This window comes from Streptomyces sp. NBC_00045 (genome assembly GCF_045041095.1).
Classification (GTDB): Bacteria; Actinomycetota; Actinomycetes; order Streptomycetales; family Streptomycetaceae; genus Streptomyces.
Genome location: NZ_CP108271.1, coordinates 7,576,134 through 7,804,299 on the forward strand (window position 1 = coordinate 7,576,134; position 228,166 = coordinate 7,804,299).

At 72.5% G+C, this 228,166-nt stretch carries 193 protein-coding genes and 12 pseudogenes (2 of these 205 only partly in view); 101 read left to right on the top strand and 104 right to left on the bottom strand.

All coding sequences use genetic code 11. The features are described from left to right. From OHA65_RS34965 to OHA65_RS34985, 5 genes are all read left to right on the top strand, one after another. Positions 1-47, top strand: partial view of a hypothetical protein gene (locus OHA65_RS34965; RefSeq protein WP_329315537.1) — the 3' portion only. The gene continues 172 nt to the left of window position 1, outside the view; only the last 47 of its 219 coding nucleotides appear in the window; the start codon falls outside the window, past its left edge; its stop codon occupies positions 45-47. A 65-nt stretch (positions 48-112) separates the two neighbouring features. Further along, positions 113-1,186 (top strand): GNAT family N-acetyltransferase, encoded by a 1,074-nt coding sequence (locus tag OHA65_RS34970; RefSeq protein WP_329315539.1) that lies wholly within the window; start codon positions 113-115, stop codon positions 1,184-1,186. Positions 1,187-1,696: 510 nt separating this feature from the next. After that, complete coding sequence (locus tag OHA65_RS34975; RefSeq protein WP_405758442.1) at positions 1,697-2,641, top strand: isopenicillin N synthase family dioxygenase; 945 nt, start codon at positions 1,697-1,699, stop codon at positions 2,639-2,641. A 115-nt stretch (positions 2,642-2,756) separates the two neighbouring features. Then, complete coding sequence (locus OHA65_RS34980; RefSeq protein WP_329315541.1) at positions 2,757-3,938, top strand: alpha/beta hydrolase; 1,182 nt, start codon at positions 2,757-2,759, stop codon at positions 3,936-3,938. A 46-nt stretch (positions 3,939-3,984) separates the two neighbouring features. Beyond that, complete coding sequence (locus tag OHA65_RS34985) at positions 3,985-4,518, top strand: GNAT family N-acetyltransferase (RefSeq protein WP_327280138.1); 534 nt, start codon at positions 3,985-3,987, stop codon at positions 4,516-4,518. Between the two features lie 98 nt (positions 4,519-4,616). Here OHA65_RS34985 and OHA65_RS34990 read toward each other — a convergent pair whose 3' ends face one another. Next, the gene (locus OHA65_RS34990) at positions 4,617-4,907 is read right to left on the bottom strand and encodes a hypothetical protein (RefSeq protein WP_329316505.1); all 291 of its coding nucleotides are present in this window, start codon (positions 4,905-4,907) and stop codon (positions 4,617-4,619) included. After that, positions 4,904-5,638, bottom strand: a complete 735-nt coding sequence (locus OHA65_RS34995; RefSeq protein WP_327280139.1) for an HNH endonuclease family protein — start codon at positions 5,636-5,638, stop codon at positions 4,904-4,906. Before OHA65_RS34995 ends, OHA65_RS34990 begins: the two co-directional genes overlap by 4 nt. 242 nt (positions 5,639-5,880) lie before the next feature. Between OHA65_RS34995 and OHA65_RS35000 the strand changes: the two genes are divergently transcribed. The 6 genes from OHA65_RS35000 to OHA65_RS35025 all read left to right on the top strand — a co-directional run bounded on the left by OHA65_RS35000 (position 5,881) and on the right by OHA65_RS35025 (position 19,358). Then, positions 5,881-6,750 (top strand): DUF4132 domain-containing protein, encoded by an 870-nt coding sequence (locus tag OHA65_RS35000; RefSeq protein ID WP_327285899.1) that lies wholly within the window; start codon positions 5,881-5,883, stop codon positions 6,748-6,750. Next, positions 6,747-11,690 (top strand): DNA-binding protein, encoded by a 4,944-nt coding sequence (locus OHA65_RS35005; RefSeq protein WP_329315543.1) that lies wholly within the window; start codon positions 6,747-6,749, stop codon positions 11,688-11,690. Before OHA65_RS35000 ends, OHA65_RS35005 begins: the two co-directional genes overlap by 4 nt. Before the next feature lie 112 nt (positions 11,691-11,802). After that, the gene (locus OHA65_RS35010; protein ID WP_327280141.1) at positions 11,803-12,969 is read left to right on the top strand and encodes an AAA family ATPase; all 1,167 of its coding nucleotides are present in this window, start codon (positions 11,803-11,805) and stop codon (positions 12,967-12,969) included. Next, positions 12,966-16,868: a DUF5682 family protein gene (locus tag OHA65_RS35015; protein ID WP_405763232.1), complete on the top strand. Its 3,903-nt coding sequence runs from the start codon at positions 12,966-12,968 to the stop codon at positions 16,866-16,868. The genes OHA65_RS35010 and OHA65_RS35015 overlap by 4 nt, the downstream gene beginning before the upstream one ends. Beyond that, the gene (locus OHA65_RS35020; RefSeq protein WP_405758452.1) at positions 16,865-18,754 is read left to right on the top strand and encodes a hypothetical protein; all 1,890 of its coding nucleotides are present in this window, start codon (positions 16,865-16,867) and stop codon (positions 18,752-18,754) included. Before OHA65_RS35015 ends, OHA65_RS35020 begins: the two co-directional genes overlap by 4 nt. A 52-nt stretch (positions 18,755-18,806) precedes the next feature. After that, positions 18,807-19,358, top strand: coding sequence for a GNAT family protein (locus OHA65_RS35025; RefSeq protein ID WP_327280144.1), 552 nt, complete (start codon positions 18,807-18,809; stop codon positions 19,356-19,358). A gap of 10 nt (positions 19,359-19,368) precedes the next feature. Here the strand turns inward: OHA65_RS35025 and OHA65_RS35030 are convergent, their stop codons facing one another. Further along, a complete protein-coding gene (locus OHA65_RS35030) occupies positions 19,369-19,755 on the bottom strand; it encodes a hypothetical protein (RefSeq protein ID WP_328764668.1) in 387 nt (128 codons plus the stop codon). A 270-nt stretch (positions 19,756-20,025) separates the two neighbouring features. Here OHA65_RS35030 and OHA65_RS35035 point away from each other — a divergent pair, with 270 nt between their 5' ends. Then, positions 20,026-21,252 carry a helix-turn-helix transcriptional regulator gene (locus OHA65_RS35035; protein ID WP_328764669.1) on the top strand — a complete coding sequence of 409 codons (1,227 nt, stop codon included), beginning with the start codon at positions 20,026-20,028 and terminating at the stop codon, positions 21,250-21,252. Between the two features lie 108 nt (positions 21,253-21,360). Here the strand turns inward: OHA65_RS35035 and OHA65_RS35040 are convergent, their stop codons facing one another. Beyond that, on the bottom strand, positions 21,361-21,915 hold the full coding sequence (locus OHA65_RS35040) for a hypothetical protein (protein WP_327280147.1): 555 nt from the start codon (positions 21,913-21,915) through the stop codon (positions 21,361-21,363). Between the two features lie 80 nt (positions 21,916-21,995). Here OHA65_RS35040 and OHA65_RS35045 point away from each other — a divergent pair, with 80 nt between their 5' ends. Continuing rightward, positions 21,996-22,688 (top strand): hypothetical protein, encoded by a 693-nt coding sequence (locus OHA65_RS35045; protein ID WP_327280148.1) that lies wholly within the window; start codon positions 21,996-21,998, stop codon positions 22,686-22,688. Between the two features lie 21 nt (positions 22,689-22,709). Here the strand turns inward: OHA65_RS35045 and OHA65_RS35050 are convergent, their stop codons facing one another. The 3 genes from OHA65_RS35050 to OHA65_RS35060 all read right to left on the bottom strand — a co-directional run bounded on the left by OHA65_RS35050 (position 22,710) and on the right by OHA65_RS35060 (position 25,206). After that, a complete protein-coding gene (locus OHA65_RS35050) occupies positions 22,710-24,341 on the bottom strand; it encodes a carboxylesterase family protein (RefSeq protein ID WP_327280149.1) in 1,632 nt (543 codons plus the stop codon). 42 nt (positions 24,342-24,383) lie between these two features. Then, positions 24,384-24,893 carry a mycothiol transferase gene (locus OHA65_RS35055; RefSeq protein WP_327280150.1) on the bottom strand — a complete coding sequence of 170 codons (510 nt, stop codon included), beginning with the start codon at positions 24,891-24,893 and terminating at the stop codon, positions 24,384-24,386. A gap of 127 nt (positions 24,894-25,020) precedes the next feature. Beyond that, positions 25,021-25,206, bottom strand: a complete 186-nt coding sequence (locus tag OHA65_RS35060; protein WP_327280151.1) for a DUF6381 family protein — start codon at positions 25,204-25,206, stop codon at positions 25,021-25,023. A gap of 237 nt (positions 25,207-25,443) precedes the next feature. Here OHA65_RS35060 and OHA65_RS35065 point away from each other — a divergent pair, with 237 nt between their 5' ends. Then, entirely contained in the window at positions 25,444-26,592 is a 1,149-nt protein-coding gene (locus tag OHA65_RS35065; RefSeq protein ID WP_405763234.1) for a hypothetical protein, read from the top strand. 63 nt (positions 26,593-26,655) lie between these two features. Here the strand turns inward: OHA65_RS35065 and OHA65_RS35070 are convergent, their stop codons facing one another. The 3 genes from OHA65_RS35070 to OHA65_RS35080 all read right to left on the bottom strand — a co-directional run bounded on the left by OHA65_RS35070 (position 26,656) and on the right by OHA65_RS35080 (position 29,376). Then, positions 26,656-27,681, bottom strand: coding sequence for an NAD(P)/FAD-dependent oxidoreductase (locus OHA65_RS35070; RefSeq protein ID WP_327280153.1), 1,026 nt, complete (start codon positions 27,679-27,681; stop codon positions 26,656-26,658). Next, entirely contained in the window at positions 27,678-28,250 is a 573-nt protein-coding gene (locus tag OHA65_RS35075; RefSeq protein WP_328765299.1) for an isoprenylcysteine carboxyl methyltransferase family protein, read from the bottom strand. Before OHA65_RS35075 ends, OHA65_RS35070 begins: the two co-directional genes overlap by 4 nt. A gap of 64 nt (positions 28,251-28,314) precedes the next feature. Then, positions 28,315-29,376: a 3-oxoacyl-[acyl-carrier-protein] synthase III C-terminal domain-containing protein gene (locus tag OHA65_RS35080; RefSeq protein ID WP_327280154.1), complete on the bottom strand. Its 1,062-nt coding sequence runs from the start codon at positions 29,374-29,376 to the stop codon at positions 28,315-28,317. Positions 29,377-29,452: 76 nt separating this feature from the next. Between OHA65_RS35080 and OHA65_RS35085 the strand changes: the two genes are divergently transcribed. Next, a complete protein-coding gene (locus OHA65_RS35085; RefSeq protein ID WP_327280155.1) occupies positions 29,453-30,367 on the top strand; it encodes a UbiA family prenyltransferase in 915 nt (304 codons plus the stop codon). 48 nt (positions 30,368-30,415) lie between these two features. Here the strand turns inward: OHA65_RS35085 and OHA65_RS35090 are convergent, their stop codons facing one another. Further along, positions 30,416-31,465, bottom strand: coding sequence for a PHP domain-containing protein (locus tag OHA65_RS35090; protein ID WP_327280156.1), 1,050 nt, complete (start codon positions 31,463-31,465; stop codon positions 30,416-30,418). 214 nt (positions 31,466-31,679) lie between these two features. On the opposite strand from OHA65_RS35090, the gene OHA65_RS35095 reads away from it, so the two are divergent. The 5 genes from OHA65_RS35095 to OHA65_RS35115 all read left to right on the top strand — a co-directional run bounded on the left by OHA65_RS35095 (position 31,680) and on the right by OHA65_RS35115 (position 38,219). Beyond that, positions 31,680-33,041, top strand: coding sequence for an FAD-dependent oxidoreductase (locus tag OHA65_RS35095; protein WP_327280157.1), 1,362 nt, complete (start codon positions 31,680-31,682; stop codon positions 33,039-33,041). A gap of 674 nt (positions 33,042-33,715) precedes the next feature. Beyond that, the gene (locus OHA65_RS35100; protein WP_327280158.1) at positions 33,716-34,378 is read left to right on the top strand and encodes an NAD(P)-binding domain-containing protein; all 663 of its coding nucleotides are present in this window, start codon (positions 33,716-33,718) and stop codon (positions 34,376-34,378) included. A gap of 548 nt (positions 34,379-34,926) precedes the next feature. After that, positions 34,927-35,676: a hypothetical protein gene (locus OHA65_RS35105; RefSeq protein WP_405763236.1), complete on the top strand. Its 750-nt coding sequence runs from the start codon at positions 34,927-34,929 to the stop codon at positions 35,674-35,676. A 110-nt stretch (positions 35,677-35,786) separates the two neighbouring features. Continuing rightward, complete coding sequence (locus OHA65_RS35110; RefSeq protein WP_405763238.1) at positions 35,787-37,535, top strand: glycosyl hydrolase family 18 protein; 1,749 nt, start codon at positions 35,787-35,789, stop codon at positions 37,533-37,535. A 75-nt stretch (positions 37,536-37,610) separates the two neighbouring features. Beyond that, complete coding sequence (locus tag OHA65_RS35115) at positions 37,611-38,219, top strand: HutD family protein (protein ID WP_327280161.1); 609 nt, start codon at positions 37,611-37,613, stop codon at positions 38,217-38,219. Here the strand turns inward: OHA65_RS35115 and OHA65_RS35120 are convergent. The 11 genes from OHA65_RS35120 to OHA65_RS35170 form a co-directional block, all read right to left on the bottom strand. Further along, positions 38,191-39,621 carry a GH1 family beta-glucosidase gene (locus OHA65_RS35120; protein ID WP_405763242.1) on the bottom strand — a complete coding sequence of 477 codons (1,431 nt, stop codon included), beginning with the start codon at positions 39,619-39,621 and terminating at the stop codon, positions 38,191-38,193. The genes OHA65_RS35115 and OHA65_RS35120 overlap by 29 nt on opposite strands. 44 nt (positions 39,622-39,665) lie before the next feature. Beyond that, entirely contained in the window at positions 39,666-40,499 is an 834-nt protein-coding gene (locus OHA65_RS35125) for a carbohydrate ABC transporter permease (protein WP_327280163.1), read from the bottom strand. Then, positions 40,496-41,434: a sugar ABC transporter permease gene (locus OHA65_RS35130; protein ID WP_328764677.1), complete on the bottom strand. Its 939-nt coding sequence runs from the start codon at positions 41,432-41,434 to the stop codon at positions 40,496-40,498. The genes OHA65_RS35125 and OHA65_RS35130 overlap by 4 nt, the downstream gene beginning before the upstream one ends. Continuing rightward, positions 41,421-42,725, bottom strand: a complete 1,305-nt coding sequence (locus OHA65_RS35135) for an extracellular solute-binding protein (RefSeq protein WP_328764678.1) — start codon at positions 42,723-42,725, stop codon at positions 41,421-41,423. Before OHA65_RS35135 ends, OHA65_RS35130 begins: the two co-directional genes overlap by 14 nt. 196 nt (positions 42,726-42,921) lie before the next feature. Next, positions 42,922-43,965: a LacI family DNA-binding transcriptional regulator gene (locus OHA65_RS35140; protein WP_327280166.1), complete on the bottom strand. Its 1,044-nt coding sequence runs from the start codon at positions 43,963-43,965 to the stop codon at positions 42,922-42,924. Between the two features lie 100 nt (positions 43,966-44,065). Next, positions 44,066-45,289: a glycoside hydrolase family 64 protein gene (locus OHA65_RS35145; protein ID WP_327280167.1), complete on the bottom strand. Its 1,224-nt coding sequence runs from the start codon at positions 45,287-45,289 to the stop codon at positions 44,066-44,068. A gap of 23 nt (positions 45,290-45,312) precedes the next feature. Continuing rightward, on the bottom strand, positions 45,313-46,728 hold the full coding sequence (locus tag OHA65_RS35150) for a glycoside hydrolase family 16 protein (protein WP_328764679.1): 1,416 nt from the start codon (positions 46,726-46,728) through the stop codon (positions 45,313-45,315). Positions 46,729-46,963: 235 nt separating this feature from the next. Then, positions 46,964-48,121 (bottom strand): ABC transporter permease, encoded by a 1,158-nt coding sequence (locus OHA65_RS35155; RefSeq protein ID WP_329315568.1) that lies wholly within the window; start codon positions 48,119-48,121, stop codon positions 46,964-46,966. Further along, positions 48,118-49,656, bottom strand: coding sequence for a sugar ABC transporter ATP-binding protein (locus OHA65_RS35160; protein WP_405763246.1), 1,539 nt, complete (start codon positions 49,654-49,656; stop codon positions 48,118-48,120). The genes OHA65_RS35155 and OHA65_RS35160 overlap by 4 nt, the downstream gene beginning before the upstream one ends. Beyond that, the gene (locus OHA65_RS35165; protein WP_327280171.1) at positions 49,653-50,708 is read right to left on the bottom strand and encodes a substrate-binding domain-containing protein; all 1,056 of its coding nucleotides are present in this window, start codon (positions 50,706-50,708) and stop codon (positions 49,653-49,655) included. Before OHA65_RS35165 ends, OHA65_RS35160 begins: the two co-directional genes overlap by 4 nt. A 32-nt stretch (positions 50,709-50,740) precedes the next feature. Further along, complete coding sequence (locus OHA65_RS35170; protein WP_327285901.1) at positions 50,741-52,267, bottom strand: NPCBM/NEW2 domain-containing protein; 1,527 nt, start codon at positions 52,265-52,267, stop codon at positions 50,741-50,743. A gap of 462 nt (positions 52,268-52,729) precedes the next feature. Between OHA65_RS35170 and OHA65_RS35175 the strand changes: the two are divergent. Both OHA65_RS35175 and galT read left to right on the top strand, forming a co-directional pair. Next, positions 52,730-53,545 (top strand): annotated as a pseudogene (locus OHA65_RS35175) (DeoR/GlpR family DNA-binding transcription regulator); the annotation flags it as partial. Between the two features lie 158 nt (positions 53,546-53,703). Next, complete coding sequence (gene galT / locus OHA65_RS35180; protein WP_328764684.1) at positions 53,704-54,738, top strand: galactose-1-phosphate uridylyltransferase; 1,035 nt, start codon at positions 53,704-53,706, stop codon at positions 54,736-54,738. Between the two features lie 24 nt (positions 54,739-54,762). On the opposite strand, the gene OHA65_RS35185 is transcribed toward galT, so the two are convergent. Then, on the bottom strand, positions 54,763-55,203 hold the full coding sequence (locus tag OHA65_RS35185) for a MarR family transcriptional regulator (RefSeq protein WP_328764685.1): 441 nt from the start codon (positions 55,201-55,203) through the stop codon (positions 54,763-54,765). Positions 55,204-55,341: 138 nt separating this feature from the next. Here OHA65_RS35185 and OHA65_RS35190 point away from each other — a divergent pair, with 138 nt between their 5' ends. Next, positions 55,342-56,844, top strand: coding sequence for an MFS transporter (locus OHA65_RS35190; RefSeq protein ID WP_405763249.1), 1,503 nt, complete (start codon positions 55,342-55,344; stop codon positions 56,842-56,844). Positions 56,845-56,971: 127 nt separating this feature from the next. Next, on the top strand, positions 56,972-57,262 hold the full coding sequence (locus OHA65_RS35195) for a hypothetical protein (RefSeq protein WP_327280175.1): 291 nt from the start codon (positions 56,972-56,974) through the stop codon (positions 57,260-57,262). Positions 57,263-57,271: 9 nt separating this feature from the next. On the opposite strand, the gene OHA65_RS35200 is transcribed toward OHA65_RS35195, so the two are convergent. Further along, positions 57,272-57,490 carry a hypothetical protein gene (locus OHA65_RS35200; RefSeq protein WP_328764687.1) on the bottom strand — a complete coding sequence of 73 codons (219 nt, stop codon included), beginning with the start codon at positions 57,488-57,490 and terminating at the stop codon, positions 57,272-57,274. Further along, positions 57,487-57,897, bottom strand: coding sequence for a hypothetical protein (locus tag OHA65_RS35205; RefSeq protein ID WP_327280177.1), 411 nt, complete (start codon positions 57,895-57,897; stop codon positions 57,487-57,489). The genes OHA65_RS35200 and OHA65_RS35205 overlap by 4 nt, the downstream gene beginning before the upstream one ends. Before the next feature lie 862 nt (positions 57,898-58,759). Between OHA65_RS35205 and OHA65_RS35210 the strand changes: the two genes are divergently transcribed. Together OHA65_RS35210 and OHA65_RS35215 are read left to right on the top strand one after the other, a co-directional pair. Beyond that, positions 58,760-59,839 carry a hypothetical protein gene (locus OHA65_RS35210; RefSeq protein ID WP_327280178.1) on the top strand — a complete coding sequence of 360 codons (1,080 nt, stop codon included), beginning with the start codon at positions 58,760-58,762 and terminating at the stop codon, positions 59,837-59,839. Positions 59,840-59,955: 116 nt separating this feature from the next. Continuing rightward, a complete protein-coding gene (locus tag OHA65_RS35215) occupies positions 59,956-61,707 on the top strand; it encodes an Ig-like domain-containing protein (RefSeq protein ID WP_405763254.1) in 1,752 nt (583 codons plus the stop codon). Positions 61,708-61,772: 65 nt separating this feature from the next. On the opposite strand, the gene OHA65_RS35220 is transcribed toward OHA65_RS35215, so the two are convergent. From OHA65_RS35220 to OHA65_RS35235, 4 genes are all read right to left on the bottom strand, one after another. Continuing rightward, positions 61,773-62,654: a pirin family protein gene (locus OHA65_RS35220; protein ID WP_328764689.1), complete on the bottom strand. Its 882-nt coding sequence runs from the start codon at positions 62,652-62,654 to the stop codon at positions 61,773-61,775. Positions 62,655-62,757: 103 nt separating this feature from the next. Next, on the bottom strand, positions 62,758-63,420 hold the full coding sequence (locus tag OHA65_RS35225; RefSeq protein WP_327280181.1) for a hypothetical protein: 663 nt from the start codon (positions 63,418-63,420) through the stop codon (positions 62,758-62,760). Positions 63,421-63,539: 119 nt separating this feature from the next. Beyond that, positions 63,540-65,600, bottom strand: coding sequence for an RICIN domain-containing protein (locus OHA65_RS35230; RefSeq protein WP_327280182.1), 2,061 nt, complete (start codon positions 65,598-65,600; stop codon positions 63,540-63,542). Positions 65,601-65,862: 262 nt separating this feature from the next. Then, on the bottom strand, positions 65,863-66,750 hold the full coding sequence (locus OHA65_RS35235) for an EamA family transporter (protein WP_327280183.1): 888 nt from the start codon (positions 66,748-66,750) through the stop codon (positions 65,863-65,865). A gap of 39 nt (positions 66,751-66,789) precedes the next feature. Between OHA65_RS35235 and OHA65_RS35240 the strand changes: the two genes are divergently transcribed. Then, positions 66,790-67,338: a MarR family transcriptional regulator gene (locus OHA65_RS35240; protein WP_327280184.1), complete on the top strand. Its 549-nt coding sequence runs from the start codon at positions 66,790-66,792 to the stop codon at positions 67,336-67,338. Positions 67,339-67,356: 18 nt separating this feature from the next. On the opposite strand, the gene OHA65_RS35245 is transcribed toward OHA65_RS35240, so the two are convergent. Continuing rightward, positions 67,357-69,234 (bottom strand): galactose oxidase-like domain-containing protein, encoded by a 1,878-nt coding sequence (locus OHA65_RS35245; RefSeq protein ID WP_327280185.1) that lies wholly within the window; start codon positions 69,232-69,234, stop codon positions 67,357-67,359. Between the two features lie 218 nt (positions 69,235-69,452). Between OHA65_RS35245 and OHA65_RS35250 the strand changes: the two genes are divergently transcribed. Beyond that, positions 69,453-70,124 (top strand): DUF4360 domain-containing protein, encoded by a 672-nt coding sequence (locus OHA65_RS35250; protein ID WP_327280186.1) that lies wholly within the window; start codon positions 69,453-69,455, stop codon positions 70,122-70,124. Positions 70,125-70,197: 73 nt separating this feature from the next. On the opposite strand, the gene OHA65_RS35255 is transcribed toward OHA65_RS35250, so the two are convergent. Continuing rightward, positions 70,198-71,124 (bottom strand): AraC family transcriptional regulator, encoded by a 927-nt coding sequence (locus tag OHA65_RS35255; RefSeq protein ID WP_327280187.1) that lies wholly within the window; start codon positions 71,122-71,124, stop codon positions 70,198-70,200. Between the two features lie 101 nt (positions 71,125-71,225). Here OHA65_RS35255 and OHA65_RS35260 point away from each other — a divergent pair, with 101 nt between their 5' ends. After that, positions 71,226-72,143 (top strand): MBL fold metallo-hydrolase, encoded by a 918-nt coding sequence (locus OHA65_RS35260; protein ID WP_327280188.1) that lies wholly within the window; start codon positions 71,226-71,228, stop codon positions 72,141-72,143. On the opposite strand, the gene OHA65_RS35265 is transcribed toward OHA65_RS35260, so the two are convergent. Together OHA65_RS35265 and OHA65_RS35270 are read right to left on the bottom strand one after the other, a co-directional pair. Further along, on the bottom strand, positions 72,125-74,083 hold the full coding sequence (locus tag OHA65_RS35265; protein WP_327280189.1) for a helix-turn-helix domain-containing protein: 1,959 nt from the start codon (positions 74,081-74,083) through the stop codon (positions 72,125-72,127). The two genes, OHA65_RS35260 and OHA65_RS35265, sit on opposite strands and share 19 nt — an antisense overlap. Before the next feature lie 32 nt (positions 74,084-74,115). Further along, entirely contained in the window at positions 74,116-75,483 is a 1,368-nt protein-coding gene (locus OHA65_RS35270) for an MFS transporter (protein WP_327285903.1), read from the bottom strand. Positions 75,484-76,370: 887 nt separating this feature from the next. On the opposite strand from OHA65_RS35270, the gene OHA65_RS35275 reads away from it, so the two are divergent. The 7 genes from OHA65_RS35275 to OHA65_RS35305 all read left to right on the top strand — a co-directional run bounded on the left by OHA65_RS35275 (position 76,371) and on the right by OHA65_RS35305 (position 80,489). Further along, positions 76,371-76,712, top strand: a complete 342-nt coding sequence (locus OHA65_RS35275; RefSeq protein ID WP_327280190.1) for a metalloregulator ArsR/SmtB family transcription factor — start codon at positions 76,371-76,373, stop codon at positions 76,710-76,712. Positions 76,713-76,714: 2 nt separating this feature from the next. Then, entirely contained in the window at positions 76,715-78,442 is a 1,728-nt protein-coding gene (locus OHA65_RS35280; RefSeq protein ID WP_405759334.1) for a SulP family inorganic anion transporter, read from the top strand. After that, the gene (locus tag OHA65_RS35285) at positions 78,439-78,861 is read left to right on the top strand and encodes a pyridoxamine 5'-phosphate oxidase family protein (protein ID WP_405758503.1); all 423 of its coding nucleotides are present in this window, start codon (positions 78,439-78,441) and stop codon (positions 78,859-78,861) included. Before OHA65_RS35280 ends, OHA65_RS35285 begins: the two co-directional genes overlap by 4 nt. 17 nt (positions 78,862-78,878) lie before the next feature. Further along, positions 78,879-79,283, top strand: coding sequence for an ATP-binding protein (locus OHA65_RS35290; RefSeq protein ID WP_405759336.1), 405 nt, complete (start codon positions 78,879-78,881; stop codon positions 79,281-79,283). A 16-nt stretch (positions 79,284-79,299) separates the two neighbouring features. Next, positions 79,300-79,710 carry an STAS domain-containing protein gene (locus tag OHA65_RS35295; RefSeq protein ID WP_328764697.1) on the top strand — a complete coding sequence of 137 codons (411 nt, stop codon included), beginning with the start codon at positions 79,300-79,302 and terminating at the stop codon, positions 79,708-79,710. Between the two features lie 46 nt (positions 79,711-79,756). Further along, positions 79,757-79,978 carry an alkylphosphonate utilization protein gene (locus OHA65_RS35300; protein ID WP_327280194.1) on the top strand — a complete coding sequence of 74 codons (222 nt, stop codon included), beginning with the start codon at positions 79,757-79,759 and terminating at the stop codon, positions 79,976-79,978. 175 nt (positions 79,979-80,153) lie between these two features. Further along, entirely contained in the window at positions 80,154-80,489 is a 336-nt protein-coding gene (locus tag OHA65_RS35305; RefSeq protein WP_327280195.1) for a metalloregulator ArsR/SmtB family transcription factor, read from the top strand. Between the two features lie 159 nt (positions 80,490-80,648). Here OHA65_RS35305 and OHA65_RS35310 read toward each other — a convergent pair whose 3' ends face one another. The 3 genes from OHA65_RS35310 to OHA65_RS35320 are packed head-to-tail and all read right to left on the bottom strand — an operon-like array spanning position 80,649 to position 81,468. Next, positions 80,649-80,807, bottom strand: a complete 159-nt coding sequence (locus OHA65_RS35310; RefSeq protein ID WP_327280196.1) for a DUF6126 family protein — start codon at positions 80,805-80,807, stop codon at positions 80,649-80,651. Then, on the bottom strand, positions 80,804-81,007 hold the full coding sequence (locus tag OHA65_RS35315; RefSeq protein ID WP_327280197.1) for a hypothetical protein: 204 nt from the start codon (positions 81,005-81,007) through the stop codon (positions 80,804-80,806). The genes OHA65_RS35310 and OHA65_RS35315 overlap by 4 nt, the downstream gene beginning before the upstream one ends. Beyond that, positions 81,004-81,468, bottom strand: coding sequence for an ATP-binding protein (locus OHA65_RS35320; RefSeq protein ID WP_405758508.1), 465 nt, complete (start codon positions 81,466-81,468; stop codon positions 81,004-81,006). Before OHA65_RS35320 ends, OHA65_RS35315 begins: the two co-directional genes overlap by 4 nt. Before the next feature lie 52 nt (positions 81,469-81,520). Between OHA65_RS35320 and OHA65_RS35325 the strand changes: the two genes are divergently transcribed. Beyond that, the gene (locus OHA65_RS35325; protein WP_405763258.1) at positions 81,521-81,697 is read left to right on the top strand and encodes a hypothetical protein; all 177 of its coding nucleotides are present in this window, start codon (positions 81,521-81,523) and stop codon (positions 81,695-81,697) included. 66 nt (positions 81,698-81,763) lie between these two features. On the opposite strand, the gene OHA65_RS35330 is transcribed toward OHA65_RS35325, so the two are convergent. Further along, the gene (locus OHA65_RS35330) at positions 81,764-82,384 is read right to left on the bottom strand and encodes a carbonic anhydrase (RefSeq protein ID WP_405759337.1); all 621 of its coding nucleotides are present in this window, start codon (positions 82,382-82,384) and stop codon (positions 81,764-81,766) included. 386 nt (positions 82,385-82,770) lie between these two features. On the opposite strand from OHA65_RS35330, the gene OHA65_RS35335 reads away from it, so the two are divergent. The 9 genes from OHA65_RS35335 to OHA65_RS35375 all read left to right on the top strand — a co-directional run bounded on the left by OHA65_RS35335 (position 82,771) and on the right by OHA65_RS35375 (position 91,163). Continuing rightward, positions 82,771-83,352 (top strand): hydrogenase maturation protease, encoded by a 582-nt coding sequence (locus OHA65_RS35335; RefSeq protein ID WP_405758513.1) that lies wholly within the window; start codon positions 82,771-82,773, stop codon positions 83,350-83,352. Then, positions 83,349-84,518 (top strand): 4Fe-4S dicluster domain-containing protein, encoded by a 1,170-nt coding sequence (locus OHA65_RS35340; RefSeq protein WP_405763261.1) that lies wholly within the window; start codon positions 83,349-83,351, stop codon positions 84,516-84,518. Before OHA65_RS35335 ends, OHA65_RS35340 begins: the two co-directional genes overlap by 4 nt. Positions 84,519-84,589: 71 nt before the next feature. Then, on the top strand, positions 84,590-85,000 hold the full coding sequence (locus tag OHA65_RS35345) for a cyclic nucleotide-binding domain-containing protein (protein WP_405763264.1): 411 nt from the start codon (positions 84,590-84,592) through the stop codon (positions 84,998-85,000). Beyond that, positions 84,997-85,803, top strand: coding sequence for an FAD/NAD(P)-binding protein (locus OHA65_RS35350; protein ID WP_405758517.1), 807 nt, complete (start codon positions 84,997-84,999; stop codon positions 85,801-85,803). The genes OHA65_RS35345 and OHA65_RS35350 overlap by 4 nt, the downstream gene beginning before the upstream one ends. 1 nt (position 85,804) lies before the next feature. After that, entirely contained in the window at positions 85,805-86,623 is an 819-nt protein-coding gene (locus tag OHA65_RS35355) for an oxidoreductase (protein WP_327280204.1), read from the top strand. Then, positions 86,620-87,993, top strand: coding sequence for a nickel-dependent hydrogenase large subunit (locus OHA65_RS35360; RefSeq protein ID WP_327280205.1), 1,374 nt, complete (start codon positions 86,620-86,622; stop codon positions 87,991-87,993). Before OHA65_RS35355 ends, OHA65_RS35360 begins: the two co-directional genes overlap by 4 nt. A 222-nt stretch (positions 87,994-88,215) precedes the next feature. After that, on the top strand, positions 88,216-89,085 hold the full coding sequence (locus tag OHA65_RS35365) for a universal stress protein (RefSeq protein WP_327280206.1): 870 nt from the start codon (positions 88,216-88,218) through the stop codon (positions 89,083-89,085). Between the two features lie 103 nt (positions 89,086-89,188). Continuing rightward, complete coding sequence (locus tag OHA65_RS35370; protein ID WP_405763484.1) at positions 89,189-90,664, top strand: AAA family ATPase; 1,476 nt, start codon at positions 89,189-89,191, stop codon at positions 90,662-90,664. 334 nt (positions 90,665-90,998) lie between these two features. Further along, positions 90,999-91,163, top strand: coding sequence for a hypothetical protein (locus tag OHA65_RS35375; RefSeq protein ID WP_327280207.1), 165 nt, complete (start codon positions 90,999-91,001; stop codon positions 91,161-91,163). A 225-nt stretch (positions 91,164-91,388) separates the two neighbouring features. Here OHA65_RS35375 and OHA65_RS35380 read toward each other — a convergent pair whose 3' ends face one another. The 9 genes and pseudogenes from OHA65_RS35380 to OHA65_RS35420 form a co-directional block, all read right to left on the bottom strand. After that, positions 91,389-92,045 carry a CBS domain-containing protein gene (locus tag OHA65_RS35380; protein ID WP_328764701.1) on the bottom strand — a complete coding sequence of 219 codons (657 nt, stop codon included), beginning with the start codon at positions 92,043-92,045 and terminating at the stop codon, positions 91,389-91,391. Between the two features lie 71 nt (positions 92,046-92,116). Further along, a pseudogene (locus tag OHA65_RS35385) lies at positions 92,117-92,368 on the bottom strand (CBS domain-containing protein); the annotation flags it as partial. Between the two features lie 12 nt (positions 92,369-92,380). Then, positions 92,381-92,986 (bottom strand): CBS domain-containing protein, encoded by a 606-nt coding sequence (locus tag OHA65_RS35390; RefSeq protein ID WP_405763267.1) that lies wholly within the window; start codon positions 92,984-92,986, stop codon positions 92,381-92,383. A gap of 257 nt (positions 92,987-93,243) precedes the next feature. Then, positions 93,244-93,669, bottom strand: coding sequence for a CBS domain-containing protein (locus tag OHA65_RS35395; RefSeq protein WP_405763269.1), 426 nt, complete (start codon positions 93,667-93,669; stop codon positions 93,244-93,246). 145 nt (positions 93,670-93,814) lie between these two features. Then, positions 93,815-93,916, bottom strand: a pseudogene (locus OHA65_RS35400) (hypothetical protein); the annotation flags it as partial. A 33-nt stretch (positions 93,917-93,949) separates the two neighbouring features. After that, entirely contained in the window at positions 93,950-94,819 is an 870-nt protein-coding gene (locus tag OHA65_RS35405; RefSeq protein WP_329315724.1) for a universal stress protein, read from the bottom strand. A 111-nt stretch (positions 94,820-94,930) separates the two neighbouring features. After that, positions 94,931-95,083 carry a hypothetical protein gene (locus OHA65_RS35410; RefSeq protein ID WP_327280213.1) on the bottom strand — a complete coding sequence of 51 codons (153 nt, stop codon included), beginning with the start codon at positions 95,081-95,083 and terminating at the stop codon, positions 94,931-94,933. A gap of 80 nt (positions 95,084-95,163) precedes the next feature. After that, positions 95,164-95,598 (bottom strand): CBS domain-containing protein, encoded by a 435-nt coding sequence (locus OHA65_RS35415; protein WP_327280214.1) that lies wholly within the window; start codon positions 95,596-95,598, stop codon positions 95,164-95,166. A gap of 53 nt (positions 95,599-95,651) precedes the next feature. Next, positions 95,652-95,876 (bottom strand): hypothetical protein, encoded by a 225-nt coding sequence (locus OHA65_RS35420; RefSeq protein ID WP_327280215.1) that lies wholly within the window; start codon positions 95,874-95,876, stop codon positions 95,652-95,654. A 574-nt stretch (positions 95,877-96,450) separates the two neighbouring features. On the opposite strand from OHA65_RS35420, the gene OHA65_RS35425 reads away from it, so the two are divergent. The 4 genes from OHA65_RS35425 to OHA65_RS35440 all read left to right on the top strand — a co-directional run bounded on the left by OHA65_RS35425 (position 96,451) and on the right by OHA65_RS35440 (position 100,446). Beyond that, complete coding sequence (locus OHA65_RS35425) at positions 96,451-96,870, top strand: CBS domain-containing protein (protein ID WP_229334671.1); 420 nt, start codon at positions 96,451-96,453, stop codon at positions 96,868-96,870. A gap of 107 nt (positions 96,871-96,977) precedes the next feature. Beyond that, positions 96,978-97,451, top strand: a complete 474-nt coding sequence (locus tag OHA65_RS35430; protein WP_327280216.1) for a hypothetical protein — start codon at positions 96,978-96,980, stop codon at positions 97,449-97,451. After that, positions 97,444-100,122 (top strand): cation-translocating P-type ATPase, encoded by a 2,679-nt coding sequence (locus tag OHA65_RS35435; protein WP_405763273.1) that lies wholly within the window; start codon positions 97,444-97,446, stop codon positions 100,120-100,122. Before OHA65_RS35430 ends, OHA65_RS35435 begins: the two co-directional genes overlap by 8 nt. Positions 100,123-100,143: 21 nt before the next feature. After that, on the top strand, positions 100,144-100,446 hold the full coding sequence (locus tag OHA65_RS35440) for a DUF1876 domain-containing protein (protein ID WP_327280218.1): 303 nt from the start codon (positions 100,144-100,146) through the stop codon (positions 100,444-100,446). Positions 100,447-100,599: 153 nt separating this feature from the next. On the opposite strand, the gene OHA65_RS35445 is transcribed toward OHA65_RS35440, so the two are convergent. Then, positions 100,600-100,758 carry a hypothetical protein gene (locus tag OHA65_RS35445; RefSeq protein ID WP_405758533.1) on the bottom strand — a complete coding sequence of 53 codons (159 nt, stop codon included), beginning with the start codon at positions 100,756-100,758 and terminating at the stop codon, positions 100,600-100,602. A gap of 229 nt (positions 100,759-100,987) precedes the next feature. Between OHA65_RS35445 and OHA65_RS35450 the strand changes: the two genes are divergently transcribed. Together OHA65_RS35450 and OHA65_RS35455 are read left to right on the top strand one after the other, a co-directional pair. Then, positions 100,988-101,173, top strand: coding sequence for a hypothetical protein (locus OHA65_RS35450; protein ID WP_327280219.1), 186 nt, complete (start codon positions 100,988-100,990; stop codon positions 101,171-101,173). A gap of 28 nt (positions 101,174-101,201) precedes the next feature. After that, positions 101,202-101,477 carry a DUF1918 domain-containing protein gene (locus OHA65_RS35455; RefSeq protein ID WP_405758536.1) on the top strand — a complete coding sequence of 92 codons (276 nt, stop codon included), beginning with the start codon at positions 101,202-101,204 and terminating at the stop codon, positions 101,475-101,477. 409 nt (positions 101,478-101,886) lie between these two features. Here the strand turns inward: OHA65_RS35455 and OHA65_RS35460 are convergent. The 3 pseudogenes from OHA65_RS35460 to OHA65_RS35470 form a co-directional block, all read right to left on the bottom strand. After that, positions 101,887-102,547, bottom strand: a pseudogene (locus tag OHA65_RS35460) (response regulator); the annotation flags it as partial. A 97-nt stretch (positions 102,548-102,644) separates the two neighbouring features. Continuing rightward, positions 102,645-103,220 (bottom strand): annotated as a pseudogene (locus OHA65_RS35465) (CBS domain-containing protein); the annotation flags it as partial. A 7-nt stretch (positions 103,221-103,227) separates the two neighbouring features. Beyond that, positions 103,228-103,693, bottom strand: a pseudogene (locus tag OHA65_RS35470) (cyclic nucleotide-binding domain-containing protein). A gap of 181 nt (positions 103,694-103,874) precedes the next feature. On the opposite strand from OHA65_RS35470, the gene OHA65_RS35475 reads away from it, so the two are divergent. From OHA65_RS35475 to OHA65_RS35485, 3 genes and pseudogenes are all read left to right on the top strand, one after another. After that, on the top strand, positions 103,875-104,159 hold the full coding sequence (locus OHA65_RS35475) for an SHOCT domain-containing protein (RefSeq protein ID WP_327280221.1): 285 nt from the start codon (positions 103,875-103,877) through the stop codon (positions 104,157-104,159). 104 nt (positions 104,160-104,263) lie between these two features. Further along, positions 104,264-104,668, top strand: coding sequence for a pyridoxamine 5'-phosphate oxidase family protein (locus OHA65_RS35480; RefSeq protein WP_327280222.1), 405 nt, complete (start codon positions 104,264-104,266; stop codon positions 104,666-104,668). Positions 104,669-104,711: 43 nt separating this feature from the next. After that, a pseudogene (locus OHA65_RS35485) lies at positions 104,712-106,207 on the top strand (SulP family inorganic anion transporter); the annotation flags it as partial. Positions 106,208-106,800: 593 nt separating this feature from the next. On the opposite strand, the gene OHA65_RS35490 reads toward OHA65_RS35485, so the two are convergent. The 4 genes from OHA65_RS35490 to OHA65_RS35505 all read right to left on the bottom strand — a co-directional run bounded on the left by OHA65_RS35490 (position 106,801) and on the right by OHA65_RS35505 (position 109,985). Then, on the bottom strand, positions 106,801-107,076 hold the full coding sequence (locus tag OHA65_RS35490; protein ID WP_405763276.1) for an isoamylase early set domain-containing protein: 276 nt from the start codon (positions 107,074-107,076) through the stop codon (positions 106,801-106,803). Positions 107,077-107,262: 186 nt separating this feature from the next. Continuing rightward, positions 107,263-108,120, bottom strand: coding sequence for a slipin family protein (locus OHA65_RS35495; protein WP_327280226.1), 858 nt, complete (start codon positions 108,118-108,120; stop codon positions 107,263-107,265). A 488-nt stretch (positions 108,121-108,608) separates the two neighbouring features. Beyond that, positions 108,609-108,809: a DUF5988 family protein gene (locus OHA65_RS35500; protein ID WP_327280227.1), complete on the bottom strand. Its 201-nt coding sequence runs from the start codon at positions 108,807-108,809 to the stop codon at positions 108,609-108,611. 132 nt (positions 108,810-108,941) lie between these two features. Next, positions 108,942-109,985 carry a 1-phosphofructokinase family hexose kinase gene (locus OHA65_RS35505; protein ID WP_405763279.1) on the bottom strand — a complete coding sequence of 348 codons (1,044 nt, stop codon included), beginning with the start codon at positions 109,983-109,985 and terminating at the stop codon, positions 108,942-108,944. A 391-nt stretch (positions 109,986-110,376) separates the two neighbouring features. Here OHA65_RS35505 and OHA65_RS35510 point away from each other — a divergent pair, with 391 nt between their 5' ends. Then, complete coding sequence (locus OHA65_RS35510) at positions 110,377-110,625, top strand: hypothetical protein (RefSeq protein WP_327280228.1); 249 nt, start codon at positions 110,377-110,379, stop codon at positions 110,623-110,625. Further along, positions 110,622-111,125, top strand: a complete 504-nt coding sequence (locus OHA65_RS35515; RefSeq protein WP_405758544.1) for a DUF6325 family protein — start codon at positions 110,622-110,624, stop codon at positions 111,123-111,125. The genes OHA65_RS35510 and OHA65_RS35515 overlap by 4 nt, the downstream gene beginning before the upstream one ends. Before the next feature lie 148 nt (positions 111,126-111,273). Here the strand turns inward: OHA65_RS35515 and OHA65_RS35520 are convergent, their stop codons facing one another. Next, complete coding sequence (locus OHA65_RS35520; protein ID WP_405758547.1) at positions 111,274-112,368, bottom strand: glutamate--cysteine ligase; 1,095 nt, start codon at positions 112,366-112,368, stop codon at positions 111,274-111,276. A 160-nt stretch (positions 112,369-112,528) separates the two neighbouring features. After that, positions 112,529-112,708, bottom strand: coding sequence for an SHOCT domain-containing protein (locus tag OHA65_RS35525; protein ID WP_327280231.1), 180 nt, complete (start codon positions 112,706-112,708; stop codon positions 112,529-112,531). A gap of 38 nt (positions 112,709-112,746) precedes the next feature. Here OHA65_RS35525 and OHA65_RS35530 point away from each other — a divergent pair, with 38 nt between their 5' ends. After that, positions 112,747-112,983, top strand: a complete 237-nt coding sequence (locus OHA65_RS35530) for a hypothetical protein (protein WP_405763281.1) — start codon at positions 112,747-112,749, stop codon at positions 112,981-112,983. Positions 112,984-113,032: 49 nt separating this feature from the next. Here OHA65_RS35530 and OHA65_RS35535 read toward each other — a convergent pair whose 3' ends face one another. Then, complete coding sequence (locus OHA65_RS35535) at positions 113,033-114,505, bottom strand: HAMP domain-containing sensor histidine kinase (RefSeq protein ID WP_328765304.1); 1,473 nt, start codon at positions 114,503-114,505, stop codon at positions 113,033-113,035. A 5-nt stretch (positions 114,506-114,510) separates the two neighbouring features. Then, entirely contained in the window at positions 114,511-115,245 is a 735-nt protein-coding gene (locus tag OHA65_RS35540) for a response regulator transcription factor (protein WP_327280233.1), read from the bottom strand. Positions 115,246-115,429: 184 nt separating this feature from the next. Between OHA65_RS35540 and OHA65_RS35545 the strand changes: the two genes are divergently transcribed. The 5 genes from OHA65_RS35545 to infA all read left to right on the top strand — a co-directional run bounded on the left by OHA65_RS35545 (position 115,430) and on the right by infA (position 119,446). Beyond that, positions 115,430-116,803: a ferredoxin reductase family protein gene (locus OHA65_RS35545; RefSeq protein ID WP_329315739.1), complete on the top strand. Its 1,374-nt coding sequence runs from the start codon at positions 115,430-115,432 to the stop codon at positions 116,801-116,803. Positions 116,804-116,862: 59 nt separating this feature from the next. Next, complete coding sequence (locus OHA65_RS35550) at positions 116,863-117,288, top strand: FMN-binding protein (RefSeq protein ID WP_327280235.1); 426 nt, start codon at positions 116,863-116,865, stop codon at positions 117,286-117,288. Between the two features lie 46 nt (positions 117,289-117,334). After that, positions 117,335-118,084: an FAD:protein FMN transferase gene (locus OHA65_RS35555; protein WP_327280236.1), complete on the top strand. Its 750-nt coding sequence runs from the start codon at positions 117,335-117,337 to the stop codon at positions 118,082-118,084. Between the two features lie 316 nt (positions 118,085-118,400). Further along, entirely contained in the window at positions 118,401-119,165 is a 765-nt protein-coding gene (locus OHA65_RS35560) for a GNAT family N-acetyltransferase (protein WP_327280237.1), read from the top strand. Positions 119,166-119,221: 56 nt separating this feature from the next. Then, positions 119,222-119,446, top strand: coding sequence for a translation initiation factor IF-1 (gene infA, locus OHA65_RS35565; RefSeq protein ID WP_327280238.1), 225 nt, complete (start codon positions 119,222-119,224; stop codon positions 119,444-119,446). Positions 119,447-119,591: 145 nt separating this feature from the next. Here infA and OHA65_RS35570 read toward each other — a convergent pair whose 3' ends face one another. After that, the gene (locus OHA65_RS35570) at positions 119,592-120,317 is read right to left on the bottom strand and encodes a helix-turn-helix domain-containing protein (protein WP_327280239.1); all 726 of its coding nucleotides are present in this window, start codon (positions 120,315-120,317) and stop codon (positions 119,592-119,594) included. A 293-nt stretch (positions 120,318-120,610) separates the two neighbouring features. Here OHA65_RS35570 and OHA65_RS35575 point away from each other — a divergent pair, with 293 nt between their 5' ends. Further along, entirely contained in the window at positions 120,611-121,840 is a 1,230-nt protein-coding gene (locus tag OHA65_RS35575; RefSeq protein WP_329315743.1) for a serine hydrolase domain-containing protein, read from the top strand. Here the strand turns inward: OHA65_RS35575 and OHA65_RS35580 are convergent. The 3 genes and pseudogenes from OHA65_RS35580 to OHA65_RS35590 form a co-directional block, all read right to left on the bottom strand. Then, the gene (locus tag OHA65_RS35580; RefSeq protein ID WP_405763500.1) at positions 121,794-122,414 is read right to left on the bottom strand and encodes a hypothetical protein; all 621 of its coding nucleotides are present in this window, start codon (positions 122,412-122,414) and stop codon (positions 121,794-121,796) included. The two genes, OHA65_RS35575 and OHA65_RS35580, sit on opposite strands and share 47 nt — an antisense overlap. A 380-nt stretch (positions 122,415-122,794) precedes the next feature. Continuing rightward, positions 122,795-122,926 (bottom strand): annotated as a pseudogene (locus OHA65_RS35585) (anti-sigma B factor antagonist); the annotation flags it as partial. Between the two features lie 200 nt (positions 122,927-123,126). Then, positions 123,127-123,879: a tRNA-dependent cyclodipeptide synthase gene (locus OHA65_RS35590; RefSeq protein WP_405758559.1), complete on the bottom strand. Its 753-nt coding sequence runs from the start codon at positions 123,877-123,879 to the stop codon at positions 123,127-123,129. 837 nt (positions 123,880-124,716) lie between these two features. On the opposite strand from OHA65_RS35590, the gene OHA65_RS35595 reads away from it, so the two are divergent. Further along, on the top strand, positions 124,717-126,036 hold the full coding sequence (locus tag OHA65_RS35595; protein WP_405763285.1) for a hypothetical protein: 1,320 nt from the start codon (positions 124,717-124,719) through the stop codon (positions 126,034-126,036). 93 nt (positions 126,037-126,129) lie between these two features. On the opposite strand, the gene OHA65_RS35600 is transcribed toward OHA65_RS35595, so the two are convergent. Continuing rightward, a complete protein-coding gene (locus tag OHA65_RS35600) occupies positions 126,130-128,277 on the bottom strand; it encodes a transglycosylase domain-containing protein (protein WP_327280243.1) in 2,148 nt (715 codons plus the stop codon). Between the two features lie 257 nt (positions 128,278-128,534). Between OHA65_RS35600 and OHA65_RS35605 the strand changes: the two genes are divergently transcribed. The 4 genes from OHA65_RS35605 (at position 128,535) to OHA65_RS35620 (ending at position 132,958) form a co-directional block, all read left to right on the top strand. Beyond that, positions 128,535-129,674, top strand: a complete 1,140-nt coding sequence (locus tag OHA65_RS35605) for an amidase domain-containing protein (RefSeq protein WP_327280244.1) — start codon at positions 128,535-128,537, stop codon at positions 129,672-129,674. 126 nt (positions 129,675-129,800) lie between these two features. Further along, positions 129,801-130,865: an FUSC family protein gene (locus OHA65_RS35610; RefSeq protein ID WP_327280245.1), complete on the top strand. Its 1,065-nt coding sequence runs from the start codon at positions 129,801-129,803 to the stop codon at positions 130,863-130,865. A gap of 114 nt (positions 130,866-130,979) precedes the next feature. Beyond that, positions 130,980-132,206, top strand: a complete 1,227-nt coding sequence (locus OHA65_RS35615) for a cytochrome P450 (RefSeq protein WP_328764712.1) — start codon at positions 130,980-130,982, stop codon at positions 132,204-132,206. A gap of 161 nt (positions 132,207-132,367) precedes the next feature. Continuing rightward, positions 132,368-132,958, top strand: a complete 591-nt coding sequence (locus OHA65_RS35620; protein ID WP_327280247.1) for a hypothetical protein — start codon at positions 132,368-132,370, stop codon at positions 132,956-132,958. Between the two features lie 9 nt (positions 132,959-132,967). Here the strand turns inward: OHA65_RS35620 and OHA65_RS35625 are convergent, their stop codons facing one another. Beyond that, positions 132,968-133,798 carry an alcohol dehydrogenase catalytic domain-containing protein gene (locus tag OHA65_RS35625; RefSeq protein ID WP_405758568.1) on the bottom strand — a complete coding sequence of 277 codons (831 nt, stop codon included), beginning with the start codon at positions 133,796-133,798 and terminating at the stop codon, positions 132,968-132,970. Between the two features lie 353 nt (positions 133,799-134,151). Between OHA65_RS35625 and OHA65_RS35630 the strand changes: the two genes are divergently transcribed. Together OHA65_RS35630 and OHA65_RS35635 are read left to right on the top strand one after the other, a co-directional pair. After that, positions 134,152-136,260 (top strand): PIG-L family deacetylase, encoded by a 2,109-nt coding sequence (locus OHA65_RS35630; protein WP_405763288.1) that lies wholly within the window; start codon positions 134,152-134,154, stop codon positions 136,258-136,260. A gap of 319 nt (positions 136,261-136,579) precedes the next feature. Then, the gene (locus tag OHA65_RS35635; protein WP_327280250.1) at positions 136,580-137,014 is read left to right on the top strand and encodes a hypothetical protein; all 435 of its coding nucleotides are present in this window, start codon (positions 136,580-136,582) and stop codon (positions 137,012-137,014) included. 33 nt (positions 137,015-137,047) lie between these two features. Here the strand turns inward: OHA65_RS35635 and OHA65_RS35640 are convergent, their stop codons facing one another. Beyond that, on the bottom strand, positions 137,048-138,541 hold the full coding sequence (locus OHA65_RS35640; RefSeq protein ID WP_327280251.1) for a hypothetical protein: 1,494 nt from the start codon (positions 138,539-138,541) through the stop codon (positions 137,048-137,050). A 245-nt stretch (positions 138,542-138,786) separates the two neighbouring features. Between OHA65_RS35640 and OHA65_RS35645 the strand changes: the two genes are divergently transcribed. The 5 genes from OHA65_RS35645 to OHA65_RS35665 all read left to right on the top strand — a co-directional run bounded on the left by OHA65_RS35645 (position 138,787) and on the right by OHA65_RS35665 (position 142,572). Beyond that, positions 138,787-140,340 carry a DUF6056 family protein gene (locus OHA65_RS35645; RefSeq protein ID WP_329315749.1) on the top strand — a complete coding sequence of 518 codons (1,554 nt, stop codon included), beginning with the start codon at positions 138,787-138,789 and terminating at the stop codon, positions 140,338-140,340. Between the two features lie 96 nt (positions 140,341-140,436). Continuing rightward, entirely contained in the window at positions 140,437-141,000 is a 564-nt protein-coding gene (locus OHA65_RS35650) for a hypothetical protein (RefSeq protein WP_327280253.1), read from the top strand. Between the two features lie 79 nt (positions 141,001-141,079). Then, a complete protein-coding gene (locus OHA65_RS35655; protein ID WP_327280254.1) occupies positions 141,080-141,361 on the top strand; it encodes a hypothetical protein in 282 nt (93 codons plus the stop codon). Between the two features lie 94 nt (positions 141,362-141,455). After that, complete coding sequence (locus OHA65_RS35660; protein ID WP_327280255.1) at positions 141,456-142,340, top strand: AraC family transcriptional regulator; 885 nt, start codon at positions 141,456-141,458, stop codon at positions 142,338-142,340. 109 nt (positions 142,341-142,449) lie between these two features. Beyond that, complete coding sequence (locus OHA65_RS35665; RefSeq protein ID WP_327280256.1) at positions 142,450-142,572, top strand: hypothetical protein; 123 nt, start codon at positions 142,450-142,452, stop codon at positions 142,570-142,572. 55 nt (positions 142,573-142,627) lie between these two features. Here the strand turns inward: OHA65_RS35665 and OHA65_RS35670 are convergent, their stop codons facing one another. Together OHA65_RS35670 and OHA65_RS35675 are read right to left on the bottom strand one after the other, a co-directional pair. After that, the gene (locus OHA65_RS35670; protein WP_405763292.1) at positions 142,628-143,878 is read right to left on the bottom strand and encodes a methyltransferase domain-containing protein; all 1,251 of its coding nucleotides are present in this window, start codon (positions 143,876-143,878) and stop codon (positions 142,628-142,630) included. Positions 143,879-144,196: 318 nt separating this feature from the next. Then, the gene (locus tag OHA65_RS35675; protein ID WP_405763294.1) at positions 144,197-145,684 is read right to left on the bottom strand and encodes a SulP family inorganic anion transporter; all 1,488 of its coding nucleotides are present in this window, start codon (positions 145,682-145,684) and stop codon (positions 144,197-144,199) included. 256 nt (positions 145,685-145,940) lie between these two features. Between OHA65_RS35675 and OHA65_RS35680 the strand changes: the two genes are divergently transcribed. Next, positions 145,941-148,340 carry a SpoIIE family protein phosphatase gene (locus tag OHA65_RS35680; protein ID WP_405763296.1) on the top strand — a complete coding sequence of 800 codons (2,400 nt, stop codon included), beginning with the start codon at positions 145,941-145,943 and terminating at the stop codon, positions 148,338-148,340. An 81-nt stretch (positions 148,341-148,421) separates the two neighbouring features. Here OHA65_RS35680 and katG read toward each other — a convergent pair. Beyond that, positions 148,422-150,592 (bottom strand): annotated as a pseudogene (katG, locus tag OHA65_RS35685) (catalase/peroxidase HPI). Between the two features lie 260 nt (positions 150,593-150,852). Between katG and OHA65_RS35690 the strand changes: the two are divergent. Then, a complete protein-coding gene (locus OHA65_RS35690) occupies positions 150,853-152,523 on the top strand; it encodes a ubiquinol-cytochrome c reductase cytochrome b subunit (RefSeq protein ID WP_327280261.1) in 1,671 nt (556 codons plus the stop codon). Between the two features lie 14 nt (positions 152,524-152,537). Here OHA65_RS35690 and OHA65_RS35695 read toward each other — a convergent pair whose 3' ends face one another. From OHA65_RS35695 to OHA65_RS35705, 3 genes are all read right to left on the bottom strand, one after another. Continuing rightward, a complete protein-coding gene (locus OHA65_RS35695) occupies positions 152,538-152,924 on the bottom strand; it encodes a cytochrome c oxidase subunit 4 (protein WP_327280262.1) in 387 nt (128 codons plus the stop codon). Further along, positions 152,921-154,519: a cytochrome c oxidase subunit I gene (gene ctaD / locus OHA65_RS35700; protein ID WP_328765306.1), complete on the bottom strand. Its 1,599-nt coding sequence runs from the start codon at positions 154,517-154,519 to the stop codon at positions 152,921-152,923. The genes OHA65_RS35695 and ctaD overlap by 4 nt, the downstream gene beginning before the upstream one ends. Before the next feature lie 183 nt (positions 154,520-154,702). Further along, positions 154,703-155,683, bottom strand: coding sequence for a cation diffusion facilitator family transporter (locus OHA65_RS35705; RefSeq protein ID WP_327285910.1), 981 nt, complete (start codon positions 155,681-155,683; stop codon positions 154,703-154,705). Between the two features lie 60 nt (positions 155,684-155,743). On the opposite strand from OHA65_RS35705, the pseudogene OHA65_RS35710 reads away from it, so the two are divergent. Next, positions 155,744-156,346 (top strand): annotated as a pseudogene (locus tag OHA65_RS35710) (acetate--CoA ligase family protein); the annotation flags it as partial. A 120-nt stretch (positions 156,347-156,466) separates the two neighbouring features. On the opposite strand, the gene OHA65_RS35715 reads toward OHA65_RS35710, so the two are convergent. Genes OHA65_RS35715 through OHA65_RS35725 form a run of 3 tightly spaced genes read right to left on the bottom strand, consistent with a single transcriptional unit; the run spans position 156,467 to position 158,120 of the window. Continuing rightward, entirely contained in the window at positions 156,467-156,952 is a 486-nt protein-coding gene (locus OHA65_RS35715) for a hypothetical protein (RefSeq protein ID WP_327280263.1), read from the bottom strand. Position 156,953: 1 nt separating this feature from the next. Further along, positions 156,954-157,496 (bottom strand): hypothetical protein, encoded by a 543-nt coding sequence (locus OHA65_RS35720; protein ID WP_327280264.1) that lies wholly within the window; start codon positions 157,494-157,496, stop codon positions 156,954-156,956. Between the two features lie 60 nt (positions 157,497-157,556). After that, a complete protein-coding gene (locus OHA65_RS35725; RefSeq protein ID WP_327280265.1) occupies positions 157,557-158,120 on the bottom strand; it encodes a type 1 glutamine amidotransferase domain-containing protein in 564 nt (187 codons plus the stop codon). A gap of 337 nt (positions 158,121-158,457) precedes the next feature. Between OHA65_RS35725 and OHA65_RS35730 the strand changes: the two genes are divergently transcribed. From OHA65_RS35730 to OHA65_RS35740, 3 genes are all read left to right on the top strand, one after another. Beyond that, positions 158,458-158,931, top strand: coding sequence for a DUF6328 family protein (locus OHA65_RS35730; RefSeq protein ID WP_327280266.1), 474 nt, complete (start codon positions 158,458-158,460; stop codon positions 158,929-158,931). Between the two features lie 91 nt (positions 158,932-159,022). Then, positions 159,023-159,256: a hypothetical protein gene (locus OHA65_RS35735; RefSeq protein ID WP_327280267.1), complete on the top strand. Its 234-nt coding sequence runs from the start codon at positions 159,023-159,025 to the stop codon at positions 159,254-159,256. Beyond that, complete coding sequence (locus tag OHA65_RS35740) at positions 159,253-160,500, top strand: cytochrome P450 (RefSeq protein ID WP_327280268.1); 1,248 nt, start codon at positions 159,253-159,255, stop codon at positions 160,498-160,500. The genes OHA65_RS35735 and OHA65_RS35740 overlap by 4 nt, the downstream gene beginning before the upstream one ends. 42 nt (positions 160,501-160,542) lie before the next feature. Here the strand turns inward: OHA65_RS35740 and OHA65_RS35745 are convergent, their stop codons facing one another. The 4 genes and pseudogenes from OHA65_RS35745 to OHA65_RS35760 all read right to left on the bottom strand — a co-directional run bounded on the left by OHA65_RS35745 (position 160,543) and on the right by OHA65_RS35760 (position 162,840). Further along, positions 160,543-160,818: an isoamylase early set domain-containing protein gene (locus OHA65_RS35745; protein WP_054224298.1), complete on the bottom strand. Its 276-nt coding sequence runs from the start codon at positions 160,816-160,818 to the stop codon at positions 160,543-160,545. Between the two features lie 147 nt (positions 160,819-160,965). Next, positions 160,966-161,709: a DUF72 domain-containing protein gene (locus OHA65_RS35750; RefSeq protein WP_405763301.1), complete on the bottom strand. Its 744-nt coding sequence runs from the start codon at positions 161,707-161,709 to the stop codon at positions 160,966-160,968. Positions 161,710-161,737: 28 nt separating this feature from the next. Further along, positions 161,738-162,265, bottom strand: a pseudogene (locus tag OHA65_RS35755) (glutathione S-transferase C-terminal domain-containing protein); the annotation flags it as partial. A 104-nt stretch (positions 162,266-162,369) separates the two neighbouring features. Next, complete coding sequence (locus OHA65_RS35760; RefSeq protein ID WP_327280270.1) at positions 162,370-162,840, bottom strand: hypothetical protein; 471 nt, start codon at positions 162,838-162,840, stop codon at positions 162,370-162,372. A gap of 226 nt (positions 162,841-163,066) precedes the next feature. Here OHA65_RS35760 and OHA65_RS35765 point away from each other — a divergent pair, with 226 nt between their 5' ends. Further along, positions 163,067-163,783 carry a tRNA-dependent cyclodipeptide synthase gene (locus OHA65_RS35765; RefSeq protein WP_327280271.1) on the top strand — a complete coding sequence of 239 codons (717 nt, stop codon included), beginning with the start codon at positions 163,067-163,069 and terminating at the stop codon, positions 163,781-163,783. Beyond that, positions 163,780-164,997 carry a cytochrome P450 gene (locus tag OHA65_RS35770; RefSeq protein WP_327280272.1) on the top strand — a complete coding sequence of 406 codons (1,218 nt, stop codon included), beginning with the start codon at positions 163,780-163,782 and terminating at the stop codon, positions 164,995-164,997. Before OHA65_RS35765 ends, OHA65_RS35770 begins: the two co-directional genes overlap by 4 nt. Positions 164,998-165,049: 52 nt before the next feature. Here the strand turns inward: OHA65_RS35770 and OHA65_RS35775 are convergent, their stop codons facing one another. From OHA65_RS35775 to cseB, 4 genes are all read right to left on the bottom strand, one after another. Next, on the bottom strand, positions 165,050-167,611 hold the full coding sequence (locus tag OHA65_RS35775) for an FtsX-like permease family protein (protein ID WP_328764718.1): 2,562 nt from the start codon (positions 167,609-167,611) through the stop codon (positions 165,050-165,052). A gap of 61 nt (positions 167,612-167,672) precedes the next feature. After that, positions 167,673-168,416, bottom strand: coding sequence for an ABC transporter ATP-binding protein (locus OHA65_RS35780; protein ID WP_327285911.1), 744 nt, complete (start codon positions 168,414-168,416; stop codon positions 167,673-167,675). A 218-nt stretch (positions 168,417-168,634) separates the two neighbouring features. After that, positions 168,635-169,909 carry a sensor histidine kinase gene (locus tag OHA65_RS35785; protein WP_405763303.1) on the bottom strand — a complete coding sequence of 425 codons (1,275 nt, stop codon included), beginning with the start codon at positions 169,907-169,909 and terminating at the stop codon, positions 168,635-168,637. Between the two features lie 4 nt (positions 169,910-169,913). Beyond that, on the bottom strand, positions 169,914-170,648 hold the full coding sequence (cseB, locus tag OHA65_RS35790; RefSeq protein WP_329315769.1) for a two-component system response regulator CseB: 735 nt from the start codon (positions 170,646-170,648) through the stop codon (positions 169,914-169,916). A gap of 239 nt (positions 170,649-170,887) precedes the next feature. On the opposite strand from cseB, the gene OHA65_RS35795 reads away from it, so the two are divergent. Further along, the gene (locus tag OHA65_RS35795; protein WP_329315771.1) at positions 170,888-172,351 is read left to right on the top strand and encodes a carotenoid oxygenase family protein; all 1,464 of its coding nucleotides are present in this window, start codon (positions 170,888-170,890) and stop codon (positions 172,349-172,351) included. A gap of 157 nt (positions 172,352-172,508) precedes the next feature. On the opposite strand, the gene OHA65_RS35800 is transcribed toward OHA65_RS35795, so the two are convergent. Then, positions 172,509-173,777 (bottom strand): DUF3533 domain-containing protein, encoded by a 1,269-nt coding sequence (locus OHA65_RS35800; protein ID WP_327280277.1) that lies wholly within the window; start codon positions 173,775-173,777, stop codon positions 172,509-172,511. A gap of 171 nt (positions 173,778-173,948) precedes the next feature. Here OHA65_RS35800 and OHA65_RS35805 point away from each other — a divergent pair, with 171 nt between their 5' ends. The 3 genes and pseudogenes from OHA65_RS35805 (at position 173,949) to OHA65_RS35815 (ending at position 175,330) form a co-directional block, all read left to right on the top strand. Beyond that, positions 173,949-174,359: a VOC family protein gene (locus OHA65_RS35805; protein ID WP_327280278.1), complete on the top strand. Its 411-nt coding sequence runs from the start codon at positions 173,949-173,951 to the stop codon at positions 174,357-174,359. Positions 174,360-174,391: 32 nt separating this feature from the next. Continuing rightward, positions 174,392-174,646 (top strand): annotated as a pseudogene (locus OHA65_RS35810) (AraC family transcriptional regulator); the annotation flags it as partial. Between the two features lie 57 nt (positions 174,647-174,703). Then, complete coding sequence (locus tag OHA65_RS35815; protein ID WP_327285912.1) at positions 174,704-175,330, top strand: glyoxalase; 627 nt, start codon at positions 174,704-174,706, stop codon at positions 175,328-175,330. 130 nt (positions 175,331-175,460) lie between these two features. On the opposite strand, the gene OHA65_RS35820 is transcribed toward OHA65_RS35815, so the two are convergent. Continuing rightward, the gene (locus OHA65_RS35820) at positions 175,461-176,225 is read right to left on the bottom strand and encodes a CAP domain-containing protein (RefSeq protein WP_327280279.1); all 765 of its coding nucleotides are present in this window, start codon (positions 176,223-176,225) and stop codon (positions 175,461-175,463) included. A 670-nt stretch (positions 176,226-176,895) separates the two neighbouring features. Here OHA65_RS35820 and OHA65_RS35825 point away from each other — a divergent pair. Beyond that, the gene (locus OHA65_RS35825; RefSeq protein WP_327280280.1) at positions 176,896-177,663 is read left to right on the top strand and encodes an NPP1 family protein; all 768 of its coding nucleotides are present in this window, start codon (positions 176,896-176,898) and stop codon (positions 177,661-177,663) included. Between the two features lie 42 nt (positions 177,664-177,705). Here the strand turns inward: OHA65_RS35825 and OHA65_RS35830 are convergent, their stop codons facing one another. Genes OHA65_RS35830 through OHA65_RS35865 form a run of 8 tightly spaced genes read right to left on the bottom strand, consistent with a single transcriptional unit; the run spans position 177,706 to position 196,059 of the window. Beyond that, a complete protein-coding gene (locus OHA65_RS35830) occupies positions 177,706-178,950 on the bottom strand; it encodes an alkaline phosphatase family protein (RefSeq protein WP_405763307.1) in 1,245 nt (414 codons plus the stop codon). A gap of 27 nt (positions 178,951-178,977) precedes the next feature. Next, complete coding sequence (locus tag OHA65_RS35835; RefSeq protein ID WP_405763309.1) at positions 178,978-179,958, bottom strand: galactokinase; 981 nt, start codon at positions 179,956-179,958, stop codon at positions 178,978-178,980. Continuing rightward, complete coding sequence (locus OHA65_RS35840) at positions 179,955-181,889, bottom strand: methyltransferase domain-containing protein (RefSeq protein WP_405763310.1); 1,935 nt, start codon at positions 181,887-181,889, stop codon at positions 179,955-179,957. Before OHA65_RS35840 ends, OHA65_RS35835 begins: the two co-directional genes overlap by 4 nt. Continuing rightward, complete coding sequence (locus OHA65_RS35845) at positions 181,886-183,064, bottom strand: glycosyltransferase (protein WP_405763311.1); 1,179 nt, start codon at positions 183,062-183,064, stop codon at positions 181,886-181,888. Before OHA65_RS35845 ends, OHA65_RS35840 begins: the two co-directional genes overlap by 4 nt. Next, entirely contained in the window at positions 183,061-183,909 is an 849-nt protein-coding gene (locus tag OHA65_RS35850) for an alpha/beta fold hydrolase (protein WP_405758637.1), read from the bottom strand. The genes OHA65_RS35845 and OHA65_RS35850 overlap by 4 nt, the downstream gene beginning before the upstream one ends. A 7-nt stretch (positions 183,910-183,916) precedes the next feature. Then, positions 183,917-184,291 (bottom strand): acyl carrier protein, encoded by a 375-nt coding sequence (locus tag OHA65_RS35855; protein ID WP_405758639.1) that lies wholly within the window; start codon positions 184,289-184,291, stop codon positions 183,917-183,919. Next, the gene (locus tag OHA65_RS35860) at positions 184,281-188,966 is read right to left on the bottom strand and encodes a beta-ketoacyl synthase N-terminal-like domain-containing protein (protein WP_405763313.1); all 4,686 of its coding nucleotides are present in this window, start codon (positions 188,964-188,966) and stop codon (positions 184,281-184,283) included. The genes OHA65_RS35855 and OHA65_RS35860 overlap by 11 nt, the downstream gene beginning before the upstream one ends. Next, positions 188,959-196,059 carry an SDR family NAD(P)-dependent oxidoreductase gene (locus OHA65_RS35865; RefSeq protein WP_405763314.1) on the bottom strand — a complete coding sequence of 2,367 codons (7,101 nt, stop codon included), beginning with the start codon at positions 196,057-196,059 and terminating at the stop codon, positions 188,959-188,961. The genes OHA65_RS35860 and OHA65_RS35865 overlap by 8 nt, the downstream gene beginning before the upstream one ends. 608 nt (positions 196,060-196,667) lie before the next feature. On the opposite strand from OHA65_RS35865, the gene OHA65_RS35870 reads away from it, so the two are divergent. Further along, a complete protein-coding gene (locus tag OHA65_RS35870; protein ID WP_327280289.1) occupies positions 196,668-197,561 on the top strand; it encodes a LysR family transcriptional regulator in 894 nt (297 codons plus the stop codon). A gap of 110 nt (positions 197,562-197,671) precedes the next feature. Then, positions 197,672-198,934 (top strand): putative Ig domain-containing protein, encoded by a 1,263-nt coding sequence (locus OHA65_RS35875; protein WP_405763316.1) that lies wholly within the window; start codon positions 197,672-197,674, stop codon positions 198,932-198,934. A gap of 29 nt (positions 198,935-198,963) precedes the next feature. Here OHA65_RS35875 and OHA65_RS35880 read toward each other — a convergent pair whose 3' ends face one another. The 6 genes from OHA65_RS35880 to OHA65_RS35905 form a co-directional block, all read right to left on the bottom strand. Then, positions 198,964-203,211, bottom strand: coding sequence for a molybdopterin-dependent oxidoreductase (locus tag OHA65_RS35880; RefSeq protein ID WP_405763317.1), 4,248 nt, complete (start codon positions 203,209-203,211; stop codon positions 198,964-198,966). 232 nt (positions 203,212-203,443) lie between these two features. Further along, positions 203,444-204,577 carry a substrate-binding domain-containing protein gene (locus OHA65_RS35885; RefSeq protein ID WP_405758651.1) on the bottom strand — a complete coding sequence of 378 codons (1,134 nt, stop codon included), beginning with the start codon at positions 204,575-204,577 and terminating at the stop codon, positions 203,444-203,446. Positions 204,578-204,611: 34 nt separating this feature from the next. Continuing rightward, entirely contained in the window at positions 204,612-205,727 is a 1,116-nt protein-coding gene (locus OHA65_RS35890) for an ABC transporter permease (RefSeq protein WP_405763319.1), read from the bottom strand. Next, complete coding sequence (locus OHA65_RS35895) at positions 205,724-207,286, bottom strand: sugar ABC transporter ATP-binding protein (protein ID WP_405763321.1); 1,563 nt, start codon at positions 207,284-207,286, stop codon at positions 205,724-205,726. Before OHA65_RS35895 ends, OHA65_RS35890 begins: the two co-directional genes overlap by 4 nt. A gap of 165 nt (positions 207,287-207,451) precedes the next feature. Next, positions 207,452-210,238, bottom strand: a complete 2,787-nt coding sequence (locus OHA65_RS35900) for a SpoIIE family protein phosphatase (protein ID WP_329315789.1) — start codon at positions 210,236-210,238, stop codon at positions 207,452-207,454. A gap of 115 nt (positions 210,239-210,353) precedes the next feature. Beyond that, positions 210,354-211,283: a cyclase family protein gene (locus OHA65_RS35905; protein ID WP_327280293.1), complete on the bottom strand. Its 930-nt coding sequence runs from the start codon at positions 211,281-211,283 to the stop codon at positions 210,354-210,356. A 387-nt stretch (positions 211,284-211,670) separates the two neighbouring features. On the opposite strand from OHA65_RS35905, the gene OHA65_RS35910 reads away from it, so the two are divergent. From OHA65_RS35910 to OHA65_RS35920, 3 genes are all read left to right on the top strand, one after another. Continuing rightward, entirely contained in the window at positions 211,671-213,083 is a 1,413-nt protein-coding gene (locus OHA65_RS35910; RefSeq protein ID WP_327280294.1) for a family 2B encapsulin nanocompartment shell protein, read from the top strand. Positions 213,084-213,206: 123 nt separating this feature from the next. Further along, positions 213,207-214,526: a family 2 encapsulin nanocompartment cargo protein terpene cyclase gene (locus tag OHA65_RS35915; protein ID WP_327280295.1), complete on the top strand. Its 1,320-nt coding sequence runs from the start codon at positions 213,207-213,209 to the stop codon at positions 214,524-214,526. A 15-nt stretch (positions 214,527-214,541) separates the two neighbouring features. Next, entirely contained in the window at positions 214,542-215,438 is an 897-nt protein-coding gene (locus tag OHA65_RS35920; protein WP_327280296.1) for a geranyl diphosphate 2-C-methyltransferase, read from the top strand. A 54-nt stretch (positions 215,439-215,492) separates the two neighbouring features. On the opposite strand, the gene OHA65_RS35925 is transcribed toward OHA65_RS35920, so the two are convergent. Next, complete coding sequence (locus tag OHA65_RS35925) at positions 215,493-215,708, bottom strand: hypothetical protein (protein ID WP_327280297.1); 216 nt, start codon at positions 215,706-215,708, stop codon at positions 215,493-215,495. Positions 215,709-216,001: 293 nt separating this feature from the next. Here OHA65_RS35925 and OHA65_RS35930 point away from each other — a divergent pair, with 293 nt between their 5' ends. Together OHA65_RS35930 and OHA65_RS35935 are read left to right on the top strand one after the other, a co-directional pair. Continuing rightward, positions 216,002-216,784: a peptidoglycan recognition family protein gene (locus tag OHA65_RS35930; RefSeq protein ID WP_327280298.1), complete on the top strand. Its 783-nt coding sequence runs from the start codon at positions 216,002-216,004 to the stop codon at positions 216,782-216,784. A gap of 161 nt (positions 216,785-216,945) precedes the next feature. Further along, entirely contained in the window at positions 216,946-217,116 is a 171-nt protein-coding gene (locus OHA65_RS35935) for a hypothetical protein (RefSeq protein ID WP_327280299.1), read from the top strand. A gap of 14 nt (positions 217,117-217,130) precedes the next feature. Here the strand turns inward: OHA65_RS35935 and OHA65_RS35940 are convergent, their stop codons facing one another. The 4 genes from OHA65_RS35940 to OHA65_RS35955 are packed head-to-tail and all read right to left on the bottom strand — an operon-like array spanning position 217,131 to position 221,848. Continuing rightward, positions 217,131-217,940, bottom strand: coding sequence for a class I SAM-dependent methyltransferase (locus OHA65_RS35940; RefSeq protein WP_327280300.1), 810 nt, complete (start codon positions 217,938-217,940; stop codon positions 217,131-217,133). Then, positions 217,937-218,302, bottom strand: a complete 366-nt coding sequence (locus OHA65_RS35945) for a hypothetical protein (protein WP_328764730.1) — start codon at positions 218,300-218,302, stop codon at positions 217,937-217,939. Before OHA65_RS35945 ends, OHA65_RS35940 begins: the two co-directional genes overlap by 4 nt. Positions 218,303-218,306: 4 nt before the next feature. Then, positions 218,307-221,024 (bottom strand): molybdopterin-dependent oxidoreductase, encoded by a 2,718-nt coding sequence (locus OHA65_RS35950; protein ID WP_328764731.1) that lies wholly within the window; start codon positions 221,022-221,024, stop codon positions 218,307-218,309. After that, on the bottom strand, positions 221,021-221,848 hold the full coding sequence (locus OHA65_RS35955; RefSeq protein ID WP_328764732.1) for an FAD binding domain-containing protein: 828 nt from the start codon (positions 221,846-221,848) through the stop codon (positions 221,021-221,023). Before OHA65_RS35955 ends, OHA65_RS35950 begins: the two co-directional genes overlap by 4 nt. Positions 221,849-222,078: 230 nt before the next feature. On the opposite strand from OHA65_RS35955, the gene OHA65_RS35960 reads away from it, so the two are divergent. From OHA65_RS35960 to OHA65_RS35980, 5 genes are all read left to right on the top strand, one after another. After that, the gene (locus tag OHA65_RS35960; RefSeq protein WP_405763323.1) at positions 222,079-223,389 is read left to right on the top strand and encodes a serine/threonine-protein kinase; all 1,311 of its coding nucleotides are present in this window, start codon (positions 222,079-222,081) and stop codon (positions 223,387-223,389) included. Beyond that, positions 223,290-224,570, top strand: a complete 1,281-nt coding sequence (locus OHA65_RS35965) for an MFS transporter (RefSeq protein ID WP_405763486.1) — start codon at positions 223,290-223,292, stop codon at positions 224,568-224,570. Before OHA65_RS35960 ends, OHA65_RS35965 begins: the two co-directional genes overlap by 100 nt. Before the next feature lie 16 nt (positions 224,571-224,586). Next, the gene (locus OHA65_RS35970; protein WP_405763325.1) at positions 224,587-225,798 is read left to right on the top strand and encodes an MFS transporter; all 1,212 of its coding nucleotides are present in this window, start codon (positions 224,587-224,589) and stop codon (positions 225,796-225,798) included. A 96-nt stretch (positions 225,799-225,894) separates the two neighbouring features. Further along, the gene (locus OHA65_RS35975) at positions 225,895-226,575 is read left to right on the top strand and encodes a DUF6338 family protein (protein ID WP_405763326.1); all 681 of its coding nucleotides are present in this window, start codon (positions 225,895-225,897) and stop codon (positions 226,573-226,575) included. Then, positions 226,559-226,738 (top strand): hypothetical protein, encoded by a 180-nt coding sequence (locus OHA65_RS35980; RefSeq protein ID WP_327280306.1) that lies wholly within the window; start codon positions 226,559-226,561, stop codon positions 226,736-226,738. Before OHA65_RS35975 ends, OHA65_RS35980 begins: the two co-directional genes overlap by 17 nt. 23 nt (positions 226,739-226,761) lie before the next feature. Here OHA65_RS35980 and OHA65_RS35985 read toward each other — a convergent pair whose 3' ends face one another. Then, on the bottom strand, positions 226,762-228,166 hold the 3' portion of the coding sequence (locus OHA65_RS35985; protein WP_405763328.1) for a CHAT domain-containing protein. It continues 3,548 nt past the right edge of the window; 1,405 of the gene's 4,953 nt are visible here — the last part of the coding sequence; its start codon lies beyond the right edge, outside the window; the stop codon is at positions 226,762-226,764.

A 228,166-nucleotide genomic window follows, 5' to 3' on the forward strand; every position in this document is an offset into this window, starting at 1 on the left:
GGTCCTGCGCCCACTGCGGCGGCCCGCTCCCGGCCGCCGGCCTCTGACCGCTCCGCTGACGCGGCCGATATCCGGTGGTCCGGGCGCGGGATGCGGACCTAGGGTGCCGCGCATGACGATCATGGGCTCCGACGCCGTAGAACGATCCGTATCCCTCACCGCACGGGCGCTGCGGGACGTGGCGCACCTCGACTGGTCCGCCCCCGCCGCCGACCTGGAGTGGAGCTGTTACGACACCGCCGTCCACGTGGCGGGTGACTTCACCGCGTACGCCGCCCAGCTCACCGGGCGCGCGACCGGCGCATACGTCCCGTTCGAGATCAGCGCCGACCCCGGCACCGACCCCTCCGGCCTGATCGAGGTCATCGAGGCCACCGGAGGACTGCTGTGCGCCGCCGTGGCCGTGGCCCGCCCCGGAGTGCGGGCCTGGCATCCGTGCGGCATGGCCGGCCCGGACGGATTCGCGGCGATGGGCGTCGTCGAGACGCTGTTGCACACCCACGACATCCTGGGCGGCCTCGGCGTCCACGGCTGGGAACCCGACGCGGACCTCTGCGAGCAGGTCCTCGACCGGCTCTTCCCGCACGCCCCGCGCGCCGCCGCCCCCTGGCAGTCCCTGCTGTGGGTGTCCGGCCGGACCGAACTCCCGGGTCTGCCCCGCCGCCGGGCCTGGCGCTGGTACAACGAACCCCCGGCCGCCGACCGCGTCGTGCTCTGCGAGATCTCCCCGAACCTCGCCGCCGATCTCCAGGCGGGCGGCACCGGAGGCTTCGCCTGGGCCGAGGACGGCCCCGGCGAGGGCACCCGGGCCGCCGCCGCAATGGTGGCCGAGGCACGGGAGGAGGGCACGCACCGCCCGGGGTGGGGCGCGTACGCCATCGTCCGTACGCAGGACCGGCGCGCGATCGGCGGCATAGGATTCCACGGCGCGCCCGACGCCGACGGGCACGCCGAGGTCGGATACGACCTCGTGCCGTCGGCCCGCGGCAACGGCTACGCCACCGACGCGCTGAACGGACTGACGGCCTGGGCCTTCGGGCAGCCCGGCGTGACCGCGCTGCACGCCTCGGTCGACGAGGACAACGCGCCCTCCCACGGCGTCGTCGGCCGGGCCGGATTCGTGCGGACGGGCTCGACCGAAGGCGGCCTGGCCCGCTACACCCTGCCGGCCCCGGCCCGGGCCTGACGGCACCCGGGAGGCCCGGGCCGGGGCGCCGGCAGTAGCCGCCCCGGCCTGCTCGCCACGCTCACCGGCCACCTCACCGCCGTCAGCTCGGTCGCCTAGAGCCCCGGCGGCGCGGTACTGGCCTCGGGCGGCTTCGACACCACCGTCCGGCTGGCGGGGACCGACCGGGTGCGAGCGTCAGCTCCGGGGCGTGCGCGCACACCGGCCCCCGGATCACCCGCGCCCAGTGGTCCGCGCACCTCCCGTACGTCGCGTACTCGCCACCGTGCAGCGGGCTGGAGCCGGTGCGTCCACGGGGCCCGGCGGGAGCGCGGGGCGATAGCCTCGGGAGCGGAAGCCCGACACCGGCGTGGAAGGCAGGTCCCGATGGCGAGTTCCACTGATCCCCCGAGCTCTGCTCGTCCCCCGGGTTCCACCGCTTCGCCGGGCCGTGACGGTTCGCCGCGCTCCGCGGATTCCCCGGCCGCAGCCGGTCCCGCGGACTCCGCTCCCGCCCGCTCCCGGGTCCCCGTGATCGACCTCGGGCCGTGGCGCTCCGGCGACCCCGACACGCGGGAGCGGACCGCCGCCCGCGTCGACGAGGCCCTTCGGGCCGCCGGGTTCCTGCTGGTCACCGGGCACGGCGTGGACCCGCGGCTGCCCGCGCGGATCCGGGAGGCCGCCAAGGAGCTCTTCCGGCTGCCGGCGAAGGCCAAGCAGCCGTACGCGGTCGCGGTCGGCGGCCGCGGCTGGCTCGGCCCCGGCGCCGAGGCCAACAGCTACGCGGAGGGGGCCGCATCGCCGCCCGACCTCAAGGAGTCCTGGTCCTTCGCCGCGGACGTCCCCACCGGGGACCCGGCCGTGGACGCCGAATGGTTCCGCCCGAACACCTGGCCGGCCGAGGTGCCCGCGCTGCGGCCGCTGGTCGTCGAGTACCTCGCCCGGATGCGGGCCCTGTCCGACGAGCTGCTGGAACTCCTCGCCACCGCCCTCGGCCTCGCCGCGGACCACTTCACCCGCCACACCGGACACCCCACCTGGGGGTTCAACCTCAACTGGTACCCGGGCACCGAAGTGCTCGGCGAGCCCCTGCCCGGCCAGTTCCGCATCGGCGCGCACACGGACTTCGGCACGGTCACGGTCCTCGACCGCCAGCAGGGCTCGGGCGGGCTCCAGATCCACACCGACGCCGACGGCTGGCAGGACGCCCCGTACGATCCGGCCGCGCTCACCGTCAACATCGGCGACCTGATGGCCCGCTGGACGGGGGACCGCTGGCGCGCGGGCCGCCACCGGGTGCTGCCGCCGCCCGCCGACGCTCCGGGCGAGGAACTCGTCTCGCTCGTCTACTTCTACGAGTGCGACGCGCACACCCGGGTCGAGTCGCTGCCGGCGCCGGTCGGCCGGGTGGTGCACGAGCCCGTGGACTCCCACACGTACCTGCGGGCGAAACTGGACGCGATCACCGTGTCCTGAGACGGCCATCTCCTTCCGGAGGGCGACGCGGCCACGGCCGACCTCCCTCCGGAGGAGGGCCGCTTCCTCCTGCGAGGTGATGATCACCCCTCGGCGCCCGCTTAGGTTCGACCACATGAACCGAATGCGAGCCACTGCCTCCGTCGCCTTACTCGCCCTGCTACTGCCCCTGCCGCTCGCCGTCGCCGGCACTGCCGCGGCCGCCCCGCCGCCCGCCGTCTCCGCCGCGGACACCGGCGTGGTGCTGCCGGAACTCCCGCGCCCCACGGGAAGGTTCTCGGTCGGCCAAGAGACCCTGCACCTGGTGGACCGCAGCCGGACCGACCCGTGGGCGGGGTCCGGTCCGCGCGAGCTGATGGTGACCATGCGCTACCCGGCCCAGCGTGGCACCGGCGGCCCGGTGCGCCCCTGGCTCACGGCCGAGGAGGCCCGGCTGCTGCTCGCCGACCGGGGGCTGGAGCAGGCCGTCGCGGTCGAGAGCCTGACCGGCACCAAGGCCTACGCCCGCTCCGACGCCCGTCCGGTGGCCGGCCGGTACCCGCTGATCGTCATGTCGCCCGGATTCACCGTCCCGCGCGCCACCCTGACCTCCCTCGCCGAGGATCTCGCCTCCCGCGGCTACGTGGTCGCCGCCGTGGACCACGCGTACGAGACCTCCGGGACGGCTTTCCCCGGCGGCCGCGTGCTGACCTGCCTGGCGTGCGAGAAGGCCGGCAGCCCGGAGGGCCGCACCCAGGTCACCGACAACCGGGCCCGTGACGTGTCCTTCCTGCTGGACCGGCTCACCGGCCGCCACCCGGCCTGGCGCAACGCCGACCTCATCGACCCGAAGCGGATCGCGATGGCCGGGCACTCCATCGGCGGCTCGGCCGCGGTCGCCGCCATGGCGGCCGACCCGCGGATCCGCGCCGGGATCGACATGGACGGCGGGTTGTTCTCGCCGGTGCCGGCGGGTGGGCTCGGCGGCCGGCCCGTCATGCTGCTCGGTTCGCAGGAATCCCGCCCCGGCAACACCGGCACCGACGAGTACGGCTGGGACCCCAACTGGAAGCGGCTCGACGGCTGGAAGCGCTGGATCACCTTCGACGACTCGAACCACTTCACCTTCACCGACTGGCCCACCATGAGCGACCAGCTGGGGCTGCCGAGGTCGTCGCCGCTGCCGGGTGCGCGTTCGGTCGACCTGACCCGGCGCTACGTCGGCGCCTTCTTCGACCAGCACCTGAAGGGCGTGCCGCAGCCGCTGCTGGACGGCCCGGGCCGCGACGCGCCGGAGGTCCGCTTCCACACCCCGTGACCCGGCCCGATTACCCCTGGTCGGCGGTGTTCGGCAGGATGGGGGCATGACCGAGATCCGCACGCCCCGACTCCTCCTCCGCCGCTGGACCGACGACGACCTCGTCCCCCTGTCGGAGATCAACGCCGACCCGGACGTGATGCGCTGGATCGGTGACGGCTCGACCCTCGACATCGACGGTGCCGCCGAGGAGATCGAGCGCTGGGAGGAGGAGTGGGACGACGAGGGCTTCGGCGTCTTCGCCGTCGAGCTGCTCGCGTCGGGCGAGCTGATCGGGGCGGTCGGGCTGACCGTGGCGCAGTCCCCGCAGGAAGTGCGGGATTTCGTGGCGATCAGCTGGCGGCTCGGTCGGCAGTACTGGGGCCAGGGCTACGCCTCCGAGGCCGCGCAGGCCACCTTGGAGTTCGCCCTCCAGGACCGCGGACTCGACCGGGTGATCGCGGTCAACCGGTCGGGCCACGAGGAGTCCGAGAACGTGATCCGCAAGCTCGGCATGGTGGCGGACCTCGACACGACGGACCCGGAGCACGGCCACCTGCTCCAGGTGTACAGCATCGACCTGACGGAGTACGAGGCCTGACCTCGGCCCGTACTCACGCTTGCCCGGCCACCGGCCACCGGCCACCGGCCACCGGCCACCGGCCACCGGTTCCCGGTCTCCGGCTCCCGGTCTCCGGCTCAGCCGGGGCCGGGGGCCGTACCCGGGGCCCGTGCGGCGTGGCCCGCGCGGACCGCGGCGAGCGCGGCGGCGTGGACGGCCGCCGGGTCGCCGTGGTGCGGGACCGGGCTGCCGGTCAGCACGTACCACTCCTCCGCGTCCTTGTACTGGACCTCGATCCAGACCGAGTGGCCGCCCGCGGCCACCTTCGTCCGGACGGTCAGCGGGCCCGTGACGACGCCGACTTCGTCGGTCATCGCCCCGCCGGGCCCGGCGAGTACGTCGTCCTGCCACTGCTGGCGTCCGGTCATGTCGTGCACGTGTCCAGCATCGTCCCGAGCATCTTCTTCTCCGGTTCGGTGACGGTCAGGCCGTAGGTGGACTTCACGGTGGTCCAGGCCCGCCCGTACTGGCACCAGCTCGCCTTGTCCGGCGGCTGCCACAGGTCGGGGCTCTGGTCGCCCTTGGACCGGTTCGTGGCCGCCGTCACCGACAGCAGCTGGGGGTGGGTGAGGTCGTTGGCGAAGGCCTTGCGCCGCGCGGCGTCCCAGTCGGCCGCACCCGAGCGCCAGCCCTCCGCGAGGGGCACGATGTGGTCGATGTCCATCTTCGAGGCGTCGGTGACCACCGCGCCGTCGTACAGGCTCTTCCAGGTGCCGGAGACCGCCTTGCACTCGGAGTCCTGGGCGACGTCCTTCCCGTCACGCTTGAGGACGACCTCGCGGGTGTCGCACTTGGCGCCCTGCTCGGCCCAGTGCGTGAACTTGGCCCGGCTGTAACCGGCCATGGTGCCGGGCTGTGCGACCTTCAGTGCGGCCAGCTGGGTACGGGCCGCCTGGACGGTCACCATGCCGGGCAGCACGTCCCCGGCAGCCGGTTTGGCGTCCCCGCCCCCGGGAGCGGAGTGCGACGCGCCGGCCGGGCCCGGTGGCGCCGACGGCTTCGCGTCCTTGCCGGCCGTACCGGTTCCCGAGCACCCGGCCACGGCCAGCAGCAGCGAGGCCGCCAGGACCGCACCGCGTACACGTATCTGACGTCCCATGAACCCACCCCGCGCCGGCTCCGCACATTGTCGCGGAAAGACTACCCAGAACCGGACATTCAACCGGACGTCACATCGGACACCCAACCGGCCGCGCCCCCCACCGGTGTCGAGGCGGGCCCCCTCGTGGGGCGTTGTCAGTGGCTCTCGCTAGTCTCCCCGCATACCGCAGCTCAGGGGGTCTTCACCCCTTGGTCGATGCTGCGCGCAACCGGATCGGGCAGGCGGAGGGGCACGTACTGATGGCATGGCTGGCGGCGGGCGAGGGGTACGAGATCGCCCTGGTGGAAGGGAAGGTGGCGGCGCGGTCCGCGACCGGCCGTACGGCGGGACGGCAGTTGAAGACGCTGCCCAAGGCGCTGCGCGACCGTCCCGAGGTGGACCGGCTGCGCCGGCTGGCCGAGTGGCTCGACCGGCACGAGGCCGCCTGCATCGCGCAGGTGGACGGCTGGATGGTGTCCTCGCTGCCCGTGCCGACGGCGCTGCTCGCGCAGGTCTGGCCGGACGAGGCTTGGCAGAGCGCGCTGCGCGACATGGCCGTCGTCGGCGAGGACCCCGACGAGGTGGGCTTCCTGCGGGACGCCACCGCATCCGGTGAGCTGAAGGTGGTCAACCTCGACGGCGAGACCGTACGGCTCTCCCCGCGCACGGTGACCCTGCCGCACCCGGTGCTGCTGCCCGACCTGGACGACGTACGGGACTTCGCGTCCGAACTCGGCATCGTCCAGCGCGTCGAGCAGATCCACCGGCCCACCTGGCAGAAGCCCGAGGGGCTCGCTGCCACCGCCACCGAGGTACGGGACTACGCGGGCGGGGTCTTCGCGAACCGCTTCGGCCTGGCCGCCCGGGCGACCGGTCTCGGCTACCGGGTCTCCGGCGGCTACGCGACCTGCAAGGTCCGCGACACCGGCCGGAGCACGGAGGCGGCCGTCTGGATAGGCGAGCCCTACTACGAGGACGAGACGACGACCGGCGCCCTGAGCTGGCACGACGAAGACGGCCGGGCGGTGCTTTTGACCGAGGTCGGACCGGTCGCCTGGTCCGAGGGAATGCGAATGGCCGCGGCGCTGTACGCCGGGCGCAAGATCGAAGAGGGCGGGGACGCGCGATGAGCACCACCACGACCACCACGAAGGCCACCGACACCGCGCACGAGGCCGAGTTGCTGCTCAAGGCCGGTGCCGTGCTGCCCGCCGGCACGCAGGGCGCGGGCCCCGCCGCCGTCGACCTGACCGCCCGCACCTACCGTCACCCCGCCCTCGACGACGACCGCGTCGTCGTCCGGCTGGCCGCCGCCGAACTGGGTCCGGCAGAGGACCTCGCCGCAGGCTTCCTGGGACTCGTGCGCGACGAGGGCGAGCCGCCCGTCGTGGGCCTCGGCCAGCGCCAGGCGCTCGGCTTCCCCGAATGGGTCCTCGTGCACCACCCGCAGGACGGACACCACGCCCTCGCCGTCGTCCCCGAACTCGACCGGCTCGCCCGCCAGGCCAAGACCAAGCCCAAGGCCGCCCTCGACGCCTGCCTCGAACTGGCCGGCCGGCTCGCCGCCTCCGTCCCGCACTTCCTGCCCGTCTTCCACGAGCAGGCCGCCCGCATCTTCCTCGCCGTCGAGAACACCACGTACGCCGCCCAGCTGTTCGGCCGGGCCCGGACCAGCGAGGCCCAGCACGGCCTCGCCGTCGACGAGGACCGCCTCGACGCCGTGTTCCTCGAATTCGCCCTGGTCGGCGCCCTCCCGGTGAAGGTCCTCACCGGCTACGCCAAGGAACTGTCCACCCGTGTCAGCCCCGCCGAGGCCCACGAGCGCTTCCGCCGCCTGTGCGTACGCCGCACCGCCGGCGGGCTGCCGCCCTCCGCGCAGGCCGCGACCGAGCTGCGCCGCCTCGCCCGCGCCGCCGGCCTGACCGGCAGCGAGGCCGAACAGGACTACCTCGCCGAGCTGCTCCCGCTGCCCGCCACCCTGCGCGCCGCGTTCGGCTGGTGGAAGGCCCACCGCAGCGCCCTGATCGCACTGGCCCGCCGGGTCCCCGAAGTACGGGGCACCCTGCTCGGCCTGATGCCGCCCGGCGGCGACGGCGAACTCACCGCCCTCTGGCTGGGCGTCCTGGAGGAATCCGGCGCCACCGCCGGACTCGTCGACGCCGGCCTGCCCGCCGAGCAGCGCTGCTCCGACGGCACCGCCGGATGGCTGGAACGCTTCCACGCCGCCCGGCACAGCGGCTGGGGCTCGCGCCCCACCCTGCCCGCCCTGCTCGACCTGGTCACCCGCGCGGCCGACCGGCTGCGTGCCGAACTCGCGGAGCCCGGCCGCGAAGCGGGCCTGAAGGTGGGCGTCGAGGACGCCGACCTGCTGGACCTGCTGCTCTCCCTCGGCGTCCCCGTCACCGACCCCGAGCCCGACCCCCGGTCCCGCCGGCGCCACGACCAGCTGAACCTGGCCGACTGGGCGCGCTCCGACCAGCGGCGGGACCTGCTCGCCATCGCGGCCGACCAGCGCTTCCGGCCCGCCTTCCGGCGCGCCGCGTACGGCCTCGGCGGTGACGGCGACTCGGTGGACACCGTGCGCCTGCTCGCCGCCTCACCCGGCGGGCGCCCGATGCTCACCGAGTGGATGCACGACGTGGCCGGCGCCTCCACCGCCGCAGGCCTGCCCGGCCTGCCCGACGCCATCCGCCGGCTGACCTGGCTGCCCGCCGAGGCCCTCGAACTCGCCCGCGACGAGGTGGCCGCGGCGGCCGCCGCCGACCTCGGCGAAACCCTCGCCCGCACCCTGCGCACCGGCCTCTTCGAGGAGTACGCCTGGCCCGCGTTCGAAGACGCCCTCGTCGAACTCGCGGACCGCAAGGCCCTGCGCCGCGGGAACCTGACCCTCGTCGAGGCCTGGCCGTACCTCATCGTCGCCAACTCGGTCCAGGTCCGCGTCATCGACGCCGACTCCACCGTGCTCACCCACGACCTGCGGGTGCCGACCGGCGGCTCGTACCGGTACGGGTTCCACTACGTCGACGGCGCCCTCCTCGTCTTCTGGACCTCCTGGAACACCGGCGACGTCCAGGGCTACTGGCACACCGCGCCGGACCACGTCTTCTCCCTCGGCTCGGACCGCACCTACTGGTCCCTGCGGTCCGACCACATCAGCCTCCCCCTGCCCGACGGCGGCCGCGCCACCGGCGGCGGCGTCCTGCACGCCGGGGACACGGCCCTGCCCGCCGAGCAGGACCTGCTGTCCGACGGCACCTCGTACTGGGTGTGGCAGCACCGCGACCAGGACCACGACGGCGGCTGGCGCGAATACGCCCCGGCCGACGGCGCGCGCGGCCGGTACTCCCAGCCCGCCTTCCTCGCCGACGCCCTGCGCGCACACCCCTCCGACGCGGTCCTGTCCGCGCAGTCCGCCTGGCTCCGGCCCGCCCCCGCCGTCGAAGGCTCGGCCCTCGGCACGCCCGCCGGCGGGCTCCTCGGCTGGCACGCCGTACGCCTCCCCGGCCAGGGCTGGCAGGGCTGCGACGCCGCCGGACGCACCGTCCGGACGCCCGAAGGCGGCGACATGCCCGTCGCGGCACTCGCCTTCCCCGGCGACGAACGGCCGCGCGGGCTGACCGTCCGCTGGCGCGAGCTCAGCATCGCCGACCCCGACGGCACCGTCACCGCGACGACCCGCAGCGACCGCGGCGAGGGCTTCGCCACCGGCAGCGTCAGCCTCCCGCCGCTCGCCTTCTGGTACGCCCTGCGCCCCCGCGACCCGGAGGGCTCCGCCGTCCTGCGCACGGCCGACCGCGACACCGTCGGCACCCTGTTGAAGGCGGCCGCCCAGGCCGAGAAGGCCTCCGACCTGCCCGGCCTGGTCACCGCGGCCCTGCCGCAGGTCACGCAGGAGCAGCTGATCGGCGGCATCGTCGAAGTGCTGCGCTTCGCCGTCACCCAGCAGAAGGAGCTGGACGCGGTCGCCGCCCGGCTGGACCCGGACACGGGCGCGGCGGCCGACCGGCCCGAAGGCCCCACCGACGAACTGATCGCCGAAGCGCTGCACGGCCTCGTCGGAACCGGGTACCACCGCTGGGGCGCCCAGACCGACGCCACCCACCGCTACCTGGACGAGCTGGCCCGGGCGTCCGCCGACACTGACGCCGCCGCGGTCCCCGGCCGGCTCCACTTCGACCTGCCCGCCCTGCCGTACTCCGCCCTCCCGTTCACGCCGATGCTGGACCAGCCCGCGGCGATCGCCTACCGGGCCGTCGCCGTCGGTACCACCGACGAGCAGCGGACCGCCCTGTGTACCCTGCTCGCCCAGGTGGACGCCCTCGGGCTGGCCTGCACCGAGGACTCCGCCGACCGCTGGCGCCGCGTGTTGGTCCACCTCGACCAGCGACACCTGAGCACCCCCGACGGCATCGACCGCAACACCTCGTACCGCAGCCTGCTCCCGCTCGGCGGCGGAGCCGTCCTCGCGCTCACCGGGCACGGCACGTCCGTGCCCGACGGCCACGAGTTCGGGGCGCTGCTCCACGACCCCGCCGGCCGCTTCGCCGTCCCCGGCCCCTACACCCTGCGCGGCGACGCCCCGCTCGGCGACCGGGAGCGCGGCCCAGGCTGGCTCACGGCCTTCCTGACCGAGGCCGCCGACCGCGGCCCGGCGCCACTGCGCCCCGAAGCCGCCGACGAGTTCGCCCGCCTCACCGGCGTCTCCGGCACCCTCGCACGGCTGCTGCTGGCCGGTCTGCCGCACATCGACAGCTGGCAGCACCACTTCCTGCCCGCCGAACTGCGCACCGCCCTCGGCGTCAAGGCGGCCGACGCGAAGCACGCCCGGACCGAGCTCAAGAGCCTCGACGCCGAGGTGCGCCGCGCGGTCGTCGCCGCGCTGCTGCCCGCCGACCCGGCGCGACTGTGGACCGACGGCCCGGACGTGGCCGCCGCGGCAGAGGAGTGGAACGGCCGCGTGGGCCGTCGCACGCCCGTGCCCGAGTGGCTGCTCGCCGAGGCCACCCGCGCCGCCGGCACCGGCTGGTCCACGCACAGCGCCCTCGCCGCGGTCCTCGACCCGGCCGCATCCCGGCCGCTCGGCACTGACGTCGCCTGGGAGGTGAAGGGGGACCACGCCGAGCCCCGGGAACCGGCCACCGAGCCGTTCACCTCGGCCGTCCTGACCGGCGCGCTGACCCTGACGGCCTGGATGGCCCACCGGCTGCCCGCCGGGGACCCACTGAGGGCCGCCCTGCCGCCCGCCCTGACCGCCGTACGGCAGCGGCTCGCCGCACCGGAACTGCTCCTCACCATCGGGCACTACACCAGCCTCCCCGACTTCCGGAAGGCCGCGGGCACACCGACCGAGACGGGCGAGGGCTACGAGCGGTACGGCGCGGTCGTCATGGCGACCCACGACGACCGGCCCAAGCCCGCGCTGAAGACGGCCCTGCTCGACTCCACCGGCTCCGACCCGTACCTGCCGGCGCTGCGCGGCGACGACCAGCAGCCGTCCGCAGTGGAGACGGCGCTGCGGGCCGTCCACGACCCGCGTTTCGCCGCCCTGCTCGCCGACCCGGGAGCCCCGGCCACCGCCGCCGTGGACGCGGACGGTACGTGGTGGCCACAGGACCCCGGCCGCTCGGTGCCCGAGCTGGTGGCGGAGGTCCGCGAGGCCCACGGCCTGGGCGCGGACGCCGCCACCGTGTACCTGGCCCTGCTCGCCATGCCCGACCCCACCGACCGCAACGTGGCGCGCTGGACGGGCTGGAAGCCGGCCCGTCTGAAGGCGGCCCGCGCCGAACTGGCCGCCACCGACCTCGTGGTGACCGCCTCCCGGACCCGCGCAGGACGCTCCCTGTTCCTGCCCGGCGGCTGGGCCGACATGCCCTCGCCGGTACTGCCGGTGGAACGGTGGAAGCTGCCGATGTACGGGCTGGCCCCCGGCGGGCGGCCGGTCCTGGGCGTCCTGGTGCCGGACGAGCCGGCCGCGGACCTCTACCGGCGGGCCTGGCAGCGGGTCCGCGAGGGCGACGTACCGCGCTTCGAGGCACTGAAGGTCAAGCGCACCCGCCCGCGCCGCCGCTGAGTGCAGGGCGCGGATCTCCTGGGCGGGGCGGCGCGCTGCGCCGCCCCGCCCGGCCCGGCCCCCGCGCCCACATCCCACTGACTTCGCACGTCTTCCGAAGGACACGAACGCCATGACCGCGACCGAAACGACCGCCCCGGCCCCCGCCCCGCGGCAGGTCCTGCCCGCCGAGGAGCGGTACGCCGCCGAACTCGCCTTCCTCGCCGCCCAGGACACGGGCCCCCGCCCGCCCGGCTGGGCGCTCACCCCGCGCGCCGTCGTCACCTTCGTGTGCGGCAGCGACGGCGCCGAACTGGCCCTGCCGGGACGCCGGCGCGCCGGACTCCCGGCCAAGCTCGTCATCGCCCCGAAGTTCGTCGGCGAACGCGCCCTGGTCGAACGCTGCGTGGTCACCCTCGCCGGCGAACGCGGCCTGCTGCTCACCGGCGAGCCAGGCACCGCGAAGTCGATGCTGTCCGAACTGCTGGCCGCCGCCGTCTGCGGCACCAGCGCGCTCACCGTGCAGGGCACCGCCGGCACCACCGAGGACGCCTTCCGCTACGGCTGGAACTACGCGCTGCTGCTCGCCCAGGGCCCCACCTCCCAGGCGCTCGTCGACTCCCCGGTGCTCTCCGCCATGCGGACCGGACGCGTGGTCCGGGTCGAGGAGATCACCCGCTGCCTGCCCGAAGTACAGGACGCACTCGTGTCGATCCTGTCCGACCGGCGGGTCAGCGTGCCCGAACTGACCGCCACCGAGGACGCGGTGGTCTGCGCAGCCCCCGGGTTCACCGTCATCGCCACCGCCAACCTGCGGGACCGCGGAGTCTCCGAGATGTCCGCCGCCCTCAAGCGGCGCTTCAACTTCGAGACGGTCGCACCGATCGCGGACGCCGACGCCGAAGCCACCCTGATCCGCCGCCAGGCGGTCGCAGCCGTGCAACGGGCGGGCGCGGCGTTCGGAGTCGACGACGCGGTGCTCGACGCGCTGGTCACGGTCTTCCGGGACCTGCGCTCGGGCCGTTCGGCCGAGGGCTGGGACGTGGAACGCCCCGGCACGGTCATGTCCACTGCCGAGGCGGTCCAGGTGGCGGCCTCGCTGGGCGTCGCTGCGGCGTACCTGCCCGGCGGCGACGTCCTGGACCTGCTGCCCGGACACCTGCTGGGCGTGGTCCGCAAGGACGACCCGGCCGACCACGGCCGCCTGCTGGGCTACTGGGACGGCCCGGTCCGCCGCCGGGCCGAAGACGGCTCCGCGATGTGGCGCCGCCTCTGGGACCTCCGCGGGAGCCTGCGATGACCGCACCGGGCCGATCCGCCACCCCCGCGGACCGCCTTTCGCCCGTACCGGCCGATCCGGTCCCGGAGACCGGCGGGAACACCGATCCGGCTGCGGCCGCGGCTGCCGATCCGCGGGACGCCGTGGGCGCGCTCGCCGCGTCCCGCGCGCCGTACCTGCTGGGCGTACGCCACCACAGCCCCGCCCTGGCGGCAGTGGTGCCGGCGCTGCTGGACGCCTCGGAGGCGGACGTGGTGTGCGTCGAGCTGCCGACCGACTTCCAGTCGTGGCTGGAGCACTTGGCGGACCCCGAGACCGTGGCCCCCGTCGCCCTGGCGGGCACGGGCCGGGAGGGCGGGCCGGCGTTCTACCCGTTCGCGGACTTCTCCCCGGAGCTGGCTGCGGTCCGCTGGGCGCGCGCCCGCGGTGTGGAGGTCCGCTGCTGCGACCTCCCCCTGACCGACCCCGCCTGGACCTCCGGGCTTCCGGACCGGCCCGCACCGGGCGACCCGGGCACGGAGTCGGACCGGGCCTCGCTCGGGACGCCCGCAGCGGGTGCGGCGCCGGGGCGGCGGCTCTTCGCGCAGGCGTTGACCGCCGCCGGGACCGGACGGGACGGCGATGACCTGTGGGACCGGGCCGTGGAGGTACTGGCCCCGGGCTGCGCGCCCGAGGCCGTCCGCCGGGCCGCCCTCGCCGTGGGCTGGGCCCTGCGTCAGGACGGGCCCGTCCCCGCGACCGACCTGGCCCGCGAGGCCCACATGCGCAGCGTCATCGACGCAGCCGCCTCCGGGGGCAGGAAGGTCGCCGCACTCATCGGCGCCTTCCACGCCCCGGCCCTCCTCGACGCCGTAACCCCCCTGGGCGACGACGTCTCCACCGAGGCCGCGGACGCGGCCCCGGGCGGGGACACCGTGGCCGACATTTCGGCCCCGGCAACGGCCGGGGCGCCGACCCGGCCCGACCCGGTGGCGGGGAGCCGCGCAGCGGCGGTCGTGGGCTCCGGTCCTGCAGCGGCAGGGGCAGGGGCAGGGGCAGGGGCAGGGGCAGGGGTACGGTCGGGCACCGAGGTGCCCGGACCGGCAACGGTCCGTACGCCCGGTACGGGCGCACCTGCCGACCCCGCCCCCGGGCCGGGAGGCGGCGAGCGGGTCGTGACCTCGCTCGTGCCGTATTCCTTCGACCTGCTCGACTCCCGCTCCGGTTACCCCGCCGGCATTCGGGATCCGCTCTGGCAGCAGGCCGTGCTGGAGGCCGGCGGCGATGCGCTGCGCGTGCGTGACGCCGCCTCCATCGCCGTCACCGGCGTCTGCCGGGAGCTGCGCCGTGCCGGGCACACCGCCGGGACCGGCGAGGCCGCCGAGACGCTGCGGCTCGCCTGCGACCTGGCCGTTCTGCGCGGGCTGCCCGCCCCCGGCCGGGGCGAACTCCTGGAGGCCGTCACCACCGTGCTCGGCCAGGGCGAACTGTTCGGCCGGGGAAGGGCTTTGGCCCGGGCGTTGGAGACCGTGCTCGTCGGCACCGCCCGCGGCCGGATCACCCCGCACGCCCCCCGCTCCGGACTCGGCCCCTCCGTCGAGGCGGAGTTGGCGCAGCTGCGGCTGCCGGGCCCCGACGACCCCGCCCCGCGCGAGGTCCGCCTCGACCCGCTCCGCTCCCCGCTCGACCGCCACCGCGAGGTCCTGCTCCAGCGACTGGCCGTCTGCGGGGCCTCGTACGGGGAGCCCCTCGACGTGGCCGCGACCGGCGACGGCACCGCCCTCGGCACCAAGTGGCGGCTGACCTGGACGCCTTCCGTCCCGGCCCGCCTCGACCTGGCCGGCGTCCGCGGCGTCACCGCCGCCCAGGCCGCCGCCGGGACGCTGCGCGAGAGCGCCCGCCGCGACGCCGCCGAGGGCGGGCCGACCCCGGCCCAGATCCTCGCCGGCCTGGCCGCCGCCGCGCGCTGCGATCTGCCCGCGCTGGTCGACGTACGGCTCGACGAGGCCGCGCACACCCTCCCGCAGACCGCGACCCTGCCCGAACTCCTCGCCGCACTCGACCTGCTGGAGGGACTGTCCCGCGGGCACTTCCCCGGCGCCACCGAGGCCTCCCGCACCGCCGCGGCTGCGCTCACCGGCCTCCTGCTCGAAGCCGCCGTACGGTCCCTGCCCGGCCTCGCCGGCAGCGAGGACCACGCCGACGCGCGCGCCCTCGTGGCCCTGGCCGACCGGGCCGCGACCCTGCACCTTGGCCTGCGGCTCGACTCCGCCCTGGCCGAACTGGCCGCCACCGCTTCCCCGTTGATGCAGGGCGCGGCACTGGCCGTACGGGTCCTCCTCGATCTGGATCCGGCCGACGCCCTCGGCGACCGCGCCGCCGGCTGGATCGACGGCGCCGGCACGCCCGACGGCCGGCGCTCCCTCGCCCGCCGCCTCGGCGGCGTCCTGGCCGCCGCCGGTCCGCTGCTCCAGTCCTCCATGGCCGCCCTCGCCCCGGTCCTCGACCGGATCGACGGCCTCGCCGACCAGGAGTTCCTGGACCGTCTCCCGGCCCTGCGCGCAGGCTTCGACGTACTGACCCCGGCGGCCCGCGACCGGCTGCTGGACACCATCACCGAGCGGCTCGGCGACCGGCTCGACCTGTCCCTCGACGCACCGCCCGCCCTGCTCGCCCTGTGGGCCGCCGCGGACGCCGCCGGCGCCGCAGCGCTCAAGGCCCTGCCGTTGCCGGCCCGGGAAGAGACCCCGCAGAGCCCGGCCACCGGCCCCGGTGCTGACACGGCCGTACCGCCCGTACCCGCACCCCTGCGCCCGGACCGGAGGCTGGCCCCCGCCGACCGCTGGCGCCTGCTGCTCGGCCGCGAGCGCGACCGGCTCCCCGCCGGCGCCCGCCGCTACGCCCGGGCCCTCGACGAGCTGTACGGCGGCGGCCGCGGCGAGGGCGCCGCCGACCTCGAAGGCGGATGGGGCAACGGCGGCGGCCAGGAGCCCTCGTTCCCCTCGGCCCGCGAATGGTCGCAGGAGCTGGAAGCGCTCTTCGGTACCGACGTGCGCGAAGAAGTGCTCGCCGATGCGGCCGACGCGGGCCGCTCCGACGTACTGAGCCAGCTCGACCCGTCGACCGTCCGCCCCTCCGTCGAACTGCTCGGCTCCGTCCTGGCGCTCGCCGGCGGCATGCCGGAAACCCAACTCGCCCGACTGCGCCCCCTGGTCAGGCGGCTGGTCGACGAACTCGCCAAGGAGCTGGCCACCCGGCTGCGCCCGGCACTCTCCGGACTCGCCACCCCGCGCCCCACCCGCCGCCCCGGCGGCAGGCTCGACCTGGCCCGCACCCTGCGGGCCAACCTCGCGCACACCCGCCGCCTCGACGACGGCCGGGTGGTCGTCGTCCCCGAACGGCCCGTGTTCGGCACCCGGGCCCACCGCGAGGCCGACTGGCGGCTGATCCTGGTCGTGGACGTCTCCGGGTCCATGGAAGCATCGGTCATCTGGTCGGCGCTCACCGCCGCCGTCCTCGGCGGCGTACCCACCCTGTCCACCCACTTCCTGGCCTTCTCCACCCAGGTCGTCGACCTCACCGACCGGGTCGATGACCCGCTCTCGCTGCTCCTGGAGGTCCGCGTCGGCGGTGGTACGCACATCGCTGCGGGACTGGCCCACGCACGCTCCCTGATCACCGTGCCGAGCCGCACCCTCGTCGTCGTGGTCAGCGACTTCGAGGAGGGCGCGCCGATCGGCGGACTCCTCGGTGAGGTCCGGGCGCTGGCCGCGTCCGGGGCCCACCTGCTGGGCTGCGCCGCGCTCGACGACGCCGGGGCGCCCCGGTACTCGGTCCCGGTCGCCCGGCAACTCGTCGCGGCCGGCATGCCGGTGGCCGCCCTCAGTCCGCTCGCCCTCGCCCGCTGGGTGGGCGACCGCCTCCGTGGAGAATCCCGTTGAGTACCGACCTGTTTCCGCCCGTCGCCCCCGAGGTCCTCGCCGAGGCCGTCGAGAGCCTGACCGCCCGGCTGCGCAAGAAGCTCGACGCCGCCATCGAGGGGTGCGCCGCGGGCGCCGTCCGGGCCGACGGCGGGGACGTGACCGTCCGCTTCGGCGAAGACGCGCTCGTCACCCTCCGGCCGGGCCCGACCGGTACCGTCACCACCGCGGAACAGGCCCTCTGCACCTGCCTGTTGGCGCCGCGATGCCTGCACCGGGCCGCGGTGCTCGGTGCGGCGCCGCTCGCCGATGCGGCGCCCTTGCCGGATCCGCAGCCGGATCCGCAGCCGCGGCCGGATCCGCAGGCGCGATCGCAGCCGGATCCGCAGGCCCAATCGCCGGCCGACCCGGCGGTAGCACCCACCGCGGAGCAGGACGCCGCGTCCGACGCTGCGCCCGCCGACGTCCCGCACGTCCTCACCGCCGCCCAGCTCGACGCGGCGGCCGCGCTCTGGCAGGCCGCCGCCGAAGCCCTCGCAGCCGGTGTCACGGCCGCCGGCGCGGTGGTCCAGGCCGAACTGCTGCGGGCCGCCCATACCGCGCGCCTCGCCCGGCTGCCCCGGGCCGAGGCCGCCACCCTGCGCGTCGTACGAGGCCTGCGCGCCGCCCGGGAGCGCAGCGGCTCCCACCGGCTCGCCGACCTCACCGGAGCGTTCCGCGAACTCCTGCACACCGCTGGACTGCTGGCCTCCGGTACGGCCGGCCCGGCACTGACCGGCACCGCACGCCGCGCCTACCAGCCGGGCGGCAGCCTGCGCGTGTACGGCCTGTGCCGGGAGCCGGTCCTCTCGGCCACCGGATACGGGGGAGTGGTCACCCACCTGCTCGCTGCGGACGGCTCCCGCCACTCCGTCTCCGACGTCCGCCCCGGTGGCCCGGCCCGCGCCCGCGGCGCCGGCTCCGCCTCCGTAGCCCTCGGCGGAGCCGTCCTCGACCACGCGGGACTCGCGCGCGGGGGATTCCTCATCGCCGGGGCCACCGTCTCCGCCGACGGCCGTCTCGGCGCCGGCAGCGGGGTCCGGGCGACCCCGCTGCGCGGAATCCCGTGGACCGCGGAACCCGCCGCGGCGCTCTTCGCCCGCCCGGCGGCCGAGGCCGTGGCCGGCCAACTCGCCGACCGGGACACCGACCCGGACGGCGCCGACGCCGCGCTCCTCGGCTGCGAGGTCACGGTCGTCGGCGCGGCCGGTGAAGACCTCCTGGTCCGCGAGGTACGACCGGACGCGCCCCTGCTGCGGCTGCGCGCCGCCCACCCCCACCCCGAACTGCCCCACACGGCCAACCTGCGCCGGATCGCCGCCCATCCGGGCCTGGTGCTGCGCGTCCTGGGCCGCCCCGACCTGGATCGCGCCGCCACCCTGCGCCCCCTCGCCGTCGGACCGGTCGCCGGCGCGGAGTACACGCTGCGCCTGCCCGAGGAGTGGCTGGGCCGCGCCGACCTCGGCTACGACCTCCTCCAGGGCAGCCACTTCCCGCCCCGGACCGCCGCAGCCCCGGAGCCGGCCCCGGCCGCTGTCGCCGTCGACGCTCCGGACCCGCTGACCGACTCGCCGCTGTGGCGGGTGCGCCGACTGCTCGAAGCCGGGGTCGCGGGCGGCCGGCGCGCCGTCGCCGAGGCGGCACGCACCACCGAGCCGATCACTTCGTACGGGCCGCTGCGCCGGGCCGGCTTCACGGCGGCGGCGGAGCTGGCCACGGCCCTCGCCGCCGAGGCGGACCGACGCCCCCGCGACGCCTTCGGCCGTCTGACGAACCCCTCGCCCGACGCCTACGCCTGGGCCTGGCTGGCTGCATCCACCCACCTGGCCGCAGCGGAACGCTCCTTGGTGGCCGCGTCCTGGTCCTGAGGCGTGTCTTATTGGTTTGCGGCCGGTCGGACCGGTCGGATAGGAAGCTCGCATGCTAAAGGGCAGCAAGGTCGGGCTCAGGGCCCGGCACGAGGAAGACATTCCGATCCTGCGGGCCGAGCTCTACGACGACGTGGTCAACGGGTCGCGGGCCGAAAGCGGGCCGTGGCGGCCGATCTCGCCCGGCTCGAAGGATCCGCGGCTCTTCGTGGACGACAAGGAGCAGGGGCACGTCCCGTTCTCCGTGGTGGAGTTGGACGGCGGCACGCTCGTCGGCACCGCGACGCTCTGGGGCATCGACAACCACAACCGGGCCGCGCACATCGGGTTGGGGCTGCTGCCGTCCTCCCGCGGCAAGGGCTACGGCACCGACGTGGTCGGGGTGTTGTGCCACTACGGTTTCGTCGTGCGCGGCCTGCAGCGGCTGCAGATCGAGACGCTGGCGGACAACGCCGCGATGCTGCACTCCGCCGAGCGCAACGGCTTCGTCCGCGAGGGCGTGCTGCGCTCTTCGGCCTGGGTGCTGGGCGAGTTCCTGGACGAGGTGCTGCTCGGGCTCCTCGCCCAGGACTGGAAGCCGAACTCGACGGCCCAGGACGGTTGAGGCGGCCGGCTCAGCCGAAATTGCACTCGGCGAGGCCCGTGCGCCATGCGTTGGAGTCGTCCACGTAGGGCGCGTACACCCAGCCGGCGCTGTTGCCGTACCAGCCGGCGGCGTGCCACTCGTTGTCGACGTAGTACCAGACGTTGCCCTGGTTGGCGATGTTGTCGCCGCGCTTCCAACACAGGACGTCGACGTAGTCCCCGTTGAAGACGTCCGAGAGGGTGACCTTGCCGGATCCCGCGGAGTGGTAGGCGTAGATTCCCGCCCCGTGCGCGGTGGTCAGGCGGGTCCACCCGCTGGTGGCGGAGGCGGTGGTGATCCCCGTGGCCAGCGCGCCGACCGTCAGGGCCGCGACCGTCGCGGCCATGGCGCCGCGGCGCCCGAGCATGAACTTCATGGCTGTCTCCTGTCGGAAGTGGACTGCCGGGCCCGTCCACCGGGTCCGGCGATGGGGCCAACCATCGGCAGCGGCGCCGGTGTCCGACAAGGCCCTTCGACGTGCCGGGACAAGCCCGGACAGCTTCGGACGGGACGGTCTCCAGGTCACTGCGGAGTTGGCCGGTCGAGCCGTTCCGGGGCCGGGCGGGACCCTCGTAGGATCCGGCCACCCGGCCGCCGTGGGACACCTTCGGACAGGCCGGTCCAGGGGGACGGAGCGGGGGAAGCCATGACGGGGCAAGAGCGGCAGGGGCCGCGGCGGCCGGAGTCGGTCGCGGAGTTCATCGGGGAACTACGGGCGCTCAAGGTGGTGGAGGGGCTGTCGCTGCGGGAGTTGCAGCGGCGCACGGGGCTGCCCCGGTCCACCATCGCGTACGCGCTGCGGACGGACAGGCCGGCGCTGCCGCCTTGGGACCGGGTGGCGGGGCTGCTGCGCGCGCTGGGCGTGGCGGAGGAGGCACTGCCGGGGTGGAAAGCGGACTGGACCCGGCTCCGGCTGGCCCCTCAGGACGGGCGGCCGGAGCCCCTGCCGGGTGAGCCGGACGCTCCGGGTGGTGCTGTAGGGGCTCCCGCTCCCGCTCCCGGCCCCGGCCCCGGGGAGCCGGGCGAGCGGTCGAGACCCCCGCGCGGGGTGTCACGGCAGCGGATCGCCGCGCACGCGGTGACCCTCGTGCTCGGCGCCTGCCTCGGCGCCGGTGCGGTACTGGCGCTGAGCGGGGGCGCCCCGGCCGGGGTCAAGGCCGGGTTCCCGGTGGAGGAGCAGCCCTGCCCGCCGCCCACCGCGAACCCGCGCCCCTCCCTGCGGGCGCCGGCGGCGGGGGCGGCCCGTACGGCGAAGGAACCGCCCGCCTGGGTGGGTCGGGTCACCTCCGGGCAGGAGATCCTCTCCGGTACCGATGTGGCGCTGCCCGTCCTGTCCCCGGTGACCGAGGGGGACGCGCTGGTCGTCAGCATCATGCTGACCAGCTCCTGCCCCGGCCCGGTCACGGTCACCGACACGCAGGGGGACACGTTCCGCATCGTCGGCGACGAGACCGACGCCGCCCGGCACCGGACGCTGATCCTGGCCGCCTTCGGGGCGCACCCGCTCGGCACGGCCGACTCGCTCCGCGCTACGTACCCGCACGCGAGCAAGTACCACATCGCCGTCGACGAGTTCCGCGGCATCGGCGCGGCCGTCGGACATGCGCAGGCCCACGGGGAGACCGGCGGGACGGCCTTCAGTACCGGCTCGACCCGGCTGGAGTGCGCCGCCGGGGACCTGATGGTGGGTGCGGTCGGCACCAACACCGGCTCCGCGCCCGTGTTCACCGCCGAGTGGACGGCGATGCCCATGCTCCATCTCTCGTCCTACCGGCTCACCACCGCCTATCGGGTCGTCCCGGCGGCCCAGACCTGCGCCGCCACGGGCACCACCACGGCCCAGTGGGCCGCGGCGGCGGTGGTGTTCCGCTGAGTGCGCTCCGGCCCGCCGGCCCGGTGTCCTTCGGCCGGGCCGCCCGGCGGACGACACGGGCACCCGCGTCATGCCGGGCGAACCGCGCGGGCAGGGCGGGGGTCGGCCTCATGCCAGGGCTTTGGGAGGACGGGTGCGCGGTGGTCGGGGCCCGCTCAGCCAGGCGGCCAGCGTCGCGAAGTCCGCGGGCCCGAGTCCGAAGCGGGGGTCCACGCGGTGCAGCAGGGCACGGCCCGGGTGGTGCGCGGCCACCCAGGTCCGGTCGTAGGCGCTGATCTCGTCGTCGACCCAGACGAACGGCCGGCCGGCGGCGTGGTCGACGAGGGCGCCGGTCTTCCAGTGGATCCGCTCCCGTTCGCCGTCCTCGGACGGGTCGGGCCAGGCCACCACCGGCAGTTGCGGCAGTCCGATCCGCGGCGCGACCCACGCGTTCGCGTCGGCCGTCCAGGTCGTGGCCCACACCAGTTCGCACGGCAGTGCCAGGAGGGAGGGCCCGAGGGCGGGATCGAGCCGGGCGAGCAGCGGATTCGCGTCGATCCGCGTCCCGTACGTGGGATAGCCGTCCGGCAGCTCTTCGGCGGTGGCCCCGAACGGGATGAGCGGCCCGTCGACGTCGAGGAACAGCAGGGGGAGGGGGCTGGAGCGCTGCGCCGGGCTGCTCATGGCGGCACGATAGCCGCCGCCCTCCCGGGCGTGGAACCGCGGGCGGTGCGATCCCCTCTCCAAGGACGAGGGGGACGACCATGACGAGGGAAGCTGTGACCGTGGCGCGCAGAGCGGCGGTGGCGGGGCTGCTGTGCGCCGTGCTCGCGGCCTGTGGCACGCGGCACGCGGGGGAGGCGGCCGCGCCGCCCGCGCCGGTGAAGGAGACGTGCGGCCTCGACCGGACGACGGGCGGCGGCACGGGTCTGCCGGACCCGCCGACGGAGGAGCAGGGCGGCGCCAACGCCGGTCCGCCGACGGATGAGGAGACGGGTGGGTATGCCGGTCCGCCGACGGATCAGGAGACGGGTGGGTATGCCGGTCCGCCGACGGATGAGGAGACGGGCGGGTACGCCGGACCGCCCACCGATCAGGACACCGGGGCTCCGGATCCGCCGACCGACGGGGACATCACCAATGGGGCGGGTCCCTGCGGCGGTGCCGGATGGTTCGACATGACCCGGGACTTCAACGCCTACTACGCCCGCCAGCGCACCGACTCGGACCAGTTCCTGCCCGAGCAGGCCGTACGGGAGGCCCGCGTCCGCAAGGGGCGGGACGCCGGCGAGGCGCTCGTGACCTTCACGACCCGGTCCGTCGGCAAGGGCCTCGGGGAGGACGCCCGCCGGGTGGCGCAGGTGTTCGTGGCGTGGCGGCAGCAGGTGTACGGGGACCGGGGCACGGTGTCGGTCCGGACCCCGGAGGGAGAGGTGGTCGCGAGCGCGGCCTGGTGAGGCGGCGTCAGGGCCTCCCCGTCACGGCCACTGCGCGTCCCAGAACGCGCAGTGGTGCTCGGCGGCCCCGTCCACCACGCGGGTCCCGTCCGACCCCGGCGCGAAGGAGAGTACGGAACCTGCGGAGCCGAGCGGCGGCCACGCGGCGGGGGGCCTGCCGGTGCGGGCGAACGCCGTCCAGTAGCCGGTCATCCGCTCGGACAGCGCGCGCTGGGGCCCGGTGAGGGCGGCATCCATGGTGAACAGGTAGGGGAGTTCGAAGCCGTGCGAGGCGCCGTACGGGAGGCCCTCCACCTCGGGCAGGCCGGTGAAATTGGGCGCGTCGCGGTCGCTGAACCGGTAGGCGTGGACCGGCACGTGCCGGGCCAGTGCCCGGCCGTCCCGCAGCGCCGGGCAGATGAACGAGGCGTCGGACAGTACGGCGGCCCAGGCCAGCGCGGGCGTCGGGTACGCGGCCACCGAGTACCGGGACGTGACGGCCGGGACGGCCGCGGCGCCGAACGACTGCTCCACCCGGGCCCGGTAGGCAGCCCCGTCGGGGATGGGGAAGGCGGCCAGGCCCTGCGCCAGGAAGATCCTCATCTCGTCCCGGTTGACGCCCTCGATCACCGGCACCCGGTGGAATCGGCCGCCCTCCAGGGCCGCCCGGGGTTCCTCGGGCAGCAGGTGGTTGCCGTAGGAGACGAGCGAGAACCGCTGCATCAGTTCCGGGGTCGTGAGCGTCGCCGCGTCCTTCCCGCGCAGGCAGTCCAGGACGGCGCTCGGCTCGGGCCGGTCGCAGCCGAGCCCGGTCGCCGTCGCGACCCCGTCCGCGACGGTGCGCTGCTCGGGCACGAAGGGCTCGTACCGGCCCAGGGTGGGCAGCAGCGAACGGGGCGGCATGGTGGTCGAGCAGGAGCCGCTCTGCAGGAGCGCCCGCTGGAACAGGCCGCCCGAGGCCGGTGAGGTCAGGTGCGCGCAGACGCTGAGCCCGCCCGCGGACTCGCCGAACAGTGTCACGTCGGAGGGGTTGCCGCCGAAGCGCGCGGCGTTGGACCGTACCCAGCGCAGTGCCGCCTGTTGGTCGGCGATGGCGAAGTCGGGGGCTCCGCCGAGGGCCGGGTGCCCGAAGAGGCCGAAGATCCCGAGCCGGTAGTTGACGGTGACGACGACGGCGTCGCCCTGGACGGCCAGCCGCTGCGGCCGGTACAGGTCGCCGGCCCCGTTGGCGAAACCACCGCCGTGGAACCAGACCATGACGGGCCGCCGCTGTCCGCCCCGGCCCGCGTCCGTGGCTGCGGTCGGGCCCGTCGGCGCGGTGACGTTCAGGTACAGGCAGTCCTCGGAGCCGCCGGGTCCGCCCGGCCCGATCGGCGGCAGCTGCATGCAGCGCGCCCCCGGAGCCCCGGCGTCGCGCACACCGGTCCAGCGGGCGGCGGGTTGCGGCAGCCGCCAGCGCAGCGGGCCGGTCGGCGGCGCGGCGTACGGGATGCCCTCGAAGGTGCGGTACGTGCCGTGCGCCGTGCCGCGGACCGGCCCCCGGTCGGTGTCCACCACGGGCCGGTCCCCGGCGCGCGCGCCCGCCGCGGCGGACACTGGTCCGGCCGCGGTGGCGAGCAGGAGCAGGGCGCAGCACACGGCGCTCAGCCGTCGTGCGAAGCGGGCACGGGACACGTTCGGCCGCCTTTCGTCGCTTTCTCCGTACCCCGCAAGCCGCTATCGACGCCGGAGCGCGCCGCGTACGTAGGCCGCCTGGCCGGCGTGCTGGAGGTCGTCGGAGAGGATGCTGACCAGCCGTACCCCCAGGGTGACCGGCGGGTCCCAGCCCGCGTCGACCACCCGGTCCAGATCGGCGGCGGCGAGCCCGCGGACGAACTCGGTGCTCCGCTCGTGGACGGCGTCGAAGTACCCGAGCAGCAGCTCGTCCGATGCGACGCGGACCCTCCCGACCTGCTGGGCGGTGTGCCCGTAGCCGGTGGCCTCGGCGGGCAGCGGCAGGGAGAACCGGGTGAACCAGCCCTGGGCCGTCCAGACCTGCTCCAGACCCGAGGCGTCCGCCACGTGGTCGTCCTGCACCCGGGTCAGGTGCCACACCAGCCACGCGATCGAGTTCGCCCCCGGGTCGAGGCGGGCGTTCAACTCCTCGGCAGAGAGGCCCTCGACGACGTCGTGCACCACCTCGCGGATGCGCCCGTACGCATCGGCCAGTACGTCCGTAGCCTTCATGAACCGTCCCCAGACCTGTCCGTGACACTCCTGACATGACGTCGCGCGACGCCATCCGGCGGCGTCTGCGACGTACGGCATCGGCCGGTGCCCGTGGCGACCGGCCGATGGGCGAACCGGTACGCGGCTACATCGGATCCATGCCCCGATCGTCGATCTTGCCCTCCTGCTCGCTCTGTTCCTGGAGCCGGCGGGCCTTGTCCTGGAGCCTTCGGCGCTCTTCCGGATCGGTGGAGCGTTCGGCGGCCTTGCTCAGCTCCTGCGCCTTCTCGCGCAATTGCCGGACCCGGCCTTGGGATTCGCCTGCGCTCATGACCACTCCTCGGGTGTGGGGGTAAGGAGGCCGGATTCAGCGAACCAGCAGCGCCGCGCGGACGCATCTCGAACCGTCGCCTCCGGTGGCCGGTCGGGGAGCGGCTCCCCCGTTTGCCCGCCCCGTATGGCGCAGCGGAGCGGGGTGCCGCTGAATGTGACCAAGCGTGCGCTTCCCATGACGCACGTTGACCGGCGTGCGATGTGTAGACCCGCGCATCGGCGAACGGAGCTTTCCATGAATGACCGCATCACGCTCGCGGCGTCGCAGGACGACGATCCCCGCGAGCTCCCCGACACCACCGGCGCGCCGACCCCGACGAGTGCCGAACCGATACGCACCCTGCTGGAGACGGCCGGCACCTGCCGCCCGCTTGAGGAAGTGGCCGAACGGGTGAGCCTCCTCAAGGACGAGGGTCGGGGCCCCAACCCCGGCCACCAGGCGCTGCGGGCGGCTGCCGTCGGACGCCCGATCCGGGACGTGGCGCTGCTGGTCGGCATCCTCGGGACGGACGAGGACGAGGACGACGGGCCCGCGGCACCCGGGCGGACCGCCCGGCCCGCCGAGTCCGCCGTCCCGCCACGGCCCACCGAGCCGCCACGGCCCACCGAGCCGCCACGGCCCACCGAGCCGCCACGGCCCCCCGAGACGGCACGGCCCTCCGAGACGGCCCAGCCCTCCGAGACGTCCGAGCCGGCTCGGACGGCCGGGCCCACGACCGCCGGCCCGACCACGACCACCGCGCCCCCCGCGCCCGCCGGACCCACCTGGGCCGTGCGGTCCGCCCCGGTGGCGCCGCCCGTCCGGCCCGTCCGGTCCGCGCATCCCGCCGGGGAGCGCCCCGCCGCGCCACGGGCACGGCACGAGCCGCCCTACGAGGATCCGGACTCGTACGACGAGCCCTACGACGAGCCGTACGAATCCCCGAACCGGTACCGGCGCCCGTACGGGCGCACCGCGAAGGGCGTCCCGGACCCCGGCGCCCGATCGGGAGCGCTGCGGCACGTGCTGCGCTGGCCGGTGGCCGCGGCCCTGTTGGTCTGCGGCGTCCTGCACCTGCCGAGTGATGTGTCGGCCCTCCCGTCGCAGACCCCGGTCGCCTTCCTTCCGCTGCTGGCCACCGTGCTGTGCCTCGGGCTCGGCGCGCTGCTCGCGGTGCGCGACACGCCCGGGGCGTGGCGGGCCGGTGCCGTGGCGGCCGTCGGCGTCGTCACCCTGCACGTGGTCGGCGGAGTCACGGGGTTCGACCCGTTGGAGGGGGCGGTGAGCGCCTCCCTCGCCTGGGCGGGTGCCACGGCGGTGCTCTGCGCCGCGGCCGCCGCGGTCCTGGCCGGCATGGCCCTCGTGAACCGGTCGCCGCAGGCCCGGGCGGGCGCCGACGGCTGACCGCGCGACGGGAGCGGGGCCGGCATCCGCCGGTTCCGCCCCCGTGGCATGCGTACCGCGGTGCTACGCCAGCAGGTTGACCCCGTGGGTGAACACCCGGGGGAGCCGCGCGGCCAAGGGCACGATCCGCCCCGCGAGCCGGGGCTGTTGGCGTGCCCAGAGCAAGGACGCGGTCAGTGTGCGGTAGCTGCGCGACAGCTCCCGCCAGGCCCGCTCGTACGCCTGCGGCCGGCCCTCCCGTACGCAGCGGACGAGTTCGGCGGCGGCGGTCACGGCCAGGGTCAGCCCCTCGCCGGTCAAGGCGTCGACGTACCCCGCCGCGTCCCCGACGAACAGCACCCGCCCCGCCACCCGTACCCGGGCCCGCTGGCGGAGCGGCCCGGCGCCGCGCACCTGCGAACCGGTGCTTCCGGCCAGCCGTGAGCACAGCAGCGGGAACCGGGCCAGCTGTACGTCGAAGGGGGTGCGCTCGGTGGTGAGGACCGCCACGCCGACCCGGTCGGGCCCCAGCGGGGTCACGTACGCCTCGCAGTGCGCCGACCAGTGGACCTCGACCAGGTCGCTCCAGGGCTCCACCGCGTAGTGGCGGCGCAGTCCGTACCGGGGTGATCGGCCGGGGGCGGGCGGCGCCACCAGGCCCAGGCCGCGCCGGACGGGGGAGTGGAGGCCGTCCGCCGCCACCAGGTGGCGGGCCGTCAGGCCGGCCGCGCCGACGCGGTCGTCGTCCTGACGGACCTCGCCGACCCGCCGCGCGAGCACCCGTACGCCCAGCCGGTCGGCCCGGTCCGCCAGCGCGGCTTGGAGGACGGTCCGGCGGGTGCCGAGACCCGGTCCGGCGCGGAACCGCCCTTCCGCGTGCAGACCACTGGTCCCGTCCAGGTAGCGGATCCCGTGGAACGGCCGGCCCGGCACGGACACCCCCAGGTCCCGCAACCGCCGTACGGCCCCCGGCATCAGGCCCTCGCCGCAGGCCTTGTCGATCGGGGTGGGGCGCGGCTCCAGCACCACGACCTCCATCCCGGCCAGCGCCCCGTGGATGGCCGTGGCCAGCCCGGCCGGGCCGCCACCCGCGACGAGCAGGTCGATCACCGGGCCCTGCCCTCCGCCGGTACGGCGCTGCGGTAGACCGGTGCGGCGTACGCCAAGGCGTCCTCCTCGCAGCGGATGCGTACGGCCAGCAGGAGGAGGTTGAGCACGGTGAAGCCGGCCGCCGTCACCCACGCGGTGTGCACCAGGGGCAGCGCGGCGCCCTCCACGACGACCGCGACGTAGTTCGGATGGCGCAGCAGGCGGTACGGCCCGGCCGCCACGAGCGGCAGCCCCGGGACCACGAGGACGCGGGTGTTCCAGCGCGCCCCGAGAGTGGCGATGCACCACCAGCGCAGGAACTGGGAGGCCAGCACGAGGGTGAGCGCGGACCACCCCAGTGCGGGCAGGAACGGTCGGTCGGCGACGAGCGGTTCCACGACACAGCCCAGGAGCAGGGCGGTGTGCAGCGCCACCATGGCGGGATAGTGGCCGCGGCCGTACTCGACGGCGCCGCGGGAAAGGCTCCAGCGGGCGTTGCGGCGCGCGATGGCGAGTTCGACGAGCCGCTCGGCCGCGACGAGGCCGATGAGCAGCAGGTACAGGTCCGTCGGGCCGTTGATGAGGCCCATCGGGTCCGTCGGGTTCATGGGGTCCATGAGGTTCATCGGGTTCATCAGGTTCATCGACATGGGGTCACCAGCGCAGGAGGACGAGTTCGGAGGCGAAGCCCGGGCCGAAGGCGATCATCAGCCCTACGGAGCCCGGGGCCGGCGGCCCGGCGGCCTGGATCGTGTCCAGGATGTGCAGGACCGACGCCGAGGAGAGGTTGCCCACCTCCGCGAGCGAGCGCCGGCTCGCCGCGAACGCGGAGTCGGGCAGCGCCAGCGCGTCCGCCAGCACGTCGAGGACCTTCGGGCCGCCGGGGTGGACGATCCACCGGTCGACGTCCGGCGGTTTGAGGTCGTGCCGGGCGAGGAAGCTCTCGACCTCCTCGGCCACGTGCAGCCTGACCAGGGCGGGCAGTTCACGGCCCAGCACCATCCGGAACCCCCAGTGGCCGATGTCCCAGCCGAGGAGCCCCTCGGTACCGGGGTACAGGCGGCTGCGCGCGGCCACCACCGACGGCCCGGGCCGGGTGCCGTGCAGCGGATGGCCACGGCCCACCGCGAGCAGGGCTCCGGCTCCGTCGCCGAACAGGGCGCCGGCCACCAGGTTCGCCGTCGAGGTGTCCGAGGGCTGGAGGGTGAGCGAGCAGAGCTCGGTGGACAGCAGCAGGGCCGCGTGGTCGGGGTGGCCCGCCAGATGGTCGTGGAGGTGGCCGAGTCCCGCGGCGCCGGCCGCGCAGCCGAGGCCGAAGAGCGGCAGCCGCTTCACGTCGGGACGCAGACCGGTACGGGTGGCGATGCGGGCTTCCAGCGAGGGCGTCGCGAGCCCGGTCACCGTGGTCGACATGACCAGGTCGACCTCGCGGGCCTCCAGGTGGGCGGCGGCGAGGGCGGCTTCGACGGCGCGCATGCCGAGTTCCTCGGCGGTCTCCACGAAGAGGGCGTTCGCGGCGCCGAAGTCGTTCGCCGGACCGTAACGTTCCAACGGGAGCGAGAGGTGACGGGACTCGACGCCCACCGCGGCGTGCAGCCGGTGGAGCAGGGCGGTGTCCGCCCCCGCGGGCAGGAATCGGGCGAGCGCCGTCGCGATCTCGGACTGGCGATAGCGGTGGGGCGGGAACACACTGCTCACTGCCAGAACACGCGTCATTGATTCAACATAGGGAATAACTGACACTTCGTGATGAATGTGGCATACCGGGCGCGGCGCGGCATAGCCTGACCGGGTGTCCCCCGCAAGAGCCGCAGACGGAACCACGCCCGCCCGGGCCCCCCGGACCGCACCGCCCGCACCCGCTGCCGACCCGCCCCCACCCACCGCGTTCGCCCTGCTCGGGGCGTGCCATCCGGTGCCCGCAGCCGCCGTGACGCTGTTCACCGCCGCCCTGGCCGCGGCCGTGGGTCGCACCCTCCCCGGGGCGGCGCTCACCGTGGCCGCGGTGGCCTCCGGGCAGTTGTCGGTGGGCTGGAGCAACGACCGCGTCGACCTCGGTCGAGACCTGGCGACCGGCCGCCGCGACAAACCCCTGGCCTCCGGCGCGGTCCGGCCCGCCGCGGTGACGGCCGCGACCCTCACCGCCCTGCTGCTCTGCGTCCCCCTGTCGCTCGCCACCGGATGGCTCGCCGGCTGCGCGCACCTGTGCGGGGTGGCGGCCGCCTGGGCGTACAACCTGCGGCTGAAGAGCACCGCCGTCTCGTGGCTCCCGTACGCCCTCGCCTTCGGGCTGCTCCCCGCCTTCGTCACCCTCGGCCTTCCCGGCGCCCCCTGGCCGCCGTGGTGGCTGACGGCCGCGGCGGCCCTGCTGGGCACGGGCGCGCACTTCGCCAACGTCCTCCCCGACATCGAGGACGACCTGGCCACGGGCGTGGTGGGGCTGCCGCACCGGATCGGCGCACGGCGCTCGGCGGCCGTCGGGGGGCTGCTGGTCCTCGGCTCGGCCGTGGCCCTGGTCGCCGGACCACCGGGGAGGGTGCCCGCGTACGGGTGGGGGCTGCTCGCTGCGACGGCCGCGGTGGTGCTCGTGGGGGCCGGGCGGCGGACCGGGCGGAGCCGGATCCCGTTCCTGGTCACGATGGCGGTCGCCGCGGGCGACGTCGTCCTGCTGCTGGTGCGGGGAGCCGCGCTGACCGGAATGCGGTGACCGGACACCGTTCAGCGGTTGCGGGCTGCGGGCTGTGGGCTGCGGGTTTCAGGCGGCGGCCGCAGTGGGCGGGCGGCGGGTCCGGGTCCACTCCAGCAGCTGTTCCCGCGGCCATGTGTTCACGACCCGTTCGGCCGGCACCCCGCACTCCACGGCCCTCTCGCAGCCGGACAGTTGCCAGTCCAACTGGCCCGGCGCGTGGGCGTCCGTGTCGATCGCGAACAGCGTCCCGGACTCCACGGCCAGCCGCAGCAGCCTGCGCGGCGGGTCCAGCCGCTCGGGCCGGCTGTTGATCTCCACGGCGGTCCCGGACCCCGCGCAGGCGGCGAAGACCGCCGCGGCGTCGAACTGCGACTCGGGGCGGGTCCGGCCGGTCACCAGCCGGCCCGTGCAGTGGCCCAGGACGTCCATCAGGGGGTTGCGCACGGCCGCCAGCAGCCGACGGGTCATTGCGGGCGCTTCCATCCGCAGCTTCGAATGGACCGATCCGACGACGACGTCCAGCTGGTCCAGCAGTTCCGGCTCCTGGTCGAGGGAGCCGTCGGGCAGGATGTCGCACTCGATGCCGGTGAGCAGCCGGAAGGGTGCCCACGCCGCGTTCAGCTCCGCCACCACCTCCAGCTGCTCGCGCAGCCGCTCCGGCGGGAGCCCCCGGGCTACGGTCAGGCTCGGCGAGTGGTCGGTGAGCACGGCCCATTCGTGGCCCAGACCGGCCGCGGCACGGCCCATGGCTTCGATCGGGCTGCCCCCGTCGGACCACTCCGAGTGCAGGTGGCAGTCCCCGCGCAGGGCCGCCCGCAGCGCGCGGGCGGCGCGGCTCGCCGGCGGCCCCTCGGGGTGCGCGGCGATCTCGTCCTCCAGTTTCTGCAGGTAGGCGGGGATCGCCCCGCCGACCGCCTCCCGCACCACCTGGGCGGTTTTCGGCCCGATGCCCTTGACCGCTTCGAGGGTTCCGGCCTCGACGCGCTCCCGCACCTCGGTCTCGCCCAGGTGTACGAGCGCGGCCGCGGCCTTCCGGAAGGCCTGCACCCGGTAGGTCGGCTCCTGTCGGCGCTCCAGTAGGAAGGCGATCCGCTCCAGCGCCGCGACCGGATCCATGGAGGTACCTCCTGGTTGCTCGTCCCCCCGCCCGGGTCCCCCTGATGCCGGGGTCTGCCCCTGAGCCCAGTGTGACCGGCAACCCCAAGGATGTCTTGGGAAGGTCATAAGTTTTGTTTATGGGGTCATAAAGGAGGGGTGGGTGCAGAGTTAGGGTGCCCTTAGCTTAGGGTTCCTTTGATCCAGTATTTTTGTCGGTCGAAGGGAACCAGTCATGCCTCGCCCCCTGCGGGTAGCAATCGTCGGTGCCGGCCCCGCCGGAATCTACGCCGCCGATGCGCTGCTGAAGTCCGAGGCGGCCGTCGAGCCGGGTGTCTCCATCGACCTGTTCGAGCGGATGCCCGCCCCCTTCGGTCTGATCCGGTACGGCGTCGCCCCCGACCACCCGCGGATCAAGGGCATCATCACCGCCCTCCACCAGGTGCTCGACAAGCCGCAGGTCCGGCTGTTCGGCAACGTGGACTACCCGAACGACATCAGCCTCGACGAACTCCACTCGTTCTACGACGCCGTGATCTTCTCCACCGGCGCCACCGCTGACCGCGCGCTCGACATACCGGGCATCGAGCTCGACGGCTCCTACGGCGCCGCCGACTTCGTGTCCTGGTACGACGGCCACCCCGACGTCCCGCGCACCTGGCCGCTGGAGGCCGAGAAGGTCGCCGTACTCGGTGTCGGCAACGTGGCGCTCGACGTGGCGCGCATCCTCGCGAAGACCGCCGACGAGCTGCTGCCGACCGAGATCCCGGCGAACGTCCACGCCGGTCTCCAGGCCAACAAGGCGCTTGAGGTGCACGTCTTCGGCCGCCGCGGCCCGGCCCAGGCCAAGTTCAGCCCGATGGAGCTGCGCGAGCTCGACCACTCGCCCAACATCGAGGTCATCGTCAACCCCGAGGACATCGACTACGACGAGGGCTCGATCGCCGAGCGGCGGCGGAACAAGCAGACCGACATGGTCGCCAAGACCCTGGAGAACTGGGCGATCCGCGACATCGGCGAGCGTCCGCACAAGCTGTTCCTCCACTTCTTCGAGTCGCCCGCCGAGATCCTCGGCGAGGACGGCAAGGTCGTCGCGCTGCGCACCGAGCGCACCGAGCTCGACGGCACGGGCAACGTCAAGGGCACCGGCGAGTTCACCGACTGGGACGTCCAGTCGGTCTACCGCGCCGTGGGCTACCTCTCCGACGAACTGCCCAAGCTGCCGTGGGACATCGACAGCGGCACGGTCCCGGACGAGGGCGGTCGCGTGATCGAAGCCGGCGAACACCTGAAGTCGACGTACGTCACCGGCTGGATCCGGCGCGGACCGATCGGACTCATCGGCCACACCAAGGGTGATGCGAACGAGACGGTCGCGAACCTCCTGGCGGACCACGGGGACGGTCGCCTGCGGACGCCCGCCGCGCCCGCGCCGGAGGCCGTCGAGGCCTTCCTGGCCGAGCGGAACGTCCGCTTCACGACCTGGGAGGGCTGGCACCGCCTCGACGCGGCCGAGAAGGCGCTGGGCGAGCCCCAGGGTCGTGAGCGAGTGAAGATCGTCGAGCGCGAAGACATGCTGAAGGCGAGCGGGGCCTAACCGCTGCGCAGTGCACGGGTGGGGGGTCGCCGGCGGCGGCCCCCCCACCCGCGTGTCCGGCCCGTCGGCCGAGGCCGTCCGTCCTTGACGGACGCGATCTTCCGCCGGTCTGCCCGCGAGCCGTCGTTGTCGCAGTGCCGTGCGGGTGCCTGCGGGTGCCTGCGGGTTCCGGTGCGGTCAGGGCGCTGAACCCATCGACGACGCCATCGCCGCGGACGGTTCTCGGATCGTATGAAATGGCCTGAATGCGACGCGGGTGGCGTACATGCGTCTATCGGGGCGAACCCGTCCGGCGAACCCGCGTACGGGCGCGGGGGTCGGCCGCTTGGGGCCGGTCGGGGGAGCCCCGCGCCACCCGCTGTCCGCCGCGGGCCCGGTGTGCGTCGTCGGCGGCCCCAAGAGCCGGAACCCCATGCTGGTCCCTCGTGTCGGGTCACGTGTTGCGCGAACGAGCAGGACGGGGGCGGTGGTCGGCCACGGGCCCGCTGGCCGCCCCGGTGGGCGGCGAATGAATGAAACCCCACGCGAGCGATCTTGTGAAAGTCGGATGGCTCGGAACCGGCCACTCGTACGGGGGGATCGGGGGCGGAGCCGCCGTACGCGGAATGCCCGGCGGCTTCCGGCGGTTCGGACTCCACGCAATACCCGACCACCCTGCACGCACTGGAGAGCTCATGAAGATCGGCATCATCGGCGCAGGCAACATCGGCGGCAACCTCACCCGCCGGCTCACCGCCCTCGGGCACGAGGTGTCCGTGGCGAACTCCCGCGGCCCCGAGACCCTGGCCGACCTCGCGAAGGAGACCGGGGCCACGCCCGTCACCGTCACCGAGGCGGCCCGCGGCGCCGAGGTCGTCGTGGTCACCATCCCCCTGAAGAACGTGGCGGAGCTGCCCGTCGGCCTCTTCGACGGGGCGGCGAAGGACTTCGTCCTCATCGAGACCGGGAACTACTACCCGAAGCGGCGCGACGGCCGCATCGCCGAGATCGAGGACGAGGGCCTGACCGAGAGCCGTTGGAGCGAGCGCCACCTCGGGCACCCGGTGGTCAAGGCCTTCAACGGGACGTACGCCCAGGACATCTTGGACCGGCACCGCCCGGCCGGGGCCCCCGACCGGATGGCCCTCCCGATCGCCGGTGACGACGAGGCCGCCAAGCAGGCCGTACGGGCGCTCGTCGACGAACTCGGCTTCGACACGGTCGACGCGGGCGGCCTCGACGACTCCTGGCGCCAGCAGCCCGGCACCCCCGTGTACGGGCTCCGGGCGGGCGCCGGCGCCGTCGAGAAGGCCCTCGCCGAGGCCTCCCCGGTGCGCCAGGAGGAGTTCAAGGGCTGACCGCCCCCGACGGGCGCGGGCCGTGCCGCGCGCCCGGGGCCGCGGCCTCCGGCGACGACTGAGCGCCGGGGCCCCGCCCCCGGGCCGTTCCCCAGGCCTCGGCCAGGGCCCGGGGAACGCCCGGCCAGGGCTCAGCACGGCCGACCCAGCCTCCGGCCCAGGCCGCCGGCTCAGGCCCGGCCTCCGGCCCGGGCTCAGGCTCAGGCGCCCGGCTGCTTCCGCGCCCCGGGGGCCGCGGCCTTCGGCGGCGACTGAGGGCTGGGGCCCCCGACCCCCGGCCCCACGTCGTTCCCCAGGCCTCGGCCAGGGCCCCGGGGTACGCCCCGGATAGGGCTCAGCACGGCTGGCCCGGGCTCCGGCCCGGGCTCCGGCCCGGCCTTCGGCTCAGGCCCGGGCTCGGCCGGGCGCGGCGCGTGGTGTTGGGGCCGGCCTTCCGTCAGGCGCGGCCTCGCCGGAACCGTGACCGAAGCGTCATCGGACGTGGCTCTGCCCCGGTGGGCGGCCCTTGTTACGGTCCTGGCCTCACGGGAGCCGTAGGAGGGCCAACCATGCACGTCAGACCCCGTCTGCTGATCGCCTCGGTGGTACTGGTGGCCCTGTCGGCCGCCCTGACGGCCTGCACCGGACACGCGGACCACCCGGACGGTCCCTCCCGGTCGGCAGGCGCCCAGCCCTCCGGTTCCCCGGCGCCGGCGGTCGGCGAGTCGGTCGCTCCCAGCGCGTCCGCCCCGTCGGCCACGCCCGCCCCCGCCCCCGCCACCACGTCTTCGGCCGCGCCCGTGAAGACGGCGGCCGCGCCGCTTTCCGTCCCCGTCCCCGTTCCCGCGACGCGGCTGTCGCTGGCCGCGGCCGCCGCGGGCGGCGGGCTGAACCTCGTCCGCGGAGGCCCCGCCAAGGAGTTCACGGTCACCGTCCACAACGGCAACTCCCAGGCGTACCGGCATCTGCTGATCGCCTTCCAGATGGAGCCCCTGACCGGCGAACCCGGCGACCTCCCCGGGCCCGCCACCCCCTTCGTCCTGGAACACCGTGATCCGGCCACCGGCACCTGGCGCGCCGTGGACCTGCGCATGGCCACCGACGTCAAGCCGGCCCACCTCTACGAGGGCGGCACGGCCCTCGCCCGCGAGGCCGTCCGCACGGAGCGCTACCGGCTGCGCGCCACCGCCACGGGTCCCACCGGCAGCAGCCCGCTGATGGTGTACGCGATCGACGCGGACGCCGCCGAGGGCACCCCGGCCGACTTCGCCCCGCCCGGGTACGGCTCGCTGCCCTTCACCACCCGGCGTCTCCTGTAACTGCCGTGTCTCCCGAGGGCAATTGAAGAGGTCTGGACCCTTGACCCACAGTTGGTCCAGACCAATCATGAGGCGTCCGCCCGTTCGCTCACGCCCCACCGGGAGCATCGATGAGACGTCCCAGGCCCCTGCACGCCTTATCCGCGGCGCTGGCCACGGTCCTCGCGTCCGCCGGCCTCGTCCTCGGGACCGGCGGCGCCGCCCACGCCGCGACCCCGCTGCCCGCGCACGTCTTCGCCCCGTACTTCGAGGCGTACTCCTCCGACAACCCCGCCGACCTCGCCCAGAAGTCCGGCGCCAAGTACCTGACCATGGCGTTCGTGCAGACCGAGGCCAAGGGCTCCTGCACCCCGTACTGGAACGGAGACGAGGGACGGCCCGTCTCCGCCTCCGTCTTCGGCGCCGACTTCGCCACGATCCGCGCCCGCGGCGGCGACGTGATCCCCTCCTTCGGCGGGTACGCGGCTGACAACGGCGGCACCGAGATCGCCGACAGCTGCACCAGCGTGGACGCGATCGCCGCCGCGTACGAGAAGGTGATCACCACCTACGAGGTCTCCCGCCTCGACATGGACATCGAGGACAACTCGCTGACCAACAAGGCCGGTGTCGACCGCCGCAACCAGGCCATCAAGAAGGTCCAGGACTGGGCCGCTGCCAACGGCCGCCCGCTCCAGGTCTCGTACACCCTGCCGACCACCACGAGCGGCCTCGCGGGCAGCGGCCTGGCCGTCCTCAAGAGCGCCAAGGCGGCGGGCGCCCGGGTCGACGTCGTGAACCTGATGACCTTCGACTACTACGACGGCGCCGCCCACGACATGGCGAACGACACCCGGACCGCCGCCACCGGGCTCTACGACCAGCTCGCCGGCCTGTACCCGGCCAAGACCCCCGCCCAGCTCTGGGGCGTGATCGGCGTCACCGAGATGCCGGGCATCGACGACTACGGCCCTGCCGAGATCTTCACCACCGCCGACGCCACCGCCGTCTACGCATGGGCCACCGGCAAGGGCATCAACACCCTGTCCTTCTGGGCGCTCCAGCGCGACAACGGCGGCTGCCCGGGCACCGGCGGCTCCGACACCTGTTCGGGCATCGCCCAGGACCCCTGGTACTTCAGCCACGCCTTCGGGCCGTTCACCGGCGGCGGGGGCCCCGTCGCCGACGACTTCTCGCTCGCCGTCACGCCCGGGTCGGCCTCCGTCGCCCCCGGCGGCTCCACCTCCGCGACCGTCGGCACCGCGGTCGTCTCCGGCACGGCGCACACCGTCGAGCTGACCGCATCCGGCGCGCCCGCCGGTGTGACCGCCGTCCTCGACCCGGGCTCGGTCACGGCGGGAGGCTCGGCCCGGCTCACGGTCGCCGCCTCCGCCTCCGCCGCGCCGGGCACGTACCCGATCACCGTCACCGGCACCGGGGGCGGGATCACGCACACCGCCGCGTTCACCCTCACGGTTTCCGGACCGGGCGGCGGGAGCGGCGCCCTGGTCAACGGCGGCTTCGAGAGCGGCGCCCTCGCCCCGTGGACGTGCGAGAGCGGCGGCGCGGTGGTGGGCAACCCGGCGCACGGGGGCTCGTACGCGCTGAAGACCGCACCCACCTCCGCGCAGACGGGGGAGTGCACCCAGACCCTGGCCCTCGCCCCGAACACGAAGTACACGCTCGCCGGCTGGGTACAGGGCAGCTACGCCTACCTCGGAGTCCGGGGCGGCGCGAGCGCCAGTGCGTGGTCCAGCTCGGCCGGCTGGTCCCGGCTGACGGTGCCCTTCACGACCGGCGCCTCGGGCACGGTCACCGTCTACCTGCACGGCTGGTACGGGCAGGGCGCGGTGTACGGGGACGACCTCTCCGTCGGGTAGATAGGCTCGCCCCGGCCGCCCGGGTACGCACCGCCCCGCACAGGGCGGTGCGTACCCGACGGAAGGAACAGCGCCATGACCGGCGGCAACGAGGTCCGGATCCTGCGTGCGGGCGACCGCGCGGCGGTCGCCTGGAAGAACGGCGGCGGGGTGACCCGGGAGATCGCGGCCTGGCCGGAGGACGCCGGCACGGCCGACTTCGAGTGGCGGGCCAGCCTCGCCGAAGTCGCCGCCGACGGACCGTTCTCGTCCTTCCCCGGTGTCGACCGCACCCTGACCCTGGCCGAGGGCGCCGGCATGGACCTCACCGTGTCCGAAGCCCGCCGCACCGTCGACGAGCGATACGCGCCGCAGGACTTCCCCGGCGACGCCCCCACCGATTGCCGGCTCCTCGACGGCCCCGTCGTGAACTTCAACGTGATGTACCGCCGGGACGTCGTACGGGCGCACACCGCGGTCGTGCGGGGCGCCCTCGCGCTCGCCGCCGCACCGGGGGAGACCCTGCTGGTGGTCGCGCTCCAGGGCCCGGCGGAACTCGAAGCGCAAGCCGGAGCCGCAGACGCCGGTGGCCCCGTCCTCCTCGGCCCGTACGACGCGGTCCGCATCGGTGGCCCCGCCACCTGCACCCTGCGCACCCGCGGGCACGCGGCGGTGGTCAGGCTGGCAGCCCGCCCCGGGCGATGACGTCGGCGTACCAGCGGGCGCTGTCCTTCGGCGTGCGCCGCTGCGTCGCGAAGTCGACGTGGACGAGGCCGAACCGCTTGCTGTAGCCGTACGCCCACTCGAAGTTGTCCAACAGCGACCACACGAAGTAGCCGCGCACGTCCGCCCCGTCGGCGATCGCCCGGTGTACCGCGGCCAGATGGCCGTGCAGGTAGCCGATCCGCTCCGGGTCGTGCACCAGGCCCTCCGGGTCGGCGCGGTCGGCGTACGCCGCGCCGTTCTCCGTGATCAGCAGGGGTACGCCCGGCAGTTCGTCGCGCAGCCGGAGCAGCAGCTCGTGCAGTCCGTCCGCGTCCACGGGCCAGTCCATCGCCGTCCGCGGCCCCGGCGCGGGTACGAAGCGCACGTGCTCCTCGGCGCCCACCCACGGTGAGGGCCCGGCGTCCGGGACGCCGGCGCCGGGCCCGGGCCGGGGCCCGGCGGCCGCGACCACCGTCGGGGAGTAGTAGTTGATGCCCAGCCAGTCGATCGGCGCCGCGGCGGCGGCCAGGTCGCCGTCCCGGACGAAGGACCAGTCCGTCACTCCGGCCGTGTCGTGGACCAGGTCCTCGGGGAGGCGCCCGTGGAAGACCGGATCGAGGAAGATCCTGTTGCCCACCGCGTCGATGCGGCGCACGGCGTCCAGATCGGCGGCGGAACGCGTCAGGGGCCGCAGCGCGTGCAGGTTCAGCGTCAGCGAGACCTCCGCCGACCGGGGGAGGGCCGCGCGCAGAGCGGCCGTGCCCAGGCCGTGCGCCAGGTTGAAGTGGTGCGCGGCGCGCAGCGCGGACTCCGGCTCGGTGCGGCCCGGGGCGTGTACCCCGCAGGCGTAGCCGAGGAAGGCGGCGCACCAGGGCTCGTTGAAGGTGGTCCAGGAGGCCACGCGGTCGCCGAGCGCCCCGGCCACGAGTCCCGCGTACTCGGCGAACCGCTCGGCGGTCTCCCGCCGCGGCCAGCCGCCCAGGTCTTCGAGGTCCTGCGGCAGGTCCCAGTGGTAGAGGGTGGCGACCGGCCGGATGCCGGCGGCCAGCAGTGCGTCGGTGAGCCGCCGGTAGAAGTCCAGGCCCTGCTGGACTGCCGGCCCCCGGCCGGTGGGCTGGACCCTCGGCCAGGCCACCGAGAAGCGGTAGTCGCTCACGCCGAGCCGGGCGAGCAGGGCCACGTCCTCGGCCATGCGGTGGTAGTGGTCGGCGGCGGTGTCCCCGGTGTCGCCGCCGAGGACCTTGCCGGGGGTGTGGCTGAAGGTGTCCCAGATGGAGGGCGTCCGGCCGTGCAGGGCCGCCGCGCCCTCGATCTGGTAGGCGGCGGTGGCCGTGCCCCAGCGGAAGCCGGCGGGGAAGGCGAGGCCCGTCTCGGTGACGGGGGACGAGTCGAGCGTGGTCATGGGAGGACTCCAGGAAAGGTGATGGGAAGGCCGGGCGGGCTGGGTCAGCCCTTGACCGCGCCCTGCATGATGCCGCCGACGATCTGCCGGCCGAGCAGTCCGAAGACCAGCAGTACGGGCAGCGTGCCGAGCAGGGTGCCGGCCATGATCACGGACTGGTCGTGGACGTAGCCGCCGCCCAGCTGGCGCAGCGCGACCTGGACGGTCGGCTCCTGCGAGGACAGTGCGACGATCGGCCAGAAGAAGTCGTTCCAGGCCGTCATGAAGGTGAGCAGGCCCAGGACCGCCATGGCGGGGCGGGCGATCGGCACGACGACCGACCAGAAGATCCGGGCGTGCGACGCCCCGTCCACCCGGGCCGCCTCGACCAGCTCGTCCGGCAGCGATTGGGTGAGGAACTGCCGCATGAAGAACACCCCGAAGGCCGAGACGAGCCCGGGCAGGATCACGGCCTGGAGCTGGTTCACCCAGTGCAGTTTGACGATCAGCATGAAGAGCGGGATCACCCCGAGCTGCGGCGGGATCATCATCGAGGCGACGACGGCGCCGAGCAGTGCCCCGCGGCCGCGGAAGCGCAGTTTGGCGAAGGCGAACCCGGCCAGCGTCGAGCACAGCACCGTGCCCACGGTGATCGCCCCCGAGACGACGAGCGAGTTGAGCAGCGCCTTGCCGATCGCCGCCTCGTCCAGCACTGCCTGAAGGTTGTCCAGGAGCTTCGGACCGGGCAGCAACGCGGGCACCGGGCGGGCCAGTTCGGCGTTGGAGCGGCTCGCCGCGACGAGGGTCCAGTACAGCGGGAAGGCCGAGACCAGCACCGCGCAGATCAGGACCGCGTACGTGAGCCTTCCGCCCCGCCGGGCGGATCCACTCGCGCTCATCGGACCGCCTCCTTGCGCGAACGGTGCTGCGCGGCCAGGGCGTTGGCCCCGACCAGCACCACGATCAGCAGGAACATCACCCAGGCGATGGCCGCCGCCCGGCCCAGGTGGAAGAAGCCCCAGCCCTGCTCGTACATGTACAGGCCGAGCGTCTGGTATTGGTGCGAGATGCCCCCGGACACGGAGCCCTCGAACAGCAGCGGCTCGCCGAACAGTTGGGTGGCGCCGATCGTCGAGACGATCGAGGTGAACACGATCGTGGGACGCAGCCCGGGTAGGGTCACATGGACGAACTGCCGCCAGCGGGAGGCCCCGTCGACCTCGGCCGCCTCGTACAGCTCGGCCGGGATCGTCTGCATGCCGGCCAGGTAGATCAGCGCGTTGTAGCCGGTCCACCGCCATACGACGATCGACGAGACGGCGATCTGGGAGGCGGCCGTACCGGTCTGCCAGTCGACGGGGTGGACGCCCGCGAGGGAGAGCAGCTGGTTGACGAGACCGAAATCGCGTCCGAAGAGCTGGGCGAAGATCAGCGAAGCGGCGGCGACCGAGGTCGCGTACGGCAGCAACAGTGCCGTGCGGAAGAACGTCCGCGCTCGCAGCCGGTAGTTGAGGAGGTGGGCCAGACCCAGCGCCATCAGCAGCTGGGGCACCGTGGACAGGACGCCGATGGCGAAGGTGTTGCGCAGCGCCGTCCAGAAGAACGGGTCGGTGAACAGCGCCGTGTAGTTGCCGAGGCCGCGCCACTCCAGCTCGCCGGGGGTCTGCAGTTCGGCGCGGTAGAGGGAGACGTACGCCGTGTAGAGCAGCGGGAAGATCCCGAACGCGGCGAACAGGGTGAAGAAGGGGGCGAGGAAGGAGTACGGGGCCAGCGCGGCCGGCAGCCCGCGCCGCCGGGGCGGCGGCGCGGGCGACGTCTGCTCAGCCGAGGGCATTCTTGACGGCCTTCTTCGCGTTCGACCAGGCCGCGTCGGGTGCCGTGCCCTTCCGTTCGACCTCGCTCAGCGCGTTGTTGATCTGATCGGCGATGTCCTTGTCGTGCAGGCCGAGCACCTGGACGGGGGCCTGCTCGGCGGCGTCGCCGAAGATCTTGCCGATCGGCGCATCGGAGAAGTACGGGTCCTTGGCGTCCGCTATCTGCGTGATCGACTTGGTGGCCGACGGGAAGTTGCCCTGCTTGCGGAACACCTTGGTCTGCTGCTCCGGCGCGGTCAGCCACTTGATCAGCTCGTACGCCTCCTTCTTGTGCCGGGCCGCGCTCGGGACGGCCAGGTAGGAGCCGCCCCAGTTGCCCGCGCCGCCGGGCAGCTTCGCCACGTCCCACTTGCCCTTGCCCGCGTCCCCGGCCTGGCCCTTGATGTAGCCGAGCATCCAGGCGGGGCAGGGCAGGGTGGCGAAGGAGCCCGAGGAGAACGCCTGGTTCCACGGCGGCGACCACTGGTCCAGCTTGGCGCTGAGGCCCTCGCCCGCGGCCTTGACCGAGGCGTCCCAGGCGGACTTCACGGCGGGGCTGTTTTCGTAGACCAGCGCGCCCGAGGCGTCGTAGTACCGCTCCTTCTGCTGGCCGACCATGATCGCGTTCAGGCTGCCGACACTGTCGAGCCAGGCGCTGCCGGCCGGCGCCTTCTCCTTGTACTGGCGGCCGAGTTCGAGGTAGCCGTCCCAAGTGGCCCACCGCGCCGCCAGTTCGGTGCGGTCGGTGGGCAGGCCGGCGGCCCGCAGCAGGTCGCTGCGGTAGCACATCGCCTCGGGACCGACGTCGGTGCCCAGGCCCAGCACCTTGCCGTCCTTGGTGGTCGCGGCGGACCACTTGGCGGGGGCGAACCCCTCTTTGAGCGCCCCGGCCCCGAACTGGTTCAGGTCCACGAACTTGCCGGCCTGCTGCTGGGAGACCGAGGCGATCCGACCCACCTCGATGCCCTGGACGTCGGCCAGGCCGCCGCCGCCCGCGAGGCGCGTCTGGAGGGACTTCCAGTAGTCCTGCTCGTCCTCGGTGTCCGTCTGCTTGATCTTGATGCCCGGGTGGAGCTGCTCGTACTCGGTGTAGAGGCCGGCCTCCTGGTAGCCGAACGAGCCGAACAGGTCGACGGTGAGCGTGACGGCGCCGCCCGCGGCATCCGACGAGGCGCCGCCCGACCCGGATCCGCAGGCGGCCAGGAGCATTCCGGTGAGGGCGACGGCGCCGAGGCGGACCCCGGCTCTCAGGGCGGTTCGGGGGACGGACATGGGGCGGCCTCCTTGGCTTGGACGGGCAGGGTGCAGGGGTGGGACTTGCGCCGGCTTGAGAGCGCTCTCAGAACGCGACTGGAGCCTGCACCCGCAGCCAGGGCCCCGTCAAGAGTCGTACGCACACCAGCGAGCATTCGTCCGCAATCACCCCTCCGCTGCGACGAGTTCACGCCGTGCGGGCCCGGCCGGACGATCAACTGGAGGCGCGCCGCACCAAGGCCGTCGCGGTGACCACCGAGGCGGGCACGGCACGTTCGCCCGGGGCGGTGTTCAGGGTCCGCAGCAGCAGCCGCGCCATCAGCCGCCCCATGCCCTCGATGTCCTGGCGCACGGTCGTCAGCGGCGGATCGGCGGTCTCCGCCACCAGTTCGGCATCGTCGAAGCCGACGAGCGCCACGTCCCCCGGCACGGCGAGGCCGCGCTCCCGCAGCACCCGCAGCGCGCCCGTCGCCATCAGGTCGTTCGCCGCGAACACCGCGTCCAGGTCCGGGCAGCGCTCCAGCAGCGCGGCCATTGCCAGGGCCCCGCCCGCCGCGGTGAAGTCCGCCTCCTCGATCAGCGCGGGATCGGCGTCGAGCAGCACGTCCCGGTAGCCGTCGAGCCGGTCCACCGCCGAAGTCTGGTCCAGCGGCCCGGCGATGTGCGCGATCCGCCGCCGTCCCCGTTCCAGCAGGTGTCGCACGGCCTCGCGGGCGCCGCCGCGGTTGTCCGCGTCGACGTACGCGACGCCGCCGTGCTCCCCGGGCCCGGAGGTCCAGCCCGGCCGGCCGCCGTAGACCGTGGGCATGCCGATGCGGCGGGTGATCGCCGGCAGCGGATCGTCGGTGTGCAGCGAGAAGGCGAGCGCCCCGTCGACGTGCCCGCCGGCCAGGTAGCGCTCGATGCGGTCGTAGTCCCCCCGGTCCTCCACCAGCAGCAGGACCAACTGCGTGTCGTGCGCGGTCAGCTCCTTGCTGATGCCGCGGACCTGCCGGGAGAAGAACGGGTCGGAGAAGATCCGGATCTCCGGCTCGGCGATGATCACCGCGACGGCGCCCGTGCGCCGCGTGACCAGCGTGCGGGCCGCCGGATTCGGTACGTACCCGAGCTCACGGACGGCTTCGCGCACCTTCTCCACCAGATGCGCGCGCACGCCCTCGCCGCCGTTGACGACGCGGGACGCGGTGGCCCGGGACACCCCGGCGCGCTCCGCCACGGCCTCCAGCGTGGGGCGGTGACCGGGAAGCTGTTCGGGCACGGGCGCTCCTTCTGCGTCTCCGGGGGCTGTTGGCTCGCCGGACAGCAGGGTAACCCGTGCCTCCGGGAGACTGAGAGCGCTCCCGGAGACACGGGCGGGGTCACCAGCCGATGCCGAGGGTCAGCTCGGTCGGAGGCTCGGCGTTTCCGAGGATCTGCACGGACGACTGGTCGTTGACGTCGTCGTAGGGGAAGCCGTAGGCCCGCCCGTTCAGGCCGACGGTGTGGAAGTAGCCGGCGTAGTCGTTCTTCGCCGCCCCGCCGTAGTACGCGGCCGGGGTGTACCAGGCGCCCGTGTCGAGGGCGACGCCCCGGTTGAACGCGGCGCAGAACTCCGCACCGAGCTGCTTCTCGGTGTCGTTGCCGGAGGCCAGCGCCCCCGCGCAGGCCATGACGTCCGGTGAGGTCGGCTTGCGGAGGGTGAAGGGGCCCGCGCCGTTCTTGCTGAAGGTGAGCGTCGAACCCGAGACCCGCCCCGAGAAGGTCTCGCCGTGCCGGGTCAGGACGAACGGGTGGGTGGTGTAGAACGCCCAGGCCCGGTCGATGGCGGCGGTGAGGTGGTTCTGCTGCGCGCCGCCCGCGAGGAACAGCTCCGAGGAGCGCGGTGCCACGATCCGGTAGGCGTTCTGCAGCGGCTTGAAGGCGCTCCCCACGGAGGCCGCGTACTGCTGCATGACCTCGGCGCGGGTCCGGCTGATGCCCCGCGTGGTGTCGTGGCCGCTGGAGGTCTGGCGCAGCCGCGAGGTCATCGGGAAGCCGAACTGGTCGACCTGGGTGGTGTTCCCGCCGAAGGCGACCTCACCCTTCACGTACGTGTACTCGTACCAGTCGAGGTATACGTCGCTGTTCGGGTCATGGGGATTGCGCAGGTCGGGGCCACCCCAGCCCTGGTCGTCGGGGGAGACCGGGAAGAAGACGGGCGAGCCGAGGGAGACGTAGATCCGGCCTCCGCGGATCGATGGTGGGGAGGGCACCGTGCCCCCCACCCGGGCCAGCGTGAAGGACATGTTGGGGTAGGCAACGCCGTTCTTGACCAGGTGGCCGGGTGCGGTGGCGTCGAGGTGGTTGATGTGGGCCATGGATCCGTCGGGCTTCATGTACGACCACTGGCCGGGGGTCACCTGGCCGAGCACCGTGATGAAGACCTGTGCATCGGTGTAGGCGCCGCGGGTGTCGTTCCGGAAGGTGATCGGGAAGCTGCCCGGCCCGCCCTGCGCGAGGCCCGCGACGGCCCGGGCCGGGGCCCAGAGCAAGGCCGCCACCAGGGCGATCAGCGCGGCCAGCAGCACCGGCACGGTGAGCGGGAGCGTTCTGCGTGTGGTCATCGGGGTCTCCTGGGTCCGGCCGGTCAGTGGCCGAAGCCGAACCAGTTGACGTTCACGTAGTCGGCGCCCTGACCGCTGGTGAAGGTCAGGTACACGTCGTGCGTGCCGGTGACGGCGCTGATGTTCGCCGGGACGGTCTTCCAGCTCTGCCAGCCACCGGTGTTGGCGACCGAGAAGCTGCCGATCGGCGGTCCGGTGCGGCTGTCCAGCCGGACCTCGACGAGTCCGCTGACCCCGCCGGCCGCGCCGCTCGCGACCCGGCCGAGGAACTGGTGAGCGGCGGTGGAGCCGAAGTCGACCCCCTTGTAGAGGGCCCAGTCGCCGTTGGCGATCGTACTCAGGTTCCGGCCGCCGCCGGAGTCCGTGGTGGTCTCCGTGGCCAGCCCGGCCTGGGCCTCGTACGACTCGGCCTCGATGGTGCCGTACGCGTCGCGGCCGCCGGCCGGCGGCGTGGTGGGCGGAGTGGTCGGCGGGGTCGAGCCGCCGGCTGAGCTGAGCACGGACACGTAGTCGACGACCATCGAGTAGCCGGGCTGGGTGCCGGCGTCGGGTCCGCCGCCGAAGGCGTCCGGGAAGCCGCCGCCCATGGCGACGTTCAGGATGATGAAGTAGCCGTGGTTCGTGGCGTTGGCCCAGGTGGCGGCGTCCACCTGAGTCGCCTTCACCGTGTGGAAGTTGACCCCGTCCAGGTAGAAGCGCATCTCCTCCACCGCGGTGGACCGGTCCCACTCCACCGCGTACGTGTGGAATCCGCCCTGACAGGTGGTGCCGGAGCAGACGCGCTGGCCGCCGATGCCGGACGTCTCGTTGCACGGGCCGCCGGGGCTGGTGCCGCAGTGCATCGTGGCCCACTCGTTGTTGATGCCCTGGACGTTCTCCATGATGTCGAGCTCACCTATGCCGGGCCAGTTCCACCAGTTGCCGCGGTAGGGCGCGCCGAGCATCCAGAACGCCGGCCAGTAGCCCTTCGCCGCCGCACCGGCGACGTTCGGCATCTGGATCCGGGCCTCGGTGCGGAGCTTGCCGCCCGCCGGGGGCTGGAAGTCGGAGCGCCGCGTTTCGACGCGGCCGGAGGTCCAGTGGCCGGCGGCGTCCCTGCGCGGGGTGATCCGTAGGTTTCCGGCGCCGTCGAGAGAGACGTTCGAGGGGTCCGCGGTCATCGTCTCGACCTCGCCGGTACCGAAGTTGGCGGGACCGCCGGGGTAGCCCGTTCCGGTGGTGTACTGCCAGTCGGCGGAGTTCACACCGGATCCGGCGGCCCCGTTGAAATCGTCCAGGAACACCTGGGACCAGCCCGACGGGGTGGGGGGAGCGACCGCGCCCGCGGGCGCCGTGACCATAGCGGCGGCCGCCGCGGCCACGGCCATCGTGCCGACTGCGGCGATGACGGCCCGCCGGACGGAGAACCGCTTTCTGCTTCTGCCGGATGTCTGACGCATGGGTGCCCTCTCTGAGGCGCCGGTGAGGCGCGGTGCGGGGGGAGGCGGCTCTCTGAGAGCGCTCTCAAAGAGTGCCGCTGACACTGTGCTCCCCGCCTCCTAGGGCGTCAAGTCTTTGAGCCGCCAAAGCCACTGCGGGCCAAGGGAGTTCATTGGTTGAAGGGCGGGCACACGAGGTGCGGAGGCCGCGCGCCGCCACCCTCCGCTCGGACCCGTCGGGACGGGGCCCCTCCGGTCAGGTGGGCAGCCCCACCGCCCGCTCCCCGGCCCGCCGCTTCTGGATCACCACGGCCACCACCAGCAGGGCCCCCTGGGCGACGTTCTGCCAGAACGGGTTGACGCCCTGCACGGTCAGGCCGTTGTCCAGCGCCCCGAGCAGGGTGATGGCCAACAGGGTGCCGCCGACCCCGCCCTTCCCGCCCGCCAGCAGGCAGCCGCCGAGGGCGGCGGCCGTGATCGCCTTCAGTTCGAGGCCCTCGCTGCCGGAGACGGGGTGGCCGAATCCGGTCCGGGCGGTCAGCAGGACCCCGGCGCCCGCGGCGACCACCCCGGCCAGGCCGTAGACGGCGATCAGGTACTTGTTGATGTCGATCCCGGCCAGCCGGGCGGCGGTGTCGTTGCCACCGATCGCGTAGATGTTGCGGCCGATGTCGGTCGACTTGAGCAGCAGGTGGATGGCGAGGGTGACCGCGGCGAGCACCCACAGCAGGACGGGGATCCCGGCGATCGAACCGTTCGCGAGGAACACGAAGACGTCGTCGTTGCTGACGTACCCCTGGGCCGCGCCCTTGGACAGCAACTGGGCGACCCCCTTGTACGCGGCGAGGGTGGCCAGCGTCGCGATGACCGGGTTGACCCGGCCGAAGACGATGACCGCACCGTTGAGGAGCCCGGCGAGCAGGCCCGCAACGAGCGCCGCGGCGATGCCGAGCAGGGCGTTCCCGCCGGTGGAGGTGAAGACCATGGCGGAGACGACCGACGCCACGCCGACCTGGGAGCCGACGGAGATGTCCAGTGCGCCGCAGATGATCACCACGGTCTGGACGAGGGCGAGCAGCCCGGAGATGGTCACCGCGTCGCCGATGACCTTGATGTTGGCCCACGTCAGATAGGCGGGGTTGAGCCAGCCGAAGAGGGTCAGCACCAGGACCAGGGCGCCGGTCAGGCCGAGGTTCTGGCCGCCGACGGAGCGCAGGAGCAGCCAGATCCGCTCCCCGCGCCCCGCCGCCGCCCCGACCTGGTCGGCGCCGGCCGGGATGCCGCTCGTACCGGACGCCCCGGCGGACTTCCCGCCGGTTGTGGCTCCTTCCGTTGCGCTGCCGGTCCCGCCGGTCGTGTCACCGGCCGCGCCCTCGGGCACGCCGCCTCCCGCGGTCGCCGTGTTCGCGTTCACCTGGCTCCTCCGCTCCCCGTCGTCGTGGTCAGGTCCTCGGCCATCGCCAGGGCGAGGACAGCCTCCTCGGTGGCCTCGGCGCGGTCCAGTTCGCCGGTGATCCGGCCGCCCTGCATCACCAGCACCCGGTCGGCCAGCCCGAGCACCTCCGGCAGTTCGGAGGAGATGACCAGAAGCGCCACCCCCGCCTCGGCGAGGTCCGCGATGATCTGGTGGATCTCGGCCTTCGCGCCGACGTCGATGCCGCGGGTCGGCTCGTCGAGTATCAGCACCTTGGGCCTGCGGGCCAGCCAGCGGGCGAGCACCACCTTCTGCTGGTTGCCGCCCGACAGCGTGCGCACCTCCCGCTCCACCGACGGGGTCCGCACGCGCAACAGGCCGGTGTACTTCCGGGCGAGTTCCTTCTCGGCCGCCCGGCGCACGAAGCGCAGGCGGCTCAGCCGGTCCAGCACGGCCAGCGCGATGTTGTCGCGGACCGACCGGTCGAGGAACAGCGCCTGCGCCTTGCGCTCCTCGGGCGCGAGGCCGATGCCCGCACGGATGGCGTCGGAGGGCCGGCGCAGCCGCAGCTCCTCGCCCAGCACCGAGACCGTGCCGCCGCGCAGCGGGAGGTCGCCGATCAGCGCCCGGGCCAGCTCGGAGCGCCCGGCGCCGACGAGCCCGGCCAGGGCCACGACCTCGCCCGCCCGGACCTGGAAGGTGATGGCGCGCACGTCGTCGGTGGTGACCTCGCGGACGTCCAGGACGACGCCCCGGTCGCCGGCCGCGTGCGTACGTGCGGGACCCCTCCGGGCGACGGACAGGTCCCGGCCGACCATCATCCGTACGATGGCGCCCTCGTCCGTGGCGGCGGCGTCCTCGACGCCGACCAGCACCCCGTCGCGCAGGACGGCCACCCGGTCGGCGAGCCGGAAGATCTCCTGCATGCGGTGGGACACGTACACGACCGCGAGCCCCTGTTCGCGCAGTCTGCGGATCAGCGCGAACAGGGCCTCCACCTCGTGCTCGGAGAGGGAGGAGGTGGGCTCGTCGAAGGCGACCACCTTCGCCTCGCCCGTCAACGCGCGCAGGATCTCCACGAGTTGGCGCTGGGCCGGGGTGAGGAGGATGCCGGGGGTGTCCGCGTCGAGGACGTGCCCGAAGCCGATCCGGTCCAGGTCCTCCCGGAGCCGGCGGCGCAGGGCCGCCCGGTCGAAGCGGCGGCCGCCCCGCGTGGGCAGGGCGCCGAGGTAGACGTTCTCGGCGACCGTGAGGTGCGGGACGATCTCCGGTTCCTGGGGGATGAGCCGGATCCCGGCCGCCCGGGCGTCGGCCGGGGAGCGCAGCCGCACCTCGGCGCCGTCCACGTGGACCGTGCCGCAATCCGCGGGGTGGTCACCGCAGACGATCTTCAACAGGGTGGACTTCCCGGCGCCGTTCTCACCCATCAGCGCGGTGACCGAACCTGCCGGGAAGTCCAGGCTGATGTCGCGCAGCGCCAGGACCCCGGCGAAGCTCTTGGCGACGCCGGCCACGCGCAGTCCGGTCGCCGTCATTTGCAGCCGAATCCGGCGTCCCGCCACGTGCCCGAGTCGACCATTCTGGTCGGGGCGAAGGCCTCGGGCGTGAACTCCGTACCGTTCTTGAGCTTGTCGTACATCGCCTGGACGGCCAGCTTGCCGACCTCGTCGCCGGGGATGTAGAGCGCGGCCTTCATCCCGTTGTCGGCGCCCGCCTGCCAGTCCTTGCAGGCCAGATAGGCTCCGAGGCCGACGCCGACGATGTCCGCGCCCTTGACGCCCGCGTTGTTCAGGCCCTTGACCCCGCCGGAGACGTTCTCGTCGTTGCAGCCCATGACCACCCAGTGCCTGACGCCCTGGTTGGCCGTCACCGTCGCCTCGACCTTGGCCTGCGCGCCCGCCGGGGTGTTGTCCGTACCGAGCTCGATCGTCTGGACCTCGGGGGCCCCGGCCTCCTTCCACGCGGCCTTGGCCCCGTTGATCCGGTCGGTGCACACGGTCGTGTCCTGCTTCCACGCGTAGACGATCCGGGTGTCCGCCGGGCTCCAGCCCGCCTTCGTGAACTCGGCCGCGGCTCGCTTGCCGACCTCGCCGCCCATCTGGACCCCCGAGAAGCCCACGCGCGCCACCAGATCGGCCTTGCCGCACGCCGCGGGCTTCGGTCCGCTGACGCACACCTGGTCGTCGGAGGTGAGCAGCGGGATCCCCGCCTTCTTGGCCTCGGCGGCGACCTGGGGGCCGACCGCCGACTCCGGCACGACGATGATGATGCCGGAGTTCTTCTGTGCGATCGCCGACTTGACCTCGGTGATCGTCTTCGAGGCGTCGTTGCCGAGGTTGACGACGGTCAGCTTGACGCCCAGCTCGTCGGCCTTCTTCTTGGCGCCGGCGGCCTCGGAGACGAAGTACTCCTGGTCGCCCTGCTTCTGCAGGTAGGCGATGGACATCGGGCCGCCCGCGTTCCGGCCGGCGTCCGTTCCTGTTCCCATGCCGGGGGCGGATCTGCCGGAGGAGCAGGCCCCCAGGGTGAGCGCCAGCGCGAGGGCGCCGGTCAGTGCGGCGCCGCGGCGGTGCCGGTTCATGGACATGTACGAGTGCTCCCTCATCGGGCCGGGGTGGGTCAGGCGCAGGTGAGCCGGGGCGCTGCCCAGTCCGCGTGGTCGTAGTCGATGCCGTTGCCGCCGTCGGTGACGACGAGCCGCAGGGTCTGGCCGCCGGTGAGATCGGCGGTGAGCTTCCTGGCCGCGTCGGCCGTGGTGACGGTGCCGCTGTCGGCGACCTTGGTGGTGTCGCGGTAGATCTGGAAGGCGACGGCGCCGGTGAAGGCGCTCTCGTCGTCGACGCCGACGTCCACCGTCAGTGCGGTGCACCTGCCGCCGAGGTGGTAGGTCACGGTGCTGGGCGCGTGCACGCCCAGGCCCTTGGCGTACGTGGCGCCGCCCACGGTCAGCGTCCTGCCGTCGCCGGCCGCCCGCTCCCCGTTGCTCCGGTCCTTCTCCACCGGGCCCCAGCCGCTGCTCACCCCGGTCCAGGGCAGGTCGGAGAGGTGGGAGGTGCCGGCGGGCGGGAGCGGCGCCGGGCCCGGGGTGATCCGGTACACGACGGTGGCGTGGGGGGCGACCGAGGCGCTGATGGTGCCGCTGGTTTGGGTCGAGGCGGCCTTGGTCCACAGCTCCTTGAGGGCGTAGGGGCCGCGGTTGCCGATGCCGAGGGCGTCCGTCGTGGCGGAGATCGTGGCCGTGGATCCGGTTTCGTTGGTCAGGGAGAGCGCCCGGTCGCCGTTCGCCAGTTCCTTGGCCATCACCACCAGGCCGCCCGCGTTGGAGACCACCGTGCCCTGCTTGCCGAGGACGTCCTGGTCCAGGGCGATCACGTCGGGGTTCGAGAGGATGTCGAACGTCTCGGCCGTCGCCTTGCGCAGGTCGCTGCCGATCAGCAGCGGCGCCGACATCATCGACCAGAGGGTGAAGTGGGTGCGGTATTCGGCGGGGGTCATTCCGCCGTTGCCGACCTCCAGCATGTCGGGGTCGTTCCACTGGCCGGGGCCCGCGTACGGCGCGAGCGGCTGGTTCTTGTGCGCGATGGAGATCATCGAGGACCAGCTGTCGCCGATGTCCCCGGTGGTGCGCCACAGGTGGCCGACGCCGGACGCCCAGGTCCACGGCTGGTTCTGGCCCCACTCGCACAGCGAGAAGACGATGGGCCGGCCCGTGTTCTTCAGCGCGGCGGCCATGTCGGTGTACCGCTTCTTCGCGTCCACGCCCTGGTTGTTGCAGTTGTCGTACTTGAGGTAATCGACGCCGAAGGAGGCGAACAGGTCGGCGTCCTGGCGCTCGTGGCCGAGGCCGCCGGGGAAGCCCGCGGTGTCGCAGGTCTTGGTGCCGGCGCTGGTGTAGATGCCGAACTTCAGGCCCTTGGCGTGCACGTAGTCGGCGAGCGCCTTGATCCCGCCGGGGAAGCGGACGGGGTCGGCTACCAGGTTGCCCGAGGCGTCGCGGTTCGGCAGGGCCCAGCAGTCGTCGAGGTTGACGTACTGGTAGCCGGCGGCCTTGAGGCCCTTGGCGACGAAGAGGTCGGCGATGCCCTTGACCATCGTCTCGTTGAACTCGGCCCGGCAGTGGGTGGAGTTCCAGTTGTTGAACCCCATGGGCGGGGTCAGCGCCTGGCCGTCGGCGACGGCGGCGGCGGGGGCGGCGCCCGCGATCACCGCGGTCCCGGCCAGCGCAGCGGCCCCCGCCGCCGGGGCCAGTAACGGCAGGGCCGCGAGGGCCGCCGCCAGACGGCGCCCGACGGCGCTTCGTAACGTGTGCACAGACGGCTCCTGGGGGAGTGGGGCCCGGAATTCCGGGAGAGCGTGTGCGGAATTGCGTCCTGACGGTGTGTCGGTTCCCGCAGAAGTCCTCAGGAACGAACGGACTCCAACGGGAAGGCCCACATCACACTGCCGCAGCAGGGACATGTCAAGAGAGCGGACTGCGTCGATCCGCCGCCGCACTGCCGGTCGCCGCCCCCCAACTGCGGTTTCTTCGTGCTCTGTTGACTTCTGTTGGTTCCGTCAGGATGCTTCACTCGACCGGGGACGCCGGTGCCCCAGGAGAGGAACCGCCGCATGGCCGATCCCGGCAGCCTGCTGGCCCATCAGCGCCGCGCCCTCATCCTCGAAGAGGTCCGCCGGCGCGGCGGGGTGCGGGTGAACGAGCTGACCCGCTCCCTGAACGTCTCCGACATGACCGTCCGCCGGGACCTGGACGCCCTCGCCCGTGAGGGCCTGCTCCGCAAGGTGCACGGCGGCGCGGTCCTCGGCGACGAAGCCAGCAGTCACGAACCCGGGTTCGAGGCCAAGTCGGAATGGGAGACGGTGGCGAAGCAGGCCATCGCCAAGGCGGCGGCCGCCCTCGTCGCGCCGGGCTCGGCCATCGCCCTGTCCGCCGGGACCACGACCCATGCGCTGGCCCGGGAGCTCACCGAGGTCACCGGTCTCACGGTGGTCACCAACTCGGTCCGCACCGCCGAGGTCTTCGAGGCCGCCCGCCGGACCGCGAGCGCCGGCAACACCGCGACCGTCATCCTCACCGGCGGCATCCGCACCCCCTCCGACGCGCTCGTCGGACCCATCGCCGATCAGGCCATCCGCTCCCTGCACGTCGACCTGCTCTTCCTCGGCTGCCACGGCCTGGGCACCGCCACCGGGCTGACCACACCGAACCTCGCCGAGGCGGAGACCAACCGGGCCTTCCTGCGCTCCGCCCGGCGTACCGCACTGCTCGCCGACCACACCAAGTGGTCGACCGTGGGGCTCACCACCTTCGCCGCCCTGGAGGAGGTCGACGTACTGGTCACCGACTTCCTCCCCGCGGAGGAGGCCGTCGCGGTCACCGAGCGGGTCGGTGAAGTGCTGTCGGCCGCGCCGCCTGCGCCGCCTGCGCCGCCTGCGCCGCCTGCGCCGCCTGCGCCGCCTGCGCCGCCTGCGCCGCCTGCGCCGCCTGCGCCGCCTGCGCCGCCTGCGCCGCCTGCGCCGCCTGCGCCGCCTGCGCCGCCTGCGCCTCCCGTGCCGCCCGCGCCTCCCGTGCAGGAGCGCCGGTGGTGAGGAAGACCCGTACGACCCTGTCCGACGGACGGGCGCTGATCTACTACGACGACGGGCCCGCCGCGGGGGAGGCGGTGCGCGACCGCCCCGACTCCCGCCGGCTGCCGCCCACGGCGACGCGCTCCGAGCGGCGCCACGACCGGCTGCTCGACGAGTGGGTGGTGATCGCCTCGCACCGCCAGGGCCGCACCCATCTGCCGCCCGCGGACCAGTGCCCGCTGTGCCCGTCGGCCCCGGGCCGGCCCACCGAGATCCCGGCCCCCGACTACCAGGTCGCCGTCTTCGAGAACCGGTTCCCCGCCCTGTCCGGACCGCAGGGAGGTCGCTGCGAAGTCGTCTGTTTCAGTCCCGACCACGAGGTCTCGTACGCCGACCTCGGCCCGGCCCAGGTCCGTACCGTCCTCGCGGCCCTGGCCGACCGCACCGCCGAGCTCGCCGGAGTCCCGGGCGTGGAGCAGGTGTACTGCTTCGAGAACCGGGGCCCCGAGATCGGCGTGACGCTCACCCACCCGCACGGGCAGGTCTACGCGCTGCCCGTCCTCACCCCGCGCACCCGGCGCATGCTGGACACCGTCTCCCGCCACCACCGGGCCACCGGCCGCAACCTCTTCGACGAGGTCCGCGACGAGGCCCTGGCCGACGGCCGCCGGGTCGTGGTCGCGGGGGAGCACTGGAGCGCGTTCGTACCGGAGGCCGCGCGCTGGCCGTACGAGGTACACCTCTACCCGCACCGGCGCGTCCCCGACCTGCCCGCCCTGACGGAACCCGAGCGGGAGGAACTGGCCGTCCTCCACCTGGATCTGCTCGGCCGCTTCGACCGGCTCTTCCCCACGCCGGCCCCGTACATCTCGGCATGGCACCAGGCCCCCGTGCGCACCGGCCGGGAGCTCTACGCCCTCCACCTGGAGCTGTTCACCACCCGGCGGGCCGCCGACAAGCTCAAGTACCCGGCCGGAACCGAGTCCGGGATGGGTCAGTTCATCAACGACATCGCGCCCGAGAGGGCGGCGGCAGTGCTGCGGGCGGCCTGAGGGCCGCCGCCCGCGCCCGGTGCCTCAGGCGTCCTTCTCCATGGTCGGGCGCAGCCGCTCCAGCAGGGCGTAGAGCGTCGCGCTCTCGGTCGCATCGAGGGTGTCGAGCGCGCCGTGCGTGGCCTGCATCTCCTCGCGCACGCGCCGGATGGTCTCGCGGCCGGCCTCGGTCGCGACGACGTTCTTGACGCGGCGGTCCGCGGGGTCGGGCTCGCGGCGCACCAGCTCACGGGCTTCCAGACGGTCCACGATCCCGGTGACGTTCGATGCATCACACACCAGGAGGGTGGCGAGGCCGCGCATCGGGAGCGGGCCGTTGAGCTGGGCGAGGACCCGGGCCTGGGTGGAGGTGAGGCCGTAGTGGGCCGCCGCAGCCGCGAAATCGCGCCACTGCGCGGTTCCGATGGCGGCGAGCAGCTCCAGCAGCTGGAGCTTGGTGGGGGTGTGGGGGGTGGTCGCGCTCATGCTTCGAAGCGTACTCAGGTTGGTTGACATTATCAATTGTTTACTTGACCACTTTAACTATTGACGTCTACCGTCTACGGAGTTACTTGATGACATCAAACATCTGCGATCTGAAGCACTAAGAAGGTCCTGCCAGCCATGAGCACCGCCGCCCCCACTCCCGCCGAGGCCAAGGACAGGAACGAGACGGTCATCGTCTTCGCCCTGAGCCTTGCCGCCATGGTCGTGTCGATGATGCAGACCCTGCCGGTCCCGATCCTGGGCCTCATCCGCACCGACCTGGGCACCTCGACCGCCAACGTGAGCTGGGTGACCACCGCCACGCTGCTGTCCGCCGCCGTCTTCACCCCGCTGCTCGGCCGCTTCGGCGACCAGCACGGCAAGAAGCCCACGCTGGTGGCCGTCCTCGGCGTCATGGTCGCCGGCTCCGTCATCGCCGCCCTCGCGACCTCGCTGCCGCTGCTGATCCTGGGCCGCGTCCTCCAGGGCGCCGCCACCGCGATCTTCCCGCTCGCTCTCTCGGTGCTGCGCGAGGAAGTCCGCCCGCAGAAGCTCCCCGGCGCGATGGCACTGGTCAGCGGCACCCTCGCCTTCGGCAGCGGCCTGGCGCTCGTCGCCACCGGCCTGCTCACGTCCGGCTCCGGCGCCGACTACCGCAACGCCTTCTGGATGGCGACCGGCTTCGCGACCCTCGCCCTGCTCGCCGTCGCCTTCCTGGTCCCCGCCACTCGGCACAAGACCGGCGGCCGCACCGACTTCCTCGGCGCGCTGACCCTCGGCATCGCCCTGCTGCTCCTCCTGCTGCCCATCTCGCAGGGCCACGAGTGGGGCTGGACCTCCGGCCGCACGCTGGGCAGCTTCGCCGGCGCCGCCGTGATGGCCGCCGTCTGGGTGCTGGTCGAGCGCAAGGTGAGCGAACCGCTCGTCGACATGAAGATGTTCGTCCACCGCCCGGTGCTCATGGCCAACCTGGCCGGCATCCTCGTCGGCTTCGGCATGTTCGCGAACTTCCTGGGCGTCTCGTACCTCGTCCAGATGCCGCAGAAGCTCACCGGCTACGGCTTCGACGCCTCCATCCTGCGCGCCTCCGTCCAGTTCCTGCTGCCCGGCGCGATCGTCTCGCTGCTCGCCTCGCCCGTCGGCGGCCAGCTGGTTCGCCACCGCGGCCCGCGCGTGGCCCTCGGCCTCGCCGCCGCGCTCGGCGCCGTCGGCTTCGGCTGGCTCGCGCTCGACCACGGCCACACCTTCTCGGTGATCGGCGCCGGCCTCATCGTCGGTGCGGCCGTCAGCTTCGGCTACGCGGCCATGCCCGCCGTCATCATGGCGAGCGTCCCGCACCACCAGAGCGGCATCGCCAACGGCATCAACTCGATCTCCCGCTCCACCGGCAGCGCGATCGGCAGCGCCATCGTCACCACGATCCTGGCGTCGAAGACCATCGAGCACCTGCCCGCCGGCGTCCCGGCGCTGCCCGCCGAGTCCGGGTTCACCCTCACCTTCTGGATCGGGGCCGTCGCCTTCGCCCTGGTCGCGGTGATCAGCTGGGTCGGCCTGCGCGGAGCGCACGGACCGCGCACCGTCGAGGCGAGCGTTCCCGCCGCCGCGAAGGTGACGGAGCCGGAGCCGGCCGAGACGGTCTGACCCGGCACTTCGAAGGGACGGCGCCGTTCGCGGATGCCGTCCCTTCGCATGCGTGCTGTCCTGTTCATGGGCGGGACCGCCACCGGGCGGCGGGGGCCCGACCCCGGCACGCGAGGAGTGACCTGTCATGGCGATCCTGATGCACGCTGCTGTACCGGGCATCACGGCCGACCAGTACGACGCCCTCCATGCGAAACTCCGGGACATCCCTGGAATTTTCGACGGCTGCATCTCCCACGTCTGCGTCGCGACCCCCGCCGGTCTGGACATCTACGACGTCTGGGAGAGCGAGCAGCACATGGACGCGTTCTCCGAGAAGCTGATGCCCGTCGTGCAGGAGCAAGGATGGGAGGCCCCCGCCGCCCGCCCCGCGGTGTTCCCCGTGCACAACTACGGGTTCCCCGGGGGCGAGGGGTAGCGGCCGGTCCTACGAAGCCGGGGCCGGGGCCGGGGCCGGGGCCGAAGGCGGAGACGGGTGCGGAGCCGCCAAGCCCGTCGCGAACTTCTCCCACTGCCCGGTGACGATCTCCTGCGGCACCCCGCCGAAGTCCTCGGTGTCGATGGCGTCCGACCGGAACGCGAGCGTGACGGACCCCGAGCGGACCAGCGTCAGGTACTGGTGGAGCGCGATGCCCCGGTCATTCACGTCCTGCGTCCCGATCCGGTACGCGCGCCTCGTAGCCCAGTGCCGGAGCCCGGACCGGCTCCACCCCGAGGACCTCCGCCCCGGCGAGTGCACGCTCCTCGGCACAGCCGCCCGCGCGCCGGTCGGCCCGCGTCTGCCAGCGACTCCACGGCGGCGGCCGCGGCGCCGGCGTCCCGGTACGTGCGCAGCACGATCTCGGTGCCCACCGCCTGGAGCTCGCCCGGGACGCTCACCCTGGCGTAGGCCCGGGCGGTGTGACCCGCCGTGCCGACATTCGTCAGCGGGCCGCAGACCGCGGGCCGCGCTTCGTAGAGCTCGCTCATGGGCTCGTCGAGAAGCGGCTCCCGGACCTCGTACGGGCCCAACTCCTCGCCCTCCGCGACGCCCAGCGCCTTGAGCCGCTCCATGCCCGGCCCCGGCGTACCGCTCGGGCTCGCGGCGGCGCTCCCGGTCGGCGCTGCACAGGCCGGCTTCCCGGAACCACTGCATCCGGCCGTACCCGCGAGCAGTGCGGCTGCGCCGACGGCGACGCCCGCTGCCCTCGCCCGCCGCAGCCGCCTCCCGCTCCCCGCCCCGTACGTCTGCCGCCGTCCCCCGAGATCGCGTCGAAAACCCGAGTGTCGCGGGCGGGGCGGCCGCCGCCGCCCCGGGCGATGCGCGCGGTCCTCGTTGAGCCGGTCGGCGTGCGTCGCGAACGGGCCGCGCCCGGCGTGAACGCTGGTGCGCGCGCCCGTCCCGCGCTCCTGCGCGCCCCGGCAGACGCCGCAACGGCCCGGCCCGTCATCGCGCAAGGCATTCCGCTTGGCTGCCGCGAGGAGGTCGTACGGCCGTGACCCGGGTGTGCTGCATGCCGCACGAGGGCGGTCATCGCCCGCCCGCGGGGCTACTGGACGGTCACATCGACGGTCACCCCGATGGTCGCGCCCCATGTGCCGGGCTGCGAACCTCATGATTCCGCATCTGCTAGTTCATCGGGTCAGCAACCTATGTAGATGCGGCGCTGCAACCCTGTTAGAGTCCGCATGCGCGACTCCGAGACGAGGGTGGCGATATGGCCGATCCGCACCCCTGATCTGCCCCTGAGCGGCGTACATCCGCGAAGCAGGCAGCAGTTGTGATGCCGTGGCACTTCCGCACCGACGACGTCGGCGCCCCCGTCACCCCGGGGCGCATCCGTCGTGGAAACCAGCAAACCCGTCAGTCCGGTTCTCAGCGGCCGGATATCGAGCCATGCCGCCTTCGTCGCCTATTGAGATGGGGAGAACACAAGTGAACACGGGACTTCTGCGACGTCACGTCGCAGGCAAGGCGCTGGTCATGAGTGCCGTACTGGCCCTGGCCCTGCCGGGCACCGCATACGCCAACACCGTGAGCGTCACCGTGAAGACCCCCGGGGCCACCTCCGGGCCCGGGACGACCTTCTCCGAGATATCCACCCACGCGGACTGCAGCAGCGGCCTGATCTCCGGAGGCGGGATCAACCAGGCCATCGGAACCGGTACTTCATCGAACGGCAACAAGATCAACGGCACCTCGCCGAGCCCTGACGGCAGCACCGAGTACACCGGTTCGACCGGCGTCGTCGGCACGGACGTGACCCACTGGCTCGGCATCGGCGGCAGCGGCGGGGCGGTCAACGCCTCCTTCTCCAGCACCCCGTACGCGATGTGCTTCACGAGCAACCTGATCAACCACACCCAAGTGGTCATGAACAAGATCGCCGGACCCACCGGCAGCGGGACGGTGGGCCTGGTCGTCGCGACCTGCCCGGCCAACACGCGACTGCTCGGCGGCGGTGCCCGGATCACTCCTGCCAGCGTCGGCAGCCTGAAGCCGATCGCCAGTTTCCCGACCTTCAACGACTCCGGACACGCCTTCGGCCAGAAGGCAGCGGCCGACGGTGAGACCAACCCCGACTCCTGGGCCGCGGTCGGCTGGAACGGCGGCGGAGGCGACAGCGGCAACACCACCTACGCGTACGCCATCTGCAGCGGCAACAACATCGACATCAGCGGCGCCACCGTGAAGGTGCGCTTCAGCGAGGTGAGCGGCCCGACCTCGGCCACCGCCGGACAGACGCTGACGGTCGGCTGCGGCCAGAACGACGGCAAGCTGGTCAGCGGGGGCGCAGCCATCAGCGGCGGCAGCGTGACGACCACCAACTTCACCGGCCCGGGTTCCGTCGGCGACCACCTCAACGGCAGCTACCCCAGCAACTCCGGCGGCACGCCCGTCAGTGACGGGACCACCACCGCGGCCTACTGGTCCGCGTTCACCCACACCGGGGGAAGCAGCTCGCCGAGCACCTACTCCGACGCCTGGGCCCTCTGCGTCAACGACGGCGTCTGACACGGCTCCTGACTCCTGCCGGTGGGCAGGCGCGGCACGGACCGCGCCCGCCCACCGGTCACCCCAACCCACCTCGGTCACCCTTCAAAGGGTCCGGAGAGGCAGCGTCACTTCCCATGAACCGCCGTTCGACCCCTCGCTCCACCCTGCGCGCCGTCCCTCGGACGCGCACCTCGACATCGAAGACGGCGATCGTGCTCAGCGCGACCGGCCTGCTCGCCGCCGTCCTCGCACCCCTAGCCGCCGCTGACCCGGCGGCCGTACCCTCGCCCTGTGGCGCCGGCGGGATCTTCACCGCCTCCCCGCCCACGTGTACGTACGCCACCGCCGGGACGGACACCTTCACGGTGCCGGACGGCGTCGGCGCGATCGGCGTCGACCTGTTCGGCGCCGAAGGCGGCAGTGCGGCCGGGTTCGTCGACCCGAGCCCGCGCAACGACGGATCCCCCGGCGGACTCGGCGGCGAGACCCGCGCCACCCTCACCGTGAGCCCCCGACAGAGCATCCAGATCACCGTGGGCGCCGTCGGAAGCTCCGGCACGTCCCGGCACGGCGAGTACGCCCGGCCCGGCGGCACCGGACACGGCGCCGGCGGCGGTGGCGCGCACGGCGGCGGTGGTTCCGGCGGCGGTGGTTCCGACGTACGGGTCGGCGCCTTCGGCGCGGCGGACCGGATCCTGGTCGCGGGCGGCGGCGGGGGCGCGGGCAACGGCGGCCCCCTGCTGCACGGTGGCAACGGCGGCGGCCTCGAAGGGGAGCGCGGCGGCGAGGGCGGCGGTCCCGTCGGCTCCGGCGTCTCCGGCGGCGGTGGCACGCAGAGCGCCCACGGCGTCGGCAGCCCCAACTCCGCCCAGGGCGGCCCGGGCATCGCCGGCAGCGACATCGACCCCAACACCGGCCTGCCCAATCCCGGGAGCGGCGGCCCGGGCGGCAACGGCGGACAGGGCGGCAACGGGGGCGGCGGTGGTGGCGGCGGCTACTTCGCCGGAGCCGGCGGCTCGGGCGGCGGGAGGATCGGGAACCTCTACGGCGCCGGCGGCGGCGGGGGCAGCGGCTTCGCGGTGCCCTCTGCGACCGGCGTCTCCCTCCTGCAGGGCGTGAACCACGGCAACGGCAAGGCCGTCGTGTCCTTCCGGTACGGGACCACGCTCTCGCTCACCGCGGACACGGCCACCCCGCTGTTCGGGCATGCGGTCACGCTCACCGCGGCTGTCGCCACGGCGAACCCCGCCGCCGGACCCCCGCACGGCACGGTCACCTTCTCCGACGGGCCGAAGCAGCTGGCGACGGTGCCGCTGACCGACGGCCTGGCCGAGTTCAAGACCGACTCCCTGCGCCCCGGCGCCCATTCGGTCACCGCCGCCTACAGCGGTGACCAGGCCTTCATGCCGAGCGCCGTGGCGGGAGCCACCGACATCACCGTCGGGTTCAGCCGCCCGTGCATCACGACGGCCCACCAAGGACCGCTGACCGTGGCCTCCGGCGAGTCGCTCTGCATCGCACCCGGCGGCAGCCAGACCGGCCCGTTGACGGTCCGCTCCGGCGGTGCGCTGGCCGTGACCGGAGCCGAGGTCACCGGTCCCGTCTCCAGCGACGGCGCGCTCGCCGTCGCGGTCTGCGGATCGCAGCTCACCGGCCCGGTCACCGTCAGCCGCACCAGCGGTTCCGTGCTGATCGGCTCTGACGACGCCGCCACCGGCTGCCCGGGTAACACGGTCCGCGGCCCGGTGAGCGTGAACGGCAACACCGGAGGCGTCGAGATCTCGGCCGACACGGTCGTCGGTCCGCTGCGCTGCGACGCCAACCTCCCCGCCCCGCGGCAGAGCGGCAACACGGTGGAAGGCCCGCGCTCAGGCCAGTGCCGATGACCGCGAGCTGCTGAACACGGCAGGGCCGCCCCGGGCCAGGGGCGGCCCTGCCGCGGCAACCCGTCTCAGATGTCGATGTGGCCCATCAGCCCGCGCTGGTAGTCGACCTGGGCCTGGCGGATCTCGGCGGCGGTGTTCATGACGAACGGGCCGCTGCGCGCCACGGGCTCGCCGATCGGCTCGCCGGCCAGGACCAGCACCTCGGCCGCGTCGCCGGGGGCCTCGACCGCGAACCGTTCCGCGTCGCGGCCGAGGATCGCGAGGTGCCCGTCGGGGAGCTGGGCGTCGGGGGTGGCGGCGGTCCCGGACAGCACGTACAGCATGACGTTGTGCCCGGCCGGGACGGTGAACTCGGCGCGGCCGCCGGCCGCGAGGCGGGCGTGCACGACGAGCACCGGGGTGTGCGTCTCGAACGGTCCGCGTACCCCGTGCGTGCTGCCCGTGATCACGGTGAGCTCGGCGCCGCCGTCCTCGGCGACCACCGTGGGGATGTCGCCGGGGGCCGAGCCGTACTGGACGCGCGGCGGCGTCGCCTTGAGCCGGGCCGGCAGGTTCACCCAGATCTGGAGCAGGTGCTGCGGACCGCCGTCGGCGAGCAGTTCGGGGGTGGGACGGGCGAGGTGGACGAGCCCCGATCCGGCGGTGAGCCACTGCACCTCACCGGGGTTCATGACGCGCTTGTGCCCCTCGGAGTCGATGTCCTCCATCGCGCCTTCGATGACGTACTGGATGGTCTCGAACCCGCGGTGCGGGTGCGGCGGCGCACCCTTGGCCTCGCCGGGGCCGAGTACGTGGGGGCCTACCTGGTCGACCATCAGGAACGGGTCGACCAGGGGAAGTTCCGGCTGCGGAAAGGGACGGCGGACCGGAAAGCCCTCGCCCTCGAAGGTGTGGAAGGGGCGGACGACGCGGGTGGTGGAGCGCACGGCGGCGGTGGTGATGTCCATGTACCGAATGAACGGCACGGCGAATTCCACTGTCAACGCGCGCCCGTTTGGTTGTCAGGTCCCACCGACGGCTCCGGCCACCGCGCCACCCGCCCCTGCGGGGTCAGCGCCTGCGGGCCCGGGCGCGGCGCAGCAGCACACCGGCGGCGGCGCCGGCCAGGGCGATCACGACCACACCCGCCGTGGTCCACCACATGGTGCGGTCGTCGTCCTCGCCGGCCGGAGCCGCGGACGGCTCGCTCGCGGGCGACGGGCCCTGCGCCTGCGCGGGAGCCGGCGACGCGGACGACACCGGTGCGCCCGACGCACCCGGTGCGGCGGACGGCCCGCCCGGGGCGGCCGCGCTCGGCGTGGCGGCGGACGGCGCAGGGTCGACCACCGGAACGGCGATCTCCTTCTCACCGTGCCCGAGGGACGGGAACCCCACGTCGACGGTGACCTTCCAGGTGCCGGGCGGCAGCACCTCGGCCGTGCTCCAGCCGGTGCGCGTCCCGGCGTCGCGGACCAACCGCCAGGGCCCCATCGTGCGGGAGCCGTCGGGGCTGGCCGAGTTCACCGTGGCGGCAACCGCCTCCTCGATGGCGTCCCCGTCGTTCTCCCAGGTGATCTCGGTGGTGACGTGGCCTTCCCGCTGCCCGGTGACCACGACCTTCACGGTGTCGCCGTGGGCGTGGGCGGCTGTGGGGACGGCCAGGGCCTGGGCGAGGAACAGGAACAGGAAGCCGAGTCCGGTGCGGACGGGGAGGGCGTGTCGTCGTGTACGCATCGTTGGGTGCTCCTGGTGCGGTGGGATGCGATGTGCTGTGGTGCGGGAGATGAGGGGGCCGGTGGACGGCCGCGCGGGGCGGCCGTCCACCGGCGGAAGGCGGGTCGGGCTCGGGCAGGTCAGCCGGCCTTCTGGACCGTCCACACCTGGGTCGCGCGGCCGTCCGCGCGCTGGAGGTCGAGCAGCCAGTCGCCGTAGTACGGGCGGCTGCTCACGGTCAGGGCGTAGTTGCCGCTGCCGTCGGTGACGGTCATGCCGCCGCCGCGGGCCGACAGCTTCCACTGCTGCGCGGAGCTGTTGCCGCACGGCTGCTGCGCGATCCACATCCCTGCGGCAGGGGCGCCGCCCGTCTGGAGGCACTTGCCGGAGACCGCGGACTTGATGCGGACGAGCCCGCCGCCCGCGTCGTCGAAGAGCCACTGCTGCTGGGCGTAGCCGTTGGCACGGCCTCCGACCAGCACGGTGCCGTCGGCGCTGCGGCCGCCCCACACCTCGGCGGCCATGCCGGTGCTGCCGTTGCCGAGCGTGTAGCGGGTGCCGGGGGTGGTGGTGCCGCCGGCGCCGGTCGTGCGGAACGTGACGGTCGGGCCCGCTCCGCTGTCACGGCCGGAGCCGTCGCGGACCGAGACGGCGACCTTGTACTCGGTGCCCGGCTGGAGGTTGTAGATGCGCAGGGCCTGGGACTGGACCCAGGTCAGGTGCTTGCCGTTCAGGAGGACCTGGTACCAGGCGGCGCCGTCGACCTTCGGCCAGCTCACCACGACGGAGTTCGACTGGATCTGAGCCGCCGTCACCTTGGGTCCGCCCGTGGGCTTCTTGGTCGGCGTCGGGGTGGGCTTCGGCGTGGGCTGCGGGTTGGGGTCGGGGTTCGGGTTGCCGCCCTTGCCCTTCATCAGGAACTGGTTGTCGGCGATGTTCCAGTGCGTGGCCAGGTAGCTTCCGGCCTTGGGGTTGGTGTGGAAGTAGTCGTCGTGGTTGCAGTCCAGGATGTTCTCGGCTGCCTGGTTGGTGCACACGTTGCGCATCTGCGGGTAGTACGGGGTGTCCGAGTAGCACATGACGTCCCACTCGTCCGTGCAGTGGGCGCCGCGGCTGGTGTTGGGGGCGCTGTTGTTGACCGCGCCGAGGTTGTGGCCGAGTTCGTGCGCCGCGGTGTGGCCGCCCCAGCAGCCGGAGTCCGTACGGCCGTAGGAGGGGCCGAAGTTGCTCTGGTTGTCCTGGCCGGGGCGCTCGTCGCCCGCGAAGGTGCCGATGCCGCAGTAGACCTGGGTGTCGGAGAAGATCATGTACTTGCGGTCGCGCCGGTTGAGGCCCTTGTCGGCGAGCGCGTTGTTGGTGGCGCTGAACTCGGAGAGCGCGGAGGCGGGGAGCTCGATGTTGAGCACGGTCGGCGTGCAGTCCGCGGCCGTCACGAAGCGGATGTGGCGGATGCCGCCGGTCTCCTGGGCGCTCGTCGAGTAGATGAGGTCGGCGTCGGCCGCCCACTTGCGGAACGAGGCGAAGTACTCGGAGTAGCGGTCGCGGTCGGAGCCGTGGACGTACACGACCTGGACGCGGTTGCCGCTGCTGCCGTCGCCGTCGCACTGGACGGTCTGGCCGGCCGGGCCGGCGGCGACGGCCTGGTTGCCGCCGGACGCGGCGGGCTTCGGCGCCGCGGAGGGCGCTGCCTTGGCGGACTGGGCGTCGGCGGCGGGCGCGTCCTGAGGACGCCCGCTGCCTTCCGCCGCTGCGGCCGCGTCGCCGGCCTCGGGCTTCGCCGGGTCGGCGGCCGCGGCCTTCGTCTTCACGACGGGCGCGACATCGGCCTTGATGTCCACGTCCTTCGGCGGGGCGTCGGGGCCGTGGGTGCAGAGACCGGCCTCCGTGCGGTAGACGCCGACGCAACGGTCGCCCTTCGGCGCGGCCTTGAGCCCGTCGAAGACCATGCCCTTGGCGGTCTCGTTGGCGGGTTCGCCCACGATGGGCGCCGGCTCCGCGTCATGGGCCGGTGCGGCGGCGGCCTGTACGACGGTTTCTGCTGCCGCTTCGGCCTCGGCGGTCCCCGCTTGGGCGTTGTCGCCGAGCCCGGAGTAGGCGAGTCCGCCCGCTATCACCGCCGCCGTGGCCATGGCGGCGGTGAGGAGTATCAACCGGCGCGGCTTGCGTCGGTGTTCGCGCTGCTTCCTGCGATGTCTAGTCATGCGCACCTCAAATCCTTGGTCGGAGGAGTGGGTGCGCCGCAGCCTGCCAGACGGGCGCCGTGGAGAATTCGGACAAACTGGAATGGCGTCCGAGATATCAGACTGTTACCTGCTGGTTAGATTTGATGAACAGTCAATTTGCTTGAAAATCAAGCCCGTTACGCGCGTAGGCCGCTAATGGTCCAGGCCACATCGAAGATCTCGTTACCAAATCGAGATATGGGGCGAACCCTTGTTGACGGTAATTCAGTCAGGGATTCACCTAATTACTACCTGCCGAATTCCCCTCGTTACGAGCGGTGAGGAATCCTCCCCTCCGCCCCAGCAGGATGCCCGTCAGGGTCAGCAGGAGTCCGCAGATCTGTCGCAATGTGAGTGACTCTCCGGCGATCGCCGTGCCCAACAGGACGCCCGTGACCGGGTTCAGCAGCCCCAGTAGGCCGACGTTCGCGGCCGGCAGCCGCCGCAGCCCCGCGAACCAGGCGGCGAAGGCCAGCGCCGTCGCGACGACCGTGACGTAGCCGAACGCCAGCAGTGCGCGGACGTCGAGGTCCGGGGGCGGTCCCTCGATGGCGACGGCGAACGGCAGCAGCATGAGGCCGCCGCCGAGCAGCTGCCACGCCGTCGAAGCGAGCACCTCCACGTCCGCGCTCCACCGCTTGGCGAGGACGTAGCCGAGCGAGGACATCGCCACGGCGGCCACGGAAGCCAGCACGCCCAGGGTGTCCATCGGGACGGCCCCGGTGAGGAGCATCGAGGAGACCCCGGCCACGCCGAGTCCGGCGCCGGTCAACTGTCGGGGTCCCGGCCGCTCGGCGATCAGCGCCCAGGCGAACAGCATCATCGCCAGCGGGGCGGTGGCCATCACGGTCGAGGCGGCGCTCGTCGGCAGCCGCTGCGCGGCGACGTAGACCAGTGCGAAGAAGCCGCCCATGTTGAGGAAGCCAAGCAGCAGGGACTTCCACCACCAGGACCCGCGGGGCGCCTTCCGGCAGGCGGCCAGGAGCAGGACGCCTGCGGGCAGGGCCCGGAAGGCCCCTCCGTACAGCGGGTGGCCGGCGGGCAGGAACTCCCGGGTGACGTAGTAGTTCGTGCCCCACGCGATCGGCGCGACCGCCGTCACCAGCGACCACCGAAGATTGGCTTCCATGGAAGACATAATACCTTCCATGGAAGCTATACTGGCGGGGTGAGCCGAGAAGCCGATGGAACGCATGTGCACACCCGCGCGGGAACGCCCCCCGACCACGTCGCCCGCATCCAGGCCGAGTGGGCCCGCGAGCGTCCGGACGTCGACGTCGCCCCACAGGGCGTGATCGGGCGGCTGCACCGCCTCGGGCTGCTCCTGACGGACCGCCTGACCCTCGTCTACCGCCGCTACGGCCTGAGCGAGGGGGAGTTCGACGTACTGGCAGCCCTGCGCCGCGCGGGCACGCCCTACGAACGCGCCCCCGGCGAGCTGGCGGTGCACACCATGGTGACCACGGGCGCCATGACCAAGCGGATCGACCGGCTCGAACGGGACGGCCTCGTCGCGCGCCGCCGCTGCGCCGCCGACGGCCGGGGGCGCGTGGTCGCCCTCACCCCGGCCGGGTGCGAGCTGATCGACCGGGCGTTCACCGAGCACATGGAGAACGAACGGAGCCTGCTCGAAGACCTGACCCCGCAGCAGGCCGCACAACTGGAAACCCTGCTCACCGCCTGGCTGGCCCGGTTCGAGTCGCCGCCCGGGCCCTGAGGTCCGCGTCCGCCCCTGCTACCGGCGGCCGCCGAGCTTGACCCACTTCGCCGTGCTCGGGACCCCTTTGGCGTCGAGCAGGAACAGCATGTAGTACCCGGGCGGGGCGTCGGCCGCGCTCGGCGGCGTCCGCAGCCCGATCGCGGTGCCCCGTACGCCCGTGACCGTCAGTTCCAGATGGCGCTGACTGGTGTTCACCGCATGGGTGACCGTCGTCGGCGCCAGGAGTACGGCGCGCGTGACCCGGGCGGCGGTGGAACTGCGCACCTCGAAGCCGGCCCCGTAGCCCAGTTCGCCCCCGGGCACCCGGTCCAGCGCCGGCCGACCGCCCCGGTGCAGGTACGCGGGCTCGTAGAGCTCGATGCTGCCGTCCATCTCGTCCCCGATGTCGGGGTCGTTGGCGATCTGCTGGAGCTCGTCGCCGGTCACCATCATCCGGCCGTCCGGCAGCACCAGGGCATTGGAGTGGTAGCCGCGGGGCAGCCGCTGTACCGGCCCCGGCCCCCAGCGGCCCTGCGCATCGCGAAGTTCGATCTGCCGGTACTTGAGATCGGCCTGCGGATTGAAGGGCCCGTGCCCGTAGTCCCGGGTGTCCAGGGCTCCGTTGACCGTGAGCAGCGTCCCGTCCGGCAGGATCAGCGTGTCGTCCTGGGTCCGACCGAAGGCCCGCGGCTGCTCCGTGGTCCACCGCCCGCCGGACAACCGGTAGGTGTTCGGATCGTGCGGATCGCCGCCGAGCACCAGCACCGAGTCGGGGCCGCGGAACCCGGCCGGGAGCGGCACGGCCGACCCGTAGCCGCGGAAGTCGGCGGGCCGCCGGGGCAGATCGGTCCGGGTCTCCTTGACCGGGTCGAACAGCCACTGCTGATCGGCGTCCCGGCCCAGGCCGTAGACCATGCCGTCGCGCAGCGAGAACAGGTGCGGATAGTCGTTGCGGAACGGGGCGTCCGCCCGGAGCCGCTCGGCGGCCAGGCCGACCGGGATGTCGTACGTCCGCCAGGGCACGGGATGGCGCAGCGCGGGGAAGCGCTCCACGACCGGCGTGGGCGTGCCCGTACCCCGCTCGGACTGGCCGGACATGATGATCTGGCGCCCGTCCGCGCCCGTCACGACCGAGGGGTACCAGCGGCCGACGGACATGTCCTGGTTGCGGAACCAGGTCTCGGTCCACGGGTCGAACACGAAGGACAGTTTGGCGCCGCTGCCGCCCTTGCCGCCGTTGTTGCCGCCGAACACCCCGACCATCCCGTTGGGCAGGAAGGCGTGGCCCGCGCAGAAGAACGGGGCCGGGCGGGGCGTGTACGTACCGTCGGGCATCAGGACGGTCGGGGGCTCCACCTTCTTGAACGCCCGCGCCCCGGTGCCGCGGGACGGGTCCCACAGGAAGGCGCGGCCCGCGTTCGTCCGGCCGATGCGGTCGGTGGGGCCGGTCTCCTTGGTGGGGTCGACCTCCACGCGCTCGAAGGAGAAGAGCAGCACCTTGCCGGTCGGCAGCAGCGCGGTGTGGACACCGAAGTCGGGGGAGGGGAAGAACTCCGTGAACCGCCCGGACCGCGCCGCGGTGAACGCGGCATTGGCCTGCTGCTGCGAGGCCTTGAGGGCCGCCAGGCTCGCGGTGCGCTTCGACTGCGGGTATTCCTCGGGGCCCTTGAGCGCGCTCCGCCGCTGCGCGTGCGCCCGGGCGTGCTCCTCGCCGATGACGGCGGCCTCGTCGGCGTCGGCCTCGGCCTCGGCCCGGAGCGCGCCGTCGTCCGGCTGGTGGTGGCTCGGCGGGGATACCTGCCCGACCGGCACGGCGGAGGCGGGTGGAGCTGCTGCGGTGATTGAGGCGAGGGCGGCGGCGACGGCCACGCATGCGGACAGCACGGCGGACCGCCGTGCGAGCGGACCGGGCATGGACTCTCCTCCGTCGGCGGGATGTCCATAATATGAGAAATAGAACTATTGGTGCGGAATGACGCGGGTGGGGGTGGGTGAAGGTGGGTGGCGTGGGCCGTTCGGCCGTCATCCCGGGCCTGCTGAATCGTTTCTTCGGTGAACCGGGCCGTCCGACCGGGTGAGGCGGCGCACCCGGTGCGGCCCGGCGACCACCCGCGGTGGCTATCCATGGCGGTGTGATCAAGTCACTTCGCACCGCTCGCACCGCACTGACCGCCGTCGCCGTGACCGGATGTCTCGTCACGCTCTCCCCCTCGGCCGGTGCCACCGACACCGCCGCCGCCGCACCTCCCGGCCGGATCGGCGTCGACGTCGCCTCGGTCAACGGATCGGGCTGCCGCCCCGGCAGCGCCGCCGTCGCCGTGGCACCCGACAATTCGGCCTTCACCGTCACCTACAGCGAGTACATCGCCTCCGCCGGCGGGGGAGCCTCCGCCACCGAGGGCCGCAAGAACTGCCTGCTCTCCCTCCTCGTACACGTCCCGCAGGGGTACACGTACGCGGTGTCCCACGTCGACTACCGGGGCTACGGAAAGCTGGAGGAAGGAGCGACCGGAACCCAGAAGGCCAGCTACTACTTCCAGGGCATGAGCCAGACCGCCAACCGCACCCACCAGTTCCACGGCGCGCTCGACGACAACTGGCAGGTGACCGACACCACCGGCATCGAAGCCCTCGTCTTCGCCCCCTGCGGCGAGCAGCGCAACTTCAACATCAACACCGAGCTGCGCGCGGACGTCGGCACCTCCGACACGACCAAGACCAGCTACATGGCCGTCGACTCCACGGACGGCAGCATCAGCACCGTGTACCACTTCTCCTGGAAGCAGTGCCCGGCCCGCCGCTGAGCCGGCCGGCCCAGGGAGAGCCCGAGCGGCGGTGGCGGCGATCCGCCCCCGCCGCTCGCGGGCGCCCCGCCGTCTACGCAGCCTCCGCCGCCCCTGCCCGGTAGCGGCCCGGTGTGGTCCCGAACTCCCGGCTGAAAGCATGGGAGAAGGCGTACGGCGTGCCGTACCCGACCCGGCGGGCGATCGAGGCCAGCGGGTCCTGCGTGTCCCGGAGCAGGGTGGCGCCGTACGTCAGTCGCCACCACGTGAGGTACGCCATCGGCGGGCGGCCGACCAGCGCGGTGAACCGGCGCGCCAGCGTGGGCCGGGAGACGCCCGCCTCCGCCGCCAGCCGGTCGTTGGTCCAGGGTGCGGCCGGATCCGAGTGGAGCGCCCGCAGCGCGGCGGCCGCGACCGGGTCGCCCAGCACCGCAGACCAGGTTCCGCCCGAGCCCTCGGCCATCCAGGAACGGATCATGTAGACGAGCAGGAGATCGAGCAGGCTGGGCACCGCCATGCAGGCTCCCGGTCGCCGCTCGCCGCTCAGTTCGCCGCCCAACAGGGAGATCGCCGCCCGCAGTTCGAGGTGTGCGCCGACCCGGTTCGGCAGATGGACCACCTTCGGCAGCTCCAGCATCAGCGGGTGGACGCGACTGCGGTCGAGCCGGTACTTGCCGCACAGCATTTCCACCCTGCCGGGATCCTGCGAGGTGCTTCCCCGGAGCGCTCCCGCGGGCAGGAGGTCGAACGGCGCCGCGCGGGCCAAGGTCGCCGCGTCGGCAGGTGAGTCGGCGATCACGTGCCCCGTCCCGTGCGGCAGCAGCACCGCGTCGCCGGGGCCGAGGGAGACGGGCGCGCCGCCCCCGTCGGGCAGCAGCCAGCAGCTGCCCTCCAGCACCACGTGGAAGCCCGCGCCGTCGTACGGGGCGAAACGCGCGCACCAACTCCCGTTCACCGTGATTCGGTTGGAGGAAGGCCGCCCGATCCGGACGGCCGCGATGGCGTCGCTCACCACATCCATCGGGCCAGAGTACCCGTGGCGTCAAGGGTGAGACGATCGCGTATTCGTATGAGCCGGGCAGGCATTGAGGGGCTCATCCGGCTTTTCCTAGACTTGGCGGCATGAAGATCGAGAGCAGGAAGAGCATCGTCCTGGGTGACGTAGAGGTCACCCGTGTCATCGAGTGGCAGGGGCCGTTGGGGCCCACATCCGATCTGGTGCCGGGCGTCGGGGCCGAGGTGTGGAAGGGCAACGAGGACTGGCTGGCGCCGGACCACTGGGAGCCCGTCGAGGACCGGCCGGTCCTGGCCCTCCAGACCTGGGTCCTGCGCAGCGCCGGGAAGACCGTCCTGATCGACACGGGCGTGGGCAACGGGCGCGAGCGGCCCGGTTCGCCGCTCTTCCACCAGCGGCAGGGCGACTTCCTCGGGGAGCTGGCGCGGGTGGGAGTCCGGCCGCAGGACGTCGACGTCGTCGTCAACACCCACGTCCACGGCGACCACGTCGGCTGGAACACCGTTGCGGAGAACGGGGGTTGGGTGCCCGCCTTCCCCAACGCCCAGTACCTCGTCCCGGCCGCGGACGACCACCACTTCGGTCCCGCGAACGGGTACGCGGGCGGCGTGCGGGAGGACGACCGGCTGATCTACGAGGACAGCATCGCGCCCGTCCACCGCGCAGGACAGGTCGTGCTCTGGGAAGGGGCCCACCGCATCGACGAGCACCTCACCCTGGAGGCCGCGCCCGGGCACACCCCCGGATCCTCCGTGGTGCGCCTCGCGTCCGGGACCGACCGGGCGGTCTTCGTCGGAGACCTGCTGCACAGCCCCGTACAGATCCTGGAACCCGCCTGCAACAGCTGCTTCTGCCTGGACGCCGCGCAGGCCGCCGCCAGTCGGCGCCGGATCCTCGAACGTGCCGCGGACGAGGCGGAACTGCTCGTACCCGCCCACTTCGGCGGAACGGGGGCCGTCGAAGTCCGCCGCCAGGGACAGGGGTTCACCGTCGGAGCGTGGGCGGCCTACGAAGAGGTCGGGTAAGGGGACGCGGGAGAGCGCGGGTTCGGCGGGGACGGCGCCCGGCGGGGCCCGGCCGGCGCCAACCGCAGGATCCGCAGGGCGAGCTGCACCTCCAGCGCCCCGGCCGGGGTGTTCCAGTCCTCGCCCAGGATCTGCCGGACCCGGTCCAGGCGCTGGACCACGGTGTTGACGTGCACGTGGAGGGCGTCCTTGGTACGGGCCAGGCTGGCCCCGTACGCGAAGTAGGCCTCCAGGGTGCCCACCAGTTCGGTCCCGCGCTGCGCGTCGTACGCGATGACCGGTCCCAGTACCCTCTCGACGTACGCGCCGACGTCCGCCCGGTCCCCGAGGAGCACCCCGAGGAAGCCGAGGTCGGGCAGACCGGCTCCGCCGCCGCTGTGACCGAGGGCGTGCAGGGCCTCAAGGCAGCGCAGCGCCTCCGCGTACACGCCCGGCAGGCCGTCCGGGTCGGCGGCGGGTCCGGCGGAGCCCGCGGTGACCGGGCTGCCCAGCGTCTGTCCGAGTTCGGCGGCGAGCGAGCGGGCGAGCGGGCCCGGGCTGTCCGTCGGGGCGAGGAGCACGACGCGGCCCTGGTGCAGCCCGGCCAGGCCGTCACGGGCGCGTGCGTGGCGGGCGGCCTCCACCGCCAGCCGGGACCGCAGCGCGGGATCGCAGTGCAGCACCACCAGGGCGTGCGGGCGGGCGAGGTCGACCCCGAGCTTGCGGGCCCGCAGGGTCTGGCTGCCGGTGTCCCGGACCCGGCCGGGCGCCACCGGGGCCAGCAGGTCGCCGAGCAGTTCGCCGCGGACCCGGTCCTCGGCGTGTGCGATGGAACGCCGCAGCAGGAGCAGCAGCGCCGTCACCAGGCCGGCCCGCTCGAACAGCCGCCGCTCCGCGTCGGGGAGGTCGCCGCGTCCGCCGAGCGTGATGCTCCCCAGGAGCTCCGGCCCGGCGAGGACCGCGCAGACCCACACGCCGCCCACGGCGACGGCCCGCCCGCCGGAACGCGAGGCGGCCAGGGCGTGCTCCGGCGGCCCGACCGGGTCCGGGCCGACCCGCGCGAGCTCGGCGCCGTCGGAGTCCCGGACCACAAGGCTGCCGCCCAGCAGGGCGGCGACCTCCCGGGCGACGTCGGCCACGTCACCGCCGCGCAGGACGAGGCGGGTGAGGCGGTCGTGGGTCTCGGCGGCGAGCCGCACCGCCTCGCTCTGGGCGCGGGCGGTCTCGGTGGCGACCCCGAGCTCCACGAGGGCGGCCCGGGTCTCTTCGAGCAGGCGCGCGCTGTCGATGGCGACGGCCGCGTGATCGGCGAGGGAGGAGAGCAGCGCGACCGCGTCGGGTGCGAAGTCGCGGACCGCCCGGTCGGCGGCGTACAGCACCCCGATCACGCGGGTCCCCACGCGCAGCGGGACACCGAGGATGCCGCGCAGGCCCTCCTCACGGACCCCGTTGTCGATGGTGTCGGTATGCCGGAAGCGGTCGTCCGTACGGTAGTCGGCGCTGGCGTACGGGCGGGCGGTCTGGGCCACGAGGCCGCCGAGCCCCTCGCCCATGCCGAGCCGCAGCTGCTGGAAGGCGGCCGACACCGAGCCGTCGGTGACCCGCATGAACGTATCTCCCGCCACCGGGTCGTTGAGGGTCATGTACGAGACGTCGCTGCCCAGCAGCATCCGGGCCCGGTGGACGATGGCACGCAGCACCGCGTCGAGGTCGCGCAGGGCGGCGAGGTCACCGGCCGTGTCGAACAGGGCCGTCAACTCGGCCTCGCGCCGCCGGTGCTGATCGAGCGTGCGCCGGATGTCGAGAGCCACCCGGGTGGCCCGTTCCACGAAGGCCTGCTCGGCGGGGCCCGCCCCGGCGGTACGGGCGTCCGCGGCGGGCCGGGCGAACTCCTCGGGCGGCGCGCCGCGGCGCAGCAGTTGGAGCAGTTCGAGCAGGGCGGTATCCCTCGCGGAGGCCATGGCGGCATTCTCCCGTGGCCGGCCGGGCCGGATCAGGCCGGGTCCGCGACGGCCGGGAGAGGGGCCGCGCGGTCGGCGGAGTCCGTACCGCCCCCAGCCCGGGTCAGGTCACGGCCGCGGGTCTCCCGGGCGAAGGCGACGGTGAGCGTGGTCACCACGGCGGCGGCGCAAAGGTAGAGGGAGACGGGGACCGAGGAGCCGTAGTCCTTGAGGAGCTCGACGGCGATGAGCGGAGCCAGCGCTCCGGCCACGATCGAGGCGAGCTGCGAGCCCATCGAGGCGCCGGAGTAGCGGACTTCCGTGTCGAACATCTCGGAGATGAAGGCGGCTTGGGGCCCGTACATGGCGCCGTGCAGGAGCAGCCCGGCGGTGACGGCGGCCGTGATGACGGCGAAGGACTTCGAATCGACCAGCGCGAAGAACCCGAACGCCCACACGGCCATGCCGGCGGAGCCGATCAGCGTCACCGGGCGCCGGCCGATCCGGTCCGAGAGCGCACCCCAGGCCGGGATGGTGACGAAGTGGACGGCCGACCCGATCAGGACGGCGTTCAGCGCGGTGCTCTTGGGCAGACCCAGGTGCGCCGTGACGTACACCAGGAGGAAGGAGGTCAGCACGTAGTAGGAGATGTTCTCGCCGAAGCGGGTGCCGATGGCGGTCAGCACCTGGCGCATGCTACGACGCAACACCCGGACGACGGGAGCCTCGCCCTCGCGCCCCTGTCGGGCGGCCTGCGCGGCGAGGAACACGGGGGACTCGGAGACGGACAGGCGGATCCACAGTCCGACGATCACCAGGACACCGGAGAGCAGGAACGGGACGCGCCAGCCCCAGGCCAGGAACGCCGCATCGGACTGCACCCCGGCGAGCAGTGCGAGCACCCCGGTGGCCAGCAGGTTTCCGCCCGGCGCACCGGACTGCGGCCAGGACGCCCAGAACCCCCGGTGCTCGGCCCCGCCGTGCTCGGAAACGATCAGCACCGCCCCGCCCCACTCACCGCCGAGGGCGAAGCCCTGCACCAGCCGCAGCACGGTGAGCAGCACGGGAGCCCCGACACCGAAGCTCGCGTACGTGGGGAGCAGCCCCATCGCGAAGGTGGCCCCGCCCATCATGAGCAGGCTGAGCACCAACAGCTTCTTGCGCCCGACCTTGTCCCCGAAGTGCCCGAACACGACCCCGCCGAGCGGCCGGGCCAGGAACCCGATGGCGTAGGTGATGAAGGCGATCAGGGTGCCGGTCAGCGGATCGCTGGTGGGGAAGAACAGTTTGTTGAACACGAGCGCGGCGGCGGTGCCGTAGAGGAAGAAGTCGTACCACTCGATGGTGGTCCCGACGAGACTGGCGGCAACGACTCTCTTGATGGATCCGGCGGTCGGGGGGGCGGTCTCGGGGGAGGCCATGAACACCACTTCCAGGAGGTCTGCGGGGACGATCGGTGTCGCCACAACGTAGAAGTCCCCAGGTAAGCGGCATATGTGCCGGCCCATCACAATGAGGCGCTGTTCTATGTGTCCCACGCCCACACCACCGACGGAGCCGCCTCCCACGACCCCGGCCGCGATGGCGACGGCCTCTGCCGGAATTGCAGAGTTGCGCCCGTTTTGGAGGACTGGTGCTGACTCCCGTGCTGGTTTGGTGCTGGTTACGCTGCGTTGAGCGCGCCCCGTTTATGGTCAAGGCGGCACAGAACGGAACACGCAGGAGACGTGATGTCGCTTCGACTCCCCGGCCTGCTTCGTGCCACCGCATGCCGTCATCGACTGACCGATGCAGCCGTCGTGTCCGATCGGAGAGTGCGCCCCGAGGTCTCCGCTGTGGGGACCGGTGACGAGCGGAGCGGAGCAACCGCCATGAGCCGCGGGGGTGCCACTCGGGCTGGGGGGACGAGCTCGATGCGCCGGATGCCACCGCGGAACGGAGCGGGCGAATCCCGCTTCGTGATCAGCTCCGGGGGGAACGCGGTCGTTGCGCAGCCGCGGCACCGTCGTATCCCGCGCCATCTCCTGGCCGTCCGTCTGTCGGGCGTCCAGACGCCCGCTCGTCGGGCCGCCGCATCCCTGGCCTGAATCTCACGGGCGTGTCTGCCGGTGCCGGAAGGGACCTCGCCGCCGGGCGGTGCGGCGAGTTCCCTTCCTACAGTGCGCCCGCGGCGGGCGGCGGATCGCAGGATCTGTGAATTGCAGAAGTCTGCAATTTCATAGATGCTGTTATTGCTGTGTCCGTAGGTAGCCGCGGGCGCAGCACCAGGCGTTTGCCCCGTTCGGGGTGGTGAGAAGGGTGCGAGACCGTGCCGGTTCCGCTGTATCAGGCGAAGGCCGAGTTCTTCCGGATGCTCGGGCACCCGGTGCGGATAAGAGTTCTGGAGCTGCTGCAGGACGGGCCGATGCCGGTGCGGGAACTGCTGGCCGCGATCGAGGTCGAGCCCTCCGCCTTGTCCCAGCAGCTCGCGGTCCTGCGTCGCTCGGGGATCGTCACCTCGACCCGCGATGGATCAACCGTGGTCTACGCACTGGCGGGCGGGGACGTCGCGCAGCTGATGCTGGCCGCGCGGCGGATCCTGACCGAGGTCCTGACCGGGCAGAGCGAGCTGCTGGAGGAACTGCGCGAGTCCGAGGTTGCGGCCTCGTGAGCATGAACACCGCCCTGGCGGCCGTGCTCGGCCGGATCCGTTCCGTCCTGCCCGCCCGGGCCGACTACGCGGTCATGGCCCGCAACCCCCGCCGGGACCTCCTGGCCGGCCTCACGGTGGCGATCGTCGCCCTTCCCCTCGCCCTCGGGTTCGGGGTCTCCTCCGGGCTGGGCGCGGAGGCGGGGCTGGCCACCGCCGTGGTCGCGGGCGCGCTCGCCGCCCTCTTCGGCGGCTCGAACCTCCAGGTGTCCGGCCCGACCGGCGCGATGACGGTGGTCCTGGTGCCGATCGTCGCCCGGTACGGGCCCGGCGGCGTCCTGACCGTCGGGCTGATGGCCGGCGTGCTCCTGATCGGTCTCGCCCTGCTGCGGGCCGGGCAGTACATGCGGTACGTGCCGGCACCGGTGGTGGAGGGCTTCACCCTGGGGATCGCGTGCGTGATCGGCCTCCAGCAGATACCCAATGCCCTCGGGGTCGCCGAGCCGGAGGGCGAGAAGGTCCTGCTCGTGGCCTGGCGTGCGCTCACGGAGTTCGTTGACTTCCCGAACTGGACGGCGATCGGCCTCTCGGTGGGTGTCGCGGCGCTGATGCTGGCCGGGGCCCGGTGGAAGCCGACCATCCCGTTCTCCATCGTCGCGGTCATCGCCGCGACCGTGATCGCGGAGGTCTTCCGTCTTGACGAGGCGGCCCCGATCGGTGACCTTCCCTCCGGGCTCCCCGCTCCGTCCCTGGCCTTCCTCAACGCTTCCGCGTTCGGCTCGCTGCTGGCCCCGGCGGTCGCGGTCGCGGCGCTCGCCGCGCTGGAGTCCCTGCTGTCGGCGACCGTGGCGGACGGGATGACGGTGGGGCAGAAGCACGATCCGGACAAGGAGCTGTTCGGGCAGGGCATCGCCAACCTCGCGGCTCCGCTGTTCGGCGGTGTGCCGGCCACCGCCGCGATCGCCCGCACGGCGGTCAACGTCCGCACCGGCGCCTCCTCCCGGCTGGCCGCGCTCACCCACGCCGCGGTACTCGCGGTGATCGTGTTCGCCGCAGCCCCCCTCGTCTCGAAGATCCCCCTCGCCGCACTGGCCGGCGTTCTGCTGGCGACCGCGATCCGCATGGTCGAGGTCGGCTCACTAAAAGCGATGGCCAAGGCAACCCGATCGGACGCCGTCGTCCTCGTCCTGACCGCCGCCGCCACCCTGATCCTCGACCTCGTGTACGCGGTGATCCTCGGCCTCGTCGTCGCGGGAGCCCTCGCCTTGAAGGCAGTGGCGAGCCAGGCCCGGATGGAGCAGGTCGACTTCCGCCCGGACCTGCCCGGCGAGCACAGCGACGAGGAACACGCCCTGCTGGCCGAGCACATCGTGGCCTACCGCATCGACGGACCCCTCTTCTTCGCCGGCGCCCACCGCTTCCTCCTCGAACTCTCCGAGGTCGCCGACGTGAAGGTGGTCATCCTGCGCATGGCGCGGGTGACCACCCTGGACGCCACCGGCGCCCTCGTCCTCAAGGACGCCGTTCAGAAGCTGAACCGGCGCGGCATCGCCGTCATGACCTCCGGCATCCGGCCCGGCCAGCGCCAGGCCCTGGACGCCGTCGGCGCCCTGGACCTGCTGCGCCTGGAAGGCCGCGAGTACGCCACCACCCCCGAGGCGATCGTCGGCGCCCGCAAACACCTGGAGCAGGCGGGCCTGCTGCCCCGTACGCATCACCGACCGCACCGCATCCGGAAGGCCGCACGATGACCGCCCCCGCCGACCGCCGCATGATCGAGGTCTCCGGCACCGAAGTCCTGTGGCTCCTCGAAGGCTCCATCCAAGGCCGACTCGTCTACATCCAGCGGAAGGTGGCCGTCGTCCGCCCCGCCGCACACGTGATGGAGTACGGACGCCTCGTCGTCCGCGCCCCCGTACAAGCCGCCACCATCCGCGGCCGGGCGCTGTTGACCTACCAGGTCGATGAGATCCGGAGCCCGGCCGGGACCGGCTGGACGGTCAGCGCCCACGGCCCGGCCGATGTCATCGCCGACCCTGACGAGGCCGCCCACTACCGGCGCACCCTGCCCGGCTGGGCTTACGGCCCCCATGACACACTGCTGCGCCTGCACCCGCAGCAGGTGTCCGGGTTCCGCCTGGCCCGCACCGTGAACGGGGCGGGCCGGTGAGCGGCCAGGTCGAGGCGATGCCCTACCGGCACGTGTTGGACGTGCCGGCCATAGGGGCCGCCGTCCGCATCGCCCGCGAGACCACCGAGCTGGTTCTCGTCGAATGCGGGGTGGGCCTTCGCCACCCGAGCGTCGGCCCGGCGCTGCTGATCCTGGCCGAACTGGTCACCAACGCCGTCCGCCACGCCGCCGTGACGTCCCCGATCATCACGGTGACCTACGCGCACGGGCCGGGGGCGTTCGCGTTCGCCGTCCACGACCGCCACCCCTACCAGCCCGCCCTGTTCGGGGCGCTCGCCACCGCCCCGGGCAGCGGCCTGGCCATGGTGGTCGAAATGACGATGGCACTCGGCGGCACCGCCGTCGTACGGGCGGACGCGGACGGGCGTGGCAAGGCCATCTGGATCACCCTTCCCCTGTGAAGCCGAGGAGCTGACGATGACGATCGAATGGCGCTACACCACCCGCCAGGACCTGGGCGTGCTGTCCCTGGCCGGGTATCTCGGCGCGGACGCCACCGACCGGTTCACGGGCGCCATCGGCTGGGCGATCGCGCGGGGCACCGGCCCGGTCATCCTGGACCTGACCGGTCTACTGGGCTGGTCGGCCGGCGGGCAGATCGCCGTTGCCCAGGCCGCGCGCCGCCTCGCCGAGAGCGGGCGCCGACTTGAGCTCGCCGCGATACCGGCGGACGGTTCCCTCGTCCCGGACGCGACCTGTCCGCCCGTCCCGGTCCACTGCGACCTCGCCGCCGCTCTGGCCGCCCACGGAGCCCACGGGACGGTCAAGCAGTGGACCACCGATGACTGGCCCACTCCGCAGTCCCCTGAGGCACCCGCCCTCACCTGAACCCAGCACACCATCCGCAAGATCAGCGACGAAGGGCATCGGCACCATGAGCGACATCATCTTCAAGGACTCCAACGGCACCGTCCTGGAGGACGGGGACTCGGTCACCCTGACCAAGGACCTGAAGGTCAAGGGGACCTCCGAGACCCTCAAGCGCGGCACCCTGGTCAAGAACATCCGCCGTACCTCCCGCCCGGGCGAGGTCGAGTGCAACACCAAGAAGGTCAAGGGCCTGGTTCTGAAGACCGAGTTCCTCAAGAAGGCCTGACCGGCGAAGGTCCCACTGCGGGAGGCGAACGTCACGAAGGTGCCCCGCCGGGTCCCGCGAGTTGCAAGGATCTGCAATTGTGGAGGTCGCAAGGTGTGAAGAGGGGCGAATGGATGCCTCTACGAAGGAACGGTTCCGGGTGGATGAGATGGGCAGTCACGGCAGGGGTACCCAGGTGAGCACACCGCTGTACCAGCTGAAGGCGGAGTTCTTCAAAACGCTGGGGCACCCGGTCCGTATCCGCGTCCTGGAACTCTTGGCCGAGCGCGAGCACGCGGTCGCCGAGATGCTGCCCGAGGTCGGGGTGGAGGCCGCGAGTCTCTCCCAGCAGCTCGCCGTCCTGCGCAAGGCCAACCTGGTGATCACCCGCCGGGAGGGCTCGAACGTGTACTACAGCCTCACCCACCCCCAGATCGCCGAGCTCCTGCGGGTCGCCCGCGGCATCCTCTCCGGCGTCCTGGAAGGCCAGGCCGAACTCCTGGCCGACCTCAAGGCCAGCCGCCACGCCTGAACGGTGCCCCACGGTGCCGGCCCTGCGGGGCCCGCCCCCCACATGCGGCGGCCGTCTTCGTTAGTGCGGGTTCAACGCGCTTCTGACACCGGAAGACGGCCGCTCCCTCATATGCCGAACCTGCGCCGCAGGCGTGCGGGCCCCACTTCGGTCCCGGCCTCACTTCTGGGCGTGCTGCCCCAGGTAGAACAGCAACCAGATGAACCCGGCGAACACGTGCGTGCCGAAGATGTAGAAGAAGGCCCGCATCGCAACGCCCTTCTCTTTCCACTTCTCGTGCTCCGCCGCCGTGTCCTTGTCTGGCAGGTTGTCCGTCATGACGCGTCTTCCTTCCTGGTGCTCGGCTCCTCGACCGGGCGGCGGCACGGGCGGACGCGGACCTGCATGCCGTGTTCGCCGGCGTACTCGATGACGGCCGCGACTTCGCCGGCCTCGACCGTGCGAACCTCCGGTTCAGGGCCGGTTCCGAGGTAGGTGATCTCGTACAGCCTGACGGCCCTTTGGTTCCTGCTGGTCACGGTGTGCCTTCCGGCAGGATGAAGCGGACGACCACCGTTTTGCCGTGCCCGCCGGAGGAAGGCTCGATACGGACGTCGCCGCCGAACGTGCGCGCCAGGTCAGCCACCGTGCGCAGCCCCTGCCCGGAGGTCCGGCCAGCATCGGCCAGCGTCATCGGGCGCGGGTCCAGGTCCTCGACCGAGACCACGAGCAGGTGCTCGGCCATGTGGAGAGTCACCTCCGCATCCCGGGAGTCCTGAGCGTGTCGGACGGCGTTGGCCACCAGCTCGCTGACCACCAGGAGCACGGCGCCGAAGAGCGCGCAGGAGCTCTCCAGGCCGAAGAGGACCAGGGACCGTTCGCTGCGCTCGCGCGCGGCCCGCACGGAACCCGGCACCAGCGGCACCGTCCACACGTGCTTGAGCACCTCGACGGCCGGCTGTCCGCTGGGGTGCCGGGCCGTCACCGACGCCTCGGACACGCCGGTGACACTGTCTGGTTCACCGGCTGTCTCCGGCGTCGGTGGCCGCGCCGTGATCGTGGGCCACGCGCAATGCGTCCTCCAGCTCCTCCGCGGCCTGTGCCTCCGCGAAGGCATCGTCAGCTTCCTGTGCAGCCTGGAGGCGAGCCCGCGCCACACGGACCCGTTCCAGCGCCGCTTCCTCGAACTCGGCCACACCGCGACCCCCGTCCACCATATCCAGAACTAGTAAATTGCATAACTCTGCAAGTCTAGCTGGTGCGGGTCCGTTGGGAGGTTCACCTGCCGAGGCTGGTCAGGGCACCTTGCGCACCAACTGGCTGGTCAGCTCGTAGCGGGAGCCGACTCCGGCCAGGCAGCCGTCGACGACCCGGGCAGTGAGGGCCGGCTCGGCGGCAAGGCGTGCCCGGATCCGGCGGACGCTCTCGGTGACCGCCGCGTCGATCCGAGCTTCGCCCTGAAGCCGGTGGTTGATCGCCGGTCGGATCCGGTCCTCCAAGTAGCGGATGTGCGCCGAGAGTTCGCCGCCGGCCTCGGCGTGCACGGCCGCCGCGACCGCCCCGCAGCCCTGATGGCCCAGGACGACTATCAGCGGGACGCCGAGTTCCAGCACACCGTAGGCGATACTGCCCAGGACTGCTTCGTCCAGAACTTCGCCCGCCGCCCGCACGGTGAGCAGATCGCCCAGCCCTTGGTCGAAGACCAACTCCGGCGGCACCCGCGAGTCCACGCACCCGAGCACCACGGCGAACGGATGCTGCCCGCCCACCAGCGCCCGGCGCACATGCCCGGCGCGGTCCGGACGGCTCTCGTGGAACGTCCGCTCCTGGCTTCGCGAGTCGGGGCGGTTCATGACCAGCACCGGGCGTTGGTCTCGACCACCCTGTGGCGGCGGGGGATACCGGTGGGGTCGGATGGAACGGAGAGTGCCGGGAAGCCCAGCCCCGCGTTTCCCACGATCCGGCGCCCGCTGAACGGACGGCCAGTGCCGGACGGTCCCGTTCCAGAGCCGCGCGTCCCATGCTCGGCCTCAGGACCCAGAAGCGTGGTGAGGCTGCGTCCATAACGGCCGAGGGAACGCCCCAACGGGGGGAGGGATGACAAATCCGGGATGCAAGCACCTGACTACCGAACGCAACGGATCACCGATGGCCGTAACGGGCGCGGGCACCTTGGTGGGCGGCCGGGCCCCGCACATCACTCGGTGCGGTGCCATGCGCCGTTTGCCCCGTGGCACAGGACGTCATCCCGCGAGTGGGGCAGGCTGTGCCTGGAGACGCCCGAAGAAGGAAGCGGGTACGTATGAAGCCGCTCGCCGGTACGGCGGTCATTGGGATCGGCAATGAGTTCCGACGCGATGACGGGGCGGGGTGGGCCGCCATCGCGTTGCTGCGCGCACGGAAGGCGCAGCGACCTCTCCCGTCCGGCACTGAGCTCTCACAGTGCGACGGAGACCCCGGCCGGCTGATCAGCCTCTGGGAAGGCAAGGCCCTCACATTCGTCGTCGACGCCTGCTTCCCACCTGCGGCGCAGCCCGGTCGAACACACCGGTGGTGTGTGGCTCCCGGCGAGATGCCGCACCCGGCCGCCGCAGGAAGGCAGAGCACCCACGGGCTGGGGCTCGCCGAGGCCCTGTGCCTCGCCGACAGTGTCGGGCGCGGCCCCGGCCGTCTCATCGTGTACGCGGTCGAGGGGGCGGACCGCTCGCTGGGCACGGGGCTCACCCCGGCGGTGGCGGCCGCCCTGCCGCTTCTGGCCCTGCGCATCGAGGCGGACGTCCACCGGCACGGCCGGCGGACTCGCCGGAGCGGTTCGAACCCCGGGGCCCGCAGGTCTGAGATGCTGCCGCATCCAGGCACGTGGAGACCGAGAGGTGCACCGTGACCGACGTTTCGGATGTCGGAGCCGTCCCCGACCACCAGGCCGAGGCCGTTCTCGACCGCGACGGTCTGGACGCGCTCGTGCGCGTCCTGAAGCGGCGCGGCCGCACGGTGATCGGTCCGACCGTGCGCGACGGCGCGATCGTCCTCGACGAGTTGGACTCCGCAGACGCACTCCCCTACGGGTGGGGGGTCGAACTGGAGGCGGGGAGGTACCGCCTCCGTCGCCGCGAGGACGGGGCGGCCTTCGCGCACAGCGCGGGACCCCAGTCATGGAAGTCGTTCCTGCATCCGGAGCGCGTCCGTCAGTGGTTCGCGGACCGCGGCCCGGACGGTGCTCCGGTTGTCCGGGAGGAGGAGCAGGAGCGCGTCTCGTACGCGTTCCTCGGCGTGCGGCCCTGCGATCTGCGTGCCATTCAGATCCTGGACCGTGTGATGAGCGGAGGCAGGTACCGGGATCCCACCTACCTGTCCCGGCGGACGGGTGCCTTCCTGATCGCGGCCGAGTGCACCGAGCCGGGTGCCACCTGCTTCTGCGTCTCGATGGGGAGCGGGCCGGCCGCCGACGCCGGGTACGACCTCGCTCTCACCGAGGTCGTGGACGATGCGGGCCACCGCTTCCTGTGTCGGAGCGGGAGCGAGGAGGGAGCCGCGGTCCTTGCGGAACTGCCGCGTCGGAGCGCCGACGACCCCACCCGGGAGGCTGCGGCCCAGGCCGTGAGCGCCGCCGCAGAACGTATGGGCCGCTCCATGCCGCTCGTGGACCTGCGCACGCTGATGCGGGACAACCTTGAGGCGGAGCGCTGGGACGACGTCACGGCCCGGTGCCTGAGCTGCGGCAACTGCACCATGGTCTGCCCCACCTGCTTCTGCACCACCACGGAGGACGTCACCGACCTGACCGGCGACCACGCCGAGCGCTGGCGCCTTTGGGACTCCTGCTACGACCTGGACTTCTCGCTCCTCCACGGCGGTGCGGTCCGGTCCACCCCGCGGAGCCGCTACCGCCAGTGGCTCACGCACAAGCTGGGTACCTGGCACGACCAGTTCGACAGCTCCGGCTGTGTCGGATGCGGCCGGTGCATCGTGTGGTGTCCCACGGGCATCGACCTCACAGAGGAAGCCCACGCCTTGCACCAGGAGGCCACGCAGCGGGGGAACACGCCGTGAACCCGCATCCGGGTGGGCCTCCCGGCGAGGGGGTGCTCGCCGCTCTGGCGCCTGAGCACCGTGGGAGGCTGATGGCCCTCGCCCGGGACGTCGCCCTTCCGGGCGGCAAGCGGATCTTCGAGGAAGGGGAGGAGGCCGACCGCTTCTGGATCATCCGCTCGGGCTCGGTCGCGCTCGACATCCACATGCCCGGTCGGGGGCGCGCTGTCGTCGAGACCATCGGTGCGGGCAGCCTGCTCGGCTGGTCATGGCTGTGCCCACCTCGGCAGTGGCACCTGGCGGCGGAGACACGGGACCCCGTCCGTGCCTGGGAGTTCGATGCCGCCGCCGTCCATGAGCTGTGCGCCGAGGACACGGCGCTGGGCCTGTCGCTGGTCACCGCCGTCGCTGAGACCATCGGCGACCGGCTCCGAGCCACCCGCACGCGGCTGCTCGACCTCTACGGACCGCCGGGACCGCAGGGGAGTGAGGGAGCGCCATGACACCCACACCGCTTTCCTACCGCGTGGCGGACCGCCGCGACGACACGCACGACACGGTCACGCTGGTACTGGAGCCTGTCGGGGACGCCCTGAACCCCTTCGTACCCGGCCAGTTCGCGATGCTGTACGCGTTCGGTGTCGGAGAGATCCCGGTGTCCGTGTCCCGGACCACCGGGGGGAGACGGTTGACGCACACCGTCCGCGCCGTCGGGGCCGTCTCGCGCGCACTGTGCGGGCTGATGCCCGGCGCCTGGGTCGGGATCCGCGGCCCCTTCGGTACGGGATGGGACACGGCTGCCGCTCACGGCAACGACCTGCTCGTCATCGCCGGCGGCATCGGGCTCGCCCCGCTCCGTCCCCTCGTCGACTCCGTCCTGGCCGAGCCGCACGCCTTCGGGCGGCTGAACGTCCTCGCCGGTTCCCGGACACCGGCCGATCTGCTCTACCAGGACGAGTTCCCCGCCTGGGGAAAGCCGTTCGCCGCCGTCACGGTCGACCGGCCTTCCGACGGCTGGACCGGCAGGGTCGGAGTCGTCACCACCCTGCTGAGCGAGGCCCGGTTCACACCCTCGGACACGGTCGCCTTCGTCTGCGGTCCCGAGGTGATGATGCGCGCGACCGCACGGGCGCTGATCCAACAAGGGGTACGTCCCGACCGCATCCAGGTCTCCCTCGAACGCAACATGCGCTGCGCCACCGGCCACTGCGGCCACTGCCAGCTGGGGCCCCTGCTCCTCTGCCGCGACGGCCCGGTCGTCGGCTACGACCAGGCCGAGCCCCTGCTCACCGTTCGGGAACTGTGAGATGAGTGCCTCCACCACACCCCAGCCTCCTGCCCGTCCCCGCCTCGGCGTCTTCAAGCTCGCCTCCTGCGACGGCTGCCAGCTCACCCTCCTCGACTGCGAGGACGAACTGCTCTGCATCGCCGCCGAACTGGAGATCGCCCACTTCCTGGAAGCGTCCAGCGAGCCCGCGCCCGGCCCGTACGACCTCGTCCTCGTCGAGGGGTCGGTCAGCACACCCGAGCACCTGGAGCGCATCCGGAGAATCCGCGCCGATGCCCGCCACCTCGTCACCATCGGGGCCTGCGCCACGGCCGGCGGCGTGCAGGCGCTGCGGAACCACGCCGATGTCGAGGGGTACCTGGCGACCGTCTACGCCCACCCCGAATACATCGAGACCCTCGCTGCCTCCACTCCGATCTCCGCCCACGTCCCCGTCGACTTCGAACTGCGCGGCTGTCCCATCGACCGCGGCCAGCTCGTCGAGGTCATCACAGCCTTCCTCGCCGGACGCAAGCCCGCCATCCCGAACCACAGCGTCTGCTTCTCCTGCAAACGGCGCGGCAACGTCTGCGTCACCGTCGCCCATGGCACGCCCTGCCTCGGTCCCGTCACCCACGCGGGCTGCGGGGCCCTCTGCCCGACCTACGGGCGCGGCTGCTACGGCTGCTTCGGGCCGGCCGGAACCACGAACCTTCCCGCGCTGGTCCCGCTCATGCAGCGGGACGGGATGAGCGAGGAGGACATCGGCAGGTTCCTGCACACCTTCAACGTGACCGCCTTCACCGCCGTGGAGGAGCAAGGTCAGCCCGGTACGACCGACGGGGAGGGCTTCGGATGAGCGATCCCACGCCCCGGACCCAGCTCCGGACCCAGGAGCTCCGCATCCCCTCCCTCGCCCGTGTCGAGGGTGAGACCGCGCTGCACCTGAGGATCCACCACGGCACCGTCGTCGAGGCGCGACTCAAGATCTACGAGCCACCGCGGTTCTTCGAGGCCTTCCTCCGGGGAAGAGCGCACACGGAGCCTCCCGATCTCACCTCCCGCATCTGCGGGATCTGCCCCGTCGCCTACCAGATGAGCGCCTGTCGTGCCATCGAGGACGCGTGCGGCGTGATCGTCGACGGACAACTGGCTGCCCTGCGCCGCCTGCTGTACTGCGGCGAGTGGATCGAGAGCCAGACCTTGCACATCCACATGCTGCACGCACCGGACTTCCTCGGCGAAGACGACGTGATCGGTCTGTCCCGCTCGCATCTGGACCACGTCAAGCGCGGACTGCGCCTGAAGCAGACCGGCAACGCCGTGGTCGAACTGCTCGGGGGCCGGGCCATCCACCCCGTCAACGTCCGGATCGGAGGCTTCCACCGCGCCCCGACCCGCGCCGAACTCCGCCCCCTGGAAGAGCGGCTGCGCACCGCCCTCGACGACGCCTGGGACACGGTGCGCTGGGTCGCCGGCTTCGAATTCCCGGACGCCGAGTGTGAAGCCGACCTGCTCGCCCTCGCCGAGCCGGGCACCTACGCCATCGAGTCCGGCGTGCCCACCGTGCTCCCGTACGACGCGACGCCGCCGTACAGCTTCCCCCTGCGGGACTTCACCGACCACGTTGCCGAGGAGCAGGTGTCCCACTCCACGGCCCTCCACTCCCGTTTGGACGGCCGGAGACATCTCGCCGGTGCGCTTGCGCGCTGGGCGGTCAGCGGTCACCTGCTGTCCCCGTTGGCCCTGGAAGCTGCACGGGAGGCCGGGCTGGGTGGCCCTCCGTCGCAGGCAGGCGCCGGGCGGGGAGTGGTCTGCAGGAACCCGTACCGAAGCATCCTCGTCCGTGCGGTGGAAGTCCTGTACGCGGTGGAGGAGGCCCTTCGGATCATCGCGGAGTACGAGCGTCCCGCCCTTCCGTACGCAGAGGTGCCGGCCCGAGCCGGCACCGGTCACGGCGCTACGGAGGCGCCAAGAGGCTTGCTCTACCACCGCTACGCGTTCGACGGCGGGGGGCGTGTCACGGACGCATGCATCGTTCCGCCGACCGCCCAGAACCAGGGCGCCATCGAGGAGGACCTGCGCCGGCTGGTCCAAGCCGGGCTCGATCGGGGTGAGGGCTCCGAGGCCGAGCTCACCCGGCTGTGCGAGCGGGCCGTCCGCAACCACGACCCGTGCATCTCGTGTTCGGCCCACTTCCTGGAACTGGACATCGAGCGCACCCATTGATCACGCCCTGGAAGGACGGCCTCCTGCGCGCTGCGGGGAGGCTTCGGGCGCTCCTCGGATGACATGCGGCCGTAGCTCGGCGCGTTGGCACAAGTGCTTCATTGAGTACCCCTTACGGTCGCTGCACGGCTACCGGCGCGAGCGCGGGGACGACAGGGCTCCGGGCCGGCCGGACGGACACCTCACCGCCATTCCAGTCATCTACCAGACGGAGCAGTCGGCATGGAGCCAGTCGTCACCGTGGGCCTCGACGGCTCACCCGAGAGCCTCGCCGCCGCCCGTTGGGCCGCTGACGAAGCCGACCGCCGCAAACTCACGCTGCGCCTGCTGCACGCGTGGCCCCTGCTCACGCCGGAATCGACCCACGTTCCCGCCGAGATGGATCAGAACTACTGGGCGAAGCGGATCGTGCACAACGCGAAGGCCGAGCTCCAAGCGCGCCACCCGGGCCTGGTCATCGTCGGAAACCTGGTCGCCGAGGATGCCCAGGAGGCGCTGCTGAAAGCGGCGGCGGAGTCCGAGATGACCGTGCTCGGCTCGCGCGGACTGGAGTCCGTCGAGAGCTATTTCCTGGGCGACATCAGCATGCCCGTCGTCGCACGGGCCGAGCGGCCGGTGGTCCTGGTGCGCGCCGGGACAGAGGGTCCGTCGTCCGCTCCGGGTGCCTCGGGCGGCGTGGTGGTGGCACTGAAACTGCGCGGTCCGTGCGACGACCTGCTCGCGTTCTCCTTCGCCGCCGCCGCGGCGCGCGGCGTGCCCCTTCGAGCCGTCCATGGCCGGAGCGTTCCCCTGCACGCTCATGCTCCCTGGGGCACGGACCACGACGTGACCGAGAAGATCACGAAGGACGCGCAGAAGCTCCTGAGCGACGCCCTCCGCCCCTGGCGCGAGAAGTTTCCGAGTGTGGAGGTGGCCGACAGCGTCGGTCTTGAAAGCCCCACCAAGGCCGTGGTGCGGGCCGCCGAGGGCGCAGGGCTTCTGGTCGTCGGCCGTCGCATGCATCGTCCCGCCCTGGCACCCCCATTGGGCTCCGTGGCCACCGCCGCGATCCATCACGCGCGCTGCCCCGTCGCCGTCATTCCCCATGACTGAGCCGACCCACCGCGAGGAGCCGCCGGTGCCGGCGCACCGGACCGACGCGTCCGTGCTCCGGACCGGCACCGGCGTCGATGTTCCACCACTCCCGCGGGCAGAGGTGTGTGAGACGCACACGGCCGTGCTGTTCTTCGTCGGCGACCGCGCCTATAAGCTGAAGAAGCCGGTCGACCTGGAGTTCCTCGACTACACGACCACGGCGGCCCGGCGGACCGTGTGCGAACGAGAAGTCGCCCTCAACCGTCGCTTCGCTCCTGACGTCTACCTGGGCCTGGGTGAATTTCGCGGACCGGACTCCGACACGCCCGAACCTCTCGTGGTGATGCGTCGGATGCCGGCGGAACGCCGCCTGTCCCTTCTCGTGAGTCAAGGCGCCGACGTCGACGACGCCCTGCGGACCGTCGCACGCCTCCTCGCCTCCCGTCACGCGGACGCGCCTCGTGGCCCGGACATCGACGAACAGGGCAGGCGGGACGCGCTGTCCGCACGCTGGGAAGCGAGCTTCACACAGGTCAGGGAACTGACCGAAGATGTCCAGCTGCTCGACGGGGTGGAGGAGATCGAGCGCCTGGTGCGTCGCTATCTCGCCGGCCGCGAGAAACTGTTCGACACGCGTATCGAACAGGGGCGGGTGGTCGACGGCCACGGCGACCTGCTCGCCCAGGACATCTTCTGCCTCGACGACGGACCCCGCGTCCTGGACTGCCTGGAGTTCGACGACCGCCTTCGTTACGTCGACGGCCTCGACGACGCGGCCTTCCTCGCCATGGACCTCGAGCAGACGGGTGCCCCGGAGGCCGCGGCGTTCTTCCTCGCCCAGTACGGCGAGTACTCCGGCGACCCCGCACCGCCGTCCCTTTGGCACCACTACGTCGCCTACCGCGCGTTCGTCCGTGCCAAGGTCTCCCTGATCCAGGCAGCCCAAGGCGCTCGCGGCGCGCAAACGGCCGCGCGGCGACTGGTCACCACGACGCTGCGCCACCTGCGTACCTCCGCTGTCGGCCTGACCCTCGTCGGCGGCCTCCCGGGCAGTGGGAAGTCCACGCTCTCCGGCGCGCTGGCCGATCGCCTGGGCGTCACACTGCTCAGCAGCGACCGCCTCCGCAAGGAGCTGGCAGGCATGCCGGCGGAGGAATCCGCAGCCGCCGACTATGGCGAAGGGCTGTACACCCCCGAGTGGACCGCGAGGACATACGCGGCCCTGCTCGACCGGGCGTCCACCCTGCTGTCCCTGGGCGAGTCCGTCGTCCTCGACGCCACCTGGTCCGATGCCACACAGCGCGAAGCCGCCCTCCGCATGGCCGAACGCACCAGCGCCGACCTGGTGGCCCTGCACTGCCAGGCTCCGGGAGAGGTGTCAGCCGCGCGCCTGACCACCCGCGCCCCCGGAGCATCCGACGCCACCCCTGAGGTGGCCAAGGCCATGGCAGCCGCGGAGCCGCCGTGGGAGGAGGCCGTCCCCATCGACACCGGCGGCCTGTTGGAGGCCGCGGTCATCCAGGCGATGGCGGCCGTACGCCCCTACGGCTCCGGCCAGGCCCCGGTCTTCCGCCGCCCGTACATGGAGCCGGACTGATCAGCGTGGCGAGCCGGTGCGTAGTCGCCCGCTCGCCGCAACGAACGTCCTGTTCCAAAGGGCCCGGGCGGGCGGGTGATGACCGGGTGAATCAGAGTCTCTCCGGCATGACGCACGCGCAGGGGTAGGTAGTGCGGCCTCTATTGCCGGTGCCGGCCCGGCCGAGAAGAAGCGCGAAGCGGACGGCCGCGGTGGATTGATTCGCCCTGCGGCAGATCTGTCCCGACCCCGGCAAGAGCAGGTGCCGAATGCCTCCGGTGGACCCGCCCCTTGCTATGGCGCACAGTGGCACGGGACGCCGTACACCCGCTGTCTTGATCACGGAGGCTTTGTCATGACCCAGAGCACCCCTTCCGAACAGGACCGTTTGTCCCTCGTCGAAGCACAGGTGCAGACGCTTGCCCAGGCAGTGCGGGCACTGGCCGAAGGGTTGGAGGCCAACCCCTCGCAGGAGACAGAGGGATCGGCCCAAGCGGCGCGGCGCACGGCTCGCTCATGAGCTTCTCCTGGCCCGGGGCCTGTAGTGCCACTGGGAGGACCGCATGGTGGAAGGCGACGAGGGGGGTAGGGGACGTCGATCGTTCATGATGGCTTCCCAATGCACGGGGGATGACCGGGATCCACTTGACGGGCCACGTCCACCGTGAGGAGGGGATGGTTCGACCGCGCCGACGTGCTGACCGGCCGCGGGATCCGGAGGTACTCGACACGGTCGTCGGCTCGCTCAGGCTGAGGTCGTGTCGTCGATGGCGTATCCGAGACGTGAGGTGACGGAGACCACGCCGTCCACGGTCCGGCAGAGGCGTTCGATGAGTGGGATGAGGCTTTTGTAGTCGACCGTTCCTTGCAGTTCGACCCGGCCGTCGGTGACGCCCACGGTGATGGCCGAGGGGCTCTGACGCAGGCTGAGGTCGAGCACGTCACCCATGATCTCGTGACGGATGTCCTCGTCGTCCCGCAGGAAGATCCGCAGCAGGTCGCGTCGGCTGACGATTCCGATCAGTACGTCCGAGTCGTCCACGACCAGGAGCCGCTTGACTCTTTGGGCTTCCATCAACCGGGCGGCCTCGGCGACGGTCCAGTCCGGCCGGGCACACACGGGGGGCGAAGACATCAACTCCTCGGCGCACGTACCCGCTGCCTTGTCCTCCTGCCAGGCCTCCCGTTCGGGAAGTGACCTGAAGTACTCGCTTTGGCCAGCGGACTTCGGCAGCAGGTCCCGTTCGGAGATCACGCCGAGCGGTCGGCCGGCGGAGTCGACGACCGGAACGGCTGACACCTCGTGCTCCGTCAGGGTGCGGGCGATCTTCTTGAACGGAGCGTTGTTGGGGACGGTGACGACCTCGCGGGTCATCAGTTCGCGGACTTCCCGATGCTTCATGCTCTTCTCCTACCGCTCGGTGGGCGTTCGGGCGCCGACCGACACGTCGTCCTGTGCGTAGTCGAGCTGGTTGACCACGTCGACGACGCCGTCGACGCTCTGGTCATGAGATCGGCGGCCGTGTTCGTGCCGCTGCCGGAGCTGCGCTTGCGCAGCAGGTCGGCCTCGGAGACGACGCCCACGGGACGGTCGGCCTCGTCCACCACGGGCACGGCGGAGATGTCGAACTCCTTGAGGAGCCTGGCGATTTCCTTGAACGGGGTGCCCCGCTGGACGCTGACGGCTGTCGGGGTCATCAGGTCGGCGACGCTGCGGTGCCTCATCGTCGGCCTCCCTCACGTGCGGACTTCGGTGTCGAGGCGCACGGCCGTGACGTCCACGACTCCCGGTACGGTGCGTGCGACTCGGACGAGCACGTCCTTGAGGGCCGGGTTGGGGATGGAGCCGTCCAGGTGCACGATGCCGTCGGCCACGTGGACCTGCACCATGGCCGATCCGGCGGGGATGAGCTCTGCCATGATCAGTTCGCGGAGCTCCTCGGCGATATCGGCGTCGGGGCGGAGATAGATCTTGAGGAGGTCGCCCCGGCTGACCACGCCGATGAGGCGGCCGTCGCCGTCGACGACGGGGAGCCGCTTGAGGTGGCCGCGGGCCATCAGACGGGCGGCGCCGGGGATGGCGGCGTCTTTGGTCACGGTGACCGCCGGTACGGTCATCAGTTGCCCGGCGGTGACGGCGCGGGACTCGTCCGCGCCCTGGGTCTTGAGCAGCAGATCCGCTTCGGACACCACGCCGGCGACCCGTCCTTCCTCCGACAGAACGGGCAGAGCGCTGATCCGCCACTGCCGCATGGTCTCCACGATGCCCTTGAAGGGTGTTCTGCGGTCGACGGAGATGACGGCATGGGTCATCACGTCCTCGACGGTGCGAAGGTGTTTCATGATGCCTCCAGAGCGGCGTCCTGATACATCCGATCGTGGACACCTGTGCCTGCCTGACGGTAGGGCCGTCAGGGGATCACTTCGGGCTGACCAGCCCTGTTCTCCAGGTGACGGGCGTACTTCATGAACGGGCGTACCTTCATGAAAATGACGGGAAGAGTCCCTGGGAGGATGCGCAGAAGCGGCTGGCGGCCGTGCACCGCACGAGCGGGATCCGCGAGAAGCGGGCGGATTCTTTCCGCCCTGTGTCGCGGGGGTCAATGCGTGGCACGGCGAGGGTCGGCAACTGGAGACAGGTCGTCGACCGCGTAGCCGAGGGCCTGGTCCACGCTGAAGACCCCATCGACCGACTGCCACAGTCGTTCGGCAACCGGAATGGCCGACCGCTCCTCGACCTGGCCGCTCAGGGAGACGACCCCTTCGCTTACGGTCACCGCAACGCCTCCCGGGGTCATCCTGAGGGTCCGGCCCAGTACGTCGTCGACGATTTCATCGCGGCGGAGCATGGGGCGCAGCAGGTCGGTGCGGCTGACGATGCCCACCAGGGTTCCGGTCCCGTCGACCACCGGCAGACGCTTGGCACCTCGCTCGTGCAGGAAACGGGCCGTCTCGACGATGCCCCACTCCGGCCGGGCGGTCAGGACGGGGGTGGACATCAGATCGCCGGCGGTCCGGGGATCCATGGAGGCACGGTCCATCGGCGCCGTGGTGTGCAGGGGCTCGCGCCCTTCGGTATCGGGCAGCCCGGCTTGCCTGCGGAGCAGGTCGGCTTCGGGAGATGATGCCGATCGGATGGCGACGGGTGTCCACGACGGGCAGGGCCGACACCCCGTTGTCGGCAAGGCTCCGGGCGACCGTTTTGAGTGAGGCTTCGGGGCTCGCCGTGGCCACGTTCCGGGTCATGACGTCTGCGACAGTGCGATGAGACATGGTCCGATCTCCTTGTGAGTGGTTTACGGGCCGTCAGTCGTGAGCGATGACCGCGACGGGCGCCACGGCGTGGTGCAGGACCGCATGGGCCACGGACCCCAGATGTACGCCCAGAGGCGAGCGGCGCAGGTGGCGACCCACAACGACCAGGTCCGCCCTCGCCGCGGCCCGGACGAGCTGCTCGCCTGCGGGCCCCTCGAACGCCTCGTGGGCGACGCTCACGGACGGGAACTTGTGCCGCCACGGCATCAGCATGTCGTCGAGCATCACGGTGACACTCCGGCCGACCTCCCGCTCGTTCTCCGGGTCGAAGAAGGGCGCGTACTGGTACATGGAGGGCATCTTCCAGCCGTGGACCGCACGCAGGACGCAGCCGCGACGGTCGGCTTCCTCGAAGGCGAAGGTCAAAACCTTGTCCGCTGCCTCGTGGATGTCGATACCCAGGACGATCTCCCCGTACCGGATGGGCTCGGCCTCCTCGGGCGCGTCCGACACGCGTACGAGCGCCACTGGCGTCTCGGTGGCCACCAATGTCGACAAGCTCACCGAGCCGATGAGGAAGCCGACCAGGCCTCCCACCCCGCGGGAGCCGAGTACGAGCAGCCCGGCGTCGGCCGCCTCCGCGGCCAGGGCTGCAGCCGGCTTGCCGGAGAGGCTTCTCGTCGAGACCTCCAGCCCGGGATGCCGGCGTCGCACGTCTTCCAATGCGTCGGTGAGCGCCTCGTCGGCCCAACGGTCGGCTTCCTCGCTGCCCAGCCCCGGTACCGCGGGACTGATCAGCCAGTCGACAGCGTGGACGAGCCTCAGCGGCACGTCCCGCATGGCCGCCTCCTGGGCGCCCCACCGAGCCGCAGCCCGGCTCTCGCGAGAGCCGTCGACGCCGACGGTCACATGGTGCTTCATGGCGAGACCTCCTTGGGCGCCGCAGCACCGCGGCCCTCTTCCAGCGTTAGCTGCGGCACGGTGACCGAGGAGGGGCCGAGTGGCCCCATGTGGGACCGATCAGCCCCCCCGCTACTCCCCGGAGGTGCGGTCCGCGCAGCCGTCCAGGGTGTTCACCGCCGGATAGTCGGTCTCGGGCAGGGCGAGACCGGTGCGCCCGCTCAGCGCCTCGATGAAAATGAGGGGAGCGAGCTGCCGGTAACCGCCGTGCGCCGGCGCTCCCATGCCCAGGAGGGGGAGCGATCCGTCGCAGGGATCGCTCTCCGCGGCCGGGCCAAGGCGTGTGTGAGGGCGGAGGCACACGTTCAGGAGGGCGGCCCGGGTGGTTCCTCGAGGACGCTCCACGCGACGGGGCCGAGTAGGTCCGCCACCCGCTGGAAGACGTCCATCAGCAGGTCATCCACGGTCAGCATGCCCACCACCTGGTTTCCGTCCAGCACAGGCAGGCGGCGGACCCCGGTTCTCCGGAAGGTCCGGTACGCCTCGTGGATGTCGTCGGTCGCATTCAGGGTGACGACTGGGGATGTCATTACCGCGTCCACCGGCTCGCCCATATCCAGGCCCCCGGCCAGCGCGCGCAGGGCCAGGTCACGGTCGGTGACGATACCCCGAAGCGCCCCACCTTCCGTGACCACTACGGAACCGATCCCGTACTCGCCCATCTGCCGGGCCACCTCACCGACCGGCGTCCGCGGAGGAATCGTCACTGCTGGTGCGCTCATTCGATCGGATACGTTCATCGTTCAGCTGCTCCCTGAAGCCTGCGGCCCGTGGGGCAGCAGGAGGTTGGAGTTCATGCTGCGGCTTCGGTGTCGACGGGCAGTTCGGACAGCCGCCCTTCCAGCATGCCGTCGGTCAGCCGCACGGCGCGACGGCCAAGGGCGTTGAGGAGCCGAACGGCTTCGTGGGCCAGGACGCAGTAGTACTCGCCGCGGCAGTAGGCGACGACTTCGGTGCCGGGCGGCAGTCCCGCCTGACCCGACGTGGCAGCGGGCAGCCGTCCGGGTGAGAGAACCACGGCTGATCGGCGGGTGCGCAAGCGGTCACGGCACCGCTCTCCCGAAGCTGCCGCGAAGTGCAATGTAACTCGGCGTGTCATGAGGGCTTTGGCCTCGGACTTCCAGCGTCGCCACCCGGATGTTTCTCCGCTCGGACCGCGCCATCGCCGCGAAGTGCAGCGGGTGGGGCATGAGCGTTGAGTACGCGTATCCGGTTCGGAGGTCGTGGGTGGGGTGCAGTGCCGCCCGGGCCGGGCCGGCAACACGCACCGACAGGCACTACCTCGATGCCAGCCCGTGTGTCCGGCCGAGGGCGGTGCCGAAGCCACCCATGTGGCCGCAGGCTTTCACTGTTGGCCCGAGTCGACGGTGATCACTTCTCGTTTAGGCCGAATGGTCCCCTCAAAGGACCCGATGGTCTCAAGACCGTTTTCCAGGCCAGGCGCAGATTGGAGGAGTTCCTGTCGGGCGCTCGATCGAGCCCAGGGCAGATGAATCGAGGAGGGGGGAACTTAGGCGCAGCGTGTTCCCGGACCCTCAGAAGGGGCACTCGGAGTTCCGTTCTCTGTCACCACAACCAACCAGGAGGCGGCCGTGACGACCGCGCGAGAGATCATGCACGAGGGCGCGTCCTGCGTCCGCGAGGAGGAGACGCTCATGGACGCGGCACGCCGCATGAGCGAACTGGGAGTGGGAGCACTCCCGATCTGTGGGCCGGATGACCGGCTGCACGGCATCATCACCGACCGTGACATCGTGATCAAGTGCCTGGCCAAGGGCAAGGACCCGCACCACATGACGGCAGGCATGCTGGCCGAGGGCAAGCCGTTCACGGTCGCTGCGGACGCAGACAGCGGACAGGTCCTGCACATCATGCAAGAGCACCGCGTCCGACGACTGCCCGTCATCGAAGACCACCGGCTCGTCGGCATGATCAGCGAAGCCGACCTGGCACGCCATCTGTCAGAAGACCAGGTCGGGCACTTCGTCGAAGCCGTCTGCGCCGTCCCTTGAAGCCCTGCGCGGGCGGGTAAGGGATCTGGGACCCGGCCGGCTGGTCGCTCACGTGCTACGCCGGGCGGCCCACCGGCGGACCCCAGAACTGCCGATAGGAGGAGACCGTGACGGCGCATGCGACTGCACTCGAAGTCCGCGCCGCCCGTGCGGAGGCCCTGCACCTGCATCGGGTGTCGGCGAAGACGGTGGGTGAGGCCGACCGCGCCCTCCCCGCGGGAGTCAACAACGCCCAGGTGGCGACGGCGCAGGCCGCCTGGCAGTACCCCGCCTCCCAGCGGCACACCGACACGGTCCTGGTCCCGGCCGGCACAGCCGTGGGCGGGACGGTCACGGTCTGGGTCGATGACGCCGGAAGGAAGGCGCCGGCTCCTCGCCCCTACGGCGAACTCGCCTCCACCGCCGTTGCCGCCGGGGCCGCGGCCTTCGGGGTACTTGTCCTCTCCGCCGGGGGAGTCGGCTGGCTCAGGCTCCGCCGCGTCGAAGCGCGCACCCTCGCTGGGCGGGACCGCGAGTGGGATCTCGTAGAGCCACGCTGGTCCGGACGGCTGCGCCGGGAACCGGGAGCCGAAGATGACTGAGGCCACCACTCCTCTGCCCGTCGATCAGGAACCGCTCCTGAGCCCGGACCCGCTGGAGCCTCTGCCGCTGCTGCGCCGCGAACTCCATACCAGCTCTAGCGGCCTATCCGCTCGGGAAGCGGGCCGACGCCTGGCTGTCTACGGTCCGAACGAAGTCCGCCGCAAGGCCCGTACCTCCCTGGGGCGTGAACTCGTACGGCAGCTGGTCCATCCCTTGGCCCTGCTGCTGTGGGCGGCCGCCGTGCTGGCCTTCGTTGCCGGCATCCCCGTGCTCGGGTGGGCCATCATCGCCGTGGTTCTCGTCAATGCGGCGTTCGCGCTCCTCCAGGAACGGCAGGCCGAACAGGCGGTGGAGACTCTGGCGAAGTACCTGCCCGAGCACGCGCTGGTGATCCGCGATGGCCGATCCTCGGGGGTGGAGGCAAGAGAACTGGTGCCGGGCGATCTGGTCGTTCTCGAAGAGGGCGCCAAGGTTCCCGCCGACGCGCGGCTGACCGAGGGAGGCATCGAGGTCGACCTGTCGATGCTGACGGGGGAGTCCACACCCGCCGAACGCATCGTCGGCCCTGGACTCATCGGGGCACCGCTGCTGCAGGAACCCAACCTCGTGTTCAGCGGCACGGTCTGTACCGGGGGCCAGGCCCAGGCGATCGTGTTCGCCACCGGAGACCACACGGAACTCGGCCGCATCGCCGCACTGAGCCAGCGCACCCGCCGCGACCCCAGCCCCCTGGAACAGCAGGTCAAGAAGGTCGCCTGGCTCATCGCTGCCGTAGCGGTCGCCATGGGCGGCGTGTTCCTGGTGGCCGGAGTCGCCGTGGGCCTGCCGCTGACGGACACCCTCATGTTCGCGATCGGGCTCCTCGTCGCCAACGTCCCCGAGGGCCTGCTGCCGACGATCACCCTCGCACTCGCCGTCGGCGTACGCGTCCTCGCCCGCCAAGGCGCGGTGATCAAGCGCCTCAGCGCCGTCGAGACCCTCGGCTCCACCAACGTCATCTGCACCGACAAGACCGGAACCCTCACCCAGAACCGCATGCGACTCCAAGCCGTGTGGACGCCGGAACACGGAAGGCAGCCAGGCCCCTGGGACGGGGAGCTGATGCGCACCAGCGCGCTGTGCACCACGGTCACCCGCGGCGAGGAAGGCGAACTTCACGGCGACCCGACGGAGATGGCCCTGGTCGAAGGTGCCGCTGCCCGCGCCGCTCCCGTCGACCTCGACGGCCGTGACACCGGGCGTCGAGCCCTCTTCCGCTTCGACCCCCGGCTGCGTCTGATGTCCGTCGTCCAAGCCGATGGCGGGCAGGGGCTGCGCGTCATCGTCAAGGGCGCGCCGGAGAGGGTGTTGCAAACCCTTGAAGGCATTTCGCGGTCCGCGGCCGCAGCGGCGGAGGAACTCGCCCACGAAGGCATGCGCGTCCTGGCCGTCGCCGTCCGAGCACTGCCGGCCGGTGCCGAGGTACCGACCCGTCGCCAGGACGCGGAGACCGGGCTCCGCCTGCTCGGGCTCGTCGGCCTGTACGACCCGCCACGTCCCGAAGTCGCGGCCGCCGTCCGGCGCTGCCACGAGGCAGGGCTCCGCGTGCACATCGTCACCGGCGACAATGGCGCCACCGCCGCGGCCGTCGCCCGCGAAGTCGGCATCGGCCTACCTCGTCTGCAGGTGGTGGCACAGTCCGAGTCGGTCGGCGACCACGAACTCGACGCACTCCTCGGATCGGCGGACACCGAAGTCGTCTTCGCCCGCTCCTCACCCGAGACGAAACTGAAGGTGGCCGACGCCCTGCGCGCCCACGGGCAGATCGTCGCCATGACCGGTGACGGGGTCAATGACGCACCCGCCCTGCACCGGGCCCACATCGGCGTGGCGATGGGACTCTCCGGCACGGACGTGGCCCGTGAGGCGTCGACCATGGTGCTGACCGACGACAACTTCGCCACCATCGTCACCGCGATCGAATCGGGCCGCCGCGTCTACGACAACGTCCGCAAGTTCATCGTCTACATCTTCGCCCACCTCACCCCCGAGGTCGTCCCCTTCCTGGTCTTCGCGCTGTCGGCCGGCACGGTCCCGCTCCCTCTGACCGTCCTGCAGATCCTCGCGATCGACCTCGGCACCGAGACCCTCCCCGCCCTCGCCCTCGGCCGCGAACGAGCTGAGCCGGGCACCATGAGCCGCCCGCCCCGCCCGAGTTCGCAGGGCGTCATCTCCCGCGACATGCTCATCCGCAGCTGGGGCTACCTCGGTACCGTCTCCGCCACCCTGGTCATGGGCGCGTTCTTCTACGTACTGTGGCGCGCGGGCTGGCAACCAGGCGACCCCACCGGCGCGGGCAGCCCCCTCCACCACGCGTACGTCACCGCGACCACGGCCACGTTCGCCGGCATCGTCACCTGCCAGGTCGGCACAGCCTTCGCCGCCCGCACCGACCATGCGGCCCTGCGCGACATCGGCCTGTTCACCAACCCGCTGCTCCTGGCCGGCATTGCCTTCGAGCTCGCCTTCACGGCAGCCCTCGTATACGCGCCGCCCCTGCAAGGTCTGTTCGGTACCGCCGCCCTGCCGCTGGACGTCGTCGCCCTCATCGCGACCTTCCCCGTCCTCGTCTGGGGCACCGACGAACTGCGGCGCTGGGTCCGGCGCACTCACCACCACGCGAAGCCCTGACACCTTGACCGGAGGCACGCCATGTCACACACCGCTGAATGGAAGGTCCGTCTCTACCTCTTCGAGGCGGACCAGACGACGAAGGCCCGCCTCGAACTGGACACCGGCACAAACAAGCTCACCGGCCACGGCACCGCCCGCTGCGCACCCCAGGACAAGGACGTGCCGGAAATCGGCGACGAACTCGCCGTAGCACGGGCCATGGAGAACCTGGCCCAGCAGCTGAAGCGAACGGCCTATGGAGACATGCAGTCCGTCGGGGCGCCGTCGCATGAGGAATCCCCGAAGCCGCATTCGGGATGGCTTGATATGGAGGCCTCTTAGGTGTCCACTGGCGGCACCGGACGGCGGCGGGGGCAGTCGTCATCTTTCTGTGTGCAGCACCACGCTCGCGCGCGCCGGGGCTGCTCCGGTACGGCACGCGCGCTGCTGCGAACACGTCACTCCGTCGCCCAGCACCGGGCCTCCTTTGGCAACTCATCGGACGTCGAGGACTTCGGCTACGGGGCGCCGGGGCGTTGCAGGCCCCTGGGGGCCGTAGCCGAGCCGGACGACCATCTGGACGTGGCTCATCGCGGCGCCCGGGTCGCGCACCGTCCAGCGGAGTTCGGGCCACGCGAGCGGCTGCGAGGTCATGGAGGTGACCAGGCCGTCGGCAGTGGCCTGGAGCAGGACTCGCTCCAGGGCCTGTCCTGCGCGCAGCCAGTCCTCGGGCCCGTCCCCGGAGGTACCCAGCAGCGCGATCCGGGGTCGCCGTTCGAAGGCGGCCCACCCCCGGCCGGGTACGGTTTGGGAGCGGCCGAAGTCGCGTACGGCGCCGCCCCGGCCGGACTGGCCGCCAGGAAACGCGGCACTGGGGCCTGCCGTGGCAGACCGTGTCCTGTTCCTCGCCCTCCTGGCAGCCCAGCTGGGTGTCCTGCTGGGGCTGCGAACTCGTCTGCTGACCCGCCAGAACCTCTTCCTGCCGTTGTCCGTACTCGCGTCGATCCTGATGGCCGCGGCCGCGCTCTACGTGCCGTTCCTCCCGGAGGCACTGCGGCCCGACTCTTGAGAACCGCATTTCACAAGGAGACAAGACGATGAACCCTGACACCACTGGAAGCGGCATCCATGCACACCTGGGGGACCAGGTGGTCGTGGGCGGCCCCACTGTCGGCAAGCCCGGCCGGGACGGCGAAGTCGTCGGACTGCACCATGACGACGGCACTCCTCCGTACGACATCCGCTGGTCGGACACCGGCCGCGTCACGCTCTACTTTCCCGGTCCGGATGCCCACGTCAGGCATTTGGGCGACGCCGAAGGAAAGCTGGCAGACCGCCAGACACAGCGGCGGCCGCACACCTCTCCGAAATGAACCCATCCCAACGCGGGGCTACCGTGGAGGGAGACGTCAGCTTTGTTCCCGCGTGCCCTTGGAGGTGCCATGGTCGGGGAGGGTCACGACACCCCACGCGCCCAGCTGCCTCGACTCAGGCTGGATGAACTGCTCGACGAACACGCCCGTGCCCGGCACACGGAGGTCTCTATCGTGGCGATCGACGGCGTATTCACGGTCACCGTCACGGACGACGGGGTCGGGGTCCCGGAGGGTGGACGACGCAGCGGTCTGCGCAACTTGGCCGAGCGGGCGGCGAAGCTGGCCGGCCGACTGACCGTCTCGGCACGAGGCGCAACAAGACACAGCACCTGCCTCGAACGGACGGTTCCCTTGCCCAGGGCCGACGCCTGACCCCGTAGCGATTGTCAGGGCTTGCCCTCTCCGTTTGGGCGGTGATGACCGCGGCCTGGACCCGGCGTTCGACGCCCAGTTTGCCGAGCAGCCGGGAGATGGGGTTCTTGACGGTCTTCTCGGACAGGTAGAGCTGTTTGGCGATCTGCCGGTTGGTCAGGCCCTCGCCGATGAGCTCAAGGACAGCCCGCTCACGCTCGGTGAGCGTGGCGAGGCGTTCGTCCTCCGGCGGCTTGGCAGCTTCCGGAACTCGCAGTGAGTGCATGAGCCGGGCGGTGGTGGCGGGGTCGAGCATCGGCTGCCCCGTCGCGACCGTCCGCACGGCGGCGACCAGGTCGGATCCCCGATCTGTTCGAGTACGTAGCCCGCGGCGCCGGCCATGATCGCGTCGACCAAGGAGTCCTCGTCGTCGAAGGACGTCAGCATGAGGCAGGCGAGCTCCGGCATGCGCGAGCGCAGCTCGCGGCAGACGGTGATGCCGTCGCCGTCCGGCAGCCGTACGTCCAAGACCGCCACGTGCGGCCGCAGGGCCGGACCCAGGGCCAGAGCCTCTCGGCTGTGGCGGCTTTGCCCACCACTTCGATATCGGGCTCGGCGTCGAGGAGTCCGTGCAGCCCGCGGCGGACGACCTCGTGGTCGTCCAGGAGGAACACCCTGATGGGCGCCTCCGCAGAAGCAGCCGGTGTATCGGACATCCACGCCCCTGAGGTCGGTGTACGTCTCAGTCGCATTGGCGCAGGAAGGGTCGGAAGGTACCTGTGGGGAGCGGGTCAGGCAGCCGTACCGATGGGACCCTGCGAGCTCCATCCGCACGTCCACGACCCCTTCGACGGCGCGGACAGCGCGGGCGATCAGAGGTGCCAGGGCGCGGTCCCGTAGGTCGCCCCGAAGGGTGACGACGCCCTCCTCGACCGTGCAGTCGATGCCTACGGGGGGAGCCAGTTCCGCGAGGACGGCATTGCGGACCTCGTCTTCGATCTCCTCGTCGGGCCGCAGGAACACCTTGAGCAGGTCACTGCGGCTGACGACGCCCTCCAGCAGGCCGATCGCGTTGACCACCGGTAGCCGCTTCACGCCCTTCCTGGCCATGATGCGGGCGGCTTCGGCGATCGTGGCGTCCGGATGCACGGTGACGGCAGTACTGGACATGAGCTCCTCGGCGAGCACCGCTCCGGCCTTGGACGCCTCCTCCAGCTGCTCGGGCAGTCTCGGGTCGTCCTGCCGGAACTCCTCCTTGGGCAGAAGATCGGCCTCGGAGACGACGCCCACGACCCTGCCCTCTCCTTCGAGTACCGGCAGTGCGCTGACCTTCCACTGATGCATCAGTTCGACGATCTCCTTGTACGAGGCCTCGCGGCCGATGGCCACGGCGGTCTCACAGCGAGCTGCCGCTGCCGTGAGGCGCGTAGAGGTCGAGGAGCCGGACCCTGGCGGCCACGAGCCGGTGGGCGAGTACCTGCCCCACCCAGTGGTCCATGGCGGAGCCGAATCGGGGGTCGGCCTCCAACATCGAGCGCACGGCGGCCGCATCGAACTCGTGGGCGCGTACAGGGCTCGTCGCCTCCGCACCGAAGTGCCAGGTGTAGGGAGGGAACAGCCAGGACCAGCCGACCAGCTCGCCGGAACCAAGAGTCTCGATCACCGCTGCCTGTCTGCCGGGCACGTGAACGTCGAGGCCGACCGTGCCGGATCGCACGATCCAGAACCGGTCGGCGTGGCCTCCCTCATTGAAGAGGCGGGTACCTACGGGAAAAATCGACCTCACGCGCGATGTCCGTCAGACGGGCGCGGCACTCCGCCGAAAGGGCGGTGGCGATCCGGTTGGGGGAAGGTGTGCTCATCGCGGCCTCCGTTCGAGTCCGCTTTCAGTCCGGGACACGGCATGGCTGCGGGGATGGGCCGATCGGCCCTGCTCGTGACCCGACCGGCCCATCTCCTGACGCCGCAGGTCGGTGGACAGTAGGAACACGCGGACCCGCCATGTGGGCCGAGTCCCAAGCCGTTGCCCCAGGAGCGTGAACCATGTTCTGGTACGACCACGGAACGGGCGGATGGGGCTGGGCCGCCATGTCGTTCAGCATGGTCCTCCTCGTGGCTCTGGCCGTCATGGCCGTCGTTCTGCTCCTCCGTAGCGTCGACCGTTTCACCTCAGGCCCGGTAGAGCCCCGCGCTGCGCCTTCCGCCAAGCAGGTGCTCGCCGAACGGTTCGCCCGAGGGGAGATCGACGAGGAAGAGTTCGAACGGAGTCTGACCGTGCTGCGTGAGCACGGGCCTGGTCGAAGCCGGCCCGGACCGGGAGAGGGTTGAACCCGGCCCTACGAGAGGGAGCCGAGCAAGAGGCGCGAACGATGAACCACGAAGCGACGCGGCGACCAGATCCCAGCGGCCCGGATGGGGCGCCGACTCGGAGCATGAAGCCGTTGGACCGAAGCGAAGCACTGAGCCTGCTCGGCACGGTATCGCTGGGACGCATCGTCTTCACCGAGCATGCCCTTCCGGCCGTGAGGCTGGTCAACCATTTCGTGGACGGGGAGGACATCGTCGTCCGGCTCCAGGACGGTGGAGCGCTCGCTTCGCTCGTGGCGACGCCCGATGCCCCAGGGGTCGTTGTCGCCTACGAGGCAGATGTCATAGACCCCGAGACCCGCCTCGGCTGGAGCGTCGTTGTCATCGGCTACGCCTCTCTGGTCGCAGAAAAGGACGGGGCGGACCCGTACGCGGCGTTGCTCGTGCCGTGGGTGCGTCAGACGATGGCCAGGGCCCTGCGCATCAGGCCGGATCTTGTCACGGGCTTCCTGCTCGACGCGGCCGAGTAGTCGCCCCCGGACCCCTGGTCGGCGGCTTACATGTGAACCAGCTCTGGCCGGCTACCAGCGCAGCTGGCTTCGCGGCGACGTGCTCGCGGGTATCACCGTCGCCGCGTACCTCGTGCCCCAGGTCATGACCTACTCGGGCGTGGCGGGCCGCCGTTGGTAGGCCTCTGGGCCGTCCTGCCCGCGATGGTCCTCTACGCGCTGACCGGATCCTCGCGGCTACTCTCCGTCGGCTCCGAGTCGACCACAGCTTTGATGACCGCCGTGGCAGTGGCTTCGCTGGCGGCTGGGAATCCGGCCCGGTACGCCGATCCTCGCGGCAGCTCTCGCGGTGGTTGTCGGGCTGCTGTGCCCGGTGGCCTGGGGCATGCGGCTGGGGTTCCTCGCGGACCTGCTCTCGCGGCCCGTACTGGTCGGCTACGTGGCCGGCGTGGCAATGATCATGATCGTGGACCAGCTACCCCGGCTCACCGGTGTCCGGGCGAGCGGCTCAGGCTTCTTCCCGCAGCTGCTTTCAGCCGTACGGCACGCATCGGAGGCGCACTGGCCCACCGTGGTCCTGGCCGCGGCCGTGCTCGTCGTCCTCTTCGCCGCACCGTTCCTGTGGCGTACTCCCTGGCCGCTGCTCGTCCTCGTCGCCGCCACGGCTGCGGTGGCCGTCTTCGGGCTCGACGACCGGTACGGGATTACGGTGATCGGCCCGGTTCCGGTGGGCCTGCCAGCCCCGAACTGCCCAGCATTGCCGATCTGTCCCACCTGCTGCCGCCCGCCCTCGGGATCCTGCTCATCGGCTACTCGGACGTGATCCTCACGGCGCGGGCCTTCGCCGCCCACGACGACCCCCGCCCGCTCGACGCCAACCGCGAGCTGCTCGCCCTGGGCGCCGCCAACCTCGGAGCAGGCGTCCTGCACGGCTTCCCGGTCAGCAGCAGGGCCAGCCGTACAGCCCGCGCCGACTCGACGGGCGCAGGCAGCCAGGGATACCCACGGGCCGCCACCCTGGCTGTGCTGACCGTACTGCTCTTCCTGGTCCCCTCCTCGCCCACACCCAGGCCGCCGTGCTGGGCGCCATCGTGGTCGATGCCGCCGTCCGCCTCGTGCAAGTGCGAGAGTTCCGCCGCCTCGCCGCCTTCCGGCGGCGCGAACTGCTCCTGGCGCTCGGCTGCGCACTGGGCGTACTGACCCTCGGCATCCTGTACGGCGTGCTGGTGGCCGTGGCGCTGTCCGTGGTGGGACTCTTGGCACGCGTGGCCCGCCCGCACGACGCCGTCGAGGGCTGGTTCCGGGCTCGCGGACATGCACGACATCGACGACTGCCCGCAGACCCGCACCATCCCGGGCCTGCTCATCTACCACCACGACTCACCGCTCTACTTCGCCAACGCCGACAACTTCCGCCGCCACGCCCTGGCAGCAGTCGACGAACAGTGCGGTGGGGTGCGCTGGTTCGTACTCAACACCGAGGCCGACGTCGAAGTGGACATCACCGCCCTGGACGCCGTCGAATCCCTCCGCAACGAGCTGGACCGCCGCGGCGTCATCTGCTTCGGCACATGGCTGCGCGCCCTCGAACCGGTGGCCAAAGCGACGGCCGGGGCGCAGGAGCGCACCGAGCAGCGTCGCCGCCGACCGAGCGCGTCGGTGGGCATGCGTCAGTCACGCCCACCAGCAGGAGGTTCGTGGTTACGCTCCGCCTTGATCCCAAAGACGTGGATCTTGTTGGGGGCTTCACTCGGGATGTCAGTCAGATCGGCCACCACGGCACTGGTGATGTCGTGGTCCGTCTTCGGACGGAGGGCGATCTGGGTCGCGCTGAGCCGTTGCTCCGGATGAGCTACGAGGGTGCCGGAGAACGCCGACGAAGGGCGGTGTTGTTGAGCGCGGCCAGACCTTGGGGGCGGGCACTGTGATGGCCGGCTTCTCGAATCGGCGGTGTTGTCGTTCTCGCCCGGCGCGAGCCCCCGATGCGGCGACGGGTGGGTTCGGGTCCCGAGGCCCGGGGCGACGACGGCTCCGCCGCCGGGCGCGGTAGCGGGGCCGTCACACGGTGACCGGTCTGTGAGCTGGTGGGCCGGCGGGCACGTGTCGCGACGCTCAACGACTCGGGCGGTCCCGTGTCACGCCGGTTGGGCTGATCAGGTGTGCAGTTGGCTGTTGGATCCGTCGTGCTCATTGGCGCTTCCGTCGTTGAACCAGTAGTCCCCGGCGGCCAGGTATCGGAAGGAGTGGGTGCGCTCGGGGGCCAGCTCGACCGTGACGGCCCGCTTGCCGTCCTTGCACGGGCGCAGGGTGTGGATGCCGCGCTGCCAGTCGTTGAAGTTGCCCACGACGCTGACCGGTCCGGGCGGGCTGTCGGCGGGAAGGACGAAGGTGACCTTCGTCCGGTCCTTGTGCGGCATGCGTTCCAGCATGGGCTCTGCTCCTGACGGCGCGGGCGGGTGAGGTCGTGCTCATCCTCGGTCGCGGTGCCGGGGGTCGCACTGCGACGCTTCCACACCAGCCGCGGGCCTCACCCGCCTGCGCCCTGTCCGAGAATCCCTGCCGGATCGCCCTGGCGGGTCAGCTCCCGTCTCCGGTCCCGCGAGGGTGCCAGCTGGTTACGGGGACTTGGCGGATCCGTTCGTAAGCAGCGGGACGGCAGTGGCCTTGCCGAGGTCCACCGGAGCGTTGCCCTGCTGTGCGGCGGCGGCTGTCTCACGGGCGAGGAAGGTGCCAAGTTCGCCGATGGTGCTCATGAGGGGCGCCGGGAAGACGACGGTGCTGTTCTTGTCCACTCCGATTTCCACCAGGCTCTGCAGATTGCGCAGTTGCAGGGCGAGCGGGTGGGCCATCATGATGTCGGAGGCGTCACCGAGCGCTGCGGCGGCCATCGATTCGCCCTCGGCGCTGATGATCTTGGCCCTCTTCTCGCGTTCGGCTTCTGCCTGGCGGGCCATGGCGCGCTTCATGCTGTCGGGCAGCTGGATGTCCTTCAGCTCGACCAGGGTGACTTCCACGCCCCAGTCGGTGGTGGTGACGTCGAGGATTTCGCGGATGCCGATGTTGATGCGGTCGGTCTCCGAGAGGGTCTCGTCGAGGGTGTGCTGGCCGACGACCTTGCGCAGGGTGGTCTGAGCGATCTGGTTGATTGCCGCTCCGACGTTCTCGACGGCGATGACCGATTTCACCGCGTCGACGACGCGGAAGTAGGCGACCGCGGAGACGTCGACGCTGACGTTGTCCCGGGTGATGATCCCCTGGGACTGGATGGGCATGGTGACGATCCGCAGCGACACGCGGTGCAGGACGTCCACGAACGGCACGATGAGCCGCAGACCCGGTTCCCGGGTGCCGATCAGCCGGCCGAACCGGAACAGCACACCCTTCTCGTACTGCCTGACGATCTTGATGGCCATCGCCAGCCCCACCAGGGCCACCACGGCCACGACGATCAGAACGAAGATCCAAACTCCCACGGTACTGCTCCTCGGAACGAGGACCGCGTCATGCCCGCGCGAGGTCCCTGAGCGATGACGGAAAGGGGAGACTGCCCCTGCTCCGCCCGCAGGGTTGCACGGGTCTGGCTGATGCGACGGGCCCTGCCGCTTCCCAGCATTGCGCGCCTCCCATGTGCCGGGCAGGGGCCGAACGGTCCACAATCCCGCACGGCCCGTCGGCTTCGAGGCGCCGCGTGACGCACGGGAACCGAACCGCATGGCCCGGTCGGCCCCTCGACGAGGAGCATTGGACTCCAGCAGCGGGGCCGTTTCGAACTGGGGGAGTGACTGCGGACGGCAGAGGAGCGCTTGGGTGTGGCACTTGCCCTGGTTGAGCGCATCTGGGCCGGGGAGCCAAATGGTCGACGAGTTTGAGCATGACCGGGTGCGCGCTGGCGTGGCGCTGCTGGCCCGCGTATCTCGGGCGCCGTGGCCAGGTGCCGACCGAGCGTCCTTGACCGTCCGTTCTATTCGGCGATCTCTGTCCGTTCCCACCACTCGTAGACCGCCAGTCGTCCCTCCGGGCTGTCCTGGTGCCGCGATGTGATCTTGAAATGCTCGTACCCGCCACGGTGTGGAATCTTCAGGTCTTGTCCCGGGTCGGAGATCGGAACGATCCGCTCGGGCAGATCGTCCGGGCCGCCCTCAAGCACTGCCTTGGTCGCCATGCTCCCAGTCTTCCCAACCGCAAGCCCGCTCGCATCACGAGTTCGGCGCTGGCGTCGCTTCAGCACCACCGGCAGCACCCCGCCCCGACTCAGTCTGAGAGGGCTGGCCGAACGGCACGGGGCTGAGCAGGGTCAAACGCCATGGCTTCGTGCATCGGTCCGGAGCCTGGTCCTCACCTGGGAACAGAGGAATCGGGCCACGTCCAGGTCGAAGGGCTCGGTGCTGGGCGTGAGCATCGCTGCGGCGGCCACGGCCACCCCCAGCGCGCAGGCGCTGACGGGATCCTCTCCGGCGGCCAGCTGTGTGATGAGGGCGGCGACCATGCTGTCTCCCGCCCCGGCATCACTCAGAGGCTCTCCGGGCAGCGGCGGCGCGTAGAGCTCGGTGTGGCCGTGGCCGGTCGAGCACAGTGCGCCCAGCTCTCCGAGGGTGGTGACGGCGATCTCGGCGGCCCCTGAGGTGAGCAGGTGCTCGTTGAGGGCCCGGGCGTCGTCGAAGTCGCGGACCGGCCGGCCGGTCAGGCTCTCGGCCTCTGTCCGGTTGCACCTGAGCAGGAACACGCCCTCCGCGAGTGCTCCGCGAAGCGCCGGCCCGGAGGTGTCCAGGACCAGTCGGGATCCGGCTTCCCTGATACGGCGGGCGACGGCCGCGTAGAAGTCGTCGGGCAAGCCGCCGGGCAGGCTGCCGCTGGCCACGACATATGGGCAACTGCCAACGGCCTGCACCAGCGCATCCAGGGATCGCCGCCCCTCGTGGTCGTGCAGGTGCGGTCCGGGTGGCACGATGTGGTAACCGTGGCGCGATTCGGCCTCGAACAGCACGAGTGCTTCGCGGGTTTCGTCGTCGATGTCGACGGCGACGTGCTCGATGCCCTCTGCGTCCAGCAGCCGGTTCAGGCGCAGACCGACCTCGCCTCCGGCGGTGTGGACGGCGGTGGCTCGTCCTCCGAGCCGCACGACATGACGGGCGACGTTGATCCCGCCGCCGCCGGCGGCGACTGACCTGACCCGGGCACGGTTCTTCCCGATGACCTCCAGATGCTCGACCTCCCAGCAGAGATCGACCGCGGGATTCATCGTCAAGGTGAGGATCGATGGTCTTGCCGCAGTCACTGCGCCGCCTGCACCGTCCGCAGTCCTGGCGGTGTCGGGGTCCGGCGTCGCGGCCGTGCTCATCGCTGTGTCCTGCTGGCCGGACTGACCCCTGTCAGGCGCACCGCCTGCTGGGCACGGTTCCGCTCGTGGCAGCCTGAGGAGATGGAGAGCTGGGGAGCATGGCCTGGCACCCGAATCGGGCCACTGGTACGGCGCCGCGCGGGAAGCGTCATCGAACTCACCTCCGTGGACAGCGACACGTCCGACCTGACTTCCATACTGAAACAGCGTGACGTCACCTGCACACCGGCCCATGGGCTCGGCCTGCTCCTCGGAATGTGGATCCACCAGGGGCATCTTCCACCTGGTGCTACCGAAGAGGGCCGCCGCGGACGCCGCTCTAGCGGGTGATGATCCTCGACTTCGCACGCGGCCAGCTGCCGGTGGGGAAACCGGGGAAGAGGCTGGGCACATGTCGGCCGAGCTGTACGTCTACCCGCCCGACGAGTGGGGATGGCGCCGGGCGTGCTACGACGCCGTCGCCAGCGGGGTTGCGCACCGCCAGGCCCACATCCGGGTCTTCCTGGCGGCCGCCGGGCTGGCGAACGCCGAGGAGGTGGACCGCACCGACCCCGACTTCGAGGAATGGCGAGGCTGCCGGGGGCCCGAGGCGTGGAACCCCACTCGGCTGCTCATGGAGAGAACGGAAAGGCAGACATGACATCACCTGACACTGACGAACTGCGCCCGGTCGACCATCTGGCCGACGAGTTCCCGCCGGCCACCTCGCACTTCACCGGGGAGATGGCCGCAGAGCTCGACAAGCTGGTCACCTCGGGAATCATTCGGGTCCTGGACCTGGTCATCCTGACGAAGGGGGCAGACGGCGAGCTCGATGTCCTGGAGGCCAATGACCTCGAAGACGTTGGTGAATTGCGCGCCGCGGAGGCGAAGCTGGCCGGTCTGCTCGCGGAAGAGGACGTCGTCAACCTGGCCGCCGCCATGGAGCCCGGTACGACGGCCGGGGTGCTGGTCTGGGAGAACGTGTGGGCGGGGCCCTTCGCCTCCGCCGCACGCCTCTCGGAGCGATGCGCAGAAAGGCGCGGGATCATCAGCGGCCCTGTCGCTCGCACAGCGGCCGTCGCGGGCACGGCAGCGGTCGTCGCCCACGGGGTTGGCCGCCGCAGTGACCGCCGTGAGGACCGCAGGGACCGCCGCTGATCCGGAGCCGTACTGTCTGTCCGGGGCGGGTACGGTTCCTGCCCGGTTTGCCCGAGGCGGAGGCCGGCCGGGAAACGATGGTCGCGGGTTCTGGCCGGCCCCCCGAGCCGGTTCCAACGCGCTTTGATCCTCGATCCCAGCGAGTGCCTCACGCGCTCACATCTCCTGCGGTCATGAGGGCACCGACCGCCGGCAGGCCGGCTTCGGCCAGGGCACGGCGCTGACGTTCGGCGGCCGTGCCCCGCTGGAGCAGCCGGTGGACGAGCGCGGTGACCTCGCGGTGATCGCCGTTCTCTTCGAGGGCGGGGCCGATGTACCGAAGCAGCGCGCTCAGTACGTCGCCGCCGCTTTCCAGTCGGCCCGCCGGGCTTACCAGCGTGCTGCCCAGTCCGTGTCTGGCGGCATGCCACGTCGCGGCCTGTAGGAGCTCCGGTCGGCACGGCGCGAGAGCAGTTCCTGCGGTCACCTCGGCGATCGCGGTGGCGGCGAGCCCGCGGATGATACCCGCGAGCATCACCGCGTCGTCCGCCTCCAGTTGCACGTCGCAGCAGCGCACCTCAACAGTGGGGTAGCGCTCGGAGAGCCGGGCCTGCCAGTACAGCTGACCCCGGTCCGGGATCACCCCGGGCTTCACCAGCGCATCGACCCGCTCCTCGTAGTCCGCCAGTCCTGCGAAATGCGGTGGTGGGCCGCTGACCGGCCAGCGGCCGAAGACGACCGTGCGCCAGCTGGCGAACCCGGTGTCACGCCCGTCCCACAAGGGGCTGTTCGCGGACATCGCCAACAATGTCGGCAGCCAGACACGCATCCGGTTCAGGACGGCCACTGCGGTCTCTCGGTCGGGCATCCCCACATGGACGTGCATCCCGCAGATCAGCTGCTCATCGACGAGCAAACGGGCCTCTTGCCGCATCTTCACGTATCTCGCCGTGCTGGTGATGGGTACGGGTACGGCATCCCTGACCGGCGCGGTGGCAGAGATGGCGATGCAGCAGCCGTTCGCCTGGGCGGCGGAGGCCACCGCGTGGCGCAACCGCAGGAGATGGCCTCCCACCTCCTCAAGGGCCGTGCATACGGGGGTGGCGACTTCGATCTGAGCCTGCAACAGCTCGTCCTGGACCTCTCGCTCTTCCGTGAGGGGTGCCAGGCGGGCTGTGGCACGTACTTCCTGCACGAGGGGAGTGGGAAGGAACGTCTCCGGGTCGACCAGCAAGTACTCTTCTTCGACCCCAACAGTGATCATGCTCGGTGGTACCCCGGACCAGCTGTGATCAGCCACGTTAAAGGCCATTGCCGCACAATGAGGTGAAAAGGTGCGCTCCCGTGGTGGAATCGCGGAGCAGCGCCCTGAGCCGGTGCAGTCGGTGGAACTGCCGTACGCCAGCCCGCTCCGTCGCTCCGTCTCATGTCGCCAGGACCTTGGCCTTGGCTTGTTCGAACTCGGCGGCCGAGATGTGGCCCTTCTCTCTGAGTTCGGCGAGCCGGGCGAGTTCCTCCGACTGACTCGGGCCTGCGGCGTTCTGTTCGTAGGAGCGGAACTCCTCCTCGTTGCGCTGGGCCCGCTGCAGTTCGCGTTCGCCCATCCCGCGCCCCCGCGCGATCGGGCAGCCGGCGGGCCCAGGTGATCGGGGCGACGATCGCGATCGGGGCGGTGGGGTTCGCGGTCAACATCATCGCCCTCGCCTGGGCGAAGGCGGCGCCCGTGCGGTTCGTCAGCCCGTTCCACTACTACACGCCCGGCGACGCGCTGGCCCGCGGTGGTGTGCTGCGGCCGCAGCTGGGCGTGCTGGCCGGGGTGGGAGTGCTGGGGATCGTGGTGGCCCAGGTGCTGTTGAGACGGCGCGACCTCGCACCCTGAGCGACGAGGCCCGCCCTTCGGTTGACCGCAGCCGTCCGGGTACGGGCGGCTACGGCAGGTTCGGCTGAGCCGCCCCGCCGTCGGCCACCGGGTGCGGGCCGGTCGGCAGGAGCAGCCGGAATCGAGTGAGTCCAGGGCGGCTCTCGACCGTGACGGTGCCGCCGTGCGCCTGGGTGACTGCCTCGACGATGGCGAGCCCGAGGCCGGTGGATCCGGTGCGGCGGGACCGGCCGACGTCGGCCCGGGAGAAGCGGCGGAAGATGTCGGGCAGCAGGTCCTGGGGGATGCCGGGTCCGTCGTCGGTGACGGTGAGTGCAGCCTGCTGTCCGTCCGCGGACAGCGCCACGACGACGTGAGTGCCCGGCGGGGTGTGCAGGCGGGCATTGGCCAGGAGGTTGGCGACCACCTGGTGCAGCCGGTGCTCGTCCCCCGGAACGACCACGGGGTCCTCGGGAAGATCCAGCTCCCAGCGGTGGCCGGGGGACAGTGCGCGGACGTCGTCGAGTACGTCGAGGACGATGCGGGTCAGGTCGACCGGCTGCCGGTCCAGCGGGCGGCCGGCGTCGAGGCGGGCGAGCAGCAGCAGGTCGTCGACCAGGCCGCTCATCCGGTGCGACTCCGCAGCCACCCGGCCCAGGGCGTGGCGAACCTCGTCGGGAACCGGGCCGGGGTGGCGCAGCGCCAGTTCCGCGTGAGCCCGGATCGTCGCCACGGGGGTGCGCAGCTCGTGGCTGGCGTCGGCGGCGAAACCCCGCAGCCGCTCCTCGCTGATGTGGCGGCGGGTCAGCGCGTCGCCGACGTGGCCGAGCATGCGGTTCAGGGCTGTGGCGACCCGGCCGACCTCGGTGTCAGGATCCGCGTACGGAACGGGGCCCGGCATCGCCACCTCGCCGGTCGCCAGCGGCAGCCGGGTGACCGCAGTGGCGGTCCGGGACACCTGCTCCAGCGGACGCAGGGAAGACCGCACCCAGAGGGCGGCGGCGCATCCGGCGATGATCAGGGCGGCGGCGAAGACCGCCGTCTCCACCGCTTCCAGGCGGTGGACGGTCTCCTCGACCGGATGCAGGGGAAGCCCGGTGATGAGAACGTCGCCGTCGTCGCCCGGCGCGGCGACCACCCGGTACCGGCCCAAGGCGGACAGCCGCACGCTGTGGCCCTCGCGGTCGGCCCGCACCCCGTTCAGGGTGCGGAGGTCCTCCGGGCCGAGGGGAACGGAGCGCTGGCTGGCATCGTCCACGACGGCGGCCTGCGTCACCCGCCCGTCCAGCAGGCGCGCACCGAAGGTTCCCGCCGCCTGGCCCCGCGTGTCGGGGAGGTTGTCCGCGTCGGGTCTGGCCTCGTGCTCCAGGCTGGCCGCGAACCGGCCCCCGCTAGCGGTGAGCTGCTGATCGACCCGGCCGATGAGGAAGCCGTGCAGAGCGAGTACGGTCACCACTCCGACGGCCGCGCAGGCCAGGCCCAGCAGCACCACGAGCCCGACCGTCAGCCGGGCGCGCAGCGAGCGGGGCGGGCGCAGCCGCACGCGCCTCACGCCTGTTCCGGCTTGAGGACGTAGCCCACTCCGCGGACGGTGTGGATCACCGGGGTCCGGCCGGCGTCGATCTTCTTGCGGAGGTAGCTGATGTACAACTCGACCACGTGCGCGCGGCCGCCGAAGTCGTAGGACCACACCCGGTCCAGGATCTGCTCTTTCGACAGGACCCGGCGGGGGTTGCGCATCAGGAACCGAAGCAGCTCGAACTCGGTGCGTGACAGCCCGATGATCTCCCCGCCCCGGCTGACCTCATGCGCCTCCTCGTCCATGACCAGGTCGCCCACCACCAGCCGCGGGCTCTGGTCGTCGCGGGCCATCCCGGCCCGCCGCATCAGCCCGCGCAGCCGTGCCAGTACTTCCTCCAGGCTGAACGGCTTGGTCACGTAGTCGTCGCCGCCCGCCGTGATGCCCGCGATACGGTCCTCCACGGCGTCCCGCGCGGTCAGGAACAGGACGCAGACGTCCGGACAGCGCACGCGCAGCGCACGCAGTACGGACAGCCCGTCCAGATCGGGGAGCATCCAGTCCAGTACGACGAGGTCGGGCTCGAACTGCGCCGCGACCGACAGGGCCCCCGCGGCATCGCCCGAGGTACGGACGGCCCACCCTTCCGACCGCAGGGCCGCGCCCAGTACGTCGGTGAGGTCGGGTTCGTCGTCGACGACCAGGACGCGGACCGCACTGCCGTCGGGACGCAGGAGCGGGCGAGGAGACGCAGGAGAGTGCATGGTCTACCCAGCATCGCCGATCCCAGCCGGTACGTGCCCCCGCCCCACCTTTGAGTTCCCTCTGAATCCGACCGGCGGAGCACCCGTTCAAAGGATTCTCAGAGCAAGCTCCGCCACGGTGTGAACCCGCCCCACCAGCCGCTGGCGCCCACGATCCGGGTCGGCCCGAGAGACAGGAGACGTCGTGGCCGTTCATCCCGCCACCGACGCGACCCGCAGCCCCCTGCACCGGAGGGCCGCCGGACCCGCGCCCGCAGCCCGTCTCGTTCCCGCAGCCGTGCACGTGCTCGGCTGGGCCGGCGCCGCAGGGGTGCTCGGCCTGTGGTGGGCCGACACCACCTCCGTGGTCGGCCCGGCCGGCTGGCTGACCGATGCCGGCCGCATCACGGGACTGCTCGCCGGGTATGCCTGCGCCGTCATCATCGTCCTCATGGCCCGGGTCCCCTGGCTGGACCACACCGTGGGCAGCGACCGCCTGGCCCGGTGGCACGCGGCCGGCGGCCGGTACACGATCTCGCTGATCCTCGTCCACACCTTGCTGATCGTCTGGGGGTACGCGCTCACCGGCCACACCGGCCTGGTGGACCAGACCACCACGCTCGTCCTGCGCTATCCGGACATGCTCAAGGCCACGGCGGCCTGGTTCGTGTTCCTCCTCACCGCCGTCGTCTCCGCACGCGCCGCACGGCGCAGGCTCGCGTACGAGACCTGGCAGTTCCTCCACCTCGCCACCTACGCCGCGGTCTTCCTCGCCTTCGGCCACCAGCTCGCGGACGGCGCCGACTTCGTCGGCAACCGCAGCACGCAGCTCCTCTGGTACGCGATGTACCTGTCGGCCGCCGCCCTCGTCCTCTGGTTCCGGTTCCTCGCCCCGGTACGCGCTGCCCGCCGGCACCGCCTCACCGTCGCGGAGGTCCGCCGCGAAGGCCCCGGGGTGGTCTCCGTGTACGTCACCGGGGACCGTCTCGACGAGCTGGCCGCGCTCCCGGGACAGTTCTTCCGCTGGCGGTTCCTGACACAGGGCCTGTGGTGGACGGCCAGTCCGTACTCGCTGTCCGCGCCGCCGCACCCGCAGTACCTGCGCATCACGGTGAAGGGCCTCGGCGCCCAGAGCGCCGCCCTGGCACGGCTCGCTCCCGGCACCCGTGTGTGGGCCGAGGGCCCGTACGGTGCGCTCGTCGCCCGCAACACCCGGGCCGACCGCACGCTACTGCTGGCGGGAGGCATCGGCATCACCCCGCTGCGCGCCCTGTTCGAGTCGCTGCCCGGCGACCTGGTCCTCGTCTACTGGGCGCGCACACCGGCCGACCTGGTCCTGCGGGGCGAGCTCGACGCCATCGCCGCGGCGCGCGGTGCCCGGGTGTACTACTCGGTCGACGAACCGGCCGGGCACGCGCTGTCGCTCACCGCCCCCTGCCTGACCGCTCTCGTACCGGACCTCGGCCGGCGCGACGTATACCTGTGCGGGCCGCCCGGCATGACGGAAGCCTCCGTCTCCGCCCTGCGGGAGGCCGGGGTCTCCCGTCACCGGATCCACCAGGAGTCCTTCGCCCTGTGACCATCCGTCCTGCCCCGCCCGCCCGGCGCCGGCATTCGCCCCTCCTCCTAGGAGCCCCCGTGCGCCGCATGGCCCTCACCACCACGGCAACCGTGACCGGCATCGTCTCGCTGCTCGCGCTCAAGCCGCACCAGGCCGCCCATCCGGCCGTCTCCACGCACCCGCCGGCCGGGACGGACCCCGCGTCCGGGTCCTCCGGGGCGAGCCGCTCGGGCACCTTCACCGGAGACGTGGTCGACACGCGCTACGGGCCCGTGCAGGTCGCCGTCACGATGAGCGCAGGCAGGCTGACGGCCGTCGAGGTGCTCCAGGTCCCCTCGGAGAACCGCCGTGATCGTGAGATCGCCTCCTATGCCGTTCCCCGCCTCACCGACGAGGCGATCGGTGCCCAGAGCGCCGAGATCGACGCGGTCTCCGGAGCCACGTACACCAGCGAGGGATACACCCGCTCCCTCCAGAGCGCCCTGGACAATGCCCGTGCCTGACCGAGAACCCCGCCCGCCGGAGCGTCTGCGTCATGTCGTACACGTCATGGGCACGGTCTTCTCCTTCGACCTCCGACACCAACCCACGCCCGCGGCGCACGCGGCTTTGGGCGAGGCTGTCGCCTGGCTGCACCACGTGGACCGCGTCTTCTCCACCTACCGCCCCGACAGCGCCATCAGCCGCATGGGCGACGGCTCGATGAACCCCGCCGATGCCCCGCAGGAAGTCGAGCGCGTCCTGCGGATGTGCGAGCGGGCCGAAAGCGCCAGCCGGGGGTGCTTCTCGGCACGCGCCGGGACCCGCCTGGACCCGTCGGGGCTGGTCAAGGGCTGGGCCATCGAGCAGGCTTACGCCATCCTGCGCGCCGCCGACCTGCCCAACAGCCTCGTCAACGGCGGCGGCGACATCCGCCTCGGCGGCGAACCCGCCCCGGGCCGCCCCTGGCGCATCGGCATCGCCGACCCCTGCCGGCCGGGCCGGCTGCTCACCACCGTCGAGGGGAGCGACTTCGCCGTGGCCACGTCCGGCGGCGCCGAGCGCGGGCCGCACATCCTCGACCCCCGCACCGGCCGTCCCGGCCACCACCTGCGCGCCGCCACGGTCACCGGACCCGATCTGACCTGGGCCGACAGCTGGGCCACCGCTGCCGTCGTGCTCGGCCCCGATGCCCACACCTGGATCGCGTCGCAGCCCGGGTACGAGCTCCTCACGGTCGACCTTCGAGGGCAGGCCGCCCGAAGCGGAGGATTCCCGCTCACGGCAGTGGCAGGCGACCTCGGCGGGGACGAGCCTTGAACCGCACTGGGTGCTGAGGGGTCACGAAGACCGCCGGTCGGCCGACGAGCGGGGTCACGGCCGTCATCAAGGGCCAGTTCCCCGCGACACGGGTCCGTGGAGAGGGGAGCGGGCCGGCGCGGTCGGGCCGCCCGAAAATGAGTGGGGCGGGAAGCCGCCGATGGGTAGTGTGCGGGGCACCGTGACAGGACGCGAGGAGGTGGGACCCGTGAACGTTGTATCGAAGTGGGTGCTCCCTCCTTCCATCACGGTGTGCGACTGACCCAGGTGTCGTCGGGAGCGCCTCAACAAGGCACTTCTGAAAGGACGACACCCTATGAACTCTGTGATGGTCACCCGAATCGCCGAGACGCAGTGGCAGGCGGTGGCGGACGGTCGGATCGTGGGCCACGGCGACGTCTCGAACCGGCCCGACGGGCGGCTGTTCGTCAGTGTCGACGTGTGGCAGGACACGGCCTTCGACCGGCTCGCCACCGCAATGCTGGCGGACCTGCCGGCTCCGCTCCACACCCTCGTCGGTGCGGCCGACCTGGACCTGAAGTCGCGCTGGGAGCAGTTCGGCTTCACCGTCGGGCGCCGTGAGCGGGAGTACGTCGTGCCCACCGCCCCGGGCGTCACCGGCCTCGGAACCGTGTCACCGCCTCCGGAGGTGGTGATCCTTCCCGGCGCCGAGGCCGATCCGGGCCGACTGCGGGCGCTGGACCATGCGATCCGCGAAGAGGTCGACGCCGCTGTCGGCTGGCGGACCATGCCGGCCGAGGTGGTGCCGAGCCCCGGCGGTTCGATGCCGGTGGACCTGGCGAAGTACGCCGTGGCGGTGCGGAACGGCCGGTACGTGGGACTGGTGCGGGTGGCGCCCATCCGCCGACGGGCCCGAATCGGACTCATCGCCGTGCGGGCCGACCACCAGCGCCACGGCGTCGGACGGGCACTGCTGGCCCATGCGCTGGGCTCGATGCACCGCAGCGGTACCGCCTCGGCATGGGCCGAAGTGGACGAGTCCAACACCGCCGGCATCGCGCTGCTCGAAGGGGCCGGCGCCCGACGAACCGGCGGCTACCTGGAGTTGGTCCGCAGCTGACCACCCCACCGACGCCGGACCCACTCAGAATCGTGAGACGAGAGAGAAGAGAGACATTGCCAAGAACAGCCAAGGGCCTGGAAGTCGAAGGCACCGTCGTCGAATGTCTGCGCAACGCGACCTTCAAGGTCCAGCTCCAGAACGGGCACCACGCGCTCGCGCACATCAGCGGGAAGATCCGGAAGAACTACATCAGGATCCTCCCGTACGACCGGGTGCTCGTGGAACTGAGCCCGTATGACCTGACTCGCGGCCGGATCATGTACCGGTATCGGACCTGAGCGGGGAAGCGTGCGCCCGTGGCCGCCGGGCGCACGCTTCGGCTCGATTGCGCGGCCAGGTCGGCGTCGGCGTGACCGCACCCCGCCCAGGGCCTGGCGCAGGGCCGGGGAGCAAGCCGCACCGCGCTCCGGGGCGTCGGTGACCTCAAGTCCCTCCTTCCGGCCGTTCGGACATGCGCCGCCACTGCTCCAAGCCCTGCCGGAGGGACTCGCTCACCACGAGGAGGAACGCGCCGGAAGACTCGAAGCGGGCACCGGCCGGAGTCGTCACCCCGAGGATCTCCGCTCCGCGCTGTGACGCGGCCATCAGGGCGTCGTTCGTCCGCACTGCTGTGAGGGTGGACCGGAACCAGATCTCGTCGTCCACGACATAGCGTTCGCGGCGCCCGCCGACAGCTCGTTCCCGCCTGATCATTCCCTGCTCTTCGAGGAAGGTGACGGCGTGCGAGACGGACGCCGGGCTGACGCGAAGCTGCTGGGCCAGTTCGGCGGCGGTGAGCGTCCCGGAGTCCGTGACGTACAGGCGCACCAGCACTCTGGCCGCCATCCGGGGCAGTCCCTGCTGACCGAGGAGAGCCGTGAGGAACTCGGTGAAGTCCTGGACCGCCCGGGGATCGCGCCCGTGGCCGCTGTCGGAAACCGGCGGCGCGGCGGCGGGTTGGGCCTGCTTGGGCCGACGGGCGCGCTCGCGCGTGGCCTCCTGCGCCCGGTCCGCCCGGTAGCCGTCCGGCCCGCCGTTCCTGGTGACTTCCCGCATGACGGTCGAGGCGGGGCGCCCCAGTCGCTGGCCGATCTCCGTGTACCCGAGCCCCTCGGCCAGCCCTGCGGCGATCTGTTGGCGGTCCTCGTTGGTGAGCCTGCCTCCGGGCATCGGCGCTCGTCTCCCCTCGGTCGCGGGGAGACGGGCCCGGTTTGCCCGAACACCCTGGGCACAGTGTGCGTTCAGCCGAAGGTCATTGCAATCCCGTGCCTCAGCTCATTGCATTCAACGTCATGGCCATTGCAACGACAGGGCCCTATTGGCCTGGATTCATGGGTGGTTGCTGCCTCATTGGTGTTGAGGAAACAGTAAACGCAATGTACCGTCGCATGCGTTCAGTGATTCCCGAACATCAGTGGATGACGGGGCGCGTAGATCGAACACCGTACGCAAGGAGACTCGTGATGGGGCGGAACGACAGCGGCTTCTCCGAAGCCGGGCTGCGCAGGCTGCGCGACGTGCTGGCACGGCATGTCGAGTCCGGGAAAATACCCGGGCTCGTCGCGCTGGTCAGCCGGGGCGACGACGCGCACGTCGAGGCGATCGGGACGATGCGACACGAGGGCGGCCCGCCGATGCGCCGGGACACGATCTTCCGCATGGCGTCCACGTCCAAACCGGTCGCGATGGCGGCCGCGATGGTCCTGCTCGACGAGTGCAGGCTGCGACTGGACGACCTGGTGGATCCGTGGCTGCCCGAACTCGCCGACCGGCAGGTGCTCAAGCGGATCGACGGCCCTCTGGACGACACGGTGCCGGCGCGGCGACCGATCACCGTGCGGGACGTACTGACCTCTACGTTCGGTCTCGGTATGGATCTGACGGTGCTGGGCACCCCGATCATGGGCGCGATCTTCGAGCAGGGGCTCACGCCCAATCTCCCGGAGCCGATGCCCGAGCCGGACGAGTGGATGCGCCGCCTGGGCACCCTTCCGCTGATGTACCAGCCCGGTGAGCGCTGGCAGTACCACATCAGCAGCGACCTGCTCGGCGTGCTCGTGGCGAGGGTCTCGGGCCAGTCGTACGAGGCCTTCCTGCGTGACCGCATCTTCGATCCGCTGGGCATGAAGGACACCGGTTTCCACGTGCCGGCCGACGAGATCGACCGCCTCCCTCCCCTCTACGCCCCTGACCCGCGGACCGGGGAGTTCCTCGTGTGGGACGAGGCCGAGGGAGGGCGCCACAGCCGGCCGCCGGCGTTCCAGGGCGGCGGTGGCGGACTGACCTCCACCGCCGACGACTACCACGCCTACTTCCGTATGCTGCTGCGCGGCGGGATGCACGGCACCGAACGGATCCTGTCCCGCGCCGCAGTCGAGTTGATGACCACCAACCGCCTCACGCCCACGCAACTGGCCGACCGGGAAGCCCTCGCCCGCGACAACGTCCACATATCCTTCGGCCAAGGCCAGCACGGCGGCTGGGGCTTCGGGATGGCGGTGCGCACGTACCGCGGGGACTACGCGCCCATGGGCCAGTTCGGCTGGGACGGCGGCAGCGGCACCTCGACCTACGCCGACCCGGAGAACCGGCTCAGCGGCATCCTGCTCACCCAGGTGGGGACGTCCGTACCGGATCCGGTACGGCTCATGCAGGACTTCTGGACCACGCTCTACCAGGCGATCGAGGACTGACCTCGATGCTGCCAGGACGCGGCGGCAGAGCGGTGAGTACCGAGAGCAGTCCCTCCCAGGCCTCGACGCGGCCCGCGTCCACCGCGTCGCGGTAGGTGCTTCGAGCCTCGGCCGCCCGACCGGCAGCGGCCAGGAGCGCACCGAGCGCCGTCAGCGCGGCCGTGTCTCCGGACTCGACGCCCCGCCGGTACGCGCGTTCGGCGCCTTCGGTGTCGCCGCGGTCCTCGCGCACCCGGCCCAGCGCCGTCCAAGCGTCCACCGCGCCGAGCTGAGCAGCGCGGTGCACGGCCCGGCGGGATCCGGCACGGCCCCCGGCCCGTTCGCGGATCCTCGACAGGGCGGCCCAGGCCAGCGGTGAGCCGTGCTCGGCGGCCCTTTCGTACGCGGCTCCGGCGGCGGCCGGACCCGCCCCGTCCGCCCGCGCCGCGGCCAGCGCCGCCCGGGCGCGGGCGTCCAGGGCCGCGACCTCCTCGGCCGCCTCAGCTCCGTCGGTGAGTTCGGGCAGCACTGCCCGGGCCGCGCGGGCCCGCCCCGCACCGAGCTCCACCGCACGCTCGTACAGGGGGAGTGCCACGCCGTAGCGGCGGCGGTCCGCGGCGGCGGCAGCCAGCGCATGGGGGTCGTCCCCGGTCCGCGCCCACGGGCTGCCTCCCAGAACCCCGCGGGCGGCACCCGGTGTGCTGGGACCCGACGGACGTGCTGTTCGAGGTAGCCGTCGGGCCGGTAGCCGTCCGGGGCGCCGACACCGGGCCCGTGCCGTTCGGCTGCCAGCGGCGCCGGACCGGGGCCAGGCACCGAGATCAGCGAGTCCAGCGCCGTCGTGAACCAGTCGGGCCGGGCCGTGGCCCGTGCCGCGGAGTCCATGAACGCGGCCGCCGCCTCGTTGAGGAGCCGGGCCGGAACCGCGCTGGAGTGGCCCGGTCGCCACGCCGCCAGGGCCGCCGTCAGCACGGCGTGATGGCCGAGTTCGACGACGTCGTACAGTGCGCGCCTCAGAACGGGTGCCGTGTAGACGTCGATCTCGCCGCCCACATCCACCACGGCGGTGCCGTCGTCCACGGGCTCGAAGCTGACCGACAGATCCACCGCTTCACTAGACGACTCCCCGGCCCCCGTGCACTACGTCGGATCCGCACGAGCAGCCGGGTGGTTGCGGAAGGGACGGGAGGTGCCGCGTGAGGCGGTTCGGCAGTCGCACGGCGTCTCGCCGGCGGGGGAGCCGGTCCGTTGCCGCCCGGGGCGTCACCCCGGGCGGCAACGTTGCGCACGCGTGCGGCGGGGGCCTGCTACCGGCCTTGGACGCGGAGGGCGACGAGCGTCAAGTCGCGCAGTTCGTCGGGGGCTTGGGGATGGAGGCCGGCGGCTATTTCGGCGAGGGTGACGAACTGCCCGGGGTACACCATGACGGGCAGGTCGCGGCGCGTGACGCAGCAGAAGACGGCGAACTCTTCGAGGAAGTAGGCGCTGGACGTATCGATGCGCTGCTGGAGTTCCGCGGCGTTGACCTCGGGGGAGTGCTTGGCGTGGTAGGCCCGCCCGAAGGCTTCCACGGAGGCGCGGAAGACGTCGTCCTTGGTGAACAGGGTGCGCAGTGCGTAGTGGAACTCCGCGTACTCCTCGGTCGCTTGGACCTCGCTGCAGGTGACGAACGTGAAGTCGGTCAGCGCGCGGTAGGCGTCCAGTGCCGGCTGTTGGGCGTGCATGAACTGCCGGCCCAGATCGAGGGCGTGGTCGAGGGCCTGGTCGGGGTCCATGCCGCGGGTCGAAGCCAGGGTGAGGCGGTGGATGCTGTCGCCGATCAGCACGGTGCAGTGGCTGAAGCGGCGGGAGACCCACTTGAGCATGCTGTCGAACTTGCCGGGGGTGAAGCTGCTGTTGTCCAGGCTGACACCGAGGAAGCACGCCTCGTGGTCTTCGAAGGAGTTCCGACGGGCCGTGGGGGAGACCGAGTGGACCGCGGTCCTGTACTGAGTCCGGCGTCTGCCCTCCGGGCGCGCGGAGGAGGGAGTGGGGGCAGGGGGAACGGTCTGGTTGTCCACAATGGTCTTTCGTCTGAAGGGGGCGCCCGGTACGGGCAGTTGCCCTGTCTGATGGCGCCCGTCGAAGAAACGTTCCTTCAAACTCCGGGTCATACGGGAAGACAGTGACGACTCCGAGTCGCGGTCGGCCGTGCCGCAGGCGGCCCCGTCGCTCGCCGGGCGGCCGGCCGGCAGGTTGCCGCCCGGGGCCGCCGTCAGCGGGTGCGGTGGGCCCTGTGTGGGTGATCACGTCGGGCGGTCGTGCCGGGCGGTCGCCCGCAAGAGGGCCGGCCGCTCCATGATCGACTCCTCCGGGACCCGGCGGCGCTGGCCGGGTGACGACAACCGGGTTCGAGGAGCCGGTGCCCGCGCCGGGGGCGTTCGTCCCGGGTGCCAGGCCTCCGGCGTCCCGGGTGCCCGGGCTCCGGCCCCGTCCGTCGGGCTACAGTTCGGTCGCCGTCCCCGTCCCCGTCCGCGTCGAGCCGTCCAGCCGATTGCGCTCGGTGACGGTGTCGTCTCCCGGGGACGCTCGATGGGCGGGTCCAACTGTTATCCGCCATTCCTTGCCGGCCTGTCTCATTCGGTGCCGACTTCCATGCCGCAGGGCCGAAGTCGCAGGTCGTCCGCCACGCCGTGGAAACGCCCAGGTCAGCCGCATGTGTAGCAGTTCGACATACGTAGGGCCCGGCAGATGTGTGCGCCGGCCATGCCGGCACCGGGCGGTTTCGGAGGGCTGTGAGTTGCCTGTGAAGCGAGGTGCTTCAGGGGGTCGGGGTGTGGGATGAGTGCCGACAAGTTCTATATTCGTATGAACCATCCACGCGCGGCCGAGCTGCGGTGATCAGGGGGGCGGCGCCGATGGCCGATACCGAGATCGTTCCGGATGCCAGGGCGGAGTCCCGGAGCACCCGCAGCGCGCGCAGGAAGTCGCGCAACCGCCGCCGCATGGGCATGGGCGTGGCAGCGGTCGCCGTGGGCGGGGCAGCCGTGGGCGCTTACGCCTTCACTCTGGGCGGCTCCTCCGATGCCGCCCAGGGTGACGCGAAGCTGGCGGCCTCGGGCGCCGCCGGCGCGGCTTCCGCCGCGAAGGGTCCGGAGGAGGCCTGGGACGGCAAGGTCAAGGTGCTGGGGGACGGCTCCACCTCGTACACCGGGCCGCAGCCGAGACAGCTGAAGCCCGAGAAGCTCAAGCCCGGCGAGAAGCCGCCGCAGTTCGTGGTGTTCTCCTGGGACGGCGCGCTGGAGGGGGACGACCACCTCTTCTCGCACTTCCGTCAGGTGGCCAAGGAGAACAAGGCCCACATGACCTTCTTCCTCACGGGCATCTACCTGCTGCCCGACAGCAAGAAGATGCTCTACCAGCCGCCGCAGCACCCCCAGGGTTCGGCCGCCATCTCGTACCCGACCGTCCCGCACGTGAAGTCCACCCTGGACCAGCTGCGCGGCGCCTGGACCGACGGCAACGAGATCGGTTCGCACTTCAACGGGCACTTCTGCGGGCCCAAGGGCGGCGGGGACTGGAGCCCCGTCGAGTGGAAGAGCGAGATCGACCAGACGTACTCGTTCATCAAGAACTGGAAGACCAACACCGGCTTCACCAAGGAAGCACCCCTGCCCTTCGACCCGGACCGGGAAGTGGTCGGCGGACGCGCGCCCTGCCTGGAGGGTCAGAAGAGCCTCCTGACCGCGATCAAGCCGTACGGCTGGCGCTACGACGCGAGCTCCTCGGGCGAGTTCCAGCTGTGGCCGTCCAAGGCGGACGGCATATGGAACTTCCCCCTCCAGCTGGTGCCGCTCCAGGGCAAGGAGGTGCAGGTCCTCTCCATGGACTTCAACTTCCTCTTCAACCAGTCGGGCGACAGCACCCAGGGCGACCCGGCGAAGTTCGCGGCCTGGCAGGCGCAGGTCCGCTCCTCGTACATGAACGGCTTCAACCGTGTCTACAACGGCAGCCGGGCGCCCATGTTCGTCGGCAACCACTTCGAGGACTGGAACGGCGGCATCTACATGAAGGCCGTCGAGGACGTCATCAAGGACGTCTGCCCGCGCGAAGGGGTCCGCTGCGTGTCGTTCAAGGAACTGTCCGACTGGCTCGACGTCCAGGACCCGAAGGTCCTGGCCCAGCTGCGCACCCTCGACCCGGCGCAGGCGCCGGACTGGACCGATCTGATCAAGTAGCCGGCCGGGGCCCGGCCGGCCCGGCGGCCCGAGGGCCGGACCGGTCGGACCGCCCGACGACCCCGACGACCCCGGCCGTCCGGGCTCTCCGGCCTACTTCACGGCCTTGATGTAGTCGGACCACAGGCGTACCGCGCGATCGCTGCCCGGCGTGCCCGGGGCGTCGCCCCCCAGCCCGGTCAGCGGCAGCGGAACCAGGTCGGTCAGCGACATCCGGTAGACCACCACGGCCGTGGACTCCTGCTCGGTGCTGCCGACGAACCAGCCCGCAGTGTTCGCGGCGGTATTTCCGGTTTTGCCTGCCGCGCCGGGGTGCGCCTTGCCCACTGCCTTCGCCGACCCCGCGGTCACGGCGTCCTGCAGGGCGTCGGTCACCGCGCGGGCGGTCTTGGCCGTGACGGCCCGGGTCGGCTTCGGCGCGTCGAGCGGTATCGCGCCGCCGTTGCGGGTGACCGAGCGCACCGAGTAGGGGTCGGTGTGCATGCCGTCGGCGGCGAAGGTCTGGTAGGCGCCGGCCATCCGGATCGCGCTGGGTGTCGAGTTCTCCCCGAGCGCGAATCCCGGAACCCGCGGCCCGAGGCTGGATTCGAGCAGCCCCGTGCGCTGGGCGAACGACTCCACCCGGTCGAGGCCGACATCGAGGCCGAGCTGGAGCATCGGGGTGTTGACGGAGTTGGCCACGGCCTGGCGCAAGGTCACCTGCCCCCAGTTGCGTCCTCCGTCGTTGCGCCCCTTGACCACCTTGCCGCTGCGGTCCCAGTACGGGCCCTCGGGCGTCTGAACGGTCACCTGGTCGTTGCCGTCGTAAGGGGAGGAGGGGGAGACGGGCGTACGGGCCTTGCCGCGCGTGCGCGTCACCCCGTCGTCGAGCGCGGCGGCGTAGACGATCGGCGTGAACGCCGTGCCGACCGGGATCGTCGTCGCGTTCGACTGGTTGAAGCCCTGCTTCAGGTAGTCGGGGCCCCCGTAGACGGCGAGCAGCCGACCGTCCGGGGCGATGCTCGCCGCGCCGATCTTCGCGTGCTTGTCGGTGTCCGGACGCCGCTCGGCGTCGAAGTCCTTCTGCGCCCCCTGGACAGCGGCGGTCAGGGCGGTCATGCGGGCCCGGTCGAAGGTCGTGTAGATCTGGTAGCCGCCGAGGTCGAAATCGGACTCCTTGAGGTGGCTGGCCTTGATCGTGTACGCCTTGGCCATCTCGACCAGGTAGCCGGTCTCCGCCCCGGGGATGCCGACGAGGGACGCGCTGGAAGGCTCGGGGAACTTCGTGTAGGTGGCGCGCTCGGCGCGCGAGAGCTGGCCGGTCTCGACCATGCGGTCCAGGATCCAGCTCCAGCGGTCGACGGCCCGCTCGTGGTTCTCCTTGCTGAGGGTGGGGTCGAACAACCCGGCGCCCTTGAGGAGGGAGGCGAGGAAAGCGCCCTCGCTGGCGTTGAGCTGCGAGACGTCCTTGCCGTAGTACGCCTGGGAGGCGCGCTGGATGCCGTACGTGCCGCGCCCGAACCAGCTGGTGTTGAGGTAGTCCTCCAGGATCTGCTGCTTGCTCTTCTGGTTGTCCAGCTTGACGGCCAGCAGGAGCTCGGTGAACTTCCGGGACAGGGTGCGGTCCTGGCTGAGGTAGGCGTTCTTCACGTACTGCTGCGTGATGGTGGACCCGCCCTGGGTCTCGCCGCCCGTCACCGCGGCGCGCACGGCGCGCAGGACGCCGGAGGGCGAAACTCCGGGATCCGAGTAGAAGCTCGCGTTCTCGGCCGCGAGCACCGCTCCCTGGACCTTGGGGGGCACCTTGTCCAGCGGCATCTCCTGGCGGCTGACCCAGCCCGTCCGGGCCATCGTGGAGCCGTCGGCCCAGTAGTAGACATTGTCCTGTTGTTTGGCGAAAGAGTTGAGATCGTCGGGTATGTCCGTCGTCGCGTACGCGATCGTGACGAAGCCCAACACGCCCAGGAACGCGTACAGGCAGGCGCCCAGCCATTGGCGCGGCGAGGGAATCCACCGGCGCCAGCCGCTGCGCCCCGGCCTCGGGTATTCGGGGCGCATGCGGGGCAGCTGCTTGCGCGCCACGGCGAGGCCCTTGCGCAGGGCCGGTTCGAGGGCGGGCGCGAGCGCGCCGAGCTGCCCGGCCGATATTCGGGGTCCGCGGCGCGGCGTGGGCTTCGCCCGGCGGCCCGACGGAGCCTTGCCGGCGCCCAGCGAAGCCGCCAGCCGGCTCCGCGATCGCCGTCCAGCGTCCTTGTCCTGCATGCCCACTCCGGAATGCCCCCTTGCTGTGCTTCCCGCATACCCTAGATGCATTTGCTGTGAGGCCGGTGTGAGGGTGGCTGTATTCTGCGGCGGAATCGGCAGCGCTTCTCGATGATCAAGCGGAGGCGGGCGGCCGGGTGTGCGGCGGCGACTCCCGGGGGCGGCCGGGACAAAGCGGAACGCAGCGAAGCAGTCGCGTAGTTGTGCGAAGATTCCGTCCCCCGGTTCGTGCGGACCGGGTGACAAGGGGTAACAGAGTGATACCTAAGAGGTTCAGGCCCGCCGCCATTGCGGCCCTGACCGTGGTCGTGGCGTCCGGAAGCATGCTCGCGTACTCCGCGACCGCGGTTCCCGGCCCCCGCGAGGCCGATCGGGCCACCGCCGACGCCTTCGGCCGCATGGCCAGCGATGTGCTCTCCCAGCGCACGCAGGCACTGGTCGAGGATCACGCCGGGCACCGCAATTCAGGTCAGACGTCCACGAAGACGCGTTTGTCGGCCAAGCTGAAGAAGGACGAGGACGCCGCGGTGGCGTCGCTGCGGTCCCGCAAGACGCGGCTGGCCGAGCTCGGCGAGGCCTACACGGCCGCCGACACCCGCGTGGTCGTGGACAAGGCCACGGTCACCGGCGGCAAGGCGGTCGTCCAGGTCACCGAGCAGACGACGCTCACGTACAAGAAGGTCCGGGGGGACGAGCCGGCGACCACGGACATCGGGACGAAGTACCAGCTGACGCTCACCAGCAAGCCGGGGGGTGCCTGGGAGCTGAACTCGATCACCTCCCAGGACAACGGTCCCGTCGCGGTCAACGAGCCCGTGGCCGCTTCGGTGAACGTCGTCAAGGACGACGGCAACCAGTACCCGGACGGCACGCCCGCGTCCACCAAGTACCCCGCCCCGGCGAAGCCCAAGGCGAAGACCGGGGGCGCGTACGACTACGCGGCCATGGCGAAGTACGCGGAGAAGTACTGGAGCAGCTACAACCCGGCGTACCGCAAGTTCAGCGGAGCCGGCGGCGACTGCACCAACTTCATCAGCCAGGCGCTGAAGGCGGGCGGCTGGAAGCCGGTTCCGGGCTCCTCGACGGACTACCGGAACTGGTGGTACGACGGCACCCGCCAGAGCGACTCCTGGGTCGGCGCGAACGAGTGGGCGTGGTTCACGCTGTCCAACCAGCGGGCCGCCAACCTCGCCAACGTCTACCAGGCGGACGTCGGCGACATCGTGCAGGTGGACTTCAACAAGGACGGGTCCAAGGACCACTCCATGATGGTGACGTACCGCAGCAGCGCAGGAATGCCGTACCTCACCTACCACTCCACCAACACGTACCGGAAGTCGCTCGCGAGCATCATCGCGTCCTACCCGAACGCGACGTACTTCGCGTACCGCACCTGACGGTGCCCTTCGGCCCCTCCTGCCGCGAGATCCTCGTGGCAGGAGGGGCCGTTCCCGTTCCGGCTGCTACCGGCTGAGGCGGGTCCACCGGCGGTGATGATCCCCCAAGGGCATACGATATCCGTCATGTCCGGTATGGTCGCCGCCCCGTACGTACCTTCCCCCGGTCGGCGGCTGCGGTCCGCCGCACGCCTGGCCCTGTGCGCCGCGGTGTCCTGGTACCTGTGCCTGTGGTGGGGCACGAGCACGGCGCCGGTGCCCGCCGCGCTCCCGGCGGTGCTGATCCTGCGCGAGGACGTGTACGCCTGGCCGCGGCTCGGGTGGGAGCGCATCGCCGGGGTGGTGGTGGGCGTGGTGCTGAGCACGGTCCTCCTGCACTGGGTGCCGGACCCGTCGTGGTCGTTCCCGCTCGTGCTGCTGAGCGGCTGCGCCGGAATGTACCTCCTGGGGCGCCCCGGTGCGCCCAACCAGCAAGTGCTGATCACCGCGCTCATGGTGTACGCCACCGCGGTCCCCGGATATCCGCTGGCGCGCCTGGAGGAGAGCCTCGTCGGCATCGCCGTGGTCGTACTGCTCGGTCCGCTGCTGTGGCCTCCCGACCCGTACCGGTCGGCCGCGGCGGGGCTGGACGCCTACCGGAGCGGGGTACGGGAACTGCTCGCCGGGATCACCACCGCGCTGGAGCGGGGCCGGCCGGACGTCGAACCGGCCACGGCGCCGGAACGGGCGGGGCCGTGGCTGCGCCCGCAGGCCTCCCGGGACGCGTTCGACCGGGCGGCGGCCGGACGCCGCCTGCTGCGCCGCCGGGCCGGCCTGCCGTCGGAGGGGCTTCGAGGACGCCTGGTGCTCGCGACCCGGACCGCGCTGACCCTGCAGTACTTCACGCAGGAGTTGTACGAACGCGGCCGCGGCGGCAGCCCCGGCGCGCCCGCGGAACCCGGTGCGCAGGGCGCCCCCGACCCGGCCCTGTGCGACCTCGCACCATTGGTCCGGGCAACGGCCGACGCCCTGGACGCCGCGCTGCTCGGCACGGACTTCGCACGGCACCTGGACCGCGCCCGCACCCTCGACCTCGCCCAGCGCGCGGCCCACCCGGGCCGGCACGACGCGGTGCTCCGGGCCGGCCTCCACCTCACCCACGAGGCCCTCGCCGACCACCTGCGGGGCCACGGCGTCCCGGACCGCGGGTGAATCCGGCCGTCCCCCGGCGAACGTCCCGATGCGCCCTTTCGATCGGTCCGGGGGTCGGGCAGGATGCCCGGTGCACCGGGATCCTCCGGGCACCGACCACGAGACGGGGGCCGTGTGTCAGCAGGGCAGGAGCAAGCGCTGCGGGACGCGTTCTACCGCGATCCCTACCCCCGCTACGCCCGGGCCCGCCGGGCCGACGGGCTGACCTGGATACCGGAGGCCGACGCCTGGTTGGTCGCGCGCGAGGCCGACGTACGGGAAGTCCTGCGGCGCGCCGAGGACTTCTCCTCCGCGAACGCGCTGCTGCCGGACGTCCCGCTGTCGGAGGCCGCGCTCGGCGTCCTCCCGCGCGGGTTCGGGCCGCGGCCGACCGTGGTCTCCTCGGACGGCACCGCCCACAGCCGCTACCGGGCCCCGTTGAACCGGGGCCTGTCCTCCGGCCGGATCGCGGCGCTGATGCCGTACGCGCGCGAACGGGCGCGAGGTCTGGTGGACGCCTTCGCGCAGGACGGCTCGGCCGAGTTGGTGGAGGCGTACGCCCGGCGGCTGCCCGGCCTGGTCATCGGGCGGCTCATCGGACTGGATCCCGCCGATGTCCCCGCGGCGGTGTGCGGCGGCTACCGGGCCGAGGAGCTGTTCTTCCGCCCGCTGTCACCACCCGAGCAGGCGGCCGCCGCCGAGGACGTCGTGGCGCTCCAGCACCTACTGGACGGCTACGTCCGCGACCGCCGGGCCCACCCCCGCGAGGACCTGTGCTCCGATCTCGTGGCCGCCTTGGCACCCGGCGAAGGCGAGTTGACCCTCGAACAGCGTCACGAGCTGGTGGCCAACCTGCAGAACCTGCTGATCGCCGGCTTCCTGACGACGAGCGCGCTGATCTCCACCGCCCTGATGCACCTGCTCGCCGACCGGGAGCAGTGGCTCCTGCTGTGCTCCGATCCGACGGTGATCGGCGCCGCCGTGGAGGAATGCGCGCGCTTCGACACGGCCATCCAGGGCTTCCGCCGGGTCACGACGCGGCCCGTGACGCTGGGCGGGACGAAGCTGCCGGCCGGGGCCGCCGTGCTCGTGTCCTACGCCTCCGCCAACCGCGACGAGCGTCGCCATGCGCGGGCCGACCGCTTCGACATCCGCCGTCCCGAAGACCGGCGCCACCTCGCCTTCGGCCAGGGGCCGCACAACTGCCCGGGCTCCCGCCTGGCACGCGCCCAGCTCCACCTGACGCTGGAGCTGTTCTCGCACACCCTGCCCGGTCTGCGGCTGGACCCGCGCCTCCCGCCGCCGTCCATGCGCCCCACCCTCATCCACCGTTCCCCCGAGGCCCTGCACGTGACCTGGTGAGCGCGCCGCAGACGCGGTCGCGGGGTCGTCCCCGGCGGCGCCCGTTCGCCCCGGCGGCCCCTGTAGTCAACCCGGTTCACGATCCACCCCGAACGCCTGACAGGGGTTCACCGCCGTGCGAACTTGTACGTGCAACGACCGCCGAGGGGGAAGGGGGACGCATGCCCGAGTACGCAGGTTCCGACGAGGAAGCGGAGAAGGACCTCATCGCGTACTGCGAGAAGATCGGTTTCGACCCGGAATGGGTGGACCCGGACAAGTGGGCCTCGTCCATCAGGATCGCCCAGCAAAAGGAGTACGGCTTCGTACAGGCCCGCAAAACGATTTTCAGCGACCAGGAGGACCTGGTCAAAGAGGGCGCCCGCGACGCCCGCAAAGCGAAGCTGGACTCGGACGCGGTGGATCTGCTCACCCAGATCAACTACGACCGCGACCTGAAGGACTCGTTGGTCGTCACCATCCTCAAGCAGTGCGCCGCCGCCTACGTGGGCGGGGAGCGCGTCAACCTCGGCCTCGGCGGCGCCCCCATGGACCGCGGCGCCTACACCGATCTCCGCGACGAGTGGACGGCCGCCGGGGACCTCGCCGACGGCGGCGTGTTCAGCGACTTCGTCAGCCACGCACCCCAGAACAAGGCCGCGCTCGGCAAGGGCCAAGTCGGGGACACCCTCGCCAAGCGCAAGGTCCAGGGCAACCTCCTCGTACGTGTCGCCGGCGTCCGCTTCAACATGCACATCGACATCGCGAACTGACCGCTCCGATCACCCGGCACCCCGTGGCCCCGCCCGTACTCGGGCGGGGCCGCGGAGGTGTAGTGGGGTCCGCGGTTCTGGTCGGGCCGTTCGCTGGTGATGACGTGAGGTGACGAGGTCGGCGAAGCGGGACACGTGCTCGGGCGCGGCCTGGTAGAAGAAGTCGCGGCGTCGATCCCGTCGGGATGCGCCGCGGCGACTGCGGGCGGTGTCGGTGGTTCGGTGGTCGATGGTCTCGGCCGCACCCGGGTCGCGGGCGTAGGCGTGGTCCTCGCTGACGGCGGTGGCGATGCCGTGGACGCCCGCGGCGGCCGCGAGCTGGATGGCGTACGAGCCGACTCCGCCGGTCGCACCGACGATGAGGACTTCGCCCGCCCCGAGGCCCAGCCAGTCCAGCGTGGCGAACGCGGTGCCGCCGGTCATCGGCAGGGCCGCCGCGGCCACGGGGTCCAGTCCGGCGGGCTGGGGAGCCGGGGCGGTGTGCGGGGGCATGTACTCGGCGAACGATCCGTGCCGGAAGGTGTGCGGCCGGGCCGTGCCGAAGACCTCGTCACCGGCGGAGAAGGCGCCGACGACCTCGCCCACGGCGGTGACCCGGCCGACGACGTCGATGCCGAGGGTGAGGGGGAAGGCGTGCGGCGCACCGGAGCCGGCGAGCCGCCCGGCAGCGCAGCGATCGGAACGCGACGGCCCGGTCACGCGCGCTCCCGATCCCTCGGACGCGCGCCGCGCCCTGGTCACCCTCACCCGGCAGGCCAAGGCCGTCCGGGCCCCGTCCAGCAGCTGCGCGCGGACATCGAAGCGGAAACGCTCGCCGGGTTCGACCGCATGACGGCCCATCTCGACACGGTGCTGAAGAGCCGGGGCCCGGCTCCGTCGGCCACGTAGGGCTGTCTGGAATGTCACACCGGCGCAGCCCCGCAGGGGGCGCCGCCGCCGCGCCGACGCGCTCCGGGCTGGTGCGGAGCGGTCTGGCGCACCTGGAGTGAACGGCCGAGTAAGCCACAAAATGGACAAATGGAACATATCGGCTATTCAACTCGGTTCCTACCATATGCCTCTTGATGGTGTGTCAGCCGCAAACGTGCGGGGCATAATCGGGCCCGGTCGTCTCCGGGAGCAATGGGGCCATCGGGATACCGACCGAATCCCAGGCGGGCTTCCGCACCAGACCGATCCTCAAGGCGTTGTAGATGTCCCTGGCCAGCCGCACTCGCCTCGCGGCCCTGATCGCTGCGGTGTCCGTCGCCGCCGCCGGGGTGACGGGCTGGGCCTACGGTCACGGGACCGAGCGGCAGTCGGCCGTGCCCGAGGTCGCCGTCAGGGCGAGCGTGACCGAGGGCTCGGCCCTCCAGGTCGTCGCGCACCCCGATGACGACCTGTTCTTCATGAACCCCGACCTGAGCCGCTCCATATCCACCGGCATCAAGGTCACCACGGTCTACCTGACCTCCGGCGAGTCCGACGGCAGGAACGAGGCCCACAGTCCGCACTTGGACGACGCCGCGGGTCCCGCCGACCGCGCCGCCTACGCCGAAGCGCGACAGAACGGCATCCGCGGCGCCTACGCCCAGATGGCCACCGGCGACCGCACCAGCGCCTGGCAGCGGAGGTCCGTACCCACCGTCGGCGGCGGCAGTGCCGAAGTGGACGTCCTCGTCGCCAGGCCCGAGGTCAACCTGGTGTGGATGGAGCTTCGCGAGGCGCGGAGCATATCCGGGGACAATCCGGACAGCCTGCGCGGCCTGTGGGACGGCAGGATCCCCGCCCTGGGCTCCCAGCTGACCTCGGGAACGCCGGTCGAGCAGGAGTTCTCGTACACCAAGGAACAGGCGACGGCCGCCATCGCGGACGTGTTCGCGATGTACGAGCCGACCGTGATACGCACGCAGGACCCGACCCCGGGCAGGACGGCCGCAGGCACCTTCCTCGACCACCAGGACCACATGTACGGCGCCCGCTTCGTCCAGGCGGCCGCCGCGCTCTACGCCCGGACCACGGACCGGCCGCACTTCTCGGTCCAGAACTACGTGAGCTACCCGAACAGCTCGCTGCCCCCGACGCTGGACCCGCAGACCGCCGAGGAGAAGCTCGGCTACCTCAAGACGTACGCCTGGATGGACCACCAGGACTGGTGCGGCAGCCCCGCGGGCTGCGGCGACCGCAAGACCGCCACCAGGCCCACCGGCGCCGGCTGGAACCAAACCATCCGCTACAGCCGGGGTGACGGCACCACCTGGATGGCCGAGGGCGTCTCCGGGCGGCTGTGGGCCTTCGCCGCGCTGGACGGCCGGATGGCGTACTGGACCCGCAGCGGCCCGAAGGCCCCCTGGCAGGGCCCCCGCTTCCTGTCCGGCGCCGGCATGGACACCGGTGCGACGGCGACCCGGCTCCCCGACGGCAGGATCGCGGTGTTCGCCACCCGCACCACCCTCGGCGCCACCCCCGAGGACTACGGCCGGGAGATCGTGTACGCCGTCCAGACCAAGGCCGACGGCGCATTCGGCCCCTGGCAGTCCCTGGGTACCCCGGACACCACCGACAGGGCGGGCACCTCGGCGATCAGCGGTACGTCCGTCGCCGTGGATCCGGCCGGCCGGATGACGGTGTACGTGCGCGATTCCGCGCGCACGCTGCGCGCCCGGGCCCAGACGGCCCCGGGCGGCGCGTTCGGCCCATGGCAGGACCTGGGCGGCGCCGGTCTCCTGGGCGACCCGGTCACCGCGACCGACGGGTCGGGACGGCGCCACGTGTACGCGGCGACCGCCGGCTCCGTGCTGGCCTGGGTCCAGCCGACCCCGGGTGCCCCGTTCGGCGGTCCCTTCGCCACCGGGCTGCCGCAGACGACGGGCGTGCTCTCGGTGAGCACGGAGGGCGACGGGGTCCGCCTGTTCTTCCGCCGGCCCGGCTCCGGCTCCGTCGGTACGAGCCTGGCCACCGCGGACGGACCCGCGCCCCAGTTCTCCCGGGTCGCCGCGGCGGGCGGCCAGGGCGGCTACGGCGGGATCGGCGTCGCCGGGCACCTGCTCGCGGGCCGCGCGGACGCGGGCACGGTCAGCGTGACCGGCGCGGACGGCCCACAGGCCTGGCAGGAGTCCCGGATGCTGTACACGGGTGCGCCGGCGGGCGTGGCCGACCGCTCCGGTACGACCGTCGCGGCGGCCCTCGGCCTGGACGCCGATCTGCACGTCGTGACGACGGTTTCCGCGTCCGGGTCCGAGCCCTCCGACAGCCCGGCCCCCTCCCCGTGGCACCGGGCGGTCCCGCCCTCGACCCTCGCGCAGGCCGGGCACGCCGCTTAAGGCCCGTTCCCTCCGGGGCCGCCTGCCGCAGTGACCTGTGCCGCGGCCCCGCACGGCCGGCCACCGGCCCCGGAACCGCCGGGTGGCCGTACGGATCGGGCCGGGCGAGGATGGCGGGCAAGGCCGCCCCGCAGAGCGCCGGCGGGCGGATCACGCAGCCGGGCGCCGGTGGGCGGACCACCCCGCCGGCGCAACGGCGGCCGGACTCTGACACCCACGGGCGATCGGGGCTCCCATGACCCCTCATTCCACGTCTCTCGCGCCCCCGCCCTCCACGTCGCGCCGACGCGTGTGCGGGGGAGCGGGCACGATCCGCGCCGTGGCCGCCCTCGCGGCCCTCGCGGCCCTCGCCACCGGGTGCAGGAACGACACCGCGCCCGCCTGGGGGTACCCGGAACTCGGCGCGACCCTGAGCTCCCTGTCCCGCGACCTCGACGAGGGCTGTGCCGAGACGGTGCCCGCGAGCTGCGTGGCCGGCCTCGACCGGCTCGGCGTACTGGCCGAGCGGGCCTTCGCCGAGGCCCTCGACCGCGAGCTGCTGGACACCGGGTACGTGGAGGCGATCAACGCCGTCGATGCGGCGAAGCAGCTCCGAGTCGCCGCCGCGCGGGAGGCCCGGGCCCGGCGGGATCCGCACTACCTCCCGTTCCGGCATGCCGTGCTGGCGGAGAGGCTCGCGTACCGGCGCCTGCTCGCCGAGCTGGAGGGCCTGCGCACCGCTCCGCCACCGGGCGACGGGACGGATCCCGTCTGAGGCGCCGGCCCGGAACGATCCGGGAGACGGGCCCTAAGGCCGTGTCCGCAAGGGCGGAGTGGGGAGCGCCCCGCCGTCGAGTGCCACCAGGGCGAGGACGGTGATCGAACCCGTCCACGCCAGAGGCGCGACCGAGGAGTGCCTCCCCGCCCTGTCGACCTTCTCGGGCAGCTCCCCGAGCGAGTTCCGCTTCGAGAGGACCCAGTCCAGGACCTGCCCGGCCTTCGCGGTCTTCCCCGTACCGGCCCACGCGAGGGCGAAGAACGAGGTACTGGGCGTCCAGGCGTTCCCGCCCCAGGGCGCCGTCGGATCGTTGCCGGGCGTGAGACCCCCGTTGGGCAGGAGGAGGGCCTCGTACGTGGCGTCGAGGGCGCCGGGCAGGTCCGCCGGCGCCGCGTTGAAGGGCGGCGCCATGAAGGCCACGGCGCTGTCGCGGCCGTGCCGGCCGTCGATGGTGCGCTGGTATCCCAGGGGCGCGAACTTCCTGGATATCCCAGACGACAGCCGCCGGGCGGCAGCGGCCCAGCGTGCTGCGTCGTCCGGCCGCTCCACCTCCCGCGCGAGGTCCGCCGAGGCGTTGAGCCCGGCCAGCAGGGGTGCGGCCGTACCGATGTTCGCCGTGGTCGTCATCAGCTCCCAGTAGTCCGGCGAGGCCGGGGGCAGTCCGTCCGCCCCCAGGGAGGCCGCCGCGCGGTCGGCCGCCTTGCGGATCATCGGGTAGAGCGCGGCCAGCCGCGCGTGGCGGTCGCTGAGGGGCGCCGTCCGGTACCACTGCCAAGCGGACCAGGGGACCCAGCCGTTGGCGTCGAGCTGCCACCGCCTGCCGTCCGGCGGCCCGGAGCCGTCGAGTTTCGTGCGCGCCTCCCAGGTGCCGTCCCTGCGCTGGGTCGCGGCGCTGTAGCGCAGGATCCGGTACGCCTCGGCGTCGTGCCCGGTGTGCGCGAACGCGGCGGAGGCGAAGCTGGAGTCCCGCGGCCAGGAGTACATCCAGCCGGGGGTCCATCCGGCCGCCATGGCGCCGTTCGGTCGGAGCAGGGCCCGCATGGTGAGCAGGGCCCGCCCGGCCGCCGCGCGCTGGTCGGGCGAGCTGCCCGGGACGCGGCCCGCAGCCAGCCAGGCCCGGCTCTGCGCGATCTGCACCCGGGCCCTCGCATCGTCGAGGGCCACCACGGCCGACCCCGTCCTGTCCGCGGGGAGGTACTTCCACCGGCCGGACGGCAGCCGCAGGACGTTGCTCCGCTCGACGTAACGGGCGCCCTTGGCGAGGGACGGCGGGACGCCCTCGGTGAGGGTCGTGTTGGAGAGCAGACCGGCGCTGGGGGTGACGAGCATCGACAGGGGTGCGTAGCTGCCCTCGGCTTCGCCGTGGCTCTGGTGGCCGACGGGCCGGACGAACAGGACCGGCAACACCGGCCGTGCTTCGCGGGCGGGCCGGCCGACAGGGCCTCGTGCGACGCACGCGGGAAGGGCGACGCTCGCGAGGGACGCCGTGATCACCGCCCAGCGAACGAGCCGGACAGCAGGCATCACCACTCCTTCCGCCGGGCCGGCACGCGGCACGGACCTCCGGAATCCCCATCGTGGACGAGCCGTTCGGCCCCCGCCACGACAAGCCGCCGACCGGGTGACCGAAGACCGAAGACCGGGGGCGCGGTCACGGCGGCGGCGGACGGACTCTCGGATGCCGGTGCGCGACGAACCGTGCACATTGGTGTGACGGCCGTCGGTCCCGTCGAACGCCGCTGCGAAGGACTGCCGCGAAGGACTGGTGAATGAGCACTGCTTCGACCGAGCGCGAGGACCAGGAGCGCCGGACCCGTTCCCCCGGAACGGCGCGGCCGAGCGGCCGGCGCCCGTCCGCCCGCAGGCCGATGCCGGTCGTGGGCGTCGTCCTCGTGGCGGCGGCCGGGGCACTGGTCTCCGTCGGGTGCTTCCTCGGGCTCTACCTGCGGCCCACCTCTGACGACTGGTGCGCCGCCTGGAAGTCCCGCGACCTGGGAGTCCTCGGCATCACCGCCGACTTCTACCGGACCCAGAACGGCCGGATCACCAATGCCTTCCTGAGCGGCATCATCTACGGCGACGGACTCGCCGGAGTCAAGATCCTGCCGTCCGTCATCGCCGTCACCTTCACGGTGGGCCTGGTCCTGCTGGGGTGCCGTTTCGTCCGCTTCCTCGGCGCAAGACCTCCGGTGATGATCGTGGCCGCCTGCGCCCTCGCGGTCCAGGCACTGCTCTACTACGCCGGAACGCGCAGCTACCAGGTACTGCTGTGGGCTCCTGCGGCCATCTCGCACACCATTCCCAGCGTGATCGGAGTCTGGGCGCTCCTGTTGGCCTTCTGGACCGTCCGCCAACCCCGTGCGCCCGTGCGCGCCGCCGGTTTTGCCGCCGCGTTCCTCATCGGGTTCGGGCTCGGCACCCTGAGCGAGCCGTTCGCCCTCGTCAGCGGCCTGCTCGCGGCCGGCGCCGGTCTGCTGGCCCTGCCGCGCCTGAGACTGGCACGGACCTGGCACCCCTTCACCTGGTGCGCGCTCTGGTGCGGCGGACTCGTCTGCGGCCTGATCGTCCTCTACACCTCACCCGGCGCCCGGTGGCGCCGCGCCCAGCAGCCGCCCCGGGACTCCGTACTGTCCGCGGGCGAACTCAAGGGCGCCTACCAGGACTGGCTGCACATGTGGGACGCCGTCACGGGCCAGTGGGCCTACCTCGGCGCCGCCGCCGTCGGCGTGCTCCTCGGCCTGGCAGCGAACCGGCGCACGCGGTCGCCCGCAGCGGGGTGGCGTCCGGGCGTCCCACGGGCGGTGCAGACCGCCGTGCTGCTCCTGCCCGTGCCGGTGGTGGTGCTGGGATCGTTCGCCGTGGTGCTGGGCCTGCGCAGCGGATACGGGCCGACCGGCTGGACGTACGCCCGTACCTGGACGAACTACCTCGTCCCGATGGAACTGGCGCTGTGTGCGTACGGTGCGCTGCTGGGAGAGTGGGCCGGCCGCCGCCCGGACCGCCGCCCGGACCGCCGCCCGGCCGCCGCCCTGGCGGGGCCGGCCGCCGTCGTGGCCGCGGGGGGCCTGGCGCTGGCCGCGCTGGCCGTGCTCGTCCCGAACGTCCAGCAGCTCACCACGGCGACGGTCACCCGCGCGGCGGCCTGGGACGCCCAGAACTCCCGCATCCGGACCGAGGCCGCGCACGGCGCCACCGACGTCGGGTACCGGCCCCTGCACATCGGCAGCCTGGCCGAGCCGTTCTTCACCTCCGCCTACCCACGGGACTGGGTCGCCGCCTGCGTCTCGAAGTGGTACGACGTCGACCGGATCCACCGGCTCTGAGCGGCCGTCGTCCGGCGACCGCGTTGGGGAACCCGTTGGAGTGATCATCGGGGTGTCCCGGTGTCAGGGCGCAGCGCGGTCGCCAAGGATGCGGCCATGCCCCTTTCCTCCCGCTTCTCCCGCCGCGCCCTGCTCCCCTTCGCCGCCGCCGCCGCGCTGCTGACCACCGGCTCCGCCTCCTTGGCCGGCGCGGCGGAAGCCTGCGGCTCGATCATCACCGCGCCGCTCGCCCGCCCGGTCTCCGCCGACGACCCGTGCCCCAGTACCGACCCCGTCGTGTGCCGCATCCGCGTCCTGCCGATGGACGAGAAGGTCGAGGCCCAGCGGACCCGGATGCGCTACCACGGACTCCTGGAGGACATGCACCGCACGGAGGCCGACATGCGCGCGGCCGGGGCGACCGACGAGGAGATCGCCCGGGAGCTGGTCGACATGCGCAACCAGGCCAAGGAGATCACCCGGGCCGGCATGACCCCGGAGGAGGTCCGCATCCTGGAGGAGCGCAACATCGCCAAGTACGGCAACCCGCTCGGCCCCACCGCGGATCAGCTGTACGCCAAGTACGGTTCCTGGCCGCAGGTCACCGACGCCTCGATGCGCACCAGTTACGCCGTCGACCGGGAACTCAGCCTCGAATACCGCCCCTGCCCGGTCCAGTGACCGCCCCCGCGCGACGGCGCAGCCGACGCCGCCGGCGCAGCCGAGGCAGTCGAGCACACCTGCTCCGGCTGCCGCACCGGTGCTGACGCTGCGTCCGACCAGCGTCCGGGAGTACTGCGCGAACGGCGAGTGGCCGCACGCCCTGACCATCCGCAACAGCGGCGGAGGCACCCTGAGCTGGACGGTCGGCAAGCTGCCCGCCGGGGTCACCGTCAGCCAGGACGGCGGGTCCCTCGCCGCAGGTGCCTCGCAGGTGATCACGTTGGGCGGTCGGGCCGAACAGCTGCCCCCGAACGGCCGTTTCACGGTCGGCTTCTCCGGCAACGGCGGTAGCGGCCAAGTGGCCGTCGACTGCGCCTGATCAGGCCGAAGTTCCCGCCGTAGTCGCTGGAGGGGTGGCTCCAGCCGTACTGTTCGCAGGAGCCGGGACGGTCACGGCAAGGGGGAGCCGGCTCATGCGACGCACTGATTCCGTCGACCGCCCGCTCGGCGCGGCGGCGCGGGGAGTCGAGATGACTCGGGTGGGGGGCCGGTGGCGGGTGACTCGGCCGTGGCCCGTCCAGTTGCGCCCGTACGTGCACAGCTACGCCGGGTACTGGGAGGCGGCTGCTTCTTCCTACCGGGTGCGGTTGGTCCCCACGGGGCGGGCGGTCGTGCTGATCAGCCTGGGAGCGCCGTTCGTACAGGTCCGTCGGCCGGGGGAGTCGCATCCGAACGGCCAGGTGACCGGCTCGCTGGTCGCGGGTCTGGAGGACGGGCCCCGGGTGTGTGCCCATCCGGGCGGCCAGGAGGCGATCCGGATCGAGTTGACCCCCCTGGGTGCCTACCGGCTGTTCGCCGTCCCGATGAGCGAATTGACCAACCGGGTGGTCGGGCTGTGCGACGTCCTCGGCCCCGAGGCGGGGGTGCTCGCGGAGCAACTGGCGGCCACCGGTGACTGGGCGGCCCGCTTCGACCTCCTCGACCTCGCGTTGTCGGCGCGGATCGTACGCGGTCCGGAACCCGCGCCCGAGGTGAGGCACGCCTGGCGACTGCTGCGGCGTGCCGGCGGGGCGATGCCGGTCGGTCGGCTCGCGGCCGAAGTCGGCTGGAGTCAGGGACATTTGGTCCGGCGCTTCACCGAACAGGTGGGTCTGACACCCAAAACGTCCGCGCGGGTGCTGCGCTTCCACCGGGCCGCGGGGCTGCTCGCTCGCGAAGGGGTGGACCTCTCCGGGGTGTCCGCGGCGTGTGGCTTCTACGACCAGGCCCACCTCAACCGCGAGTTCCGTGCCCTGGCCGACACCACGCCCGGCGAGATGGCGACCGCCCGTGTCAGTGAGGGAGCCATCGCCCTGTGAGGGGCGAGGTCAAATTCGTCCAAGCCAGGCCGTCGGCACGTCGGTAGCGTCCCCGTTCGTAGTTGGTCAGAACCTGGTACTGGTACTGGTACGGATGAGGGAGTACTCGATGGAAAACCTGCTGCGCATCCTCGTGGCCGGCGCGCTGTCAGGCGGCTTGATCGGTTTGGTGGGAGCCCTCGGCCGACGCAACCGCAGGCGCCGGGAGAGCGGCGGAGCGGACGGTCAGTGACGGCGCGCACCGTTTCCGCTTGAGCAGCCGTCCGGTGTCCGGCGTCCGACGGTCGTCAGCCGAGCCGGACGGCGCGGGCCAGGAAGTGGCCCGCGGCGTCCTCGTACTCGTCCAGGTGCCAGCCCGTCGTCTCCAGTGCGGGGCGGAGGTTGCCCTCAGCGAGGAGGTCGCCGGGGTCGAGGGGGCGACCGTGCCGGGCGGCGCGCTCGGCACGGCCCGACGGGTGGAAGAGGAGCAGCACGCCGTCGCCCGCGCTGACGCGCGCCCATTCCCGGAGGGCGGTGTGCGGGTCCGGCAGGTGGTCGAGCAGCCCCGCCGAGAAGATGCCGTGCATGCACCGACCCGCCAGCGGGAGGCGGGTGCAGTCGGCGGCGAGGAGGCGGCCGTGGTGGTCGCGGCCGTGCCGGACGGCGGCTGCCAGCATGGCCGGGGTGACGTCGAAGCCGATCACCTGACCGCGGGTGCCGACCTGTGCCCGGAGCGCGGGCATGGCCCGGCCCGTCCCGCAGCCGAGGTCCACGGCGCGCCCGCCGGGCCGCATCCGCATCCGGGCGACAGCGGCCTCGTAGGCGGGGGTCTGGTGGGCGAACCGCTCCTCCCACACGTCGGCCCGGCGGGTGAAGAAGGCTCGGGTGGCGGTGTGCTCGGCGCGGGCGGCGACCAGGGCCGCGAACCGGCCCAGCAGCTGCTCCGCCCACGGGTCGAGGCCGGTCGCCGATGGGGCGCCATCCCCCGCGACGCCGTCCGACGCCAGGAACCGGACGCCCCAGGCGCTGACGCCGATGCGGAACGCCTGGTCCGGATATCCGTCGCAGGAGGCCAGCACGACGCTGTCGCTCGGTAGTCCCAGGGGTTCGGGGGCGGGTCGCAGGCCGGGGGAGGGTCGGGCGGCCCCGGCGAAGAGAGGGTCGGAATCCGCGGACGGCGTGAGCTCCACCGACGCGCCGTCGGCGGCGCTGGCGACCGCGGAGGCCGGTGCGGCGCCGGAAGCCCGCGCCAGCAGTCGGGTCCCGGTACCGAGCGCCAGTACGGGCACCTCCGCGGCGAGGGCCTCCCGTACGAGGGCAGGACCGGCGGGGGCGGGGACGGGGGCCTTGCCTGCCGGGGCACCTGCCCCGGCCGCGGCCGGGGCGGACCCGGGATCGCCCAGGACGATCAGGCCGTCGACACCGTTCAGGTCGGCCGGCGCGGTGGTGGCGCCGTCCACGAGGACGACCGTTCGGGAGGCCAGCCCCGCCGCTGCGAGCAACCGGTCCAAGGCGGCGGGAACGTGCCCGGTCGCCGACTGCATGACGACAACGGCCATACTCAAGTCCTCACATTCGAGCCCGCCGGGCCATTTCTGGCCGCATTCAAGCAAGCATGCCCTGCTCGGCATTGCATATGCCAGATGCGCGCCGGTCCGTGAGACGGGACGCCTTCGACGGAGGCCCGAAATGCACGGGGCCCCTGCCTGCCGAACACCGCTGATCGGCTTGCAGGGGCCTATGGCCCGGTGCTCTGGGTGGCATCTGCAAGGCTGGCTGCCGCATTTCGGCCGCTTGTGCTCATCTGGTAGCCGGGCCGGGCCGGACCGGACCGGAACGGACCGACGATTGCCCGGCGCCCCGGGTGTGTCCGTACGTCAGCCGGCCGGGGTGAGCTCGCCGCTGAGCTTCTTGTGCAGGCGGGCGCTGGGGTCGTTCAGGCCGACGATCTCGACGGTCTTGCCGCGCTGGGCGTAGCGGTGCTCGATCGCGTCGAGCGCCGCCACGGACGACGCGTCCCAGACGTGCGTCGCGGAGAGGTCGATGACGACCTGGTCGGGGTCGCCGGCGTAGTCGAAGCGGCCGACGAGCTCGTTGGCGGAGGCGAAGAAGAGCTGTCCGGTGACTGCGTAGACGACCTGGCCGCCGTCGGGGTCGGTGACCGCGGTGACGTCGGCGAGCCGGGCGACGCGCTTGGCGAAGATGATCATTGCGGTGATGGACCCCGCGATGACGCCCACGGCGAGGTTGTGGGTGGCGACCACGCAGGCCGTCGTGACGGCCAGGACGGTGATCTCGCCCGCCGGCATCCGCTTGAGCGTCTTCGGCGCGATCGAGTGCCAATCGAAGGTCGCGAAGCAGACCATGACCATGACGGCGACCAGGGCGGCCATCGGGATCTCGGAGACGACCGGCCCGAAGACGATGCACAGCACCATCAGGAACGCGCCCGCCAGGAAGGTGGAGAGCCGGGTCCGGGCGCCGGAGACCTTCACGTTGATCATGGTCTGGCCGATCATCGCGCAGCCTCCCATGCCCCCGAGGAAGCCGGTGACGATGTTCGCGATGCCCTGCCCGACGGACTCCCGCGTCTTCGAGGACCGGGTGTCGGTGATCTCGTCGACCAGCTTCGCCGTCATCAGGGACTCCATCAGCCCGACGAGCGCCATGGCGAAGGCGTACGGGGCGATGGTCGTCAGCGTGTCGAGGGTGAAGGGCACGTCGGGCAGCCCGGGAACGGGCAGTGCGGAGGGCAGCGCGCCCTTGTCGCCGACGGTGGGTACCGCGATGCCCGCGGCGACGGTGATCACCGTGAGGGCCACGATCGACACCAGCGGCGCCGGGACCGCCGCAGTGATCCTCGGGAAGGCCACCATCAGCCCCAGACCGGCCGCGAACAGCGGATACACGGCCCACGGCACGTCCGTCAGCTCCCGTACCTGGGCCATGAAGACCAGGATGGCCAGGGAGTTGACGAAGCCGACCATCACCGAGCGCGGGACGAACCGCAGCAGCTTGGCCACGCCCAGCGCGCCGAGCGCGATCTGGAACACCCCGGCCAGGATGACCGCGGCCACGAGGTACCCGAAGCCGTGCTCCCGGTTCAGCGGCGCGATGACCAGGGCCACGGCCCCCGTGGCGGCGGAGATCATCGCGGGCCGGCCGCCGACGACGGCGATGGTGACGGCCATGGTGAAGGAGGCGAACAGGCCGATCGCCGGATCCACGCCCGCGATGACCGAGAAGGAGATGGCCTCCGGGATCAGCGCCAGTGCGACCACCAGTCCGGCCAGCACCTCGGTGCGCAGCACCTTCGGCGACAGCCAGGACGGGCGGAAACCGCGCACCCGCACGGATATGGACACAGCGGAGTGAGGCAAGGGGAGCAGACCTGTCGGGCGGGCACACCGCCGGCGCAGGGCGGATGTACGGAAGGGACGGGGACGACCGACCAAGGTACCGCCCGGGGGCGGGTCCCACCGCATCCGGGCGGTCGTGAGGACAGAGGTCGTGAGGACACGGGACCGCAGCGGAAGGAGTCCGGTTCCGGAAACCGCCGCCCGACCGGAGCGTATGCGCAGCCGGCCCCCGGTCGCACCGCTGCCGTGCCATGCTCGTACGGTGCAGACGGATCCTGCGTCCTCATCAAGCGACGGTGCGTCGCCCGAGGTGCTCGCACTGGCCAAGGTCGTGGCCAGGCTGCGGGCCGAGCTGGCGGACCTGGAAGGTCTCGGCGCGTCAGCGGCGGTGCTGGAGCGGGCCACGGGCGTCCTGATGGCTCGGGACGGCCTGACCGCGGACGCCGCGTACGAGACACTGGTCCAGGGAGCCGCGCGCCGGGACAGGACCCTCATGGAGGAGTGCTGGATCACCCTCGGCGAGGTCCGATCACGGCCCGCCCGGCACCCCCTCCCGGACAGCGGCGGTCCGGACCCGGACGGTGACGCCCGGGCCCCGGCCCCGGCGCCCGCCCCCGGCCGCGACCCCGCCTCCCCGCACCTGCTCCTGGCCGACCTGGCCGCCTCACTGGCGGGCGCCCGCAGCGCCGGCGACACCGCGGAGATGCTGCAGAAGGCACTGCGCGTCCCCCTCGGGGTGGACGCCGTGATGATCTACATGCTGGGCGGGTCCGGGAAGCTGGAGCTGATCGGCCACGCGGGGATCGACGGCGCCCTGGCCGCCCAGTGGCGGGACGTGCCGCCGCTGACCGGCGTCGCCGCCATGGAGGTGATCACCTCGGGTGAGCCGCTCTGGCTGGCGGACCCGGAGCGGGACGCCGCCCGCTTCCAGCTCATCGGCCCGCCGGAGCGGTGGCCCGCCCGCGCATGGCTCCCCGTACCGGGCGGGCAGCCGGCCACCGGCGCCATCGGATTCTTCCGCACGGCCCCCGCCTCCTTCGACGCCGCCGACCGGGCGCTGCTCCGACGGGCCGTGCGGCTGTGCGGCGGGCCCCTGCGCATGTTCGGGCGCCGCGACGCCGATCCGGCGGAGGGCGAGGTGGCCGCGGTCCAGACGATCCTCGACACCCTGCCCGGCGGGGTGGTCCTCCTCTCACCGCTGCGCGCCCCGACGGGGGAGGTGGAGGACTACCTGATCGAGGCGGCGGCTCCGGAAGCGACGGACGTGGCGGGCCGCCGCGGGAAGGAGCTCGTGGGCCGGCGCGTCCTGGAGAGCTATCCGACCGTCGCGGGAACGCCCCTGTGGCAGGGCTACGGCGACGCCCTGGCCACCGGTGTCACCTACGACGGCGAGCCGTTCTCGTACCGGGAAGTGGTCGCGGGCGTCCCCGAGACGTCGGTCTACTCCGTCCGGGCGACCCGGCTGGGCGGCCGGCTGGTCGTCTCGTGGATCCGCCACGACACCGGCGCGCGCGAGTTGCGCCGCCTCACCACCATGCAGCGCATGGGCAACCTGGGCTGGGCCGACTGGAACCTGGCCACGGACACGATCAACTGGTCCGAGCAGCTGTACGCCGTCTTCGACCGGCCGCCCGAGCAGGGGCCGATCAGGGTGGGAGAGCTCCCGCAGCACCTCGTCCCGGAGGACCGGCCGGTGCTCGCCGCGGCCGTACGGCGGCTGCTGGGTGAAGGGACCCCGATCGACCAGTCCTTCCGCATCAACACCGCGGGCGGCGTCCGGCACCTGCGCATCGTCGCCGAAGCCGACACGGACGCCTACGGCACCCCCGTCGAGGTGCACGGATTCGTCCAGGACCACTCCGCCCAGCGGGACGCGGAGCTCGCCCTGCTGGAGAGCGAGCGGTCCGTACTCATCCAGGAAGGCGTGCTCCAGGCCGAACGGGCCATCGCCGCGCGCCTCCAGCACGCGCTGCTGCCCATCCCCGAGCGGTCGATGGAGCTGGTGGGGCTGCGCGTGGACATCGCCTACGTGCCCTCGGACACCGGCGTGAACGTCGGCGGCGACTGGTACAGCGCCATCGAACTCCCCGACAAGGGCGCCCTCTTCGTCGTCGGGGACGTCGCCGGTCACGGACTGGACGCCGTCGGTACCATGGCGCAGCTGAGGTTCACCGCCAAGGGCATGATCATCACCGGCTCGTCCCTGCCCGATGCCATGGGTCGGCTCAACTCGCTCCTCCTGCACACCGCCGCCGACCCGACGTCCGTCGCCACCGCCACCATGGTCATGGCCCGGTACCGGCCGGCGGACCGGCGGCTGACCTGGGCGCGGGCCGGTCACCTTCCGCCCCTGCTGGTACGCGGCGGAGAGGCGCGGTTCCTTCCCCTGCCGGAAGGCAACCTCCTCGGGGCGTCCTTCGACTCCGTGTACGTGGAGCAGACGCTCCGACTGGAGCCGGGCGATCACCTGCTCCTCTACACCGACGGGCTCATCGAGGTACCGGGGGAGTACATGGACCGCGGGCTCGACCGGCTCGCCGAGGCCGCAGCCCGGGTGATGGGCGGGGATTCCCCGGAACCGCTGTCGCGGCTCCTGTCGGCCCTGCACCCCGCCGGGCGGGACGACGTGTGCGTCGTGGACATCCACGTACCCGAGGACTGAAGCCCTCCGGGCGGCCCGAGCGGGCGGTGCCCGCAGCGCCGGCCGGCCGGGGAGCGGCCGGCCGGCGCTACGGGCCCGGGTTCAGCGCAGGTCGAACCGGTCCAGGTTCATCACCTTGTCCCAGGCGCGCACGAAGTCGCGTACGAACCGCTCCTGCGCTCCGTCGGACGCATAGACCTCCGACAGGGCCCGCAGCTGGGAGTGCGAGCCGAAGACGAGGTCGACGGCGGTGGCCGTCCACTTGACCTCGCCGGTGGTGGCGATCGCGTCCCTCGAACACGTTCTCGGCCGAAGACGACGCCTGCCACTCCGTGCCCATGTCGAGCAGGTTGGCGAAGAAGTCGTTCGTCAGCGACTCCGGAGTCGCTCGGTGAACACGCCGTGCGAGGACTGCTGGTGGTTCGCGCCGAGGACGCGGAGCCCGCCGACGAGCACCGTCATCTCGGGGGCCGTGAGCGTCAGCAGGTTGGCCCGGTCGAGGAGCAGGTACTCCGGCGACAGCCGATCTGCCCTTCGCGGAGGTAGTTGCGGAACCCGTCCGCCCGGGGTTCCAGCGCCGCGAACGACTCCACGTCGGTCTGCTCCTGCGACGCGTCCGCACGGCCCGGCGCGAAGGGGACCTGTACGTCGAAACCGGCGTTCTTGGCGGCCTGCTCCACGGCGGCGCCGCCGGCAAGCACGATCAGGTCGGCGAGCGAGACCTGCTTGCCGTCGCTCTGCGCCGAGTTGAAGGACTGCCGGATCCCGTCCAGGGTCCGCAGCACCGTCGCCAGCTGGTCGGGGTCGTTGACCTCCCAGCCGTTCTGCGGCTGGAGGCGGACCCGGGCGCCGTTGGCGCCGCCGCGCTTGTCGCTGCCGCGGAACGACGAGGCCGACGCCCACGCGGCGGAGACGAGCTGGGACACCGACAGGTCCGAGGCGAGGATCCGGCTCTTGAGGGAGGCGATGTTTTCGGCGTCGACGAGCGCGTGCGTCACCGCGGGCAGGGGGTCCTGCCACAGCAGCGTCTCGGCGGGGACCTCCGGGCCGAGGTAGCGCACGACCGGCCCCATGTCGCGGTGGGTCAGCTTGAACCACGCGCGGGCGAAGGCGTCCGCGAACGCCGAGGGGTCCGCCAGGAAGCGCCGGGAGATCTGCTCGTACGCGGGGTCCACGCGCAGCGACAGGTCGGTCGTCAGCATCGTCGGGGCGTGCGTCTTCGACGCGTCGTGGGCGTCGGGCACGGTGCCCGCCCCGGCGTTGTCCTTCGGCCGCCACTGGTTGGCACCGGCAGGGCTCTGGAACAGCTCCCACTCGTAGCCGAAGAGGATCTCGAAGAAGCTGTTGTCCCACGTCACCGGGGTGTTCGTCCAGATGCCCTCAAGGCCGCTGGTGATCGCGTCAGCGCCCTTGCCGGTGCCGAACGCGTTGCTCCAGCCGAGGCCCTGCTGCTCCAGCGGAGCGGCCTCGGGGTCCGCGCCGACGTTGTCCGCGGGGCCAGCGCCGTGCGTCTTTCCGAAGGTGTGGCCGCCCGCGATCAGGGCGACCGTCTCCTCGTCGTTCATCGCCATCCGGCGGAACGTCTCGCGGATGTCGCGGGCCGCGGCGAGCGGGTCGGGGTTGCCGTTCGGACCCTCCGGGTTGACGTATATGAGGCCCATCTGGACCGCGCCGAGCGGGCTCTCCAGCTCACGGTCGCCGGTGTAGCGCTCGTCGCCGAGCCAGGAGGTCTCGGGGCCCCAGTACACGTCCTCGTCGGGCTCCCACACGTCCGCACGTCCGCCGCCGAAGCCGAACGTCTCGAAGCCCATCGACTCCAGGGCGACGTTGCCGGTGAGGATCATGAGGTCGGCCCACGAGATGCTGCGGCCGTACTTCTTCTTGACCGGCCACAGCAGACGGCGGGCCTTGTCCAGGCTCCCGTTGTCCGGCCAGCTGTTGAGGGGGGCGAAGCGCTGCTGTCCGGCGCCGGCGCCGCCGCGGCCGTCGCTGATGCGGTACGTGCCCGCGCTGTGCCAAGCCATGCGGATGAAGAACGGGCCGTAGTTGCCGAAGTCGGCGGGCCACCAGTCCTGCGACGTCGTCAGCACCTCGAAGACGTCCCGCTTCAGCGCCTCGACGTCCAGGGCCGCGAATTCCTTCGCGTAATCGAAATCCGCGCCCATCGGATCGGACAGGGGCGAGTGCTGGTGGAGAACCTGGAGGTCCAGCTGATTCGGCCACCAGTCCCGGTTCGTTCTCGGTCGAGTCGGCGTGGGGGTCGGGGAGGGGATTGCTGGGTTCTCGCTTTCGCTGCCGGACACGTCCGCCCTTCTTCCTGTCTCGGTGTTTCCGTCTGCTGACTGCTGGCCGTCCGTTATGGTCGCGCACCGTGGACCGCGCGGCGACGAGAACACGCAGAACTCTCCCGGCCTCTGCGGAATTCGAGAAAAGGCGGGAATTCACATCATCGTGATCCGCCCGGACGGGTGACGCACCCCGCACCTCGGGCTGCCTACGGGGTCGCGGGCCGTGCGCACGCCATGCTCCTTCCGTGGTTCTCAAACGGAAGAAGGCGCGCGCGGTCCGCCTCGCCCGACGTTCGGCCAGGCGTACGGTGCGCGGCCTCGACGACCGGCTGCCCCTGCTGGAGGCCGCCAAAGCCGGTTTGCGCAAGGCCTTTCCGGACCACTGGGCGTTCCTGCTCGGTGAGATCGCCCTCTACAGTCTGGTGGTGTTGCTGCTGACGGGCACGTACCTGACCTTCTTCTTCGAACCGTCCATGCGCGAGGTCACGTACGAGGGCTCGTACGGTCCGCTGAGCGGGCTGCGCGTCTCCTCCGCCTACGCCTCCACCCTGCGCATCAGCTTCGACGTCCGCGGCGGACTGCTGATCCGGCAGATGCACCACTGGGCCGCACTCGTCTTCGTGGCCGCGATCGGCGTCCACATGCTGCGGGTGTTCCTCACCGGCGCTTTCCGCAAGCCGCGGGAGGCGAACTGGCTGGTGGGCGTCACGATGCTGCTGCTCGCGCTGGTGGAGGGCTTCGCGGGCTACTCGCTGCCCGACGACCTCCTGTCGGGCACCGGCCTGCGCACGGCCCAGGGCATCATGCTGTCGCTCCCGGTCGTCGGTACGTACGCGAGCCTGCTCGTCTTCGGGGGCGAGTTCCCCGGCCAGGACATCGTGCCCCGGCTCTATCCGGTGCACATCCTCCTGGTACCGGGGCTGCTGGTCGCCCTCGTCTCGCTGCACCTGATGCTGGTGGTGCACCTCAAGCACACCCAGTGGGCGGTGCCCGGCAGCAGCGGCCGCAACGTGCTCGGCAAACCGTTCTTCCCGCAGTACATGGCGAAGTCCGCGGGCCTGCTCTTCATGGTCGGGGGCCTGTTCGGGGTGCTCGGGGCGCTGGCACAGATCAATCCCGTGTGGGCGTACGGGCCCTACCGCCCGGACGTGGTCTCCATCGGCTCCCAGCCCGACTGGTACGTGGGGTTCCTCGAAGGAGCCCTACGGCTGATGCCGGGCTTCGAAACCCGGCTATGGGGCCACACGCTGATGTGGAACCCGCTGGTCGCGGGCATCGTCCTGCCCGGCCTGCTGTTCGCGGGGCTGTACGCCTACCCCTTCTTCGAACGCTGGATCACCCCCGGGGGCGGGGAACAGCACCTGTGTGACCGGCCGCGGCACCGGCCCGCCCGGACCGCGCTCGGGGTCGCCGTACTCGCCGGCTACGCGGTCCTGCTGCTGGCCGGCGCGCAGGACGTCATCGCCTTCGTCTTCGAGGTGCCCCTCCCGGCCCTCACCTGGGCACTGCGCTGCGCCTTGGTCGTCGGACCGCCGGCCTCCTTCTGGCTCACCCGCCGGATCTGTCTCGCCCTACAGCACCAGGACGCCGAGGAGCTGGAGAGCGGGCAGCCGACGGACGAGGTGCGGCAGTCGGTCGAGGGCGGCTACCACCCGGCGCACCGGCCGGTGGCGCGGTCGGAGCGGTACGTGCGGACCGTCCACAGCCTGCCGGCGCCCGTACGGGTGCCCCCGCCCGCCCGTGGGTGGACGGACCGGCTGAGACGGGGTCTCAGCCGGTGGTACTACCGTGACCAGCCGCAGTCCCCGCTCGACGGGGCGCAGCGCCGCCGGGTGGCCGCCGTGCTGGCCGGCCCGGACGCCGCGGGCGCCGGGGACGCCGGGGACGCCGGGGAGCGGTCGAGCACCGGGTACTGAGCACGGGGTCCCGGTCAGGCGTCCCGGTCCGGGCGGAACACGAATCCGTACAGTCCCGGGATCACGACGCCCGCGCCGATGAGGACCAGCCAGAGCCCTTGCACGGCGCCGATGCCCATCAGCGCGGTGCCGGTCGCGGCGGTCACGGGCGCGAAGCTGCTCGCGGGGAACGAGAACCGTCTGTCCCCGCCCGCCCTGATCTCCGCATCGGTGGTGTCCTCGGGCCGGCGGCCCCCGCGACCGTACTGCCGCCACAGGAAGGCGGCGACCAGCGCCGACATGAGGAACGACACCGACAGGGCGGCCACCCCCGCGGGATCGGTGGAGAACGCCGCGTAGACGCCGCCGGTGACGGCGAAGAAGACCGCCACACCGCTGAACAGCCAGGCCTCCGCCTTCATCGGGCCCTCACCTCGGGGTGGTGCAGGTCGAAGGCGGGGGAGTCCGACCGGATCCGGGGCAGTGCCTGGAAGTTGTGCCGGGGCGGAGGGCAGGACGTGGCCCATTCCAGGGACCGGCCCCACCCCCAGGGGTCGTCCACGCCCACCCGCTCGCCGTGGCGGGTGGTGTTCCACACGTTGTACGCGAACGGCAGCACGGACAGCCCCAGGAGGAAGGCTCCGATGGTCGAGAGCGTGTTGAGCGCGGTGAAGCCGTCGCCCGCCAGGTAGTCGGCGTACCGGCGCGGCATGCCCTGCTCGCCCAGCCAGTGCTGGACGAGGAAGGTCAGCTGGAAGCCGGTGAACAGGGTCCAGAAGTGCACGCGCCCCAGACGTTCGTCGAGCAGCTTGCCCGTGAACTTGGGCCACCAGAAGTAGAAGCCCGCGAAGGTGGCGAACACGATCGTGCCGAACAGCACGTAGTGCAGGTGGGCGACCACGAAGTAGCTGTCGGTGAGATGGAAGTCCATCGGGGGCGAGGCGACCAGGACGCCCGTCAGCCCGCCCAGCAGGAACGTCACCAGGAACCCGATGCACCACAGCATCGGTGTCTCGAACGACAGCGACCCGTTCCACATCGTGCCGATCCAGTTGAAGAACTTCACTCCGGTCGGCACGGCGATGAGGAACGACAACAGGGAGAAGAACGGCAGCAGCACGGCGCCGGTGGCGAACATGTGGTGCGCCCACACGGTGGCGGACAGGCCCGTGATCGCGATCGTCGCGCCGACCAGGGCGGCATAGCCGAAGATCGGCTTCCTGCTGAACACCGGGATGATCTCGCTGACGATGCCGAAGAACGGCAACGCCACGATGTAGACCTCCGGATGGCCGAAGAACCAGAACAGGTGCTGCCACAGCAGCGCGCCGCCGTAGGCCGCGTCGAACACGTGCGCTCCGAACTTCCGGTCCGCCTCCAGCACCAGCAGTGCCGCGGTGAGCACGGGGAACGCCAGCAGCGCCAGGATCGAGGTGAACAGCACGTTCCAGGTGAAGATCGGCATCCGGAACACCGTCATGCCCGGCGCGCGCAGGCAGACGATCGTCGCGATGAAGTTCACCGCGCCGAGGATCGTGCTCAGCCCCGACACCGCCAGCCCCATCACCCACAGGTCGGCGCCCACTCCGGGGGAGTACGCCGCCGCGTTCAGCGGAGCGTAGGCGAACCAGCCGAAGGCGGCTGATCCGTTCGCGGTCAGGAGCCCGCTGATCACGGTGAGGCCGCCGAAGAGGTACACCCAGTACGTGAACGCGTTCAGGCGGGGGAAGGCGACGTCCGGGGCGCCGATCTGCAACGGCATGACCGCGTTGGCGAAACCCGTGAACGTCGGGGTGGCGAACAGCAGCATCATGATCGTGCCGTGCAAGGTGAAGAGCTGGTTGTACTGCTCGGCGGAGACGATCTGCAGGCCCGGGCGGGCGAGCTCCGCCCGCATGACGAGGGCCAGCACTCCGGCGAACAGGAAGAAGCCGAACGCGGTGACCAGGTACATGTTGCCGATCACCTTGTGGTCGGTGGTCGACAGCAGGCGCAGTACGTGCGCACCCGCCCTCACCCGTCCGGCGCCGACCCGTTCGGCCTCCCCTCCCTCCCCCTCCTCCGCCACTGCCGACGTCGGGTCGGTGAGCGACACCAGGCCTCCAGGAGGGACGGCGGACCGGCCGGGCAGCGGCCTTCCGGCCAGCCTGACACCCGGGGTCACCTCCACTGACCAACCGTGACGGCGCGCCGCCGAGAGTTACGCGCATCGGGGGCGGGCAGCCGCGGCGTCCGTCACGTCGAGGAACACCCGGTCCAGCTCGGGCCAGCGCGACTTCAGCTCGGCCCTGATGCGGACCATCGCATCTTCGACGGTCTCGCTGTCGTACCCGGCCGTCAGGTCGATGCTCGCGGCCACCAGCGCCGAATCCGGGCCCAGCCGCATCGTCAGCAGGGACGTGACCGAGTCGATCTCCGGCTGCCGCCCCAGCAGCTCCCGTACCCCGCGCTGCACGGCGGGGTCGGCCGCCTCGCCGATCAGCTGCGCCCGCGCCCCCTTGCCGAGCGTGTACGCCACGTAGACCAACAGGACGCCGATCAGGATGGACGCGCACGCCTCGTACGCCACCTGCCCGGTCATCATGTGCAGGCCCATCCCCGCCATCGCGAGCAGGACGCCCGCGCACGCCGTGCTGTCCTCCGCCAGGACGGTCCGCAGCGCCGGGTCCCGGCCCTGTTGGATCTCCTCACGCGTACTGTGTCCGGCGTCCGCGGCCGCACCGCGGACCTGACGGACGGCACGCAGCAGGGAGGCCCCCTCCGCGAGCAACGCCACGAACAGCACGCCGAAGCCGATCAGATACCCCTCGTGGGTCTCGTTGCCGCCCGAGCGGAACGCCTCGATGCCCTGGAACACCGAGAAGCACCCGCCGGTGACGAAGATGCCGACGGCGGCGAGCAGGGACCAGAAGAAGCGTTCCTTGCCGTAGCCGAACGGGTGGCGCCGATCGGCCGGACGCCGACTCCGCTTGACCGAGGCCAGCAGGAACACCTCGTTGAGGCTGTCGGCCACGGAGTGCGCCGCCTCCGACAGCAGCGCCGGAGAAGCGGCGAAGACGCCGCCGACGGCCTTGGCCACGCAGATGACCAGGTTGGCCGCGAGGGCCACCCACACGGTGAAGCGGGTTTCGGTGTCCCGTTCCGCCGGGCTTCCCGTGCCCGTCCTTCCTTCGGTCCCCATATCCCTGCGCCTGCCCGCCCGACGGCCGCCCATGCCGCGCTGCTCGCCGCCTTCCGGGAGATGCACGCCCGGCTCGGCGCGCCCTCCTACTCCGTCGAGGCGATGGCCGACCTGACGGACGGCATCGAGCTGATCGTCGGTGTGAACCAGGACCCGCGGTTCGGGCCGGTCGCCCTGTTCGGGCTCGGCGGGGTCCCCACCGAGACCCTGCGCGACATCGCCTTCGCGCTCGCACCCGTGCCGGCCCGGCGGGCCGAGGAGCTGCTGCGCGTTCTGCGCACCGCCGCCCTGCTGGACGGGGTACGCGGCCGGCCCGCCGTGAACGTGGCAGCGGCGACCGCCTTCGCCCAGACCGGCACGGAGGCCGAGGTCGGCGGCGACGGGGCGCCCGCCGCCGTCGTCCTGGCCCGCATCCTGCGCAGCATGCTGCCCAGCGACGAGGAACTGCGCCAGGACTGGAAGCTGTGGCAGGAGCTGTGGGTCCGTGCCCAGCGCAACCGGACGGCCCGTCACCTCGCCGTCGACCTGTACGAACAGCTCCACGCCTGGGTCGGTGGAGCCGTCGAACGGGGCATCGCGTCGGGCGAGTTCACCGACTGCGACGTCGCCACCGTCAGCACGCTGGTACTGCCCCTGTGCGACGACCTCGGCATCCGCCTGATGCTGGAGGCCCCCCGGGTCGACCTGGCCACGGCCCGGTCGACGATCTGGCGGGCCATCGCGCCCGCCCTGGGCGTCGGCCCCGCCTTCCCGGACGTGCGACTCCCGCGGGCCGCCCCACCGTCACGTGTTCAGCAGCCGGTTGAAGAACGACCGGTAGCGCTGCAGCGCCAGCCGCAGGTCCTCCGTGGGCACCTGCTCGCCGCGGCCCCACTGGTCGACCAGCGTCTGCTTGTGGTCCGAGAACGAACGGGCGAGGGTCTGCATGACCTCCGCGACCAGGGTGTCCGCCGACCGGACCGCGTCCTGCGGGTCGTCCACGAACCGGCCCTGGATCTCGCGCCACGCGGTCCGGTACTCCTCCGCCTCCTTGCCGTCGAGCAGCGGCTCGTCCTCGCCGCGGCCGTCGGTACTGCCGTCCTGCGCGGCCTGCCCCGCGTCCTCCTGCGCGGTGCCGGGCCCCCCGTCCGCTCCCGCGGTGGCCTCGCCGGGGTACACCGCCGCTCCCTCCGAGCGGCCGGGGTCCGCCAGGTCCCGGGTGCTCAGATCGCTCTCGCCCGGGCGCTGCGCACCCTCGGTGCGGTCCGTGATGCTTTCGTCGTCATGCATGTCATCGACCTCCGTGGCCGTTCAGCAGCTCGTCGAACAGGGCCCGGTAGTGCACCATTGCCCCGCGGAGCTCTTCCGTCGTCGCCTGTCCGCCGGTGCTGCGCTCCTTGACCGAGTGCGCGGCCCGGTAGTGCTGGAGGGTGCCCGCGTGGGCCACCGAGAGGTCGCGAAGCTTGTCGTCGAATCCTCCGGTGGGGTAACCCCGCTCCGTCATCAGCCTCGACACCAGCTCGTCGGCCTGTGTCACGGATCCCTCGGGGCGGTCCACGAAGCGTTCCTGGACGCCGCTCCACTCCTGCGCGTACGCGCGGCGCCGATCGTCGGGGAGTTCCTTGATGTCGAGGTCGGCGTGCCGTTGCTCGCGGGCACGCAGTTCCCGCTCGGCGGCCATCTGGCCGCCCTCCTCCTCGACCGTGCGCTCGTACTCCGGTCCGAACCGGTTCTGCAGACGGCGTCTGCGTGAGAGCCTCCACAGGCCGACGGCGAGGGCGATCAGCACGATCGCCGCGACCACGACGATGGCGATGAGTGTCCCTGGTGACATGGTGGGCCTCCGTTCCGGGGGCTCGTCGGTGTGCTGTGCGCGTGCCCGCTGTCGCGCGGGTCAACCCCGCAGAGAGCCGGCTCGGGCGCCGGATGCCGCGAACTCCCCGATCAACGCGCTGCAGAAGGCGTCCAGGTCCGCCGGCTTGCGGCTGGTGATCAGCGTGGCCGGCGCCGCGTGGCAGACGTGCACCTTCTCGTCCACCCAGGTGCCGCCCGCGTTGCGGACGTCGGTGGCGAGGCTGGGCCAGGAGGTGAGGGTGCGGCCCCGCACGACGTCCGCCTCCACCAGCATCCAGGGGGCGTGGCAGATCGCGGCGACGGGCTTCCCCGCCTGGAAGAAGTCGCGGGTGAACCCGACGGCGAGCCGGTTCATGCGCAGGGCGTCGGGGTTGGCGACACCGCCGGGCAGCAGCAGCGCGTCGAAGTCGTCCGCCGTGTCACCGGCCAGGACGTGGTCGACGGCGTAGCTGTCGCCCATGGCGAAGTGGCGGAACGCACGGACGCGGCCGGGCTCGGTGGACACCAGCCGTGGGTTCCACCCGGCGTCCAGCACCGCTTGCCAGGGTCGGGTCAGTTCGATCTCCTCGACGCCCTGGGGCGCCATGAGGAAGGCGATACGCATGAAGTGCCACCTCGTTCGGTCGTCAGTGGCCGAGCTTTCGCTCGGGTCAGGCCTGGTTCACGGACGAGTGCCCGTGCACGTTCCGGGCGCGGGCCCGTTCCTTGTTCACGGTGCGGGCGGCAGGGCGGCCTCCTCTGCCGGTCTCTCGATTCACCGTCCACGCTGCGGCTACCCGGCCCCCGCAGGCCCATGCCTGAGTCCCTCCGGGGACACGGGTCACACGGATGACCGGCCGGCGTGCGTCCATCCGGTGGGCCGGCTGCCGCCAGGAGAATGATCAACGCCGTTGCGGGTACCCGTGACCGGGCCGTGTCCCGCTGCCGAGGAGGTCCGATCCATGCCGGACGACCGGGACGAGACCCCGGCGGAGCGCGCCGACCGCCGCTGGAACGAGACGCTCCAAGAGGTCCGCGTCGCCCAGACCGGGGCCCAGATCCTGTTCGGTTTCCTGCTCAGCGTCGCCTTCACGCCCCGTTTCGCACACCTGGGCCACTTCGACCGCGGTCTGTACGTCGTGACGGTGGCCCTGGGCGCCCTCGCGACCGGAACCCTGATCGCCCCGGTCGCCTACCACCAGCTGCTGGCCGGTCACCACCTCAAGCCGCAGCTGGTCCGGGCGGCGGGCCATCTGGTCTCGGTCGGCATCGTGTTGCTCGCACTGACCGTCACCTTCTCGGTGCTGCTCCTGCTGCGGGTCGCCACCGCGCACTGGATCGCCTGGCCGGTGACGGCCTGCGTCACGGGCTGGTTCGCGATCTGCTGGCTGGTCATGCCGAGCATGCTGCTGCGCAGCAAGTCCGGGACCCGGTGAGCGGGCCCCCGGGTTTCCCGGGGCGGCGTCCGGGCAGGCGCGCGGACGGGGAGTGACTCGGGGACGTACGACGCACGAGGAGGGACACGTCATGGAAGACCAAGGCGGCGCAGGAGGCGCCCCTCTGCACGGCCACGGAGACAAGGAGCGGCGCCGCGCCCCGCACGTCGCACCCCGCACCGGGGCGGCGGACCAGGACCGGCCGGCCGTCCGGCGCGAGGACACCGACGAGGCGAGCCGTCTGGACCGGCCGGACGAGGCGGCCGGGGAAACGACCGGACGGACAGGACCGGCCGCAGCGGGACGCAAGGACCACCGCCGGTGATCGACAGCACGGTGGCCCTGTGGGCCCAGGGCTACGCCTGGCTGCCCGACCTGCGGCGGCGCCGGGGCGGCGGCCCCGTCCGGACCCGGCTGTTCGGGAGGCCCGCCGTCGTCCTGCACGGTCCGGCGGACGTCGACTTCTTCTACGACGAGCGGCACGTGCTGCGTCACGACGCACTGCCGGGGCCGGTGCTCGACACCCTCTTCGGCCGGGGCGCCGTTCACACCCTCGACGGGGACGCGCACCGGACGCGCAAGGCCGTGTTCGTCTCCCTGCTGATGTCCCCCTACGGCGTCGCCGCTCTGGTGGACCGCGTGGAGACGCACTGGCGCGAGACCCTGGCGCAAGCCCGGGGCCGCGAGATCGTGCTCTTCGACGAGGCGGCGACCGTGCTGGCCGAGGCGGTCTGCGACTGGGCCGGCCTGGCCGTCCCCCGGGACGCGGCCCGCGAGATCGCCGAGGACTGCGTGGCGATGGTCGACGGCTTCGCCACGGCGGGTCCCCGGCACTGGAAGGCCCGCCGGGCCCGGGCCCGGCAGGAACACGGCCTGGCGCGCACCGTGACCGACGTACGGGCGGGAGTCTCGCACCTCGGCGCCTTCGCCGTCCCGGTCGGCGCGGATCCCGGCCCCGCCCGCTCCGCACTGGAGACGGTGGCACGCCACCACGACGCCGACGGCATGCTGCTCGACCCGCACACCGCCGCGGTGGAACTGCTCAACATCATCCGGCCCACGGTCGCGATCGCCTGGTTCGCCGCCTTCGCCGGGCACGCGCTCCGGCGGGACCCCGCCGTGCACGCCCGGCTGCGCACGGACGACGGCTCGTACGCCCGGGCCTTCGCCCACGAGGTCCGGCGCTTCTACCCGTTCGTCCCGTTCGTCGGGGGACTCGCCGCCCACGACCTCGAACACCGGGGCGAGCGGATCCCGGAGGGCACGCTCGTCCTGCTCGACGTGTACGGCCACCACCACGATCCCGACCTGTTCCCACAGCCCTACCGGTTCGACCCCACCCGTTTCCTGGGACGGGAGCCGGCCCCCGGCGTGCTGATCCCACAGGGCGGGGGAGACGCCCGTACCGGACACCGCTGCCCGGGCGAGGACATCGTCGTCGGCGTGCTCGCTGCGCTCGCGACCGGGCTCGGCCGCCTGGACCACGCCGTCCCCGAGCAGGACCTGACGATCCCGCTGCGCCGGGTGCCCACGCGGCCGCGCAGCGGTTTCGTCCTGCGGCCGGTCTGACACCGGCCCGAAACCGGTGTCACTGGGCGGCGGCGCCGCCGGTCAGGTGCTGAGGCGGCTGTTGTGGCCGTCGTGGCCGTCTGCGCTGTCGTCGTCGAACCAGTAGTCGCCCGCGGCCAGGTACCGGAACGCGTGCGTGCTCTCCCGCGGGAGCGCCACGGTGACCGCCCGGCTGCCGTCCTTGCGGGCCCGCAGCTCGTGGGCCCCGGGCTGCCAGTCGTTGAAGTCGCCGACGACGCTCACCGGTCCGGGCGGGACGTCCGCCGGCAGTACGAACGTGATCTCGGTACGGTCCTTGCGGCGCTTGCGTTCCAGCACGGTGGCCTCCTGTCGATGGGCGGAGCAGGCACATCCTGACGTCGGCACCGCCCCCGTGCATGTCGGCGCAACGACGACCACTCTTCCGGGTCCGCGAGCCCCCCGGAACGGCGTAGTCCCCGCCCGCTCCGCCGGCAGGCGGTCACGTCACGGGTCATCACTTCCCGCCGCGCGCACGAGCCGGGCGAACGTGCGGGCGTTGACGACGGCGGCCCCGCCGAAGTCGTTGTTGAAGTACGCGAATACGTCGGCGTCCGGGGGCCAGGCGTCGTGGATCCGGTCCGCCCAGGACCGTAGCGCCGTCCGCCCGTACCGGGGTGCCGGTGCGGCCCGCCCCTGGTGGAACCGTACGTATCCCCAGTCGGCGGTCCGCCACAGCGGGGTCACCGGGCGCGAGCCGCGGTCCGCCCAGCACAGCGCGGCGCCGTGGCCCACGAGGACGCTGCGCACGTCGGCGGTCCACCACGAGGCGTGCCGCGGTTCGACGGCGACGCGGCTTCCGGTGGGAAAACAGGCCAGACACGCGTCCAGTGCGTCCGGATCCGCCTGCAGGGTCGGTGGCAGCTGGAGCAGGACGGGCCCCAGCCGCTCGCCCAGGGCGGCCGCGTGCGTCATCAGCCGGTGGACCGGTTCCTCCGGGTCGTGCAGTCGTTTGACGTGCGTCAGGAACCGGCTGGCCTTCACCGCGATGACGAAGCCCGCGGGGGTGCGCTCGCGCCAGCGCGCGAAGACCTCCGGCGAGGGCAGCCGGTAGAACGCGTTGTTGCTCTCCACCGTGGCGAAGCGTTCCGCGTACGCTTCCAGCCACGACCGCTGGGGCAGGTCGGGCGGGTAGAGGACCCCTGACCAGTCCCGGTACTGCCACCCGGAGGTGCCGACACGCACGGTCATGTCCTGAGGCTGCCCGCGCGGGCCCTGCTCATGCGGCGGCGGGCGGGGCGTGGCGTGGCGGGGCGTGGCGGGCCGGCACGGCTTCCGCGGCCGGGACGGGTCCGGGCGGCGTGCCGTCGCCGAACGGCCGCCCGCCCAGCGCCGCCCGCCCGTGCGGTGCGAGCCAGCTTGACAGGTCCGGACCGGCCGGCACGATCCCGGTCGGGTTGATGTCGTCGTGCACCAGGAAGTAGTGCCGCTCGATGTGGTCGAAGTCGACCGTGTCCCCGAATCCGGGCGTTTGGAAGAGGTCGCGGGCGTACGCCCAGAGCACCGGCATCTCGGACAGCTTCTGCTGGTTGTACTTGAAGTGGCCGTGGTAGACGGCGTCGAAGCGCACGAGCGTGGTGAAGAGCCGTACGTCGGCCTCCGTGATCGCGGCACCGACGAGGTAGCGGGAACCCTCAAGCCGCCTGGACAGCCAGTCGAGCCGGCCGAACGGGCGCTCGTACGCGTGGGCGTAGGACTCCTGGGACCCGGCGAATCCGGCCCGGTAGACGCCGTTGTTCACGTCGCGGGAGTACTCCTTGCCGCGCGTCACGTAGCTCAGACCGGGCGCCTACCCGGGGATCGCGCCGCGAAGCACGCCACGGGACGCGCGACGCAGCTCCCCGGCGCGGCTCAGTAGCGCAGCGCGGTGCCCGTGTCGGCCTTGACGTCCCCCGTCAGGCCGCGGGTGCTGCGGGCGGTTCCCTGCCCGGTGGAGCCGGGGGCGACGTCCGAGACGGTCACGACGACCGTGTCGAGAAGGTTCCCCGCGGTGTCGCGGAAGTTGACCTGGACCGCGAACGACTTCTTGTCCGTGGCCGTGTTGGACACCGTGACCGGCACGGTGGCGTGCCCGTCGGCGTTCTTGGACGGCGTTCCGAGCCGGACGGCGTCCTTCGCGTCGGCCCCGTCCTTCACGCTGTCGAGCTTCTTCTTCGCCTCGGCCGCCGCGGCGTTCAGGTCCGCTCCCACCGAGGCCACGGCGGAGGCCGCCTTCGACGCGACGTCCGAAGGCGTGGTGTCGCCCGAGCAGGCCGTGGCCCCCAGTGCGAGGGCCGCGAGCGCGGCGGCCGCGGGCAGAGTGTGCCTCCGTGCACGGATCATGTTGTCCTCCACGCATTGGGGTGGGTTCTGGCCGAAGTGTCGCGCGGTATGCGGCATCTGTCGCATACTTAACCGGAACAGTACATTCCGTAGGTCTCAAATTCACAGAGTGACCGGCCGGTAGCTCTAGATCATCTGACGTGTTCTCGGTTAGCGTCGTGCTCGCGCCGCCACACCCAGGGCACTCGGCCCTGCTGGGACTTGCGGCGCAGGGGAATTACTCACGTTGACGACTGCCATTCAAGGCATCTTCGCCGTCCGTCCCTACACGCCTCACTGCCAGGTCATCCATGACGAGGGTGACCACGCCGTCATCGGCATCTCGTCGGGGAATTCCTACTTCACGCACGACCGCGTGCTCGAACTTGCCCGCTGGGGACTCGACCACTTCCGGCAGGTCGACCTCATCTGGACGGACATGCACGTGGCCGAGATGTTCGTGGCCCTCGGCTACCCCGAGGTCGAAGCGCAGCGCAAGGCGGTGAAGAACCTCCGCGGCGTACGCGCCAAGGTGACCGCCGCCGTTGCCGCCCTCGACCCCGAGGGCGAGAGGCTGCGCGGCCGCCCCATGTCGGCACTCCTGGAGCTCCCCGCCTACCAGCGCATCCGCTCCCGGCTCGACACCCTCATGACCGACGACCCCGAGTTCCGTGAGGTGTGCGACCAGCTCGCCGCCCGGTTCCTCGCCGACAAGCTGAACGGACAGCCGCCGACCGAGCTGCAGCGCGAGGTGTGCATCAAGTACGTGTGCGCCGAGGTGCCCCTGTTCCTCGACACACCGGAGATCCTCGGGGTCTCCTCCTCGCTCAACTGCTACCACCAGGCACTGCCGTTGGCCGAGCTGCTGTACGCACGGGGCTGGGGCCTGCGCGCCTCCCGCAATCAGGGTCACGCCGTCATCACCCCCGCCGAAGAAGCCGAAGAACAGGACCGCTCCGCATGACCACCACCATCGACCCCACCACGCCGGCCGCGGCCGACGAGCTCACCCGGTTCCCGTTCGACGCCAACGGCACGCGACTGCCCGACGAGATCGCACACCTGCTCACCAACGAGCCGGTCAAGAAGGTCCGCACCATCGCCGGCGCCGAAGCCTGGCTGGTGTCCTCGTATCCGCTGTGCAGGCAGGTGCTCGACGACGCGCGCTTCTCCCTCAAGGACACCTCCGCCCCCGGCGCACCCCGCCAGTACGCGCTGACCATCCCCCCGGAGGTGGTCAACAACATGGGGAACATCACGGGTGCCGGACTGCGCAAGGCCGTGATGAAGGCCCTCAACCCGAAGGCCCCCGGGCTGGAGGCGTGGCTGACCGGCCACGCGCACGCCCTCGTCGACCAGTTCGTCACGTCGGGCGTGCCGGCCGACCTGCGCCGCGACTTCACCGTCCCCTACTCCACGGGGCTGCACTGCCACATCCTCGGCATCCCCCAGAGCGACGGGCCCGACCTGTACCGGTCGCTGCACGTCGCGTTCATGAACAGCCCCCGCACCATCCCCGCGGCGGGCATCAACTGGGACCGCGACATGGGGCACATGATCGACCGCCTCAACGACCCCGAGACGACGGGCCTCATGGCCGAACTCGCCGCCCTGCGCAGCGACCCCGACTACGCGCACCTCACCGACGAGATGCTCGCCACCGTCGGCGTCACGATGTTCGGCGCCGGAGTCATCAGCGTCATGGGCTTCCTCACCATGGCACTCGTCTCCCTGATCCAGCACCCCGACCTCAAGGCCCGGTTGATCGCCGAGCCGGCGCTCATCCCCGCCGCCGTGGACGAGTTGCTGCGCATCAACCTGTCGATCGCCGACGGCCTGCCCCGCATCGCCACCGAGACGATGCAGCTCGGTGACGTCACCGTGCAGAAGGGGGAGCTGGTCCTCGTCCTCGTCGAGGCCGCCAACCACGACCCCGCCGAATTCGAGGACCCGCACGCCGTGCGCCTCGACCGGCCGAACCCGAACGCACACCTGTCGTTCGGCGGCGGCGGTCACTACTGCCCCGCCACCGCCCTCGGCAAGCGCCACGCACAGATCGCCATCGAGGTGCTCCTGGAGCGACTGCCCGGCCTCGACCTCGCCGTGCCGATCGAGCAACTCGTGTGGCGCACCGGCTTCATGAAGCGGATCCCGGAGCGGATGCCCGTCCTCTGGTGACGCCGCGCCGGGGGCCGGTCCCGTACGGGACCGACCCCCGGCAGCACGCACGTCACGTCTGCGCGACGGCCTCCAGCGGGCTCAGGGCGGCCGCGCGACGGGCCGGGACGGCCGCGGCGAGGGCGCCGACCACGAGGGACACCAGGCACACGAGGACCAGCGTCCCCCAGGGCAGCGCCAGGGAGTACTCCTTCATGGCCCCGTTGGCCAGCGCGCCGACGCCCCAGGCTCCGAACAGCCCGCCCGCCAGGCCGAGGACCGTGCCGAAGGCGGCGACGGACACCGACTCCAGGCGGATCATCCGCCGGACGCCGGCCCGGTCCATGCCGACGGCGCGCAGGACGCCGATCTCGCGGGTGCGTTCCGAGACGGACATGGCCAGGGTGTTGACGATGCCCAGCAGGGAGATCACGGCGCCTATGGCGAGCAGCCCGTACATCAGCGTCAGCAGGTCGCCCAGGGGGCCGGCGGCCTCGTCGACGATTTCCTGCCGGTCCTTCACCCGCACCAGCGGGCTGTTGCCGGTGGCCGCGCGCAGCCGGTCCCCGGTGGCCCGGGAGACCGCGCCGCCGTCGGTGCGGACGAGGATCCGCTGGACGGAGCCGGGCAGGTTGCTGTCGCGCTGCACCTCGGCACGGGCCCCCAGCACGTCACCGGCCGTGGGGTTGTCCTCGTACACGCCGACGACCGCGTAAGCCTTGAATTCCTGGTTGCGGCCGATGCGGGCCTTGACCTCGCCACCCGCACGCAGACCCTGTTCCCGGGCGACGGTGGCGGACACGGCGATCCGGCCCGGTCCGAGGTCCGTCAGGGAGCCGCTGGTGAAGTCGAGCTTCATGACCTCGTCGACGGCGGCCGGATCGACGCCGGCGATGCCGCGGACACTGCCGCCGGTGAAGACGGTGGAGTCCGCGACCGCGGCCGCCGTCCGCACCCCGGGGGTGTCGGCCACCCGCTTCTCGGCGGCCGGCTCGATGGCGGTCATGGTGGTGCGGCTGCTGATCACGTAGTCCGCGCCGAGGCCGGACGCGGCCTGGCGGTCGAGTGCCTGACCGGTGGAGTTCCCGATGACGGCGAGCCCGGCGACCAGGGCCGTACTGACCATCAGGGCGGCGGCGGTGGCCGCGGTGCGCCGCGGGTCGCGCAGCGCGTTCTCGGTCGCGAGGCGGCCGGTGATCCCGAAGCGGCCGGTCAGCCGTCCGCTCAGCCGGATCACGGGGACGGCGAGCAGGGGCGCCGACACGATCATGGCGACGACGAGCAGCGCGCAGCCGAACATCGCGTTGCGCAGGTTCCCCTCCGAGGCGTCCTTCGCCCCCGTGAGCGACACCAGCAGCCCGCCGCCGAGGACCAGCAGGATCAGACCCGCCACACCGCGGACCCGGGACGCGGTGGCGGTGGGGGGCTGGTCGGCGGCGCGCAGCGCCTCGATGGGCGCGACCTTGGCCGCCTTGCGGGACGGCAACCACGCGGCGAGCACGGTGACGCCCACGCCCACGCCGAGCGCCGCCACGACGGGCAGCGGGCCGATCACCAGGGGCCCGTGGGGCAGCGTGTCCTGCGGGGTGCTCAGCAGGTCGGGCAGTACGGATGCGATGCCGAGGCCGAGGAGGAAGCCCGCCGCCGACGCGGCGAGGCCGATCAGAACGGCCTCCCACAGGAGGGAGCGGACCACCTGGCGGCGCGAGGAGCCGATCGCCCGCAGCAGCCCGATCTCCCGGGTCCGCCGGGCGACGAGCATCGTGAAGGTGTTGACGATGAGGAACGAGCCGATGAACAGCGAGACCCCGGCGAAGACCATCGGCATCTTCTGGTAGCCGCGCGTCAGCGTGTCGGTGTACGTGGCCTGCTGGGTGGCCTGGGCGCTGCCCGTGACGGCCTCGGCCCGGTCGGCGGGGAGCACGGCGCTGACCCGCTCGGCGAGCGCGAACTGGTCGGTGCCGGGCGTGGCGGACACGTCGATGGACGTGTACTGGCCGGGGGACGCGAACAGTTGCTGGGCCGTCGCCTTGTCGAACAGGGCGAGGGTGCCGCCGGCGGTCACGCGCGTGTCCTCGGTGGAGACGATGCCCACGAGCCGCTTCTTCATGACCGGGCCGTCGGTGGCCAGCGTGACGGCGTCGCCGATGCGGAACCGGCCGGCGGCGGCGGTGCCGCTGTCCACGGCGAGTTCCTCACCGTTCTGCGGGGCACGGCCCTTGACCAGCGGATGGCGGCCGTCCTTGCCGTCCTTGCCCGGGACGTAGGCGGCGGCCAGGTTCGCCCACGCCTTGCCGGCCCGCAGCGGCCGGCCGTCGGCGCCGTTCAGGGTGGCTGCTCCGTCGGCCGCGGGCCGGGCGGCGGCGACACCGGGCACATCGGCCAGCTTCAGGACGAGCGTGTCGTCGAGGGCTCCGGTCCTCTCGTCCGAGGTCCCGGGCGGGGACGCCTTCGGGGTCACGGTGACCGCGATGTCCGCGAAGTTCCTCGATGCGGCGGCGCGGTACGCGGCTGCGGAGGACTCCGCGAAGACGAGGGTGCCGCAGACGAACGCGACACCCAGGCAGACCGCGAGGACGGTCATGACCAGACGGGCCTTGTTCGCAAGGACGTTGCGCAGGGCTGTTTTCAGCATGGTGGCTTTCGGGGACGTGGGGATGCGGACGTGCGGCGCGGGTGCCGGGGTGGGTACGGGATCAGCTGGTGCGGGACCGGACGTCGAAGGCCTTCATGCGGTCCAGCACCCGGTCCGGGGTGGGCCGGGCCATCTCGTCGACCAGCCGGCCGTCGGAGAGGAAGACCACGCGGTCGGCGTAGCCCGCGGCGACCGGGTCGTGCGTGACCATGACGACGGTCTGGCCGAGCTCGCGAACGGAGTCGCGCAGGAAACCGAGTACCTCGGCTCCGGCACGGGAGTCGAGGTTGCCGGTGGGCTCGTCGCCGAAGACGATCGCCGGGCGGGACACCAGGGCGCGGGCCACCGCCACGCGCTGCTGCTGCCCGCCGGACAGCTGTCCGGGCCGGTGGCCGAGCCGATCCGAGAGGCCGACCATCGAGACCACGTGGTCCAGCCACTGCCGGTCGGGGCGGCGGCCGGCGATGGACAGCGGCAGCGTGATGTTCTCCAGCGCGGTCAGCGTCGGCAGCAGGTTGAACGCCTGGAAGATGAAACCGACCCGGTCGCGGCGCAGTTCGGTCAGCTGCCGGTCGCCCAGGGTGCTCAGTTCGGTGGTGCCGATGCGGACGGAGCCGGAACTGACCGGGTCGAGCCCGGCGGCGCAGTGCATCAGCGTGGACTTGCCGCAGCCGGAGGGGCCCATGATCGCGGTGAACTCGCCCTCCCGGAAGGCGATGCTGACACGGTCCAGGGCGACGACACGGGTGTCGCCGCTGCCGTAGACCTTCGACAGGTCGCTGGTGGCCGCCGCGAACCCGGTCATCGGGTGCGGTGCGAGGGCGTCAAAGGGGGCGGGGGCGGCGGTCACGGGGGGCTCCTCTTCACGTGCCGAGGGTTGTCCTCGGGGGCACTTCGAAGGGTGTCCGGGATGTGTATCGGTGCCGGGGCCGCCGTGTATCGGCGTCCGCTTCGCTCCGTATCGGTTCTGTAGGGCCGCCATCCACCGCCCGGCCCAGCCCGGCCCCGGGCGGGGCCGCGCGGTCAGACGGGCAGGCGCAAGGTGGCCACGGCGCCGCCGTCGGGGGCGTTGTCCAGGTGCAGCTCGGCGCCGAGGACCCGGGCCTGGCCCAGGGCGATGGTCAGGCCCAGACCGTGGCCCGAGCCGCGTTCCGCCGCGCCCGTGTGGAAGCGGCGCGGACCGTCGCGCAGCAGGTCCCGGGGGAAGCCGGGGCCGTGGTCGCGTACGACGACCGTACGGCCCCGGACGGTGACCTCGACCGGGGTGCCCCCGTGCCGGTGGGCGTTGACGACGAGGTTCGCGACGATCCGTTCGAGGCGGCGCGGGTCGGTCTCCACGGTCTCCGCGGGCGCCCCCGTCGCGGCGCCCTCGGCGTGCTCCGCGTCGGTGACCCGTGCGTCGTACCCGGTGCGCGTCACGGCCTCGCGGACGACGGCGCCGAGCGGCACACGGGCGCGGACCGCGTGCTCGGCGCCCGCGTCCAGCCGGGAGATCTCCAGCAGGTCCTCGACCAGTGCACGCAGGTCGCGTACGCGGGCCCGGACCATGTCCTCCGTCTCGCCGGGCGGCAGCAGGTCGGCGGCGGCCAGCAGTCCGCCGACGGGGGTGCGCAGCTCGTGGGCCACGTCCGCGGTGAACCGGCGCTCGGTACGCAGCCGTCGGCCGAGGCTGTCCGCCATGAGGTCCACGGTGGCGGCGATGTCGGAGACCTCGTCGCGGCCCTTCACCGGACCGGTCCGGGCGTCGAGGTCCCCGGTGGAGATCCGGCCCGCGGTCTCGGAGACCCGCCGCAGCCGGCGGCCGAGCAGGCCGGCCCCGTACGCCGCGAGGGGGACGGCCGCCGCGAGTGCCACGAGCGAAGCCACGGTCATGCTCATGTCCAGTCGGCGCAGCTCGTAGAGCTCCGAGCTCATGTTGGCCCGGACGGCCAGCACCGGGCTGCCCGGTCGGCCGACGCGCTGGGCGGCCCAGAAGCTCGGGCCCACGTTGTTGTCGACGTGCCCGTCGTAGGCGGTGTGCCGGTCGCCGTCGGCCGGGTGGTGCAGTACGGCCGGTAGCCCGTCGGGATCGAGCTCGGCGCCGTCCGGCAGCGTTCCGGTGCGCCGGTAGGTGTCCATGGCCGAGTAGACCGCGTTGAACGCGCGCATCTGCGCCCGGTCACGGATGTCGTGCGCGGTCCACACGTGGACCAGTACGCCGACGACCGCCGCGACCAGGCACGCGGTGGCCGCGGCCAGCGCGGCGATCTTCCAGCGCAGCGAGACGCGGGCCGACCGCGCTCGGTGGAACGGACGCACCGCTTCAGCGCCTGAGCTTGTAGCCGAAGCCGCGGACCGTCTCGATCCGGTCCCGGCCCAGTTTTCGGCGCAGCCGCTGTACGCACAGGTCCACGACGCGGCTGTCGCCGTCCCAGCCGTACTCCCAGACGTTGCGCAGCAGGGTGTGCCGCTCCAGTACGACGCCCGGGTGGGCCGCGAACTCCAGCAGCAGCTTCAGCTCGGTCGGCGTCAGCGCCACCGGACTGCCGCAGACGGACACCTCCAAGCCGCCGGTGTCGACGGTCAGGTCGCCGAAGACCAGCACGTCCTCCCCGGACGGCGACGGCCCCGCGGGCCCGGTCGCAGGGGCGGCCGGCGCGTACGTCGCCCGCCGCAGCAGGGAGCGGATGCGTGCCACGAGTACGTAGGTGTCCACGGGCTTGACCACGTAGTCGTCGGCCCCGGCTTCCAGACCCGCGACGACATCGAGGCCGTCGCCGCGGGCGGACATCATCAGGACCGGTACCAGGCTGGTCTCCCGGACCCTGCGGCACAGGCCGATCCCGTCCAGGCCCGGCAGCATCACGTCCAGGATCAGCAGGTCGAAGCCCTCGTCGCGGAAGAGCTCCAGCCCCGCGAGGCCGTCGGCGGCGGTCGCCACCCGGTAGCCGTAGCGCTCCAGCGCGACGGCGAAGGACCGGCGCATCAGCTCGTCGTCCTCCACCAGCAGCACGCGCACGGGGGGCGGGGAGGCCGGCGCGGGGGCGGACGAGGACACGGGGGACGACTCCTGCGGGTGGGGGCGGACGGGCGGGGGCGAAAAGGAACGATACGGCAGGCATCGAGAGCGGCGACCGTGCCGCTGACCTGGTGTCCCGCTTCGATGGACAACCAAGCGCTGCCTGATACGCAGCCGATACAAATCCGGCCCTGGTTGCCGCGCAGGCGTCGGCGGGCTTGACTGAAACGTGGTGCACGGGAGCTGTCCGTCGTCCCCGGCACGCCCGGGAGGCCGGCATGAGCACGCACACGACCCCGACCTTCGACCCCACCCGGGTCGCCCACCTCAGCGGATCGTTCGCGCCGGTGACGCAGGAGGTCGACGAGGTCGGGCTGCGGGTGGAGGGCCGGCTGCCCGACGGCTTGGACGGCACCTACGTGCGCAACGGCCCGAACCCCCGCTTCACCCCGATCGGCTCGTACCTGTACCCCCTCGACGGCGACGGCATGGTGCACGGCGTCCGCATCTCCGAGGGCGCGGTCAGCTACCGCAACCGGTTCGTGCGCACGCCCGCCGTCTTGGCCGAGGAACGGGCCGGCCGGGCGCTCTGGGGAGGGCTGGAATCGATGGTCGCGCCACGGGAGCCGGACGTACCCGCGGACCTGGCCGGCACCTTCAAGGACCTGCCGGACATCAACGTGGTGCGGCACGCGGGCCGCCTGCTGGCCCTGGCGGAGTCGGGCTGCCCGTTCCGGATGTCCCCGGAGCTGGCCACCCTGGGACGGGAGACGTTCGACGGTGCACTGCCCGCCGGGATCACCGCGCACCCGAAGATCGACCCGTTCACCGGAGAGATGGTCGTCTTCTGCTACGGCGTCGAACCGCCGTTCCTGACCTGGTCGGTGATCGGGCCGACCGGCGAAGTGCGGCGCGGGCCGACACCGCTCGGCGCCGTGGACGAGCCGATGATGATCCACGACATGGCGCTGACGGCACGGTTCGTCGTTCTGGTCCTGGCCCCCGCGTTCTTCGACATCGAGGGCGCGATGGCCGGCACCGGCTCGTTCGTGACGTGGCGGCCCGAGCGTGGAACCCGGATCCTGCTGGTTCCGCGTGACGGCGGCCCGGTACGGGAGGCCGCCGACGACGCGTACTGGATGTGGCACACGGTGAACGCGTACGACATGGGCGAGGAAACGGGCGAGCCGGGCGGCGACGTCGTCCTCGACTACGTCCAGTGGGACCACCTGGCACTGGGGCCCGCGACCGGCGGACCCAACCCCGGTGGCCTGGTGCGCGCCGTGATCGACCCGGAGGCGGGCAGCATGCGCCGAGCCCCGCTCGACGATGCCGCCATCGAGCTGCCGCGGATCGACGACCGCCTGATCGGGCGCCGCCACCGCCGGCTGGCCGCGGCGTCGGGCTCGGGCACCCGAGACCTGCTCCCCGGCGAACACGATGCCATCCGCTGGTACGACGTCCAGGGCGGCGGCAGCCGGCTGTGGACCGCCGGGGACCTGTCCGTCGGGGAGCCGGTGTTCGCCCCGACGCCCGGCGGAGCCGACGGCGAGGGGCACTGGCTCACGCTCGCCACCGACCGTACGGACGGGACCAGCTGGTTCCTCGTACTCCCGGCGGACGATCCGGAGTCGGGCCCGGTGGCGCGGGTCCGCATCCCGGTGCGGGTCCCGCTGGGCCTGCACGGGGCTTGGCTGCCCACCGAGGAACCGCGCGCGACGCACACGACGGCCGGGAGGTGATCACATGCGCTTTTGGGCGGACTTGGACGAATCAGGGCGGGCCTGGGCCATGATCTGCGGCATCCTCTTCGTGATCCTCGCCGATCTGGCGGCGATCATCTTGATGAACACCGTCGGGAAATGAACCGCCCCGGTTCCCGCGTACGGGACCGGGGGCTCATACGGGCTGCGGCGCGAGCCTCTTGAGCCCCTTCCGGTCGTAGTACCTGGTCATGGCGAAGCCGAAGAGCAGGGCGAGGACGGCGCCGATCGCGATCATGGTCCAGGAGCGGCTGAGCCCCGCGTCGCCGCGGGCGTCGAAGTAGAGGATCGCCCGTACGCCGTCGCTGAGCTGCCGCATGGGCTCGAAGCGGGACAGGAAGCGGTAGAAGCCGGGGACGGCCTGGAGCGGCACCGTGGCGCCCGAGGAGGGCAGCCCCAGGACGATGAACACGAACATCGACACGAGCTGGCCGATCCCGCCGAACGCGGCGTTGATGGCCTGTACGCCGAGCCCGACGGCGAGGGCCGCGCAGTACGAGTAGACCCACAGCAGCGGCAGGTGGGACGCGTCCATGCCGAGGACGCCGACGCAGGCGACGAGGATCAATGAGGCACTGACGAGGGTGATGCCCGCGGTCATCACCATCTTCAGCAGCAGCGTCTGGGTGCGGTTGATCGGCACGGTGGGCCGGCGGGTGTGCCAGGGGCCGATCTCGTTGTCCGCGTAACCGAGTGCGGTGTCGACGCCGTTGCTGATCACGTTGCCTCCCATGAACCCCGCCAGCACCAGCAGCAGCGTGTAGTAGAAGGCGGTCAGGCCGAGGCCGCTGTCGGCACCGATCGGGTGTCCGACCTGGGTGACGACGTCCACCGGGTCGGCGAGCAGCACTTTCACGGTGGGGCTGACCTGCGGGCCCGCTGCTTTCGTGAGCTGTCCGCCGATGGCCCGGGACGCCCGATGGGCGGCCTTGGTCGTGATCTGACTGGCGAGGGAGGAGCCGAGACTGCCCTTGCCGGGGTTGGTGAGCACGGTGAGCGTCGGCTGCCGGGTGGCAGCCGGGGTGGTGAGGGCGGTGACGGTGTCCGTGAAGCCGGCCGGGACGAGGAGGGCGCCGTACACCTTGCCGGATTCGAGCTGGTCCCGCGCCTCGGCGTGGGTGAGCGTGCGCCAATCGACCTTGCCGCCGCCGGTGTCGGCCGCGATGGCGCTCGTGATCTGTGTGCCCAGGTTCTCCTTCTGACCGGGCGGCGGCTTGCCCGTGTCGTCGTTGACGAGGGCGATCGGCAGGTCGTTCAGCTCCCGGTTGGGGTTGACGATGCCGCCCATGTAGAGGAGCGACAGCAGCAGCGCGAGCAGCGCCGTGAGGATCGTGGGCACGAGCCACAACTTGGGGTGGCGCAGCAGCGCCGCGGCAGTGGCCTGGTGTGCGGCGTGCTCGGCCATGGTTCCTCCGTGCGGTACGGGCGGTACGGGTACGGGAGGTCAGGATGCGGCCCGCCCCCGCGCGCCCGGTCGCACGCCTCGCGCTGCTCCCCGCGTCACTCCCCCCGTTGCAGTACGGAGTGTCAGGAATGGAGAAGCGCGCACCGCCGTGCCGCCACTAGCGTGATGGTCATGGACATCACCATTCACACGAGCTTCCTCCCGCACGACGACCCGGAGGCCGCCCTGGCCTTCTACCGCGACGTCCTCGGGTTCGAGGTCCGCAGCGACGTCGGGCACGGCAAGATGCGCTGGATCACGGTCGGCCCCGTCGGCCGGCCGGACACGTCCCTCCTCCTGGCGCCGCCGGCCGCCGACCCCGGCATCACCGAGGCCGAGCGCCGCACCGTCGTCGAGATGATGGCCAAGGGCACCTACGGCTGGATCCTGCTGGCCACCCCGGACCTCGACGCCACCTTCGAGAAGCTCGTGGCCGGCGACGCCGAAGTCGTGCAGGAGCCGACGGAGCAGCCGTACGGCGTCCGCGACTGCGCCTTCCGCGACCCCGCCGGCAACCTGGTCCGCTTCCAGGAACTCCGCTGACCCCATCCGCACCGACCGGAAGGAGTCCTCGCATGTGCCATCCCGCCTGGGGGCGCGCACTCGCAGAGGCACAGCACCTGAAGGACCTCGCACGACTGCGCCGGGTCCGCGACCGGATCGACCGGGAGTACGCGCTGCCGCTGGACGTCGCGGCGCTCGCCCGCGACGCGGACATGCCGGCCGGGCAGCTCGGCCGGCAGTTCCACCGCGCGTACGGCCGCTCGCCGTACGCCCACCTGATGGAGCGCCGCATCGCGCGGGCGACCGCACTGTTTTGCCGGGGCGACAGGACCGGTCAGGATTCGAGAAGCGCCGGCCGCCGGGCCACAACTAGCGTGACGGACATGAACTCCATCGCCTCCATCACCCTTGAGGTGGCCGACCTGACGGCCGCCGACCGCTTCTACACCGCCTTCGGTGTGGGCACCCACGTGCGCCTGCGCGCCTCCGAGACGCCCACGGACGGCTTCCGCGGGTTCGCACTGTCGCTCACGGTGTCCCAGCCCTCCGTCGTCGACGGGTTCATCGGCGCCGCCCTCGACGCCGGCGCCACGACGCTGAAGCCCGCCGCGAAGTCCTTCTGGGGCTACGGCGGCGTCGTACGGGCGCCGGACGGGACGATCTGGAAGATCGCGACGTCGGAGAAGAAGGACAAGGGTCCGGCCGCCCCGAAGTTCGACGAGATGGTGCTCCTGCTCGGAGCCGAGGACGTCACCGCGAGCAAGCGGTTCTACGTCGAGCGGGGCCTCGCCGTGGCGAAGAGCTTCGGCAGCAAGTACGTCCAGTTCGAAGCCCCGTCGGACGGCGTCACGCTGGCGCTGTACGGGCGCCGCACCCTCGCCAAGGAGGTCGGGGTCCCCGCGGACGGCACGGGATCGCACCGCCTCGTGCTGGGCGGCGGCGACGCCTTCACCGACCCGGACGGATTCGCCTGGGAGGCCGATGACCGGTCTCCCGACCAAGCCCAGTGAGGGAGGGACCTGCCGTGCCGGACACGCATCCGCCCGCGCCCTGACCGAGCCGGGCGCGGACGACGGGCCCGGATCGGCGCACTGATCGGGTGCGCGGTGAACTGAGGCCGATCCGGGGCCGGCGGAGGGGTCAGCGGGCCGTGCCGAAGTCCTGCGTCCAGTAGGAGTTCGGCTGCGCGAGGCCGACGCCGATCTCCTTGAACGCACAGTTGAGGATGTTCTCCCGGTGCCCGGGGCTGTTCATCCAGCCGGTCATGACCTGCTCGGGCGTGCTGTACCCGTACGCGACGTTCTCGCCGTAGGTCATCCAGCTGAAGCCGCTGGCGGTGATGCGCTGGCCCGGGTCCGAACCGTCGGAGCCGGTGTGCGACATGTTGGCGTGCGCGGCCATGTCCTGGCTGTGGTTCACGGCCGCGGCCGTCAGCTTCGCGTTGACGGTGAGCGCCGAGCAGCCGACCTTGGCACGTTCTTCGTTGACCAGGGCCACCACCTCGGCCGCCGGGCCGGATGCCGTGGGGGCCGGGGCCGCCGGCTTCGCCGGGACGACCGGAGTTGACGGGCGGGCCGGGGCCGGCTGCGCGGGCTTCTTCGTCACGGGGGGCTTCGGCGCTGCGGAGGACGGCTCCGTGGTCTGCGGCGCCGTCGTGCTCTGCCCGGCCGGGGAGGCCGTCGCCGTCTCGACCGGGGTGTCCGTCGGCGCCGACAGGATCTGCACCGACTCGCTGGGGGAGGGGGCGCTGTGCGAGGGGTGGGCGCCGTGGCGGCCGGCCCGTGCCGCGCCCGGCCCGTCGTTGTGCAGGCACGCCATGGCGGCCGTGGGTATGCCCACGAGGCCGAGGGTGATGGCGGCGATCGATATCTTCTTGTAGTGCGATTTCTTGCGGTGCTTGTGCATGCGTGACCTCACGTGGTTTCTGCGATGCGTCCTGCGCCTGAGCTGCTGGAGCGCCGGGGCCGGGCCGCCATTCTTAGAAGCCCCGGAACGGGCTGGCAAGTCTCGCCCCCGCTCCGTGCGCCGGCGTCGGGCACCGGGCTTGAAAAGGGCGGGCAGTCATGCTGACCGCGCCGCCGGCAGGCCGCGCGGGACGGGGACCGGCCATCAGACACGCCTGCGACGTGGCGAGTTGCTGCGGTGAGCCGGGCCGGGCGAGATGACCATTCCGGTGAAGACGGGCATGTCGATTCCAGTGGGACAAATATCGACATGTCGGGGAGAGGCGAACGGACGTAATGCTTCCGTGACTGCTTGATCCGCAGTGATGCATGTCACTGTTTCGAACGGGAACCGGGAGCTGCCGCAGGGGCTCCGGCGCAGGTGACCGCCTCGCGCGGCCCTCAGGGCAGTCGTCGGGGTGCGATCCCGCCGCGATCCGGCCGTGGTCGGGGCTGTGCCCGAGCGGACCTCCGACACTCGCGGTCGGTTCAACTCCCCCTCGACAAAGCTGTGTTGGGCGCCACGCACCACTTGCCGCGACCCGGCTGTTCGCGAATGATGCTCCAGGCGCGCCGGCCGGCCCGGCCGGGAACCCCGCGCACCCGCGAACCGATCGGCCGGGAGGCCTGCTGTGCGGACGCGTCACCCCATCCGGAGATCAGCCCTCGTCGTCGGCGCGGCCCTCGCGCTGGTCGTCGCCGTCCCCCAGACCGCCTTCGCGGCTCCGCCCCCGGCGCTCCCCGCCAACGCCGACGCGATCGAATCGACCTTCCAGCCGGCGTACGACTACGACACGGACGGCTGCTACCCGACTCCCGCGATAGGCCCGAACGGAGTCCTGAACGGCGGCCTCAAACCCACCGGCGCCCTCGACGGGAGCTGCCGCGACGCCTCGGACCTCGCCAACACCAACGGCTACTCCCGCGCCACCTGCAACAACGGCTGGTGCGCCGTCGTGTACGCGCTGTACTTCGAGAAGGACCAGGCGGTGCCCGGCATCAGCCTCGGCGGCCACCGCCACGACTGGGAACACGTGGTGGTGTGGATCCAGGGCAACGAGGCCAAGTACGTCGCCACCTCCAACCATGGTGACTTCACCCTCCACACCCACGATCAGATCCGCTGGGACGGCACCCACCCCAAGATCGTCTATCACAAGGACGGCGTCGGCACGCACTGCTTCCGCGCGGCGAACAGCAACGACGAACCGCCGGAGAACCACCGAGGCACCTGGCAGTTCCCCGCCCTCGTCGGCTGGTCCGGCTATCCGGCGACCCTGCGGGACAAGCTCAGCCAGGCCGACTTCGGAAGTGCGCACTTCGGACTGAAGGACGGCGCCTTCTCCTCCCACCTCGCGAAGGCCGAGCCGGCGGGCATCCCCTTCGACCCGTACCTGTAGCGGCTCGGGGGCGGGCGGCAGGCGCCCGCCCCCTGCCGGGGTTCAGAACCAGTTGACGGTGAGGGGGAAGGTGGTGGTGGCGGTGGTGTGGGTGGTGTCGGTGGCGGTTGCGTTGATCTGGGTGGTGCCGTTGCTCCATGGTTTGCCGGTGATGCGGCCGGTGTTGGGGTCGATGGTGAGGCCGTAGGGGAGTGCGGTGGTGGTGTAGTGCAGGGCTGGTTTGCCTCCGGTGGCGGTGAGTTGGATGGTGCAGGGCTGGTTGAACTTGCAGGTCTGGGGGCCGGGGTTCGCGAGCTTCAGGTCACCGGGAGACGGGGTCGGCGTGGGCGTGGGCGTGGAAGTCGGCGTGGGCGTCGGCGTCGTGGACCCGTCGAACACCTCGGTGATCGGCTGGACGTTCGCCGCATTGCCCGCGTGCGACGCCGTACCGAACAAGTCCTCGAACGTGCGCAGCAGATGGTGGTGGTTGAAGGCGGCGGCGTACGTGCCGGTCTTGACCCTCGCGCCGTAGAACACCGTGGCGATCTGGTTGGAGCCGAGGTAGTTGTCCTCGTCCCACGTCAACACCAGCAGGCTGTTGTTGGCCTTCGCCCACTGCGCGTACGCGTCGAGGTTGTTCTTCGTCCACGTGTCACCCGTGTTCACCGAGCACGAGTGCATGTCGTTGCACTGGTTCGGCACGACGAACGACAGGTCCGGCAGCGCCGCGAAGTCGTTCTGCGGGAACTGCGCCCAGGTCTTCCCCGTGTTCAGCGGAACGTTCTTGAAGGCGAACCACGGGTTGTGCTTCTGCGCGTACTGGCCGTTGGTGCAGGCCGTGGACCCCTCGGCCGGCAGGTCCTCGTTGTACGAGGCGAAGGTCTTCCCGGCCGCGATCAGCTCCTGGCCGAGGTTGGCCGCGCTCATCGACTGCGGGGTGTAGCAGCCGTCCCCGGTGATGCCCTGGGTGGCGCCGGAGAACAGGTTGAAGTAGTTGGGCTGGCTGGGGTGGGTCAGGGCCTTCATGCCGGTCAGGCTCGCGCCGCCGTTCGCCAGCTGGTTCACGTACGGGGCGTTCGCGCTCCCGATGATCTCGCCGTACTGCTTGTTCTCGTAGACGGCGACCACCACGTGGTCGTACGTCGGCAGCCCCGCGGCGGCCGCCGTCGTCTGGGGCGGCTGCGCACTGCCGTCCGCCGCCTGTGAACTGGCCACGGTGAAGGCGCCCAACAGGCCGAGCGCGCCGAGCGCGGCCACGAGCGCGGACCTGCGGGCCCGGCGTCTCGTGGCGGCCAGGGGTGAGGGCATGAGCGGTTCCTCCTCGATGTCGGTTGTTCATTCCTCCCGCCGGGCCGCACCGGCCACGGCGATGTTCAAGAAGCGCGGTACCGGCCGGCCCCGGCCGCGGAAGTCCTCCGCCACCGCGGCCCGTACGGCCGTCACGCGCGACTCGGGCAGCAGCACCAGCACGCTCCGCCCCGGCCGCTGCCCGGGCGGCCAGGCGCTCAGCGCCCCGGCCCGGCGGGCGCGGGCCACCGCCCGGGCCAGCTCGGTCGGCCGGTCCGAGGGATCGCCCCGGACAGCGAGGAGCACCAGCCGGGTCCCGGACGCGGCGGGATCGAAGCCGATGTGACGCCGCTCCCGCCCGGTATCGAGCAGCAGGGACGTCCCGGGCCGGGCGAACAGCACCGCCGCGCGCAGCGCGTCGTCGCCGTCCGGTAGCTCCCGCGCCAACAGTCTGGCCAGTTCGGCCCGGTCCGGCCGCGCACCCGCCGGGGCGTGTACGTCGGCCACGGCGAGGGCGACCGCGCAGTCTGCGGGCTCTGCCGTGGCCAGCCCGGCGGCGTCCGTCAGCGAGCCCTGGACGTGCAGGTCGGTGCCGCCGCGTCCGTACCCGGCGCGGGCCAGCGCGCGCAGCAGGGCGTACGGGCGCACGGCCCAGGCGGGGGCGGACGGCGGCGGCCCGGCCGGGACCAGCGGCAGATCGCAGCTGTCTGCGGGGTGCCCGAGGGAACTGAGCCGCACCAGCCCGTCGGTACGCGGCGCCGCGGCGGCCGCCACCGGCCAGCCGGCCGCCGCGACCAGTCCGGGGGAGCCCAGGTGGAAGGCGTACGGGGCGCTCCAGACGGCGGCCGGGGGCCGGCCGTGCGAGGCCTCCAGGGCATAGGCGACGAGCCGGAAGAGCGGGTCGGCGGTCGCCCGCCGGGCCAGGTCCGTCGGCACGGGACCGACCGGCACGGCACTGGCGGGTGCAGGACCGGTGGGCGCGGGGCCGGCGTCGGGCGGGGACGTCGCGTCGGCCCGGATCCCCGTCACCGGTGCTCCCCGGGCGCCGTCGGCGGACGGTCGTCCCTGCGGGCCAGCATCCGGTAGGCGTTCCCGCCGTCCGTCTGCCGGGCCGCGACCGTGCGCAGCGCGTCGAGCACCGCCGCGCCGGCGAAGCAGGGCAGCGCCGCTGCCCGTACGGCACGCGCCAGGGCGCGCCGGCCGGGCGTGGCCGGGGGAGCCCACGGGCGGTCCGGATCCGGTGCCAGCCGGGTGGTGGTCAGGGCCACCGCGCCGAAGAAGTCATTGCCCTGGTGGGCGGGGCCGTGCTCCTCCGCCAGGACGGTGAACCCGCGGTCGGCCAGGGCCGCGCGCAGGTTCGGCGCCGGGATCAGGTGCTGGTGCTGCGGCTGGAACCACGGCAGCCACGCCGACCCCAGTAGCCGGGCCATCCGGGATTCGGGGTCGGGCAGCTCGATCGCCAGGTACCCCCCGGGGGCGAGAACGGCGGCAGCGGTGTCCAGCTCGGCGAGAGGATCCCGAGTGTGCTCCAGGTAGTGGTACATGCTGACCACCTCGTACCGGGCGGCCAGTTTCTCCGCGAACTCCGGGAACTGGCCCTGGAAACCGGTATCCACCCAGCCGCGCCGCTCGGCCCCGGCGACGCCGTCGCCCATGTCCAGGCCGTCGAACCGGGTGTCCGGCCAGAGGGCCCGCGCCACGTTGCAGAAGTGGCCGTGTCCCGTTCCGACATCCAGCCAGGAGGCCGGGGCGTGCTCCGTGTACGGCCGGAGCATCTCCGCGCGCTTGCGGTAGGAGTCGCCCAGCCGCCCGAAGACCGTGCCGGCCCCCTCGCCGCCGCGGCCGTCGTAGAAGTCCCGGTAGTAGAACTCCAGCCCCTCCAGCGTCAGGCGGGGGTTCTGGAAGACGTGCCCGCAGTCCCCGCACTGCTCCAGCGTGAACCGGCCCGGCTTGCCCTGGAGCAGATCGGGCACCCGGACGCGCACGGACAGCCGCGCGGAGCCGCACCAGGGGCAGTCCGGGCGGCGCGGCTCCAGGAACCGGGCGCTGCCGCCGGCCAGTTCGGCCCGGTACGCGGCTGCCGCCCGGTCGGCGTCGGCATTCGTCTCCGCGGGCGTACGCAGGACCGCACCGGCCGTGCGCACGGCAGCGCCGAGGGACCGCGCCGGCCGGGCGGCGGTCGCCCAGGGCAGGTCGGCGGGACGCAGCGGGGCACCGGGCCCGCCGAGCACCAGGTACGGCTGCAGCCAGTACAGCCCGGCCGCGGCCGCACCCCACCGGCCCTGCCGCGCGGCGAGCCCGGCCAGCAGCGCCACCCCGGCGAGCTGCGCGGCGGCCAGCGCCCCGGGCGGCAGCCCCTGGGCCCGCAGCTCGGCCGCCCGCACCGCACCCGCCGGGTCCCCGGTCCGGCCGACGGACAGCGCGGGCGCGATGGCCAGACCCGTGGAGCCGGCGGCGTACTCCTTCAAGCGGCGGGTCAGCGCCAGGAGTTCGGCCGGCTCCAGGCCCGCGCCGGGCGCGCCGGGGTCCGTCCCGCCCGGATTCACTGCGGCTGGATCCACCCCGGCCCGGGCCAGCACCTCCTCGGCGACCAGCACGGCGTACCCGGCCCCGCGCCCCTCGGCGAGCCGGTCCTCCCGGTACCGGCCCGGGTCGACCAGCCGCAGCAGTCCCAGCACCCGCTCGGCGGCGAGGTCCGCCGGCAGCAGGTCCAGCACCCACAGGCCCTCCCGGTCGGCGTGCGCGCAGGCGGCCAGGAACGTCGCCGGACCGGCCTCGACCCCGTGTGCGGTCAGCAGCCGCCACCCCGCGGCACGGGGCAGTCCGGCCGCCGCGGACGGCGGCGCCGGCAGTACGGGGATGGCCCGCAGCCGGCGGCGGGCCCGCACCGTACCCGCGCCGAGCGCGGCCACGGTCAGCGCGGAGGTCCACCGGACCCGGCGGAAGAGGGTTGGTGTCATGACAGCTTCTCCAACCGGTCGGCCGCGGCGGCGGCCCCGCCCGCCGCGGCGAAGGAGGCCTGGATCCGCCGGGCGGCCCGGCGGGGGCCGGGATCGTCCAGCACGGCCGTGAGCGCATCGCACAGTTCCTCGGTCCGGGTCCTGCCGAAGCGGACCCGCACCCCCGCCCCCGCCTCGACGACCTGCCGGGCCACGATCGGCTGGTCGTCGCGGATCGGCGCGACCACCAGGGGCAGCCCGTACGCGAGCGCCTCGCAGACGGTGTTGTGGCCGCCGTGGCTGACCACCGCGTCCAGATGCGGCAGCAGCTCCAGCTGCGGCACCCTCTCCCGCAGGAGGACGTTCCCCGGCACCGGCCCGGCCAGCGTGGCGGGCGCAGCCAGCACCAACTGCACATCACCCGAAAGTCGTTCGGCGGCTTCGAGCACCGTTGCGTAGAACCGGCCACCTGCCTGCTGGTTGAGGGTGCCCAGGGAGACCAACACCCGTCGGCGCTCCGGGTCCAGTCGCTGCCAAGGGAAACCGGGTACGGCCGGCCGGGCCCCGAAAGCGGGTCCGACGAACGCGAAGTGGGCGGGGAACCCCGCCCCGGCGCCCACGAGTTCGGGAGTCGAGAAGACGATCACCAGCCGCTCGGAGAACCGCGGGTCCCAGTCCGGCTCCGGCAGCCCGCACGCCGAGAGGAAACCGGCGATCTGCCCGGAGACCCACTCGCCGACCTTGGGGAAGTCCGCGAAGGGCCGGGTCAGTTCGGCCGACGTACTGGCCGAGGTGGCCCAGGGGATCCCGAGCCGGCGGGCGACCACCGGTCCGGCCAGCGCCTGCTGGTCGGCGACCAGCAGATCCGGTGCGAAGGCGTGCGCCGCCTCCGTCACCCCCCTCACCATCGCCAGGGCCAGCGGTACCAGCGCCTCGGCCCACAGGAAGCGCAGTGCCCCGACCCCGCGCAGATCGCGCCAGCGCTCGTGCAGGGCCGCGTAGCCCCCGCCCGCCTCGTCCCCGCCCGCCTCGTCCCCGGCCGGCAGGATCCGGGCGTGCGCGGGCAGCAGCCGGGACAGCGCCCCGGCCGGCCCCGTCCAGGCGACCTCATGCCCGCGGGCGGCCAGTTCGGCGCCGACCGCCACCGTAGGGTTGACGTGCCCCGCCAGCGGCGGAACGGTGAACAGCACCCTCATCGGACCAGCGCTCCCGTCCGCGGGGCCGGCGCCGCCGCCCGCCCGGTCCGCGCCGTGCGCGCCGCCGTCGCTCGGAGGTGGGCGAGCACGGTCTCCCGCAGGACCCCGCTGCTCTCCTTCAGCACGTCGTGGCCGAGGTCGGGCAGGATCTCGATCGTGGCGCGCGGTGCACGTCCGGCCAGCTCCACCGCGCCCGGCACCAGTTCGGAATGCTCCCCGCAGATGACCAGCGTCGGGCAGTCCAACCGGGCGAAGTCGGCCGCGGTGAACGTCCGGCTCGCCGCGATGTCGTCGATCAGGCTGGTGCGGTTCAGCAACTGGTCGGCGATCGAGGTCAGGTTGGCGGCCTTGCGCAGGCGCAGGGTGAGCAGCTCGGCGGGGACCGGGCTGTCCTCCAGGCTGAGCGCCGCCGCCGACAGGGTGTCCACCATGTTCTCGACCCAGGCTCCGCTGAGCGGGGGTTCGAGCAAGGTCAGCCCGGCGACGAGGTCCGGACGGGCGAGGGCGGCGTGCAGGGCCAGGGTGGCGCCGTAGCTGTTGCCGACCAGGTGCACCGGGCGGTGCCCGAGGCCCAGCGCACCCAGCAGCGACACGAGGTCCCGCACGGCGCTCCGGCTGTCGTACCCCGTGGCCGGGCGCTCGGTCCGGCCGTGGCCGCGCAGGTCGTAGAGGACGGCCTCGTGGCCCGCCCGGGCCGTCGGGACGGCCAGGGGGCAGTAGAAGGAGGACAGGTTGTCCACGACCAGCCCGTGCAGGAAGACCACCACGGGACGGTCGGGACCGGCGGCCGAGGCCGGCAGCCGCTGGACGTGGAAGCGCAGGGAACCCGCGCAGACGAAGGCCATGGCGGGCTCAGCCGGCCGTTTTCGCGCTGACCGGCGCGCCCGCACGGCCGGCCGCGGCAGTAGTGGGCCCCTCGGCCGCCGGGACCGTCGCCGACGTACGGGCCAGGGAGGCGTGGGTGATCCGGGTGATGTGGGTGACGAGATCACCGACCGACATCGCCAGGATCGAGTCCATGTCCTTCTCGGCGAGGAAGCCCATCAGGTCCACCTCGGAGCCGTAGCGCTGGTGCAGCTGTTCGGCGAGTGCGACGAACTCGATGCTCTCCAGGGCGAGATCCTCGTTGAAGCTCGTACTCATCGTGACCTCCTCCGCGAGAAGGAACTCGTCGCCGAGGATCTCCACGAGCATGCCGGTGATCTCGGCGAGGACGTCAGTGGCCATGGCTGGTCTCCGTGAGGTGGAAGGGGACGGGGGAAGGGGCCGCGGGGTGGGCGGTCCAGGCGACGAGGTACGCGTCGGCCCCGGGTTCGGGGAGGGCGGCGGTACGCACCGGGTGCGCGTGCCCTTCGGGCGACCGCACCAGCAGCCCGCCGGACTCCGGGTCGGGCGAGACCCGCCACTCCCGCGGCCGGCCGCCCAGCCCGGTGCCGCGGGCCTTGGCGGCGGCCTCCTTCGCACACCACAGGGCGGTGAGGGCGGACGGCATTCCGGAGCCGTCGCGGGCGGCCAGGTCCTCGGCCAGAAGCAGTTCGGCCGGCGTGAGCGCGACCCGGATCAGTGCGTCCGGGTCGCCGGTCACCGGCTCGACGTCGATGCCGACGGGCCGGGACGGATCGGCGAGGGCGACGGCCACCCGGTCCTTGTGCGCGATCGACAGCCGGAAGCCGCGGGCCAACGCGCCCCCGGGGACGGGCCGTCCGGCCGGGTCGTTGCCGATGGGGACCTCCACCGGGAACACCGGACCGGCGCCCCCGTCCCAGAGCAGCTGCCGCAGGGCGTCCTTCGCGGCGATCCGGCCCAGCAGCCACGGCGCCCGGGCGCGCGGCGCCAGCCGCTCGTACGCCGTGCGCTCCGCGGCGCCGAGGTAGCGGCGCATCACCAGCTCCTGCGAGGCGGGATCCGTCCAGCGCCGCCGGGCCAGACACCAGCCGGCGGGCCGGGGCTCGCCGATCCCGCACACCTCGGGGGTGAACTTCATCGGCCACACCCGCTCGTCCGCCCCGAAGCGGCGGTACGTCCAGCCGTCGATCGTGGCCCACACCCGGCCCGTGGGGTCGAGGAGTTCGAGGTCTCCGCGGACGGTGACCGCGCGGACCTCGCGGATCCGGGCCGTGGCCGTGACCAGGGCGTGCGGCGCGGGCGGGGGCCCGTAGTAGCGGATCCGCTCGATGGAGGCGGGGAACACCAGCCGGTCGACGGGGAGCCGTAGCTGCATCCAGTGCCCGAACAGCTGCCCGGCGGCGTCGAGCAGCGCACCCGGGTCGGGGAGCGCGCGCAGCACTCCCTGGATGCCGTCGGAGCCGACGGTCCGGACCTCGTGGACGCCGGCGAATCGGGGGCCGTGGAACATCCACCGGTCCCGGTACAGGGCCTCGGCGCTGACGGGGGCGGTCCCGGACTCCCGCAGCGGCGTGGTGTCGGGCTCGGGCGGCTGCCCGTGGCCCGGGCCGAACAGCACGACGACGGAGGCGTAGGGGCCCAGCCCGATCCGGATCCGTCCGGGGCCGTCGCCGTGGACGTGGACGTCGACGTCCACGGCGGGCGCGGCAGGGAGCCACCGCAGGGCGCGCACCTCGTCGTAGCCGGTGACGACGGCGCCCGGCGGGGCGTGCCGACGGGCCGCGTCGGCGGCCAGCTCCAGCATGGTCGTCATGGGGACGACCGGGAACCGGTCGGAGTCCTCGGGCCAGCCCTCGGGCTGGAGGTACACGCAGTGGTCGCGTACGTAGGGCATGGCGTCGAGGGACACCCGGAGCCGGTGCGTCCCCGTGGCCCTCCCCGAACCGGCGTGGGACGAGCTGGGTACGCCCTCGCCCGGAGGCGTCCCGGGCGCCGGTCCGTCGAGCGGAGGCCGGCCGGCACCGGCCGGACGTCGGGCGAAGTCGCCGTCGCGACGATCGGCGCCGCCGGGCTGCGGGCCGCCGGGTCCCGGCAGCGCAGCGGCAGCCGCGGGACGTGAGGGTCCCCGGACGGTGGACCAAGCCTCGGTCACCGCCCGGGCCGCCGACCGGGTGTCGTCGAGCACCGCGTCCAGCGCGGACAGCAGCACCGGCCGGTCCGTGTCCGCCGGGGAGGGCGCCGGCCGGTCCGCGGCCGCCGCGGACCGCGGTACCGGGCCGCCCGCCCCCGGTACGGGTTCCGGACCCGGCCTGGAACCGAGACCGCCCACGAGGGACGCCGCCCCCTCACCCAGGCGGACCAGCGGCGAACCGAGGTCCAGGGGGACGGCCCGGTCCGGCGCGGCCGGCGCGGGGCGGGCGGCGGGGGCGGACAGCGCGTCCCATCGTGGTGCGTGCCCCTCGGTCCACAGGGCGGCGCAGGTCCGCCGGAGGGCGGCCGGTCCCGACAGCCGGGGTGAGGACGTGGCCACCGACAGGTGGGGCCGGTCCCGCAGGGTGTCCTCGACGAAGCCCGGCAGGCTGCCCGGCCCCATCGTCACGAAGCTCCGCACTCCCGCCTCCTCGTACAGCCGGAGCGTCAACTCCCGGAACCGCACCGGCTCCAACAGGTGCCGTACGACCAACTCGCGTACCTCGGCAGGCCCTTCCGGGAACGGCGCACACGTCGTCGCCGACCACACCGGCAGCTCCGCGGAGCGCAGCGGCAGCCGCGCGAAGGCCGCCCGGACCTGCCCCAGGTACGGCTCCCACATCGGCGTGTGGAACCCCGAGCGGAAGGGCAGCTCCTGGCCCAGCACGCCCTCCCGCCGCAGCCGCTCCAGGACCTGCGCCACTTCCGCCGGCTCCCCGCACACCACCGACTGGTGCGGGCAGTTGTCGTGGCTGACCACCACCGCGTCCAAGCCGTGCAGCGCGGCCTCCGCCCGCCGCGCGCCGCAGCCCAGCGCCGCGTACACGAGATCGGGGACCTTCAGCGAGCCCGGCCGCAGCGACTCCAGGAAGGAATCGGCCGCCTCCCGCGGGTACATCCCGCCGGCCACCATCGCCGCCCACTCGCCGAGACTGTGCCCGGCCAGCACATCGGCCTCGATGCCGAGTTCCGGCAGGACCCGGGCGTAGAACCGGCCCGTGGCGATGGCGTCCAGCGCCCGTTCCATTAGCTCGGCGCCCCGGCCGAGCCGCGGTCGCTCCAGCCCCGTCAGGTCGGCCACCTCGTCCAGTGCCGGTGCGAACTCCGGTTCCAGGCCGGGGAACAGGAAGGCCGTGCGACCGCCCAGCGGCTCCGGGGTGAACCACACGTCCCCCCGCCCCCGCCAGGGCCGGCCGCGGCCCACCGCCTTCGCGGCGAGCGCGAGGCGCTGCGGCGTCGGCCCCACCACCGCCAGCCGGCACGGCCCGTCGCCGCCGGACGCCGCACCGGCGGCCAGCAGCCGCGCCAGCTCCGCCGGACCGTCCGCGCCGAGCAGCAGTACGTCCTCCCGCGCGCCCGCCCCGACCACCGGTGCGCCCGAGGCCCCCAAGGGCAGGAAGCGCCGTACCGCCTGCGCCGGCGCGGTGGAACCCGGGGCCTCCTCCAGCACGGCGTGCGCGTTGATCCCGCCGAACCCGAACGCGTTGACCCCCGCCCGGCGCGGCTGCGGCCCCCGCTCCCACGGCTCCGCCGCCGTCACCGGGCGCATCCGGGTCCGGGCCAGGTCCGGGTGCGGCTCTTCCACGTGCAGGGTGGGCGGCAGCATCCCCTCGCGCACGGCGAGCGCCGCCTTGATCAGCCCGGCCATGCCCGAGGCCTGCATGGTGTGCCCCACCATGGACTTCACCGAGCCGAAGCCGACCCCGGGTCCCGCAGCCCCGGCTGGGCCGAACACCTGTGCCAGCGTGTCCAGTTCGGCGGCGTCGCCCACCGGTGTGCCGGTCCCGTGCGCCTCCAACAGACCCAGCGCGCCCGGCGCCCGCGGGTCCAGCCCGGCCTCCCGCCAGGCCCGCTCCAGCGCCCGTACCTGGCCGGCGACCAGCGGGCTCATCAAACTGGCTGCCCTGCCGTCCCCGGCCACACCGGTGCCGCGGATCACGGCGTAGATCCGGTCGCCGTCCCGCTGCGCGTCCGCCAGCCGCTTCAGCAGCACCACACCCGTGCCCTCGGACAGCAGGGTCCCGTCGGCCCGCCGGTCGAAGGGGCGGATGCGTTCGCTCGGGCTCAGCGCCCGCAGCTGGGTGAACACGCTCCACAGCGTGGCGATGTGGCAGTGGTGCACGGCCCCCGCGACCACGGCGTCACACCGCCCACCCGCCAGCAGCGCCACCGCCTGGTCCACCGCCAGCAGGGAGGAGGCACAGGCCGCGTCCAGCGTGTACGCGGGGCCGCGGAAGTCCAGTCGGTTCGCCGTCCGGGCTGCGGTGAAGCTCGGCACCAGGCCGATCGACGCGTCGGGCCGCTCCGGACCCAGTGCCTCCTGGAACGCGGAGCGCACCGCCGCGATCCGCCGTTCGCCCAGCTCGGGCGCCAGTTCCCGCAAGGTCTGCGCCAACTGGTGGGCCGTCCGCACCCGTTGGTCGAGTCGGGCGGTCGCCACCCCCATGAACCCGCCGCGCCCCAGCACCACCCCGATCCGGGAGCGGTCGGCGGGCAGCCGGTCCTCGCCCCCCGCGTCGGAGATCGCCTCGGCCGTCGCATGCAGGGCCAGCATCTGGTCGGGTTCGGCCCCTTCCACGGCGGCCGGCATGATCCCGAACCGGGTCGGGTCGAAGGCCGCCAGACCGTCGACGAAACCGCCGCGCCGGCAGTAGAACCGGTCCCCGCGCACGGGCCCGGCCGAGCCGTCGGGGTCGTAGTACACCTCCGGGTCCCAGCGCCCGGGCGGCACTTCGGTGATGCAGTCCGTCCCGGCGAGGAGGTTGCGCCGGTAGGAGGCCAGGTCCGCGGCTCCGGGGAACACCGCACCCATCCCGACGATGGCGGCGTCGGTCGGCCGCGGGCCGCTCCGCTGTCGCTCACTCATGCTCCGCGCCCTCCTGAGCCATCAGGACCACCTGTACGTCGCTCCCGTAGGCGAGTTCGGCGAGGAACGCGGCCGTCCCGGCCTCCGGGGTGATGAGCGGGATGCCGCGCCGGGCGTACGCGCGCTCCAGCTCGGGGGTGACCATTCCGCCCGCGCCGGCCGCCCACGGGCCCCAGTCGACGGAGAGCACCCGGCCCGGGAAGGTGTCGGCCCAGGAGAGGGCGAGCCCGTCGAGGGCGTCGTTCGCTGCGGCGTAGTCGCTCTGCCCGCGGTTGCCGTACACCCCGGCGACACTGCCGAACAGGGCCAGGAAGGCGGGTGCGGGGGCGCTGCCGTGTTCGGCGGCCGCGGCCGCCAGGTGCCTGGCGCCGGCCACCTTCGTGGTGAACACCTCGGCGAACGCCGCCGGATCCTTGTCGCGCAGCAGCCCGTCGCGCAGGGTCCCGGCGCCGTGCACGATGCCGTCGAGCCGGCCGTGCCGGGCCCGTACGCCGGCCACGACGGCCCGTACGGCCTGCGCGTCGGTCACATCGGCGCAGTGGTAGCGGACGGATGCGGCGGCGGTGGCGAGGGCGCTCAAGGTCGCCCGGACCTCGCGCTCGGCCAGGATGCGGGAGGCGGCGGCCTCGATCTCGGCCGGGGTGCGCAGGCCGTTGGCGATGAGGGCCGCCCGCAGTGCCACCCGGTCGCCGGCCCGTGCGAACTCGTCCTCCTGCGCCGGTGGTTCGGGCGTCCGCCCGACCAGCTCCACGTGGCATCCCGAGGCGCGGGCCAGTGCGAGCGCGATCCGGGCGGTGATGCCCCGGGCGCCGCCGGTGAGCAGCACCACCGAGTCGGGGCCGAGGGGTGGTGTCCCTCCGGGGGCGTCGCGGAGCGGCGCGGGAACGGGTCGACGGGTCGCCCGGGCCCCGTCGGCGGTGTGACCGACCGAGGCGAGCCCTTCAGCAGCATCCGAACTCAGCTCGGCGATCAGCCGGAGGGCGGACTGCCGGGGGTCCTCCTTGGGGTCGAGGTCCACGGCGCGGACGAGGGTGGCGGGGAACTCCAGGGCGGCGCTTCGGGCGAAGCCGTGCAGCCCCGTTCCCGGGGTGGAGCCGAGGAGCAGCCGGGGCACGCCGGAGACGAGGGCGCGCTTGAGCCGCGGGAAGGCGGCGGGCAGAACGGCCTCGTGACCGGGCCGGAGCGCGCAGAGGTCGACGAGGCCGTCCAGCGCGGCCCCCGCTCCCGCCGGGGCACCCGCCTCGGTGTCCGGGTCCGCGGGGCCGTCGTCATCGGGACCGGTCCCGGTCCCGGTCCCGGCACCGACGGGCACCGTGACCGCTTCGGCCCCGTGGTCCCGCAGTGCCCGGCCGAGCGCGAGGGCGACTCCCTGGCCGTCCTCGACGACCCCGATCCGAAGGCCGCGCAGGCCACCGGGCTCCCCGGCGGCGGGGCCGAGGGCGATGGTGTCCACCCGCCACCGGCGGACGGGGCTGGGTGCGGGAGCCGGTTCGGCCGGTCCTCCGGTGTCCGCGGCCCCCGCGGGCAGGCCCGGGGGGCGTTCGGCGGGATGGGGAGCCGCGGGCGCGTGGCCCGTGCCGGGAGCGTGCGCCGTGATCCAGTCGACGATGCCGCGCAGGGTCTTGATGCGGGACAGCTCCTCGACCGCCGGCTCGGCGGATCCGCCGGGGTCCCGGGGCAGCCCGATCCGGTCGGCGAGGGCGCCGATGATCTCGACCCGCTTGATGGAGTCGATGGAGAGGTCGGCCTCCAGGTCCAACTCGGGGTCGAGCATGTCCCGCGGGTATCCGGTCCGGGTGTGGACGATCTCCAGTACGGCGTCCATCACCTCATCGGCGGACCCCACCGCGACCGGCGTCACGCGGCCGCCGTGCGCATCCGCTTCGACCGGGCCGGGCAGGACCGTGGTGCCCGTGGCGTAGTCGGGCGGCGTCGCCGGAGCCGACGGTCCGGCCGGTCCGGCAGCGGCCGTGCCGACGGCAACCGTCGGCCGGTGGCCGTTCGTAGCGGTTTCAACGGCTCCCGGCCAAGCCCGGGCACCCCTGTCCTCATGCCGGGACGGAACCGGAGCGGCCCCCAAGTAGTCCAGCAGGACGGCTCGTTGGGCTTCGACCAACTCACGGGTGACGCGCAGGTACTCCAGTACCGCCTGCTGGCGGGGGTCCTGCGCAGGATCGAACGCGGCCGCGGGGGCTGCGGCCGGGGCGGATGCCGCGGGCAGCGCCGGCGACGGCTGTGGCGCGAGCGACGGGTGCGGGGCGGCGCCGGGCGCGGCCTCGGGCACGGGGGCAGCGGGCGGCGCGGGCGGTGTGATGCGGCGCGGTGGCCGGAGGCCGCCCGGGACCGGGGTGCCCGCCGAGGTCCGGACCAGGTGGCCGTCCACCAGCCAGCCGGGGCGGCGCGGGGCCCGCTCCGGGAGGCGGGACGTGCGCCCGCGGAACAGCGCTTCCGGGCTGACCGCGACCCCGGCGGCGACGAGTTCGGCCAGCGCCGAGACCAGCCGGACCAGCCCGTGCTCGCCCGGCACGTCCAGCGGGACCACCGTGTGCGGGCGGCCGCGCAGGATCCGGCCCACCAGGCCCGAGAGGACCCGCCCCGGCCCCGCCTCCACGAAGGTGCGGACACCGGCCGCGTACATGGCCTCGACCTGGTCCGTGAACCGGACCGGCTCCGCGACCTGGCGGGCCAGGAGCCCCCGCACGGCATCCGCGCCGGCCGGATACGGGGCGGCCGTCGTGTTCGACCAGACCGGGACGGCGGCGTCGGCAACCGCCGTCCCGGCCAGCTCCGTCGCCAGGACGGCCGCCGCATCCGCGACCACCGGGCTGTGGAACGCGCAGGCCACCGTCAGCGACTGCGCCTCGAATCCCGCCGTGCGCAGCGACTCCACGGCCGCGGCGACCGCGGCCGTCGGCCCCGAGATCACGCACTGTCGCGGGGCGTTGTGGTTGGCCACCACACACCCGGCGCGCACGATGATCTGCCGGACCTCCTCCGGCGCGGCCGACACCGCCGCCATGGACCCCGGGTCGGTCCCTGCCGCGGCCACGATCGCCTCGGCCCGGCGTGCGCTGAGTCGCAGCAGGCCCTGCACGTCGTACGCCCCCGCCGCCCAGAGTGCGGTGAGCTCCCCGTACGAGTGCCCGGCCACGTGGTCCGGCCGTACGCCCAGCCGCCCCAGCAGCAGATGGGCCGCCGCACCGGCCAGCCCGAGGGCCGGCTGGGCCACCCGGGTGTCGGTGACCGCGGCCCGCTGGGCGGCCCGCTCCTGCGCCGTGAAGGCCGCCGGCGGGAACACGGCCGAGACCACCGCCTGCGGGGCCCCGTCCAGCAGCCCCCGCAATCCGGGGAACGCCGTGAACAACTCGCCGAGCATGCCGACCCGTTGACTGCCCTGGCCCGGGAACAGGAACGCCACCCGGCCCGGATCCGCCGACTCCTCCCGTACGTGCACCCCCTCGCCCGCGGTGAACCCCCGGGCCCGCTCCAGCCGGGCCGCGAGCTCGTCGAGATCGCCGGCCACGACCGCCACCCGGACCGGACCGGAGTCGGCGCACACCTCCGCAGCCAGGTCGCGCAGTGCCCACGGCCGCCCGGCGGCGTCGTTCTCCTCAAGGCGCGCCGCGAGCCGGGCCATCGCCCGCCCCACCGCCCGCCGGTCCTCGCCGCGGAAGCAGAACAGTTCGGCCGGCCAGTCCTCCCGGCCCTGCTCCGGTTCCTCGGCACCTGCGTAACCGGCCAGTACCGCGTGGTAGTTGGTGCCGCCGAAGCCGAACGCGCTCACCCCGGCGATCCGCCGCTCCGCGGGCACCGTCCACGGCCGGGCCTCGGTGTCGAAGACGAACGGGCTGGCGTCGGCCCGCCAGGCCGGGTTCGGTCGCTCGATGTGCAGGGTGGGCGGCCGGACCCCGGCGTGCACCGCCCGGGCCGCCTTGATCAGCCCGGCCAGGCCCGCCGCGCACTTGGTGTGCCCGAGCTGCGATTTCACCGAGCCCAGCGCGCAGGTGCCCACCCCGGCCCCGGCCGCCGTGAACACCTCGTTCAACACGCCGAGTTCGGTGCTGTCGCCGACCACCGTGCCCGTACCGTGCGCCTCGACCAGGCCCACCTGGCGCGGCGAGACGCCCGCCCGCGCATAGGCCCGCTCCAGGGCCCGCCGCTGCCCTTCCGGCCGCGGCGCGGTCAGCCCTAGGGAACGGCCGTCGCTGGACGCCCCCACCGCCTTGATCACCGCGTAGACGCGGTCGCCGTCCCGCTCCGCGTCCGCCAGCCGCTTCAGGACCAGCGCGCCCACCCCCTCGCCGAGCGCGATCCCGTCGGCGGCGGCGTCGAAGGGCCGGCAGCGCCCGCCCGGCGACAGGGCGCGCACCGAGGCGAACAGCAGGTAGTCGTTGATCCCGTTGTGGACGTCGGCGCCCCCGCACACCACCATGTCGCTGTCGCCGTCCCGCAGTTGGCGACAGGCCAGGTCGAGGGCGGCCAGCGAGGAGGCGCACGCGGCATCGACCGTGCAGTTCGCACCGCCGAGGTCGAGCCGGTTGGCGACCCGGCCCGCGATCACGTTGGCGAGGATCCCGGGGAAGGAGTCCTCGGTCAGCCGGGGCAGCTGCTCGTCCAGGCCGGGCGGCAGCTCCCCGAGGTAGGCGGGGTGCAGCGCCCGCAGCCCGTACGCGCCCGCCAGTTCGGTGCCGGCCTCCGCCCCGAAGACCACCGAGGTCCGCGCGCGGTCGAACTCCCGCTCCTTGCCGTACCCGGCATCGCCGAGGGCCCGCGCCGAGATCTCCAGGGCCAGCAGCTGCACCGGCTCGATCCCGGCCAGCGAGGACGGCGGGATGCCGTGCGCGAGGGCGTCGAACGGGACGGGGTCCAGGAAGCCGCCCCAGCGCGAGGGGGTCCGCTCGCCGGCCCGCGCCGGATCGGTGTCGTAGTAGAGCGCCGGATCCCAGCGATCGGCCGGAACCTCGGTCACCGCGTCGCCCCCGGCCAGGATCTGCGCCCAGTACGCGGGGAGGTCGGGTGCGCCCGGGTAGGCGCAGGCCATCCCGACGATGGCGACGTCGAGCGGGTCGGCCCGGTCCGGGGACTGCGCCCCCGGGCCGCGGGCCGCGAGTGCCGCGGCCCGCCGCTCCAACAACTCCGTCGCCCCGTCGGTCACCTGGGCGTGCAGTGCGGCGACCGTAGTGGTGGCGGTGCGCAGGGTGGCGGCCTGACCCAGCATGAACAGCCCGTCCGCGTACTGCCGTTCCTGGTCCACCGGCTCCAGCTTCGCCCCGCCCCGGCGCAGCCCCTTGCTGGCGATCCGCAGCCGCCCCAGGTTCAGCCGCTCCAGCTCCTCCCACACCTCGCGCGGCTCGGTCCCGCTCCCGGCGAGCCGTTGCCGGGTCGCCTCGAAGGCGTGGGCGTACGGCGTGTCCGCGCAGCGTGTGGCATGGCCGGGCGCGGTGTGCAGCAGAACGGTCCGCGAGCAGTCCACGGCCGCCTGCTGGAACCGGGGCGTGACCGCGCCCGCCGCCACGGCCTCCTCGGTGAACAGGTAGGCCGTGCCCATGAGTACGCCCACCCGCGCGCCCCGTTCGGCCAGCGGGGCGGCTGCCGCGACCGCCATGGCCGCGGAGCGCCCGTCGTGGATCCCGCCGGCGAACAGCACGTCGAGGGCTTCCGGTTCGGGGCTGGCGAGCAGGCGCTCGATCTGCTCCTCCCACAGCGGGAAGGAAGCGCGCGGACCGACGTGGCCGCCGCACTCCAGCCCCTCGAACACGAACCGCCGTGCTCCCTCGGCGAGGTAGCGCTCCAGGAGGCCCGGCGAAGGCACGTGCAGATGCGTCAGGGTCCCCGCGGCCTCCAGGGGGGCCGCCTGCGCCGGACTGCCCCCGGCGATGATCGCGTACGGCGGTCTGACGTCGGCCACGGCCGCCAGCTGCTCCCGCCGCAGCTCGGGCGGCGCGAAGCCGAGCAGGCCCACGCCCCAGGGCCGGTCGCCGAGCCGCTCGGCGGCCTCGGCCAGCAGTCGGCGTACGTCCGGCCCCTCCATCACCGCGAGCGCCAGGTACGGGACGCCGCCGGCGGCGGCCACCGCCTCGGCGAAGGCCGCCTGGTCGCTGACCCGGGTCATGGGGCCCTGAGCGACGGGGCGGCCCCGCAGGAGCGGCCGCGCCGACACCGCCGCGGCCAGGTGCCCCGTGATGGCCGCCCGTACGGCCCGGAGCACACCCCCCGTGGTGCGGTGGCGTGCGGCGAGCCGGGCCGCGGCGGCCCCGTCCTGGCCGACGGGCAGCAGCTGCGTGCGCAGGTCCCGGGCCCCGAGCAGGGCCGCGGCCGGGCCGTCCGGCGGGGGCAGGTCGGGCCGTGCGTACACCCGGTGGCCGTCGACCAGCCGGGTCTCGGAGCCGTCCATCGCCCGGATCGCCGCCGCCGCTTCGGCGGGCAGCCCGGCTTCGCCCTCCGCGGTCAGCGCCAGTTGTACGTCGACCAGGACGCCCGCGGCTCCGCCCGCGACGGCCGCGGCCGCCGTGTGCGGGCCGATCCCGCCCCAGGCCACGACCGGCACGTCGATGCCGGGGTCGGAGAGCAGTTGCTGGAGCAGGACGAAGGTGGTGGTCCCGCCCACCCGGCCGCCGGCCTCGTGCCCCTTGGCGAGGACCGCCGCGGCACCGGCGGCCACCGCGGCACGGGCCTCCGCCCGGCCGGTGACCTCGGCCCACACCCGGGGCCGCCCGGCTGCAGCCGCCCAGTCGGCCACCCGCTCCGGGCCGTACTCGGCGGGGTCGGCGAGCAGCACCGTGTCCACCTCGGCCGGCAGCTGCGCCGGCCCGAGCGGGCAGCCCGCGGGCACCCGCACCCCGTAGCGCCGCCGGGGGCCGATCCGGCGGGCGAGCTCCGCGAAGGCGGCCGACGCTGCGTCGGGGTCCCGGCCGAGGTCGAGCAGCCCGAGGGAGCCGGCTCGTTCGGCGGCGATCACGATGCGGGGCTGCGGCTCCTCGAAGGGGCTGAGCGCGACCACCAGGTCGCGCGGGTCGGCGGAGTGCGCGTACGGGTCGTTGGGCTGCGCGTACGGGTCGCTGGGCTGTGGGGACGGCGCGGGCTGGGGGGTCACGGGCGCTCCTCATTGAGTGCTGTGTCACGTGTCGCCGGGCTGCGCAACGGCTGGGCAGGGCGTGGCGGGGCGCCCCCGGGCACACCCCCGGGCAGGCCGGGGCACAGGAGCGAGCCGACGCACAGCGGCGGGCGGGGACACATGGGTGAGCGGGGGTACGGGGGCGAGCAGGGGCACGGGGAAGTTCGGGGCACACGGGTGAGCGGGGCAGCGGGGGAATGCGCGGGCAGCTCCCCGCCGTGCAGGTGGCCGGGCGACCCGCCTGGGTGGGGCGGGCTTGAACATTGGTCAATTCCCCTGGCGCCGGGATGCATCGTGCGGTGGCCGTGCTGCACTGTCAACGGTCATGCGGAGTAAGGTCCTTCACGTACCGGAGGGGCTCCCGGCGTCCAGGGCGTTCCCCTCGCGGGCTCCCGTCAGGCCGCCGACCTGCGGCGTTCCCCCGCCGGCCGGGGATCGCTGGAGCAGGGGCCGGCGCACGAAAGGGTCCGGGGCTCATGCCCGGCCGGTATGCCTCGACACCCTCCGGGCATGAACAGCGGCTCGAATTCGCGCAGTTGTTCACCACGACCCTTACGGGGTCAACCTCGCACGGTTACCGTCCGGTCATGACCCCCACACTCGCGCAGCTTCGTTATCTCGTCGCCGTCGCGGACTGCGGTTCCATCACCGGCGCGGCGGCCTCGGTCTTCGTTGCCCAGTCCGCCCTGTCCCGGGCCGTCCAGGCCATGGAGCGCGATCTCGGCATCGAGCTCCTCGCCCGTCGCGGCAGGGGGGTGGACCTCACCCCGGAGGGCGCCCGGGTGGTCCGGCTGGCCCGTACCGTACTGGACGCGGTGGACGCCATCGACGACATCGGGGTCCCGCACGGCAAGGGCGGACGGACCACCCTCACCCTGGTCACCACCCCCACCCTGGCCCTCGACCTGGCCTCCGAACTGGTCCCGGCCTACACCGCACGCCATCCCGGCGTGCACGTACGGCTCCACCAGCACGACGGTCGGGAGTCCCTGGTGCAGGAACTCCTGGACGGAACCTCCGAGTTGGCCCTGGTCGACCTGCCGGTGGACAAGGAGCTGACCACCCACCACATCCAGGAGCGCGAAGTGGTGCTGGTCTCGCCCCTCGGCGCCAGGCTGCCCGACCCCCTGCCGTTCCGGGTGCTCGACGGCCTGCCGATGGTGCTGCCCACCCCGGGCACCGGGCGGCGCACCGAGATGGAGGCCATGTTCAGCTGCCTCGGCGTGCGGCCCCTGCCCGCGTTCGAGGTCGACGAGCGGCTCGCCTGGGTCACCGGCGTGACCGACGGCCGGGGCTCCCTGATCTGGTACCGGGACGTGGTGCTGCGGGCCTTCGGCAGCCGCGCCGAGATCCGCTCCTTCACCCCTCCGCTCCTGCGCCCGGTGGGCATCGCGCACGCGCGCCGACCGCTGAGCCGGGCCGCCCGGGCGTTCATCGCGCACGCCCGGCACAAGGCCCCGGTCCGGGAGCCGGCGCGCTGACCGGAAGGCGCACCCTTTCGGCCAGCAATGCCGACCGGGCATTGAACGATGCTCAAACGGAGGTGGGTTGGGCCTGGCGACACCATCTGATGTGCCCTCACATGGTGCGCATGCCTCGACTCCACACACCCCCATGGGCCGCCGCCCTCGCGACCGCGGCCCTCGCCACCCTGCTGCCGGCCACCGCCTGGATGGCCACCGCCGGCGCCGCCACCGGGGGAGCCGTCCCCCGAGCGGCCGCCGTAGCTCCGGCGGCCGCTCCGGAGCGCAAGTGCACGCTGCCCGGTGGCATGGCCGAGCTGAGCGGGCTCGCGATGAGCCGCAAGCATCCGGGCGTCTTCTACGCCGTCAACGACAGCGGCAACACCAGCCAGGTCTTCGCCATCGACTGCACCGGCGCCACCGGCCGGATCAAGGCCACCTACACCCTGTCCGGCGTCGGCAACACCGACTGGGAGGGGCTCGCGATCGGCAAGGACGCGGCAGGCCTCCCGGTGATCCTGGTGGGCGACATCGGGGACAACTTCAGCGGCCGCGCCGAGATCGTCGTGCAGGCCTTCACCGAGCCCGACCAGCTCGCCGACGCCGCAGTGACCCCGGTGAGCTACAGGTTCGCCTACCCCGACGGCCGGCACGACGCCGAATCCCTGCTCGCCGATCCGGTCACCGGCCGGCTGTACGTCGCGAGCAAACTGATCGGCGCGACGGGGCGGTTGTACGGGGCCCCGCTGCCGCCGCAGACCGATCGGGTCAACACCCTCACCGCCGTCCGCTCCGGCCCGGTCTTCGCGACCGACGGAGCCTTCTCCCCGTCGGGTGCTTCGTACACCCTGCGCAGTGGCGGCCCGCTGGGTGCGAACACGGCTTCCGTGTACGACGCCGCCGGGACCAAGCTCGCTGACGTGGCCCTGCCCGCGCAGCCGCAGGGTGAGACGGTGACGTACTTCGACTGCACCAGCCTGCTCGTCGGGTCGGAGAGCGACACGCAGATCTGGCGGGTCCCGCTGCCGCCGGAGGCCACCCCGGGCTGCGACGGCACGCCGACCCCCACACCCACCCCGACTTCCACGCCCACGCCCACGCCCACGCCCACGCCGACCCCGTCTCCCGGTGACCTGAAGCTCGCGAACCCCGGCCCCCAGACCTGCAAGTTCAACCAGCCCTGCACCATCCAACTCACCGCCACCGGAGGCAAACCAGCCCTGCACTACACCGCCACCGCACTCCCCTACGGCCTCACCATCGACCCCAACACCGGCCGCATCACCGGCAAACCATGGAGCAACGGCACCACCCAGATCAACGCAACCGCCACCGACACCACCCACACCACCGCCACCACCACCTTCCCCCTCACCGTCAACTGGTTCTGAACCGCAGCCCCGCGAGGCGTCCGTCAGTATCAGTACACGTCGCGGGCGTACCGCTTCTCGGCGGAGAGCTGCTTCAGGTACGCGGCGGCCTCGTCCTCGGTCAGGCCGCCGTGGGCCATGGCCGCGTCGCGCAGTGCCCGGTCCACGTCCTTGGCCATCCGGCTCGCGTCGCCGCACACGTAGAAGTGGGCGCCGTCCTGGAGCCAGGACCACAGCTGGGCTCCGTGTTCGCGCATCCGGTCCTGGACGTACACCTTGGTCCGCTGGTCACGGGAGAAGGCCAGGTCGAGGCGGCTGAGCGTGCCGTGCCGGTGGAGTTCCTCCAGCTCCTCGCGGTAGTAGAAATCGGTGGCGCGGCGCTGTTCTCCGAAGAACAGCCAGTTGCGGCCGTGGTGGCCGAGTGCGCGGCGGTGTTCGAGGAACCCCAAGAACGGCGCGACGCCCGTGCCCGGCCCCACCATCACGGCCGGTGCGTCCGGGTCGGCGGGCGGCCGGAAGTGTGCCGCGCGCTGGACGAACAGCGGTACGGGGCAACCCGGTTCGGCATCGGCGAGGAAGGTGGAGGCCACGCCCTTGCGGTGGTGGCGCCGCGGGCCCTCGTAGCGCAGGACCGAGACGGTCAGGCTGACCTCGCGCGGGTTGACGAGGGGGCTGGAGGATATGGAGTAGAGGCGAGGCTGGAGGCGCTTGAGGCGCTCGGCCCACTCCTGGGCGCTGAGGCGGACCGGGAACTCGGCCAGGACGTCCACGGGCTGGCGCCCCCAGATCCACCGGGCGAGACCGTCCTTGTTGTCGGGGCGCGTCAGCTGCCTGAGCCGGCGGTCGCCGGTGTGCTCGGTGACGAAGCGCAGGAGGTCGGGCGTGACGCGGGTGATGTCCAGGTGCCGGTGCAGTGCACGGGCGAAGGGCATGGGGTCGTGCCCGGGCACGGCGACCTCGGCATCCGCGGCCAGACCGGTGGCGGCCAGCCATTCCGTCACCAGGTCGGGGCAGTTGACCGGCTGTACGCCGAGCGCGTCGCCCGCCTCGTACGCGGGGCCGTCCTCACCCAGGTCGAAGGTGAACCGGCGGACCTCCTTGGTGGCGCCGGGCAGGCTGAGGAGCCGGTTGCCGGACAGCCGGGCGGTGTGCGGCGAACCCTTGCCCGGTGCGGCTCGCGGCCGGGGCTCCTGCGCGGCAGCAGCCGGCTGCGGGTCGGCCGAGAGGGCGCCGCGGACCTGCTCCGGCCATCGGTCGGCCGCCTCCTCGTAGTCGGGCTCGCAGTCCACGCGGGGCAGGAGGCGCCGGGCTCCGAGTTCTTCCAGGCGCTGGTCGAGCCGGCGGCCGTGGCCGCAGAAGGCGTCGTACGAGGAGTCGCCGAGGGCGAGGACCGCGTACCGCACGTCCTGGAGCCGGGGTGCGTCGGCCGCGTCGAGGTCCTCCCAGAACGCAGCTCCGTTGTCCGGGGCGTCGCCGTCGCCGAAGGTGCTGGTGACGACCAGCAGGTCCGTGCCGGGGGTGAGGGAGGCGGGGAGGCGGTCGGCCATGCTGTGCACGGTCGCGGCAGTGCCGCCCTCGGACAGCGCGGCCGCGACGGAGGCGGCGAGCTCCTCGGCGTTGCCCGTCTGGGAAGCCCACAGGACCACGGTCTGGCGGGTCGGCGCGGCCGGTCCGGGGGGAGCGGGTGCCACGGCGGGTGCGGGTGCGAGCGCGGGTGTGGTGGCGAGGGCGGTCGCCGTACGCGAGTACGTGCCGGCGAGCACCCCGTCGACCCAGAGCGAGTGCTCGGCTTCGAAGGGTGCGCCCGCCGGGAGTAGCGGGACGTCCGTGGCGGGCGGGGTGGTGGCGAGCCCGGCGAGGAATCCGGCGAGGTACTGGCGCTCGCGGTCGGAGAAGGCGGGCGGGGTGTGCCCGTCGAGTCCGAACAGCGAGGTGAGGACGGCGACCGAGGGCGTCTTCCGGGCGGTCACGGGGTGCGCCACGGTCATCGCGGTACCGCCCGGGCCGGTCCCGTCGATCGAGGCGGCGCCAGGGCCGGCCCCCGATCCGGAACGCGTACCGGCTTCGGATGCGCCGGCCGCGGATGCGCCGGCGGGTGCGGTCACGGCGACCGGGACCCGGGTCCTGGCCAGTGTCACCGCGCACATCTTGAACTCCGGCTGGAAGGAGAGGGGGTCGACGGCGTCGTTGGTGACGGCGTTGACGCTGAGGTATTCGCCGAACAGGTCGTTCCAGTGGAACGGGGCGAAGCAGTTCCCGGGCCGGACCCGGTCGGTGACCACGGCCGGCAGCACCGCCCGGCCGCGCCGCGAAGCCACCTCCACCGCGTCGCCCTCCGCGATGCCGAGCGCTTCGGCGTCCTGCGGGTGGATCTCCACGAACGGCCCGGGGTTGAGCTTGTTCAGCTTGGCGACCTTGCCGGTCTTCGTCAGGGTGTGCCACTGGTGCTGGAGCCGGCCGGTGTTCAGGACGAACGGATAGTCGTCGTCGGGGAGTTCGGCGGCCTGGAGGTGCGGACGGGCGAAGAAGGAGGCCCGCCCGGAAGGCGTCGGGAAAACCAGCCTCGGCCGGCTGCCGTCCGGGCGCTCGACCAGGTTCTGGCTGACGCCGTCGTTGAGGTAGCGGACCGGGTTGCGGTCCGGTCCGCCCGGCGCGGCCGGCCATTGCACCGGGCCGGTGCGCAGCCGCTCGTACGTGACTCCGCGCAGGTCCCAGCCGGTCTTGGGGTTCCAAGCCCGGCGCAGCTCCTCGAACACCTCCTCGGCGCAGCCGTACGTGAAGGCCTCGGCGAATCCCATCGCGCAGGCGACGCGGGCGATGAGCTGCCAGTCGGGCAGGGCCTCGCCGGGCGGGTCGGCGGCCTCCCGGACCAGGGTGAGGTTGCGCTCGGAATTGATCAACACGCCGTCCGACTCGGCCCACAGGGTGGCGGGGAGCACGATGTCGGCGTAGGCGTTGGTCTCGGTCTCTGCGAACACGTCCTGGGTGATAACCAGTTCGGCGGTCTCCAGGGCCTTGATGACGGTACTGCGGTTGGCCACGGAGGCGACCGGGTTGGTGCAGATGATCCAGCACGCCCGTATCTCGCCGTCCGCCATCTTCTCGAACATGTCGACGGTGCCGCGTCCGACGTCGGTGCGCAGTGTGCCTTCCGCCAGGCCCCACAGCTCCTCGGTGAAGCGTCGGTCCTCGTCGACGAGGACCGAGCGCTGGCCGGGCAGTCCCGGCCCCATGTAGCCCATCTCCCGGCCGCCCATGGCGTTGGGCTGGCCGGTCAGCGAGAAGGGCCCGCTACCGGGACGGCAGATCGCCCCGGTGGCCAGGTGCAAGTTGACCAGGGCGTTGGTGTTCCAGGTGCCGTGGGTGGACTGGTTGAGGCCCATGGTCCAGCAGCTCATCCACTCGCCCGCCTCGCCGATCCAACGGGCGGCCGTACGGATGTCCGCCTCAGGGATGCCGGTGATCTCGGCGACCTTCGCGGGCGGGTAGTCCTCCAGGAAGGCGGGCATGTCCGCCCAGCCCTCGGTGTGTTCGGCGATGAAGGCCGGATCGGTCCAGCCGCCCTCGACCAGCAGGTGCAGCAGGCCGTTGAGGAGCGCCAGGTCGGTTCCCGGCCGTATCTGGAGGAACAGGTCCGCCTTGTCGGCGGTGGCGTTGCGCCGGGGGTCGACCACGATCAGCTTGGCGCCGGCGGACTTGACCCGCTCCATCATCCGCAGGAAGAGGACGGGGTGGCAGTCGGCCATGTTGGAGCCGATCACGAAGAAGGCGTCGGCCCGCTCGAAGTCCTCGTACGAGCCCGGCGGCCCGTCGGCGCCGAGCGAGAGCTTGTAACCGCTGCCGGCGCTCGCCATGCACAGCCGCGAGTTCGACTCGATCCGGTTCGTCCGCAAGAACCCCTTGGCCAGTTTGTTGGCCAGGTACTGGGCCTCCAGCGACATCTGGCCGGAGACGTAGAGGCTCAGCGCGTCGGGGCCGTGTGCGTCCAGGACGGCGCGCAGGCGCTCGGCCGTGCGGGTGATGGCCGCGTCCACGTCCACCGCGGTGGGCTCGGCGCCCCGCTCCTCCCGCACCAGGGCGGTAGCCAGCCGGCCGGGCGCGGCCAGCATGTCCGCGTGGGTGGCGCCCTTGGTGCACAGCCGCCCGGCATTGGCCGGGTGCTGCTTGTCGCCGCTGGCCTTGGTCACCGTACGGCGGCCGTCGCCGCCCCGGGCGATGTCCAGGACGATCCCGCAGCCGACGCCGCAGTACGAGCAGACCGTCCGTACGCGCCCGGTCGCCGCTTCCACCTCGGACACAGGAGACCCCCTCGGAGAACACCGGCCGACCCCCCAGATCACCGGGCGCCGCGGCCGTGTGCAGGTCGATCCCGTGCAGCCCAACGTAGAAAGTCCCTGTTGCGCACATGTGACGGGAGGTATTGCTCCGGGGTTACAAGGGGCTGCTCAGGTGCCCTCCCCGGCCGTGAGGTGAGCCTCTGCGTCTTCACGCCGTCACGCCGTCACGCCGTCACGCCGTCACGGCGCGCGGTCAGCCGTGCCAGATCTTCTCGTACGCCTGCTGGTAGCCCCGGGGGTCCCATGAGGTGTCCCCGGCGCTGTTCTCGCCCGTGGCGATGTGGACGGGGGCGACGTAGTCGCTGGCGGGCCGCCCGGCGAAGGCGCGGTTGAACTCGTCGACGATCTGCCAGCCCTGCTGCGAGAGGGGCTCCGGGACGGTGGCGGCCTGGTACTGCTTGCTGTTGATGCGTCGGAAGGCGGAGGGGTCACCGTCGCCGGCGCCGATGTTGTAGGGCGGTCCGGCGCCGGGCTTGCCGGCGGCGCGGAAGGCCGGGGCGGCATCGTCGAAGTAGAGGTCGTTGATGGCGACGGAGTACGTCCACTTCTTCCCGAGGCGGGACAGCAGCGAGGAGACCTCCTGGGGGGTGCGCCGGCTCGCGTCCGGGATCGGGATGTTCTTGTGCGCGAGGAGCTGCACGCCGGGACATGCGGCGAGCCGCTGCTCGATCAGCTTGGACTTCGTACCGGCGAACGGGATCGAGTCGTCCGTGAAGACGACGACCCCGGCGGCGCCGTCGGACCGGGCGATCACCCAGTCCGCACTGGCCTTCGCCACCTCCTCTACCTTCGTGGTGACGTTGGTGAACAGCCGCGGGTTCGTGCTCGGGCCCGGGGCGCTGACGGCATGCCAGCCGATGAGCGGGATGCCCGCGGCCTCGGCCCGGGCCACCTGCTGTGAGGTCAGCCGGGGATCGAAGCCGCCGATGACGATGCCCGAGGGCTTGAGGGTGACGGCCTGGCCGAGTGCCGCCTGGATACCGGCCGGGGTGCCTTCCCCGTCGATCACCCGGACGTTCCAGCCGATGGCCTGCGCCGCCTCCCGGACGCCCTTCGCCACGCCGGCGACCCCGGGGTTGGTCATGGTCTGCGCGACGTAGACGAGGGACTTGCCGGGTACGGCCGCGGGGCCGGTGGTGGGGCCGTTCCACGAGGTGTCGGGGCTCTCGGCCCGACGGACTGCCGCCTCGGCCTCCTGGAGGACGGCCGGGCAGCCGGCGGCCGTGGGGCCGGTGGCGTTCGACGCGCCGCCGCCCCCGCAGCCGGCGACGGCGGCCGCTGCCAGCAGGGCTGCGGCTGCGGGGGCGGTCTTGCGGTTCGGGTACACGGTGCTCCTGAGGCTGGTGTGCGCGGGGAGGTGGTCAGGGGGAGCCGTCGTCGGCCGCCGCGGCAGCCCGCTCCGCAGGTGGTCCGTCGGGCGGCACGGCGGCACCGGTGCGCAGCCGCCGGCGGGCCGAGTAGCCGGCCAGGCCGACCGCGATGAGCAGCGTGCCGCCGTTGAACAGCGGGGTGGCCCAGAACTCGGCGCCGAGCTGGCCGATCCCGGCGAGCCCCACGGCGAGCACGGTCACGGCTACGAGGGTTCCGACGGCGTTGGCGCGGCCCGGCTTGATCGCGGTCGAGCCGAGCAGGGCGCCGACGAACGCGGGCAGCAGGTAGTCCAGGCCGACGCTCGGATTGCCGATCTGCTGCTGCGCGGCGAGCAGCACTCCGGCGAAGCCGACGACCGTGCCCGAGGCGGAGAAGGCGTAGACGCAGTACCGGTGCGTGGGGATGCCGATCATGGCGGCGGCACGGGGGTTGGAGCCGATGACGTACAGGTACCGGCCGAACGGCAGCCGCTCCAGGACCAGCCACAGCACGACGACGAGGCCCAGGACGTAGAAGGCGGGCAGCGGCAGGCCCAGGAACCGGGAGTCGTAGATGCCGGTGAAGGCGGCCGGGAGACCGTCGGGGCCGGGCACGATCCGGCTCCCGTCGGTGATCCAGCCGGTGACGGCGTACATCATGCTGCCGGTGCCGAGCGTGGCGATGAAGGCGTCGATGCGGGCGAACTCGACGATGACGCCGTTCACGGCGCCGGCCAGTGTCCCGCCGAGGACGACCGTGAGGCAGGCGAGCGGCCAGGGCCAGCCCTCGTCGACGATGAGGTACAGCACCATGACGTGCGCCAGGCCCAGGCCGTAGCCGATGGACAGGTCGAACTTGCCGCCCGCGATGCAGATCGTCGCACCGAGCGCCATGACGGCCGTGATGGACTGGGTGGAGAGGATCGAGGAGACGTTGTCCCGGGTGGGGAAGGTGTCGGGCAGGGCGACGGAGAAGATCAGGAAGAGCAGGGCGGTGAGGGCCAGGAGGCCGTACCTGCCGAGGAAGTGCGCGTGCAGGTGGCCGGACCGGGCCCGGCGCGACGATTCGGTCGATGGGGGCGATGGGGACGAGGAGGGTGAGGAGGGCGAGGAGGACGAGGGGGTCACCGGACCTCCGTGCTTCCCGTGATCGCGGGCAGGGCCGAGGCGGTGCGGGTGAGCTCGGTGACGCTCAGGGCCTCGCCCGTCAGTTCGGCCACCACGCTCCCGCGCCCGAACACCAGCGCCCGGTGGCACACCTCGGCGACCTCCTCGAAATCGGTGGAGATGAGCAGGACCGCCAGGCCGGCGGCCAGCGCTTCGTCCAGGAGCCGGTGGATCGACGCCTTGGCGCCGACGTCCACGCCGGCCGTCGGCTCTTCGAGGATCAGCAGCCGCAGCTCCCCCCGGAGCCGGCGGCCGACCATGACCTTCTGTTGGTTGCCGCCGGACAGGGTGGCGATCGGCACCTCGCTGTCGTGGGGAACCACCGAGAACCGGTCGATCAGGGCGGTGGCCTCGGCTCGCTCGCGCCGCGGAGCGATCCAGTGCCAGGCCGGCACACCGGCTGCCCGGGGATTGGCCAGGAAGTTCTCCCGTACCGTCAGTTCCGCGGCGACGCCCTCCTCCTGCCGGTTGGCGGCCACGAATCCGACACCGCGGGCGAGGGCGGCGGCGACCGTGCGCGGACGGTACGGACGTCCTTCGAGCAGCGCCCGCCCGCCGAGCATCGGCAGGGCGCCAGCGAGGGCGCGGCCGAGGTGCATGTGCCCGGCCCCGGTCAGACCGACCATGCCGAGGAGCTCGCCCGGGCGCAGTTCTAGATCGACGGGTCCGGTGAGTGCAGTCGTCACGCCGTCGAGGCGCAGTACGGGCGGCCGGCGGGCGGGGCCCGTGGGAGCGGCCGCGGGGGCCGCCCGGCGGGCCGGCTCGTGGCCCACGATGTCGCGCACCAGACGGGCCGGGCCGTACGGGGCGAGCGGACCCCGGCTGACGATCTTCGCGTCGCGCAGCACGGCGAAGGCGTCGGCGACCTCGTACACCTCGTCGAGCCGGTGGCTGACGTACAGGATGCCGTGCCCACGGTCCCGCAAGCCGTGCAGGACGTCGAAGAGGCGCGCGCAGTCCGCGGCGGGCAGGGTGGCGGTCGGTTCGTCGAGGACGAACAGCCGGGCCCGCTTCGCCAGGCCGCGGGCGATGGCGACCAGCGAGCGTTCGGCCGGGGCGAGGTCGCCGACACGGGTGCCGGCGTCCAGGTGTCCGGCGACGGTCTCCAGCGCCTCGTCGCAGCGCTCCCGGGTCCGGCGCCAGGAGATCAGGCCGCCGCGGCGCGGATATCCGGTCCCCAGGGCGATGTTCTCGGCGACGGTCATCCAGTCGACCAGGCCGAGGTCCTGGTGGATGAAGGACATGCTGTGGGAGGCGGCCTCGGAGCCGAGCGGGTGCCCGGCCACGGTCACCTCGCCCTCGTCGGCGCGGTGGACTCCGGCGAGCACCTTGATGAGGGTGGACTTCCCGGCACCGTTGGGGCCGAGCAGGGCGAGGACGCTGCCGCCGTGGACGTCGAGGTCGACCGCGTCCAGGGCGACGGTGCCGCCGAACCGCTTGCCCAGACCGCGCATCCGGACCAGGGGTTCCGCACCGGAGCGCGGGGGCGGGCACTCGAAGCTGACGGGAGTGTCATGCACGGACTTCTCCGGGGCCGCCTGGGGACGTTCTTCCAGAAGCGATGAGGACACCGGTGATGCTACTGGGTGGTTTTGTACATATGGGCGATATGTCGCCTCCTGTGCCCCCGATGGTCGAGTCGAGCGGGGCGGACGGCGTCGAGAGGGGGACGGGCCGCCGACCGGTCAGGCCGCGTCCAGAGCGCATTCGGCCCAGATGACCTTGCCGTGGGTGGTGTACCGGGTGCCCCAGGCGTGGGCGAGCTGCGCGACGAGGAACAGGCCGCGGCCGCCCTCCTCCGTGGTGGCCGCCCGCCGCAGATGGGGGGCGGTGCTGCTGCCGTCGGAGACCTCGCAGATCAGCGTGCGGTCGTGGACGAGGCGTACCTGGATGGGCTCGGTGCCGTAGCGCACCGCGTTGGTGACCAGCTCGCTGAGCATCAGCTCGGCGGCGAACGCGAGCTCGTCCAGCCCCCAGTCGGAGAGTTGGCGGGTGGCGGCGGCACGGACGCCGGCGACCTGGGACGGGTCGGCGGGCACGTCCCAGGTGGCGATCCGGTCCGCGGGCACCGTACGGGTGCGGGCGACCAGCAGCGCGATGTCGTCCCCGGGATGCTCGGGTGCCACGGCTTCGATGACCGCCTGGCAGGTGTCCTCCGGCGTGCGGTCCGACCGGGCCAGGGCGCGGCTCAGCTGGTCGAGGGCCACGTCGACGTCGCGGTTGCGGTCCTCGACGAGTCCGTTGGTGTACAGGACCAGCGTGCTCCCCTCGGGCAGCAGGACCTCCGCCGTCTCGAAGGGCAGACCGCCCAGGCCCAGCGGTGGTCCGGCAGGCAGCTCGGGGAAGGTCACGCTGCCGTCGGGGTGGACCAGTGCGGGCGGGGGGTGCCCGGCGCGGGCCATGGTGCACTGTCGCGTCGTGGGGTCGTACACGGCGTAGAGGCAGGTGGCGCCGGCGATGTTGGTGCTGCCGGAGTCGTTGTCCCCGCCTTCCTCCCGGTCCAGGCGCACCAGGAGGTTGTCCAGGTGGATGAGGAGCTCGTCGGGGGCGAGTTCCAGTTCGGCGAAGTTGCGGGCGGCCGTACGCAGCCGGCCCATCGTGGCGGCGGCGTGCAGACCGTGCCCGACGACGTCCCCGACGAGGAGGGCGACGCGGGTCCCGGAGAGGGGGATGACGTCGAACCAGTCGCCGCCCACCCCGGATTCCGAGGGCATGTAGCGGTGCGCGACCTCGACGGCGCCCTGCTCGGGCACGCCGCGCGGGAGCAGGCTCTGCTGCAGGGCCAGGGCCAGGTTGTGCTCACGGGTGTACCGGCGGGCGTTGTCGATGCAGAGGGCGGCGCGGGCCGCGAGTTCCCGGGCCAGCCAGCTGTCGTCGTCCCCGAAGGGTGCCGGGTCCTCAGAGCGGTAGAAGCTGGCGATGCCCAGCAGGACGCCGCGGGCGAGGAGGGGGACGCAGATGAGGGAGTGCACCTTGTGGGCGAGGATCCGCCGGGCGTGCTCGGGCTCCTGGTCGATCCAACCGACGGCTTCCTTGAGGTCGGGTTCCAGCACGGGCCGCCCACTGTCCAGGCACCGCATGTGGGGGGTGCCGGCCCGCAGCCCGACCCGGCCGCCGGCGGGGTAGAAGGGGCAGTCGTCGCGGATGCCGTGGAGCACCGCCCGGTGCAGCTCGCTCCGGGGGTCGGCGGACTCCTCGCCGCGCAGCACCGACTCCGGGACGTCGATGGTGACGTAGTCGGCCAGCCGCGGAACCGCCATCTCCGCTAGTTCCCGGGCGGTGCGGGTCACGTCCAGGGTGGTGCCGATGCTGGTGCTGGCCTCGGCCAGCAGCTCCAGTCGCCGCCGCGCCGCGACGGCGTACTTCCCCACTTCCGGCTCGCCGACCAGCACCAGCCCCCTGACCTTGGCGGGCGGGCGGTCGGCGGCTCCGGTGGCCGCCGGGGCCGGGGTCCGGGAGAGCCCGGGCGGCGGGTGGGGGAGGTCCCCTTGGGGCGGTGCCGGGGGCGGTCCGGGTGGCGGTCCGGCGTGGGTCGGGACGCAGAGGTGGTGCTCCGGCGGCGGCTCACCCGTGAACACGGCCTCGACGACGACGCCCTCCACCCCGGAGCGGCTCTTGAAGGGGCTGCTCAGCAGGGTGACCCCCCGCCCGTGGGGCAGGGAAACCTCTACGGCGGCCCGCTGCGTCGAGCAGATGAGCTCGGTGGCCTTCTCCTTGAGGATCATTTGATCGCCGTGGTCCAGCCCGCTGTCGCCTAGCTCGTCCAGTGCGATCATCGGCCCGTCTCCGGGGGCCGTGCCGTTGCGGGCCAGGTGGCCGGCGTCGAGGTAGGCGCGCAGCAGGGCGCGCTCCCGTGCCGAACGCTGCTCCATCAGCCGCCGCTCGATGGTTTCCGCCGCCCGCCGGACCAGGGCGGCCAGGGCCGGGTCCTCGTAGTTGTGCGGGTACCCGAGGCAGAGGACGCCGACGATGAGCCCGCTCAGCTGGTCCCGGATCGGAGTGGCCGAGCAGGCGTTCGACTGGGAGCGCTGGGCGAAGTGCTCGGCCCCGTAGACCTGGACGAGCCGACGTTCGGCGAGGGCGAGGCCGATGCCGTTGGTGCCCGCGAAGCGTTCGGCGAAGACGAAGCCGGGGACGCTCTGGATCGGGGGGAGGCTGCGGGCGAGGTCGGGTTCCCCGAAGCGGCGCTGGAGCACCGTCCCGTTGCCGTCGGCGAGGGAGACGTTCATCCGGCTGCCGCTGAACCGGGACGCCAGCTCGTCGAGCACGGGTTCCGCGGCGTGGACGAGCCGGCTGTCCGGATCGAAGTCGTCCCGGTAGGGGAGCTCGGTCTGGTCCGGGGAGAGCCCCAGGGACTGGCAGCGCAGCCAGGAGTTCATGATCGGACTGCGTACCCCGTCAGCGACCGGCTCGCCCACCAGGAATCGCTCGCGGGAGCGTGCTGGACCTATCTGCTCTCCCGTGGGCCCCATGCGCATCACTTCCCCTGACCGAGCCCTCGGCGCCGAGCCCCGGCCGCACCGGAGTACCTACACCGAGCAAGTGCTTTCTGAGTATATTCCTACCTATTTCTCCGCATCGTCTGCATCAGAGGATGGCTACCGGATTGACCGGGGAGCCCGTCCCACCGGGCACGTTCAGCGGCGCCACAATGATCATGAACTCGTAGCGCTCCGCTTCGGCGCACGCCTCCGAGAGCGCCTCAAGGTCCAGGTTGTCCAGGAGCGGCACCCCCATGGCGGCGACGGCGAGGGCGTGGACGGGGGAGTGGACGCCCTCGACCGGCGAGGGCCGCAGATCGCTGTCCCCGTCGCCGCCGAGCAGGGCGACGGCACGCTCGGCCAGCAGCGGCACCGCGTCCACGTGGAAGCCCGCGCTCGCGGCGTCGCAGTCCCAGGCGCCCAGCTCCCGGCGGCGGCGGAACCGGCCGGAGCGCAGCAGCACCGCGCAGCCGTCGTCGATCGTCACGCCCAGTGAGCGCTCGGCGGCGAGGACGTCCCGCGCGTGGACCGGGTGCCCCGGCTCAAGCCAGTCGACTCCGAGGCCGGCCGGCAGGTCGAGGAGCACCCCCTTGGTGACGAGCGGGCCGAGCGCCGCCACGGAGCCGAAGCGGGCGCCCCCGGCGTCCACGGCCTCCCGGGCCGGGCGGCCGTCGTACAGTCGCCCCGCGTAGGCGACGTGTGACAGCGCGTCCAGGTGACTCACGCCCTTGCCGTGGTAGTCGACCGCGAGGAAATCCTTGTACGTGGCGGGTTCCGGGGCTTCCACGTCGCCGAGGTCGGACATGTAGTGCAGGGCGGGCTTGCGGTTGTCCGGACCGGGCCGGGTGTTCCAGGGCAGCCCCAGCGGTACCGCGGTTCCGGAGCGGACCAGGGAGGCGGCCCGCCGTACGTGGTCCGGGGTGACCCGGTTCCAGGCGCCGCGGTCGGCCGGGGTCCAGCGGCCCCAGGTGCGGACCGCGGCGAAGATCGCGTCGAACTCCTGGCGGGAGACTTCGTGCGCGGGGCTGCTACTCATCCGGGCTCACCGCTCCAAGGCATTCAAGGTCCCTCCGCCGCGAAGGGGCGGGAGGTCGGCCGGTGTAACGAGCATGCCTGACCGGGAGTCGATGCCGGCGGCACCCACGACGGGTCAAATGTCTGATTTTGCATCAACTTCGCTCCCCTGGGTGGGCGTTCGGGGGCGGCTGAAAGCCGATGGATCGCCCCGTAAACCTCGCGCGCCCCAAGATCGCCGTATCGAGGTAATGGCGACGGCTGAAGGGGCTGACGGGACGCACGGGCGGTTAGTGTGCTCCCGGATCTGGATGGATTGCCCGGATATCCGCCCCCAAATTCTTCTTTCGCCGGTGACGCGCGCCCTCGCATGCGCCGCTCACCACCCTTACGAAGGAGCTTCCGTCCGATGACTGTGGACACCAGCCCGGCGGCGCAGCCCGAAGCGCCCCGGCAGACCAGCCTGGGTACGGCGGCTGCCCGCAACCTCGCCACCACGACCAAGTCCGCCCCGCAGATGCAGGAGATCACCTCCCGCTGGCTGCTCAGGATGCTCCCCTGGGTGGAGACCAAGGGTGGCACCTACCGGGTGAACCGTCGGCTCACCTACACCGTCGGCGACGGCCGCATCGAGTTCGTCCAGGACGGGGCCCAGGTCCGGGTGATCCCCCGCGAGCTCGGCGAACTCGCCATGCTGCGCGGCTTCGACGACGTGGACGTGCTGACCGCGCTCGCCGGCCGGTGCGTCCAGCGCGACTTCCGGGCCGGTGAGGTGCTGGTCGAGCGCGGCACCCCCGCGAACGAGATCCACATGATCGCGCACGGCCGGATCAACCAGACCTCCGTCGGCAAGTACGGTGACGAGGTCGCCGTCGCCGTACTCGCGGACGGCGACCGGTTCGGCGAGCACGCCCTGCTGGACGGGGCCGGCGGCTGGGACTACACCGCCACCGCGGCCACCGCCGGCACCCTGCTCACCCTGTCCCGCTCCGACTTCGCCTCCGTGCTGTCCTCGGCGCCGCACCTCCAGGTCCACATCGAGCAGTTCGGCTCGCTGCCGCACCAGCGGCAGAACAAGCACGGCGAAGCCGAGATCGCGATGTCGGCCGGCCACACCGGCGAAGCCGAGCTGCCCGGCGCCTTCGTCGACTACGAGCTCAAGCCGCGCGAGTACGAACTCTCCATCGCCCAGACCGTACTGCGGGTGCACACGAGGGTCGCCGACCTCTACAACGAGCCGATGAACCAGACCGAGGAGCAGCTCAGGCTCACCATCGAGGCGCTGCGCGAGCGCCAGGAACACGAGCTGATCAACAACCGGGAGTTCGGTCTGCTCCACAACGCCGCCTTCAAGCAGCGGATCCAGACCCACTCCGGGCCGCCCACCCCGGACGACCTCGACGAGCTGCTCTGCCGCCGCCGCGGCTCCAAGCTCTTCCTCGCGCACCCCAAGACGATCGCGGCGATCGGGCGCGAGTTCAATGCCCGCGGGCTCTACCCGGACCACGTCGACCTCGGCGGACAGCAGGTCCCGGCCTGGCGCGGAGTACCGATTCTGCCGTGCAACAAGATCCCCATCAGCAAGGAGAACACGAGCTCGATCCTCGTGATGCGAACCGGCGAGGACAACCAGGGCGTCATCGGTCTGCGCCAGACCGGTCTGCCGGAGGAGTACGAGCCGGGCCTGTCGGTGCGGTTCATGGGCATCGACGAGCGGTCGATCATCTCCTACCTGGTCTCCACGTACTACTCCGCCGCCATCCTGGTGCCCGACGCCCTCGGCGTGCTGGAGAACGTCCAGATCGCCCGCAGGCACGACTAGGACGTGTCCCCGAGTCCTCCCGGAGGACCTGCCCCACGGCCGTGAGCGCCCGGGACCCCGTCCCGGGCCGTCCGGTCCTGCCCGGGGTCCGGAACAGCCAACCACCTCACCAAGGAGTCACGGATGCCCGACCCCGGGCCTTCCCCTCTGCAGTCGAGCCTTCCCGCCGCCGCGGCCCGTTTCGGGGCCCACGGTCACGGCCGCGGCGTCGAGGCCGTCGGCATCTCCCCGCCGGCCCTCCCCGCGGGGCCCCCGGTCCTCCCCACGGGGCCCCGGGTTCGCGCCGCGGACCCGATGGCCGGCGTCCCGACCGTTTCCGCGGGGCCCGCCGTGTCCGAGGTCCCGGAGCGGGCGCCGAACCCCGCCCTGGGGCGGATCCTGCGAGGCCCCAGTGGTCTGGGTACGGCGGCGCTACACCTCGCCCGGCGCGAGGAGCCGCCCGCACGGCCGGAGCCGTCGACGGCGGGCCGGCCGATCCCGGGCCTCTATCACCACCCCGTACCGGAACCCGACCCCGTACGCGTGGAGGAGGTCAGCAACAGGATCAAGACGTGGGCGGTGGACGAGGTCGAGCTCTACCCCCCGGAGTGGGAAGACCAGTTCGACGGCTTCTCCGTGGGCCGCTACATGGTCGCCTGCCATCCGGACGCCCCCACCGTCGACCACCTGATGCTCGCCACGCGGCTGATGGTCGCCGAGAACGTGGTCGACGACTGCTACTGCGAGGACCACGGCGGCTCGCCCGTCGGCCTCGGTGGACGGCTGCTGCTGGCACACACCGCGCTCGACCCCCTCCACACCACGACGGAGTACCAGCCGCAGTGGGCGGAGTCGCTCCACTCGGACGCCCCGCGGCGCGCGTACCGCTCGGCCATGGAGCACCTCCTCCAGGGGGCCACCCCCTCCCAGGCCGACCGGTTCCGGCACGACATGGCCCGGCTGCACCTGGGGTACCTCGCCGAGGCGGCCTGGGCCGAGACGGACTACGTCCCGGAGGTGTGGGAGTACCTGGCGATGAGGCAGTTCAACAACTTCCGCCCCTGCCCCACCATCACCGACACCGTGGGCGGTTACGAACTGCCGGCGGACCTGCACGCCCAGCCCGCCATGCAACGGGTCATCGCGCTCGCCGGGAACGCCACCACCATCGTCAACGACCTTTACTCCTACACCAAGGAACTCGCCAGCCCAGGCCGGCACTTGAACCTGCCCGTGGTGCTCGCCGAACGCGAGGGCCACTCCGTCCGCGAGGCCTACCTGAAGGCGGTCGAGGTCCACAACGACCTCATGCACTCCTTCGAGGCCGCGGCCGCGGACCTGGCGGCCGCCTGCCCCATCCCGAACGTGCTGCGCTTCCTGCGGGGCGTGGCCGCCTGGGTCGACGGCAACCACTACTGGCACCAGACCAACACCTACCGATACAGCCTGCCCGACTTCTGGTAACGAACGGATTCATAAGTGACGAACACCGATCTCATCCTTGCCCCTTCCGCCGTCGCCGCCGCGTCCGCGTTCATCCCGGCCCCGGCCACGCCCTACCAGGGTGACATCGCCCGGTACTGGGACCACGAGGCCCGGCCGGTGAACCTGCGTCTGGGTGACGTGGACGGGCTCTACCACCACCACTACGGCATCGGTGACGTCGACCACGCTGCCCTCGGGGACACCGCCGACAGCGCATACGAGAAGAAGCTGATCGCCGAGCTCCACCGGTTGGAGTCGGCGCAGGCCGACGTCCTCCTGGACCACCTGGGCAGCATCGGCCACGGCGACACGCTCGTGGACGCCGGCTGCGGCCGCGGCGGCTCGTCCGTCATGGCCCACCAGCGATTCGGATGCAAGGTCGAGGGCGTCACCCTGTCGGCCAAGCAGGCCGAGTTCGCGAACCAGCGCGCCCGTGAACTCGGCATCCACGACTCGGTCCGCGCCCGTGTCTGCAACATGCTCGACATGCCGTTCGAGACGGGGCAGGCCGCGGGCTCGTGGAACAACGAGTCGAGCATGTACGTCGACCTGCACGACCTGTTCGCCGAGCACGCCCGGGTGCTCGCGGTCGGCGGCCGCTACGTGACCATCACCGGCTGCTGGAACCCCCGTTACGGCCAGCCCTCGAAGTGGGTCTCCCAAATCAACGCCCACTTCGAGTGCAACATCCACTCCCGCCGGGAGTACATGCGGGCCATGGCCGACAACCGCCTCGTCCCGCAGGCCGTCATCGACCTGACGCCGGCGACCCTGCCGTACTGGGAGCTGCGGGCCACGTCCTCCCTGGTCACCGGCATCGAGGAGGCGTTCATCAACTCCTACAAGGACGGCTCGTTCCAGTACGTCCTGATCGCGGCCGACCGCGTCTGAGCCCGGGGACACCCGACGGGGCGGCGGGGCCCGGGACCTGACCCACGGGCCCGGCTACTCGGACCGCCGCTCCATCACCCGCCGCGCCGCCTCGCTCTCGGCGGCCGGGGGTGACAGCTCGTCCAGCGTGTCGATGTCGGTGTCCCGCTCCAGCTCGTCCTCCCAGGCCGCGGCGAGCCGCTCCTGCTCCTCGCGCGGCCTGCCCTCGACGGCCTCGCGGTGCTCGGGGTCGAGGGCGGTGAGAAAGCGTTCGACGACGTCGAAGGACATTCCGTACTCCTTGTGTGGCTGGCCGGCTGGCCGGCTGGCTGGGGCGGGGATCCCCGGAGGACCGGGGGAGGCGGGGCGCCGTCCCCCGCCAAGGATGTGAGAAGCGGACCGGCCGGGGTGCCGGACGCGGCCCGTGCCGCACCCGGATGGCGGCCCCCGCTCACCCCGTGGCGCCGCCGCGGAGGCCGGGCGCGGGATCCGGAACCGGGAATGTGGCGGCCGTCGGTGTGTCCCGTGCACTCCGGCGGGCGGGTCCCCCTTCAATGGGCAACCTCCGACGGAAAGGGCGCGGTATGACCTCCCCCGTGCAGCAGCAGGAACCGGCGCACACACCACACTTCACCCGCCGGGCGGTCGTCACGGGCGCGCTCGCCCTGGCCGCAGGCTCCGCGCTCCCCCTCCTTCCGGCGGGCCGCGCCCACGCTGCCGCTGCCGGACCGGAGATCGCGAGCTGCGCCACCTGGGGCGCGCGGCCCGCGTCCGAGCCCGTGGTGGTGCTGGCCAACCGCCCGGAGCGGATCATCGTCCACCACACGGCGACGCTGAACGTCACCGACTACTCACAGCAGCGCGCGTACGCCCTGGCCCGGGCGATCCAGACCTACCACATGGACGCGCAGGGCTGGATCGACACCGGGCAGCACTTCACCGTCAGCCGCGGCGCGTTCGTCCTGGAGGGCCGCCACAACAGCCTCGCGGAACTGCGCACCGGCACGCGCCAGGTGCGCGCGGCGCACTGTATCGGGCAGAACACGGTGTCGATCGGCATCGAGAACGAGGGCACGTACATGACCGAAGACCCGCCGGCCGTGCAGTTCGCGGCGCTGGCGGACCTGTGCGCCCACATCTGCCGCCAGTACGGACTGCCCGCCTCGGAGATCTACGGCCACCGCGACTTCAACTCCACGTCCTGCCCGGGCGACCGCCTGTACGCCCTGCTCCCGACGCTGCGCAAGGACGTCGCCACCCGCCTGGGCGCCCCGCTGACGGACCCGATCCAGGATCTGATCGACAAGGCCAGGCCCCACTCCCCGACGCCCCTGTCCGAGTACCTCCCCGCCGGCCTCCTGCCGTAGCCGAGCCCCGGCGGGGCCCGGCCGGCTCCTGACCGCATTCCGGGGGCCGTTGGGGGCTGAAGCGGGCGGCCCGGGGGTACACGTACTGCATGACGAGCCGGTCTGCGAATGTGGTTCGGGCCACGGGCCCTGACGGTGCGTCAGGACGGGAGTGAGGCCTCATGTCCCTGCTCGCTATGATCCTCGTCTTCGTCGGACTCTGGTGTGCCGCCTCGGTCGCCCTGGCCTCGTGCTTCAGCGCCTACCGCATCTGGTGCCGCAGCGACAGGCGGCGCCGGGGCCCGCACCGGGGCGGCGGGAAACCCGTCGGCTGGGGCCCCTCCGGCGGGTGACCGTGATGGCGGGGTCACCCCGGCGCCGGCCTCCGCCCCCATGCGGTGATCATTCCCGGTGACAGCGCGGCGCAGTCCGGAGAGCCGAGATAGCGGATCGCCTCGTCGACCGTCGTGTCGTCCACCAGTCCGGTGGCCACGATCGATTCCCGGGCCCGGTCCCAAGTCCCCGCCCAAAAACGGCTGATGGGGCTACCGGGGAGCAGCGGGGGCACCCGTACCTCGGCGCCGACGGACCCGAGCCCCGCCGCGCGCAGGTGCTGCGGATAGTGCGTCACCCAGGAAATGTCCGTGCCGATGGTGTCCCGCAGCCCCTGCCACATGGCCTGCATCACCCGGGTGTACGGGCTGGGGGGTGCCGTACGGGTGGTGAGGTCGATGGCATCGCTCAGGACCAGCACCCCGCCCTCGGCGAGCAGTCCGCCGAGGGCGGTGATCAGGCTCCGCCACGAACGCAGGTGCATCAGGACGAACCGGGCGTGGACCAGCTGGAACCGGCGGCCGGGGTCGAACCCCGGCGCGCTGACGTCCGCCTCCAGCACATCGAGCCCGGGCAGGGAGTGGGCGCCGAGGAAGCGCGTGTCGCGGTCGACGGCGAGGACGCTCGCCACCCCGGCCTCCTCGATCAGACGGCGGGCGACGGTGCCGGTACCGGCACCGACGTCGAGGCAGTTCCAGCCCGGCCCCGCTCCCAGGGCCCGCAGCCGGTCCATCGTCATGTCGTCGTACGTGAGCGCTCCGAGGTCGATGCGGTCGTCCTCGCCGGCCTGCTCGGGCCGGAACACCGTCTCGCCGTATCGGCCGTGCCCGGGTCCTGTGGTCATGTGTCGGTCACCACCTCGGTGCCGTGGGTCGCCGGGGCGCCACGGCCGCGTCGGGTCAGGGGAGGGTCGAGATGACTGGACAACAGGTTTCCCAGGAGCAGCCCGGACCAGATCGGCAGCTTCAAGGGGGATGTGGCGAGGGCCAGCAGCACGACGGTCGGGTAGAGGCCCACCCAGAGGGCGATGGCCGTCTTGGTGACCGAGGGCGGCGGGGAGATCTCGGATCCGAGGGCGCCGGGGTAGTCGGCGGCAGCGGCGTTGACGTTCTCCTGCCAGGGCTCGTACTCCTTTTCCAGGCCGGGGAGGACCTTCTGGCCGATGATCGCGGTCGCCGTGGCGTCTTCGTGCCGTGTGGCGTTCATGTTCTCAGGCCGTCTGTACCGACTGACTTTCGCCCAGCCGGCTGTAGATGCGTTCGGGGGTCAAGGGCAAGGAGCGGTACCGGACGCCCGTGGCGTCGTGGAGCGCGTTCGCCAGTGCGGGGGCAACGGGGTTGATGCAGCATTCGGCCATCCCCTTCGCCCGCATGGGCCCCACCGAGTCCCCCGAGCTCACCAGGAGCACTTCGGTGCCGGGGACGTCCGCGTAGGCGGGAATGCGGTAGTTGCGGAAGTTCGGGTTGACCATCGCGCCGTTCTCGTCGACGTGGTAGTTCTCCGTCAGCGTGAAGCCGATTCCCTGGGCGACGCCGCCTTCCACCTGTCCGCGGACCTGGGCCGGATTGATGAGCACGGCGGCGTCGGTCGCCTGGACGCTGTACAGGATGCGAATCTCGCCCGTCACCCGGTGGACGGCGATCCGGAAGCCCTGCGTATTGGAGACGACGCTGCGGGGCGAGCCGTAGGCCTTGCGGGCTGCGGTGAACCGGATGCCGCGGGCCCGGGCCAGCGCGACGAGCTCCGCCAGGGACACGCGCCGGTCGCCGCAGACGACGCCGTCGTCCGCCATGGAGCACATCACGAGGTGGACGCCGGTGTGGGCGGCGGCGAATTCGAGGATGCGGTCGCGCACGGCGTTGGCCGCCTTCAGGACCGCGTTGCCCGATACGAAGAGGCCCGCGCTGGCGAAGGCGCCGGTGTCGAACCCCGTGCGGTCGGTGTCGGACTGCACCAACCGGATCCGCGACGGCGTGGTGCCCAGTTGGTTGGCGGCGATCTGGACATGGGCGGTCGACGTGCCCTCGCCGAATTCGACGGTGCCGACGGCCAGTTCGTACATGAGGTCGTCCCCGAGCGTGACCCAGGCCTCCGAGATGTGTTCGGTCGGTGGGGCGGTCTCGCGCAGCGAACTCGCGGAGCCGGTCCCGACCAGCCAACCGGGGCCGGGGGAGGGTTCGTCGGCCGTCCGGGCCAGGGCCCTGTCCACCAGGTCGATGCACTTCGCGAGCCCGTCCTCGGTGAAGACCACGTCATCGGGGCCGTCGTGCATGGCGACGAGCGGATCGCCCGGCCGTACGATGTTGCGCCGCCGCAGTTCGAGCGGATCCATGTGCAGGGCGATCGCCAGTTCGTGCATGGCCGACTCCACGGCGAACGCCGGCTGGGTCATCCCGTAGCCGCGCAGTGCCCCGCTCGGGACGGTGTTGGTGTACACCGAGTAGGCGTCGTACTGCTTGTTGGGGCAGCGGTAGACCATGACGGCCGCGCTGCCCGCGAACAGGGTTTCGCCGCCGTGGTTCCCGTAGGCGCCCGTGTTCGACACGTTGCGGACCCGGACCGCCGTGAGCGTCCCGTCCGCCTTCGCGCCGAGCCTGACCGTGAGCACCATCGGGTGCCGCGGTGAAGCCGTCGTGAACTCCTCCTCGCGCGTGTACTCGAAGCAGACGGGCCGCCCGGTGTCCAGGGTGGCGAGCGCGGCCAGATCCTCCGATATCACCTCCTGCTTGCCGCCGAAACCGCCGCCGACGCGTTTGCAGAACACGCGGACCTGGTCCGGACGCAGCGCGAACAGGTAGGTGAGTTTGACCTTCGCGATCGAGGGCGACTGTGAACTGGTTCGGACGTTCAAGCGACCGTCCTCCATCCAGGCGATGGAGCCATGGGTTTCGAGGTGCGCGTGCTGCACGCGCGGCGAGGAGTACGTGCCCTCGTGGACCACGTCGGCCTCGGCGAACCCGGCTTCGACATCGCCGATGTGCGAGTGGATTTCCAGCAGGATGTTGCGGACGGGGTCACGGACGAACGGATCCTCCGCACCGTGGATCTGTGGCGCTCCCTCGGCCATCGCCAATTCGGGGTCGAAGACCGCCGGCAGCACCTCGTACTCGACGTCGACCTTGCGGCAGCCCTCTTCCGCCGCCCCGGGCGTGTCCGCCAGGACCGCGACGACGCGCTGGCCGACGAAACGGACCGTCCTGTCGAGGATGAAGGTGTCGTCCGGATCGACCAAATGGTCGGTGTGGATCGCCGTGGTGAAACGTCTGCGCGGTACGTCTTCCCAGGTGTAGACGCGGTGCACCCCGGGAAGTGCGAGTGCGGCGCTCTTGTCGATCGAGACGATCCGGGCGTGCGCGTGCGGCGAGTGCAGCACCTTCAGGTGCAGCATCCCCTCGATGCGGGTGTCCATCGTGAACTCGGCGCGACCGGTCACCACGTCGTTCGCCGCCGGCGCCCCGACGCTCGTCCCCACGGCCCTGCCCGGCGCCGCCGTCTCCACGCCCACGACGCCCTTCACGGCGTCCTCGATGCCCCGGTAGCCGGTGCAGCGGCAGAGGTTGCCCTTCAGTGCCCGTGGCAGGTCCGCCTTCTGGGCCTCGGTGAAGGTGGCCGAGGTCATGATCATGCCGGCGGTGCAGAAACCGCACTGGAATCCCGGGGCGTCGCGGAACTGGCGCTGCATCGGATGCAGATGGCCCGGTGATCCGAGCCCCTCGATCGTGGTCACCTCGCGCCCCTCCGCGCGGAACGCGGGGGTGATGCAGCTGTGCACCGGGCTCCCGTCCAGCCACACGGTGCAGGCGCCGCAGTCGCCCGCGTCGCAGCCCTTCTTGACGCCGTAGTGGCCGAGCGAGCGGAGGAAGGTGCGCAGGCATTGTCCGGCGGCCGGTTCTTCGTCGAAGCCGTTGCCGTTGACGGAGTAGCTCATGCCGTGCCCCCATCCATGAGTTCGCGACGTATCTCTTCGGCGAAGTGCCGCGTCAGGTGGCGGCGGTGGTCGGGGGTTCCGTTGGGATCCGAGAACCAGACGTCGGCGGGGACGACGTCGATGCTCTGCTGGAGCGTCGCGGCATCGGGCACGGCGTCGAACGCCATGCGCACGGGCCGTGTGGTGCCGGCTGTGACGGTGAGCAGCAGGTCGTTCGCTCCCGGCGTCCGCGTTCCGATGAGGAAGACGGTCGAACGGCCGAGACGGGTCAGCGCGAAGCGACGGTGCGCGGTGCGTTTGCGCAGGGCGTGCACGGGGATGTCGATGCGGCGCAGGATCTCGCCGGGCGCGAGGACGTTCGCGTGATCGCCGGTCACGAAGTCGAGGGCGTCGACGACGCGCGTGGACCCGTCGGGAGCCCACAGCTCGTACGTCGCCTCCAGGGCGACCGTCAGCGTGATCATGGGGCCGGCGGGGAGGGACATGCAGATGTTGCCGCCGACGGTCGCCGCGTTCCAGACCTTGAAGGAGGAGAGGAACGCCTCGCAACTCGTCGTGAGGAGATCGCCCGCGGTCCAATCCGGCGGTGGCGCAAAGGCGTACAGCTCGCGGATGGTGCACGTCGCGCCGATTTCGAGCCCCCGGTCACCCGGCACGAGGGGATCCCAGCGCAATGCCGTCAGGTCGACGAGGCGCCGCAGATCAGGCTGTTCTGCCGAAAACAGCCACGTCCCGCCTGCCAGCCAGGCGTCACCTTCCCGCCAGTCCTCGCCCGGACGATCGGCCGGCCGCCGGACGACTTGGGTGATGGTGTTGAGATCCATGGGAACCGGTCTCCCCGAGTGCTGGGAGTGATGTTCCGGGCCAGGTAAATGATATCCCGGGGCCGGTCGAACCGGCCAAGCGAGAGGGCGGGCCCACGGGCGCTCCGGCGGCGCCCCCGCTCAGATGAGCGGAGGCTGGGAGGCTTCGGGGGCCGTCGGGCCCTTTCCGGCCGCGGACCGGTTCACGCGATGTCCCCACCTGGGTTGGATAGTTGGACTATCCTTCCCCCGTGGACCAGCTGAATGCCGAAGACCCGCACCGTATCGGACCGTACCGACTGATCGCCCGGCTGGGCGCGGGCGGGATGGGCCTGGTCTACCTGGGCCGCTCCGAGGGCGGCCGTACCGTCGCCGTGAAGGTCGTGCAGGCCGAATACGCCGGGCACCCCGAGTTCCGCAAACGCTTCGCCCGCGAAGTGGCCGCCGCCCGGCGGGTGGGCGGGAGTTGCACGGCGGCCGTGCTCGACGCCGACCCCGAGGCGACCGTCCCGTGGGTGGCGACCCAGTACATCCCGGGGCCCGACCTGCACGCCGTCGTGGCCAAGCACTTCGGGCCCCTGCCCGACCACTCCGTGCACACCCTCGCCAACCGCCTCGCCCTCGCCCTGCGGGCCGTGCACGAGGCGGGCCTGATCCACCGCGACCTCAAGCCGTCCAACGTCCTCGTCACCGTCGACGGCCCCCGGGTCATCGACTTCGGCATCGCGCGGGCGATGGACAGCCTCGCCGAGGACCACAGCCTGCACACCCGCACCGGGATGCTGATCGGTTCCCCCGGTTTCATGTCGCCGGAACAGGTCCGCGGCCTCGAACTCACCCCGGCCAGCGACGTCTTCTGCCTGGGCGCCGTCCTCGTGTACGCCGCCACCGGGCGGCTGCTGTTCGGCGCCACCGAAACCGGCCTGAACGCCCACCTCTTCCGGGTCGCCGAAGAGGAGGCGGACCTGACCGGTGTACCGGACGCGCTCGTCGACCTCGTACGCGCCTGCCTGGACAAGGACCCGACCCGGCGGCCCACCCCCGAGGAGGTGGCCGAGCGCACGGCGACCGACCAGGCCGAGGAGCGGCTGCCGGGCGCCGTACTGGCCCATCTCGGGCGCCACGCAGCCCAGTTGCTGGACTACGCGCCGGCGCCTCCCGCCCAGACCCCCGCCCAGCCCCCCACGCAGGTGCCCGCCCCCCGGGCGCACGCCGAGGCCGGAGCCCCGCGCAGGCCCAGCCGGTGCCCTTGCCGCCCGCCTACGCCCCGACGGCCCCCGCGCCCTTCGACTCCGCGCAGGGATTCGGCCTGCCCCCGGGCCCGCCCCCGGGCGCCTGGCCCCCGCCCCCGCGGGCGGCCTCCCTCCCCGACGGGGCGGCCCCGCACCCCAGGCGCTGGTGGGGCCTGGTGGTGGTCGCCCTGGCGCAGTTGCTGGTGTTGCTCCAGGGCGCGAACTTCAACATGGCGATCCCGTCCGTCCAGGCCGACCTGCACCTCTCCAGTGAGGGGCTGCGACCGATGGTCAACGCCTACTTCATCGCCTTCGGCGCCGTGCTGCTGATCGGCGGCCACATCGCGGACCTCGTAGGACGCAAACGGACCGTGATCGTCGGCCTGCTCGGCTGCGCAGCCGCCTCCGGGCTCGGCGGATCGGCCGGCGACTCCGGCACGCTCATCGCCGCCCGCGTCCTTCTGGGCGTCTTCGGCGCGCTGCTGACTCCGGCCGCGCTGGCCCTGGTGGCCACCGGCTTCACCGAGCCGAAGGAACGCGGCAGGGCCTTCGGCGTCTACGCCGCGGTGTCCGGCGGCGGTACGGCCGTCGGCCTGGCCGTCAGCGGATGGCTCCTGACCACCCTGGACTGGCGGATGTCCCTGTACGCAGGCGTTCCCGTCGCCGTGATCGCGCTGATCGGCGCGTTCACCCTGCTGCCCACCGACCGGGCGGCCCGCACCCCCGGCCGCTTCGACCCGCTCGGCGTGCTCCTCGGCTGCGGCGGCGTCGCCGCCCTGACGTACGGCCTCAGCGAGGCCCCGTCACGCGGCTGGGACACCGTCCTGATCCTGTTCCTGCTCGTGGGCGGCGCACTGCTGCTCGTGGGCTTCGTGTGGTGGCAGACCGCGGCAGCGCACCCGATCGTGCCGCCGTACGTCTTCAAGGACCCGAGCCGCGTCGGCAGCCTCCTGAGCATCTCCCTCGCGGGCGCCGCCGGCTTCGCCCTGTACGTGGCGCTGTCCTACTACCTCCAGGGCGTCTGCGGCTACGACCCGTTCACGGCCGGACTGGCGATGCTGCCCATGGTCGCCGCGACCGTGATCGGCTCGACCCAGGTCTCCGCCCGCCTGCTGCACCGGACCGCGCCCCGGGTCCTGACCGTGGCGGGCCTGGTGCTCACGGCCGTCGGCCTGCTGCTCCTGACCGGCCTCGACGGCGGCTCGTACGCGACCGAGACCCTGCCCGGCATGGTGCTGGCCGGCCTCGGCACCGGCATGGCCTTCGTGCCGATCTTCGCGACCGCGTCGGGCGGAGCCGGCTCCGGGCAGTCGGGCGGAGCCGCCGGCGCCGTCACCACCGCGCAGGATGTGGGCACCACGAGTGGCGCTGCGCTGTTGGCCGGCGCCACGGCCACCACCCTCTGGTGGGCGGCCGGCACCGTGCTCCTCGCGGTCCTCATCGCCGTCCTGACGATCAGGACCGGGACCCCGCGCCGCCCCGCCGAGCCGCTGCCCGTCACCGAAGGCTGAAACAGGAAGACGGTTCATGCAGCGTTCCCCGGTGAGCGCCCTGCGGCGCGCCCGTACAGGAGTCGTCGCCACCTTCGCCCTCGTCGGCGTCGTGAACGGCATCGTGGCCGCCAGACTGCCGGGACTCGCCGCCAAACTCGGCCTGGACACCGGCGACGTGGGGCTCGTCATCCTCTCCTGGGGAATCGCTGCCACCGCGACCATGCAGGGCATGCGCTGGATCGTCGCGGCCGTGGGGAACCGGCTGCTGCTGCGCGTCGGCACCCCGCTGGTCACCGTCGCCGTCGGGCTCATCGCCCTCAGCTCCTCGTTCCCGCTGCTCCTCGCGGCCGCCGCCGGCTTCGGAGTCGCCTCCGGCATCGCCGAGGCCATGATGAACGCCCAGGGCAGCCTCGTCGAACGCCGTGCCGAACGGCCCCTGATGAACGGGTTCCACGCCGGATGGAGCGCCGGCGCCGTGGCCGGCGGCCTCCTCGCCGTCCTCCTCGCGGCCCTCGACGTCTCCTACACCGCCTCGGTGCTCGGCGTCACGGGCATCGCCTTCCCGCTCGCCCTCGCGGTCGGCCGGACCCACCTGGACGAGCCGGCCGAAGAGGAGGAGGCCGCGGACCGCCGCAAGCTGCCCGCCGTCGTCTACCTGATCGGCGCCGTCTCCTTCCTGGCCCTCCTCCTCGAAGGGCTGGTGGCCGACTGGAGCGGACTCCTGCTCGCACGTGACCTGAACACGACGCAAGCCGTCGCCGCGATCGCCTACCCGGTGTACGAACTCGCCACCTTCTCCGGGCGGCTCTTCGGCGACCGGCTGCGGATGCGCTACGGCAGCCGGTCCGTCCTCACGGCAGCCGGCACCACGAGCGCACTGGGCGTGCTCCTCGTGGTGACGGCCCCCTCGGCCGTCGGAGCCATCGCCGGGTTCGCCCTGACGGGCCTGGCCGTCTGCATCGTCGTCCCGCTGTGCATGTCCCTGGCCGGTTCCGTCGCCCCCGGCCACTCGGACGCCGCCATCGCCCAGGTGTCGGCCATCGGCTACGCGGGACTGCTCGTCGGCCCCGTGCTGATCGGCTTCGTCGCGGAGGTGACCACCCTGCGCACCGGCATCGCCACGGGCATCGCCGTCGCCCTGCTCATCACCGCCGCCTCGCGCCGGATGCCGCACGGGCGGCCCGCTGCCGGGACGAGCGGGAGCGCGGCTGCGGCGGCGCCGGTGCGCGACGCCGCCGAACTGTGAGCCCTGACCCCACTGGCCGGATCACCGCCGTCGCGCGGCACGGCAACGTACCGTGTGATCACGGGAGTCGGCGCGGCGCGGGCAGGGGAGTGAGCCATGGTTCCGGGAACGGTGCAGCAACTCGCCATCCTGCTGGTCCTGGTGCTGCCCGGTGTCTTCTACCAGGCCGTACGGGAGCACCTGCGCGGAGCCGTCGCGGCGGAGCAGGAACCGCAGAACCGCATCGTGCGGGCGATCGCGGCCGGGGCGCTGCTGGACACCGTGTACGCGGTCGTCGCCGGGCCGCGGCTGGTCGGCCTGCTCACGGGTGACGGAGCCGGACCGCTCGCGGGGGTGATGAAGCACCCCCGGCAGGCGGGACTCGCCGCGCTGCTCCTGGTGGTCGTGGTGCCGGCGGGCATCGCCCGGGCCGAGTCCGCCTGGGGAAGGCGGCGCAGAAGGGCGCGCTACGAGCCGACACCGACCGCATGGGACGCGCTGTTCCGCGACCGCGGTTCGTGTTTCGTCCGGGTCCGTCTCAAGAGCGGCCTGTGGGTGGGTGGTTGGTTGGGAGCGCAGTCGGCCGTGTCGGCCTTCCCGCAACCGGGGGACCTGTACTTGCAGTCCCAGTACCGGATGGCGCCCGACGGCCGGTTCCTGGGACGGGTGCCCGACACCGGCGGCGTCTACCTCCGGGCGGCCGACATCGACGTACTGGAAGTCCTGCTGCCGCCGGGGCCGCAGGCCGGAGCCACACCCGCACCAGAAGGGGGAGCCGCGGATGACACCGCAGCATGACCGATCGCAGGACGACGAACTGGAGAGCCTCGTCGAGGAGTTCTCCGACCGCCGGGTGTACCGGCCGACCGACGAGGCGGGCGAACCCGAGGACCTGCCCCAGGCCGGTTCGGGCACGGCGAAGGCTGACCCCGCCCCGTCCTCGGAGCCGCCGGCCGGCTGAAGGAGCGGGTCGGGGACGTCGGGTCAGGCGCCGGCGTGGATGTGCGCCGCCCACAGGTGCGGGGCGCGGGCGAGACGCCGGCGCAGCGCCCGGACCGGCCCGTGCAGGGCTGCCGCCGGGTCGATGGGCCGGCCGTGCGCCACGTCGTCGGCGAGAGCCGTGTAGAACTCCTGCGCCAGCCGGGTCGCCACCTTGTCGGAGACGGGCCACAGGGTCCCGATCACATGGGGATATCCGGCCAGTTGGAACGACGCCGACAGGTGCACCGACTCGTCGGCCAGCAGGTATCCGCCCTGGGAGGTGGAGCAGGCCGACAGCACGGCGAGGACCGCCGCGCTCGGGCGGCGCGCGGCGACGTCGAGCGCCGTGAGCCGTCCGTCGTGGAGGACCAGTCCGCTCTCGAAGGGGGACAACGGGTCGCTGACGCCGTGACAGCTGAAGTGCACCCACGGGTGGTCGGGCAGCGCACGCCGGACCGCACCGACGGTCGCTGCGGCGCCGGCGAGTTCGACCCCCGCCGGGAACAGCTCCCGCAGCAGCCGGGCCTCCTGCGATGCCCCGGGCAGCGGCGCGGCGCCCGGTGTCTCGGCGAGCGCGACCACGAGCGGCGCGGGGAGCGGCACAGGGAAGGACTGCGGCCCTGGGAAGGACTGCGGCCCCGGCAAGGACTGCGGCTCCGGGGCGGTGCCGGGCGTCTGGCGGGCGCGTACGAGGGCCCGCAGGGTCGGTGTGTACGAGGAGACGGCTCGGTCCATGACGTTCTCGGCGGAGCGGGCCTCCCGGCGCCCGGCGGCGTGCAGCGGCAGCAACGACAGCACGCCCGTGGGACACCACCACAGCCGGGTCCACGGCTCGCCGTCGATCGGGACCGTACGCAGGCCCAGCCGGTCCAGGACCGGTGCGGCGACGGCCTCCCACAGCCATTCCAGGCAGTCGGTGAGCATGTGCATGGCGCTGACGGCCTCGTAGGCGCCCAGGTCCCCGTACGCCGCGTCGACCCCCGCACCGAACGCGAGGGCCTGGACCAGGACCGTGTCCGGGCTGACGCCCGGGAGCGGCACCACCTCGATGCTTCCGGCGGCGGTGACGACGAGGGCGTCGGAGCGGTACCGGCTGACGTTGACCACCACGACCGGTCCGGCGGACGCGGTGGCGATCAGGTCGGCGACCCGTGGTGGCCGAAGGAAGTCGTCCAGCCCGGGCAGCTCCCGGATCAGGGCGAGCAACTCCTCCCAGCGCCGCGCCAGGGCGTACCTTTCCTCGGCCAGGAGCGCGGTGTCCTGCTCGGGGTCCGCCGCGACCGGGGACCCCAGATCGGTGCGGATGACCGGACGGTACGCCGGAGCGCCGCTCAGCAGGTCCCGGACCTGCTCGAACTCGGCGGCCAGGGCCGGCGACGCCGCGCGCAGCCGGGAAACGTCACCGCGC

Bases quoted from the DNA above. Each gene is read 5' to 3' on its own strand.
- OHA65_RS34970 (WP_329315539.1), top strand. From the start codon at position 113: ATGACGATCATGGGCTCCGACGCCGTAGAACGATCCGTATCCCTCACC.
- OHA65_RS34980 (WP_329315541.1), top strand. From the start codon at position 2,757: ATGAACCGAATGCGAGCCACTGCCTCCGTCGCCTTACTCGCCCTGCTA.
- OHA65_RS34985 (WP_327280138.1), top strand. From the start codon at position 3,985: ATGACCGAGATCCGCACGCCCCGACTCCTCCTCCGCCGCTGGACCGAC.
- OHA65_RS34990 (WP_329316505.1), bottom strand. From the start codon at position 4,907: ATGACCGGACGCCAGCAGTGGCAGGACGACGTACTCGCCGGGCCCGGC.
- OHA65_RS34995 (WP_327280139.1), bottom strand. From the start codon at position 5,638: ATGGGACGTCAGATACGTGTACGCGGTGCGGTCCTGGCGGCCTCGCTG.
- OHA65_RS35000 (WP_327285899.1), top strand. From the start codon at position 5,881: ATGGCATGGCTGGCGGCGGGCGAGGGGTACGAGATCGCCCTGGTGGAA.
- OHA65_RS35005 (WP_329315543.1), top strand. From the start codon at position 6,747: ATGAGCACCACCACGACCACCACGAAGGCCACCGACACCGCGCACGAG.
- OHA65_RS35010 (WP_327280141.1), top strand. From the start codon at position 11,803: ATGACCGCGACCGAAACGACCGCCCCGGCCCCCGCCCCGCGGCAGGTC.
- OHA65_RS35015 (WP_405763232.1), top strand. From the start codon at position 12,966: ATGACCGCACCGGGCCGATCCGCCACCCCCGCGGACCGCCTTTCGCCC.
- OHA65_RS35025 (WP_327280144.1), top strand. From the start codon at position 18,807: ATGCTAAAGGGCAGCAAGGTCGGGCTCAGGGCCCGGCACGAGGAAGAC.
- OHA65_RS35030 (WP_328764668.1), bottom strand. From the start codon at position 19,755: ATGAAGTTCATGCTCGGGCGCCGCGGCGCCATGGCCGCGACGGTCGCG.
- OHA65_RS35035 (WP_328764669.1), top strand. From the start codon at position 20,026: ATGACGGGGCAAGAGCGGCAGGGGCCGCGGCGGCCGGAGTCGGTCGCG.
- OHA65_RS35040 (WP_327280147.1), bottom strand. From the start codon at position 21,915: ATGAGCAGCCCGGCGCAGCGCTCCAGCCCCCTCCCCCTGCTGTTCCTC.
- OHA65_RS35045 (WP_327280148.1), top strand. From the start codon at position 21,996: ATGACGAGGGAAGCTGTGACCGTGGCGCGCAGAGCGGCGGTGGCGGGG.
- OHA65_RS35055 (WP_327280150.1), bottom strand. From the start codon at position 24,893: ATGAAGGCTACGGACGTACTGGCCGATGCGTACGGGCGCATCCGCGAG.
- OHA65_RS35060 (WP_327280151.1), bottom strand. From the start codon at position 25,206: ATGAGCGCAGGCGAATCCCAAGGCCGGGTCCGGCAATTGCGCGAGAAG.
- OHA65_RS35065 (WP_405763234.1), top strand. From the start codon at position 25,444: ATGAATGACCGCATCACGCTCGCGGCGTCGCAGGACGACGATCCCCGC.
- OHA65_RS35075 (WP_328765299.1), bottom strand. From the start codon at position 28,250: ATGGGCCTCATCAACGGCCCGACGGACCTGTACCTGCTGCTCATCGGC.
- OHA65_RS35080 (WP_327280154.1), bottom strand. From the start codon at position 29,376: ATGACGCGTGTTCTGGCAGTGAGCAGTGTGTTCCCGCCCCACCGCTAT.
- OHA65_RS35090 (WP_327280156.1), bottom strand. From the start codon at position 31,465: ATGGATCCGGTCGCGGCGCTGGAGCGGATCGCCTTCCTACTGGAGCGC.
- OHA65_RS35095 (WP_327280157.1), top strand. From the start codon at position 31,680: ATGCCTCGCCCCCTGCGGGTAGCAATCGTCGGTGCCGGCCCCGCCGGA.
- OHA65_RS35100 (WP_327280158.1), top strand. From the start codon at position 33,716: ATGAAGATCGGCATCATCGGCGCAGGCAACATCGGCGGCAACCTCACC.
- OHA65_RS35105 (WP_405763236.1), top strand. From the start codon at position 34,927: ATGCACGTCAGACCCCGTCTGCTGATCGCCTCGGTGGTACTGGTGGCC.
- OHA65_RS35110 (WP_405763238.1), top strand. From the start codon at position 35,787: ATGAGACGTCCCAGGCCCCTGCACGCCTTATCCGCGGCGCTGGCCACG.
- OHA65_RS35115 (WP_327280161.1), top strand. From the start codon at position 37,611: ATGACCGGCGGCAACGAGGTCCGGATCCTGCGTGCGGGCGACCGCGCG.
- OHA65_RS35120 (WP_405763242.1), bottom strand. From the start codon at position 39,621: ATGACCACGCTCGACTCGTCCCCCGTCACCGAGACGGGCCTCGCCTTC.
- OHA65_RS35125 (WP_327280163.1), bottom strand. From the start codon at position 40,499: ATGAGCGCGAGTGGATCCGCCCGGCGGGGCGGAAGGCTCACGTACGCG.
- OHA65_RS35130 (WP_328764677.1), bottom strand. From the start codon at position 41,434: ATGCCCTCGGCTGAGCAGACGTCGCCCGCGCCGCCGCCCCGGCGGCGC.
- OHA65_RS35135 (WP_328764678.1), bottom strand. From the start codon at position 42,725: ATGTCCGTCCCCCGAACCGCCCTGAGAGCCGGGGTCCGCCTCGGCGCC.
- OHA65_RS35145 (WP_327280167.1), bottom strand. From the start codon at position 45,289: ATGACCACACGCAGAACGCTCCCGCTCACCGTGCCGGTGCTGCTGGCC.
- OHA65_RS35150 (WP_328764679.1), bottom strand. From the start codon at position 46,728: ATGCGTCAGACATCCGGCAGAAGCAGAAAGCGGTTCTCCGTCCGGCGG.
- OHA65_RS35160 (WP_405763246.1), bottom strand. From the start codon at position 49,656: ATGACGGCGACCGGACTGCGCGTGGCCGGCGTCGCCAAGAGCTTCGCC.
- OHA65_RS35165 (WP_327280171.1), bottom strand. From the start codon at position 50,708: ATGTCCATGAACCGGCACCGCCGCGGCGCCGCACTGACCGGCGCCCTC.
- OHA65_RS35170 (WP_327285901.1), bottom strand. From the start codon at position 52,267: ATGGGGTTCAACAACTGGAACTCCACCCACTGCCGGGCCGAGTTCAAC.
- OHA65_RS35185 (WP_328764685.1), bottom strand. From the start codon at position 55,203: ATGAGCGCGACCACCCCCCACACCCCCACCAAGCTCCAGCTGCTGGAG.
- OHA65_RS35190 (WP_405763249.1), top strand. From the start codon at position 55,342: ATGAGCACCGCCGCCCCCACTCCCGCCGAGGCCAAGGACAGGAACGAG.
- OHA65_RS35195 (WP_327280175.1), top strand. From the start codon at position 56,972: ATGGCGATCCTGATGCACGCTGCTGTACCGGGCATCACGGCCGACCAG.
- OHA65_RS35205 (WP_327280177.1), bottom strand. From the start codon at position 57,897: ATGGAGCGGCTCAAGGCGCTGGGCGTCGCGGAGGGCGAGGAGTTGGGC.
- OHA65_RS35215 (WP_405763254.1), top strand. From the start codon at position 59,956: ATGAACCGCCGTTCGACCCCTCGCTCCACCCTGCGCGCCGTCCCTCGG.
- OHA65_RS35220 (WP_328764689.1), bottom strand. From the start codon at position 62,654: ATGGACATCACCACCGCCGCCGTGCGCTCCACCACCCGCGTCGTCCGC.
- OHA65_RS35225 (WP_327280181.1), bottom strand. From the start codon at position 63,420: ATGCGTACACGACGACACGCCCTCCCCGTCCGCACCGGACTCGGCTTC.
- OHA65_RS35230 (WP_327280182.1), bottom strand. From the start codon at position 65,600: ATGACTAGACATCGCAGGAAGCAGCGCGAACACCGACGCAAGCCGCGC.
- OHA65_RS35235 (WP_327280183.1), bottom strand. From the start codon at position 66,750: ATGGAAGCCAATCTTCGGTGGTCGCTGGTGACGGCGGTCGCGCCGATC.
- OHA65_RS35245 (WP_327280185.1), bottom strand. From the start codon at position 69,234: ATGCCCGGTCCGCTCGCACGGCGGTCCGCCGTGCTGTCCGCATGCGTG.
- OHA65_RS35255 (WP_327280187.1), bottom strand. From the start codon at position 71,124: ATGGATGTGGTGAGCGACGCCATCGCGGCCGTCCGGATCGGGCGGCCT.
- OHA65_RS35260 (WP_327280188.1), top strand. From the start codon at position 71,226: ATGAAGATCGAGAGCAGGAAGAGCATCGTCCTGGGTGACGTAGAGGTC.
- OHA65_RS35265 (WP_327280189.1), bottom strand. From the start codon at position 74,083: ATGGCCTCCGCGAGGGATACCGCCCTGCTCGAACTGCTCCAACTGCTG.
- OHA65_RS35270 (WP_327285903.1), bottom strand. From the start codon at position 75,483: ATGGCCTCCCCCGAGACCGCCCCCCCGACCGCCGGATCCATCAAGAGA.
- OHA65_RS35280 (WP_405759334.1), top strand. From the start codon at position 76,715: ATGAACACCGCCCTGGCGGCCGTGCTCGGCCGGATCCGTTCCGTCCTG.
- OHA65_RS35285 (WP_405758503.1), top strand. From the start codon at position 78,439: ATGACCGCCCCCGCCGACCGCCGCATGATCGAGGTCTCCGGCACCGAA.
- OHA65_RS35290 (WP_405759336.1), top strand. From the start codon at position 78,879: ATGCCCTACCGGCACGTGTTGGACGTGCCGGCCATAGGGGCCGCCGTC.
- OHA65_RS35295 (WP_328764697.1), top strand. From the start codon at position 79,300: ATGACGATCGAATGGCGCTACACCACCCGCCAGGACCTGGGCGTGCTG.
- OHA65_RS35300 (WP_327280194.1), top strand. From the start codon at position 79,757: ATGAGCGACATCATCTTCAAGGACTCCAACGGCACCGTCCTGGAGGAC.
- OHA65_RS35310 (WP_327280196.1), bottom strand. From the start codon at position 80,807: ATGACGGACAACCTGCCAGACAAGGACACGGCGGCGGAGCACGAGAAG.
- OHA65_RS35335 (WP_405758513.1), top strand. From the start codon at position 82,771: ATGAAGCCGCTCGCCGGTACGGCGGTCATTGGGATCGGCAATGAGTTC.
- OHA65_RS35345 (WP_405763264.1), top strand. From the start codon at position 84,590: ATGGCCCTCGCCCGGGACGTCGCCCTTCCGGGCGGCAAGCGGATCTTC.
- OHA65_RS35350 (WP_405758517.1), top strand. From the start codon at position 84,997: ATGACACCCACACCGCTTTCCTACCGCGTGGCGGACCGCCGCGACGAC.
- OHA65_RS35355 (WP_327280204.1), top strand. From the start codon at position 85,805: ATGAGTGCCTCCACCACACCCCAGCCTCCTGCCCGTCCCCGCCTCGGC.
- OHA65_RS35360 (WP_327280205.1), top strand. From the start codon at position 86,620: ATGAGCGATCCCACGCCCCGGACCCAGCTCCGGACCCAGGAGCTCCGC.
- OHA65_RS35365 (WP_327280206.1), top strand. From the start codon at position 88,216: ATGGAGCCAGTCGTCACCGTGGGCCTCGACGGCTCACCCGAGAGCCTC.
- OHA65_RS35375 (WP_327280207.1), top strand. From the start codon at position 90,999: ATGACCCAGAGCACCCCTTCCGAACAGGACCGTTTGTCCCTCGTCGAA.
- OHA65_RS35380 (WP_328764701.1), bottom strand. From the start codon at position 92,045: ATGAAGCATCGGGAAGTCCGCGAACTGATGACCCGCGAGGTCGTCACC.
- OHA65_RS35390 (WP_405763267.1), bottom strand. From the start codon at position 92,986: ATGAAACACCTTCGCACCGTCGAGGACGTGATGACCCATGCCGTCATC.
- OHA65_RS35395 (WP_405763269.1), bottom strand. From the start codon at position 93,669: ATGGATCCCCGGACCGCCGGCGATCTGATGTCCACCCCCGTCCTGACC.
- OHA65_RS35405 (WP_329315724.1), bottom strand. From the start codon at position 94,819: ATGAAGCACCATGTGACCGTCGGCGTCGACGGCTCTCGCGAGAGCCGG.
- OHA65_RS35410 (WP_327280213.1), bottom strand. From the start codon at position 95,083: ATGGGAGCGCCGGCGCACGGCGGTTACCGGCAGCTCGCTCCCCTCATT.
- OHA65_RS35415 (WP_327280214.1), bottom strand. From the start codon at position 95,598: ATGAACGTATCCGATCGAATGAGCGCACCAGCAGTGACGATTCCTCCG.
- OHA65_RS35435 (WP_405763273.1), top strand. From the start codon at position 97,444: ATGACTGAGGCCACCACTCCTCTGCCCGTCGATCAGGAACCGCTCCTG.
- OHA65_RS35440 (WP_327280218.1), top strand. From the start codon at position 100,144: ATGTCACACACCGCTGAATGGAAGGTCCGTCTCTACCTCTTCGAGGCG.
- OHA65_RS35445 (WP_405758533.1), bottom strand. From the start codon at position 100,758: ATGACCTCGCAGCCGCTCGCGTGGCCCGAACTCCGCTGGACGGTGCGC.
- OHA65_RS35455 (WP_405758536.1), top strand. From the start codon at position 101,202: ATGAACCCTGACACCACTGGAAGCGGCATCCATGCACACCTGGGGGAC.
- OHA65_RS35475 (WP_327280221.1), top strand. From the start codon at position 103,875: ATGTTCTGGTACGACCACGGAACGGGCGGATGGGGCTGGGCCGCCATG.
- OHA65_RS35480 (WP_327280222.1), top strand. From the start codon at position 104,264: ATGAAGCCGTTGGACCGAAGCGAAGCACTGAGCCTGCTCGGCACGGTA.
- OHA65_RS35490 (WP_405763276.1), bottom strand. From the start codon at position 107,076: ATGCTGGAACGCATGCCGCACAAGGACCGGACGAAGGTCACCTTCGTC.
- OHA65_RS35500 (WP_327280227.1), bottom strand. From the start codon at position 108,809: ATGGCGACCAAGGCAGTGCTTGAGGGCGGCCCGGACGATCTGCCCGAG.
- OHA65_RS35505 (WP_405763279.1), bottom strand. From the start codon at position 109,985: ATGAGCACGGCCGCGACGCCGGACCCCGACACCGCCAGGACTGCGGAC.
- OHA65_RS35510 (WP_327280228.1), top strand. From the start codon at position 110,377: ATGTCGGCCGAGCTGTACGTCTACCCGCCCGACGAGTGGGGATGGCGC.
- OHA65_RS35515 (WP_405758544.1), top strand. From the start codon at position 110,622: ATGACATCACCTGACACTGACGAACTGCGCCCGGTCGACCATCTGGCC.
- OHA65_RS35520 (WP_405758547.1), bottom strand. From the start codon at position 112,368: ATGATCACTGTTGGGGTCGAAGAAGAGTACTTGCTGGTCGACCCGGAG.
- OHA65_RS35525 (WP_327280231.1), bottom strand. From the start codon at position 112,708: ATGGGCGAACGCGAACTGCAGCGGGCCCAGCGCAACGAGGAGGAGTTC.
- OHA65_RS35540 (WP_327280233.1), bottom strand. From the start codon at position 115,245: ATGCACTCTCCTGCGTCTCCTCGCCCGCTCCTGCGTCCCGACGGCAGT.
- OHA65_RS35555 (WP_327280236.1), top strand. From the start codon at position 117,335: ATGGGCACGGTCTTCTCCTTCGACCTCCGACACCAACCCACGCCCGCG.
- OHA65_RS35560 (WP_327280237.1), top strand. From the start codon at position 118,401: ATGAACTCTGTGATGGTCACCCGAATCGCCGAGACGCAGTGGCAGGCG.
- OHA65_RS35570 (WP_327280239.1), bottom strand. From the start codon at position 120,317: ATGCCCGGAGGCAGGCTCACCAACGAGGACCGCCAACAGATCGCCGCA.
- OHA65_RS35575 (WP_329315743.1), top strand. From the start codon at position 120,611: ATGGGGCGGAACGACAGCGGCTTCTCCGAAGCCGGGCTGCGCAGGCTG.
- OHA65_RS35595 (WP_405763285.1), top strand. From the start codon at position 124,717: ATGGCCGATACCGAGATCGTTCCGGATGCCAGGGCGGAGTCCCGGAGC.
- OHA65_RS35600 (WP_327280243.1), bottom strand. From the start codon at position 128,277: ATGCAGGACAAGGACGCTGGACGGCGATCGCGGAGCCGGCTGGCGGCT.
- OHA65_RS35610 (WP_327280245.1), top strand. From the start codon at position 129,801: ATGTCCGGTATGGTCGCCGCCCCGTACGTACCTTCCCCCGGTCGGCGG.
- OHA65_RS35620 (WP_327280247.1), top strand. From the start codon at position 132,368: ATGCCCGAGTACGCAGGTTCCGACGAGGAAGCGGAGAAGGACCTCATC.
- OHA65_RS35625 (WP_405758568.1), bottom strand. From the start codon at position 133,798: ATGGGCCGTCATGCGGTCGAACCCGGCGAGCGTTTCCGCTTCGATGTC.
- OHA65_RS35630 (WP_405763288.1), top strand. From the start codon at position 134,152: ATGTCCCTGGCCAGCCGCACTCGCCTCGCGGCCCTGATCGCTGCGGTG.
- OHA65_RS35640 (WP_327280251.1), bottom strand. From the start codon at position 138,541: ATGCCTGCTGTCCGGCTCGTTCGCTGGGCGGTGATCACGGCGTCCCTC.
- OHA65_RS35645 (WP_329315749.1), top strand. From the start codon at position 138,787: ATGAGCACTGCTTCGACCGAGCGCGAGGACCAGGAGCGCCGGACCCGT.
- OHA65_RS35650 (WP_327280253.1), top strand. From the start codon at position 140,437: ATGCCCCTTTCCTCCCGCTTCTCCCGCCGCGCCCTGCTCCCCTTCGCC.
- OHA65_RS35660 (WP_327280255.1), top strand. From the start codon at position 141,456: ATGCGACGCACTGATTCCGTCGACCGCCCGCTCGGCGCGGCGGCGCGG.
- OHA65_RS35665 (WP_327280256.1), top strand. From the start codon at position 142,450: ATGGAAAACCTGCTGCGCATCCTCGTGGCCGGCGCGCTGTCAGGCGGC.
- OHA65_RS35670 (WP_405763292.1), bottom strand. From the start codon at position 143,878: ATGGCCGTTGTCGTCATGCAGTCGGCGACCGGGCACGTTCCCGCCGCC.
- OHA65_RS35695 (WP_327280262.1), bottom strand. From the start codon at position 152,924: ATGAAGGCGGAGGCCTGGCTGTTCAGCGGTGTGGCGGTCTTCTTCGCC.
- OHA65_RS35705 (WP_327285910.1), bottom strand. From the start codon at position 155,683: ATGGGGACCGAAGGAAGGACGGGCACGGGAAGCCCGGCGGAACGGGAC.
- OHA65_RS35715 (WP_327280263.1), bottom strand. From the start codon at position 156,952: ATGCATGACGACGAAAGCATCACGGACCGCACCGAGGGTGCGCAGCGC.
- OHA65_RS35720 (WP_327280264.1), bottom strand. From the start codon at position 157,496: ATGTCACCAGGGACACTCATCGCCATCGTCGTGGTCGCGGCGATCGTG.
- OHA65_RS35725 (WP_327280265.1), bottom strand. From the start codon at position 158,120: ATGCGTATCGCCTTCCTCATGGCGCCCCAGGGCGTCGAGGAGATCGAA.
- OHA65_RS35730 (WP_327280266.1), top strand. From the start codon at position 158,458: ATGCCGGACGACCGGGACGAGACCCCGGCGGAGCGCGCCGACCGCCGC.
- OHA65_RS35735 (WP_327280267.1), top strand. From the start codon at position 159,023: ATGGAAGACCAAGGCGGCGCAGGAGGCGCCCCTCTGCACGGCCACGGA.
- OHA65_RS35750 (WP_405763301.1), bottom strand. From the start codon at position 161,709: ATGACCGTGCGTGTCGGCACCTCCGGGTGGCAGTACCGGGACTGGTCA.
- OHA65_RS35760 (WP_327280270.1), bottom strand. From the start codon at position 162,840: ATGATCCGTGCACGGAGGCACACTCTGCCCGCGGCCGCCGCGCTCGCG.
- OHA65_RS35770 (WP_327280272.1), top strand. From the start codon at position 163,780: ATGACCACCACCATCGACCCCACCACGCCGGCCGCGGCCGACGAGCTC.
- OHA65_RS35775 (WP_328764718.1), bottom strand. From the start codon at position 167,611: ATGCTGAAAACAGCCCTGCGCAACGTCCTTGCGAACAAGGCCCGTCTG.
- OHA65_RS35780 (WP_327285911.1), bottom strand. From the start codon at position 168,416: ATGACCGGGTTCGCGGCGGCCACCAGCGACCTGTCGAAGGTCTACGGC.
- OHA65_RS35795 (WP_329315771.1), top strand. From the start codon at position 170,888: ATGAGCACGCACACGACCCCGACCTTCGACCCCACCCGGGTCGCCCAC.
- OHA65_RS35800 (WP_327280277.1), bottom strand. From the start codon at position 173,777: ATGGCCGAGCACGCCGCACACCAGGCCACTGCCGCGGCGCTGCTGCGC.
- OHA65_RS35805 (WP_327280278.1), top strand. From the start codon at position 173,949: ATGGACATCACCATTCACACGAGCTTCCTCCCGCACGACGACCCGGAG.
- OHA65_RS35815 (WP_327285912.1), top strand. From the start codon at position 174,704: ATGAACTCCATCGCCTCCATCACCCTTGAGGTGGCCGACCTGACGGCC.
- OHA65_RS35820 (WP_327280279.1), bottom strand. From the start codon at position 176,225: ATGCACAAGCACCGCAAGAAATCGCACTACAAGAAGATATCGATCGCC.
- OHA65_RS35830 (WP_405763307.1), bottom strand. From the start codon at position 178,950: ATGCCCTCACCCCTGGCCGCCACGAGACGCCGGGCCCGCAGGTCCGCG.
- OHA65_RS35840 (WP_405763310.1), bottom strand. From the start codon at position 181,889: ATGACACCAACCCTCTTCCGCCGGGTCCGGTGGACCTCCGCGCTGACC.
- OHA65_RS35845 (WP_405763311.1), bottom strand. From the start codon at position 183,064: ATGAGGGTGCTGTTCACCGTTCCGCCGCTGGCGGGGCACGTCAACCCT.
- OHA65_RS35850 (WP_405758637.1), bottom strand. From the start codon at position 183,909: ATGGCCTTCGTCTGCGCGGGTTCCCTGCGCTTCCACGTCCAGCGGCTG.
- OHA65_RS35855 (WP_405758639.1), bottom strand. From the start codon at position 184,291: ATGGCCACTGACGTCCTCGCCGAGATCACCGGCATGCTCGTGGAGATC.
- OHA65_RS35860 (WP_405763313.1), bottom strand. From the start codon at position 188,966: ATGAGTGAGCGACAGCGGAGCGGCCCGCGGCCGACCGACGCCGCCATC.
- OHA65_RS35870 (WP_327280289.1), top strand. From the start codon at position 196,668: ATGACCCCCACACTCGCGCAGCTTCGTTATCTCGTCGCCGTCGCGGAC.
- OHA65_RS35875 (WP_405763316.1), top strand. From the start codon at position 197,672: ATGCCTCGACTCCACACACCCCCATGGGCCGCCGCCCTCGCGACCGCG.
- OHA65_RS35900 (WP_329315789.1), bottom strand. From the start codon at position 210,238: ATGGGGCCCACGGGAGAGCAGATAGGTCCAGCACGCTCCCGCGAGCGA.
- OHA65_RS35905 (WP_327280293.1), bottom strand. From the start codon at position 211,283: ATGAGTAGCAGCCCCGCGCACGAAGTCTCCCGCCAGGAGTTCGACGCG.
- OHA65_RS35910 (WP_327280294.1), top strand. From the start codon at position 211,671: ATGACTGTGGACACCAGCCCGGCGGCGCAGCCCGAAGCGCCCCGGCAG.
- OHA65_RS35915 (WP_327280295.1), top strand. From the start codon at position 213,207: ATGCCCGACCCCGGGCCTTCCCCTCTGCAGTCGAGCCTTCCCGCCGCC.
- OHA65_RS35925 (WP_327280297.1), bottom strand. From the start codon at position 215,708: ATGTCCTTCGACGTCGTCGAACGCTTTCTCACCGCCCTCGACCCCGAG.
- OHA65_RS35930 (WP_327280298.1), top strand. From the start codon at position 216,002: ATGACCTCCCCCGTGCAGCAGCAGGAACCGGCGCACACACCACACTTC.
- OHA65_RS35935 (WP_327280299.1), top strand. From the start codon at position 216,946: ATGTCCCTGCTCGCTATGATCCTCGTCTTCGTCGGACTCTGGTGTGCC.
- OHA65_RS35940 (WP_327280300.1), bottom strand. From the start codon at position 217,940: ATGACCACAGGACCCGGGCACGGCCGATACGGCGAGACGGTGTTCCGG.
- OHA65_RS35945 (WP_328764730.1), bottom strand. From the start codon at position 218,302: ATGAACGCCACACGGCACGAAGACGCCACGGCGACCGCGATCATCGGC.
- OHA65_RS35950 (WP_328764731.1), bottom strand. From the start codon at position 221,024: ATGAGCTACTCCGTCAACGGCAACGGCTTCGACGAAGAACCGGCCGCC.
- OHA65_RS35955 (WP_328764732.1), bottom strand. From the start codon at position 221,848: ATGGATCTCAACACCATCACCCAAGTCGTCCGGCGGCCGGCCGATCGT.
- OHA65_RS35965 (WP_405763486.1), top strand. From the start codon at position 223,290: ATGGCGATCCCGTCCGTCCAGGCCGACCTGCACCTCTCCAGTGAGGGG.
- OHA65_RS35970 (WP_405763325.1), top strand. From the start codon at position 224,587: ATGCAGCGTTCCCCGGTGAGCGCCCTGCGGCGCGCCCGTACAGGAGTC.
- OHA65_RS35975 (WP_405763326.1), top strand. From the start codon at position 225,895: ATGGTTCCGGGAACGGTGCAGCAACTCGCCATCCTGCTGGTCCTGGTG.
- OHA65_RS35980 (WP_327280306.1), top strand. From the start codon at position 226,559: ATGACACCGCAGCATGACCGATCGCAGGACGACGAACTGGAGAGCCTC.